Source organism: Hoeflea sp. AS60, from assembly GCF_038900115.1.
In the GTDB taxonomy this organism is placed as follows: Bacteria; Pseudomonadota; Alphaproteobacteria; order Rhizobiales; family Rhizobiaceae; genus Hoeflea.
In genome coordinates, this window is record NZ_JBBMQP010000002.1 from 680,294 (window position 1) to 910,979 (window position 230,686).

212 protein-coding genes and 2 tRNA genes (1 of these 214 only partly in view) are annotated in these 230,686 nt (G+C 59.6%); 105 read left to right on the forward strand and 109 right to left on the reverse strand.

Annotated features, from left to right (window positions below):
• Nucleotides 1-96: 96 nt before the first annotated feature.
• Entirely contained in the window at nt 97-1,143 is a 1,047-nt protein-coding gene (locus WNZ14_RS13570) for a hypothetical protein (protein WP_342869178.1), read from the forward strand.
• Between the two features lie 16 nt (nt 1,144-1,159).
• Nucleotides 1,160-2,203, forward strand: coding sequence for a TAXI family TRAP transporter solute-binding subunit (locus tag WNZ14_RS13575; protein WP_342869179.1), 1,044 nt, complete (start codon nt 1,160-1,162; stop codon nt 2,201-2,203).
• 105 nt (nt 2,204-2,308) lie between these two features.
• On the opposite strand, the gene glnA is transcribed toward WNZ14_RS13575, so the two are convergent.
• Both glnA and WNZ14_RS13585 read right to left on the reverse strand, forming a co-directional pair.
• Nucleotides 2,309-3,718 (reverse strand): type I glutamate--ammonia ligase, encoded by a 1,410-nt coding sequence (glnA, locus tag WNZ14_RS13580; protein WP_342869180.1) that lies wholly within the window; start codon nt 3,716-3,718, stop codon nt 2,309-2,311.
• 59 nt (nt 3,719-3,777) lie between these two features.
• Entirely contained in the window at nt 3,778-4,116 is a 339-nt protein-coding gene (locus WNZ14_RS13585; RefSeq protein ID WP_047029994.1) for a P-II family nitrogen regulator, read from the reverse strand.
• A 382-nt stretch (nt 4,117-4,498) separates the two neighbouring features.
• Here WNZ14_RS13585 and WNZ14_RS13590 point away from each other — a divergent pair, with 382 nt between their 5' ends.
• Entirely contained in the window at nt 4,499-5,962 is a 1,464-nt protein-coding gene (locus WNZ14_RS13590; protein ID WP_342870232.1) for an NAD(P)H-hydrate dehydratase, read from the forward strand.
• Between the two features lie 32 nt (nt 5,963-5,994).
• On the opposite strand, the gene WNZ14_RS13595 is transcribed toward WNZ14_RS13590, so the two are convergent.
• Complete coding sequence (locus tag WNZ14_RS13595; RefSeq protein ID WP_342869181.1) at nt 5,995-7,647, reverse strand: Na/Pi cotransporter family protein; 1,653 nt, start codon at nt 7,645-7,647, stop codon at nt 5,995-5,997.
• Nucleotides 7,648-7,873: 226 nt separating this feature from the next.
• A complete protein-coding gene (locus tag WNZ14_RS13600; protein WP_342869182.1) occupies nt 7,874-8,707 on the reverse strand; it encodes a helix-turn-helix transcriptional regulator in 834 nt (277 codons plus the stop codon).
• A 154-nt stretch (nt 8,708-8,861) separates the two neighbouring features.
• On the opposite strand from WNZ14_RS13600, the gene WNZ14_RS13605 reads away from it, so the two are divergent.
• Nucleotides 8,862-10,073 (forward strand): MFS transporter, encoded by a 1,212-nt coding sequence (locus WNZ14_RS13605; RefSeq protein WP_342870233.1) that lies wholly within the window; start codon nt 8,862-8,864, stop codon nt 10,071-10,073.
• A 58-nt stretch (nt 10,074-10,131) separates the two neighbouring features.
• Here the strand turns inward: WNZ14_RS13605 and WNZ14_RS13610 are convergent, their stop codons facing one another.
• From WNZ14_RS13610 to uvrA, 3 genes are all read right to left on the reverse strand, one after another.
• Complete coding sequence (locus tag WNZ14_RS13610; protein WP_342869183.1) at nt 10,132-10,932, reverse strand: DUF72 domain-containing protein; 801 nt, start codon at nt 10,930-10,932, stop codon at nt 10,132-10,134.
• Nucleotides 10,933-11,070: 138 nt separating this feature from the next.
• The gene (locus tag WNZ14_RS13615; RefSeq protein WP_342869184.1) at nt 11,071-11,994 is read right to left on the reverse strand and encodes a CAP domain-containing protein; all 924 of its coding nucleotides are present in this window, start codon (nt 11,992-11,994) and stop codon (nt 11,071-11,073) included.
• Nucleotides 11,995-12,037: 43 nt separating this feature from the next.
• A complete protein-coding gene (gene uvrA / locus WNZ14_RS13620; RefSeq protein WP_342869185.1) occupies nt 12,038-14,959 on the reverse strand; it encodes an excinuclease ABC subunit UvrA in 2,922 nt (973 codons plus the stop codon).
• 410 nt (nt 14,960-15,369) lie between these two features.
• Between uvrA and WNZ14_RS13625 the strand changes: the two genes are divergently transcribed.
• The 3 genes from WNZ14_RS13625 to WNZ14_RS13635 all read left to right on the forward strand — a co-directional run bounded on the left by WNZ14_RS13625 (nt 15,370) and on the right by WNZ14_RS13635 (nt 16,867).
• On the forward strand, nt 15,370-15,894 hold the full coding sequence (locus WNZ14_RS13625; protein ID WP_342869186.1) for a single-stranded DNA-binding protein: 525 nt from the start codon (nt 15,370-15,372) through the stop codon (nt 15,892-15,894).
• 67 nt (nt 15,895-15,961) lie between these two features.
• Nucleotides 15,962-16,366 (forward strand): cupin domain-containing protein, encoded by a 405-nt coding sequence (locus WNZ14_RS13630; RefSeq protein ID WP_342869187.1) that lies wholly within the window; start codon nt 15,962-15,964, stop codon nt 16,364-16,366.
• Between the two features lie 87 nt (nt 16,367-16,453).
• Nucleotides 16,454-16,867, forward strand: a complete 414-nt coding sequence (locus WNZ14_RS13635) for a VOC family protein (RefSeq protein ID WP_342869188.1) — start codon at nt 16,454-16,456, stop codon at nt 16,865-16,867.
• Here WNZ14_RS13635 and WNZ14_RS13640 read toward each other — a convergent pair.
• Nucleotides 16,864-17,169 (reverse strand): DUF1905 domain-containing protein, encoded by a 306-nt coding sequence (locus WNZ14_RS13640; protein WP_342869189.1) that lies wholly within the window; start codon nt 17,167-17,169, stop codon nt 16,864-16,866. The two genes, WNZ14_RS13635 and WNZ14_RS13640, sit on opposite strands and share 4 nt — an antisense overlap.
• 11 nt (nt 17,170-17,180) lie before the next feature.
• Complete coding sequence (locus WNZ14_RS13645; RefSeq protein WP_342869190.1) at nt 17,181-17,810, reverse strand: MarC family protein; 630 nt, start codon at nt 17,808-17,810, stop codon at nt 17,181-17,183.
• A 196-nt stretch (nt 17,811-18,006) separates the two neighbouring features.
• Here WNZ14_RS13645 and gyrA point away from each other — a divergent pair, with 196 nt between their 5' ends.
• The 5 genes from gyrA to WNZ14_RS13670 all read left to right on the forward strand — a co-directional run bounded on the left by gyrA (nt 18,007) and on the right by WNZ14_RS13670 (nt 24,517).
• The gene (gyrA, locus tag WNZ14_RS13650; RefSeq protein WP_342869191.1) at nt 18,007-20,844 is read left to right on the forward strand and encodes a DNA gyrase subunit A; all 2,838 of its coding nucleotides are present in this window, start codon (nt 18,007-18,009) and stop codon (nt 20,842-20,844) included.
• A 300-nt stretch (nt 20,845-21,144) separates the two neighbouring features.
• A complete protein-coding gene (locus tag WNZ14_RS13655) occupies nt 21,145-22,176 on the forward strand; it encodes a hypothetical protein (protein WP_342869192.1) in 1,032 nt (343 codons plus the stop codon).
• A 225-nt stretch (nt 22,177-22,401) separates the two neighbouring features.
• A complete protein-coding gene (locus WNZ14_RS13660; protein WP_342869193.1) occupies nt 22,402-22,563 on the forward strand; it encodes a hypothetical protein in 162 nt (53 codons plus the stop codon).
• Between the two features lie 3 nt (nt 22,564-22,566).
• On the forward strand, nt 22,567-23,529 hold the full coding sequence (locus tag WNZ14_RS13665; RefSeq protein ID WP_342869194.1) for a hypothetical protein: 963 nt from the start codon (nt 22,567-22,569) through the stop codon (nt 23,527-23,529).
• A gap of 283 nt (nt 23,530-23,812) precedes the next feature.
• A complete protein-coding gene (locus WNZ14_RS13670; protein WP_342869195.1) occupies nt 23,813-24,517 on the forward strand; it encodes a YafY family protein in 705 nt (234 codons plus the stop codon).
• Between the two features lie 174 nt (nt 24,518-24,691).
• Here WNZ14_RS13670 and WNZ14_RS13675 read toward each other — a convergent pair whose 3' ends face one another.
• Complete coding sequence (locus WNZ14_RS13675; protein WP_342869196.1) at nt 24,692-24,817, reverse strand: hypothetical protein; 126 nt, start codon at nt 24,815-24,817, stop codon at nt 24,692-24,694.
• Nucleotides 24,818-24,938: 121 nt separating this feature from the next.
• Nucleotides 24,939-25,850, reverse strand: a complete 912-nt coding sequence (locus WNZ14_RS13680; protein WP_342869197.1) for a transglutaminase family protein — start codon at nt 25,848-25,850, stop codon at nt 24,939-24,941.
• Nucleotides 25,851-26,230: 380 nt separating this feature from the next.
• Between WNZ14_RS13680 and WNZ14_RS13685 the strand changes: the two genes are divergently transcribed.
• The 10 genes from WNZ14_RS13685 (at nt 26,231) to WNZ14_RS13730 (ending at nt 31,938) form a co-directional block, all read left to right on the forward strand.
• On the forward strand, nt 26,231-26,443 hold the full coding sequence (locus WNZ14_RS13685) for a hypothetical protein (RefSeq protein ID WP_342869198.1): 213 nt from the start codon (nt 26,231-26,233) through the stop codon (nt 26,441-26,443).
• 118 nt (nt 26,444-26,561) lie between these two features.
• A complete protein-coding gene (locus tag WNZ14_RS13690) occupies nt 26,562-26,702 on the forward strand; it encodes a hypothetical protein (protein WP_342869199.1) in 141 nt (46 codons plus the stop codon).
• A gap of 34 nt (nt 26,703-26,736) precedes the next feature.
• On the forward strand, nt 26,737-26,997 hold the full coding sequence (locus tag WNZ14_RS13695; protein WP_342869200.1) for a DUF1488 family protein: 261 nt from the start codon (nt 26,737-26,739) through the stop codon (nt 26,995-26,997).
• 141 nt (nt 26,998-27,138) lie between these two features.
• Nucleotides 27,139-27,636 carry a pantetheine-phosphate adenylyltransferase gene (gene coaD, locus WNZ14_RS13700; protein WP_342869201.1) on the forward strand — a complete coding sequence of 166 codons (498 nt, stop codon included), beginning with the start codon at nt 27,139-27,141 and terminating at the stop codon, nt 27,634-27,636.
• Nucleotides 27,637-27,732: 96 nt separating this feature from the next.
• A complete protein-coding gene (locus WNZ14_RS13705) occupies nt 27,733-28,299 on the forward strand; it encodes a peptidylprolyl isomerase (RefSeq protein ID WP_342869202.1) in 567 nt (188 codons plus the stop codon).
• 36 nt (nt 28,300-28,335) lie between these two features.
• Entirely contained in the window at nt 28,336-28,851 is a 516-nt protein-coding gene (locus WNZ14_RS13710) for a peptidylprolyl isomerase (protein ID WP_342869203.1), read from the forward strand.
• A 71-nt stretch (nt 28,852-28,922) separates the two neighbouring features.
• Nucleotides 28,923-30,005 carry a tRNA preQ1(34) S-adenosylmethionine ribosyltransferase-isomerase QueA gene (queA, locus tag WNZ14_RS13715; RefSeq protein WP_342869204.1) on the forward strand — a complete coding sequence of 361 codons (1,083 nt, stop codon included), beginning with the start codon at nt 28,923-28,925 and terminating at the stop codon, nt 30,003-30,005.
• Nucleotides 30,002-30,601, forward strand: a complete 600-nt coding sequence (locus WNZ14_RS13720; protein ID WP_342869205.1) for a histidine phosphatase family protein — start codon at nt 30,002-30,004, stop codon at nt 30,599-30,601. The genes queA and WNZ14_RS13720 overlap by 4 nt, the downstream gene beginning before the upstream one ends.
• Nucleotides 30,598-31,731, forward strand: a complete 1,134-nt coding sequence (gene tgt, locus WNZ14_RS13725; RefSeq protein ID WP_342869206.1) for a tRNA guanosine(34) transglycosylase Tgt — start codon at nt 30,598-30,600, stop codon at nt 31,729-31,731. The genes WNZ14_RS13720 and tgt overlap by 4 nt, the downstream gene beginning before the upstream one ends.
• 15 nt (nt 31,732-31,746) lie before the next feature.
• Nucleotides 31,747-31,938, forward strand: coding sequence for a hypothetical protein (locus WNZ14_RS13730; protein ID WP_342869207.1), 192 nt, complete (start codon nt 31,747-31,749; stop codon nt 31,936-31,938).
• Nucleotides 31,939-32,146: 208 nt separating this feature from the next.
• Here WNZ14_RS13730 and WNZ14_RS13735 read toward each other — a convergent pair whose 3' ends face one another.
• The 8 genes from WNZ14_RS13735 to WNZ14_RS13770 all read right to left on the reverse strand — a co-directional run bounded on the left by WNZ14_RS13735 (nt 32,147) and on the right by WNZ14_RS13770 (nt 39,604).
• Nucleotides 32,147-32,467 (reverse strand): hypothetical protein, encoded by a 321-nt coding sequence (locus tag WNZ14_RS13735; RefSeq protein WP_342869208.1) that lies wholly within the window; start codon nt 32,465-32,467, stop codon nt 32,147-32,149.
• Between the two features lie 312 nt (nt 32,468-32,779).
• Nucleotides 32,780-33,325, reverse strand: coding sequence for a YaeQ family protein (locus WNZ14_RS13740; protein ID WP_342869209.1), 546 nt, complete (start codon nt 33,323-33,325; stop codon nt 32,780-32,782).
• A gap of 1,005 nt (nt 33,326-34,330) precedes the next feature.
• On the reverse strand, nt 34,331-34,813 hold the full coding sequence (greA, locus tag WNZ14_RS13745) for a transcription elongation factor GreA (RefSeq protein WP_342869210.1): 483 nt from the start codon (nt 34,811-34,813) through the stop codon (nt 34,331-34,333).
• Between the two features lie 195 nt (nt 34,814-35,008).
• The gene (locus WNZ14_RS13750; RefSeq protein ID WP_342869211.1) at nt 35,009-35,443 is read right to left on the reverse strand and encodes a DUF4864 domain-containing protein; all 435 of its coding nucleotides are present in this window, start codon (nt 35,441-35,443) and stop codon (nt 35,009-35,011) included.
• 169 nt (nt 35,444-35,612) lie between these two features.
• A complete protein-coding gene (locus WNZ14_RS13755; RefSeq protein WP_342869212.1) occupies nt 35,613-36,650 on the reverse strand; it encodes a zinc-binding dehydrogenase in 1,038 nt (345 codons plus the stop codon).
• 25 nt (nt 36,651-36,675) lie between these two features.
• Nucleotides 36,676-37,641 carry an NADPH:quinone oxidoreductase family protein gene (locus WNZ14_RS13760; protein WP_342869213.1) on the reverse strand — a complete coding sequence of 322 codons (966 nt, stop codon included), beginning with the start codon at nt 37,639-37,641 and terminating at the stop codon, nt 36,676-36,678.
• Between the two features lie 6 nt (nt 37,642-37,647).
• A complete protein-coding gene (locus WNZ14_RS13765; RefSeq protein WP_342869214.1) occupies nt 37,648-38,892 on the reverse strand; it encodes an acyl-CoA dehydrogenase family protein in 1,245 nt (414 codons plus the stop codon).
• Between the two features lie 52 nt (nt 38,893-38,944).
• Nucleotides 38,945-39,604, reverse strand: coding sequence for a TetR/AcrR family transcriptional regulator (locus tag WNZ14_RS13770; protein WP_342869215.1), 660 nt, complete (start codon nt 39,602-39,604; stop codon nt 38,945-38,947).
• Between the two features lie 188 nt (nt 39,605-39,792).
• On the opposite strand from WNZ14_RS13770, the gene WNZ14_RS13775 reads away from it, so the two are divergent.
• The 7 genes from WNZ14_RS13775 (at nt 39,793) to mmsB (WNZ14_RS13805) (ending at nt 47,164) form a co-directional block, all read left to right on the forward strand.
• Nucleotides 39,793-40,626: an SDR family oxidoreductase gene (locus WNZ14_RS13775; RefSeq protein WP_342869216.1), complete on the forward strand. Its 834-nt coding sequence runs from the start codon at nt 39,793-39,795 to the stop codon at nt 40,624-40,626.
• A gap of 1 nt (nt 40,627) precedes the next feature.
• Entirely contained in the window at nt 40,628-41,653 is a 1,026-nt protein-coding gene (locus tag WNZ14_RS13780) for a phosphotransferase family protein (protein WP_342869217.1), read from the forward strand.
• Nucleotides 41,654-41,656: 3 nt separating this feature from the next.
• The gene (locus WNZ14_RS13785) at nt 41,657-42,433 is read left to right on the forward strand and encodes an SDR family NAD(P)-dependent oxidoreductase (RefSeq protein WP_342869218.1); all 777 of its coding nucleotides are present in this window, start codon (nt 41,657-41,659) and stop codon (nt 42,431-42,433) included.
• 103 nt (nt 42,434-42,536) lie between these two features.
• The gene (locus tag WNZ14_RS13790) at nt 42,537-44,036 is read left to right on the forward strand and encodes a CoA-acylating methylmalonate-semialdehyde dehydrogenase (RefSeq protein ID WP_342869219.1); all 1,500 of its coding nucleotides are present in this window, start codon (nt 42,537-42,539) and stop codon (nt 44,034-44,036) included.
• Nucleotides 44,037-44,079: 43 nt separating this feature from the next.
• Nucleotides 44,080-45,228, forward strand: a complete 1,149-nt coding sequence (locus WNZ14_RS13795; protein ID WP_342869220.1) for an acyl-CoA dehydrogenase family protein — start codon at nt 44,080-44,082, stop codon at nt 45,226-45,228.
• Entirely contained in the window at nt 45,225-46,247 is a 1,023-nt protein-coding gene (locus tag WNZ14_RS13800) for an enoyl-CoA hydratase/isomerase family protein (protein WP_342869221.1), read from the forward strand. Before WNZ14_RS13795 ends, WNZ14_RS13800 begins: the two co-directional genes overlap by 4 nt.
• A gap of 47 nt (nt 46,248-46,294) precedes the next feature.
• Nucleotides 46,295-47,164 (forward strand): 3-hydroxyisobutyrate dehydrogenase, encoded by an 870-nt coding sequence (gene mmsB, locus WNZ14_RS13805; protein ID WP_342869222.1) that lies wholly within the window; start codon nt 46,295-46,297, stop codon nt 47,162-47,164.
• A gap of 72 nt (nt 47,165-47,236) precedes the next feature.
• On the opposite strand, the gene WNZ14_RS13810 is transcribed toward mmsB (WNZ14_RS13805), so the two are convergent.
• The gene (locus WNZ14_RS13810) at nt 47,237-47,407 is read right to left on the reverse strand and encodes a hypothetical protein (protein ID WP_342869223.1); all 171 of its coding nucleotides are present in this window, start codon (nt 47,405-47,407) and stop codon (nt 47,237-47,239) included.
• Nucleotides 47,408-47,646: 239 nt separating this feature from the next.
• Here WNZ14_RS13810 and hmgA point away from each other — a divergent pair, with 239 nt between their 5' ends.
• Genes hmgA through maiA form a run of 8 tightly spaced genes read left to right on the forward strand, consistent with a single transcriptional unit; the run spans nt 47,647 to nt 54,761 of the window.
• Nucleotides 47,647-48,978: a homogentisate 1,2-dioxygenase gene (gene hmgA, locus WNZ14_RS13815; RefSeq protein ID WP_342869224.1), complete on the forward strand. Its 1,332-nt coding sequence runs from the start codon at nt 47,647-47,649 to the stop codon at nt 48,976-48,978.
• Nucleotides 48,975-49,856 carry an MBL fold metallo-hydrolase gene (locus WNZ14_RS13820; RefSeq protein ID WP_342869225.1) on the forward strand — a complete coding sequence of 294 codons (882 nt, stop codon included), beginning with the start codon at nt 48,975-48,977 and terminating at the stop codon, nt 49,854-49,856. Before hmgA ends, WNZ14_RS13820 begins: the two co-directional genes overlap by 4 nt.
• Nucleotides 49,853-50,863, forward strand: a complete 1,011-nt coding sequence (locus WNZ14_RS13825) for a fumarylacetoacetate hydrolase family protein (protein ID WP_342869226.1) — start codon at nt 49,853-49,855, stop codon at nt 50,861-50,863. The genes WNZ14_RS13820 and WNZ14_RS13825 overlap by 4 nt, the downstream gene beginning before the upstream one ends.
• The gene (locus WNZ14_RS13830; RefSeq protein WP_342869227.1) at nt 50,860-51,315 is read left to right on the forward strand and encodes a hypothetical protein; all 456 of its coding nucleotides are present in this window, start codon (nt 50,860-50,862) and stop codon (nt 51,313-51,315) included. Before WNZ14_RS13825 ends, WNZ14_RS13830 begins: the two co-directional genes overlap by 4 nt.
• On the forward strand, nt 51,312-52,262 hold the full coding sequence (locus tag WNZ14_RS13835; protein WP_342869228.1) for an MBL fold metallo-hydrolase: 951 nt from the start codon (nt 51,312-51,314) through the stop codon (nt 52,260-52,262). The genes WNZ14_RS13830 and WNZ14_RS13835 overlap by 4 nt, the downstream gene beginning before the upstream one ends.
• A gap of 47 nt (nt 52,263-52,309) precedes the next feature.
• The gene (locus WNZ14_RS13840; RefSeq protein ID WP_342869229.1) at nt 52,310-53,917 is read left to right on the forward strand and encodes an FAD-dependent oxidoreductase; all 1,608 of its coding nucleotides are present in this window, start codon (nt 52,310-52,312) and stop codon (nt 53,915-53,917) included.
• Nucleotides 53,918-53,920: 3 nt separating this feature from the next.
• A complete protein-coding gene (locus WNZ14_RS13845; protein ID WP_342869230.1) occupies nt 53,921-54,121 on the forward strand; it encodes a DUF2783 domain-containing protein in 201 nt (66 codons plus the stop codon).
• A 4-nt stretch (nt 54,122-54,125) separates the two neighbouring features.
• Nucleotides 54,126-54,761 (forward strand): maleylacetoacetate isomerase, encoded by a 636-nt coding sequence (maiA, locus tag WNZ14_RS13850; protein ID WP_342869231.1) that lies wholly within the window; start codon nt 54,126-54,128, stop codon nt 54,759-54,761.
• Nucleotides 54,762-54,767: 6 nt separating this feature from the next.
• Here maiA and WNZ14_RS13855 read toward each other — a convergent pair whose 3' ends face one another.
• The 7 genes from WNZ14_RS13855 to WNZ14_RS13885 form a co-directional block, all read right to left on the reverse strand.
• On the reverse strand, nt 54,768-55,355 hold the full coding sequence (locus tag WNZ14_RS13855) for an NAD(P)H-dependent oxidoreductase (RefSeq protein ID WP_342869232.1): 588 nt from the start codon (nt 55,353-55,355) through the stop codon (nt 54,768-54,770).
• Nucleotides 55,355-55,936 carry an NAD(P)H-dependent oxidoreductase gene (locus WNZ14_RS13860; protein ID WP_342869233.1) on the reverse strand — a complete coding sequence of 194 codons (582 nt, stop codon included), beginning with the start codon at nt 55,934-55,936 and terminating at the stop codon, nt 55,355-55,357. Before WNZ14_RS13860 ends, WNZ14_RS13855 begins: the two co-directional genes overlap by 1 nt.
• Before the next feature lie 10 nt (nt 55,937-55,946).
• Nucleotides 55,947-57,344, reverse strand: coding sequence for an FAD-binding oxidoreductase (locus tag WNZ14_RS13865; RefSeq protein ID WP_342869234.1), 1,398 nt, complete (start codon nt 57,342-57,344; stop codon nt 55,947-55,949).
• 3 nt (nt 57,345-57,347) lie between these two features.
• A complete protein-coding gene (locus WNZ14_RS13870) occupies nt 57,348-58,670 on the reverse strand; it encodes a cytosine deaminase (protein WP_342869235.1) in 1,323 nt (440 codons plus the stop codon).
• Complete coding sequence (locus WNZ14_RS13875; protein ID WP_342869236.1) at nt 58,671-59,525, reverse strand: ABC transporter permease; 855 nt, start codon at nt 59,523-59,525, stop codon at nt 58,671-58,673.
• Nucleotides 59,512-60,297 carry an ABC transporter ATP-binding protein gene (locus WNZ14_RS13880; protein ID WP_342869237.1) on the reverse strand — a complete coding sequence of 262 codons (786 nt, stop codon included), beginning with the start codon at nt 60,295-60,297 and terminating at the stop codon, nt 59,512-59,514. The genes WNZ14_RS13875 and WNZ14_RS13880 overlap by 14 nt, the downstream gene beginning before the upstream one ends.
• Before the next feature lie 71 nt (nt 60,298-60,368).
• A complete protein-coding gene (locus tag WNZ14_RS13885; RefSeq protein ID WP_342869238.1) occupies nt 60,369-61,379 on the reverse strand; it encodes an ABC transporter substrate-binding protein in 1,011 nt (336 codons plus the stop codon).
• 286 nt (nt 61,380-61,665) lie between these two features.
• On the opposite strand from WNZ14_RS13885, the gene WNZ14_RS13890 reads away from it, so the two are divergent.
• Together WNZ14_RS13890 and WNZ14_RS13895 are read left to right on the forward strand one after the other, a co-directional pair.
• Nucleotides 61,666-62,052: a RidA family protein gene (locus WNZ14_RS13890; protein ID WP_342869239.1), complete on the forward strand. Its 387-nt coding sequence runs from the start codon at nt 61,666-61,668 to the stop codon at nt 62,050-62,052.
• Nucleotides 62,053-62,065: 13 nt separating this feature from the next.
• Entirely contained in the window at nt 62,066-62,866 is an 801-nt protein-coding gene (locus WNZ14_RS13895) for a creatininase family protein (RefSeq protein ID WP_342869240.1), read from the forward strand.
• 104 nt (nt 62,867-62,970) lie between these two features.
• On the opposite strand, the gene WNZ14_RS13900 is transcribed toward WNZ14_RS13895, so the two are convergent.
• The 8 genes from WNZ14_RS13900 to WNZ14_RS13935 all read right to left on the reverse strand — a co-directional run bounded on the left by WNZ14_RS13900 (nt 62,971) and on the right by WNZ14_RS13935 (nt 69,122).
• Nucleotides 62,971-63,333: a hypothetical protein gene (locus tag WNZ14_RS13900; RefSeq protein WP_342869241.1), complete on the reverse strand. Its 363-nt coding sequence runs from the start codon at nt 63,331-63,333 to the stop codon at nt 62,971-62,973.
• Between the two features lie 283 nt (nt 63,334-63,616).
• Nucleotides 63,617-63,931, reverse strand: coding sequence for an antibiotic biosynthesis monooxygenase (locus WNZ14_RS13905; protein WP_342869242.1), 315 nt, complete (start codon nt 63,929-63,931; stop codon nt 63,617-63,619).
• Nucleotides 63,932-64,162: 231 nt separating this feature from the next.
• Entirely contained in the window at nt 64,163-65,137 is a 975-nt protein-coding gene (locus WNZ14_RS13910) for a TonB family protein (RefSeq protein ID WP_342869243.1), read from the reverse strand.
• Entirely contained in the window at nt 65,134-65,538 is a 405-nt protein-coding gene (locus WNZ14_RS13915; protein WP_342869244.1) for a biopolymer transporter ExbD, read from the reverse strand. The genes WNZ14_RS13910 and WNZ14_RS13915 overlap by 4 nt, the downstream gene beginning before the upstream one ends.
• 8 nt (nt 65,539-65,546) lie before the next feature.
• Nucleotides 65,547-65,891 (reverse strand): biopolymer transporter ExbD, encoded by a 345-nt coding sequence (locus tag WNZ14_RS13920; RefSeq protein ID WP_342869245.1) that lies wholly within the window; start codon nt 65,889-65,891, stop codon nt 65,547-65,549.
• 31 nt (nt 65,892-65,922) lie between these two features.
• Nucleotides 65,923-66,564 carry a MotA/TolQ/ExbB proton channel family protein gene (locus WNZ14_RS13925; RefSeq protein WP_342869246.1) on the reverse strand — a complete coding sequence of 214 codons (642 nt, stop codon included), beginning with the start codon at nt 66,562-66,564 and terminating at the stop codon, nt 65,923-65,925.
• Nucleotides 66,561-67,001, reverse strand: a complete 441-nt coding sequence (locus WNZ14_RS13930; RefSeq protein WP_342869247.1) for a hypothetical protein — start codon at nt 66,999-67,001, stop codon at nt 66,561-66,563. The genes WNZ14_RS13925 and WNZ14_RS13930 overlap by 4 nt, the downstream gene beginning before the upstream one ends.
• 18 nt (nt 67,002-67,019) lie before the next feature.
• Nucleotides 67,020-69,122 carry a TonB-dependent hemoglobin/transferrin/lactoferrin family receptor gene (locus WNZ14_RS13935; protein ID WP_342869248.1) on the reverse strand — a complete coding sequence of 701 codons (2,103 nt, stop codon included), beginning with the start codon at nt 69,120-69,122 and terminating at the stop codon, nt 67,020-67,022.
• A gap of 161 nt (nt 69,123-69,283) precedes the next feature.
• Between WNZ14_RS13935 and WNZ14_RS13940 the strand changes: the two genes are divergently transcribed.
• The 7 genes from WNZ14_RS13940 to WNZ14_RS13970 all read left to right on the forward strand — a co-directional run bounded on the left by WNZ14_RS13940 (nt 69,284) and on the right by WNZ14_RS13970 (nt 76,153).
• A complete protein-coding gene (locus WNZ14_RS13940; protein WP_342869249.1) occupies nt 69,284-69,550 on the forward strand; it encodes a hemin uptake protein HemP in 267 nt (88 codons plus the stop codon).
• 71 nt (nt 69,551-69,621) lie between these two features.
• A complete protein-coding gene (locus WNZ14_RS13945; RefSeq protein ID WP_342869250.1) occupies nt 69,622-70,632 on the forward strand; it encodes a ChuX/HutX family heme-like substrate-binding protein in 1,011 nt (336 codons plus the stop codon).
• A complete protein-coding gene (locus WNZ14_RS13950; RefSeq protein ID WP_342869251.1) occupies nt 70,629-71,555 on the forward strand; it encodes an ABC transporter substrate-binding protein in 927 nt (308 codons plus the stop codon). Before WNZ14_RS13945 ends, WNZ14_RS13950 begins: the two co-directional genes overlap by 4 nt.
• 25 nt (nt 71,556-71,580) lie before the next feature.
• On the forward strand, nt 71,581-72,636 hold the full coding sequence (locus tag WNZ14_RS13955) for an iron ABC transporter permease (RefSeq protein WP_342869252.1): 1,056 nt from the start codon (nt 71,581-71,583) through the stop codon (nt 72,634-72,636).
• 1 nt (nt 72,637) lies between these two features.
• Nucleotides 72,638-73,423: a heme ABC transporter ATP-binding protein gene (locus tag WNZ14_RS13960; protein WP_342869253.1), complete on the forward strand. Its 786-nt coding sequence runs from the start codon at nt 72,638-72,640 to the stop codon at nt 73,421-73,423.
• A gap of 84 nt (nt 73,424-73,507) precedes the next feature.
• Complete coding sequence (locus WNZ14_RS13965) at nt 73,508-74,656, forward strand: NADH:flavin oxidoreductase/NADH oxidase (protein ID WP_342869254.1); 1,149 nt, start codon at nt 73,508-73,510, stop codon at nt 74,654-74,656.
• Nucleotides 74,657-74,866: 210 nt separating this feature from the next.
• On the forward strand, nt 74,867-76,153 hold the full coding sequence (locus WNZ14_RS13970; protein WP_342869255.1) for a flavin-dependent oxidoreductase: 1,287 nt from the start codon (nt 74,867-74,869) through the stop codon (nt 76,151-76,153).
• A 143-nt stretch (nt 76,154-76,296) separates the two neighbouring features.
• Here the strand turns inward: WNZ14_RS13970 and WNZ14_RS13975 are convergent.
• Nucleotides 76,297-76,372, reverse strand: a tRNA-Lys gene (locus tag WNZ14_RS13975).
• Nucleotides 76,373-76,693: 321 nt separating this feature from the next.
• On the opposite strand from WNZ14_RS13975, the gene WNZ14_RS13980 reads away from it, so the two are divergent.
• On the forward strand, nt 76,694-77,443 hold the full coding sequence (locus tag WNZ14_RS13980) for a cytochrome c biogenesis CcdA family protein (RefSeq protein ID WP_342869256.1): 750 nt from the start codon (nt 76,694-76,696) through the stop codon (nt 77,441-77,443).
• Between the two features lie 28 nt (nt 77,444-77,471).
• Here WNZ14_RS13980 and WNZ14_RS13985 read toward each other — a convergent pair whose 3' ends face one another.
• Nucleotides 77,472-78,413 carry a DMT family transporter gene (locus tag WNZ14_RS13985; RefSeq protein ID WP_342869257.1) on the reverse strand — a complete coding sequence of 314 codons (942 nt, stop codon included), beginning with the start codon at nt 78,411-78,413 and terminating at the stop codon, nt 77,472-77,474.
• Between the two features lie 107 nt (nt 78,414-78,520).
• On the opposite strand from WNZ14_RS13985, the gene glmU reads away from it, so the two are divergent.
• From glmU to WNZ14_RS14000, 3 genes are all read left to right on the forward strand, one after another.
• Entirely contained in the window at nt 78,521-79,900 is a 1,380-nt protein-coding gene (glmU, locus tag WNZ14_RS13990) for a bifunctional UDP-N-acetylglucosamine diphosphorylase/glucosamine-1-phosphate N-acetyltransferase GlmU (protein ID WP_342869258.1), read from the forward strand.
• 111 nt (nt 79,901-80,011) lie between these two features.
• Nucleotides 80,012-81,838: a glutamine--fructose-6-phosphate transaminase (isomerizing) gene (gene glmS, locus WNZ14_RS13995; protein WP_342869259.1), complete on the forward strand. Its 1,827-nt coding sequence runs from the start codon at nt 80,012-80,014 to the stop codon at nt 81,836-81,838.
• A gap of 110 nt (nt 81,839-81,948) precedes the next feature.
• The gene (locus tag WNZ14_RS14000; protein ID WP_342869260.1) at nt 81,949-82,641 is read left to right on the forward strand and encodes a DUF502 domain-containing protein; all 693 of its coding nucleotides are present in this window, start codon (nt 81,949-81,951) and stop codon (nt 82,639-82,641) included.
• A 5-nt stretch (nt 82,642-82,646) separates the two neighbouring features.
• Here the strand turns inward: WNZ14_RS14000 and recG are convergent, their stop codons facing one another.
• Nucleotides 82,647-84,764: an ATP-dependent DNA helicase RecG gene (gene recG / locus WNZ14_RS14005; RefSeq protein ID WP_342869261.1), complete on the reverse strand. Its 2,118-nt coding sequence runs from the start codon at nt 84,762-84,764 to the stop codon at nt 82,647-82,649.
• Between the two features lie 93 nt (nt 84,765-84,857).
• On the opposite strand from recG, the gene WNZ14_RS14010 reads away from it, so the two are divergent.
• The 4 genes from WNZ14_RS14010 (at nt 84,858) to WNZ14_RS14025 (ending at nt 91,492) form a co-directional block, all read left to right on the forward strand.
• Entirely contained in the window at nt 84,858-85,181 is a 324-nt protein-coding gene (locus WNZ14_RS14010; RefSeq protein ID WP_342869262.1) for a succinate dehydrogenase assembly factor 2, read from the forward strand.
• Nucleotides 85,178-88,693: a transcription-repair coupling factor gene (gene mfd / locus WNZ14_RS14015; RefSeq protein WP_342869263.1), complete on the forward strand. Its 3,516-nt coding sequence runs from the start codon at nt 85,178-85,180 to the stop codon at nt 88,691-88,693. The genes WNZ14_RS14010 and mfd overlap by 4 nt, the downstream gene beginning before the upstream one ends.
• Before the next feature lie 182 nt (nt 88,694-88,875).
• Nucleotides 88,876-89,994, forward strand: coding sequence for a metallophosphoesterase (locus WNZ14_RS14020; protein ID WP_342869264.1), 1,119 nt, complete (start codon nt 88,876-88,878; stop codon nt 89,992-89,994).
• A gap of 196 nt (nt 89,995-90,190) precedes the next feature.
• A complete protein-coding gene (locus WNZ14_RS14025; protein ID WP_342870234.1) occupies nt 90,191-91,492 on the forward strand; it encodes an MFS transporter in 1,302 nt (433 codons plus the stop codon).
• A 68-nt stretch (nt 91,493-91,560) separates the two neighbouring features.
• Here WNZ14_RS14025 and WNZ14_RS14030 read toward each other — a convergent pair whose 3' ends face one another.
• Together WNZ14_RS14030 and WNZ14_RS14035 are read right to left on the reverse strand one after the other, a co-directional pair.
• Nucleotides 91,561-92,238 carry a DsbA family oxidoreductase gene (locus tag WNZ14_RS14030; RefSeq protein WP_342869265.1) on the reverse strand — a complete coding sequence of 226 codons (678 nt, stop codon included), beginning with the start codon at nt 92,236-92,238 and terminating at the stop codon, nt 91,561-91,563.
• A 40-nt stretch (nt 92,239-92,278) separates the two neighbouring features.
• Complete coding sequence (locus WNZ14_RS14035; protein WP_342869266.1) at nt 92,279-94,102, reverse strand: extracellular solute-binding protein; 1,824 nt, start codon at nt 94,100-94,102, stop codon at nt 92,279-92,281.
• A 302-nt stretch (nt 94,103-94,404) separates the two neighbouring features.
• Here WNZ14_RS14035 and WNZ14_RS14040 point away from each other — a divergent pair, with 302 nt between their 5' ends.
• A complete protein-coding gene (locus WNZ14_RS14040) occupies nt 94,405-95,013 on the forward strand; it encodes an invasion associated locus B family protein (RefSeq protein ID WP_342869267.1) in 609 nt (202 codons plus the stop codon).
• 95 nt (nt 95,014-95,108) lie between these two features.
• Here WNZ14_RS14040 and hspQ read toward each other — a convergent pair whose 3' ends face one another.
• On the reverse strand, nt 95,109-95,438 hold the full coding sequence (hspQ, locus tag WNZ14_RS14045; protein ID WP_342869268.1) for a heat shock protein HspQ: 330 nt from the start codon (nt 95,436-95,438) through the stop codon (nt 95,109-95,111).
• 135 nt (nt 95,439-95,573) lie between these two features.
• Between hspQ and WNZ14_RS14050 the strand changes: the two genes are divergently transcribed.
• A complete protein-coding gene (locus tag WNZ14_RS14050) occupies nt 95,574-96,536 on the forward strand; it encodes an AEC family transporter (RefSeq protein WP_342869269.1) in 963 nt (320 codons plus the stop codon).
• Nucleotides 96,537-96,654: 118 nt separating this feature from the next.
• On the opposite strand, the gene WNZ14_RS14055 is transcribed toward WNZ14_RS14050, so the two are convergent.
• Complete coding sequence (locus tag WNZ14_RS14055; RefSeq protein WP_342870235.1) at nt 96,655-97,830, reverse strand: UbiH/UbiF family hydroxylase; 1,176 nt, start codon at nt 97,828-97,830, stop codon at nt 96,655-96,657.
• Nucleotides 97,831-97,943: 113 nt separating this feature from the next.
• Here WNZ14_RS14055 and WNZ14_RS14060 point away from each other — a divergent pair, with 113 nt between their 5' ends.
• From WNZ14_RS14060 to WNZ14_RS14095, 8 genes are all read left to right on the forward strand, one after another.
• Entirely contained in the window at nt 97,944-98,876 is a 933-nt protein-coding gene (locus WNZ14_RS14060; RefSeq protein ID WP_342869270.1) for a DUF2182 domain-containing protein, read from the forward strand.
• A 25-nt stretch (nt 98,877-98,901) separates the two neighbouring features.
• Nucleotides 98,902-99,519: a DUF1326 domain-containing protein gene (locus tag WNZ14_RS14065; RefSeq protein ID WP_342869271.1), complete on the forward strand. Its 618-nt coding sequence runs from the start codon at nt 98,902-98,904 to the stop codon at nt 99,517-99,519.
• Between the two features lie 25 nt (nt 99,520-99,544).
• Nucleotides 99,545-100,273: a phosphatidylcholine synthase gene (gene pcsA / locus WNZ14_RS14070; RefSeq protein WP_342869272.1), complete on the forward strand. Its 729-nt coding sequence runs from the start codon at nt 99,545-99,547 to the stop codon at nt 100,271-100,273.
• A 65-nt stretch (nt 100,274-100,338) separates the two neighbouring features.
• A complete protein-coding gene (locus WNZ14_RS14075; protein ID WP_342870236.1) occupies nt 100,339-101,313 on the forward strand; it encodes a quinone oxidoreductase in 975 nt (324 codons plus the stop codon).
• 301 nt (nt 101,314-101,614) lie between these two features.
• The gene (locus WNZ14_RS14080) at nt 101,615-103,195 is read left to right on the forward strand and encodes an ABC transporter ATP-binding protein (protein WP_342869273.1); all 1,581 of its coding nucleotides are present in this window, start codon (nt 101,615-101,617) and stop codon (nt 103,193-103,195) included.
• On the forward strand, nt 103,185-104,279 hold the full coding sequence (locus WNZ14_RS14085; RefSeq protein WP_342869274.1) for an ABC transporter permease: 1,095 nt from the start codon (nt 103,185-103,187) through the stop codon (nt 104,277-104,279). Before WNZ14_RS14080 ends, WNZ14_RS14085 begins: the two co-directional genes overlap by 11 nt.
• Nucleotides 104,279-105,199 (forward strand): ABC transporter permease, encoded by a 921-nt coding sequence (locus WNZ14_RS14090; protein WP_342869275.1) that lies wholly within the window; start codon nt 104,279-104,281, stop codon nt 105,197-105,199. The genes WNZ14_RS14085 and WNZ14_RS14090 overlap by 1 nt, the downstream gene beginning before the upstream one ends.
• A 76-nt stretch (nt 105,200-105,275) precedes the next feature.
• Complete coding sequence (locus tag WNZ14_RS14095) at nt 105,276-106,346, forward strand: BMP family ABC transporter substrate-binding protein (RefSeq protein ID WP_342869276.1); 1,071 nt, start codon at nt 105,276-105,278, stop codon at nt 106,344-106,346.
• Between the two features lie 86 nt (nt 106,347-106,432).
• Here the strand turns inward: WNZ14_RS14095 and WNZ14_RS14100 are convergent, their stop codons facing one another.
• A complete protein-coding gene (locus WNZ14_RS14100; protein WP_342869277.1) occupies nt 106,433-107,491 on the reverse strand; it encodes an acyltransferase in 1,059 nt (352 codons plus the stop codon).
• Between the two features lie 166 nt (nt 107,492-107,657).
• Complete coding sequence (locus tag WNZ14_RS14105; protein ID WP_342869278.1) at nt 107,658-109,046, reverse strand: aspartate aminotransferase family protein; 1,389 nt, start codon at nt 109,044-109,046, stop codon at nt 107,658-107,660.
• Nucleotides 109,047-109,245: 199 nt separating this feature from the next.
• On the opposite strand from WNZ14_RS14105, the gene WNZ14_RS14110 reads away from it, so the two are divergent.
• Together WNZ14_RS14110 and hemA are read left to right on the forward strand one after the other, a co-directional pair.
• Nucleotides 109,246-110,676 carry a glutamine synthetase family protein gene (locus WNZ14_RS14110; protein WP_342869279.1) on the forward strand — a complete coding sequence of 477 codons (1,431 nt, stop codon included), beginning with the start codon at nt 109,246-109,248 and terminating at the stop codon, nt 110,674-110,676.
• A 199-nt stretch (nt 110,677-110,875) separates the two neighbouring features.
• Complete coding sequence (hemA, locus tag WNZ14_RS14115; RefSeq protein WP_342869280.1) at nt 110,876-112,093, forward strand: 5-aminolevulinate synthase; 1,218 nt, start codon at nt 110,876-110,878, stop codon at nt 112,091-112,093.
• A 146-nt stretch (nt 112,094-112,239) separates the two neighbouring features.
• Here hemA and WNZ14_RS14120 read toward each other — a convergent pair whose 3' ends face one another.
• On the reverse strand, nt 112,240-112,599 hold the full coding sequence (locus tag WNZ14_RS14120; RefSeq protein WP_342869281.1) for a metalloregulator ArsR/SmtB family transcription factor: 360 nt from the start codon (nt 112,597-112,599) through the stop codon (nt 112,240-112,242).
• Nucleotides 112,600-112,975: 376 nt separating this feature from the next.
• On the opposite strand from WNZ14_RS14120, the gene WNZ14_RS14125 reads away from it, so the two are divergent.
• Together WNZ14_RS14125 and pbpC are read left to right on the forward strand one after the other, a co-directional pair.
• The gene (locus tag WNZ14_RS14125) at nt 112,976-118,429 is read left to right on the forward strand and encodes an alpha-2-macroglobulin family protein (RefSeq protein ID WP_342869282.1); all 5,454 of its coding nucleotides are present in this window, start codon (nt 112,976-112,978) and stop codon (nt 118,427-118,429) included.
• Nucleotides 118,429-120,537, forward strand: a complete 2,109-nt coding sequence (pbpC, locus tag WNZ14_RS14130) for a penicillin-binding protein 1C (RefSeq protein WP_342870237.1) — start codon at nt 118,429-118,431, stop codon at nt 120,535-120,537. Before WNZ14_RS14125 ends, pbpC begins: the two co-directional genes overlap by 1 nt.
• A 30-nt stretch (nt 120,538-120,567) precedes the next feature.
• Here pbpC and WNZ14_RS14135 read toward each other — a convergent pair whose 3' ends face one another.
• Nucleotides 120,568-121,503 carry a LysR family transcriptional regulator gene (locus WNZ14_RS14135; RefSeq protein WP_342869283.1) on the reverse strand — a complete coding sequence of 312 codons (936 nt, stop codon included), beginning with the start codon at nt 121,501-121,503 and terminating at the stop codon, nt 120,568-120,570.
• Between the two features lie 164 nt (nt 121,504-121,667).
• On the opposite strand from WNZ14_RS14135, the gene chvE reads away from it, so the two are divergent.
• From chvE to WNZ14_RS14170, 7 genes are all read left to right on the forward strand, one after another.
• The gene (chvE, locus tag WNZ14_RS14140) at nt 121,668-122,732 is read left to right on the forward strand and encodes a multiple monosaccharide ABC transporter substrate-binding protein (protein WP_342869284.1); all 1,065 of its coding nucleotides are present in this window, start codon (nt 121,668-121,670) and stop codon (nt 122,730-122,732) included.
• Between the two features lie 94 nt (nt 122,733-122,826).
• A complete protein-coding gene (gene mmsA / locus WNZ14_RS14145) occupies nt 122,827-124,347 on the forward strand; it encodes a multiple monosaccharide ABC transporter ATP-binding protein (protein ID WP_342869285.1) in 1,521 nt (506 codons plus the stop codon).
• A gap of 4 nt (nt 124,348-124,351) precedes the next feature.
• A complete protein-coding gene (gene mmsB / locus WNZ14_RS14150; protein WP_342869286.1) occupies nt 124,352-125,572 on the forward strand; it encodes a multiple monosaccharide ABC transporter permease in 1,221 nt (406 codons plus the stop codon).
• Between the two features lie 60 nt (nt 125,573-125,632).
• On the forward strand, nt 125,633-127,375 hold the full coding sequence (gene araD / locus WNZ14_RS14155) for an L-arabinonate dehydratase (protein ID WP_342869287.1): 1,743 nt from the start codon (nt 125,633-125,635) through the stop codon (nt 127,373-127,375).
• Nucleotides 127,372-128,313, forward strand: coding sequence for a Gfo/Idh/MocA family oxidoreductase (locus WNZ14_RS14160; RefSeq protein WP_342869288.1), 942 nt, complete (start codon nt 127,372-127,374; stop codon nt 128,311-128,313). Before araD ends, WNZ14_RS14160 begins: the two co-directional genes overlap by 4 nt.
• Before the next feature lie 101 nt (nt 128,314-128,414).
• Entirely contained in the window at nt 128,415-129,332 is a 918-nt protein-coding gene (locus WNZ14_RS14165) for a dihydrodipicolinate synthase family protein (RefSeq protein ID WP_342869289.1), read from the forward strand.
• A gap of 92 nt (nt 129,333-129,424) precedes the next feature.
• The gene (locus tag WNZ14_RS14170) at nt 129,425-130,042 is read left to right on the forward strand and encodes a glutathione S-transferase (protein ID WP_342869290.1); all 618 of its coding nucleotides are present in this window, start codon (nt 129,425-129,427) and stop codon (nt 130,040-130,042) included.
• A 75-nt stretch (nt 130,043-130,117) separates the two neighbouring features.
• Here the strand turns inward: WNZ14_RS14170 and WNZ14_RS14175 are convergent, their stop codons facing one another.
• The 5 genes from WNZ14_RS14175 to WNZ14_RS14195 all read right to left on the reverse strand — a co-directional run bounded on the left by WNZ14_RS14175 (nt 130,118) and on the right by WNZ14_RS14195 (nt 135,634).
• On the reverse strand, nt 130,118-131,092 hold the full coding sequence (locus tag WNZ14_RS14175; RefSeq protein ID WP_342869291.1) for an oligopeptide/dipeptide ABC transporter ATP-binding protein: 975 nt from the start codon (nt 131,090-131,092) through the stop codon (nt 130,118-130,120).
• The gene (locus WNZ14_RS14180) at nt 131,089-132,084 is read right to left on the reverse strand and encodes an ABC transporter ATP-binding protein (RefSeq protein ID WP_342869292.1); all 996 of its coding nucleotides are present in this window, start codon (nt 132,082-132,084) and stop codon (nt 131,089-131,091) included. Before WNZ14_RS14180 ends, WNZ14_RS14175 begins: the two co-directional genes overlap by 4 nt.
• A complete protein-coding gene (locus WNZ14_RS14185) occupies nt 132,084-132,977 on the reverse strand; it encodes an ABC transporter permease (protein ID WP_342869293.1) in 894 nt (297 codons plus the stop codon). The genes WNZ14_RS14180 and WNZ14_RS14185 overlap by 1 nt, the downstream gene beginning before the upstream one ends.
• Complete coding sequence (locus WNZ14_RS14190; RefSeq protein WP_342869294.1) at nt 132,974-133,960, reverse strand: ABC transporter permease; 987 nt, start codon at nt 133,958-133,960, stop codon at nt 132,974-132,976. The genes WNZ14_RS14185 and WNZ14_RS14190 overlap by 4 nt, the downstream gene beginning before the upstream one ends.
• 72 nt (nt 133,961-134,032) lie before the next feature.
• The gene (locus WNZ14_RS14195) at nt 134,033-135,634 is read right to left on the reverse strand and encodes an ABC transporter substrate-binding protein (protein WP_342869295.1); all 1,602 of its coding nucleotides are present in this window, start codon (nt 135,632-135,634) and stop codon (nt 134,033-134,035) included.
• A gap of 120 nt (nt 135,635-135,754) precedes the next feature.
• On the opposite strand from WNZ14_RS14195, the gene WNZ14_RS14200 reads away from it, so the two are divergent.
• The 4 genes from WNZ14_RS14200 (at nt 135,755) to WNZ14_RS14215 (ending at nt 141,502) form a co-directional block, all read left to right on the forward strand.
• A complete protein-coding gene (locus tag WNZ14_RS14200; protein ID WP_342869296.1) occupies nt 135,755-136,375 on the forward strand; it encodes a cupin domain-containing protein in 621 nt (206 codons plus the stop codon).
• Nucleotides 136,376-136,393: 18 nt separating this feature from the next.
• Nucleotides 136,394-138,046 carry an amidohydrolase gene (locus WNZ14_RS14205; RefSeq protein WP_342869297.1) on the forward strand — a complete coding sequence of 551 codons (1,653 nt, stop codon included), beginning with the start codon at nt 136,394-136,396 and terminating at the stop codon, nt 138,044-138,046.
• Nucleotides 138,046-138,993: a GTP-binding protein gene (locus tag WNZ14_RS14210; protein WP_342869298.1), complete on the forward strand. Its 948-nt coding sequence runs from the start codon at nt 138,046-138,048 to the stop codon at nt 138,991-138,993. Before WNZ14_RS14205 ends, WNZ14_RS14210 begins: the two co-directional genes overlap by 1 nt.
• A 61-nt stretch (nt 138,994-139,054) precedes the next feature.
• A complete protein-coding gene (locus tag WNZ14_RS14215) occupies nt 139,055-141,502 on the forward strand; it encodes an FAD-dependent oxidoreductase (RefSeq protein WP_342869299.1) in 2,448 nt (815 codons plus the stop codon).
• Between the two features lie 404 nt (nt 141,503-141,906).
• Here the strand turns inward: WNZ14_RS14215 and WNZ14_RS14220 are convergent, their stop codons facing one another.
• The 4 genes from WNZ14_RS14220 to WNZ14_RS14235 all read right to left on the reverse strand — a co-directional run bounded on the left by WNZ14_RS14220 (nt 141,907) and on the right by WNZ14_RS14235 (nt 146,860).
• Nucleotides 141,907-142,857, reverse strand: a complete 951-nt coding sequence (locus WNZ14_RS14220) for a hypothetical protein (RefSeq protein ID WP_342869300.1) — start codon at nt 142,855-142,857, stop codon at nt 141,907-141,909.
• A gap of 139 nt (nt 142,858-142,996) precedes the next feature.
• A complete protein-coding gene (locus WNZ14_RS14225; RefSeq protein ID WP_342869301.1) occupies nt 142,997-144,202 on the reverse strand; it encodes a radical SAM protein in 1,206 nt (401 codons plus the stop codon).
• A 72-nt stretch (nt 144,203-144,274) separates the two neighbouring features.
• Nucleotides 144,275-145,291: a selenide, water dikinase SelD gene (selD, locus tag WNZ14_RS14230; RefSeq protein WP_342869302.1), complete on the reverse strand. Its 1,017-nt coding sequence runs from the start codon at nt 145,289-145,291 to the stop codon at nt 144,275-144,277.
• Between the two features lie 12 nt (nt 145,292-145,303).
• Entirely contained in the window at nt 145,304-146,860 is a 1,557-nt protein-coding gene (locus tag WNZ14_RS14235) for a cobalamin-dependent protein (RefSeq protein ID WP_342869303.1), read from the reverse strand.
• A 123-nt stretch (nt 146,861-146,983) separates the two neighbouring features.
• Between WNZ14_RS14235 and WNZ14_RS14240 the strand changes: the two genes are divergently transcribed.
• Nucleotides 146,984-148,306 (forward strand): HAD hydrolase-like protein, encoded by a 1,323-nt coding sequence (locus WNZ14_RS14240; protein ID WP_342869304.1) that lies wholly within the window; start codon nt 146,984-146,986, stop codon nt 148,304-148,306.
• A 20-nt stretch (nt 148,307-148,326) separates the two neighbouring features.
• Here WNZ14_RS14240 and WNZ14_RS14245 read toward each other — a convergent pair whose 3' ends face one another.
• The 16 genes from WNZ14_RS14245 to WNZ14_RS14320 form a co-directional block, all read right to left on the reverse strand.
• On the reverse strand, nt 148,327-149,232 hold the full coding sequence (locus WNZ14_RS14245; RefSeq protein ID WP_342869305.1) for a hypothetical protein: 906 nt from the start codon (nt 149,230-149,232) through the stop codon (nt 148,327-148,329).
• Entirely contained in the window at nt 149,225-150,064 is an 840-nt protein-coding gene (locus WNZ14_RS14250) for an aminoglycoside phosphotransferase family protein (protein ID WP_342869306.1), read from the reverse strand. Before WNZ14_RS14250 ends, WNZ14_RS14245 begins: the two co-directional genes overlap by 8 nt.
• Nucleotides 150,065-150,115: 51 nt before the next feature.
• A complete protein-coding gene (locus WNZ14_RS14255) occupies nt 150,116-151,405 on the reverse strand; it encodes an Hsp70 family protein (RefSeq protein WP_342869307.1) in 1,290 nt (429 codons plus the stop codon).
• A gap of 228 nt (nt 151,406-151,633) precedes the next feature.
• Nucleotides 151,634-152,539, reverse strand: a complete 906-nt coding sequence (locus WNZ14_RS14260; RefSeq protein WP_342869308.1) for a phosphotransferase — start codon at nt 152,537-152,539, stop codon at nt 151,634-151,636.
• A gap of 171 nt (nt 152,540-152,710) precedes the next feature.
• Nucleotides 152,711-153,385, reverse strand: coding sequence for a D-Ala-D-Ala carboxypeptidase family metallohydrolase (locus WNZ14_RS14265; RefSeq protein ID WP_342869309.1), 675 nt, complete (start codon nt 153,383-153,385; stop codon nt 152,711-152,713).
• A 72-nt stretch (nt 153,386-153,457) separates the two neighbouring features.
• Nucleotides 153,458-153,745 carry a DUF6127 family protein gene (locus tag WNZ14_RS14270; protein ID WP_342869310.1) on the reverse strand — a complete coding sequence of 96 codons (288 nt, stop codon included), beginning with the start codon at nt 153,743-153,745 and terminating at the stop codon, nt 153,458-153,460.
• A gap of 20 nt (nt 153,746-153,765) precedes the next feature.
• Nucleotides 153,766-154,842 (reverse strand): DUF2793 domain-containing protein, encoded by a 1,077-nt coding sequence (locus WNZ14_RS14275; protein ID WP_342869311.1) that lies wholly within the window; start codon nt 154,840-154,842, stop codon nt 153,766-153,768.
• 10 nt (nt 154,843-154,852) lie between these two features.
• Nucleotides 154,853-158,818: a glycoside hydrolase/phage tail family protein gene (locus WNZ14_RS14280; RefSeq protein ID WP_342869312.1), complete on the reverse strand. Its 3,966-nt coding sequence runs from the start codon at nt 158,816-158,818 to the stop codon at nt 154,853-154,855.
• Between the two features lie 9 nt (nt 158,819-158,827).
• Nucleotides 158,828-159,262 (reverse strand): NlpC/P60 family protein, encoded by a 435-nt coding sequence (locus WNZ14_RS14285; protein WP_342869313.1) that lies wholly within the window; start codon nt 159,260-159,262, stop codon nt 158,828-158,830.
• Nucleotides 159,259-160,143 (reverse strand): DUF2163 domain-containing protein, encoded by an 885-nt coding sequence (locus tag WNZ14_RS14290; protein WP_342869314.1) that lies wholly within the window; start codon nt 160,141-160,143, stop codon nt 159,259-159,261. Before WNZ14_RS14290 ends, WNZ14_RS14285 begins: the two co-directional genes overlap by 4 nt.
• The gene (locus WNZ14_RS14295) at nt 160,140-160,766 is read right to left on the reverse strand and encodes a DUF2460 domain-containing protein (protein WP_342869315.1); all 627 of its coding nucleotides are present in this window, start codon (nt 160,764-160,766) and stop codon (nt 160,140-160,142) included. The genes WNZ14_RS14290 and WNZ14_RS14295 overlap by 4 nt, the downstream gene beginning before the upstream one ends.
• A gap of 61 nt (nt 160,767-160,827) precedes the next feature.
• Entirely contained in the window at nt 160,828-163,245 is a 2,418-nt protein-coding gene (locus tag WNZ14_RS14300; RefSeq protein WP_342869316.1) for a phage tail tape measure C-terminal domain-containing protein, read from the reverse strand.
• Nucleotides 163,238-163,423 carry a hypothetical protein gene (locus WNZ14_RS14305; RefSeq protein WP_342869317.1) on the reverse strand — a complete coding sequence of 62 codons (186 nt, stop codon included), beginning with the start codon at nt 163,421-163,423 and terminating at the stop codon, nt 163,238-163,240. Before WNZ14_RS14305 ends, WNZ14_RS14300 begins: the two co-directional genes overlap by 8 nt.
• A 41-nt stretch (nt 163,424-163,464) precedes the next feature.
• Nucleotides 163,465-163,902 (reverse strand): hypothetical protein, encoded by a 438-nt coding sequence (locus WNZ14_RS14310; protein WP_342869318.1) that lies wholly within the window; start codon nt 163,900-163,902, stop codon nt 163,465-163,467.
• On the reverse strand, nt 163,902-164,840 hold the full coding sequence (locus WNZ14_RS14315; RefSeq protein ID WP_342869319.1) for a phage tail tube protein: 939 nt from the start codon (nt 164,838-164,840) through the stop codon (nt 163,902-163,904). The genes WNZ14_RS14310 and WNZ14_RS14315 overlap by 1 nt, the downstream gene beginning before the upstream one ends.
• 24 nt (nt 164,841-164,864) lie before the next feature.
• The gene (locus WNZ14_RS14320; RefSeq protein ID WP_342869320.1) at nt 164,865-165,284 is read right to left on the reverse strand and encodes a hypothetical protein; all 420 of its coding nucleotides are present in this window, start codon (nt 165,282-165,284) and stop codon (nt 164,865-164,867) included.
• Between the two features lie 98 nt (nt 165,285-165,382).
• On the opposite strand from WNZ14_RS14320, the gene WNZ14_RS14325 reads away from it, so the two are divergent.
• Entirely contained in the window at nt 165,383-165,922 is a 540-nt protein-coding gene (locus tag WNZ14_RS14325; RefSeq protein ID WP_342869321.1) for an NYN domain-containing protein, read from the forward strand.
• Nucleotides 165,923-165,970: 48 nt separating this feature from the next.
• On the opposite strand, the gene WNZ14_RS14330 is transcribed toward WNZ14_RS14325, so the two are convergent.
• The 10 genes from WNZ14_RS14330 to WNZ14_RS14375 all read right to left on the reverse strand — a co-directional run bounded on the left by WNZ14_RS14330 (nt 165,971) and on the right by WNZ14_RS14375 (nt 174,821).
• On the reverse strand, nt 165,971-166,600 hold the full coding sequence (locus tag WNZ14_RS14330) for a DUF6441 family protein (RefSeq protein WP_342869322.1): 630 nt from the start codon (nt 166,598-166,600) through the stop codon (nt 165,971-165,973).
• Nucleotides 166,597-166,908: a hypothetical protein gene (locus WNZ14_RS14335; RefSeq protein WP_342869323.1), complete on the reverse strand. Its 312-nt coding sequence runs from the start codon at nt 166,906-166,908 to the stop codon at nt 166,597-166,599. The genes WNZ14_RS14330 and WNZ14_RS14335 overlap by 4 nt, the downstream gene beginning before the upstream one ends.
• The gene (locus WNZ14_RS14340) at nt 166,908-167,243 is read right to left on the reverse strand and encodes a DUF2190 family protein (protein WP_342869324.1); all 336 of its coding nucleotides are present in this window, start codon (nt 167,241-167,243) and stop codon (nt 166,908-166,910) included. Before WNZ14_RS14340 ends, WNZ14_RS14335 begins: the two co-directional genes overlap by 1 nt.
• 75 nt (nt 167,244-167,318) lie before the next feature.
• Entirely contained in the window at nt 167,319-168,020 is a 702-nt protein-coding gene (locus WNZ14_RS14345) for a hypothetical protein (RefSeq protein ID WP_342869325.1), read from the reverse strand.
• Nucleotides 168,004-168,429 carry a DUF6884 domain-containing protein gene (locus WNZ14_RS14350; RefSeq protein ID WP_342869326.1) on the reverse strand — a complete coding sequence of 142 codons (426 nt, stop codon included), beginning with the start codon at nt 168,427-168,429 and terminating at the stop codon, nt 168,004-168,006. The genes WNZ14_RS14345 and WNZ14_RS14350 overlap by 17 nt, the downstream gene beginning before the upstream one ends.
• Nucleotides 168,430-168,514: 85 nt before the next feature.
• Nucleotides 168,515-170,569, reverse strand: coding sequence for a prohead protease/major capsid protein fusion protein (locus WNZ14_RS14355; protein WP_342869327.1), 2,055 nt, complete (start codon nt 170,567-170,569; stop codon nt 168,515-168,517).
• Between the two features lie 5 nt (nt 170,570-170,574).
• Nucleotides 170,575-172,104 carry a phage portal protein gene (locus WNZ14_RS14360; RefSeq protein ID WP_342869328.1) on the reverse strand — a complete coding sequence of 510 codons (1,530 nt, stop codon included), beginning with the start codon at nt 172,102-172,104 and terminating at the stop codon, nt 170,575-170,577.
• The gene (locus tag WNZ14_RS14365) at nt 172,104-172,313 is read right to left on the reverse strand and encodes a hypothetical protein (protein ID WP_342869329.1); all 210 of its coding nucleotides are present in this window, start codon (nt 172,311-172,313) and stop codon (nt 172,104-172,106) included. The genes WNZ14_RS14360 and WNZ14_RS14365 overlap by 1 nt, the downstream gene beginning before the upstream one ends.
• Nucleotides 172,314-172,315: 2 nt before the next feature.
• Nucleotides 172,316-174,322 carry a phage terminase large subunit family protein gene (locus tag WNZ14_RS14370; RefSeq protein ID WP_342869330.1) on the reverse strand — a complete coding sequence of 669 codons (2,007 nt, stop codon included), beginning with the start codon at nt 174,320-174,322 and terminating at the stop codon, nt 172,316-172,318.
• Nucleotides 174,270-174,821, reverse strand: a complete 552-nt coding sequence (locus WNZ14_RS14375; RefSeq protein WP_342869331.1) for a hypothetical protein — start codon at nt 174,819-174,821, stop codon at nt 174,270-174,272. Before WNZ14_RS14375 ends, WNZ14_RS14370 begins: the two co-directional genes overlap by 53 nt.
• 111 nt (nt 174,822-174,932) lie before the next feature.
• Between WNZ14_RS14375 and WNZ14_RS14380 the strand changes: the two genes are divergently transcribed.
• From WNZ14_RS14380 to WNZ14_RS14390, 3 genes are all read left to right on the forward strand, one after another.
• Nucleotides 174,933-175,157: a hypothetical protein gene (locus WNZ14_RS14380; RefSeq protein ID WP_085378164.1), complete on the forward strand. Its 225-nt coding sequence runs from the start codon at nt 174,933-174,935 to the stop codon at nt 175,155-175,157.
• 90 nt (nt 175,158-175,247) lie between these two features.
• Nucleotides 175,248-175,793 (forward strand): DUF3489 domain-containing protein, encoded by a 546-nt coding sequence (locus tag WNZ14_RS14385; protein WP_342869332.1) that lies wholly within the window; start codon nt 175,248-175,250, stop codon nt 175,791-175,793.
• A 199-nt stretch (nt 175,794-175,992) separates the two neighbouring features.
• A complete protein-coding gene (locus WNZ14_RS14390) occupies nt 175,993-176,667 on the forward strand; it encodes a hypothetical protein (RefSeq protein WP_342869333.1) in 675 nt (224 codons plus the stop codon).
• 78 nt (nt 176,668-176,745) lie between these two features.
• Here the strand turns inward: WNZ14_RS14390 and WNZ14_RS14395 are convergent, their stop codons facing one another.
• The 10 genes from WNZ14_RS14395 to WNZ14_RS14440 all read right to left on the reverse strand — a co-directional run bounded on the left by WNZ14_RS14395 (nt 176,746) and on the right by WNZ14_RS14440 (nt 185,906).
• Nucleotides 176,746-176,970 (reverse strand): hypothetical protein, encoded by a 225-nt coding sequence (locus tag WNZ14_RS14395; protein WP_342869334.1) that lies wholly within the window; start codon nt 176,968-176,970, stop codon nt 176,746-176,748.
• Complete coding sequence (locus tag WNZ14_RS14400; RefSeq protein WP_342869335.1) at nt 176,967-178,295, reverse strand: ParB N-terminal domain-containing protein; 1,329 nt, start codon at nt 178,293-178,295, stop codon at nt 176,967-176,969. Before WNZ14_RS14400 ends, WNZ14_RS14395 begins: the two co-directional genes overlap by 4 nt.
• A gap of 411 nt (nt 178,296-178,706) precedes the next feature.
• A complete protein-coding gene (locus WNZ14_RS14405) occupies nt 178,707-179,087 on the reverse strand; it encodes a DUF6362 family protein (protein ID WP_342869336.1) in 381 nt (126 codons plus the stop codon).
• A complete protein-coding gene (locus tag WNZ14_RS14410) occupies nt 179,080-179,289 on the reverse strand; it encodes a hypothetical protein (RefSeq protein ID WP_342869337.1) in 210 nt (69 codons plus the stop codon). The genes WNZ14_RS14405 and WNZ14_RS14410 overlap by 8 nt, the downstream gene beginning before the upstream one ends.
• Entirely contained in the window at nt 179,286-179,684 is a 399-nt protein-coding gene (locus tag WNZ14_RS14415) for a hypothetical protein (protein WP_342869338.1), read from the reverse strand. Before WNZ14_RS14415 ends, WNZ14_RS14410 begins: the two co-directional genes overlap by 4 nt.
• Before the next feature lie 286 nt (nt 179,685-179,970).
• Nucleotides 179,971-182,316 (reverse strand): AAA family ATPase, encoded by a 2,346-nt coding sequence (locus tag WNZ14_RS14420; RefSeq protein WP_342869339.1) that lies wholly within the window; start codon nt 182,314-182,316, stop codon nt 179,971-179,973.
• Nucleotides 182,313-182,516, reverse strand: a complete 204-nt coding sequence (locus WNZ14_RS14425) for a hypothetical protein (protein WP_342869340.1) — start codon at nt 182,514-182,516, stop codon at nt 182,313-182,315. Before WNZ14_RS14425 ends, WNZ14_RS14420 begins: the two co-directional genes overlap by 4 nt.
• 77 nt (nt 182,517-182,593) lie before the next feature.
• Entirely contained in the window at nt 182,594-183,274 is a 681-nt protein-coding gene (locus WNZ14_RS14430) for a sigma factor-like helix-turn-helix DNA-binding protein (RefSeq protein WP_342869341.1), read from the reverse strand.
• Nucleotides 183,275-183,406: 132 nt separating this feature from the next.
• A complete protein-coding gene (locus WNZ14_RS14435; protein WP_342869342.1) occupies nt 183,407-183,652 on the reverse strand; it encodes a hypothetical protein in 246 nt (81 codons plus the stop codon).
• 73 nt (nt 183,653-183,725) lie between these two features.
• On the reverse strand, nt 183,726-185,906 hold the full coding sequence (locus WNZ14_RS14440) for a hypothetical protein (protein WP_342869343.1): 2,181 nt from the start codon (nt 185,904-185,906) through the stop codon (nt 183,726-183,728).
• 395 nt (nt 185,907-186,301) lie between these two features.
• Here WNZ14_RS14440 and WNZ14_RS14445 point away from each other — a divergent pair, with 395 nt between their 5' ends.
• The 6 genes from WNZ14_RS14445 to WNZ14_RS14470 all read left to right on the forward strand — a co-directional run bounded on the left by WNZ14_RS14445 (nt 186,302) and on the right by WNZ14_RS14470 (nt 197,048).
• On the forward strand, nt 186,302-186,754 hold the full coding sequence (locus tag WNZ14_RS14445) for a DUF2924 domain-containing protein (protein ID WP_342869344.1): 453 nt from the start codon (nt 186,302-186,304) through the stop codon (nt 186,752-186,754).
• On the forward strand, nt 186,751-188,058 hold the full coding sequence (locus tag WNZ14_RS14450) for a recombinase family protein (protein ID WP_342869345.1): 1,308 nt from the start codon (nt 186,751-186,753) through the stop codon (nt 188,056-188,058). The genes WNZ14_RS14445 and WNZ14_RS14450 overlap by 4 nt, the downstream gene beginning before the upstream one ends.
• Complete coding sequence (locus WNZ14_RS14455; protein ID WP_342869346.1) at nt 188,055-188,438, forward strand: hypothetical protein; 384 nt, start codon at nt 188,055-188,057, stop codon at nt 188,436-188,438. The genes WNZ14_RS14450 and WNZ14_RS14455 overlap by 4 nt, the downstream gene beginning before the upstream one ends.
• A 317-nt stretch (nt 188,439-188,755) precedes the next feature.
• Nucleotides 188,756-190,603, forward strand: coding sequence for a hypothetical protein (locus tag WNZ14_RS14460; RefSeq protein ID WP_342869347.1), 1,848 nt, complete (start codon nt 188,756-188,758; stop codon nt 190,601-190,603).
• The gene (locus WNZ14_RS14465) at nt 190,572-191,915 is read left to right on the forward strand and encodes a hypothetical protein (protein ID WP_342869348.1); all 1,344 of its coding nucleotides are present in this window, start codon (nt 190,572-190,574) and stop codon (nt 191,913-191,915) included. The genes WNZ14_RS14460 and WNZ14_RS14465 overlap by 32 nt, the downstream gene beginning before the upstream one ends.
• Before the next feature lie 12 nt (nt 191,916-191,927).
• The gene (locus WNZ14_RS14470; protein WP_342869349.1) at nt 191,928-197,048 is read left to right on the forward strand and encodes an FtsK/SpoIIIE domain-containing protein; all 5,121 of its coding nucleotides are present in this window, start codon (nt 191,928-191,930) and stop codon (nt 197,046-197,048) included.
• A gap of 198 nt (nt 197,049-197,246) precedes the next feature.
• On the opposite strand, the gene WNZ14_RS14475 is transcribed toward WNZ14_RS14470, so the two are convergent.
• Nucleotides 197,247-198,428, reverse strand: coding sequence for a restriction endonuclease (locus tag WNZ14_RS14475; protein ID WP_342869350.1), 1,182 nt, complete (start codon nt 198,426-198,428; stop codon nt 197,247-197,249).
• Between the two features lie 152 nt (nt 198,429-198,580).
• Between WNZ14_RS14475 and WNZ14_RS14480 the strand changes: the two genes are divergently transcribed.
• The 3 genes from WNZ14_RS14480 to WNZ14_RS14490 are packed head-to-tail and all read left to right on the forward strand — an operon-like array spanning nt 198,581 to nt 200,758.
• Nucleotides 198,581-198,766, forward strand: coding sequence for a hypothetical protein (locus WNZ14_RS14480; protein ID WP_342869351.1), 186 nt, complete (start codon nt 198,581-198,583; stop codon nt 198,764-198,766).
• 5 nt (nt 198,767-198,771) lie between these two features.
• Nucleotides 198,772-200,274, forward strand: a complete 1,503-nt coding sequence (locus WNZ14_RS14485; RefSeq protein ID WP_342869352.1) for a DNA cytosine methyltransferase — start codon at nt 198,772-198,774, stop codon at nt 200,272-200,274.
• Between the two features lie 7 nt (nt 200,275-200,281).
• Entirely contained in the window at nt 200,282-200,758 is a 477-nt protein-coding gene (locus WNZ14_RS14490) for a very short patch repair endonuclease (RefSeq protein ID WP_342869353.1), read from the forward strand.
• Nucleotides 200,759-201,041: 283 nt separating this feature from the next.
• Here WNZ14_RS14490 and WNZ14_RS14495 read toward each other — a convergent pair.
• The 13 genes from WNZ14_RS14495 to WNZ14_RS14555 all read right to left on the reverse strand — a co-directional run bounded on the left by WNZ14_RS14495 (nt 201,042) and on the right by WNZ14_RS14555 (nt 215,857).
• Nucleotides 201,042-201,131 (reverse strand) — tRNA-Ser (locus WNZ14_RS14495).
• Between the two features lie 118 nt (nt 201,132-201,249).
• Nucleotides 201,250-202,899 carry a zinc-binding dehydrogenase gene (locus WNZ14_RS14500; protein WP_342869354.1) on the reverse strand — a complete coding sequence of 550 codons (1,650 nt, stop codon included), beginning with the start codon at nt 202,897-202,899 and terminating at the stop codon, nt 201,250-201,252.
• A gap of 46 nt (nt 202,900-202,945) precedes the next feature.
• Nucleotides 202,946-203,386 carry an SRPBCC family protein gene (locus WNZ14_RS14505; protein ID WP_342869355.1) on the reverse strand — a complete coding sequence of 147 codons (441 nt, stop codon included), beginning with the start codon at nt 203,384-203,386 and terminating at the stop codon, nt 202,946-202,948.
• Between the two features lie 9 nt (nt 203,387-203,395).
• Nucleotides 203,396-205,585: a flotillin domain-containing protein gene (locus WNZ14_RS14510; RefSeq protein WP_342869356.1), complete on the reverse strand. Its 2,190-nt coding sequence runs from the start codon at nt 205,583-205,585 to the stop codon at nt 203,396-203,398.
• Nucleotides 205,586-205,639: 54 nt separating this feature from the next.
• On the reverse strand, nt 205,640-206,470 hold the full coding sequence (locus tag WNZ14_RS14515) for a phosphoenolpyruvate hydrolase family protein (protein ID WP_342869357.1): 831 nt from the start codon (nt 206,468-206,470) through the stop codon (nt 205,640-205,642).
• Entirely contained in the window at nt 206,470-208,689 is a 2,220-nt protein-coding gene (locus WNZ14_RS14520; protein ID WP_342869358.1) for an ABC transporter permease, read from the reverse strand. Before WNZ14_RS14520 ends, WNZ14_RS14515 begins: the two co-directional genes overlap by 1 nt.
• The gene (locus WNZ14_RS14525) at nt 208,682-209,467 is read right to left on the reverse strand and encodes an ABC transporter ATP-binding protein (RefSeq protein WP_342869359.1); all 786 of its coding nucleotides are present in this window, start codon (nt 209,465-209,467) and stop codon (nt 208,682-208,684) included. Before WNZ14_RS14525 ends, WNZ14_RS14520 begins: the two co-directional genes overlap by 8 nt.
• 24 nt (nt 209,468-209,491) lie before the next feature.
• Entirely contained in the window at nt 209,492-210,739 is a 1,248-nt protein-coding gene (locus WNZ14_RS14530; protein WP_342869360.1) for an ABC transporter substrate-binding protein, read from the reverse strand.
• Nucleotides 210,740-210,765: 26 nt separating this feature from the next.
• Nucleotides 210,766-211,809: a branched-chain amino acid ABC transporter permease gene (locus tag WNZ14_RS14535; RefSeq protein WP_342869361.1), complete on the reverse strand. Its 1,044-nt coding sequence runs from the start codon at nt 211,807-211,809 to the stop codon at nt 210,766-210,768.
• Entirely contained in the window at nt 211,806-212,807 is a 1,002-nt protein-coding gene (locus tag WNZ14_RS14540; protein WP_342870238.1) for a branched-chain amino acid ABC transporter permease, read from the reverse strand. Before WNZ14_RS14540 ends, WNZ14_RS14535 begins: the two co-directional genes overlap by 4 nt.
• 58 nt (nt 212,808-212,865) lie before the next feature.
• Entirely contained in the window at nt 212,866-214,179 is a 1,314-nt protein-coding gene (locus WNZ14_RS14545; protein WP_342869362.1) for an amidohydrolase family protein, read from the reverse strand.
• Between the two features lie 35 nt (nt 214,180-214,214).
• A complete protein-coding gene (locus tag WNZ14_RS14550; RefSeq protein WP_342869363.1) occupies nt 214,215-214,985 on the reverse strand; it encodes an alpha/beta fold hydrolase in 771 nt (256 codons plus the stop codon).
• Entirely contained in the window at nt 214,982-215,857 is an 876-nt protein-coding gene (locus WNZ14_RS14555; RefSeq protein WP_342869364.1) for a fumarylacetoacetate hydrolase family protein, read from the reverse strand. The genes WNZ14_RS14550 and WNZ14_RS14555 overlap by 4 nt, the downstream gene beginning before the upstream one ends.
• Before the next feature lie 181 nt (nt 215,858-216,038).
• Here WNZ14_RS14555 and WNZ14_RS14560 point away from each other — a divergent pair, with 181 nt between their 5' ends.
• Together WNZ14_RS14560 and WNZ14_RS14565 are read left to right on the forward strand one after the other, a co-directional pair.
• Nucleotides 216,039-216,710 (forward strand): FCD domain-containing protein, encoded by a 672-nt coding sequence (locus tag WNZ14_RS14560; protein WP_342869365.1) that lies wholly within the window; start codon nt 216,039-216,041, stop codon nt 216,708-216,710.
• A gap of 9 nt (nt 216,711-216,719) precedes the next feature.
• Entirely contained in the window at nt 216,720-217,217 is a 498-nt protein-coding gene (locus WNZ14_RS14565; RefSeq protein WP_342869366.1) for an FCD domain-containing protein, read from the forward strand.
• A 31-nt stretch (nt 217,218-217,248) separates the two neighbouring features.
• On the opposite strand, the gene WNZ14_RS14570 is transcribed toward WNZ14_RS14565, so the two are convergent.
• Complete coding sequence (locus tag WNZ14_RS14570; protein ID WP_342869367.1) at nt 217,249-217,479, reverse strand: hypothetical protein; 231 nt, start codon at nt 217,477-217,479, stop codon at nt 217,249-217,251.
• Between the two features lie 132 nt (nt 217,480-217,611).
• On the opposite strand from WNZ14_RS14570, the gene WNZ14_RS14575 reads away from it, so the two are divergent.
• From WNZ14_RS14575 to WNZ14_RS14615, 9 genes are all read left to right on the forward strand, one after another.
• Entirely contained in the window at nt 217,612-218,007 is a 396-nt protein-coding gene (locus WNZ14_RS14575) for a hypothetical protein (protein ID WP_342869368.1), read from the forward strand.
• Nucleotides 218,008-218,211: 204 nt separating this feature from the next.
• Nucleotides 218,212-219,216 (forward strand): septal ring lytic transglycosylase RlpA family protein, encoded by a 1,005-nt coding sequence (locus tag WNZ14_RS14580; RefSeq protein ID WP_342869369.1) that lies wholly within the window; start codon nt 218,212-218,214, stop codon nt 219,214-219,216.
• Nucleotides 219,217-219,355: 139 nt separating this feature from the next.
• Nucleotides 219,356-220,513, forward strand: coding sequence for a D-alanyl-D-alanine carboxypeptidase family protein (locus WNZ14_RS14585; protein WP_342869370.1), 1,158 nt, complete (start codon nt 219,356-219,358; stop codon nt 220,511-220,513).
• 125 nt (nt 220,514-220,638) lie between these two features.
• A complete protein-coding gene (tmk, locus tag WNZ14_RS14590; protein WP_342869371.1) occupies nt 220,639-221,319 on the forward strand; it encodes a dTMP kinase in 681 nt (226 codons plus the stop codon).
• Nucleotides 221,316-222,335, forward strand: a complete 1,020-nt coding sequence (locus tag WNZ14_RS14595; RefSeq protein WP_342869372.1) for a DNA polymerase III subunit delta' — start codon at nt 221,316-221,318, stop codon at nt 222,333-222,335. The genes tmk and WNZ14_RS14595 overlap by 4 nt, the downstream gene beginning before the upstream one ends.
• Nucleotides 222,336-222,446: 111 nt before the next feature.
• Nucleotides 222,447-223,991 (forward strand): methionine--tRNA ligase, encoded by a 1,545-nt coding sequence (gene metG, locus WNZ14_RS14600; protein WP_342869373.1) that lies wholly within the window; start codon nt 222,447-222,449, stop codon nt 223,989-223,991.
• Nucleotides 223,992-223,996: 5 nt separating this feature from the next.
• Nucleotides 223,997-224,779: a TatD family hydrolase gene (locus WNZ14_RS14605; RefSeq protein ID WP_342869374.1), complete on the forward strand. Its 783-nt coding sequence runs from the start codon at nt 223,997-223,999 to the stop codon at nt 224,777-224,779.
• A complete protein-coding gene (locus WNZ14_RS14610; RefSeq protein WP_342869375.1) occupies nt 224,776-225,594 on the forward strand; it encodes an MBL fold metallo-hydrolase in 819 nt (272 codons plus the stop codon). Before WNZ14_RS14605 ends, WNZ14_RS14610 begins: the two co-directional genes overlap by 4 nt.
• A 2-nt stretch (nt 225,595-225,596) precedes the next feature.
• Complete coding sequence (locus tag WNZ14_RS14615; protein WP_342869376.1) at nt 225,597-226,115, forward strand: YbaK/EbsC family protein; 519 nt, start codon at nt 225,597-225,599, stop codon at nt 226,113-226,115.
• Between the two features lie 18 nt (nt 226,116-226,133).
• On the opposite strand, the gene WNZ14_RS14620 is transcribed toward WNZ14_RS14615, so the two are convergent.
• Both WNZ14_RS14620 and WNZ14_RS14625 read right to left on the reverse strand, forming a co-directional pair.
• Nucleotides 226,134-227,255 (reverse strand): CaiB/BaiF CoA-transferase family protein, encoded by a 1,122-nt coding sequence (locus WNZ14_RS14620; RefSeq protein ID WP_342869377.1) that lies wholly within the window; start codon nt 227,253-227,255, stop codon nt 226,134-226,136.
• Between the two features lie 240 nt (nt 227,256-227,495).
• Nucleotides 227,496-228,431 carry a hypothetical protein gene (locus tag WNZ14_RS14625; protein ID WP_342869378.1) on the reverse strand — a complete coding sequence of 312 codons (936 nt, stop codon included), beginning with the start codon at nt 228,429-228,431 and terminating at the stop codon, nt 227,496-227,498.
• Nucleotides 228,432-228,670: 239 nt separating this feature from the next.
• Here WNZ14_RS14625 and WNZ14_RS14630 point away from each other — a divergent pair, with 239 nt between their 5' ends.
• Nucleotides 228,671-230,155 (forward strand): carboxypeptidase M32, encoded by a 1,485-nt coding sequence (locus WNZ14_RS14630; protein ID WP_342869379.1) that lies wholly within the window; start codon nt 228,671-228,673, stop codon nt 230,153-230,155.
• Between the two features lie 32 nt (nt 230,156-230,187).
• On the opposite strand, the gene WNZ14_RS14635 is transcribed toward WNZ14_RS14630, so the two are convergent.
• A protein-coding gene (locus WNZ14_RS14635; protein WP_342869380.1) for a DMT family transporter crosses the window boundary here: on the reverse strand, nt 230,188-230,686 show its 3' portion. Its footprint extends 395 nt past the window's final position; the window shows 499 of its 894 coding nt (coding positions 396-894); its start codon lies off the right edge, out of view; the stop codon is at nt 230,188-230,190.

Here is a 230,686-nt window from a genome sequence, read left to right on the forward strand (position 1 = left end):
GGGTTAATGGCACGCTGCTGATGCGGCGTTCTGGGTCGGGTCCTAAACCGCTCCCGGCATCAACTGGCGGCAAGCCCATATAGAAGAGGCGGAAATTTGGCCAACCAATGGGGCAGGGATAGCAGTTTTCAACCGGGCGGCAAGCGCGGGAGCGGCGCTCTGACAGTGATTGCGGTTGTCTTCGCGCTCGCGATCGGAGCTGCGGGCGGTTATGCAGCCTCGTATTTCAGTCAGTCGGACACCAGCACAAAACTCGACGCCGCCGCCGCGAAAACCGCTGAACAGGAAGCCGCACTCGCTGCTGCTGAGAACGCTTTGAGCGAAGCGCGCGCGGCTCAATCGGCAAGTGCGGCGCAGATCGAAGCGCTGAAGGCGGATGTCGCCAGGATGGCAGGCGACCTCGATGCCATGACGCAAAGGCTGGCACAAAGCACAAGCACTGCACAGACCTCTGCGGGCGATACCGCGGCTCTGGATGCGATGATCCGCGAGCGCGATGGCTTGGCTGTGGAAAATCAAACCCTGAACGAGAGTTTGAAAGCGCTCGAGGCCGAACGGCACGCTCTTGCGGAGACCGCCACCGCCGCCAGGGAACGCCTGGAAACTGAACTTGCACGTCTGCAGGCCGACGTCCTGCCGCAACTGACTGCCGAACGGGATGGGTTGCAGCGGAAAACCATGATGATGCTGGCGGATCAGACCAATCTGAAAGCCCGAATCAAAGCGGCCTCCGATGCAGCTGAGACGGATGCTGGCACGATTGCGGACCTGCAGGCCCGGCTCGTGGAAGCCCAGCAACAGCTGAAAGCCTCGCAAGAGGCGTTGGCGACAGTTGAGGCCGCAAAATCCAAACCGCCTGAGGTGCAAGTTCCGCCCGCTGTGACCGATAGCCAGCAGAGCGAACCGGCAAACAATTCCAGTTCACAAACAGAAGCTTCGGTCTCGCCGCGCAATCGGGACGCGGTGGCAACAGCCTTGCGTGCCGCGCCGGGCCTTGAAACATTGTCTGATGCAAACCGCCGGACATTGACCGAACAGCTCGTTGCAGGCGAATGCGTGACGACCGCACTTGAATCCGTGTTCGATCGGATACCGATCCTGACATTGCGTGATCTGATCCGCGATCTGAACAGCGGTTGCTGACATGAGGAGAACGTCTTTGAGATCCATTTCCATTATTGTTCGAGGCTTGTTGATCGCGGCCGGCGCATCGCTGCTTTTCGCAAGCGTGAGCCAGTCGGCGGAGTTCGAGCACAACATCATGACCGGCGGGCCGACGGGCACCTATATCCGCATCGGCCAGGATATGGCGGCGCTTGGCGCCCAGTGCGGGCTCACCTTGAATGTGGTGGAAAGTGCAGGATCTCTGGAGAACTTCGTTGGCGTTCGGCAGCGACGCAATACCCAGTTCGGTATCGTGCAGAGCGATGTGCTCGAGTATCTCAAGACCTACGAGGCCAACGATGCTGAAGTCCAGGATGCGGTTCGCGGCGTGCGGATCATGTTCCCGCTCTATAACGAGGAAGTGCACGTTCTGGCGCGCACCGGCATATCCGGGATCAAGGATCTCGAGGGAAAGAAAGTCGCTGTCGGCGTCAAGGACAGTGGTACGTTTCTGACAGCCTCGCTGATCCTCGACATCCTGCAGGTAAAGGCCGCGGAGCGGCTGCCGCTCAATCCGGATCAGGCGCTGCCACAGCTCCAGGCTGGCGAGATCGATGCCTTTTTCTACGTCGCAGGCGCTCCGGCTTCACTGTTTGCCAAGGCCGATATCGACCCTGAGAAATTCCATCTGTTGCCGATCACCGAAACGCCGTTGCTCGCAACCTATACCAAGACCAGCGTTCCTGCCGGGACCTATGGCTTTCAGAAAGACCCTGTCGATCTCGTGGCGGTCAAGGCTGTGCTGATGACCTATGACTATGATCCGAAGAAAAATGCCTATCATCGCGAGAGCTGCGCGTCCGTCTCTGATTTCTCGAGCCTTGTTATTAACGGCATGGATAAGCTGCGCGAGAACGGCCATCCGAAATGGAAATCGGTTGATCTGACAGCGCTGCCGCCGGGCTGGCAGGTGGGGTCCTGCGTCAAGGCAGGGATGGCGCTCGACTACGCGCCGACATGCACCAAGGCTGTTGAAGCGGCGCCCGCAGACAGCAACGAGGAGTACCTCAATCTTCTCAAGCAGCGCCTGAAGAACTGATCGCAATCATAAGTAATGTCTAATAAAAAGCCTGCGAGACGAGATTGGTTTCGCAGGCTTTTTGATAAAAGAACCGGGCCGCCTTGGCGGCCCGGCTTCGGCCAATCAGGCCGAGTAGTACATGTCGAATTCGACAGGGTGCGGGGTCATTTCGTAACGCATGACTTCCACCATCTTCAGCTCGATGAAGGCATCGATCTGGTCGTCGTCGAACACGCCGCCGGCGGTGAGGAACTTGCGATCCTTGTCGAGGCTTTCGAGCGCTTCGCGCAGCGAACCTGAAACGGTCGGGATCTTCTTGAGTTCCTTCGGCGGCAGGTCATAGAGATCCTTGTCCATGGCCTTGCCAGGATGGATCTTGTTCTTGATGCCGTCGATACCGGCCATCAGCATGGCAGCGAAACACAGGTACGGGTTTGCCGTCGGATCGCCGAAGCGGACTTCAACGCGCTTGGACTTCGGCGACGAGCCGAATGGAATGCGGCAAGAGGCCGAACGGTTGCGAGCCGAGTAAGCCAGCAGCACCGGAGCTTCGTAGCCCGGAACCAGACGCTTGTAGGAGTTGGTCGACGGGTTCGAGAAGGCGTTGATGGCCTTGGCGTGCTTGATGATGCCGCCGATGTAGAACAGGCAGTTTTCAGACAGACCTGCGTATTCGTCGCCAGCGAAGGTCGGCTTGCCGCCCTTCCAGATCGACTGATGCACGTGCATGCCCGAGCCGTTGTCGCCAAAGACCGGCTTCGGCATGAAGGTTGCGGTCTTGCCGTAAGCGTGGGCAACCTGGTGGACGCCATACTTGTAGATCTGGGTCTTGTCGGCCATGCGGGTCAATGTATCGAAGACCATGCACAATTCGTGCTGGGCCGATGCCACTTCGTGGTGATGCTTTTCAACGACCAGGCCCATTTCGGCGAGAACGGTGAGCATTTCCGAACGCATGTCCTGGCAGCTGTCGACCGGGGGAACCGGGAAGTAGCCGCCCTTGACGCGCGGACGGTGACCCATGTTGCCGGTTTCATAGTCTGTGTCGTCGTTGGACGGCAGTTCGGACGAGTCGAGCTTGAAGCCTGTGTTATAAGGGTCGGCCTTGTACTTGACGTCGTCGAAGATGAAGAATTCAGGCTCTGGACCGATGTAGACGGTGTCGCCGAGGCCGGAGGCCTGCAGATAGGCTTCAGCCTTCTTGGCAGTCGTGCGCGGATCGCGGTTGTAGGCTTCGCCTGTGATCGGATCGAGAATGTCGCAGAAAATCACCATGGTCGACTGCGCAAAGAACGGATCCATGTGAACGGTCGAAGTGTCCGGCATCAGAACCATGTCGGATTCATTGATTGCCTTCCAGCCCTGAATCGAGGAGCCGTCGAACATGACGCCATCAGCGAACAGGTCTTCGTCGACGCAGGAGACGTCCATGGTTACATGCTGCATCTTGCCCTTCGGGTCGGTGAAGCGCAGATCAACAAACTTGACGTCGTTGTCCTTGATTTGCTTGAGGATTTCGGTAGCAGTCGTCATGTTAGATATTCCCTGTTAGTAAATGACGATAAGCGCGCGGCAGCCGCCGCGCACAGTGGTCAGATGGCGTCGTTGCCGGTCTCACCGGTACGGATGCGGATGACTTCCTCGACGTTTGAAACGAAGATCTTGCCGTCGCCGATGCGCCCGGTCTGGGCTGCATTGCGAATAGCGTCTATCGCAGCTTCGGCCGTTTCGTCCGCCAGGACGATTTCGACTTTCACCTTCGGAAGAAAATCAACGACATATTCCGCGCCGCGATAGAGTTCGGTGTGGCCCTTCTGGCGACCGAAGCCCTTGGCCTCGGTGACAGTAATCCCCTGCAGGCCGACTTCCTGAAGAGCTTCCTTCACTTCATCAAGCTTGAAGGGCTTGATGATCGCTTCGATCTTTTTCATGAGAACCAATTCTCCGCTCTGTCCTGTGAAAGCGGGCAGAAAGGCTGACGCCACATACCCACTCGCGTTTATCAAAGCACACACCGTGCCACTTTGCGAAAAAATATCGACTTTCCCACGAGAATATTCAATTCACCGCGAAATTCCGGGGAAAACTGGGCTCGATTTGCCGTGTCCAGCATGCGGAATCTGATTTTTTGCACATTTTGCGGCAGATGCCCAAAATCTCACAAACGCTGTGCTGATTTTTTGTGCGCCAGCAACTGCACTTAATGAAGGCAGTATGCACATATTATAATCAAGAATGCTGATCTTGATCGGATCGAGAGTGCAGGCAGCTCGCCATCTTGACCGCTCTGCCAAGGCCATGCAACGAACGCTGATGGCAACAAACGAGACGCTTCTGGTATCGCCCGATGAGATGGGCAAGATCGACAGGGCTGCGGCTGACAGCGGCATCGACAGCTTTGGACTGATGCAGGCGGCAGGTTCCCATGTCGCCGCTGTTTTCCTTTCCCACTATCCATCTGCTCAACGCGCGGTCGTGCTGTGCGGCCCGGGCAACAATGGCGGCGACGGCCATATGGCGGCAAAATTGCTGGCCGAGAGCGGGGTCGATTGCGTGCGCTTCGGGTATGAGCCGAAGGCCGGTGGTGACGCAGCGAAAGCGCGGGCGGCGTATCCGGGATTGCTGCATCCGCTTGAAGACTGGCAGCCACGTGAGGGCGACGTCATCGTCGACGCGCTGTTTGGTGCGGGGATCGACAGGCCGGTCGGTGCGGATGTTGCTAAAGTGATCGAACGCGCCGGGGAAGCGAAGACACCGTTGATTGCAGTCGATCTGCCGTCCGGGCTCTCGGGACGAACCGGTGAACCGACCGGAGCCTGCTTCTCTGCCCGCCACACGGTAACTTTCGCCGCTCTCAAACCGGGGCATCTGTTGATGCCGGGCAGGGCGCTCTGCGGTGAAATCCATCTGTGTGATATCGGCATCCCGGCCCGGCTGATTGGCAGTAACGATCCCGTCTGGAGAAATCATGCCGGGCTTTACAGTGCGGACCTTCCGACCAGCAAAATGTCCCAGCACAAATATGGCCGCGGTCACCTCGGCGTTTTTTCGGGACCGCTGATTTCGTCGGGTGCCGCACGGCTCTCGGCCATGGCGGGGCTCAGGAGCGGCGCCGGACTGGTGACGATGGCGACAGCCCCGAGCGCAGTGATGCTGCAAGCCACGCATCTGACCGCAATCATGCAGCGCGCGATCCGCGATGAGATAGACCTCGAGGATTGGCTTTCGGACAAGCGGCTGTCGGCGTTTGTGCTCGGCCCGGGCTTCGGCGATCTCGAAAAGGCGCGCGCCTATACCGAAAAGCTTGCGGCAACCGGACGTCCGGTGGTGCTCGATGCGGATGGGCTGACCGCCTATGCGTCGGATGCCGGCAAATTGGCGGATCTGTTTGAGGGCGAACCGCATCTGGTCATGACCCCGCACAACGGCGAGTTTCGCAGACTGTTTGCGGGTCTTGCTGATGACAGCGCTCTGTCCAAGATCGACCGCGCCAGGGCTGCGGCCCGCGCGACCAGTGCCGTGCTGGTCTACAAGGGCGCCGACACGGTGATTGCCGCGCCGGATGGGCGGGTGGCGGTCAATGCGGATGCACCGGCGCGGCTTGCCACCGCAGGATCAGGCGATGTGCTGTCGGGCGTCATCGGCGGGCTTCTGGCCCAGGGCATGCCGGCATTCGAGGCCGCGTGCGCCGGTGTGGCGCTCCACAGCGAAGCGGCCAACCGCGCGGGCAGGGGAATGACTGCGGAAGATCTGCGGGACCATATCACTCCACCGTGAGAGTGGACGCTTAAGCCCGGCGCCCCCGGCGTCTACAGCAGGCGGCTCTTGCGCAGCATGCCGGCGCTCGCCAGAACCGGATAGGCAATAGATGCAAACAGCGAGTTGATCTCTTTCAGATCGCGCATCGTGTCGATGTGGATCGAACTGCTGTCATAGCTGTTGTCGTTGCCGTCGCGAAGCCGCTGCATGTGGCTCTCTTCGCTGTTGCGGACCATGGTTCGCACCACTTCCTTCTGTGCCACCAGCTCCCTTGCGTGCTCGACATCGCGGTTGACGAAGAGGTTGAAGGCAAGGCGGGCATTGCGCATCACTTCCTGGTGCAGATCCTTGAGCTCGTGCCAGCCTTCCGTTGAAAAGGCGATGTTGCGGGCGTGCTTCTTGCGGGCACGCGTCACCATGTTCTGCGCGATGATGTCTGCGGCCTGCTCAAGCTTGATGGTCGCCCCGAGAAGATCCTGCAGAAGGTCTGCCGATTTGTCGTCCAGCGTGCTCTGGGAGATCTTTGCCAGATAGAACTTGATCTCGCGATGGGTCTCGTCGATCTCGTCGTCCAGCTCCTCGATCCGGACGATCTTCTGCTTGTCCGGTGTGTCGAACACATCGAAAATCCAGGTCAGCATCAGTTCGATCCGTTCGCAGACGGTGAGAACTTCCCTTGTGGCGTCGGCAATGGCCTGATGCGGATTGGACAGATGTTCAGGCTTGAGCGCCGACATGCGCTTTTCCACCATCGTTTCACCGATCTGCTCAACCGGCCTCAACCATGTCTGGAGAAGACGCCCGACGATACCGCAGAACGGCAGGCCGAAGACCAGCACGGCAAGGTTGATGGCAAGATGGATGAGCACCACTGCATCACCTGGATGGACCGAGAAGAAGCTGCTCTGGAGCTCGAAGCTCAGCTGTGCCGCGAGTGCCAGCAGGGTGCCAAGACCGCGAATGGCGACATTGCCGAGCGGCACAATCCGCGCATCGACGCGCTCGCCGCGGGTCAGAACCGCGCCGATCACGGCCGCGCCGAAATTGATGCCAAGCACCAGCGGAATGATCAGCACCGGCGGTATCAGCGCCCGGTCGGCCAGCGAGGCAAGCAGCAGAACCGCCGCAACACTGGAATGAAAAGCCCAGGCCAGCAGTGCAGCCAGCACAAAGGCGGTGATCCAGTCCCTCGACAGGTAATTGATGATGACCGGCAGAATTTCGCTGGTCTTGAGCGGGATGGATGCCTCGCCGATCAGCCGCAGCGAGAGCAGCAGCAAGCCGAGACCGAAGAGAATGCGGCCGATCTGTCGCCAGTTGCGTGACTCGCTTGCCCTGAAGGCAATGGTGCCGGCGAGCAACAGAATGGGGACGAGCAAGGACAAGTCTTGGCGCAGAATGCGCACGACAAGTGCCGAACCCAGATCCGCGCCCAGCAAGGTGGCAATGCCGATTGCGGTCGACACGTAGCCGCTGGCGACAAAGCCTGCGACGATCAACGCTACCGCGGTGGCACTTTGCAAGGCGATGGCAAAGAAGAAGCCGGCAATGGCGGCGGTCACCCGGTTGCCGATCGCCAGCCGCAGCTTGTCACGCAGCTGGTTGCCGTAAGCCCGTTCAATGCCGGTTCTGACCATGCGTGTCGCCCAGAGCAGCAGAGCGACGGCGCCGGCAAGATTGATGAAGACGACCATTCCGGACATGAAACACCTGGACTTGTACAAAGAGGCCAGACCCCTAGCGCGCCGACAGGTGCTTCTGACAAGCACACTATCCACGATCGCTTGGGCTGACGGGAATACGAATCAGACTATCGCATTTTCACAAATGTCACAATTTGCTTACTCATGGTTGTTATCGCAGATAAATCTACTTTTAGTGGCTCCTGCCGGTAAGATTACACATCACAACGGCTATGGCGCGGGTGGCTCAGGCGGCCTTCTGGTTTCTGAGGTAGGCCTTTGGCGGCGCTCCCATGACGCGGGAAAACATCGAGGTGAAAGCGGGCACGCTGTCGTAGCCGAGATCCAGCGCCACCGCTGTGACTGGCTCGCCCGCGGAAAGGCGCGGCAGGGCCGTCATCAAACAGGCCTGCTGGCGCCAGCTCGAAAGGCTCAACCCGGTCTCGCGACGAAACGCTCTGGTGAAACTGCGCCGGCTCATGCCTGCCGCATCAGCCCAATGGTCGATCTCCAGGTGGGCAGACGGTGTCGCCACAAACTCCCGGCACAATTGCGCCAGTCGCCGATTGGCGGGGAATGCCAGCCCGAGGGGGCGTTGGGGCAGTTGCGGAATTTCGTGCAGCATGGCGCCGAGGATGTATTTGGCCCGCTCACTGCCGGGGTTTGTGCGCAGCTGAACCGCTTCGTCGATAAGACTGCGCATCAGCGGCGTGATCCCGCTGACCTGAAGCTGGTTTGGTAGTCCCGAGATGGCTCCCGGCAGGACATAGACCGAGTGCATATCGACGCGGCCGACCGTGTCGACTGCGTGGCGCACGCCCGCCGGAATCCAAAGCGCGTGGTCGCGGGGCATGATCCAGCGGCCGGTGCCGGTTGTCACCGAAAGCACCCCGCTCGAGAGATGCAGCAGTTGGGCGCGGGCGTGTTGGTGCTCGGCAATATGCTGGTTGGTCTCGTAACTATGGGAGAAGGCCACCGCCGGTTCACCGTCGGCGTCAATGGCAGCATGGCGCAGAGCGCGCTGCTGGGCGGTTTCGATCTGGTGATAGGAAGACTGAAATGGCGGCGTGGTTTCAATCATGGTGGCCCATTCGCGTAAGAAATAGACCAAACCACGAAAGCGGGCTGCGGGCAAGCATTGTATCAATGCGCTCACGAAGCGGTGAAATGCCGCACATACAGCCTGCAAGGAACCAGTGATGGACGCGAGGACCGACAAGATCAGCCCGGCAGATATGAACCTCGATGCGGGGTCCGGCCCGGCTGCGACCACCCCAAATTCCGCAGCGACATCGGCTGCCTTCTCGGTCGTACTGGCGCTCAGCCTGTGTCACTTTCTCAATGACACGATGCAATCCATGCTTTCAGCCATCTATCCGATGCTGAAGACAAATTATGCGCTGACCTTCGGCCAGATCGGGTTGTTGACCTTCACCTTCCAGTTCACCGCCTCGCTGCTGCAGCCGCTCATCGGCGCCTACACAGACAAGCGTCCGGTGGGCTACGCGCTGCCATTTGGCATGGGTTTCACCTTTCTGGGTCTGCTTCTGCTGGCAGTGGCTGGCCAGTATATGCTGCTGCTTGCTGCTGCTGCACTGGTGGGTCTGGGATCCGCCGTGTTCCATCCGGAATCCTCGCGAATTGCCCGGCTGGCATCAGGCGGGAAGCATGGCACGGCGCAATCGGTTTTCCAGCTCGGCGGCAATTTCGGCACAGCCGCCGGTCCCTTGCTTGCGGCCTTCATCGTGGTGCCGGGCGGGCAGAGCAGTGTTGCCTGGTTCTGCCTGGCAGCGCTTGCCGGCATGGTGATCCTGACCTGGGTCAGCCGCTGGTATGGCAACTACCGCCGCGCTGCCGCAGGCCGGCCGGCGTTCTCGACCATGCTCAATCACACCCGCAACCGGGTGATTTTCACGCTTGTTGTTCTGGCACTTCTGGTCTTCACCAAGAACATCTATATGGCGAGTTTCACCAGCTACTACACCTTCTACGTCATCGAGCGGTTTAATGTCTCGGTCCAGGACGCGCAGCTGCTGTTGTTCCTGTTTCTCGGAGCGGCTGCCGTGGGCACCATTGCCGGTGGACCGATCGGCGACCGCATCGGCGCCAAGGCCGTGATCTGGGTGTCGATCCTGGGCGTGCTGCCGTTCACTCTGATGCTGCCCTATGCCGACTTGTTCTGGACCGCGGTCCTGACTGTCATTATCGGAATGGTGCTCGCTTCAGCGTTCCCTGCCATTGTTGTCTTCGCCCAGGAGATGGTGCCGGGTCGGGTGGGGCTGATTGCAGGACTGTTCTTCGGCTTCGCCTTCGGCATGGGCGGCATCGCAGCTGCGGTTCTGGGGCTGGTCGCCGATGCAAAGGGCATCGTCTATGTTTACGAGGTCTGTGCGTTCTTGCCGTTCCTCGGGCTGTTGACGGTGTTCCTGCCGAAACAGACGCAGTAGTTCAAGGTTGATTGATCAATCAGGGCGGAGCGGAACAACGCTTCGTCCTGAAAGGTTTTCAGACCTTCTGTTGCAGCGCCATTGCTCCTGCAGGGGCGTTGACCTTGCCGCCGGTGATGAAGAAGGCAAAGATGTCGCGCGGGCGATTGTCGACAGTCCGGTCAGGGGCGATCAGTGTCAGGTCGGCTGGTGCGGAGCCTTCCGCATAGGTCTGCAGCCGGTTGGACCAAAGATCAATATCTTCAGGCGGATAGCAGGTCGGAACATCATCCGAGCCGCGCTGCAGGCGGGCGTAGACAAAGTCCGAGGTCACATCGGCGACCATCGGGTATGTCTCATGATCGGCGCAGACCGCCGCCACATTGTGCTTTGCCAACAGCTCGATGAAATCAGGCGTGCAAAAACTCTCATGCCGCGCCTCGACAACATGCCGAAGCGCAATGCCGTCCTGTTTACCTGGAAGCAGCGCCAGAAAGGCAGCGAAATCATCCGGTTCGAACTTCTTGGTTGGCATGAACTGCCAGAGGATCGGGCCGAGCCGGTCGCCGAGCTCGGTGATTCCTTGCGTCAGGAACTTGGTGATCGACGGCTCTGCTTCGGCCAGCACCTTGCGGTTTGTGCAGTAGCGGCTGGCCTTCAGCGAAAACACAAATCCGTCCGGCACATCAGCAGCCCATTTGGCAAATGTCGCGGGCTTCTGGCTGCCATAATAGGTGCCGTTGACCTCGATCGCCCGCAACTGGCTGCCGGCATGCTGCAGCTGCCTGGTCTTGGGCAGCTTTGGCGGATAGAAACTCTCGTTCCAGGCATCAAACACCCAGCCGCCTATGCCGGTGCGGATTGTTCCGGATGTGGTCATCGAACTGCGGTCCTCACTTGAAGCTAATTTTCGAGATTCATTTCAACAGTAACTGTGATCAGCATGCGCGGGTAACGACTCCATAGAAATGGGCTGGAACGCAACCCGATTCCGGCATTGGCGGTTTCGAAATCCGTTTTATTCCCCTGCCAGCAGAAGGACGGCCAACTTGCGGCCCTGACCGTCCGCCACGATGGCAAAACCGATGTTCGTCAGCGATGTGTCCTTCAGAATTGCGCGGGGTCGGCCGCTGTCGCTCCAACTGTTGAGGAAGAAATAGACATCGGAATTCGTGGGGTTCTCACCGCAGCCACCGCATTGTCCGGAAAGGACCTGATAGTTGAGCCAGGGGAAGTCCGCTGGCAGATCATTCAACAAGCTGATTTTGGAGAGACTGTCATCGGCGAGATTGCCGGAAGGCAGCTTTCCCTCGACATGTCGGCGCAAGCGGTTGTCCGCACTTGCCGCATTAGCATCTGAACGCAGGGCATTGATGATTTCGGCTGCCAGCTGCATTTGCGCCTCCGGCCCGATCGTCTGGACTGACCCTTCCGGGAGCTCGCCGCGCGGCGTGCCGGGTCCTGCAAATGTCTGCACCCCGTACCGGTTGCCATCGCTGTTGTGGACAACAGCGAAGCCGAAGTTGGTCAGTCCCTCCGCGAGGATGTTGGCGCGGTGACCGGGACTGTTCATCCAGCCTTCGTGCATCTGCTCGATATCCGCGATGTTTGGCTGGCTGAGGCATCCCTTGCAGCTGGAAAGGTTTTCCCGAACGACGCGGCCCTGGTCGCCGCCGGCCTTCATATAGCGGTCGAGCACCGTTCCGCCTTCGGGCGATGTGTGGGCAAAGTAATTACGATCCAGCATATCTTCCGCATGGGCCAGCGCAGCTTCGTTCAAATCATCCTCAAGTTCGAGGCGTTTTAGCCCTTCGGCGCGGCGTTCTTCATTCACCAGGGCAAGGCTTCGCTCACGCAAGGCCTGTATGTTGTCGACGGTCTGAGCCGATGCCGCGGCCGGCATCAGCATCAGTGCGAGAAGGAATGTCAGACGTAAAATCATGAGAGTAGAACCGCCGAACACCGCTTCGGTTCCCGATAAAACCCTACTCCGCCGCTTCAACCCGTCTTCCCGGGCGTCGCTCCAGCAGGTCCTTCAGGAATTGACCTGTGTAGCTGCGCTCCACCTTGACGATATCTTCGGGCGTGCCCTCGGCGACGATCTCGCCGCCGCCGTCGCCGCCTTCGGGGCCCAGATCGATGACCCAGTCGGCGGTCTTGATGACTTCGAGATTGTGCTCGATGACAACGACAGAATTGCCCTGATCGACCAGTTCGTGCAGCACTTCCAAGAGCTTGGCGACATCGTGGAAATGCAGACCCGTCGTCGGTTCGTCGAGAATGTAGAGCGTGCGCCCCGTCGAGCGCTTGGACAGCTCCTTTGCGAGCTTGACGCGCTGGGCCTCGCCGCCCGAGAGCGTGTTCGCCTGCTGGCCGACCTTGATATAGCCCAGCCCCACGCCCTGCAGTGCCTGCAGCTTGTCGCGCACGGCAGGAACGGCTGCGAAGAACTCGACGCCTTCCTCCACCGTCATGTCGAGCACGTCGGCGATCGACTTCTGCTTGAAGGTGACGTCCAGCGTCTCGCGGTTGTAGCGCTTGCCGTGGCAGACGTCGCAGGTGACGTAGACATCGGGCAGGAAGTGCATCTCGATCTTGATGACGCCATCGCCCTGGCAGGCTTCGCAGCGGCCGCCCTTGACGTTGAAGGAGAAGCGACCCGGCTGATAACCGCGCGCCTTGGCTTCGGGCAGGTTGGCAAACCAGTCGCGGATCGGCGTGAAGGCGCCGGTATAGGTGGCTGGGTTGGAGCGAGGCGTCCGGCCAATCGGCGACTGGTCGATGTCGATCACCTTGTCGATGTGCTCGAAACCATCAATCCGATCATGATCGGCCGGGTTTTCGCGCGCGCCCATCACCCGGCGGGCAGCCGCCTTGTAGAGCGTCTCGATCAGGAAGGTCGACTTGCCGCCGCCCGAGACGCCGGTCACCGCGGTGAAGACGCCAAGCGGGATCGAGGCGGACACGTTCTTAAGGTTGTTTCCACGCGCACCGACGACCCGCAGTTCCTTCTTTTTCTTGGGCTTTCTGCGTTCGGTCGGGACCAGCACTTCGAGCTCGCCGGAGAGATATTTGCCGGTGATCGAGCGCGGATTTGCCATGATGTCGGCGGGCGATCCTTTAGCAATGATCTCGCCGCCATGGATGCCGGCATAGGGGCCGATATCGACCACGTAGTCGGCGGTCAGGATCGCGTCCTCGTCATGCTCGACGACGATCACGGTGTTGCCGATGTCGCGCAGGTGCTTCAGCGTTTCAAGCAAACGCGCATTGTCGCGCTGGTGCAGGCCGATCGAGGGCTCGTCGAGCACGTAGAGCACGCCGGTCAGGCCGGAGCCGATCTGCGAGGCCAGCCGGATGCGCTGGCTTTCGCCACCCGACAAGGAGCCGGAATTGCGCGACAGCGTCAGATAGTCGAGCCCGACATCGTTGAGGAATGTCAGCCGGTCGCGGATCTCCTTGAGGATGCGCACAGCGATATGGTTCTGCTGCTCATTGAGATGCTCCGGCAGGTCGTTGAACCATTCGCCGGCAACACGGATTGACAGCTCGGTGACTTCGCCGATGTGGCAGCCATTGATCTTGACGGCGCGCGCCTCGGGCTTGAGCCGGTAGCCGTCACAGGCCGGGCAGGGCGCGTTCGACATGTAGCGCTCGATTTCCTCGCGCGCCCAGGCGCTGTCGGTTTCCTTCCAGCGCCGCTCGAGATTGGGAATGATGCCTTCAAAGTTCTTGGACGTTGTGTAGGAGCGCAGGCCGTCATCATATTTGAAGGCGATCTTCTCCTCGGTGCCGCGCAGGATGGCGTTCTGGCCCTTGACCGGCAGTTCGTCCCAGCGGTCGCCGAGCTTGAAGCCGAAATGCTTGCCCAGCGCCTCGAGCGTCTGGGTGTAATAGGGCGAACTTGACTTGGCCCAGGGCGCAACTGCGCCGCCGCGCAAGGTCAGGTTCGGCTCGGGGATGATCAGCGCCTCATCGATCTTCTTCTGGGTGCCGAGACCATCGCAGGTCGGGCAGGCGCCGTGCGGGTTGTTGAACGAAAACAGCCGCGGCTCGATCTCGGAGATGGTGAAGCCGGAAACCGGGCAGGCGAACTTTTCCGAGAACAGCACGCGTTCATGGGTTTCGTTCAGCGACTTGTTGGCCGAGCCGCCGGCCGAGGTTTCGGCATCCGGCAGCGGTTTGTCGGCGAATTCGGCGATCGCCAAACCATCTGCCAGCCGCAGGCAGGTCTCCATGCTGTCGGCCAGCCGGGCGGCGATGTCGGGGCGCACCACGATGCGGTCAACGACGATGTCGATGTCGTGCTTGTATTTCTTGTCAAGCGTCGGCGCATCGGCGATCTCGTAATACTGACCGTCGATCTTGACCCGCTGGTAGCCCTTCTTCATGAACTCGGCCAGTTCCTTGCGGTACTCGCCCTTGCGGCCCCGCACCACCGGCGCAAGAATGTAAAGCCGCGTGCCTTCTTCGAGCTCCAGCACGCGGTCGACCATCTGGCTGACGGTCTGGCTTTCGATCGGCAGGCCGGTGGCGGGCGAATAGGGCACGCCGACGCGGGCAAACAAAAGCCGCATGTAATCGTAGATTTCGGTGACCGTGCCGACGGTGGAGCGCGGGTTGCGGCTGGTGGTTTTCTGCTCGATGGAAATCGCCGGCGACAAGCCGTCGATCTGGTCGACATCGGGCTTTTGCATCATCTCGAGGAACTGCCGCGCGTAAGCCGAAAGGCTTTCGACATAGCGGCGCTGGCCCTCTGCATAGATGGTGTCGAATGCCAGCGAGGATTTGCCGGATCCCGAAAGCCCTGTCATCACGATGAGGCTGTTACGCGGCAGATCGAGATCAACGTTTTTGAGATTGTGCTCGCGGGCTCCGCGAATGGTGATCGATTTGAGTTCAGTCATGACGCCGCCGATTTGCCGTGGAGTGTCCGGTGCGCTCTCGAAAAGGCGCCTGGATCGCTCAATTACCTGTTAGCCTCGCAGGTTCGATTTCCCCGATTGAGGCATCTGATCGCATCCCGCAAAAATACGCTGCCCCTGAGGAACACCGGACTTCTTATATGGTTCCGGGACAGACCAGATCCATACATAAGCACCTAACCGGCAATGTCGAGACACCGCAGGGGTGGTTGCTTGTGTGAAAACCGAATCTCTTGACAGAAACTGACACGAATACTAGAACAAAGAAAGAACAAAAAAGGCCTGTGGATTGTCTCCACCCGGATGACGGGCGGAAGGCTGATCCTGTAAGGTGCAAATCGATTTGGACGGGGCGGCGCGAGGCCGCCTGAAGTGTTGGAAGGTGAAACATCATGGCGGGCAGCGTCAACAAGGTCATTCTCATTGGAAATCTGGGCGCAGACCCGGATATCAAGCGGACCCAGGATGGTCGGCCGATCGCCAATCTGTCGATTGCGACATCGGAAAGCTGGCGCGACAAGAATTCGGGCGAGCGGCGTGAAAAGACCGAATGGCACCGGGTTGTGATCTTCAATGAAGGTCTGTGCAAGATCGCGGAAAGCTATCTCAAGAAGGGCTCGAAGGTTTATATCGAGGGTGCGCTGCAGACCCGCAAATGGACCGATCAGTCGGGCCAGGACAAGTATTCGACCGAAGTGGTGCTGCAGGGCTTCAACGGCAACCTGACCATGCTCGACGGCCGCAATGAAGGCGGCGGCGGTGGCGGTGGCGTCAGCCGTGGCGGCGACTATGGCGGCGGCGGTGATTTTGGCGGCGGATCGTCATCCGGCGGTGACCGTGGTGGTTCCAGCGGTGGCTTTGGCGGCGGTGGCGGTGGCGGATCGTCCCGCGATCTCGACGACGACATTCCGTTCTGAGGCACCGCGCCGTGACGGTTCGGCACCGCTTCCGATATCCGGCCCGTAGCCATGGGAGACCAGGCACATGGTGACCGACAAAGATGTGCTGGAACTTGGTCCCGGTGATGGCCGTGCCTACGCGATGGGCCGCATGCGTGCGGTCTTCAAGGCCGACCATGGTGAAAGCGGCGACCGCTACGCGATATCGGAGTGGTGGCTGGAGCCACACTGCACCGGTCCGGGCGCCCACCTGCACGAAGCCAACGAGGAGATCTTCTACGTGCTGGAAGGCACGGCCTGTTTCCTCGTCGGCGACGAGTGGCGGACGCTGACAAAGGGAAGTTTCCTGCGTATTCCCGCAGGCATCATGCATGATTTCGAAAACCGGAGCGATGCAGAGGTGGGCTTGCTCAACATGTTCATGCCCGGCGGCTTCGAGCAGTTCATGCCGTCGATCGTGAAATGGTTTGAGGACAACCCCCAGGATTAAAGCTGGGGCATTTTAGGCGGCCGGCGGGACGATCCCGGCGTCGTTTGTTTTTGACCAGACAGCCCCCGAGGGGCACAGGAGGCCGGATTGCGCCAATCCATCACCCACGTTGCGCTGGTCGTGCGTGATTACGACGAGGCCATCTCCTTCTATTGCGGCGTGCTCGGTTTTGATCTGCTGGAAGACACCTACCAGCCCGAACAGGACAAGCGCTGGGTCGTGGTGCGGCCCAAGGGCGGGCAGGGATCTTCGATTGTGCTGGCGCGTGCGTCAAAGCCGGAGCAGGAGCCGTTTGTCGGCAACCAGACCGGCGGGCGCGTGTTCATGTTCCTCAACACCGATGATTTCTGGCGCGATTACAACCACCTGATCGCAGAAGGCGTGACCTTCATCCGGGAACCCAAGACCGAAGACTACGGCACGGTGGCTGTGTTCCGGGATATCTACGGCAATCTGTGGGATCTTCTGCAGCTGACCGAAGGCCATCCAGCGACGACCTAGATGCCGGTCGCGAGCTCAATCTCGACCCGGTCACCGGTGCTGATGCCTTCAGCCTTTCGGACCGAGGCCTTTACCGGCAGAAAGTAGCAGCCCGATTTCTTGTCAGGAAACAGCGACGTGGCCCAGCGGCTTTCACCTATGCGGGCCCTGACCCTGATCGAGCCAAATCCATTGGTCTTTCCGGCGAAAAAGCGGATCTCGTGCGAGATTTCCGGCGGCACCGTGAGGAAGTACCAGGACGCCTTGGCAGAACTGTAAAGCCAGAGCTCTGCCTCAAAGCTATGGAATTGCTCTGGTTCCACCAGCCTCTCCGTCAGACTGCGATAAACGCCTGCTTGATGCCGTCGACGACGAACTGCACCGAGAGCGCCGCCAGAATGACGCCGAGCAGCCGGGTCAGGATGGTCCGGCCCGTGTCACCGAGGAACTGGTCGATGCGGTCGGCGATCACCAGGAATGCAAACAGCACCAGCGAGGCCGCAATGATAACGCCGATCAACCCGGCGCGCTCGACAGGCGCGTAGAACGAGCCGGCGAGCAGGATGACGGCGGAAATGGCTCCGGGACCGGCAATCAGCGGAATGGCCAGCGGAAACACGGCGACATTGGAAATGTGGTCCTTGGTGATCGCTCTCTCGGCGCTCTTTTCCTGGCGTTCATGGCGCTTTTCGAAAATCATTTCGAATGCGATCCAGAACAGCAGTATGCCGCCGGCAATTCGGAAGGCGCCGAGCGAAATCCCCAGCAGGCTCAAGAGACTGGCGCCGGCTATGGCGAAGACGGCGAGAATGCCCGCAGCGGTTACCGTGCCACGCAGGGCCACCTGCAGGCGCTGGCTGCGCGTCATGCCTGTGGTGAGGCCGAGAAAGATCGCGGCCAGGCCAGGCGGGTCGAACATCACGATGATCGTGACAAATGCATTGATGATCAGATCGACATTCATGAAACATCCCCGCTGGTGTGTCTGAAAGGCGCTTTACAAGGACTTACGACACAAGGGCCCGGTTCGAAACCCCTGTTCTGGGCGGCAACGGTGGAGAAACTGCTCCAAAAGCCTGAAAGAGGGTGCGAAAATTGGCGACAGCAGCGGCTTTCGGCTATAACGAACTAATGATTCCATCCAAATTTCGTGGACCGCTTTGACAGATCAGAAAACACCCTCCGGACCGCTGACGCCAGGTATCGAACCGGTTTCAATTATAGTGGAAATGCAGCGTTCCTATCTCGATTACGCCATGAGCGTGATCGTCAGCCGAGCGCTGCCGGATGTGCGTGACGGGCTCAAGCCCGTGCACCGCCGTATCCTCTATGCCATGCATGAAGGCGGCTACCACTGGAACCGCAAATATGTGAAATCGTCCCGCATCGTCGGTGACGTGATGGGTAAATATCACCCGCACGGCGACCAGTCGATTTATGACGCCATGGTGCGCATGGCGCAGCACTGGTCGATGAGCGCGATGCTGGTTGACGGGCAGGGCAACTTCGGTTCCATCGACGGCGATCCACCGGCTGCGATGCGTTATACGGAATCGCGTCTGGCCAAGCTCTCGCACGAGATGCTGGAAGACATCGACAAGGATACTGTCGATTTCCAGGAAACCTACGATTCCTCCGGCTCCGAGCCGAAGGTTGTTCCGGCACGGTTCCCCAACCTGCTGGTCAATGGTGCGGGCGGCATTGCCGTCGGCATGGCCACCAATATTCCGCCGCACAATCTGGTTGAAGTGATCAATGGCTGCATCGCCATCATGGACAATCCGGCGATTGAGCTGCTCGAGCTGATGAGCATCATTCCGGGCCCGGATTTCCCGACCTCGGGCATCATTCTGGGCCAGGCCGGCATCCGTCAGGCTTTCGAGACCGGTCGTGGCTCGGTCATGATGCGCGGCAAGGTTCATGTCGAGCCGATGCGCAACGACCGCGAAGCCATCATCATCACCGAAGTTCCCTACCAGGTGAACAAGGCGACGATGATCGAGAAAATGGCCGAACTGGTGCGCGACAAGCGCATCGAGGGCATTTCCGACCTTCGCGACGAATCCGACCGTCAGGGCTACCGCGTCGTCATCGAGCTCAAGCGCGATGTCGTTGCCGATGTGATCATCAACCAGCTTTACCGCTACACGCCGCTGCAGTCCTCGTTCGGGGTCAACATGGTGGCGCTCAACGGCGGCAAGCCGGAGCTGATGACGCTCATCGACATGCTGAAGGCCTTCGTGTTCTTCCGTGAGGATGTGATCACCCGGCGCACCAAGTACCTGCTGCGCAAGGCGCGCGAGCGGGCGCATGTGTTGGTTGGTCTCGCCATTGCGGTTGCCAATATCGACGAGGTGATTGCACTCATTCGCAAGGCGCCCGATCCGGCGACCGCGCGCGAACAGTTGATGACCCGTCGCTGGCCGGCGATGGATGTCGAGCCGCTGATCCTGCTGATCGATGATCCGCGCCACCGGATCAACGAGGACGGCACCTACAATCTCTCCGAAGAACAGGCCCGTGCCATTCTCGAGCTGCGTCTTGCTCGACTGACAGCACTTGGCCGCGATGAAATCGGCGATGAACTCGGCAAGATCGGCGATGAAATCAAGGACTTCCTTGAAATCCTCGGTTCGCGCGTTCGCGTCCAGCAGATCGTCAAGGACGAGCTTATCGCCGTTCGTGACGAATTCGGCATTCCGCGCCGCACCGTGATCGCCGAAGGCGGTCCGGACATGGATGACGAGGACCTGATTGCGCGCGAGGACATGGTGGTGACCGTGTCTCATGCGGGCTATATCAAGCGCGTGCCGCTTGCCACCTACCGGGCGCAGCGTCGCGGCGGCAAGGGCCGGTCGGGCATGTCGACCCGCGACGAGGATTTCGTCACACGGCTGTTCGTCGCCAACACCCATACGCCGGTTCTGTTCTTCTCCTCGCGTGGCATTGTCTACAAGGAGAAGGTCTGGCGCCTGCCGATCGGCACGCCGACATCGAAGGGCAAGGCGCTGATCAACATGCTGCCTCTGGAAAAGGGCGAGCGGATCACTTCGATCATGCCATTGCCCGAGGACGAGGACAGCTGGGCCAATCTCGACGTGATGTTCGCCACCACGCGCGGCACCGTCAGGCGCAACAAGCTGTCGGATTTTGTCCAGGTCAATCGCAACGGCAAGATCGCGATGAAGCTCGATGACGAGGGTGACGCCATCCTCAATGTCGAGACCTGCAACGAGTTCGACGACGTGTTGCTGACCACGGCGCTCGGCCAGTGTATCCGTTTCCGGGTGGATGATGTCCGGGTGTTTGCCGGCCGCAACTCTATCGGCGTGCGCGGCATGAGCCTTGGCACCGACGATCATCTGATCTCGATGACCATCGTGCACCATGTCGATGCGGAAGCAGCTGAACGCGCCGCCTATCTCAAGCGCGCCATGGCCGAGCGCCGGGCCGAACTTGGCGACGAGGGCGAGGATGTCGGGCTGGTCGGCGAAGAGGCCGAGGAAATCGGCGAACTCTCCAATGATCGCTATGAGGAAATGAAGGCGCGCGAGCAGTTCATCCTCACCGTCTCCGAAAAGGGCTACGGCAAGCGCTCGTCAAGCTACGAGTTCCGCATCTCGGGCCGCGGCGGCAAGGGCATCCGCGCAACCGACACCTCGAAGACCGGTGAAATCGGTCCGCTGATCGCAGCCTTCCCGGTTGAAAGCGGTGACCAGATCATGATGGTCTCCGATGGTGGCCAGGTGATCCGGGTTCCGGTCGGCGGCATCCGCCTGGCCGGCCGCGCCACCAAGGGCGTGACCATCTTCTCCACTGCCAAGGACGAGCGCGTGGTCTCCGTCGACCGCATCAGCGAGCCCGAAGCGGACGAGGAGCTTTTGGAAGAAGCGGTTGAAGAGGCGGTCGAAGCCGGCGCAGTCGCGCCGGATGCGCTGGACGAGGCGCCGGACACGGACGGGCCGGATACAGCGGCGGATGAAGATCCGCAGGACTAATCGGTCCGCCGAGAGTGATTGAAGACGCCGGGGAGAGATCCCCGGCTTTTTTGTGGGGTGAGGGAATGGCAGGAATGGGGCCGTTTCCTGTAAGGCAGATCGCAGGAACGAAGCGAGGGAAGCAGACACTCAGCTTTAAGAGTCGTACCGGCGCTTGCGGCCGTTGGGCGGTTTGTTGATGAATGACCGGTACGCGTATATTGCCAATAATTTGGCAAATTTTGCCTTCGTACAGAAGCATACGTATAAGTATATTGCAACCACGATACATGATGCGCAATTGGGAGCGATATTACTTTCATGGAAGATTATGATCCAGAAGCGATATTCAACGGGCACAGAGATCGGTTCATTAAGGTTTTGCAGCCGCTGTTCTTACCGAATGATCCTGTCAGCAACGATATCATTCGCTATTTCGCATCTCTGCTTCGCGTCCTTGGTATGGAGGACAAGGGATGGGACCCCTACGCAGAAAGCCGTAATATTTTGAATGATCTCAATAGGCTTATGAAGCTGGACCTTTCCGAGGATCGTTTTCCGGACGGATGGACTTCGTGGCGGCTCGGCTTACTCCTTTACAGCCATATAGTCGAAATGGACGCACCCTACGAAGTGATCACCAACCTACTACGTTTTCGTCTTGCAAAAGGCTACAGTCCCAATCCGTACTTCGATCTACTCACAGAAAAAGAACAAAAGAACTTCTCGAAAAATGGTGTCCGGACAGGTCGTAAGATCGAAATCATAAAGGCGTTATCTAAGGAGGCTGACCTCCCTGTAGGAGAACTCTACGATGAGTTCTATAATAATCGCTTGCGGAATGCGGTCCAGCATTCTGATTTCATACTGACTGAAGACGATTTCCGCTCCAGACGTGGAGTCAGTGGCACGAAATCATTCAAACTGACCTATGAAGAGCTGGACACTATAATTACGAAAGCAAAAGCGTTCATTTCTGCCGTCTTTCAGCTTGATCTAGATGCCCGGCAGGTCTGGGGATCGAAGAAGGGGCAAGCAATACCCTACGATGCGCACTACAAAGGCTTGATGGAAGTGTTAGTTGATGACCGCAATCTCATGTGCGGGTTCGCGGTTCATTGGCCAAACGACTCGGAATCCATGTACAGACGGACCGAAGCTGGGGTGGAAATGGTCAATTGCATGGTGAACTTGAAACAGGCGACCATAGATTTGTGGGTAGGCCTGTATGCTCAAAAGAGGGGGACATTTAGCCCGTTGGTCGAGGCAAACGGCGATCCGAAATATTCCCCGCTAGACAAATCCGAAATTAGGCCAGAGTGGCCCAAAGACATCATGACCGGTAAAGCGTAGAAAAGACGTGTATCGTAACAGGATGCTCCGCCTTCGCTCCCTTTTCGGCTGTTCGCCGAAGCTGTATTGAAATTCCGCTTCTCGCTTGAAGTTGTAGAATCCCCTCTTGTGCTATCGGCCCTAAGCCGACGTTTGCACCCAAATCATTTTATGATTGCTCCGAACCCTCTATGGCCATCCAGCTGCCAATTAGGCAAGGTGTCCGGGATAAGGAGGAGCTGAGATATGATCGAACGCCTTGACTACGTTTCTATAGACGGTCCCGCTGTCACAAACATGGCGAAGGTCAAGAATGATATACCCTCGATCGACAAGAAACTGCGGGTCTTCGTTGAGCTGCGTGTTTCCCAGATATTTAAGGGTTACTTCGATGAGGCGACGAACTGACAGATGAAAAGTAACGAAGAGACACTGCCCGATGTCCTTGAAGAGCAGGTACCACAGCAGGTACCACAGCAGGCACCATTGCCGGCAGATCAGCCGATCCGTGTCCCATTGTATCGACGCGACCTCAAACCAACCAACCTCGTATTGTCGGCGGAAGACTTGAAAGAGTTCTGCGAATTGCTCGTTGAGGTGAACGAAAAAGCAAAGGAGATCGAGTATAGCAGGCTCGACCTCAGCACCTTTGACAGCCCGGAACATGCAAAATCGCGCGTGAATGAACTAGTACCCATCGAGTACAACTATGTCGCAGGCAATGGTGACTCTATGCAGGGCCTCGGCATCCCGAAGACCGATGAAAGAGCTTTCCCGGACGACTTGCGGTCGTTGTTCGCATCGAACGCCGCATATGCCGAACGCGCAATCAATCTTCGGCCCTTGAATACTGTTGAAGTATTCCTTTGCTTCGAGAAGCCATCTTTGAAGATCGACTTACAAACGTTGCCATCCAATCCGACCGAGAACCGTAGCGTAATCAATGTCGCTGGGCGGGATGAGGGTTGGGTGATCTCAACCGCGCAGAAGATCGACGATTTCTTCACAAAACGGAAGGCGGCACGCCCGATCATCCATGGGTCGGGAGCCTATGACTACATCATCTATCTCGCTTTCCTGCCTGCGGTGATTTGGCTGTTCTACAGATATGCGGCTCCCGTCAGCGGTTGGCTCGAGCAGCAGACAGTCTTCCTTAACGTCTTCCTTGGCATCTACGGGTTGCTGCTTTCGTTGTTGTTTGCTCGGTTCCTATTTCAGTATGCCCGTTGGCTGTTTCCACCGATGGAGTATTACAAACGCAACAGATTGGGGGCATTCCTCCACCGGAGCATCGCCGCAATCTTCGCGACCGGCGTTTGCATCAGTGCGACCTACGACTTTGTGAAAGCGATATTCGCGTCATTAGTCCAATAGAGGTGACCCCATCGTAGCCTGAAAAGGTGGTGCCGCTTTGATTGTTCGCAGTGCAAGCCAACGTCTGCTCCCCGCCCTGTCAGGACCTTGATGCCGAGTGCAGCGAATGGCTGCTTACGGGAGCCGAGTCCAAGATCGCGAACGACCGACTTGGGGGCGCGGAGCAGCCCTCCATTCCTTTCGATATTTACGGTGGAATTGATAGAAGACATCACTCCTGCCACAACCTGTCAGCATCCCGTGCTACACTCGGCAATCGCCATTCCGCACACGGAGCCAAAGCTTGTCCCGCGCCGCCCGTCTTCTCGATCTTTTGCAGGCCTTCCGGCGCTACAAGCGGCCGGTCAGCGGGGCGTCGTTGGCTGAAGAGCTCGGCGTATCGCTCAGGACCATATATCGCGACATCGAAACCCTGAAATCACAGGGGGCGGCGATTGACGGGGAGGCGGGGGTTGGGTTTGTGCTCAAGCCCGGCTTCATGCTGCCGCCGCTGATGTTTTCGGAAGACGAGATTGAGGCGCTGGTGCTCGGCTCGCGCTGGGTGGCCGAGCGGGCCGACCTGCCGCTCGGTCAGGCGGCGCGCAGCGCGCTGGTCAAGATTGCCGCCGTGCTGCCCGATGATCTGAGGGCCGGCCTGGACGATTCCACCTTGCTGATCGGCCCGGGCGCGCCGCTTGCCGCCGGCGAGAGCGAACTGCCGCTGATCCGCGATGCGATCCGCAAGCAGCGAAAAATCAGCATTTCCTATGCCGACGTCAATGGCGTCTGCAGTGAGCGTGTGATCTGGCCGATCGCGTTGGCCTTCTTCGACAAGGCCAGAATGGTGGTGTCCTGGTGCGAATTGCGCAATGATTTCCGTCATTTTCGGGCCGACAGGATTATCAGCCTGTCCGTCTCGAGCAACGGCTATCCGCAACGGCGCGCCGCTTTGATGAAACAGTGGCAGGCCAAGGAGGGGATCCATCTTCGCTCGCGGCTGGGCGACTGAAGCGGGGCAGCATCATCATTCCTTCCTGTCGGCTGATCCCGATGGCCACCGGGTGCGTGTGGTCGCCAGCTGCACCGCCTCACGGCTTTGCGCCAGGCAACAATAAGCCCGGTCTGCGCTTGGTGTCGCGGACCGGGCCAGAATGACTGGGAGGATGGTGTTTGTCTTTGCCGCTTAGCGGTTTTGGGGCCAGACCGGATCTGCGTCGCGTCCGGGTATCTCCTGTCTCAGGGCTCCGAAAATCAGGCCGCTGAAAAGTGCAACGATCATAAGGGCAAGCAAGGCGAGAGCTGTTGTCATCACGGTGTCCTTTCGTCGCACCAATCTTTGATGCAGACACCATGACAAAGTCTGAATGAACTCAACCTGAATGCGAATATGCTTTACGTTTGCTTTCAAAAGCGCAGCAATGCGGCGACCGTCAGAACAGGTGAACCGCGCCGGGAACCGCCAGGCCGAAATCCGGGCCGCTCTCGCGCGGGGCGGGCAGCGTGCCAAGCAGCGCCATCGCATCCTGGTCGCTGGTGCCTTGTGCAAGCTCTGTGGTCCAGACCCGGAAACTCGACAGCGTGTAGGCACCGAAAGAGGTGATCATCGCCACATCGGAGGCGTCGCAGCCGCGCACCATCAGGATCCGTCCAATACGCGGGACATTGTAGCGCGCGTCGACTGTGTGCCAGCTGCCGCCAAGAAACACCTCAAACCAGGCGCAGAAATCGTCAAAACCCGTGTCGGGGACGCCGATGTCGCCCAGATAACCGCTGGCGTAGCGGGCAGGGATGTTCATTGCCCGGCACAGGCTGACGCCGAGATGGGCAAAGTCGCGGCAGACGCCGGATTTCTCTTCCAGCACGTCGCGCGCGGTCTTGTCGGGCCGGCCGAACTTGTAGCCGAAGGTCACGTGATTATGAACGAAGTTGCAGATCGCCTGCACCCGCGGCCAGCCCTCCTGCGTCGTGCCGAACTGGGCCCAGGCAAAATTGCCCAAGCTGTCGGAATCGCAATAGCGGCTGGCGCCGAGGAAATCGAGCGTGTCGCTCGGCAGATCCTCGATCCGGTGTTGAATGGCAAATGTCGGCAGGATGTCCGGCACGCCGCTGACTTCGGCGACGCAGTCGGACCAGAACGTGGTTCTGCCGGTGTCGGCGACAGCGCGCGAGATGCGGTTGCCATACTGGTCCACATAGACCGCGATTGGTGTCATACTGGTCGTGCGCACATAGTCCGCCCCGATCAGCCGTCCGTTGAATTCCGTGTGTGTCGACAGGGCCAGCAACATCGGCACCGGCGCCGGGCAATCAACCATTATCTCAAAACCAAACCTGATCAGCATGTGGACACCTTGTTAAATGTAAGTCTGAAACGTCTTGAAAGTCGCTTGGTTCCCGAGCCAGAGCTATTTGTACGCGACCGCCCTGTGCGCCCCCGAACCGGTTGAAAGCATTATGGCACGGCTTTCGAGACTTGGCGTTGTTCTTTTTCGCACATGCACAATCGAAAACTCCTGCGGCTGCAGTTCTGGGGTGCGTCTGGCAAGTTTCGCCTTTGATAAACCGCAATAGGGGCGTATGGATTAAGCGTAATAATTCAAGCGCCCCCGTGGGATCGTTAAGAGCTGGCTCACGGCCACATTGCTTGTATCTCGACAAAGAATTGGAAAATACCGCTCCGTGCGCTGCTGCGCCGGGCGAAGACAGTATTGGAATGGACGAAATGGCCAAAAATGTATTCACCAAGGGACAGCAGGTCTCGCTTCAGTCACGTGTTGGACTGTCGCCCCGGACTCCGATGGAATTTACCGTGCTGATGCGGCTGCCTGACAATCAGGGCAAGGCGCAGTACCGGATCCGCAACGACGAGCAGGGTCATGAGCGCGTGGAGCAGGGCAGCAACCTTGAACTGGTTGAGGCCGTCAGCAGCGTCTAGCACGAATTGGTGCGGCTCGCCGCAGCGCCGGAAGTATCCCAACGAGCATAAATCGCGTGAAACCTCTGAATATGGCCAATCCCGGTCAAGCAGATGAAACGCCTGAACAGGACGAACCATGGCCAAGGGTCAAATGAAGAAGAGCAAGGAAATCCGTAAACCGAAGAAGGACAAGGTGGCCGCCAAGGCTGCTCCGACTCTCGGTTCGGCGGTCAAGCAGCTCGATACAAACCCGTTCCAGAAAAAAGCCAAGAAGTGAGCACCGCTTCACGGTCCTCGACGAGGGCTGCGCAATGATTGGTTTTCCCAATGAAATGCGCAGTTTTGACGAAGATGCGGGAATTTTCCGCTTCTCGGGCTATGACGGCGTGATGGAAGTTCGCTTCATGCTCGAAGCGCCAGCACTTGAGCGGCTTGCCGGGCTGACGCGTTCGCCCGATACCGATTATCTCGCAGCCTTTGACGGCCGCCGGGCACAGATCGAAACAGCCGCCATCCGGTCCTACAAGAAGAACCGCAAGAACCTTATCCGGCTGTCGAGCGAAGACTTCTGAGAATACGGTTTGAGCTTCAGGCCGGCTCTTCAATGAGCCGGCAGCCGGTTCACTTTCCGCCTGCCACCCTTTGAAGATGTCAATCATCACTTGATGCGTCCCGTCGGTCATGACAAAAGGCCTCGCAAAGAGGGTTTTGCCATGCGCATCGCATTTTATCCCGGTTCTTTCGATCCCATGACCAATGGTCATGTTCATGTGCTGGAACAATCACTGGCGCTGTGTGACCAGCTGGTTGTGGGCATCGGCGTACATCCGGGCAAGACGCCGATGTTTTCGTTTGACGAGCGGTCCGGAATGATCGCGGAGGTGGTCAAGGCCGAGTTTCCGCAGCGCTCGGGCGACGTGACAGTCGTTTCGTTCCAGGGACTTGTGGTTGAAGCCGCGAAAGACGCTGGCGCGACCGTGCTGGTTCGCGGGCTTCGCGACGGCACCGATCTCGACTACGAAATGCAGATGGCGGGGATGAACCGGGCCATGGCGCCGGGCATTACAACCGTGTTTGCGCCGGCCTATCCTGAATCCCGCCACATCACCGCCACGCTTGTCAGGCAGATCGCCAAGATGGGCGGCGATATCATGCCGTTCGTTCCGGTTGTCGTGCAAAAAGCCCTCGCTGCACGCCTGTCGGGCGCCTAACAGCTTCCGCCGTGGCGTTGCCAAGCCCGCGGCGGTGTGTCAAACGATTGCCGCCGGGGCCTTTGAGCCGCCGGCGCCGCACTTTCTGGAGCCATCATGCGTTCTTCACGTCTGCTAATCGCTGCGACCCTGGCCTTGGGCCTGGTCTCGACATCCTTTGCCGCTGCCGCGGAAATGCTGACCATCAAGCTCAAATCGGGCGATGTGGTCATCGAACTCGCTGACGATGTGGCGCCTCAGCACGCCGCACGCCTCAAGGCGCTCGCCGATGCCGGCGAATATGACAATGTCGCCTTTCACCGGGTGATCGAGGGCTTCATGGCCCAGACCGGCGATGTTGAATTCGGTGACATGGAAAATGGCTTTGTGCCTCAGCGCGCCGGCACCGGCGGTTCCTCGGAGCCCGATCTGGCAGCCGAATTTTCCGACAGGCCGTTCGAGCGCGGCACGGTCGGCATGGCCCGTTCGCAGAACCCGAACTCGGCCAATTCGCAATTTTTCATCATGTTTGCCCCTGCATCCCACCTCAACGGCCAATACACGGTCGTCGGCAAGGTGGTCAAAGGCATGGAGCTTGTCGATCAGATCAAGCGCGGCAGTGCCAGCGACAATGGTTCGGTCGACAACCCCGACCGCATGATCTCGGTCCGCTCCGGCGGCTAATCAAATACGCATATCAATCAAAACAGGAGAGACCCCATGGCGGAGATCAAAGATCCCGAAAACACACTCATCATGGAAACCACCAAGGGACAGGTGACCATTGAACTGCTGCCCGATCTGGCCCCCGGCCACGTGGCACGGATCAAGGAACTGGCCCGCGAAGGCGCCTATGATGGCGTGGTGTTTCACCGCGTGATCGAGGGCTTCATGGCCCAGACCGGCGACGTCAAGTTCGGCAAGTCGGATGGCAAGGATTTCAACCCGGGCCGTGCCGGCATGGGTGGTTCGGACAAGCCGGACCTGAAGGCCGAGTTTTCCAACATGAACCACGCCCGCGGCACCTGCTCGATGGCACGTTCGCAGGATCCGAACTCCGCCAACTCGCAGTTCTTCATCTGCTTTGACGATGCGGGCTTCCTCAACCGCCAGTACACGGTCTGGGGCCAGGTGATGTCCGGCATGGACAATGTCGACAAGATCAAGCGCGGCGAGCCCGTTTCCGATCCCGACAAGATCGTCTCGATCAAGGTCGCGGCTGACGTCAAGGCTTAAGCAGTTTCTACGCGCGGGATCGGAGGCTTTCGGGCTTCCAGTCCCGCGCGTTTTTATTTGGGGCACGGCAGGTGCGGGTAGACCTTTTTGATTTCGAGCTTCCCGACGAGCGCATCGCGCTCCGGCCGGCGAACCCGCGCGACAGTGCCCGGCTGTTGCGGGTTGACGCGGATGGAAGCCTCACGGATCTCTCGGTCGGAGATCTCGCCCAACTGCTCGAACCCGGTGATGCGCTGGTGTTCAACGACACCAAGGTCATCCCGGCACAGCTTGAAGGCTTTCGCACCCGTGGCGAAAACCAGCAACGCATTTCCGCCACCCTGCATATGCGCTCTGGCCCCGATCGCTGGAAAGCCTTTGTCCGTCCTGGCAAGCGGATCAAGCAGGGCGACCGGCTGTCCTTCGGCGGCGACGGCTCTGTCTGCCTTACGGGCGTGCTCGATGCCACCGCCGGTGATCGGGGCGAGGGTGGCGAACTCGAGCTGATCTTCGATCTCTCCGGCCCGGCGCTTGACGAGGCGATCATGGCCACCGGCCATATTCCGTTGCCGCCCTACATTGCCTCCAAGCGCGGCGAGGACGATCAGGACCGCAAGGATTACCAGACAATCTACGCTCGCGAGGATGGCGCAGTTGCAGCCCCCACGGCGGGCCTGCATTTCACCGATGCGCTGTTTGCCAAACTTGATGCGCGCGGCATCTCCCGGCATTTCGTCACATTGCATGTTGGCGCCGGCACCTTCCTGCCGGTCAAGGTCGATGACACGACCGAGCACCTGATGCATTCGGAAATCGGCCATGTCAGCGCCGAAACTGCTGCAGCACTCAACGCTGTTCACGCGCGTGGCGGCCGCATCGTATCGGTCGGTACCACCTCATTGAGGCTTCTGGAAAGTGCGGCGAGCGAAGACGGCACGGTTCGTGAATGGTCAGGGCCGACCGACATCTTCATCACGCCCGGCTACAGTTTTCGCGCCGTCGACGTGCTGATGACCAATTTCCACCTGCCGCGCTCGACACTGTTCATGCTGGTCTCGGCCTTTTCGGGCTTTGAGACCATGCACAAGGCCTACCGCCATGCCATCGACGACAAGTACCGTTTCTATTCCTATGGCGATTCCAGCCTGCTTTATCGTCAAAGCTCTGCCCCATGAACGTGCGCTATCTCACCCATCCGCAGGTCTTGATCGATCCTGAGGTGCCGGTAGAACGCTGGGGTCTCAATGATGTTGGGCGCGCCCGCGTCACCGCCATCGTTGTAGATGGTGCTTTGCGCGAGACACGCTCAATTGTCTCGAGCGCCGAGACCAAGGCGATAGAGACTGCGCAACCGATCGCCGATGCACTGGGCATCCAGCTGATCACGCGCGAAAAGATGGGTGAGAATGACCGCACGGCCACCGGCTTTCTGCCGCCGGAGGAATTCGAGCTGGTGGCTGATCAGTTCTTCGCGACGCCGGATCTGTCGGTTCGCGGCTGGGAGCGGGCGGTGGATGCGCAGGCGCGCATAGTGGCCGAGACGTTGGAAGTGCTCAAACAGGCGCCCGAGGGTGACGTGCTGCTCGTCGGCCACGGCGCCGTCGGCACGCTGCTGATGTGCCACATCGCTGGCTGGGCACTCGACCGAAGCCGCGACCAGCCCGGCGGTGGCGGCAATGTCTTTTCTTTCGAGCGGCAAACGCTCATGCTCGGCCATGGCTGGCAGCCGATGGAAACCCTGAATGATCCGCAACGGGCGCATGTGACATGACCAACACCTTCCAGTTCAAGCTCATGGCCACCGACGGCAAGGCCCGGCGCGGCGAGATTTCAATGCCGCGGGGCGCGATCCGCACGCCGGCCTTCATGCCGGTCGGCACCGGCGGCACGGTCAAGGCCATGTATATGGATCAGGTCCGTGATCTCGGCGCCGACATCATCCTGGGCAACACCTATCACCTGATGTTGCGCCCCGGCGCCGAACGCGTCGCCCGGCTTGGCGGTTTGCACCATTTTGCCCGCTGGGAGCGCCCGATCCTGACCGATTCCGGCGGCTTCCAGGTGATGTCGCTGTCGGCCCTGCGCAAGATCACCGAGCATGGCGTGACCTTCCAGTCGCATATCGATGGCTCGCGCCACGAGATGAGCCCGGAGCGCTCTATCGAGATCCAGGGCCTGCTCGGCTCGGATATCCAGATGCAGCTGGATGAATGCGTGCGGCTGCCCGCAACCGAGGTCGAGATCGAGCGCGCGATGGAAATGTCGCTGCGTTGGGCGGAGCGCTGCCGCGTCGCATTCGGCGACCAGCCAGGAAAGGCGATGTTCGGCATCGTCCAGGGTGGTGATGTGCCGAAACTCCGCGAGCGGTCAGCTCAAGGTCTCGCAGGCCTTGATCTCAAGGGCTATGCGGTTGGTGGCCTGGCAGTCGGAGAGCCGCAGGACGTCATGCTCGACATGCTAGATGTCACCTGTCCGCTGTTGCCCGCGAACAAGCCGCGCTACCTGATGGGCGTGGGCACCCCCGATGATATCTTGAAATCCGTCGGCCGCGGCATCGACATGTTCGATTGCGTGATGCCGACCCGCGCCGGCCGCCATGGTCTGGCATTCACCCGCCACGGCAAGATAAACATCAAGAACGCCCGCCACGCCGAGGACCACCGTCCGCTCGACGAGGAAAGTTCCTGCCCCGCCGCGCGCGACTATTCCCGCGCCTATCTGCACCATCTGGTCCGCTCCAACGAAATCCTCGGCATGATGCTGATCACCTGGAACAATCTGAGCTACTATCAGGATCTGATGGCCGGGATCCGCGCCGCGATCGAAGCTCAGCGGTTCGAGGCGTTCTCGGAGGAGACGCAGGTGCGCTGGGCCGCGGGCGACATCGCACCGCTGGGGTAGGGAGCAGGGAACCCCATGAAGCTGTTTGCCATCCTTCTGGCGCTCGTGAGCCTCGCCGGGCTGATCTTTGGCTGGTGGGGGCTTGAGACAGTCTCCGGCAGGCGTCAGTTTGACGAGATGGCAGGTATTATCCCGCTCGTTACCGGCATCGTATCCCTCATCCTGCTGGTCGTTGCGGCCGTTCTCTATTATGTCGCAAGCCGGTAAGGCCACGCCACGTTGCCCGCCGCTTACATACTCCCGTCATCCCGGCCTTGAGCCAGACAAGCAAAGCGACGACAAAGCCTCCGGTATTCAGAGGCGAGCGTCAGCGAGCCGGAAGACTGTTTGCTGGATGTGTCGAAGGGTCTCCCACCACACGGATGCGCGGTGGCTGGCCCCCGGCTCAATGCCGGGGTGACGGAGTGCAAAAACCTCAGCCGGCGTCGAGCGTCTTCTCGCAGTGCGACGGGCCACCCTTGGGATCAACGTGATCGGTAATGGCGCGGATCGACTTGATGGAATAGTCCTTGTTGACGGAGAGTTCGACCACGCAGCGCTTGCCGCCCGAATAGCCGCCACGCCAGGTGTACTGTGTGCCGCCATTGTCGGAAATCGGAGGTCCGTAGGCCGCAAAGAACGCGCCCGCCGACTTGCCGTTCCAGCGCGCCTGCAGCGGGTTGGAGGCAATGGATGCGGTGGTACAGGCCGAAAGCGCGCCGGCACTGACTGCGAGGATTGCAAGCCGGAATTTCATGGTCGACATTTCCTTGGACTTTCTCTGATGGGGCACTGCGACAAACGCCGCGCTTTCTCATAGCGGATTCGTGGGGAAGGGAAAATGGGGGCGGGCCACAAGCTTCCCTGATCCAAACCGCGAGGTGGAGCATTTCATGGTTTTGGGTGGTGCCCCCAAACCAGGAAAGCTGCATACGGCCGAGGCCGCCGTTCACGGATGCTCCCGACGCTGCCGCGCAGCTTCTCAAGTGCGGACAGTGGTGAGCAACACCTGATAATGATGGACACTACCGAGCCACTTAAGCTCATTTTTGCGTTAGAAATCCATGCGTTATGCGGCAGTCTTCCATTTTAACGGGGTCACGTAAACGATGCTGTCACCAACACTGACCATGACATCGCCGTCCTGAATATTTACCTGGATCTTCATCGCGCGGCTTGCCAGATTTGCCAGTTCACCCGTGTCTTTCTCGGAAAAATTGATCACTTGGAGATTATCAAAACGGGAGGTGCTGCTTTTGATCTTGTCCCACCACATCTCGGCGGTCCTGCCGCCGTAAGGGTAGACCATGACCTTGCCGGCTTTGCCACAGGATTGGCGCATCACTTTTTCGCTGGGAAGCCCAAGGGCCACCCACACATCAAGTTCGCCGCTGAGGCTTTTCTGCCAAATGTCCGGCTCGTCATCCGTTGAAAGGCCCTTTGTCATTTCCAGATGCTCATGGGCATTCAGCGCAAAAGCTAGAATACGCACCATCAACCGCTCATCCGTCTCCGAGGGGTGTTTGGCAACGGTCAGTTTATGGGTGTCATAATAGTGACGATCCATGTCGGAGACTGAAAGTTCGACCTTATAGATGGAGGCATTTTGCGCCATGACATGTCCCAAAATTCAAAGATCAGGATGCTTACTGCGTCCGATGACATTGTGAAAGCAGATAAAGGGGCCGCGAACTGATCTCCCAGATCATCAAGCGATCCGGCATGGCCAAGGGGTTTGAAGTGGAATGGCAACTGAGGCCACATGGCCGCATTAATCGGTGCAAAAAATGATCGGCCTTGCAGCCCCAAAGCCCGAGAGCTGATTGCATATGGCGGTCCTATGGAATTGAGGGGGACGGTCCCTGCATGCACATCGACCTTCTCTCTTGCAAAATCTATGACTTAGCTGACGCTAAGATCATGATTTTGCTTTCTCCCTCACAAGCGTGGAAAAGGAGACCGCACGCCCCGCCACGAAAATTTCCACCCCAAATTTTCCCCACCTCCCTCGGCTATGTCACACTTGCCGTGCTCCCGCTGACGGATGGACCCGCGAACGTGTCGGTCCAGGCGTGAGGAAGGCCTTTCGGGTTGTGTCGTAACGTGCGGCAAAACTTGGGAGGAGGCGGTAACCAGCGTGGCTCCGTCGGCGGACCTCGGCTCCTCACGGATGATAAGGTTCAGTCGGCCACCGGAACGACCTCGGATCTCGGCCTTCGCGCCAATGCGGGATCAGGATTTGACAGCGGACCGGGCCTGTGGCGGTTCAAACCCCTTTGCCGGGGTTTGCAACCGTGCCGGAAACCACGCGCAAGACTTCCACTGCTGCTCCACGTCCGGGGCGGCAGTCCGGGGAAACCCGGACAGGCTCGCGTCGGGTGAAAGCCCTCAAGTGGGTCAAGCGAAGTGGAGATCGCCTGTCGGATGCGGACTTCATCCGGCGATAATCGGGCCGCGCGCGGGTTGCGCCACCCCATACCTTACCATTTCCAGAGGCAATGCCCGCGTGCGGCTCTCCGGAATGCTTGTGCTCACACCCCGGCGATTTTTCGCGCGGGATTGCCTTTGCATGGCAGCGGCGAAATTGCGTCGGGCAAATGCGGTCGCGCAGGCCACCGCCTTAGGCGATCGAAATGACTTCCAGATCCTGTTCATTGACCTCGACCACATCGCCGACCGCCTTGCCCATCAGCGCGCGGGCGACCGGGGAGGCGAACGAGATAGACCCGGATTTCGGGTCGGCTTCGTCCTCGCCGACAATGCGGTAGGTCTGCGGCGGGTTATCGTCGCGGGTGTAGGTGACGGTCGAGCCAAAGGCGATGATTTCATGGGAGACCGGGTCGGGGATCATTTCGGCCGAGTGCACACGCTCTGCAAAATAGCGCGCGTCGCGCAAGGGATTTGCCTGCTGCCGGCGCTTCTCGTTGACGTCCTCGATCTCGTTTGCAGCATCATAAGCCGCGCGCGCCGCATCCAGGTTTGCCTGCAGCTGCTTCAACCCGGTGAGCGTCACCAGATTGGGATGCTCGGAAATCGGCCGGTCGGGCAGCAGGGTTTCGGCTGCGGTTTCGGAGCTTTCTTCCTTGGTGAAGGCGACACTCATTGTACTTCTCCCTTCGCGAGCTCGTCGCGCGCAAAAGAAATTGCTTCGCACGCGGACAGTATCGAGCATAGTTTGAAACCGGTCAGGATCGCAATATCGATCCAGGCACGGTCAACGCAGCCGCCACTGCTTGGTTCCGGGCAGCCCGAAACAAGAAGGCCTGTGGCACATCAGACGACGTGGCCACTGCGTGGCTCAGGTCTGGGGAGCGCCGGCCTTGATCATCTGGACGCCATTGATCTTGAAGCTGCCGTCGGGCTGGCGTTCGAGCGAATAGAGCGCTGTCCAGTCCTGACCATCGGGGCCCTGGATGATGACTTCCTGGACGATGCCCGCGCCATCGCCCGCGACCTTCACGCGTCCGAAGGCAAAGTTGCCCGGACGATAGACCGGCTGGTAGCCGCGCTTGACCATCTCGAAAAACCGGTTCTGATCGGGATAGATCTGCTTGATCGAGGGCGCGGCAAAGGAATAGGCGGTTGCCATGTCGTCGCTGAGAAACGCGTTGATCTGGCTTTCGATAACCAGGCGCGCCGCTGCCTTGTCGTCGGCTTGGGCGGGCGCCAGCGCCAGGAGCAGGGCTGCGAGTGATGCTGCCAGGAATGCTGTGAACTGGAAAATTCGTGTCATGACCGTACCTCCGTTGTCTTGAAGATAGGACGGAGAACAGGAATGGAAAGTTTCACGTCGTCCCGGCAAACACTTGCGGCTCATCCAGTGCATGAAGAGTGCGGGAATATCGAATCATATCATTAGGATAGAATAATATTTGCATGTGTCGGATCAAGGCTGCGCTGGGTCAGGGTACGATCATCACCTTGCCGTCACCGAGCTTCAGGGCGTCGGGCAGATCGCGAATCACGTCGGCTAGCTTCACCTTCGCCACCACTTCGGTGCTCCAGGCGCCAGAGATGAAACGGTTCTGCACAGCGCGCAGTGTCTTCAGCTTTGTCAGAATCGACGCCTTGCGGAACCAGTTCATCAGCCAATAGCCTTCGATTGTCTTGCCCATGAAGATGAACTGACCCGCCTCCTTCAGCACCGGCGCCTCGGTGTCGAGCTTGCCGTAAATGATCCAGCGGGCACGGGCAGGCATGGCCGTGAAGACATCCGTCGCCAGCTGACCGGCGACCGCATCAAGCAGGATCCGCGGCTTTTCGGATTTCATCAGGGCAGCCAGTTTCGAGGCAAAGTCCGGATCGGTTTCGACCAGCACATGCTTGGCGCCAAGTTCGCTCAAATGCGCCGCCTGGCTTTGCTTGCGGATGACTGCGATCATCGCATAGCCATTGTCACGCGCCAGTCCCGCCATCAGCTTGCCGAGCTGGGAGAAGGCCGCGGTGAAGACGAAGCTCTTCGCGCCCGAGCCCTTGACGATGTCGAACATGGTCCAGGCCGTCACCGGGTTGACCACGTGACCAGCCGCATCCTCGTCGCGCATCGCCGGTTTGACCACCACGCACATGGCGGCCTCGACGACGATGTAATCGGCCCAGGCTCCGGAGCCGTTGACGCCACCGACAAAGGCCACCCGCTTGCCCTTGAGATAGCGTGCATAAATCCCCTTGCCGTCTACGACGTCGCCAACGCCCTCGAACCCCGCAGCCGCGCCCTTGATCCGCGGCTGTCCGTATTCGCCCTTGATGAAATAGAGATCCGACGGATTGATCGAGGCCATGCGCACTTTGATCAGCACCTGGCCCGGCCCGGGCTTTGGCACGGGCAGGGAGCCATACTCCAGATAAGGCTCCAGCGTCTCGATGGCAGCCCCCGTGCGGGTGTTGCCAAAGCCGTGCCCCTTGAGGATCAGGGCGTTCATGCTGGAGGGCAGGGTCATTGTCGGTTCCTCGCAGGATCAAGGCTTAGGGAGTGAGGATCGTCTTGCCGATGGCACCACGATCGAGAATGCGCTGAACCGCCGAAGCGGCCTCCGACAGCGGACGGCTTTCATCGATGTGCGTCTTGATCCGGCCCTCGGAGTGCCAGCCGAACAGTTCGCGATTGTTTGCGGCGTAGACGTCCGGCTCCTTGGCAACAAACGCGCCCCAGAACACGCCAACCAGCGAATATTCCTTGAGCAGAACCAGATTGACCGGCAGCTTCGGGATTTCGCCGGAGGCGAAGCCCACGACGAGCAGACGGCCATTGCGGGCCATGGCGCGGGCGGCGACGTCAAATGCAGCTCCGCCGACCGGATCAAACGCCACATCAACGCCGCGCGGGGCATGCTGCTTGAGGGCGTCGCGCAATCCGTCATAGGGCAGGGCGATATCGGCGCCTGCTTCGAGGCAAGCCTTCTGCTTCTCTTCGCTCGATGCCACGGCAATGACGCGGGCGCCCATGGCCTTGCCGATCGAAATCGCTGCGAGCCCTGTCGATCCGGCAGCACCCAGCACCAGCAGGTTTTCGCCCGCCTGCAGATTGGCCCGCTGTTTCAGCGCATGATGCGAGGTTCCCCAGGCGCACATCAGCGCGCAGGCGTCGGCGAAATCCATCGAAGCCGGAATCGGGAACACCTTGTTACCCGGCGCCAGCACCTTTTCGGCGTAGCTGCCGTTGCTCAGCATCACCACGACCCGGTCACCGGGCTTGACGTGGGTGACGTTCGCGCCGACCGCATCGACCATGCCGGCGGCCTCCATGCCCGGGACAAACGGCGTCTCGGGCTTCATCTGATAGAGGCCCTGGACCAGCAGGCCATCGGGATAATTCACCCCGATGGCTTCGGCCTTGACCACAACTTCGTCAGGGCCGGGAGAGGGATCAGGCAGATCCCGGTACTCGAGATTTGCGACCGGGCCGTATTCGGAACAGACAATTGCCTTCATGATCGATCAGACCTTTTCCTGCGTGTAGCGCTTGAGTTCGGTGCGGGCCACTTGACGGCGGTGGACGGCATCGGGGCCATCGGCCAGCCTGAGCGTGCGCAGATGGGTCCAGCTGCGCGCCAGTGGCGTGTCCTGGGAAATGCCCTGCGCGCCAAACATCTGAACGGCTTCATCTGTCACCTTGAGCGCCACGCGCGGTGCGACCACCTTGATCTGGCTGATCCAGGGGGCTGCAGCACGGCCATCGCCCTGATCCATCATCCAGGCAGCCTTCAGGCACAGAAGCCGCGCCTGTTCGATTTCCATGCGGCATTCGGCGATGATGTCGTAATTGGCGCCGAGCTGGGCCAGTTTCTTGCCGAAGGCTTCGCGTTCGAGTGAGCGCTTGCACATCAGTTCCAGCGCCATTTCCGATTGTCCGATCGCCCGCATGCAATGGTGAATGCGGCCAGGTCCAAGCCGGCCCTGGGCGATCTCGAAACCCTTGCCTTCGCCAACAAGAAGATTGCCGGCCGGAACCCGGACATTGGTGAAGCGCATATGGAAGTGGCCATGCGGCGCGTCGTCCTGACCGTAGACCTGCATCGGGCGCAGCTTTTCGATGCCTGCGGTGCCGGCCGGCACCAGGATCATCGAGTGGCGCGCGTGCTTGGGGGTGTTCTCGTCGCCGGTGCGGACCATGACGATGTAGATCTTGCACCGCGGATCGCCGGCGCCCGAAGCCCACCATTTTTCGCCGTTGAGCACATATTCATCGCCATCACGAACGCAGGACATTGAAACATTGGTGGCATCGGATGACGCAACGTCAGGCTCGGTCATCAGGTAAGCGGAGCGGATTTCACCATTAAGCAGCGGCTCAAGCCACTGCTTCTTGTGTTCAGCGGTGGAATAGCGGTCGAGCACTTCCATGTTGCCGGTGTCGGGCGCCGAGCAGTTGAAGGTTTCAGCACCGAGATGCGCTTTACCCATCTCTTCAGCGAGATAGGCGTATTCGACCGTCGTCAGTCCATCCTTGGCCTGGGTGTGCCACAGGTTCCACAGACCGCGCTCCTTTGCCTTCGCCTTCAGTCCTTCGAGGATCTCGGTCTGGCGCGGCGTGTAGCTCCAGCGGTCTCCTTGGGACCCGACTTCGGTGAGGAACTCCTCATCCAGCGGCATGATCTCGTTGCGAACCATGTCGCGCACGGCTTCGAGAATGGGTTGCAGATGCTTGGTCACACCAAGATCCATCGGCTTTGCTTCGGTCATCGGGTTGCTCCTCCAAATGTTCGATCGGATAAATATTCGTTCAATTCTTAACTCAGGGCATCTTGCCCGTGTAACCCAGAAGCCGGATCGCATAGAGCACACACTCATCAGCGACCGCTTCAATCTCTTTTTCTGACTGACCACTTCGCGGTGTGAACCAGACGATCGGTCCGTTTATGCACATGAAGACGGAGTTCAGTGCGATCTTGATACTCTGGAACCGGATGTCGCCGTCGGCCATGGCATCCTCGAGTACTTTGGCGAAGTGCTCGGAGTAGGCGTCACGCAACTCGGCCAGTTGACGCAGTTCCGCGTGTTCGTTGGCGGGCATGGTTCCGTGACGCAGCATATCGACGCCCTGACCGACGACATTCTGGAAAGCCTTGGTCCGGATGACGCAGAGAACATGCGCCTTGAGCACGGCTTTCAAGCGGTTGATGGCGGGCATTTCAAGCTCGAGAAGCGGCTCTACGGCTTGAAAATTCATCATCATGCCGGCGCGGTAAACGTCGAGGAACAGCTCCGCCTTGGACGCATAATGATGATAGATCCGCCCCTTGGTCGAGGATATGCGGGCCGCGACCTCATCAAGGCTGGTGGCTGCAAAGCCGCGCGATTCGAAACAAAGGGCCGCCCCCTCCATGATCTCCATGCGGGAAAGGTCGGTGTCACTCTGACGCCGGTATTTGGTCGATCGCGCCGCGGTCGCCATCCCTGATCCTGCCCCTCGTGAAGCCGCCCGGCACTCGTGCCGACGGGTAAAAACTATATTTTCAAACTGTCTTGCAGTTGGCGAGAACTTGAACATACTATGGAGTATGTTGTCAATCGACGCGACAGCGCTATTGTCAGGAAACAATGCAAAGGCGAGCACGCCGGAATAATGCGGGGGGAGAAATCATGAGTGAAACGAGCGACAGTTATCTTGGCAGCCTGTTTGGCGTGAAGGGAAAAATCGCGCTGGTCACAGGCGGTGCAACCGGGATCGGCCGGATGATCGCGACAGGTCTGGTTCAGGCCGGCGCGCGCGTTTTGATCGCGTCCCGCAAGGGTGAGGACTGCGTCAGGGTTGCCTCTGAAATCAATGCTTTGGGAGCTTCAGGATCGGCTGAAGGATTTGCCGGCGACGTTGGCACCGCCGATGGCGTGGCGGCACTAGTCGAGGAGATCAAGGCGCGCACGGACAAGCTCCACATTCTGGTCAACAATGCCGGCGTGTCCTGGGGCGCTCCCTATGAAGAATTCCCGCATGCGGCCTGGGCCAAGGTGATGTCGGTCAACGTGGCGGGCCTGTTCACGCTCACCCGAGACCTGACGCCGTTGCTGGTCAATGCCGCCAGCGATACTGATCCGGCGCGCGTCATCAATCTCGGGTCGGTGATGGGAACGCAGCCGGCTGCTGACGGGGCTTATTCCTATTCCGCGTCGAAGGCTGCGGTGCATCACCTCACCAGAATCCTGGCTGAAGAGCTCGCTGCAAAGCGGATCACAGTCAATGCTTTCGCACCCGGGCCGTTTCAGAGCCGGATGACGGCATTTGCCACCGCCAAGGAAGAGCAGGTCGAAAAGGTCGGTGCCGGAGTGCCGCTCGGACGTATCGGTGGACCCGACGATGTTGCAGGAGCCACACTCTACCTTTGCAGCCGCGCGGGCGCCTATATCACCGGCGCTATTCTTCCCATCGACGGCGGGCTCTCGGTGCAGCATGATATCCGCCTGTTCAAGGACGCATGATATGGACGCTGAACCCTTTGACATGGAAGCGCTCGCAGACGAACTGCACGAACTCGTGCCCGGGTTTTCCGGACTGCACGCGATCGAGAAGTTCAACACCGGGCAATCCAACCCCACTTACCGGGTGGAGGCTGACAGCGGAAAATATGTGCTGCGCGCCAAACCACCGGGAACGCTTCTGAAATCAGCGCATCAGGTCGACCGTGAATATCGGGTGATGAAGGCGCTGGCCGAAAACAACGTGCCGGTGCCGAAAGTCTACGGACTGTCTGAAGAGGACAGCGCCATTGGACGGATGTATTTCGTCATGGAAATGGTCGAGGGCCGAATTTTCTGGGACCCGGCGCTGCCGGAAGTGGGCAAGGACGAGCGGGCCGCGATCTATGACGGCATGAACGATGTTCTGGCGCGGCTTCATAGCGTCGACCCCGAAGCTGCCGGACTGGCCGATTATGGCCGTCCGGGCAATTATTTCGCCCGACAGATCCGGCGCTGGAGCGAGCAATACATCGCCAGCAAGACCGAAGAGCTGCCGGATATGGACCGGCTGATGGACTGGCTTTGGGAAAACCTGCCCGATGATGACGGGATCGTCTCGGTGGTGCATGGCGACTACCGGCTCGACAACATGATCTTTGCTCCGCATGGCGGCGAGGTTCTGGCCTTGATCGACTGGGAACTGTCGACGCTGGGGCACCCGATGGCGGATCTGTCCTACCAGTGCATGCAGTGGCGGTTGCCGCACAAAAGCGGCTTCCGGGGCCTGGGTGGTCTTGACCGGGCGGAGCTCGGCATCCCGACGGAAGCCGAATATGTGGCGCTCTACTCGGAACGAAGCGGGATCGCCGTCGACAACTGGACCTTCTGTCTCTCGTTTTCGTTCTTCCGCCTCGCGGCCATCCTGCAAGGCGTCTACAAGCGCTCGCTCGATGGCAACGCCTCCAATCCGGAGCGCGCCCGCGAAATTGGCAAGGCCGTGCCGCAACTGGCACAGATGGCAAACGACATCATGTCCGGAAAGGCTTGAGTGATGGCAGATTTTTCAGGACAGGTTGTCATTCTGACCGGTGCGACCGGCGGCTTTGGCAAGGCAGCAGCACAGTATTTCTCGAAGGCCGGCGCCGGTCTGGTGCTTAGTGATTTTGGCTCAGACCGGCTGGACGCGTTGGTGCACGAGCTTGGCGGCAAGACCGTGGCGGTCAGCGGGGACATTTCTGACCCTGAGCTGTCCGAGCAGCTGGTCAAAAAGGCGATGGACGAATTCGGGCGGCTGGATATTGCCGTCAACAATGCCGGTATCGTGCATGACATGATGCCGTTGCCGAAGACGCCGGTCGATGTGGCGCGGAAAGTCATCGATGTCGACCTGATGGGTGTGTTCTACGCCATGCGGGCGCAGCTGCCGGTCATGGAAAAACGCTTCCGGGAGATTGGCGAAACCGGTGCGATCGTCAATGTGGCCTCGGTCGCAGGCGTGGTCGGCGCCCCCATGCTGTCGGTCTATGCGGCCGCAAAGCATGGTGTGGTTGGCCTGACCAAGTCGGCGGCGATCGAGTATGCGCGCCGGGGCATCCGGATCAACGCGCTGTGCCCTTCGTTTGCGCGGACACCGATGGCGACCGATTTTCTCGACAAGGCGGGTATCAACCGCGATGCAGCCGAAGCCGCCATGGTACAGGCAATCCCGATGCGCAGGCTGGCCGAGGTCGACGAGGTGATTGCCGGCCTGATCTATCTTGCTGATCCGGCATCGAGTTTCGTCACTGGCCAGACGTTGCAGGTCGATGGGGGACTGTCGGCAGCCTGACCGGACTACGGTTTGTGCACATCGGTTGGGCGCTCTGGCTGGTTGAACATCAAGATCAGTAGGCGCACAGTGCGGCCAACGTAATCATTCCGGAGACAGGTCCATGCAAGAACTCACCCATTTTATCGGCGGCCAGCACGTTAAGGGCAAATCGGGCCGGTTTGCCGACGTCATGAACCCGGCGACGGGCGAAGTTCAGGCGAAGGTGCCGCTGGCGTCAACCGAGGAAATGGCTGAAGCCGTTGCAATCGCCGCCAAGGCCCAGGTCGGCTGGGCTGCGACCAATCCGCAGAAGCGCGCACGCGTGCTGATGAAGTTCGTCGAGCTGCTGCACCGCGACATGGAGAAGCTCGCCGAAGCGCTGTCGCGCGAGCACGGCAAGACCATACCCGACGCAAAGGGCGACGTGATCCGTGGTCTGGAAGTGGCCGAATTCTGCTTTGGCGCTCCGCATCTCCTGAAGGGCGAATTCACCGAGGGTGCAGGTCCGGGCATCGACATGTACTCGCTGCGCCAGCCGCTGGGCGTGGTCGCAGGCATCACGCCGTTCAACTTCCCGGCGATGATCCCGATGTGGAAATTCTGCCCGGCGATCGCTGCAGGCAATGCGTTCATCCTGAAGCCATCCGAGCGTGATCCGTCGGTGCCGCTGATGCTGGCTGAACTGATGAGCGAAGCCGGCGCTCCGGACGGCATTCTCAATGTCGTCAATGGCGACAAGGGGGCGGTTGACGCGATCCTCGACCATCCGGAAATCATGGCCATCGGCTTTGTCGGCTCGACACCGATCGCTGAATACATCTATGCCCGCGGTTGCGCCAACGGCAAGCGAGTGCAGTGCTTTGGCGGTGCCAAGAACCACATGATCATCATGCCAGATGCAGACATGGACCAGGCCGTCGACGCGCTGATCGGTGCCGGTTACGGCGCTGCAGGCGAGCGCTGCATGGCGATTTCTGTTGCTGTTCCGGTGGGCGAAAAGACTGCCGATCTGCTGATCGAAAAGCTGGCGCCTCGCGTCGAAGCGTTGAAGATCGGACCTTATACAGGTGGTGATGATGTCGACTTCGGTCCGCTTGTCACCAAGGAGGCGCGTGATCGGGTTCTTGGTCTCGTCAATTCCGGCGTCGAGCAGGGCGCGAAGCTTGTGGTTGATGGCCGTGATTTCAAGCTGCAGGGCTATGAGAACGGCAACTTCATTGGTGGCTGCCTGTTCGACAATGTCACCCGCGACATGGACATCTACAAGCAGGAAATCTTCGGGCCGGTTCTATCCGTTGTCCGCGCTCCGACCTATGCCGAAGCGCTTCGCTACCCGATGGAACATGAATACGGCAACGGCACAGCGATCTACACCCGTGACGGCGACACCGCGCGTGATTTCGTCAGCCGGATCAACATCGGCATGGTCGGCGTCAATGTGCCGATCCCGGTGCCGCTCGCCTACCACACCTTCGGCGGCTGGAAGAAATCCGGCTTCGGCGATCTCAACCAGCATGGTCCGGATTCTTTCCGCTTCTACACCCGTACCAAGACCGTGACCGCGCGCTGGCCTTCGGGTATCAAGGAAGGCGCCGAGTTCTCCATCCCGACCATGGGGTGACGGCAGCCAGATATACAGTCAGGGATTGGGAGGCGGATTTGCCATGGACTTTGAGCTGAACGAGGAACAACAGGCGATCTTCGATATGGCGCGGGATTTCGGCGCCGAGAAGATTGCCCCGTTTGCGGCGCAGTGGGAGAAGGAAGAGGCAATTCCGCGCTCCGTGCTTGAGGAAGCCGCAGCGCTTGGGTTGGCTGCGATCTATGTGCCGGAAGAAGATGGCGGGTCGGGCCTGACCCGGCTCGACGCCACGCTGGTGTTCGAGGCGCTGTCGATCGCCTGTCCGTCGGTGGCCTCGTTCCTGTCGATCCACAATATGTGCACCTGGATGGTGTCGTCCTATGGGTCGGACGAGATGAAGGCGCGGCTGTTGCCCGATCTCGTCACCATGAGCAAGATCGCATCCTATTGCCTGACCGAGCCTGGTTCGGGATCTGACGCCTCGGCGCTCAGAACCCGCGCCGAGCGGACCAATGAAGGCTACAAGCTCAACGGCACCAAGGCTTTCATTTCGGGCGGCGGCTTTTCAGACCTCTACCTGGTGATGACCCGGACCGGCGCTGACGGACCCAAGGGCATTTCCGCGGTTGTTGTCGACAATGGCACGCCGGGACTTTCCTTCGGCGCGCCTGAGAACAAGATGGGCTGGCGTTCGCAGCCGACATCGGAAGTGCAGTTTGATGATTGCGTCATTCCGGCCGACAATCTGCTCGGCGAAGAGGGCGCAGGCTTTCGCTATGCCATGAGCGGGCTTGATGGCGGGCGGCTCAACATCGCGGCGTCTGCACTGGGCGGCGCGCAATCGGCACTCGACAAGACGCTCGCCTATATGGGCGAACGCGAAGCCTTCGGCAAAACCATCGACCAGTTCCAGGCGCTGCAGTTCCGGCTCGCCGACATGGAAACCGAAATGCAGGCGGCGAGGATCTTTTTGCGCCAGGCCGCAAGCAAGCTCGACCGCAAGGCGCCTGACGCCACCAAATACTGCGCCATGGCCAAGCGGTTTGTCACCGACACAGCTTTCAGGGTCGCCAATGACGCGCTGCAACTGCATGGCGGCTACGGCTATTTGGCGGATTATGGCGTCGAAAAGATCGTCCGCGATCTCCGGGTGCACCAGATTCTCGAAGGCACCAACGAGATCATGCGGGTGATCATTTCGCGGGCACTGCTGGCGGAGCGGGCTGCATGAGCATCCGCATCCGCAAGATCGGGCGCATCGGCCAGATCACGCTGCAGCGGCCCGAGGCGCTCAATGCCGTCACCTACGAGATGGTGCTGGCGATTGAAGCAGCACTTGATGGCTGGCGCGATGATGACCGCGTGGCCTGCGTGCTGATTGATGCCGAAGGGCACAAGGCGTTCTCGGCGGGTGGCGATCTGCAGTTCATGTACGACACCGCGTCCAAGGGCGATTTCGACGCCGGTCGCACCTTCTGGCGCGATGAATACCGGCTCAATGCCAAGATCGCCGCCTATCCCAAACCCTATATTTCGCTCTGCCAGGGCTTCACCATGGGCGGCGGCGTTGGCGTGTCGCTGCATGGCTCGCACCGGGTGGTTGGCGAAAGCTCAAAGATTGCCATGCCTGAATGTGCGGTCGGACTGGTGCCTGATGTCGGCGGTACGCTGCTTCTGGCACGCGCGCCGGGCCGTCTGGGCGAGTATCTCGGCGTCACCGGTTACCGGATGAACGCGTCTGATGCGATTCTCGCCGGGTTTGCCGACTACTTCATTCCGGAGACGGATTGGCCGGAGCTGAAGGAAAACCTGATCGAGAGCGGAGACTGGTCGGCGGTCGCAGCGCTTGCGCGAGACCCGGAAGATGGTCCGCTGATGGCGATGCGTGATCAGGTGGACGAGCACTTTGGCGCGGAGACGCTGAAAGACATTCTGGCGTCGCTTCCCGGTGATGCATGGGGTGAGGCGACGGCTAAATCCATTCGGGCCGGCTCGCCGCTGTCGACTTCATGCACCATCGCTTTGGTGCGGCGGGCGCGTGGGAGTGACGACATTCGCTCGGCGTTGCAGCAGGAATACCGTTTCACATCGCGCAGCGCTTCCGAAGGTGACTTCGTCGAGGGCATTCGCGCGGCGATCATCGACAAGGACCGCAATCCGCGCTGGCGTCACGCAAGTGTTGAAGATGTGATGGGCGAGACCGTGGCGGCGATGCTGTCCGAGCCGCATGGCGGCGATATCGGTTTCTAGTCACGGCACGGTTTGCCGTTTGGTATCAAAATGTTTGGGAGTACGTCATGAAAATCGGATTTATCGGACTGGGAAACATGGGTGCGCCGATGGCGGCCAACCTGATCAAGGCCGGGCATCAGGTGACCGGCTTTGATGTCGCCGGTGTGACCGTTGAAGGCGCTGCCAATGCGGAATCTGCGGCGGAAGCAGCAGGCGGTCAGGATGCGGTCATCACCATGCTGCCCAATGGCGAGATCCTGCGCTCGGTCTATGCCGAGATCGTACCGGCCGGTCAGGCGGGTGCGGTGTTCATCGATTGCTCGACTGTCGACGTCGACAGCGCCAAGGCTGCGCACGAGTTGGCGAAATCGGCAGGACTGCTCTCGGTGGATGCGCCGGTTTCGGGCGGCATTGGCGGCGCGGCTGGCGGAACACTGACCTTCATGGCTGGCGGATCGGCGGATTCATTCGCCAAGGCAATGCCGCTGTTTGAGGTGATGGGCGGCAAGACCGTGCATTGCGGCGAGGCGGGTGCCGGTCAATCAGCCAAGATCTGCAACAACATGATCCTGGGAATCTCGATGATCGGCGTCTGCGAAGCCTTTGCGCTCGCCGACAAGCTCGGCCTTGATCGCCAGAGCCTGTTCGACGTGGTGTCGACCTCGTCGGGATCCTGCTGGTCGGTCAACACCTATTGCCCGGCGCCCGGTATCGGCCCAAAAAGCCCGGCCGACAATGACTACAAGCCGGGCTTTGCCAGCGACCTGATGCTCAAGGATCTACGGCTCAGCCAGCAGGCCGCACAAAGCGTCGATGCCGCCACCCCGATGGGCGCTCGGGCAACCGAGCTCTATGCCGATTTCGTCGCCGGTGAAGGCAAGGGCATGGATTTTTCTGCCATGTTGCCGCACCTGATGGGCAAGGGGCGCGGCTGAAATGCTAGGGGGCGGCTGTTGGTCAGCCGCCCGGTGTCATTCTGACAGAATTGCGTTCTGCAAAAGTTCGGATCAGACTCGTTTGAGCAGGCAGCCCAGTGCCAGAACGACATAGCCGATCACGACAATCCAGAAGGCGGAAATCGGCAGGCTCGGAATCACAGCGAGAGCCACCAGGATTCCGATGATGGCGATCACGAGCGAGATGAGAAATACGATTTGGGTCGGTGCGCTTAACTTCATGTCTTGCCCCTGTTTGGTATGCGTTGACCCGGAAATTCCTCTCGGGGCTGTGGCCTTGCGCGCAATGCGTCAACGGGCAGCGCCATAGGCCTACGGTCAATTGGCCATTTAAGCAAGATGGAGCCTCAGGGGACCGGAAGAGCGGTAAAATCAACGCGCTGCGACTGCTGAGTGGTTGATAGTTACATTTACAACTGATTTAGTGAGCGTCTGATTTGAACCGTTGCCGGGGTGCTCCAATGACGCTTGCCTATATGCCGGGTTTTGGAAACGACTTTGAAACCGAGAGCCTGCCAGGCGCGCTGCCGCAGGGCCAGAATTCGCCACAGCGCTGCGCTTATGGCCTCTATGCCGAACAGCTTTCCGGCTCTCCGTTCACAGCCCCGCGCGGCACCAACGAGCGGTCCTGGCTCTATAGAATTCGCCCGACAGTGCGCCACACCACCGACTTTCGCGTGATCGAACGGCCCCATTGGCTTTCGGGACCGCATCACAGTGCCGATATCCTGTCGCTCGGCCAGAGACGCTGGGATCCGCTGCCATACCCGGATGGCGCGGTGAATTTTCTTGATTCGCTGCGCACCATCACCACCGCCGGCGATGTTGTCGGACAGGTTGGCATGGGAACCCACATCTATGCGCTCACCGCCGACATGGAAGACGACTATTTCTTCAATGCCGATGGCGAGTTGATGATCGTGCCGCAGGAAGGCGCGCTGACAATTTTCACCGAAATGGGCATCATTGAAGTTGCGCCGCTGGAGATTGCGGTGCTGCCGCGCGGCATGATGTTCAAGGTGAAGCGGGCCGAAGGTGTGGAGCGTGCGCGCGGCTATGTCTGCGAGAACTATGGCGCGAAATTTACGCTGCCAGAACGCGGACCGATCGGCGCAAACTGCCTTGCCAATCCGCGCGACTTCAAGACGCCTGTTGCCGCCTATGAAGACAAGGAAACCACCTGTCTCGTGCATATCAAATGGTGCGGCGCCTTTCATGTCACAGCCATCGGGCATTCACCGCTCGATGTGGTGGCCTGGCACGGCAATTATGCGCCGTACAAATATGACCTCAGGACGTTTTCGCCGGTTGGCGCTATAGGTTTCGACCATCCCGATCCGTCGATCTTCACGGTGCTGACTGCTCCTTCGGGCGAGGCCGGGACGGCAAACATCGATTTCGTGATTTTCCCGCCGCGCTGGATGGTCGCCGAACACTCATTCCGGCCGCCGTGGTATCACCGCAATATCATGAGCGAATTCATGGGCTTGATCCAGGGCCAGTATGACGCCAAGGAAGAAGGTTTCGTGCCCGGAGGCATGAGCCTGCACAACATGATGATGCCACATGGACCTGATCATGATGCCTTTGAAAAGGCCTCGACGGTGGAGCTGAAACCGGTCAAGCTGACCGACACGATGGCTTTCATGTTTGAAACCCGTTTTCCGCAGATGGTTACCCGCTTTGCTGCGGAACTTGATACACTGCAGACGGGATATGTGAATTGCTGGGAAGGGCTGGAGAGGAAATTTGACGGCACGCCGGAAGCCGGCGGCTGGTCGGGGGGAAAGTGAACGAACGTCTGGTTATACTGGGCTCAAAGGGTGGACCGGCCATCAGGCCGGGCGGGCCTTCGCCGACATCATCGCTGCTGGAGATCGGTGGACGCCGGATCGTGATTGATTGCGGTCTGGGCGTTTCGCGCGGACTTGTGGAAGCGGGCGTGGCGCTGTCAGGCCTCGATCTGGTGCTGATCACGCATCTGCATTCCGATCATGTGCTCGAACTCGGGCCACTGCTTCACACAGCATGGACTGCAGGTCTCAAGAAAAAGGTCAGGGTTTTCGGGCCGGTGGGCACCAAGGCTGTCTGGGACGGTTTTTTGGCTTCGCTCCGCTATGACATTGATCTCAGGATAGATGATGAGGGCCGGCCTGATATTCGTGATCTCGTGATGATCGAGGAATTTGGCGAAGGACATCTGCTTGAGGAAGACGGACTTCTGATCGAGGCCCTACGGGTTGACCATCCTCCAGTCACCGAGTGCTACGCTCTGAGGATCAGTCATGCCGGGCGCGTCATCGTGTTTTCAGCCGACACCGCCTATTTCCCGCCGCTGGCGGTTTTCGCCGAGGGTGCCGACATTCTGGTGCATGAAGCCATGCATCCCGACGGCGTCGACCGGCTGGTTGCGCGCACCGGCAATGGTGACCGGCTGAAGAAGCATCTCATTGCCAGTCACACAATGGCCGCCGATGTGGGCCGGATCGCCGCCAGCGCCGGGGTTGGTCATCTCGTGCTCAATCACCTGGTGCCGGCCGATGATCCCGAGATCAGCGAAACCCACTGGACCGAACAAACCCGAACCACCTGGGACGGGGACCTGACGATAGGCCGCGACGGACTGGACTTGCAGCTGCCGCCCTCAAAATCAAAAAGGAAAATCGCATGAAACTTGCCACACTTCGTGACGGCAGCCGGGATGGACGCCTGGTCGTCGTCTCGCGCGATCTGACCCGCGCCTCCGGCGTCCCGCACATTGCGCGCACGCTTCAGGCGGCGCTTGACGACTGGAAGCATGTGGCGCCGCGGCTTCAGGATGTGGCGCAGATGCTTGAATCCGGTGCCGAGCCGACCGAGCGGTTTCATGAACGCGATGCGCTGTCGCCGCTGCCGCGGGCCTATCAGTGGGCAGACGGTTCGGCCTACGTCAATCATGTCGAGCTGGTGCGCAAGGCGCGCGGTGCGGAGATGCCGGCGAGCTTCTGGGAAGAGCCTTTGATGTATCAGGGCGGGTCTGACACGTTTTTATCCCCGCGCGGCCCGATCCGGATGGGCGATGAAGCCTGGGGCATCGATTGCGAGGGCGAAGTGGCGGTGATCGTCGGCGATGTGCCGATGGGCGCTGACATTGACACCTGCCGCGAAGCCATTGAACTGGTCATGCTGGTCAATGATGTGAGCCTTCGCGGGCTGATCCCGGCGGAACTCGGCAAGGGCTTTGGGTTCTTTCAAGCGAAACCATCCTCGGCGTTCTCGCCGGTGGCGGTCAGCCCGGAGGAACTGGGCGATGCGTGGGACGGCGGCAAGCTGCACCTGCCGCTCGAGGTCGAACTGAACGGCAAAGCCTTCGGGCGCGCCAATGCCGGCATCGACATGACGTTCGACTTCCCGCAGCTGATTGCGCACGCGGCAAAGACGCGGGCGCTTTGCGCAGGTTCGATTATCGGCTCAGGTACGGTCTCGAACAAGGGACCGGACGGTGACCCCGGCAAGCCTGTGAGCGAGGGCGGTGCGGGCTATTCCTGCATTGCCGAGATCCGCATGATCGAAACGATCGCATCCGGCAAAGCGACCACACCGTTCATGCGGTTTGGCGATTCTGTCCGGATTGAAATGAAAAACGCCGACGGCCATTCGATATTCGGTGCCATCGAGCAGGTGGTAGAGAAGGGGTGACGGAATATTATGCGGGCAAGGCATCTGATCCGACGGCGCTAAACCGTCGGACCTTTGTCTCTGTAAGTTCGCTGACCAACTGGGTATCGGTGGGGATGGGTTTCTACTTCGTCTTCAACGGCCCGGTCCGGGTCACGTGGTGGCTGGTGCCGGTGGCTGCAACTGCAATCCTGGTCAACGCCGTGGCGTTGCTCAGGTTCGTTCGGTACACGACAGAACTGCAGGCGCGCCTTTTGGCTGTTGCCGCGACTGCGATGTCGTTTGTGATCTGGGTAGGGTTGCCGGCCCTGTTTGTGCTGCTTCCGATCCTGGATGCCAGATACCCGGGACTGCTGCACACGATGTCACGAAACAAAGCGGGGGGAAATCTGGGAATAGCGTTTGTCGTGATCCTGTTTTCACCCACCTATCTTTCCATTTATGCGCATAAAAAGGGATCCAAAATACAATGAGTAAGAAATTCGCATCCGCCGGCGACATGGCCGAAAAAGAGATCTCGTTCACCGAGATCGGTCGTGACCTGTGGGCATTCACTGCCGAAGGCGATCCAAACTCTGGCGTGATCATCGGCGATGACAGCGTCATGGTGATCGAGGCGCAGGCCACCCCGCGTCTGGCAAACAAGGTGATCGAGAAGATCCGTTCAGTCACCGACAAACCGATCACCCATCTGGTGATGACGCATTACCACGCCGTGCGCGTGCTCGGGGCCTCGGCCTACAATGCGCCGACCGTGATCATGGGCGATGTCGCGCGCTCGATGGTCGAGGAGCGTGGCCAGGAAGACTGGGACAGCGAATTCCAGCGCTTCCCGCGCCTGTTCCAGGGACATGAGAGCATTCCGGGCCTGACCTATCCGACTACCACGTTCTCCGAACGCATGACTGTGTATCTCGGCAAGCGCCGGGTCGACCTGATGCATCTCGGACGCGCTCACACTGCTGGCGACATCGTGGCCTGGGTGCCGGACGAGGAAGTCATGTTCACCGGCGATATCGTCGAATACAAATCTGCCTGCTATTGCGGCGACGGCCATTTCGACGACTGGAGCGATACGCTGGACATGATCCAGACCTTTGATCCGCAGTCGATCGGCCCGGGACGCGGCGATGCGCTGGTCGGTCGCGAGATGGTGAGTGCGGCCATCGACAGCACCCGTGATTTTGTCGATTCCACCTACCGCCCGGTGGCCAGGGTTGTGGCACGCGGCGGCACGCTGAAGGAAGCATGGGATGCGGTGCGGGCTGAATGCGATCCGAAGTTCAAGGACTTTGCGATCTATGAGCACTGCCTGCCGTTCAATGTTGCACGCGCCTATGACGAGGCCCGCGGCATCGATACGCCACGGATCTGGACCGCAGAACGCGATGCCGAAATGTGGGCGCAGCTGCAGGGCTAAGGCTTGCGGGGGCGGCATGGTCCGCCCCCTGATGTCCGGGAGGTTTCATGGGCAAGGTATTTGAAGTTCCGCTTTATCCCTATCAACGGTCTGCAGACCAGGATGCCGCCGCACCGGTGCGCCATCCCGTCGTGGTGGTCGGCGCCGGGCCTGTGGGGCTGGCGCTGGCGATCGATCTTGCGATGCAGGATGTGCCGGTTGTCGTCATCGACGAAAACGACAAGGTCTCTTGGGGGTCGCGCGCGATCTGCTTTGCCAAGCGGCCGCTCGAGATTCTCGACCGGCTTGGTTGTGGTGACCCGATGGTCGACAAGGGTGTGATCTGGAATCTGGGCAAGGTCTATTTCGACGAGCGCCAGGTCTTCGGCTTCAACCTGCTGCCCGAACAGGGCCACAAGCGCCCGGCCTTCATCAATCTGCAGCAATATTATCTGGAGCAGTATCTGGTTGAGCGCGCCCGGGAGCTGCAGCGGCAAGGCAAGCCGATCGAGCTGCGCGGCGGCAGCAAGGTTGTGGAAGTGTCGCAGGACGAGGGCGGCGCGGAGCTGACGATAAGCACGCCTGAGGGACCATACCAGATCAAGGCCGACTGGGTGGTCGCCTGCGACGGGGCCGCGTCACCGATCCGCACGATGATGGGTCTCGATTTTCTCGGCCGGGTGTTCGAGGATAACTTCCTGATTGCCGATGTGGTGATGGAAGCGAAGTTTCCGACCGAGCGCTGGTTCTGGTTCGACCCGCCGTTCAACCGGGGGCAATCCGCCCTTTTGCACAAGCAGCCCGACAATGTCTGGCGCATCGACTTCCAGCTTGGCTGGGACATTGACCGCACGGAAGAGCTCAAGCGCGAGAACATCGACCGGCGGCTGAGGGCGATGCTGGGCGAAGAGATCAGCTATGAGCTGGAATGGAGCTCGATCTACACCTTCCAGTGCCGGAGGATGGACCGGTTCCACGAGGGGCGGGTGATCTTTGCCGGCGATTCCGCGCATCAGGTTTCGCCTTTTGGCGCGCGCGGGGCAAACTCCGGGCTGCAGGATGCGGACAATCTGGCCTGGAAGCTGAAGCTCATTCTTGATGGTACGTCACCGCTTACGTTAATAAAGAGTTACGATGCCGAGCGGGTGCATGGGGCCGAGGAGAACATTCTCAATTCCTCGCGCTCGACCGATTTCATCACGCCGAAATCCGAGATCAGCCGCATCTTCCGCGATGCCGTGCTGGATCTGTCCGAGCGATACGAGGCGACCCGGCCGATGGTCAATTCCGGACGCCTGTCGGTTCCGTGCACCTATGACGGCTCGCCGCTCAACAGCGATGACTGCGCTGCGATGCCCGAGCGTACGCGTCCTGGCTCACCGATGGTGGATGCTCCGGTGCCGGGCGGGTGGCTGCTCGATCAACTGAAAACAGGGTTTCACCTGCTGACCATCGACGAGGACGCGCCGGACACACTTGAAGTCTCGGGCGTGGCACTGAATCGATTGGCCTTGTCGACATCGGATGATGCCGAGGGATACCTGAAGCAGCGGTATCTCGGAGAAGCCCAAAAGGCGGTTTACCTGGTACGGCCTGATCAGCATGTCGCGTCACGCTGGGACCATTATGACGAGACGGCAGTGCGTGTGGCGCTGCTCAAGGCAATCGGGAGATAGGTGATGGCGGCACTCAACACCAAGGCCAATATCGAGGCTCCGGACGAATTCTATGCCGAGTTGCTTTCGGTTCACGAGGGGCGCAGCAAGGCCGAGAGCGATGCGCTCAATGCGCGACTGATCCTGCTTTTGGCAAACCATATCGGCGATCGGGCGGTGCTTTCCGAAGCGCTCGCGGCTGCGGCGCTGGAAAAACAGGATTGAAATGATGGAAACGCCTGTTCTTTATGACTACTGGCGTTCTTCGGCGAGCTACCGGGTGCGCATCGCGCTCAATCTGGCCGGCATCGACTACAAGCCGGTGGTGGTAAATCTGCTCTCCAAGGCGCACAAGGGCACCGAGCACCTGGCCAGAAATCCGCAAGGGCAGGTTCCGGCGCTGGAAATCGACGGGCTGATGCTGACCCAGTCGCTCGCCATCATCGAGTATGTGATCGAGACCCGGGGCGTGCAGTTGCTGCCCGATGATGCCGCCGGACGGGCGCGGGTGCGGGCACTGGCCGACAGCATCGCGATGGACATTCATCCGGTCTGCAACATGTCGGTGGTGGCCCATGTGATGGAAATCACTGCGGGCGGCGATGCGGCGCGGGTCGACTGGATGCGGCACTTCATCAGCGCCGGGATGGAAGCGTTCGAGAAACTGCTTGATCATGGGGGCACCGGCCGGTTCTGTCACGGCGACAGGCCGGGACTGGCCGATATCTGCCTGATCCCGCAGGTCTACAATGCCGAGCGCTGGGGTGCGGATATTTCCGGGCTCAAACGCATTCAGGCAATCCGTACGGCCTGCGACGCGTTGCCGGCTTTTGCCAATGCGCATCCGGACAAGAACAATTTTTAGCCGGCGTCAGAGCCGCGCGAGACGTTTTTCGACAGCGGCGAGATAGTTGCCCCGCGTTTCGAGCGTCGACTTGTCCATCATGTAGTGTGCCATGAACAGCCGCTTGCAGCTTTTGCCGCACAGCGCGCGCATGCCGCGCAGGATCGTGCGCTTGCCGGGATGAGCGACGACATAGGACCACCAGCGTGGTGCGCCGCAGGTGGTGATGACTCCCAGAAGATTGATGTGCGTCATCAGCGGTTCGATCGGGCCGGGGCCATCGGGAATTCGGAAGGTCAGATCCGGGGTCCAGACCCGGTCAAGCCAGCCCTTGAGCATGGCCGGCAGCCCGTACCACCAGGTCGGATAGACGAACAACAAGCCTTCCGCCGCCTGCAGCCGTTCGGCGTGATCCGGGAACGGATGGTCCGCCAGCTTCATTTCATTGTAATGACGGCGTTCATCGGCCGACATCACCGGGTCGAAGCCTTCGGCGTAAAGATCGAGAAGATCGACCTCGTGACCGGCTTTGGTGAGGGCGCGGATGGCCGTGTCGCGGACGCTTGCGCAAAAGCTTTCGGGGACCGGGTGGCAATAGACGAGAAGAATACGCATCAGATCTTATCCAGAGCGCTTTCCACCTGGGCCATGAAATCATGGCGCGTCTTGTCGGTGGAAAGGTTCATTTCATAGTGAGCAAGATATTTGACGGGAGCTCCGGGCCTGATGGTGGCCCGGAGCATCCGGTTGGCAATCTTGCGCGGTGGATCGCCCATCAGCCAGGAGCGGAAGCGCGAGCCGCCATAGGAGGTCACGACAATGATCTTGCCAATATTGTGCAGTGTCGGACGGACCTTGCCGTTGACGAGACCGAACGAGACGCCGGGCAGGAACACACGGTCGAACCAGCCTTTCAGGATGGCCGGAAATCCGTAGTTCCAGACCGGATAGACCAGCACCAGCGCCTCGGCCTTGAGCAGGCGCTCGACATAATCTTCGACCGGCTTCCGGTTGATCTCCGGATCGTGATAATTCGACCGCTCGTCTTCACTCATCACGGGGTTGAAGCCGTCCTTGTAAAGATCGATGACATCGACCTGATGGTCGTTCTTGCGCAGCCTGTCTACGGCCATGCGAAACAGGTTTGCATTGAAGCTTGAGGCAACAGGGTGGGCGTGGACCACGAGAATATGCATTTCGATTGCCTCAGCTGGCCTGTTTCAGGCCCTTGAACAACCAGACCTTTCCCGCCTCGAAATCATAATCCGGGTCATCCCAGGCAATCATCTTGCCAGGATTGAGCAGGCCCTTCGGGTCGGCCTGGCGTTTGAATGCAAGCTGGATGTCGTCGGTCTGCTTCATGCCGCCTTCTTCAAGCGTGAAGCGGTGCGGATTGAAGATCGGGCAGCCATTGGCGTTGTGCAGATCGATGATTTCGTCGAGACGTTCCTCGGTGGTGAAGCGGATCAGCGGCAGGCCGAAACAGGTGATGTCGCCATCGAAGCGGACAAACTCGAGATGGGAGATCATCTCGCCCGGGAACATCCGGTCCATCTTTGAGGTCAGCTCGAGCTGGTTGGGGAAGGGGTAGAGAGACTGCAGATAGGTCCAGGCCGGATCAACGCGCAGCGCCCGCAAGGTGGTGTGGTTCCAGGCGAGTTCAAACACCGGCGGCAATCCCTTGAGATCGCCTGCGGTGGTGGCGTCGAAGACGATTTCGCCGCTGTGCCGCGCTGTGAACGCCTTGAAGGCATCGTGGCTGTGCGGGGCGACCATGACCAGAACAACGCTCTGGCCTTCGCGGATGAATTTCTGGTGGCGCTTGAAATAATCAAACGGGCAGGGGGCTGCCACGACGGTCACCAGTTTGGTCAGAATACCATCCAGGCGGGCGAGTGCATTGGCGTAGATTGTCGCCTCGTCAAAACTGTCAAACCCGACAATGGCATCGACCCAGTCATAGGCGGGCGCCAGCGGCAATTCGATTTCGGTGATAATGCCGTTGGTGCCATAGGCGTGGGTGACCTTGTGCAAATCCTCGCCGGTGAGTTCCAGCACCTGCGGCTCTTCTTCCATGGTGACGACGCGCAGGCGGATGATGTTGCCAAAATCGCGCAATCCGCCCCAGGAAATCGAGCCGACGCCGCCGGAGCCGCCGGCGATGAAGCCGCCGACAGTTGCCGTGTGGGCGGTTGAGGGATGCATCCGCATCTCCTGGCCGGAAGCAGCACGCGCGGCCTTGTCGAGATCCGAGCAGATGACGCCGGGCCCGCAGATCACGCGACCGGGCGAAATCTCCTTGATCTCGTTCATATCGGCAAGGCTCAGCACCAGACCGCCGGACAGGGGCATTGCCTGGCCATAATTGCCGGTACCTGTGCCGCGCGGTGTAACCGGCACATCATGACGGTAGCAGGCCTTGAGAATGCGGATCAGTTCGTCTTCGGTCCTGGGCGAAGCCACAAGGTCGCCGGTGATATGGTCAAGCTGGCGCTTGAGCACGGGCGAATACCAGTAGAAATCCCGGCTCTTCTGCTGGATGATCTTGTCATTCTCTTCAATGCGTATGCCGTCCAGATCGGCAATCAATGCGGTCATGTCCATGGCTCAAGGCTCCATCAAATCGTCAAGTTCGGAATAGTCTGGGACAGTCGCGTCAATGAGCTTTCCATGGCGGATAAGTGTTCGGCGGCTTTCAGGGCGGGAGAGAAGTTCAGTCAGGCTGCGGCCACGAAACAGCACGAGATCGGCCGTGCCGCCAACGCTGAGGACGCCGGTATCGGCAAGCCCCATGGCGCGTGCAGGATTGCCGGCAACTGTCGCCGGCCAGGCGCCCACGGGATGGTCGAAATGCACGATCCGGGTGGCTTCGCGGTAGACCTCAAGCACATCGAGATCGCCGTAAGCGTAAAACGGATCACGGGTGTTGTCGGAGGCGACACAGACATTGATGCCGCGCTCTGCCATTTCGTGCAGAAGCGTCACGCCGCGCCAACGCGGTGTTGTTGCGTCCGAGCGACGATCCTGAAGATACATGTTGCACATTGGCAGCGAGACGACGGACAGGCCGGCACGGGCGACCTTGTCGAGCGTTGACTTGACCTTGTCATCCGGTTGCCTTGCCAGTGAGCAGCAATGACCGACAAGGATCTTGCCCTCGAAGCTGTGACGCAGGGCTGCGTCGGCAATGCGGTCGAGCGAGATGGCGCCCACATCATCTGTCTCATCGGCATGGAAATCCAGATCCAGCCCGAGATCCATGGCCTTGACGAACATGCGGTCGAGCAGCGCATCGATATCGGACACCATATAGGTAACCGCTCCAAGAACGCCGTTGTGGCGGGCAACGAGATCGGCCAGGCGGTTGAACCAGGCTTCGTCGCGCGCTTCATCAACGCCGAAGAGACACGCTGCCTGCAATTCGATACGGCCTTTCCAGCGCTCCCGGACGGTGTCGAAAACCGGCCAGGAGATATCTTCCTGCGGTGGGACGGAATCGAGATGGGTTCGAAGCGCCTTGGTGCCATGGGCATAGGCACAATTGAGTGAAAACTCCATGCGCCGTTCTACATCTTCGGCTGACCAGCGGGCCTTTCGATCTTCGCCCACAGCTGTCAGTGCGCCCGGGAAGCTGCCATTCGGGTTTGGTTTCCGACCCCAGATATGGCCCTTGTCGATATGGGTATGGCAATCGACGAAAGCCGGGAAAACAATGCCGCCATGACAATCGACAGTATCGGCGCCGGCCTGGTTGCTGCCCGGTGTGCGGATGCCAGTAATTGTGCCGTCTGCAATATCGACCTCGGCAAGGCCGAAACCCTCGGTGTCAAACACCATGCCTTCGGTTTGAGCCAGATGGGCCCGGTGCAGCCTGAGATTGACCAGTGAGAATGCGCCCGAAGCGGGCAGGGTGATGGAACGCGGTGTCACTCACTGCTCCTGTTTGAGCGCGCTCTCATGCCAACGGCGAAGAACGAGGTGGGAAATCCAGGAAAGAGCCAGGAAGATGATAATGCCGGTCAGCGAAATCAGGATCAGGGCTGCGAAGAGACGCGGTGCATTGAGCCGGTAGCCGGCTTCGATGATGCGGGACGCAAGGCCGGAAGACTGGCCGGCGCTGCCGGCGACGAATTCGGCGACCACTGCACCGATCAGCGCCAGGCCGCCTGCGATCTTCAATCCGCCAAGGAAATAGGGCATCGCAGCCGGAAGGCGGAGATGCCACAGCGTTTGCCAGCGGCTGGCGCCATTGAGCTTGAAATAGTCGATCAGGTTGCGGTCGACCGAATTGAGCCCCAGCGTGGTGTTGGACAGGATCGGGAAGAAGGCGACAATCCAGGCACACAGCAGCAGTTTGGTGGTCTGGTCATCAACATAGATGTTGATCAGCGGAAAGATCGCCACAATGGGTGTGACCTGCAGCACGATGGCGAAAGGAAACAGGCTCATCTCGATCCAGCGTGACTGGGTGAAGAGCACCGAGAGCCCTACGCCGCCGAACACCGCGAGCGCCAGCGACAAGACGGTGATCCGCAAGGTGACCAGCAGCGAGGAAAACAGAAGGCTGGCGTCCTGAATGAGCGTGTTGAGGACAACTCCCGGACGCGGCAGGATATATTGCGGGATCTCGTTCCAGACGCAGATGCGATCCCAGAAGATCACGGCGACCGCCATGATCATGAGCGGCAACAGCCAGCGCCCGGTGCGCTCCATTTTGCGGCTGCGCTCACGGCGCACTTCATCGGCGTCAATGATAACCGCTTGACTTGGTTCAATGGACGACATCGTCAGCCTCCAGCCCCATGGCGCGTGACAGCGTATCGGATGTATTGCGGCAGAGTTCGGCGTAGTGCGCCGACGTTCTGAATGCCGCATCGCGCGGGTAGGGCGCATCAATCGTGAGCTCTTCAAACACCCGGCCCGGATGAGCCGCCATCACAGTGATCCGGTTGGACAGGAAAACACTTTCGAAGACCGAATGGGTGACGAACAGCACGGTGAACCTGCGTTCCTGCCAAAGTTCGAGCAGATCGTTGTTGAGTTTGAACCGGGTGATCTCGTCCAAAGCTGCAAATGGCTCATCCATCAAGAGCATGCGTGGTCTGGTCACCAGCCCGCGGGCGATGGAAACGCGCATCTTCATGCCCCCGGAGAGCTCACGCGGCACCGCATTCTCAAAGCCTGTCAGGTGCACCCGTTCGAGCACCTCGGCGATCTGCGGCTCAGCCTGCTTTCGTGAGACACCCCTCAGCCGCAGGGGCAGCCAGACATTGTCATAAACGCTGGCCCAGGGCAGCAGGGTCGGCTCCTGGAAAACAAAACCGATGTCGTTTTGCTGCAGCGGCGGCCCGCGCCAGTCGACCACGCCCGAGGTGGGCGAAGACAGTCCGGCGATGATCCTGAGAGCGGTTGATTTACCGCATCCCGAAGGGCCGAGAAGGCTCATGAAGTCGCCTTCGTTGACTGTGAGGTTGACCTTCTCAAGCGCGGTGACGCCTGATGCAAAGGTCTTGCCGATCGATTGCAGGATCAGAAAGGGGCTTGTCCGGTCGGGCATGGGTATCCAGATGGTCGTCTTGCATCATCAAAAAACCGCCCGGATGAATGTCATCCGGGCGGATCAGTGTCTTATTTCTTCAGGTCGAGCCCGACGCCGGCGTTGACATAATCAAGCGTGTAAGAGGCCTTGATGTCGATGCCGTCCTTGACCACCCCAGCCTTGACCATCTTGTCGTAGAAGCTGGCGATGCGCTCATCAGTCATCGCGCCAATACCCATGGTTTCGGTATCGCCGGAATCGACAATGCCATATTCCTTGAGCTTTTCGATCGAGAACGCGATCTGCTCGTCGGTCATGTCCGGATTGTCTTTCTGAATCATGGCATTGGCGGCCGTGTTGTCACCGTAAAGGTAATTGTACCAGCCTTTGTTGGAGCCTTCGACAAAGCATTTTACCGCTTCCGGCATGCTATCGATCGTTGCCTGCATGGTCTCAATCGTGGTCGAGTAGGTGTCAAAGCCAAAGTCTGCGACAAGGAAAAGATTGGGCTTGAAACCGCCTTCGCGCTCAACGGCAAAAGGCTCGGATGTGATGTAGCCCTGTTGCGCTGACTTCGGATTGGCGATGAAGGGAGCCGGGTTGAAGGTGTAGGGAACACGCTTTGAGGCGTCAAAACCGAACTCTGTGACCATCCACTGGTAGTAGCTCTGGAAGCCGGCGTCGCCCAGGATGAACTGCTCTGCGTTCTTGAGCTCTTCCCAGGTGTCGAGGCCCTGACCGGGATGGGTCATGAGAACCTGCGGCTCCTTCTGGAACGAAGCAGCTACCACCTTGACCGGGATGTTCTGTTCGACTGCAGAGAAGGCTTCGAGCATGTTGCCACCCATGTGGAACTCGATCTTTCCTGCAAGCAGAAGCGCGCGGTTGTTCACCTGCGGGCCGCCCTGGGCGATGGTCACGTCGAGGCCGCATGCGGCATAGGTGCCATCGGCAACGGATTGATAAAAGCCGCCGTGCTCGGGTTGTGCCAGCCAGTTCGTTCCAAACGTGACTTTTTCAGCTGCGGATGCCTGTGCACCGAAGGCCAGAATAACGGCTACAGCGGCCGAGGAGCGAAGAAGAAGCGTCATATACACCATCCCTTTGTTTTGAACGGGGTTTCGAATCACCCCTTTGATTTTGCCAACTCACCATTCCTGCAAGCGCCATGCCACAAGGGGCGGGCGCGAGCCAGTCGGTGATTCCCGTGAAGGTACGCTTTCGCATTTGCCAAAACTGCATCGTGCGTGAACAAGCTGCCCAAATTTTCGCCTTCGATTGACGTGCTGCATTCAGATTGGACCATTCTGAAGCGGTTTGGAATAGACTGAGAAAACTTTGTGGGTTTAATGGGCACGGATCCAGATCAGCACAGAGACATTTGCCATGAAGCACCATACGCCGAATTCAATCAGGGCCCCGTTTGCCCGCTACAGCCATGGTGTGGAAGTGCCTCCGGGCTATCGCCTGATGCTCTGCTCGGGGCAATTGTCGATCACGGTCGAAGACGAGATTCCGGAGACAGCTGAGGCGCAGACGGAATTGGTTTTCGAGAATATCGCGGCAGTGCTGGAGGCGGCAGGCATGAAACTCACGGATATCGTAAGGATCAACGCCTATGTCACGGATCGGGCTCATTTGCCCGGTTACATGAAGGTACGCGACAGATTGTTTGGTGATCCGGCGCCGGCCTCGACATTGATGATCGTGTCGGGTTTCGCGCGCGAGGCCTTCAAGGTGGAAATTGAAATCATTGCCGCTGCGCCGGAATGAAATCTCAAGGATAATGACGATGGCACGCAAAATCTGGTGGGGCGACTTCACAACGCGCGAGTTCGACGGACTTGATCCCGAACGGACAATCGCAGTGCTTCCGATCGCTGCCATCGAGCAGCACGGGCCGCATCTTCCGGTTTCGACCGACAGCTCAATCATGCTTGGCATGCTTGAGACGGTCATCAAGCAAACGCCCGACGATCTCGACATCAGGATCCTGCCGATCCAGTCGGTCGGAAAATCCAACGAGCATCTGCATGCGCCTGGTACGCTGACGATTCCCGCAACCACCCTGATCGATCACTGGGTGGAATTGGGGCATTCGATCGCCCGCGCCGGCGTCCGCAAGGTTGTGCTGGTCAATTCGCATGGTGGCAATGAAGAGGTGATTGGCATTGTCGCGCGCGAGCTTCGCGTTCGGGCCCGGATGCTGGCGGTCAAGACTTCCTGGATGCGCTTCGGTCTGCCTGATGGGCTCTACAGCAAGACGGAGACGTCCTACGGCATCCACGGAGGCGATGTGGAAACGTCGCTGATGCTGCATTTCCGGCCTGAGCTGGTGGCCTTTGACAAGGCCGAGAACTTTGTCTCGGCGGTCACGCGCGCGGAAAATGCGTTCGAGCTGCTGCGGCATACCGGAACCCATGCCTTTGGCTGGATTGCCAGCGATCTCAATCCAGCCGGAGCGGTTGGAGAAGCAGCACTGGCAACGGCAGAAAAGGGTGAGGCGACAGCGCAGCACCAGGCCGACGGCTTTCTGAGGCTGATGGCAGATGTGCGGTTAGCAAAGCTTGACGAGTGGCTGGCTTGATTGGCTAGTTTGGTTGGCTGGCATGGGTCAGTGCGGCGAGTGGAAGAGTGACGCCGTTGATTGCCGGTTTTCAGAGAAGACAGGATATCAGCTGCAACCGATGCTCAGGGCTTGGGAATTGTCTTGATGCGCCCGATCATGTTGACAACTTCGGTATTGAGAAGCTTTGAAAACTTGACGTTGATCGTGAATTTGCCTTGTGATCTGGCTTTACCGCGAACTTTGGATTTCACGCCGGGGATAGTCAGTTGCACGTCCTCGACCTTGTGCGGAAAATAATCCGAGGTGAGAAGGCAGCCGTCCTCGCATAGATTTACGAGCCAGCACGGAACACTGACCGTCTCTTCACGTTCACGTTGGCGAACAAGGGCGATAACCGGACAATTTGCATCGCGGCGAGGGTAGACGCGCCTCTTGTCCTTTATCTCCTCACCGTGCTGCGTAATCATGTAATTCTTTGGCTTCATGGATTGGCCCTCACTTAGCCGCAGACAGTTGAGTACGAATTTTGCCGTACGGATGCTAATTAAGCGTTTAGATATTTGCTCGATAGTGAGGGGTTAATGCTGGTAGATTGTGACTTCGGGTCGATTTGGTCCCGCAATAGAGGGCATTGTCGGTTATTCATTCCGATTACAATCAGTGCTCCGGCTTCCAGAGACTGAAACCTTGCAAGAGATCAAAATGGCCGGGCAAACAAAGCTCCCGGCCATTGGGTCAGATGTTTCTATTGTTTACACAGCCGCGAAATCAGGCGTCGAGAACCGCTTCGAATCCTTCGAAATTCGGGTGGCCTGCATACATTCCCTTGTTATTGCCCGCGTTCTTGTGGGCATTGCGGAAATTCTCGGAATGGGTCCAGTCGACAAAGTTCTCGTGGGTCTCCCAGACTGTGTGCGATGCATAGAGTGTCTGCCCGGTTTCCTTGTTTTTCGGTCCTTTCAGCAGGTGAAATGACTGAAAGCCCGCGACCTCCTTCAAGCTGGAATCGCGATTGCGCCAGACGTCTTCAAAAGCGGTTTCATGGCCTTCGTTGATGATGAAGCGGTTCATGGCGATAAACATTGGTAGATCTCCTTGGTATCAAATCGTGTTGGTATGTCTGGCACCGAGAGGATATTGCTTCTCGGCAAATGTTGATGGCGGAATGGTGGAACCACCTCATTTTGTTTGTTTTCAGGCAATTGACGTAACGATTCCAGATTAAAATCACTTGTCTCAGTCCTGCTTACAAAGCTTTCGCCTGCTGTTTTGTGACTTAGGAAGCGGTCGGTGGTTTGTGTGTGATGCGTCTGGCTATCTCCTGAATTCGATGGGAATGACAAAGCGGGTCTGGGCGCCCGCTGGTGGTTTCGGAAACGGCGCGGCGCGTTTGACATGCGCAACTGCAGCGCGATCAATCCTTGCATTGCCGGAGCTTCTGGCGACTGAAATGCTTACAGCCTGCCCGCTGGATGTGACATTAAATTTCACATGGGCGACGCCTCGTCCGCCTGCATTTCGCTGCCTTGTCCTGGCGATCTTGGCGTACACCTTGCCGGGATAGTTCGAGGCTGCGGCGTTGCCGGAGGCCGTGGACTTTGGGTTCGATTTGCTCTTGCCGCTGGATGCGGCCCTGGCTTCGATCTTTCCATCCTGGGATCCGGACTTGTTGGAAACTTTCGATTTGGACTTGCTGCTTCCGGCGCTGGATTTCCTTGGCTGCTCCGGCTTCTTGTTTTTTGGCTTGGCGATGGGCTTTGGGGTGGGTTTGGGCTTTTCGACCGGAGTCACGGTTTCTGCGGGTTTAACAGGCTTGATCTGAGCATCAGCCGTTTCCGACTCCACTCTCTCAGGCTGTTGAGCTGGCGGCTGGGCCGCAGCGAGCCCTGGCTTGACCGGATCCGTTGTTTCCGCAGGTGCCGAAGGCACCAGGCTTTCAGATTGCGCAGGCGTGATCTTGAACCGGGGCTGGGAGACTGTGCTGGAGGTGACAGGAGTTACCGGCTTTGCAGCATCACTGGGCGCTTCGACAGGTTGGGTCGGCAGACTTTCTGTAGGCGGTGTCGCGACTGCACTGTCCTCGGTCTCAACCGGATCAAGCCGGTCACCGGCTTTGACAAGATCGGCAAAATTACTGCCCAAGGCCGCTACCTGGTCGCTGTCGCTGCCTTCAATCTGGACATCCACTTCGAACTTTGGCGCGATCGCTATCGCACCGACATGCAGCAGGGATGATGCAAGCAATGCGGCAACAGCTGCGAAGCGCAGTCTGGACGCGGGTTTTATCACGGGTTCATTCCCTGCTCGGTGACGAGCATGATCTTTTCGGCGCCCAGGCTGCGCAGTTCGTTGCCGATATCAATGAGTTTCACTGCTGAGAGTTTCCGATCGGGAACAAGACGAATTTCCTTCAGGTCGTCCGGTGCGGATTCCTGTTTGATTGTCACGTAATGCGCAGGGGTGATCAGCGCGCCACGGTATTTCATCAGGCCGTCCGGCATGATGACGAGCGCGTCCGGCGGCTTCTGGTTCTCCAGATCGGCGGTCGACACCAGCTTGAGTTCGCTGTCGAGCGGCGGCGCGATCTGGGCGGCGACAATGAAAAAAATCAACATCAGGAAGACAATGTTGATGAGCGTGATTGTCGGTTCGGGCTTGGACCGGGGCGGCGATGTCGGAACTATTCGCATCAGTCGGCCTACCTTACGATTTGCACATTGATATCGGGCGACTTCCGCAAGACCAGCAACATGTCGACAAGTTGCTGGGAATCGGCGGTTTCGTCGACGGACAGTATGATCGCGTTGACCTGGGCTGATGTTTTCAACCGCTCGATCTCAATGGCAAGCGCGTCCTTTCCAAACTCGACGCCATTGAGCAGCACACGGTTACCGGTCAGCTTCAGAAACGCCGGCACGCTTGCCTGAGCACTTGTGCTCTGGCCGCCGGATGCACCCAGTTCTACGTCGGAAAATCTGGAAAACGTTGAACTGAGCATGAAAAACAGCAACAGCAGAAAGATCACGTCGATGAGCGACGTCATCGAAAACTGACGTCGTCTCGGTCCTGAAACCTCAAGCCGCATCAGCGGGCACAGGCCATGCGCCTGTCCTGGAAGCTTGCCCGCGCGGCTCGTCAAAAGCCATCTGGGCGAGGGGATTGAGAATACGGGTTACGGCTGTTTCAATGGCGATCTGATGCCGCTCGACCCGGCTTTCGAAATAGGTGAGCGCTATGCTTGTGGGCATGGCAACGGCAAGGCCGACCGCGGTCGTCAGCAGGGCCACCCAGATGCCGCCGGCCAGCACTGAGGGGTCAACGCTGTTGCCAGACTGCTGCAAGGCCTGAAATGCGGTGATCATCCCGAGCACTGTACCGAACAACCCGATCAGCGGTGCGATCTGCGCAATGGTGTCGAGAACGCGGAAACCGCGCTGGAGCGTCTTGATATGGGCGTTGGCGCTGACGGCGAGCACATCTTCGAGATCGCTGCGAGAGACATCCCGATCGCCATACTGGCGCTTGAGGCGGACCGCCAGCGATGCGATAGACCTGACGGCTTCGTCGGTGCCGAGCCTGAGAGCCTTGAATTGCCAGAGCTTGAACAGTGCAGTCGCCACGGCGACCACCGACAGCCCCAGCAGCAGGACAACGACCGGACCACCGATATCGATGAACTGCTGAATGCGGGCGAAGGGGTTTGCAATGAAGTTCATCCGACAATCTCCGTTTTTGAGGAACTCTTGAGCTCAAGCCGCTCGATGCATTCGGTGCCCTTAAGCGCTTGTCCCTTGCAGGATGCTGCGCCATTGATGAGGACACGCCCGATGTCGCCGCACCGCGTGTCGGGCAGATCAAACTGGCGAACCCGTGTCTTGCCATCAGGCAGGGCCTGGAAGTCGAAAAGCGCAAAGCGATTGACCGTGCCTGCGGCGTCAAAAAGCACGGTTTCAAGCGCCATTTCATCTATCGATGTACCGGTGGCGTTGGTTGCAACGAACACCAGCCGGCAGGCCTGGTCGACCTGTTCCAGCGCATTGAGATCGATGGAAAGCTTGGGCTGGCTGTGGTCTTCCGAATGCACGGCAGTGGCGGCAACCGAAAGCCCCACACAGAGCGTCAGAATTGCAAGTTTGGGGCTTACGATTGCCATTTTCAGTCTCCTTGGTTGTTACCAGCCGAACTGCTTGGCAAGCGTGACCTTGAAGGTCCGGCCCTTGCCGTTGTCATTGGACAGGAAGTCCCGGTACTTGGTGTCGAAGACGTTTTCGACCCGGAACGAAGCCTCCCAGCCCTTGAACTGGCTGTCCTGGTCCGGCCGCCAGTTGATGTAGACGTCATGGGTGTTGAAGGCCCGGCGCTTCAGAGCTTCGGCAGCAAAATCCGTGGTCGTTGCCGCCGGGACGGGGACCTGCGTTTCGGCGAAGACGAAGCGGCCTTCCCAGCCGAATGTCAGTCCCCGATCAGGCAAGCGGTAGCCGGCACCGATGTTGACTTCAGCCGGTGCAACTTCGGTCAGGGCTGCGTTGTTGGTGAGATCGGTTCCGACCGTCAGGCCGAGGCCTGCATCGGCGAAGAAATTGTTGCTTTCGTAGCCTGCCTCGAACTCGACACCGTAGATTTCTGCCCTGCCGACATTGATGTATTGCGGATACTTGTTGCGCTGACGAACGATGAGATCATCGATCTTGTTGTAGAAGGCGGTGGTCTTGAAGTCGAAACTGTCGCCTGCCTGCATCAGGTCCGTGGTGGAGACGACAAAGCCCATTTCGTAGTTGTTGGACTTTTCCTTCCTCAGGCCAAGGCTGTAGTTTGGCGTGACGCCCGCGCCGTAATCATTGGAGTAGATTTCGTCGAGGGATGGAAACCTCTCGGTATGGGCATAGGAGCCGAAGACCGAGAAATTGTCCGTGAACTTGTAAAGTGCTGCGAGCTTGGGAGAGAAGGCCGTATCGGTCTTGTCGTCAGGAACCTGGTTGCCTGTCAGCGTGCCGACCGAGTCGGCACCGCTGAGCCGCTGGTAATCCAACCGGACCCCGGGGATCAGCGTCAGCTTGTCATTCCAGATGAATTCGTTCTGAACGAAGAACCCGGCCTGGAAATCGGTTCCTTCCGGGTGATGCCCGAGAGGCGTGGCAGTGCCGGTTGTCCGGTTCTGCTGGATCAGCTGGCCACCGACCGTCAGGTAGTTCTCGAACGTGTCGCCGGTCCACTCGAACGTGTTCTGACCGAGAAACTGGTAACTCTCATACCCGTAGGTTGAATCCTGACCGAGACCGTTGCCACCAAGCGACGCGTTGGTCTGCTGGTTTGTGATGTTGTTGTAGGACAATGTCAGCTTCAGATCGAGCCACGGGTTGTCGGTCGCGGCATCCTCATAGGAAATTTGCGCCTGTTTGTTGTTGACCACGCGGTCAACCGTTCCGAAGACACCCGTCGGCTGCAGCTGCGAATAGGCCTGGTTGTCCTGGTCGCTGGTAAACTGGCTGTAGCTCAGCTGCACTTTGCGCTCTTTGGCTTCATCCAGATAGAACGTGCCCTTGGCCAGACCGTTCGGCGTGGTGAATTCGGATCCCTGCACGATTGCGCCATCACCATCGCGGAACGCGTTTGCCGTACGATAGTTTCCGGTCAGCAGCACTTCCGCATAAGCACCAAGGCGCATGGCAAGAATGGCGCTTCCCAGATAGCCGTCCGGGTTGGAATCGTAGCTGCTCTTGAGCTTGAGTGATCCGGTCTGGCCTTCTGCGAGAAAGTCGGATGCGTCCTTGGTGGTGAAGTTGATCACTCCACCGAGCGCGCCCGAACCATAGAGCGTCGACGAGGCCGGTCCACGCAACACTTCGACGCGCTTGAACAGTTCGGGATCATTGAAGAAACCGCCCATGCGGTACTGCTCGAAAAACTGCGGTACGCCGTCCACATTGACGAGAATGCGGCCTTCGTCTGATGCGGATTCGCCCTTGCCAATGCCGCGAATGTTGAAGGACTGGCCGAGTGCCCGATTGGAACCACCGACGACACTGACGTTGGGAATATCCTTGAGAAGATCGGTGACCGTGGTCGCCTGCTTGTCGTCAAGATCAGCCTGATCGAGTGCGGTCACAGCCTGGGGTGTGTCGGTGGCCACCTTGGCGCGCCCGGCGCCAAGGACCAGCCGCTGCAGCAGGGTGAAGCCGTTCTGCGGCTTGGCTTCCTCCTGGGCAGAGGCTGATGGCACCGCTGTAAGTGCCGTTGTTGTGCACAGTGCCAAAGTCACTGCAGTGCGAGTCATTGTTGTTCTGATAGCAGTCATAACGCCCTTACCTGATCCAATTTTTGTTGAATGGCTGGCTGGCGACACGCTTGCTTGCCCGCTGGTGAAGCGGTCCCATTTGACGTCGAAATCAAACTTGACATTTCCACTCAGCTTATGCGAAACACCGATTACTAAATGTGGAGCGTTTTAGTCAAGTTAAAAACGCACAGACGATTTCGCCAAGCCAGCGCACAGCCAGCCAGGCCAACAAATGGATGTTGACCTTGGAAAAAAATCCCACCGAAAACAGTCTGCCAGAGCACCCCTTCGAGCCTTCACACGCTGACGGGTTTATCGAATCTCGGGCGCTGTTCGGCGCGCGCAAGGAGGTGGCCATCGAACATGACGGGGCCGTCTACCTCTTGAAAATTACCAAACAAAACAAACTGATACTCAACAAGTGAGCAGGCGAATGACCACGACAAGTTTACCCGATTCAGCAGCTATCAAAGCAGCCCGAAACGAAAATCCGAAAATGCGCGAACGCGATCTCGCAAATCAGCTGGGGATATCCGAAGCCCAGTTTCTGGAAGCCTTCGTCGGCGAACATGTCGAACGGATAGAGCCGGACATCGACGTTTTCTTCCCGATGCTGCATGAGGCCGGGGAAGTGATGGCGTTGTCGCGCAACGTCAATGCGGTTCATGAGAAGACGGGTGTCTACGAGAAATTTGCGTCGGGAAAACATGCCTCGATGGTGCTCGGCAAGGATATTGATCTTCGCATTTTCCCCAAGCACTGGCGTCACGCCTACCACGTTTCAAAGACGCTGGAGAATGGATCGGCACAGCACAGTTTCCAGTTCTTTGATGTGCGCGGAAATGCGGTTCATAAGGTGTTTGCCCGTGAGGCCACCGATCTGGATAAATGGAACCTGATCCGCACAAGGCTTGAGAAAACGGACGCCGGGCCGGCCTTCAAGGCTGCCGCAGCGGTAAAGCCTGCGGAAACACCGACGCCGGAAGCGATTGCCGATCTCAGGGAGATCTGGGCAACGATGGAAGATACCCATCAATTTCAGGCGATGCTGCGCAAGACCGGGATCTCGCGTCATCAGGCCATTCGTCTTGTCGGCAGCGATTTCGCAACCAGGCTCGCTGACAATGCCGCCGACATTCTGTTCGAGCAGCTGTCCGTGCTGCAGGTTCCGATCATGGCCTTTGTCCGCAACCCGGGCATCTTGCAAATTCACTCCGGCCCTGTGACCAACATCAAGCAGGTAGGGCCATGGCTCAACGTGCTGGACACCGGTTTCCACTTGCACCTCCGAAAGGATCAGTTCAAGGCGATCTGGCTTGTGCGGAAGCCCACGAAGAGCGGCGACATCTTCTCCATCGAGATCTTTGATGATCGCGATGAACAGGTCATCCTGATCAATGGAGATCGGCGCGGCGGCGATGTCTCCGAAAGTGTCTCGCAGTGGGATGGCGTGGTCCACGCACTGCCGCGTGCCGAGGTTCTGGCAGATATGGAGCCGGCACAATGAGCAATACACTGCACCAACGGGTGACGGGCATAGTTCGCCGAACCGTACTTGTGGCCGGACTGGCTTTGGCGGTATCAACAGCGATAGGGTCTTTGCCACTGACATCCGCCGTGGCAGCGGCAGAAGATGCCAAGGCGCAAAGAGTCCTGGCCATTGGCGGCGCGGTGACCGAAATCGTCTACGCGCTAGGCGAACAGGACCGGTTGGTAGGCCGCGATTCCACCTCCAGTTACCCGCCGGAAGCGACAGAATTGCCGGATGTCGGCTATATTCGTGCCCTTTCGCCCGAAGGCGTCTTGTCGGTCAAGCCGGATCTTATTCTGGCACGCGAGAACAATGGCCCGCCCGAAGCGGTCGAGGTGCTCAAGAGCACAGGTGTGCGCTGGGTCGATGTACCGGATGACTTCACACTTGAAGGCATTGACGAAAACATATCGATCATTGCCGCCGAACTGGGGGTTTCCGACAAGGGGGATGCCCTGAGAAAGAAGGTTGCGAGCGATATCGCTGAAGCCCGGGACCATCTGGCTGGCATCGAACGCAAGCAGAAGGTGATGTTCGTGCTGGCACTCACGGACGACAAGATCAACACGTCGGGCTCCAACACGTCGGCAAATAGCATCATCGAACTTGCTGGTGGCGAGAATGTCATCACGGAATTCGAAGGCTACAAGCAAATCAGCAATGAAGCGGTGATCAATGCTGCGCCGGACGTGATCCTGATGATGAACGGTCGCGGGGAATCTGCGGATCACAATGCGATCAACGCGTTGCTTGAAGAGCATCCGGCGCTTTCGACCACTCCGGCGGTCAAGAACGGCAGGATCATCCGCATGGACGGGCTGTTATTGCTTGGTTTTGGGCCGCGCACAGGGGAGGCGATCACTCAACTGGCAGAAGCGTTTTATGGCGATGAGCATTAGTCACGACGCTACTGCGTACCGATCCATGAGCGCGCCTGCCGGCGACAGGACGGTTCTGGCCCGCAGGATGCTGGTTGTGCTGGCGATCGTGCTCATGTTGACCGCGCTGTTCAGTCTTGCCTCCGGGGCCACCGATACGTCGGCGGTCTCGGTGGTCTGGGCGCTTGTGTCCGGCCAGGACGGCCTGATCAGCGCTGTGGACCGCGTCGTCATTGTCGATATTCGCATGCCGCGCACCTTGCTTGGCATATTGATCGGTGCGTCGCTGGCCGTTTCCGGGGCAACCATGCAGGGGCTGTTTCGCAATCCGCTGGCGGATCCCGGTATTGTCGGCGTATCGGCCGGCGCGGGTCTGGGCGCGGTGATGTTCATCGTGCTTGGCGGCGGTGTTCTGGCGCCGGTGGCGGCGGTGTTCGGCATCTATCACATTCCGTTTGCGGCCTTTCTTGGTGGGTTGCTGTTCACCTTTGCGCTGTACCGGATATCAACCCGCAATGGCCGGACGTCTGTCGCAACCATGCTGCTTGCCGGCATCGCGCTGGGCGCCATGGCCGGAGCATTTACCGGGCTTTTGATCTTCTGGGCGGATGACGCGCAGTTGCGGGATCTGACGTTCTGGGGATTGGGCTCGATTGCAGGGGCGACATGGCTGAAGGTCTTTGCCGTGGCACCGATCATACTTCCTGTCTTGTTGTTTTCACCCTTCATGGCGCGGGGACTGAATGCGATGACGCTGGGTGAGGCGACCGCGCAGCATCTGGGCGTCAATGTGCAGGTGTTCAAACGGGTGGCCATCGTCATGGTCGCGGCTGCGACAGGGGCATCGGTCGCGGTCTCGGGCGGGATCGGCTTCGTCGGCATTGTCGTGCCGCACCTGTTGCGCCTGTTCATGGGGCCGGATCATCGCTTCCTGCTTCCGGCCTGCGCGCTGCTCGGCGCGATCATGCTGCTGTTTGCCGACGCGATTGCGCGGCAGATCGTGGCGCCGGCCGAGCTTCCGATCGGCATTGTCACGGCCACCATCGGCGCGCCATTCTTTCTCTGGATCCTGCTGCGCAGGCGCGGACTTATGGACATCTGACATGCTGGAAGCAAAAAATATTCGTGTGCGCCTGGGCAAGGCCGACATTCTGCACGGTATCGATATGCAGGCTGCGAAAGATCAGTTCACGGTGATCATCGGGCCAAACGGGTCGGGCAAGACCACCTTGTTGCGGGCGCTGACGGGTGAGATCCGGTTTGACGGCGAGGTCCATCTCAATGGCGTCGATATCGCCAAGGCGCGTCCGCTCGATCTTGCAAGCCTTCGCGGAGTGCTGCCGCAATCGGCCAATCTGTCGTTTCCGTTCACCGTGCATGAGGTGGTCCGGCTCGGCCTGACGGCGGGGGTTCATGCGGATGTCGATGTTCCCTCTCGGATTGACGAGGCCTTGGCTGCCGTCGACATGAACGGATTTGGCGGGCGGCTTTACCAGGAACTCTCCGGCGGCGAGCAGCAGAGGGTTCAGCTGGCGCGGGTTCTGACGCAGGTCTGGGAGCCGGTATTTGAAGGGCAGCCGCGGTGTCTGTTTCTCGATGAACCGATTTCGAGCCTCGATATCAAGCACCAGCTTCAGATCATGCAGATTGCCAGAAGCTATGCCAATGCCGGCGGCGGTGTCATCGCCATCCTGCACGATCTCAATCTGACGGCGCATTTTGCCGATCATGTGGTGCTGATGAACCGGGGCCAGGTGCATGCCTGTGGCGACCCGCGAGAGGTTCTCACGCCGCATAATCTGGAAGCCGTTTATGGCTGCCCGATGGCCGTGGGCCAAGTCCCGCCGGGAATGGATTTCTTCGTGCTGCCGTTGATCGCTGGCGGTTAGACCACACCCGAATTTCTGGCAGCCATCGATTGTCACTGCTGGCCCAGCGCGCTAGCTTCCGCGCAATCGATACAGGGAATCCCCATGACTGCTGCACCACACCTTTTCCAACCGATGACTTTGCGCGGGATCTCGACCCGCAACAGGGTCGTGATTTCTCCGATGTGCCAGTACTCGGCCCATGATGGACATCTCGACGACTGGCATCTGGCCCATCTCGGCCGCTTTGCCATCGGCGGGGCAGGGATCGTCTTCACGGAAGCCACGGCAGTGCAGAAGCGCGGGCGCATCACCCATGGCTGCCCCGGACTGTGGGCCGACAGCCAGATCCCCGGCCATGCAAGGGTTGCCCAGTTTGCCCTCAGGAACGGCGCGATCCCGGCAATCCAGCTGGGCCATGCCGGCCGCAAGGGTGGCATGCAGCGGCCCTGGTTCGGCAACGGCCCTTTGAACGAAGCGGATATTGCGCGGGGCGACATGTCCTGGACGCCTGTCGCGCCGTCCGAGCTACCGGTGGCGGATGGATGGCCGGTGCCGCATGCGCTGACAAAATCGGAGATCGGCGAGCTGATTGACGACTATGCCTCAGCAGCAAGCCGCGCGCTTCAAGCAGGCTACAAGATTGCCGAAATCCACGGCGCGCACGGCTATCTGGTACACAGTTTCCTCTCACCGCTGTCCAACAAGCGCACCGACGAGTATGGCGGCAGCCTGAAGGGACGCATGCGGCTTGCACTCGAAATTGCCGAACGGGTGCGGTCTATCTGGCCCGACCATCTGCCGCTGTTCTTCCGCACATCCGCCGTCGACGGCACGCCCGAAGGCTGGTCGCTGGATGACACCGTTGTGCTGGCCGGCGAACTCAAGCGCATCGGTGTTGACGTGATGGACTGTTCATCGAGCGGCATCGCGGGCGCAGCGACCGCCAGCGGAAGCCAGAAGCGGCAACCCGGTTTTCAGGTCGGCTATGCCGAGCGGGTTCGCAAGGAAGCGGACATGACAACGATGGCGGTGGGCCTGATTACTCATCCGCAGCAGGCAGAGGCCATATTGGCTGACGGCCGGGCTGACCTGATCGCGATTGGTCGCGAGGCGCTTGTCGATCCCAATTGGGCGCTGCATGCGGCGCGCGACCTTGGCTACGATACCACATTCGAGACCTGGCCGCGCCAATCGGGCTGGTGGCTCGCGGGGCGGCAGAAGACGTCAGACTTTTACGAGCCCCATGGCTGACGCAGCGTTGGGGGGCCAGTATCAAGGTCGCCAGTCAAGCGCCCTATCGAGGGTTCGTCCTGGCTTCAGGATCACCCCCAGCGCTGTCTCAAGCTGACACTTCTGCATTCATTCCTGTTGGTCCTTTAGGCTCGGTCGACATGATTGTTCAATTTGGCTATTGGAACCGTCTGAGGAATGCGACGAGACGAGTGGGAGGAGCTGTTCGAAATGACCGATAAAAGGGTGATGATCGCCGGTGGCGGCATTGGTGGGCTTTCACTTGCGCTGACATTGCACCAGATCGGCGTCGAGTGCGTGGTGTTTGAAGCGGTCAGGGAATTAAAGCCGCTAGGCGTTGGCATCAATCTCCAGCCAAATGCTGTCCGCGAACTTTTCGACCTTGGTTTCACCGCTGCAGACCTCGATGCCATCGGGGTGCCGATCAAGGAGTGGGCGCTCGTGAGCACCAAGGGGCAGGAGATCTATTCCGAGCCGCGCGGTCTGCTGGCGGGCTATGACTGGCCGCAATATGCTGTCCACAGGGGCGCGTTTCACATGGCGCTCTACAAACGCTTTGTCGAGCTCGCCGGCAAAGATGCCGTTCGGGTTGGCTGCCGCGCCACAGGCTACGAGGTGAACGCCGAAGGCGGCGTGACCGTGACGCTGAAGACGGCATCAGGCGAAGAGGTTCGCGAAAGCGGCGCGCTGCTGATCGGGGCGGACGGGATCCATTCGGCAATCCGGGCGCAGATGCATCCGGATCAGCCACCGATCCACTGGGGTGGCGCCGTGATGTGGCGGGGCACGTCGCGTGTCAAGCCGATCCGCACCGGGGCGTCCTTCACCGGGTTGGGCACGCACCGCCACCGGATGGTGATCTACCCGATTTCCCATCCCGATCCCGAAACCGGGCTGGCGCTGGTCAACTGGATTGCCGAGGTCACCTATGATGACCCGTCTGCACACGAGACCGTGGGCTGGTTTCGCCAGGTCGGCGTCGAGGATTTCATCCACCATTTCGAGAGCTGGACCTATGACTGGCTGGACGTCCCGGAGATGATCCGTGGCGCCGACATCGCCTTTGAAAATCCGATGATCGACCGCGATCCGATCCCAACCTGGGTGGATGGGCCCGTTGTCCTGATGGGGGATGCGGCGCACGCCATGTATCCAACCGGTTCGAACGGTGCGAGCCAGGCTGTCGTCGACGCCCGAACGCTGGGCGCAAAATTCCTGGCCCATGGTGTCGGGCCCGATGCACTGGCCGCCTACAATGCGGACCTGTGCGAGCCGATCTCGGCGCTGATCTTGCGCAACCGTGGCGCGGGGCCATTCGGACTGCTCAACATCGTCAACGACCGCACTGGTGGTGACTTCGATGATATCGACGACGTCGTTCCGGCGGCAGAAAGGGCTGATTTCATGGCGAAATACAAATCCGCCGCCGGGTTTGCCCGCGATACTCTGACTGCGGCTCCACAGACAATTGCCGCAGGTGCAAGAGTGGCGGGCTAGACCACTGTAGCGCGGATGGGATGCTGCTCCAAGCGCTGGCGCGCATGTTTAGCTCACCTCAAGCCAGCATCGGGTGGCCGGGAACACAGATATCTGAGCGGCGCCGGCACGGCGTTCGAAACTTCTGAATATCGGGGGGTAATTGGTGAGAGCGCAGGGGTTCGAACCCTGGACCTACTGATTAAAAGTCAGTTGCTCTACCAGCTGAGCTACGCTCTCCAAAGACCCGGACCGAACGTTTGTGGCGTCGGTCCGAATGGCGCGGAACATAGGCAGGCATCTGCATATGGTCAACTGTAAAAAACCGGCGCTGAAGTGTTTTTTCAAAGTGCTTTGATCAAGGCCTGAAAGTACCGTCAGAAGCTGATTTTTCTGCGTTAAACGATGTCTTTGGCCGACCTACATGGATGTGAAACCGGAATCATGCGCTGCGCTCCAAAACGTGACTGGCGGAGCGGCAGGCTGGCGGTTAGATAGGGGCTTGGGCCGCACCTTGCGGTATTTGTCAATCGTACCGCCCGACAAAGGGATCCTGATTTCGTGATCATCGCCGACATTTCGCTCCTTACCGTCATTCTGGCCGGCGCATTGTCTTTCCTGTCGCCTTGTGTATTGCCGCTGGTGCCGCCCTATCTGTGCTACATGGCAGGCGTTTCGGTGGAAGACTTCCGCGGCAGCGGGCCTGATACAAAGGCGCGGGATACCCGGCGAGCTGTGTTTTTCACCTCGCTTTTTTTCACTTTTGGCTTTGCCACCGTGTTTGTGGCGCTGGGCGCCGGGGCCTCAAGCATAGGCTCTGCGTTGCGTCAGCACATGGATCTGCTGGCCCAGTTGGGTGGTCTCGTCATCATCCTGATGGGTCTGCACTTCCTCGGCGTATTCCGGATCGGCCTTCTGGCGCGCGAAGCTAGGTTTTCGGGCGCAGGCAAGCCAGCAACGCTTTCGGGTGCCTATCTGATGGGGCTGGCGTTTGCCTTCGGCTGGACGCCGTGCATCGGGCCGGTGCTGGGCGCCGTGCTGGGAGTTGCCGCAGGCAGAGAAACCGTGAGTGCCGGTGCGCTGTTGCTCGCCGCCTATTCGCTGGGCCTGGCGGTTCCGTTCTGGATTGCAGCACTGTTCTCGGAACGCTTCATGCGGTTCTCGCAGAGATTCCGCAAACATCTCGGTACGATCGAAAAGATCACCGGCGCACTATTGGTGCTGACCGGCATTCTGTTCCTGACAGGGGGCATGGCCACCATGGCCTACTGGCTGCTTGAAACATTCCCGGCACTGGGCCGTATCGGCTGAGCGATCTGGTCGGTTATGCCAAGCCGGTTCAGGTTGTGCGTTTCGGAGCGGTTGCGAGCACCAGGCCGGCGAGCACGGTGATGATGCCGATCGCATGGTGGGTTTTGAAAGGCTCGCCGAGAACCAGTACTGCCAGGCCGACCCCATAGGGCGGCAACAGATACATGAAGACGCTGGCAGTCGAGGCACCAAGCCGCGCGATGCCATACTGGTAGCCGGAGAACGCAAGCAGCGACGAGAAGACAACAATGCCGGCAATGCCGCCCCAGGCACTCCAGGTATGCGGCATCAACGCACCGGTGAGGAACTCCCACAGTGCGAAGGGCGCCAGCAGCAGTGCTCCGGACAGCGTGACGACGGCAAAAAGTGCCGAGACAGGCAGCGCGGCGGTGCGGCGGCCCTTGAGCAGGACCGAATAGCCCGCCCAGGACAGGGCCGCGAAAATGAACATCAGATCACCGAGATTGAAGGACGATCCGGCAAGTTCGGTGAAGTTGCCCTTGAGCACTATAATTGCCACCCCGAGGAAGCCGATCAGAATACCGGCAATTTCCCGCCAGCTGGTGGCCCGGCCAAAGAACAGGCGTTCGAGAATGATGATCATCAGTGGCGACGTGGTGTAAATCAGCGTGCCATTGGTAGCCGTAGTAAATTGCAGGGCGTAGTAGACGCCGGCACCGCAGATCCACATGCCGAGGAATCCCAACAGCAGCCAGTGCACCGGATGGCTGGTGACATAGGTCCGAACCCGATCCCGCGCCATCCACAGAAACGGTGAAAGCACCAGGGCTGCAGCAGCCCAGCGAAGGAAGGCAAGTGTGAACGGCGCCACTTCGTGTATCGTAGACCGGCCAAAAATCAGGTTCGATGAAAAGAACAGCGGCGTCAGCAGCATGACGGTCAAGGGTATGAAGCGCGCGAGAGAAGGTTTCCCGGCGGGGTCGGCATTGGCAGTCACGGGGGCAGTCATGGGGGCTTCCATATCGCGGCAATGTTTGCTTGAAGGAGAATGATTGAGGTTCCGGTGCTATAGGGTCCGGCACGGGTAAACAAGCGATTCGATGAAGAGGTGATGGAATGGCGCGGACTTGTCTGGCTGTCGTGCTTGCGGCGGGCGATGCGACACGAATGAAGTCGTCGAAATCCAAGGTGCTGCATACGGTCGGCAACCTGCCGCTGATCGCGCATGTGACGCAGGCAGCGGCAGCGGCGGGCGTGAACAAGGTGGCGCTGGTGGTCGGCAGGGATGCCGAACTGGTGACGCAAGCTGCGAAGACCGGCCTTGACGTTCCTGTGACAGCTGTCGAGCAGATCGAGCGCAAGGGTACCGGACATGCGGTGTTGATGGCGCGTGATGTCATTGGAGAAGGCTTTGACGATGTCGTGGTGCTTTATGGCGACGCCCCGCTGATCGACCCTGCCAGCCTTGCGGCGGCAACGACCGAGCGGACAAAGGGTGCTGATGTGGTTGTTCTGGGTTTTCGCGCGGCGGATCCGACAGGCTATGGCAGGCTTCTGGAGCAGGACGGTGAACTGGTCGCGATCCGCGAGCACAAGGAAGCGTCCGCTGAAGAACTGGCAATTGATTTCTGCAATGGCGGCATCATCACCTTTTCCGGCGCACAAGCACTCGGCCTGCTTGAGGCAATCCGCAATGACAATGCCAAGGGTGAGTACTATCTGACCGACATTGTCGAAATCGCCCGCGAACGCGGTTTGAAATGCGTGGCCATCGAAGCTCCCGAAGAGGACATGATGGGCTGCAACACACGGGTTGAACTGGCAGAGATCGAACAGGTCTGGCAGAAGCGCGCCCGGCATGCTGCGATGCTGTCAGGTGTCAGCATGATCGATCCGTCGAGCGTGTTCCTGTCCCATGACACTGTGCTTGAAAACGATGTGATGATTGAACCCAATGTCTGGTTTGGTCCTGGCGTCAGGGTTGGTCCGGGTGCGGTCATTCATGCGTTCAGCCATCTTGAGGGCGCGGATGTGGGTGCAAACGCTGCCATAGGGCCGTTCGCACGGCTTCGTCCGGGAACGGAACTGGCGGAAAAGGCCAAGGTCGGCAATTTCTGCGAGATCAAGAAGGCAAAGGTCGGCGTCGGCGCCAAGGTCAATCATCTGAGCTATATCGGTGACGCCATTGTTGGTGCGGGAGCCAATATCGGCGCAGGCACGATCACCTGCAATTATGACGGCCAGAACAAGCACCTGACCGAAATCGGGGCTGGGGCCTTCATCGGCTCGAATTCATCGCTTGTTGCTCCGATCAGGATTGGCGACGGCGCCTATGTGGGTTCTGGCAGCGTTGTCACAAAGGATGTTCCTGACGACGCCTTGGCGATCGCACGGGCACCGCAGGTGACCAAACCCGAGCGGGCGCAACGCCTCAGGGAAAAGATCGCGGCCATCAAGGCGCTGCAGAAAATGGCAAAGAGCGGACCCGACGCATAGGCCGGGTTACGCGGTGTCACCAAAATTGAGCGGGCGCAATACTTTAGGGCACTGGTCTAAACCGGCGTTGCTGGGTAAGAGCTTGGCCAACACATTACCCAGGAGAAACGCATGTGCGGCATAGTCGGGATAGTTGGTAAGCGCGAGGTTGCTCCGCTCTTGGTGGATGCGCTGAAGCGGCTTGAATATCGCGGTTACGATTCCGCCGGCGTAGCCACCGTGCATGACGGCCAACTGGAACGTCGCCGGGCCGAAGGGAAGCTCGCCAATCTCGACCACAAGCTCGGTGAAGAACCGCTTGCCGGTCAGATCGGTATCGGACACACGCGCTGGGCCACCCACGGCGCGCCGACCGAGAGCAATGCGCATCCGCATTTTTGCAACGGAGTGGCTGTCGTCCACAATGGTATTATCGAGAACTTCGGGCCACTGCGGGCTGAACTGACCGCCAATGGCGCGCAGTTCCACAGCCAGACCGATACGGAAGTCGTGGCGCAATTGCTGGCTGCCTATCGCCAGGACGGGTTAACGCCGCGCCAGGCCATGCAGAAGGCGCTGAGCCGGCTTGACGGCGCCTATGCGATTGCTGTGTTGTTTGAAGACCATCCTGACATGATCCTCGGTGCACGCTCCGGCCCGCCACTGGCTGTCGGGCATGGCGATGGCGAGATGTTCCTTGGCTCCGACGCGATTGCACTGGCGCCGTTTACCGACGAGATCACCTATCTCGACGATGGCGACTGGGTGGCGATCACGCGGGACACGCTCGAGATCTATGATCAGAGCGGCGCACTTGTCGAACGCAGAAAGCAGAAGTCGCAGGGTGCCGCCTATGTTGTCGACAAGGGCAATCACCGGCATTTCATGGAAAAGGAAATCTACGAGCAGCCGGAAGTGGTTTCCCATACGCTCAGCCACTACATCGATTTTGCCGAAGGACGGGTGAAGCTCGACAGCGCGCAGATTGATTTCGCCAATCTCGACAGGCTGGCAATGTCGGCCTGCGGCACCGCCTATTATGCCGGTCTCGTTGGCAAATACTGGTTTGAACGCTTTGCCAGGCTGCCGGTTGAAATTGATGTGGCGTCCGAGTTTCGCTACCGCGAAATGCCGCTCACCGGCAGGATGGCGGCGCTGTTCATCTCGCAATCGGGCGAGACCGCCGACACGCTGGCGTCGCTGCGCTACTGCAAGGACAACAAACTGACCATTGGTGCTGTGGTCAACGTGCGTGAATCGACCATTGCGCGCGAATCCAACGCCGTTTTCCCGACCCTTGCCGGCCCTGAGATCGGGGTGGCGTCAACCAAGGCGTTCACCTGTCAGCTCTCGGTGCTGGCGGCGCTGGCCATGATTGCGGGACGGGCGCGCGGCACACTGTCGGCGGATGATGAAAGCAAGATGGTGCAGGCACTGGTGGAAGCACCACGGCTTTTCAACGAGGTCCTCAACACAATCCAGCCGCAGATCGAGACGTTGTCGCGTGAACTTTCGCGCTTCAAGGATGTGCTTTATCTCGGTCGCGGAACCAGTTTTCCTTTGGCGCTCGAAGGCGCGCTCAAGCTCAAGGAAATTTCCTATATCCATGCCGAAGGATATGCCGCGGGCGAACTCAAGCATGGGCCGATCGCCCTGATCGACGAGAATATGCCGGTGATCGTGATTGCGCCGCATGACCGGCATTTCGAGAAAACAGTCTCGAACATGCAGGAAGTGGCAGCAAGAGGTGGCCAGATCATCCTGATCACCGACGAGAAGGGGGCGGCGGCGACTTCGCTTGAAACCATGGCGACCATCGTCATGCCCGAGGTCAACGAGATCGTCACGCCGATCCTCTATGCCCTGCCGGTACAGTTGATTGCCTATCACACGGCTGTCTTCATGGGCACCGATGTCGACCAGCCGCGCAATCTGGCGAAGTCGGTTACGGTCGAATAGCAACCGCGCGGAAATAGCGTTCACAATGGCGCTTGTCTTGGCTGTGTGCCGGTCCCTATATTGGTGTTGCGATGCATCATTTCGCGGGACGGCAAAGAGCAGGATAAGCGATGACGGAGAAGCTAAAGAGGCTGGGCGCGGGCCGACGGTTGAGAAACTATTTTCTCACCGGCCTGATCATCGTGGCGCCGCTCGCCATCACAGCCTATCTGACATGGACCTTCATCGGATGGGTCGATAGCTGGGTAAAGCCCTATATTCCGTCGATCTACAATCCGGACTACTACCTGCCGTTCGCAGTGCCTGGCTTCGGATTGGTGACGGCGCTGTTCCTGATCACGATGATCGGTTTCCTGACCGCCAACCTGGTCGGCAGGTCGATCCTGAACTTTGGCGAGTCGCTGCTTGACCGCATGCCGCTGGTGCGCAGCCTCTACAAAGGGCTCAAGCAGATCTTTCAAACCGTGCTGGCAGAACAGAGCGGTTCCTTCAAGCAGGCCGCACTGATCGAATATCCGCGTCGCGGGCTCTGGTCGATCGTTTTCATCGCAACCGACACCAAGGGCGAGGTCGATAGCAGGTTGCCGGAACAGGATTCCATATCGGTGTTTCTGCCCACCACGCCAAACCCCACATCAGGCTTCTTGCTGTTTGTTCCGCGCAAGGATGTCATTGTTCTGGACATGAGCGTGGAGGAGGCGGCCAAAATGGTGATTTCTGCCGGGCTGGTGTCGCCTGAATACCCAAAGACGCTGCCGTTGACGCCAAAGTCCAAGTCGAAGGCAGATCGTGCCGTCAGATGAGCGGATCAACCGGCGCGCAGGAAGCGGATCGCTTCGTCGCGCCGCATCAGATAGAGCAGCATTCTGAGAGCCTCGCCTCGAGGGGTTTCGAGTGCCGGATCGGTCTCCAGAACATTGCGGGCATCGCTGCGGGCAATCTCCAGCAGGTCGGCATGGGCGCTCAGATTGGCAAGGCGGAATCCCGGCATACCGGATTGCCTGGTGCCGAGCACTTCGCCTTCGCCGCGTAGTTTGAGATCTTCTTCCGCGATCCGAAAGCCGTCTTCGGTCTCGCGCAGGACCTGCAGCCGTGCACCAGCGGTTTCGCCCAAGGGGCCGTGATAGAGTAAAATACAACTTGAGGCGCCGTCGCCGCGACCGACGCGGCCGCGCAGCTGGTGCAACTGCGCAAGGCCGAAACGCTCCGCATGTTCTATCACCATGATGGTGGCGTCAGGCACGTCAACGCCGACTTCGATGACAGTAGTGGCGACCAGCAGGCGGGTTTGGCCGGTCTTGAACGCGCTCATGGCCTGGTCTTTTTCCTCAGACGACATCCGTCCATGGACCAGCGATACCAGAGGCGCCAGCTCCTTGCCGAACGCCTTTGCCAGGCTCGCGTGGCGGCTTTCCACCGACATCAGGTCACTTTGATCTGAATCTTCTACAAGCGGGCAGATCCAGTAGGCTTTCTTGTCGTCTTCAACGGCCTTTTTCAGCCGGTCGATGATATCGCCGAGACGCTCGTCGGGAATGGTGACAGTTGCGATCGGTTGCCGGCCAGCGGGTTTTTCGGTGAGTTTGGAGACGTCCATGTCACCGAACGCCGCAAGCACCAGCGTGCGCGGGATCGGCGTGGCGGTCATCACCAGCATGTGCGGCGCGGTTCCCTTGGCCGTCAGCCTGAGCCGCTGGTGAACGCCGAACCTGTGCTGCTCATCAACCACTGCCAGCGTCAGGTTCCTGTAGACGACCGATTCCTGAAACAGGGCGTGGGTGCCGATCACAATCTGTGCCTCGCCATTGGCGATCCGCTCGAGCAATTCAGTGCGCTCCCGGCCCTTGGCGCGCGCCGTCAGCACGGCCACTTCTATGCCTGCAGCTTCAGCCATCTTTCTGATCGTGGCGTAATGCTGCCGGGCGAGGATTTCGGTCGGCGCCATCAGCACAGCCTGTCCGCCGGCCTCTACCGCATCGGCCATGGCGAGCATGGCAACGGCGGTCTTGCCAGAGCCGACATCACCCTGCAGCAGCCGGAGCATCCGGTCCGAGCCGGCCATGTCTTTGAGGATCTCCTCGACGGCGGTGGTCTGGCTGCCGGTCAGGGAGAAGGGCAGGGCGTCGAGGATCGCCTGGCGCAGCCTGCCTTCAGCTACGACCGGATGGCCCGGCAGTTTGCGCAATGTCTGCCGCACCAAGGCCAGAGACAACTGACCGGCGAGCAGTTCGTCGTAGGCGAGCCTTCGCCGCACCGGCGTCTGTGGTTCGATATCACTTGCCGATTCCGGACGGTGCAACTCCCTGACAGCGTCGGCGAATGAGGGAAAGCTGTTCTTGCTAACAAGGTGCGGGTCTGACCATTCGGGCAACTCGGGCAGGAGCTCAAGCGCCGAATCGAGCGAGCGCCGGAGCACTTTCGGAGAGAGGCCAGCGGTCAGCGGATAGACCGGTTCGATCAGCGGAAAGCTCGCAGCGTCGGCTTCGAGAGCGATGTGATCGGGGTGAACCATCGACGGCCGGCCGTTGAACCATTCGACCTTGCCGCTGACCAGCACGGTTTCACCAACCGGCAGGATCTTTTCCAGCCATTGCTGTTTCGAATGGAAGAATGTGAGCGCCAGCTCGCCGGTCTCATCATGGACAAAGACCCGGTAGGGGGCCGACCTGCGTCCGGGAGGCGATGCCTGGTGACGGTCAACCCTGACCTTGAGCGTGGCAATGGTTCCTTCCGGCGCTTCGGTGATGCCCGAGCGCATGCTGCGATCAATCAGACCGTGGGGCGGCAGCAACAAGAGATCAAGCGCACGGGTATCCTCCGGACCATCGCGATCCGTGACCCGTGACAGCGCTTCGGCGAGCTTGGGGCCGATTCCGGGCAGGCTTTCAACGGGTTTGAACAGGGGGTCGAGTTGGAGAGGTCGCATGAATGCAGAAGAACGGTAATTTTGCGCCAAAGGCAAGGCTGACATTTGTGTGGCGACAGGATATGGAAACCGTCGAAACATAAAAGGCTCATCATGACAGGAACAACACGTTCAAGCGTCGACCTCGATCCGCGCCGCCGCCGCATTCTCGTGCGGGCCTGGCGACGAGGCATTCGGGAAATGGACCTGGTGATCGGCGGCTTTGCCGATGCGGAGATCGCAGGCCTGAATGACACCGAACTAGATCAACTCGAAGGGCTGATGGCTGAAGAGGATGCGGACATCTTCCGCTGGGTCACCGGCGAAGCCGAGACACCGGAAAGGTTCCGAACAGCCATGTTTGACCGGATGCGGTCCTATGTGCCCGATTTCGAACCGCAAGACGCCGGAACGGAAGGGCAGGCGACCAAGCCATGAAGTCCGTCATTCCGGTTGGCAAGATTTCGGGTGCTGTGACGCCGGTCACATTGTCAGGTGTTCCGCAGGGCATGGAAGCGCTCGCGCTGGCCGAAATGGCTCGGTCCGCAGGTCCGCTCGCCCACATCATTTCAGATGGCCAGCGGATGACCGATCTCGAGCAGAATCTCGCGTTCTTTGCACCCGACATTCCGGTGCTGACTTTGCCGGGATGGGATTGCCTTCCCTATGACCGGGTTTCGCCGGGTGCCGATATTTCGGCCCGGAGGCTTGCAGCGCTGTCATCACTCGCGCATTTCTCGGAAAATCCGCACCCGGCGATCCTGCTGGTCACGGTCAACGCGATGCTGCAGCGGGTCCCGTCGAGAGGCGTGGTTTCCGATCTCGGGTTCTCGGCCCGCGCAGGCAACCGCCTGAAAATGGAAGATCTGTCGGCCCGCCTCTCAAAGAGCGGGTTTGAGCGGGTCGATACGGTCCGTGAAGTTGGCGAATATGCCGTGCGCGGCGGTATTCTCGATGTCTTCGTGCCCGGTGCCGAAGAGCCGGTGCGGCTCGATTTCTTCGGCGACACGCTTGAAAGTGTGAGACATTTCGATCCCGCCTCGCAGCGAACCACCGTTCAGGCCAAGGAACTTTCACTCAATGCTATGAGTGAAGTCACGCTCGAGCCCGAAACCATCAGCAGGTTTCGCACCAACTACCTCTCCATGTTTGGTGCGGCCACGCGTGACGATGCACTTTATGTGGCCATCAGCGAGGGCCGCCGTTATCCCGGCATGGAACATTGGCTGCCCCTGTTTCACGACGAAATGCAAACGGTGTTTGACTATCTTCGCGGGTTCCGTCTTTCCGGCGACCACATGATTGCGGAAGCAGCAAGTGAACGCCGTGCCCAGATCGTGGATCATTACGAGGCGCGGCAGGCGGCTCAGAGCATCGAGAAGGGCCGTGGCGTCCAGGCCACGCCCTACAAGGCGATCGAGCCGGATATGCTCTATCTCGATACGCCTGAGTTGCTGGCCTCACTCGACAAGCTGCACGCGACCCGGCTGACGCCGTTTCATGAGCCTGAGACATCCGCGCGGTTGGTAATCGACCTGCCGACAGCGACGGGGCCGCGCTGGGCCGCAGATGCGGAAGCCGACAAATCCGAAGAAGGTGGCCGGGCCAATTTGTTTGAAAAGCTGGTTGCCCATGTCGGCGCCAAGCGTGCCGAGGGGCGCAAGGTTCTCATCACAGCCTGGACCGAAGGCTCGCTGGACCGGCTCTTGCAGGTAACCGAAGAGCACGGTCTCAAGCGGGTCGTGCGGATCAACAGCCACGCCGAACTCGACAAGCTCAAGCCCGGCGAGGCGGCTGCCGCGGTGCTGGCCATCGAAGGCGGCTACGAGATCGACGATCTCGTCGTCATCGGCGAGCAGGACGTGCTGGGCGACAGGCTGGTGCGTCGCGCCAAGCGCAAGCGGCGCGGGGCTGACTATATCTCCGAGGTGTCCGGGCTCGACGAGGGCAATTACGTCGTCCACGCCGAACATGGCATCGGCCAGTTCATAGGTCTGCGCACCATTGAGGCCGCCGGCGCGCCGCATGCCTGTCTCGAACTGCATTACGCCGGCGACGCCAAGCTGTTCCTTCCGGTCGAAAACATCGAGCTTCTGACCCGCTACGGCTCTGATAGTGCCGAGGTGCAACTCGACAAGCTGGGCGGAGTTGCCTGGCAGTCGCGCAAGGCCAAGCTGAAAAAGCGGCTTTTGGATATGGCCGAGGGCCTGATCCGCATCGCCGCCGAACGACACATGCGCTCGGCGCCTGCACTTGCGGCGCCTGAGGGGCTCTATGATGAGTTTTCCGCCCGCTTCCCCTATGACGAGACCGAAGACCAGATGGCGGCCATCGACCGGGTGCGCGAAGATCTGGCGGCGGGCCGGCCGATGGACCGGTTGATCTGCGGCGACGTTGGTTTCGGCAAGACCGAAGTTGCGCTGCGTGCGGCCTTCATCGCCGCGATGAACGGTGTGCAGGTGGCGGTGGTGGTGCCGACGACGCTTCTGGCGCGGCAGCATTTCAAGACCTTTACCGAGCGGTTGCGGGGCTATCCGGTCCGCATCGCCCAGGCCTCGCGTCTTGTTGGTGCCAAGGAACTGGCCCTGACCAAGTCGGAACTGACTTCGGGCAGGACCGATATTGTGGTCGGCACCCATGCGCTGCTCGGCTCATCGATCCAGTTTGCCAATCTGGGGCTCTTGATCATCGATGAGGAGCAGCATTTCGGGGTCAAGCACAAGGAGCGGCTGAAAGAGCTGAAAAGCGACGTTCATGTGCTCACGCTCTCGGCAACGCCGATCCCGCGCACACTTCAGCTGGCAATGACCGGTGTGCGCGAACTCTCCCTCATCACCACGCCGCCAGTCGATCGAATGGCGGTCAGAACCTTCATTTCGCCGTTTGATCCCGTGACGGTGCGGGAAACGTTGATGCGCGAGCATTATCGCGGCGGACAGAGTTTTTATGTCTGTCCGCGGCTCGCGGATCTCGAGGATGTCGCAGCCTTCCTGCGCTCTGACGTGCCGGAACTGAAGTTTGCCGTCGCGCACGGCCAGATGGCCGCGGGTGAACTCGATGACATCATGAACGCGTTTTATGACGGGCAGTATGATGTGCTGCTGTCGACGACGATCGTTGAATCGGGCCTTGATGTGCCGACCGCCAACACGCTGATTGTCCACCGCGCCGACATGTTCGGTCTGGCTCAGCTGTACCAGATCCGCGGCCGGGTCGGCCGCTCGAAGGTCCGCGCTTTCGCGCTGTTTACGCTTCCCGTCAACAAGATGCTGACCACCATGGCGGACAAGCGGCTCAAGGTCTTGCAGTCCCTCGACACACTTGGCGCAGGCTTCCAGCTCGCAAGCCACGATCTCGATATTCGCGGCGCCGGCAATCTGCTGGGCGAAGAGCAATCCGGTCACATCAAGGAAGTCGGCTTCGAGCTTTATCAGCACATGCTCGAGGAGGCGGTGGCCGAGGTTCGCGGCGAGGACGAGGTGATCGACACCGGCTGGTCGCCGCAGATCACTGTCGGCACGCCGGTGATGATCCCGGAGGATTATGTGCCGGATCTGCATTTGCGGCTCGGGCTTTACCGCAGGCTCGGCGACATCATTGATGTCAACGACATCGACGGGTTTGGCGCAGAGATGATCGACCGATTCGGGCCATTGCCGATCGAGGTTCAGCATCTCCTGAAGATCGTCTTCATCAAGGCGCTCTGCCGCAAAGCCAATGTCGAGAAACTCGATGCCGGCCCCAAGGGTGTGGTTGTGCAATTCCGCAACAAGGAGTTCCCCAATCCTGCAGCACTTGTCGGGCACATTTCCAAGCAGGGGCAGATGGCCAAGATCCGGCCGGATCAGAGCGTTGTGTTCATCCGCGACCTGCCGACGCCCGACAAGCGGCTCAATGGGGCTGCCGTGGTGATGACGCATCTGGCGGAACTGGCAGCAAAGAGCGGTTGAGGGTGGTAAATGGCGAGGTGGCTCTCTATCTGACGACACACAGGTGCCTGCGCGTGCAACCCTTTGCGTGAGCCGGCCAAGACACTCAATTATGTAATCCGGGAATTGGCAGCTCCGATCGTTCCTAATCAATCCGCGGCCATACCGCCGCAGGGTTTCTCAAGTCACCAAAGGCGCCTGTGATGTTTCAACTCGTTACCGGACTTCCATGGCTGATCGTGCTTGTCCGCTTCATCCTGCCGCTTGACTGGCCCTGGACGCTCAAGGCGCTGCTTGCAGTGGTTCTGCTGATTGCTTCGCAATATCATTATTTCAGCCGGCTCTCGTCGGGCTCGGTGTTTTCGCCAGAGTTTCCCAGACCGCTGGTCATTGCGTTCAATGTCCTGTTTGGCGCAATCGTGCTTCTGGCGGTGTTCCAGCTTGCGCTTGATGTGGCCGCTCTCCTTGTTCTGGCGGTCACATGGCAGTTTCCAGTGATTGCTCCAGAGGTGAGATATGCGGCAGGAATTGCTGCACTCGCCCTGTCGTCATTCGGCGTCAACCGGGCCATCATTGTCCCACCGCTCAAGGATATGGAGATCGCCATTCCGGGGCTTGCGGCTGCGTTCGATGGCTACAGGATCGTGCAGTTGACCGACTTGCACATCAGCCGGCTGTTTCCCGCCGCCTGGACCGCATCCATGGTGGCCAAGACAAACGCGCTTGAGGCCGATCTGATCGTCATTACCGGTGACTTCATCGATGGCAGTCTCGAGAACCGGCGTGCCGACGTCGAGCCGTTGCGCGGGCTTTCGGCTCATGATGGCGTCTATGCCATTTCGGGAAATCACGAGTATTTTTTCGACGCGGATGCCTTCTTGCGGCACTTCGAGGGCATGGACATGCGGTTGCTCTCCAACAGCCACGCAGTCATCGAACGCGGCGCGGCCAAACTGGTTATTGCAGGAGTCCCTGATCATTCGGCTGGACGGAACGGTTATGCGGCTCCCGATCTTGGCGCCGCGCTCAGCGGTGTGCCAGAACAGGCTCCGGTCATCCTGCTCGACCATCAGCCGATGCAGGCAAAAAGGGCCGCAGACTCCGGGGTGGCGCTGCAACTCTCCGGACACACCCATGGAGGTATGATCCGCGGCATGGACCGGCTGCTTGCGCGCGCCAACAACGGTTTTGTCTCCGGCCTTTATCAGGTCGGATCGATGCAGCTTTACGTCAACAACGGCACTGCGCTCTGGCCCGGTTTTGCGCTGCGGCTCGGGAGACCGGCGGAGCTCACGCGCATCACACTGCGGCAGAAGAGCTGAAGCAGCGGCGGCATGGCGGGGATGCTGGCATCTGTTTGACATTACGTTGAATTTTCCGATTGCGTCTGGCGCAATCCAGGCGACGCGAGTATCGCTAGTCTGATCAGATGACGAAATGAACGACATGCCCAATCCCAAACTTCCCGACCAAGCCGAAGACGGATTACCTACGCCCCGACGCCAGCTGGCGATTGGCGTGCTGCTGATGGCGCTCGTCCTCGTCGTGCTCGATGGCGCCATCGCCAATGTCGCGCTGCCTTCCATTGCGATCTCGCTGGGAGCACATCCCAGCGACACGGTCTGGGTCGTCTCAAGCTACCAGCTCGCCGTGCTTGTCGCTCTGCTGCCCTGCGGCGCGCTCGGCGAGATTTACGGGCCGCGGCGCGTTTTCCTGATTGGTGTGGCGCTGTTCACGCTAGCGTCAACGGCCTGTGCGCTGGCGGGCAGTCTGCCTGTGCTGGTGGCCGCGCGCTTTGCACAAGGCCTGGGTGCCGGTGCGATCATGGGGCTTGCAGCGATGAACCTGCGCTTTGCCGTGCCGCAGCGTATGCTCGGCACTATCATTGGCTTCAACGCCATGACAATCGCCATTTCTGCGGCTGCAGGACCGGCTGTCGCCGGGGCCATACTCTCGATTGCCAGTTGGCCATGGCTCTTTGCCGTCAACATACCGCTGGGGCTGGTCATACTCCTGTGTGGTCGGTTTCTGGGTCATATGGAAGGCATCAAGCGGAGGATCAACGTTCTGGCGCTGCTGGCCAACACGTTAATGTTCATCCTGTTCTTTGCCGGCGCGGAACAGATGGCAACCGCCCCCCTGAGCGGCGCCTTGCTCATCGGATGCTCGGTCCTGTGCCTGATGGCGGTGCTATGGCTTGAACGCAATACAAGCACGCCGATCGTGCCGACCGATCTGCTCGCCGAGCCCGGCTTCCGGGTTGCTGTCATCGCGTCGGTTGCCTGCTTTACCGGCCAGATGCTGGCCTACGTGGCGCTACCGTTCTATCTGCAGCATACCATGGGCATGACGCCAGCGCTGACCGGGCTCTACATGATGCCATGGCCGATTGCGACGATCATCATGGCCCCAATTGCGGGGCGGCTTGCCGACCGGATCAAGACGGCCTGGCTGTGCGCCTCTGGCGGCGGATTGCTGGCTCTGGGGCTGCTAATTGCCGGACTGTTGCCACCTGATGCGATGGGGATTGCATTTCTGATCGGCACTACGCTTGCCGGAGCAGGCTTTGGTCTCTTCCAGACGCCGAACAACCGCATCCTGCTACTTTCGGCGCCGAAGGCGCGCAGTGGCGCTGCGGGAGCGATGCAAGGCACGGCAAGGCTGATGGGCCAGACAATGGGCGCCATTTCGATGTCGATCATCTTTGCACTGGTGCCGCTGGCGAATGCGCCCAATATGGCGATGGTGCTGGCCGGCCTGTGCGCGGCTGTTTCAGCCCTGGTCAGCCTTAGCCGAGCCCGGTTTGAGACCACGAAATAGCACGCGCAAGCAATCTCGCTCTTTCGCTGGCAACGAACGACTTCCGCAGGAGCGGCGCTGTTTGCTGCTCAGAAATCGTTGGCTGCCTGGCGGTCTTTCTCGGCAGCCACCTTGCGCATCGCATCGGCAAGTGCTTCGGATGACTGGGCGCCAACCACGGCATATTGCATGTCGATGATGAAGCACGGCACACCGGTAACACCCATCTGCCGTGCCTGATCGATTTCGGTCGCCACAGTGTCGCGGTCCGCTTCGCCAGCGAGCAGTCTTTCGACGACGGGAGCTTCAAGCCCTACCAGTTCCGCAGCTTCCAGCAACACCGCATCGTCACCGATGTTCTTGCCGTCTTCGAAATAGGCCTTGAACAGCAAATCCACCATCTGGTGCTGCGCCGGTAAGCCGAGCGAACTCGCCCAGCGGATCAGCCTGTGTGCGTCCATCGTGTTGGCCGACACTTCTATCTTGTCGAAGGCGAAGGGAATGTCCTCCTCAACGCCTGCTGCGCGAACAGTTGCATAGGCCTGCTCAGCGCCTTCGGCACCGCCAAACTTGTCCTCGAGATATTGTTTCCGATCCTTGCCTTCCTTGGGCAGGGTAGGGTCAAGCTGATAGGGACGCCAGCGCACCTCGACATCCATCTCAGACCTAACTTCCTCAAGGGCTGCTTCGAGCCTGCGCTTGCCGATATAGCACCAGGGGCACATGACATCGGAGACGATATCGATGGTCAATGAGGGAGCAGTCATGGTTTCACCTTTCGGGTGTCTTGGCGTTCGAACTGATTTCTCAGGGGGCTGCGGTGGTATCCCACCAGGCTGGCAGATAATAGCCGTAAAGCGGGGGCTCGCCATCAGGTTCGGCGATCCGGCTGCGGTGCGCCACCCAGGACTTGCCGAGGTGGAAGGCCGGGATCACATAATGGCCCGACAACAGGACGCGGTCAAATGCCCGCACGGCGGAGCGAAATCCTTCGGCCGTGCGTTCGTTGAGCATCGCATCGATCGCCGCGTCGATCGCAGGGCTCGCGGCGCCGGCAAAGTTGAAAGATCCCTGCTGGTCGCGGGAGGCCGAGCCCCACCGGTTCAACTGTTCGGTGCCCGGAGACAGTGATGACGAAAACGCTTTCATGATCATGTCGTAGTCGAATGTCTGCGAGCGCTGCTGATATTGAGCGTCATCGACAGTCCGGATCGTCATTTCGATACCGAGTGCTGAAAGAGAGCGTTGAAATGCGATCGCCAGTTTTTCCTGGCCCTCATTCTGGGTCATCAGGTTGAAGGCAAACGGCTTGTCGTTTGCATCCAGCAACTTGCCATTTTCGATTCTGTATCCAGCCTCCTGCAGCAGCGTCAGCGCTGCGCGCTGCACCTTACGGTCGCGACCTGACCCGTCGGTTACCGGCAGGACCCAGGTTCCATCCAGAATGTCATCCGACACAGCATCGGGGAACGGCGCCAGGATTTCGCGCTCGCGGGCGTCGGCGGGCTTGCCGTAGCTCGACAGATCCGAGCCATCCCAGAACGAGTGGGTGCGGGTATAGCTGTTGTCGTAAAGACTGCGGTTGGACCATTCGAAGTCAAAAAGCATGGTCAAGGCACGGCGGACCCGGACATCCTCGAAGAAATGTCTGCGTGTGTTGAAGACGAAACCGTACATCCCCGACGGGGTCTTGTTATCGTATTCCTTTCGGACAATCTCGCCTGATGTGACGGCGGGGAAATCGTAGCTGCGTGACCAGTTGGTGGCGCTGCCATCGGGATAGACATCGAAAACGCCCTTCTTGAACGCCTCGAACTGGCTGGTCTCGGACAGGAAATACTCGACCGAAATCTGGTCATAATTGTCGATGCCGCGTTTGATCGGCAGATCTCTGGCCCAGTAATCCTTGTTACGGGTGTAGGTGATGCGTTCGCCGGGTTTGACTTCGCTGACAACATAAGGTCCGGAACCGATACCGGGTTCAAGCGTGGACTGGTCGAATGTCTCGGGATCGGTCGCATGTTTGGGCAATACCGGGGAAAGCGACAGGATCAGCGGGAATTCGCGGTTGGAAGTTTCATTGAAGGTGAACCGAACTGAAAGCGGTCCGACCTTTTCCATGCTGGCGACACGTTTGAGACGGGTGCTGTAGGGCGGACGGCCTTTTTCCTTCATCAGCTCCATCGTGAAGATCACATCATCCGCAGTCACCGGCTCTCCGTCGGACCAGCGCGCGGCGGGATTGATATTGTACTGGATGAAGCTGCGCTCATCGTCCCATTCCACCGTTTCGGCGAGCATGCCGTAGAGCGTGAAGGGTTCATCCTGGGATCGCTGCATCAAGGTTTCATAGACAAGATTGCCGAAGACCGGATCAGCAAGGCCCCGAGCGGTGGTGCGCATGCTTTTGACGATGAACGGCCGGACACTGTCGAAGGTGCCGACAACGCCGTAATTCACCTTGCCACCCTTTGGCGCATCCGGATTGACGTAAGGGAGGTGGCTGAAATCGGCAGGCAATGCGGGTTCGCCATGCATTGCAATGCCGTGCACCGGTTCGGCATGAGCGCCCGGCAAGGTGCTAATCAACGCGCCTGCTGCGACGGCCAGTGCTCCCAGCAATTGTCTCATTGTCGATCCTCCAGGGTGTCATGCGTGGCAATTGCGTGAACATACGCTGCCGTCGAATCCCGTTTCAAGGATATACGGGCCTGCGGTTACAGGCCACCGCTCACCGGGCAGGCGCAGATTTTTTTGAGCTGAACATTGCCTCCGGGCTGGATATTGCAGCCTTCCCGCGGTAACAGGAACGCGAAACAAGCCTTGCTGTTGCCGCATTTTCAATCGAGAAGGCGCGCTATATACATGAGGGCGCAGAGTAAGCGCGAACCCTACGCTGCCCCGGGGCCGCATTTCAGGAGTAATGGAAACAAATGAACGCCATCACAAAGACCCTTTTCACCGCTGTCATGTCGGTTGGCGTCGCTGCCGCATTCATGCCGGCGACCGCTTCCGCCCAGGGTGCAAACCAGGGCTGGTACAAGACCTGCACCAAACAGGAAGACAATGACGTCTGCGTCGTGCAGAACATTGTTACGGCGCCGACGGGTCAGTTGCTGACGGCAATCGGCCTGATCAAGGTGACCGGCAAGGTCAACCGCATGATCCTTCAGGTCACGGTTCCTACCGCACGCCTGATCCAGCCCGGCATCAATCTGCAGGTCGACGGCGGCCAGGCACAGCGTCTCGAGTATGCGATCTGCATGCCGGAAACCTGCGTGGCTGAAACGCTCCTGACCGATGCAATGGTCGCTTCCTTCAAGAAGGGCGGCGAACTGGTTCTGACTTCGGTCAACTACCAGCGTACGCCGAACCCGCTGAAGATCTCGCTTGAAGGCTTCACCCAGGGATGGGACGGTGATCCGATCGCGCAGTCCGAACTGCAGGAACGCCAGCGTCTGCTGCAGGAAGAAATGGCCAAGAAGGCTGATGAAGCCCGCAAGAAGCTTGAAGACGCGCAGGCAGCTGCGAAGAAAAACTGATTTAGCTGGACTTCAAATGAAAAGGCCCGGATTCGCCACCGCATCCGGGCCTTTTTTATTCCTGCACTGAAGCGCCTTGTCAGATGCTCCCGTGATCAGTGGCTGATGCTTTCCTTGGGCTTATAGACCCCGTCCACCTGGGCATCAAAGAACTCGGCCAGCTGCGGATGGCGAACCGGTTGTTCGTTGTCATCAACCAGCAGGTTCTGTTCTGAAACATAGGCCACGTATTCGGTCTCGTCGTTTTCGGCCAGCAGATGATAGAACGGCTGATCCTTGCGCGGACGGACCTGTTCGGGAATGGCGTTCCACCATTCCTCGGTATTGGCGTAAACCGGGTCAACGTCGAATATCACGCCCCGGAACGGGAAAATCCGGTGCTTGACGATTTGTCCGATGTGAAATTTGGCTTCTTTGAGCTGCATGTCTTTCTTCCTTTGGGCGTTTACATGGGAAGTTTGACCAGAAGTTCAACTGTTTGGCCTTGACGCCGCTGCGTCGGGAACCTACCCCCTGCAAAAGCTGAAGCATTGTATTAACAGCTCGCGCAGGGATCAAGTATGGCTGAAATCACTGGTCTGGTGCTGCCCTTTTTCGGCCTGATCCTGCTTGGTTACATCACTGCGCGTATCACCAAGCAGCCGCATGAGGCGATGGGATGGCTCAACACCTTCATCATCTATGTCTCGCTGCCCGCGCTGTTTTTCAAGCTCCTGTCCCGGACGCCGATCGAAGAGCTGGCGCGCTGGGACTACGTCATGACCAGCATGGTGGTTACCTATACGGTCTTTGCCATCGTCTTTGCTGCAGGCATCCTGGTTCGGCGGGCGCCGATTGGCGAAGCCACGGTTCAGGGGCTGGCAGGGGCTTACGGCAATATCGGCTATATGGGGCCGGGCATCGCCATTCTGGCGTTCGGTGAACCGGCCGCGGTGCCGGTTGCGTTGATCTTCTGCTTTGAGAACATCATGCATTTCACCATTGCACCGATGATGATGGCGCTCGCAGGCGGCGACCACCGAAGCGCAGGCGCACTGGCACTCGGGGTGACGCGCAAGATCGCGTTTCACCCGTTCATTCTTGCCACAGTGGTGGGGGTTGCCGCGGCATGGGCGGAATTTGTGCCGCCGGTGCCGGTCGGACGCCTGATCGACTATCTGGCGCAGGCAGCAGCGCCGTGTGCCTTGTTTGCGATGGGCGTGACTCTCGCGCTCCGGCCGCTCAAGCGAGTGCCGGTGGAACTCGGCTATATCGTGCCGATGAAACTGATCGCGCATCCGGTGTTGATGTATCTCGGGCTGAGCGCCATCGGCAATTTCGACCCGGTGTGGGTCTACACGGCCGTCCTGCTCGCATCCCTGCCGACAGCCACCAATGTGTTCGTGATCGCGCAGCAATATTCGACTTGGGTCGAACGCGCTTCCGCAACCGTGCTTGTGACCACGGTGAGCAGCGTGCTGACGGTTTCGGCATTGCTCTGGCTGATCACCAGCGGAACCCTGCCGCCGGACCTGTTTCCCTGAACAGGGTTTTGGCGCGTTGCCATCTCTGCAACGCTCTATTTTAGATATGCATAATATAAATTACATCAAGCCGTTGCTGCGGTTTCTGAAAGTAATATCAGAGCTGCGGTGCGGCTGATCAGGCGGCACCATTCCTGCGCCAGCCCGGTGTCATGCCTTCGCGCATGGCCATAAGCCTGAGTGGCGGAATGGCAGACAATGCTGCCAGTCCACCGGCTCGAAGGGCCTGAACCGGCAGGAACGAACTCAACAGGGCGCGGTTAAGAAGATCGACCCCGGCTGTCCGGCTAGTGACGTCGATCCGGCGCTGACGATTGAAAGCGGTGACGGCATGCGGCGCATGTCCCGGTCCACCGGCATCGATGATCGACTGGATCGCCTGCATGATGTCGCGAAGCCCGAGATTGAGGCCCTGAGCGCCGATCGGCGGAAAGGCATGGCCGGTTTCACCGACCAACATTGTCCGGCCCTTGCCGAAACTGTCGGCAATCAGGCTCGACAGCGGCCAGGCCTGGACGGCGCCGTCCACCTCGACCTTCCCCAGAATGGACCGCATCCGGGTTTCCACCTCAGTGTTGAGCGCATCGCGGGGCAGGGCAAGGATGCCGTCGACATCGCCGGGCTTGACGGCCCAAACGAGACTGGAGCGATTGCCGGGCAGCGGCACTTGGGTAAACGGTCCTTGCTCGGTGTGGAACTCGGTCGAAGTATCTTCATGAGCGATGCCATGGGAGAAGTTCATCACAAGGGCAGTTTGCGGATAGGACCAGGTCTTGACCCGGATCCCGATCGCCTCGCGCAACTTCGAACCGCGGCCATCCGCCGCCAGAGCTGCCAGCGCATTTACCTCTGTGCCATCCTCCAGGGTGAGCGTGATTGCCTCTTCGGACTGTTCGGCATCCGCCATCGGGCTTTCGAAACGATCAATCAGGCCGGATTGACGGGTTGCGGCCTGGAGCACGTCGAACAAAGGTTGGTTGGGGATATTGTAGCCAAAGGCGTCAAGATCGATTTCGCTCGAACGGAAGGAGACCGGCGGGGCGCGGAACAGCCGCTTGGTGCCATCGAGAATGCGCATGGTGCGCAAGGGGGCAGACACGGACCTGACATCTTCCCAGACACCTAGTCGGGCCAGCAACTCGATTGATTCCGACAACAGCGCGGTGGTGCGTCCATCCTGTTGTGGGGGCGCGGGCGCGATGAAGGCGACGCGCCATCCCTCGTTTGCAGCAGCAAGAGCTGCAACGGATCCGGCAAGGCCACCACCGATGACCGCTATGTCATATTGCTCCAGCAATTCTTCGCCCTTTCCCAAAACTTCGCCTGTTCAATGCGTTGGCGATTGCGTCACAGGCCATCCATCCTTTACATCGCCTGACCAACGAACTCCATGGGATCATTTGGCGCATGTTCACGCCCCGCGCAAACACAGATCCGCTCGACGGCCGGTTTGATCAACTGGACAGGTCCGGACGCACGATAGCCAGGATGGCGCGCCGTCCGGTCTGGCCAGTACTGGCGATGGTGCTGCTGACCGCCGGGATAGCCTGGTGGTTCCTGATGTCGATGGCAGGTTCGGTCATCGCGATTGAGGGAACACCGCGTCCGCTGGGGCCCGGCATGTCGCTCATCGCAAATCTTCTTCCGGTCGATCCCGGCTCCTTCGCTGCGACGATTGCCGACCTCTGCCTCTCGGGAGGCTCAGACGTCCTGCTTGCGGGCGGTTCTAGTATGGCGGTGGCTCTGGCGCTTTTCGTCATGTGGTTTGCCATGTCGGCGGCAATGATGTTGCCAACCGCCGCACCGATGATCCGCACATACGCCGAAATCGCCGATACCGCTGCCACGCGTGGAGAACCTGTCGTGCACCCTGCGGTTCTGACCGCTGGTTATCTGTTTGTATGGGCTCTGGCGGCTATCGGCTTCACCCTTATCCAGCTGGCGATAGTCAAGTTCACCGGATCGGCGACGACGAGTCCGGCCAAGGGCGTGATTGCCGGCATCATCTTGCTGGGCGCCGGCCTCTATCAGTTCACGTCTCTTAAGCAGGCTTGCCTGACCAAATGCCGCAATCCATTCACGACGCTGTTTGCGCGCTGGAGGACAACCGTGCCCGGCGTGTTCCGGCTCGGGATGGAACAAGGTGCGTGGTGCCTGGGCTGCTGCTGGGCACTGATGCTGATCATGCTTGCAGTCGGCAGCATGAATGTGGTCTGGATGGCGGCGCTGACCCTGTTTACATTTCTTGAGAAAACTGGGGCAGGGCGGGTGACAACGAATGCCGGCGGGGCGATAGTAAGCATCTGGGGAGCCGCCCTGATTTGGGCCGCGTTGATATAAGAAGAACTCGAGGGAGACGACGTGAATGGCAGATGTTGAGTGGGCGTTGAAAGGGGAGCTGGTGCTCTCGTGCAATTGCACGGTTTTCTGTCCCTGCGTGATCTCGCTTGGCCAGCATCCGCCAACCGAGGGCTATTGCCAGACCTGGGCCGGGTTCCGCGTCGACAATGGCTATTACGGCGACACCGATCTTTCCGGCCTCAACCTCGGACTGATCATGGAAATTCCGGGCTACATGAGCCGGGGCAACTGGACAGCCGGCCTGTTTGTCGACAAGCGTGCCTCGATCTACGCCACCAAGGCTTTCACAAAGATTTTCACCGGCAAGGCCGGGGGCACCACATCGCTGCTTTCCATTCTTGTCGGCAACTTTCTCGGGGTTCAGCAGGAGCCGATCAGCTACGAGGTCGAAGACAAGCGGCGCATCTTCAAGATTCCGAAGATCATCGATGGCGTGGTTGCGCCGATTCCGGGCAAGAATCACGGTGAAGACACGGTCATTTCCAATTCGGAATACTGGATCGCACCGGAAATCATTGTAGCGAAATCGGAAAAGTCGAAACTGCGCGCCTTTGGCCGCAACTGGAACTTTGCCGGCCGTTCGGCTGAAATCTGCGCCCTCGACTGGAGCGGCCCGAACTGAAAATACGCTTGGAGGCGTGGGCGGCATGAAGCTTCCGTTTAAATACCGCCGCGTTCCCTACGCGGAAATCAGGGCGTTTTCGGTCCATATCCTGACCGCCAGCGGCTCTTATATGGCCTTTCTTGCGCTTGTGGCTGCGGCTGAGGGGCGGTTTGTCGATTTATGGTGGTGGCTTGGCGTTGCCATGCTGATCGACGGAATCGACGGACCCATTGCGCGCAGGCTCAACGTCAAAGAAGTTCTTCCGAACTGGTCCGGCGTGATGCTCGACAACGTGATCGACTATGTCACTTACGTGCTGATACCCGCCTTTGCGCTCTATCAGAGCGGAATGATTGGCGAGCCTTTGTCGTTTGTGGCTGCCGGCCTGATCGTGGTCTCAAGCGCGATCTACTATGCTGATATGGGCATGAAGACGGACGAGAATTTCTTCTCGGGCTTTCCAGTTGTCTGGAACATGCTGGTGTTTACGCTGTTTGTGACCAACCCGTCGGAAACCGTGGCGTTCGTGATCGTGTTGGCTGCCGTCGTCATGACGTTCCTGCCGATCAATTTCCTGCACCCGGTTCGGGTCATCCGGCTCAGGCCGTTCAACCTCACTGTGTTTACCGTCTGGTCTGTGCTGTCGGCTTATGCGCTTCTGCTGCATTTCGATAGCCCGGACTGGCTGATGTGGGCCGTGATGCTGACTGGTGGCTATCTGTTCGTCATTGGCGGAATCATGCAGTTGTTTCCCGCTCTCGGACGGCGCTAGATCGAAAAGACCACTAAATTGAAAGAAAACGGCCTATGGCCGCAGTCTCATTGGAGGAGATCGACATGAAGGCAATCCTGATTTCGAAACATGGCGGTCCGGAAGTGCTGGAATGGCGCGATCACGAGGTCGGACATCCCGGCCCCGGCGAAGTGCGTGTCCGCCAGGAGGCAGTGGGTCTTAACTTTCTCGACGTATACTTTCGCACCGGTCTCTATGCGGCCCCAAATGGGCTACCGCTGGTTCCGGGAAACGAAGCTGCTGGAGTGGTTACGGAAGTTGGTGAGGGTGTCACGCTGTTCAAGCAGGGCGACCGCGTCGCCTATGCAGGACCTATCGGCGCCTATGCGCAGGAGCGGCTGATTGAAGCCCAGAAGATCGTCAAGGTGCCTGATGGCATCGAACTCGATGTCGCCGCCAGCATGATGCTCAAGGGGATGACGGCGGAGTACCTGCTTTGTCGGACCTATGCCGTCCAGCCTGGTGACACGATCCTGTTTCATGCGGCAGCCGGCGGGGTCGGACTGATCGTCGGTCAATGGGCAAAGGCGCTGGGCGCTACAGTTATCGGAACTGTCGGTTCGGATGAAAAGGCTGAACTGGCCTCCGCCAATGGCTATGACCATGTCATCAATTACCGGACAGAGGATTTTGTCGGTCGGGTCAAGGAGATCACTGGCGGCAAGGGTTGCGAAGTTGTCTACGACGCGGTGGGCAAAGACACCTTTCCCGGCTCGCTTGATTGTTTGCGCCCGCGTGGGCTGTGGGCCTCGTTTGGCCAGTCATCGGGTCCGATCGAACCGTTCAACATGGGCATCCTTTCCCAGAAGGGGTCGCTGTTTGCAACACGGCCGACGCTGTTCACCTACATCGCCAGCCGCGAGGATCTCGAAGCCTCGGCCAACGCACTGTTTGATGTGGTTTCACGCGGTGTCGTGAAGATCGACATTAATCAACGCTACCCGCTTTCGGATGCTGCGCAGGCACATACCGATCTCGAGGGACGCAAGACAACCGGCACCACGGTTCTGCTGCCGTAATCAACAGGAATGATCGACCGGGCGGATCTGAAGCACTCTCAGGATAATTTTGAGAAAGCCGCCCGGTCGATGCCTTTATCGAATAAATGAAACGCTGCGCCTTGAAAAAGCTTAGTATTTTCAATCATCCCTGTTTGGTGTGACGCAAGATAATTACGTTCGATGGCGATAGGCCATGATGGCATGGTCGGAATTCAGGCTCTTGAATTTTTTGACCATTTGGTGAAGCTTGTTTCTTGTGCTTCCGGATGAAACGCCTCAAAAGTAGGCGGTTCCGAAGCTGCGGAGTTCAGGGGGTAACGTGCAAGACCAGCAAACCGAAACGCCGCTTTTGGAAACAAGAGGGCTGACAAAGATATTCGGAAGCTTGAGGGCCTGCGACGGTATTGACCTCGCAATCGCGCCTGGCGAAATCCATGCGCTTCTCGGCGAAAATGGTGCCGGCAAGTCTACCCTGGTCAAAATGCTGTTCGGCGTGCTGGATCCGAGCGCAGGCGAAATCCTGTGGAAAGGCAAAGCGGTCAGGATCGGAAGCCCGGGAGAGGCCCGCGCCACCGGCGTTGGCATGGTTTTCCAGCATTTTTCTCTGTTCGAAGCCCTCACCGTTGCCGAGAACATCGCGCTGGCACTTGACGGCAACGTTGCCATTGACCGGATTTCAGAAGAAGCACGGCGTCTTTCCCTTGAATATGGATTGCCGCTCGACCCATCCGCCCATGTCGCTGATCTCTCCGTTGGCGAACGCCAGCGCATCGAGATCGTCCGGTCGCTGCTGCAGAACCCCGAATTGATCATCCTCGACGAGCCGACCTCGGTGCTCACACCGCAGGAAGCCGACAAGCTGTTTGAAACCCTTGCCAAGCTGAAAGCAGAAGGACGGTCGGTTCTCTACATTTCCCACCGTCTTGAAGAGGTTCAACGGATTTGCGACCGCGCGACCGTTCTGCGTCATGGCAAGGTCACCGGCGCCTGTGATCCACGCCAGGAAACGCCGTCTTCGCTGGCCCGTATGATGGTCGGTGGTGAAGTTGCGGAAATTTCTGGCGCTGGGCTCGGAGAACCTGGCGAGGTGCTGGTGGATGTTCGCAAGCTCTCGGCACCGGCACGCACGCCGTTTGCAGTTGCACTGCGCGATGTCGAACTGACGGTTCGGGCGGGTGAAGTGATTGCCATTGCCGGTGTCGCAGGCAACGGCCAGAGCGAACTCTTTGATGTTCTTTCGGGCGAGGTAACGGTTTCCGATGCGGACTCACTTCGCATCGCGGATGTTGCTGCGGGCCGCCTGGGCATCACTGAGCGGCGGCTTATGGGATGCAGTTTCGTTCCGGAAGAGCGCCATGGCCACGCTGCCGTGCCAAACATGAACCTGAGTGGCAATCTGGTGCTTTCGCGCTACGCTTCGGACCGCAAGGCGTTCCTCACGGGCGGCTGGCTCGATCTGATCAATCTGGGCCCTGTGGCCGCTGCTACCAAGCGTATTTCAGCTGCTATGGACGTGCGAAAATCGCTGGAAGATCCTCCCGCGGGATCACTTTCAGGCGGCAATTTGCAGAAATTCATCGTCGGCCGCGAGCTTGACCGTCAACCACGTGTGCTGGTCGTCAACCAGCCGACGTGGGGCGTGGACGCGGGTGCGGCCAGCCGCATTCGACAGGCGTTGGTGGATCTGGCCAAGAGTGGCTCGGCAGTCATCGTTATAAGCCAGGATCTGGATGAGGTGTTCGAGATTGCCAGCAGCATCTCGGTGATCAACGAGGGTCAGCTCTCGAAGCCTGAACCGGCATCGAGCATGACACGTGAACGGATTGGACTGTTGATGGGCGGTTTTCACGACGGCACCCCGCTCGGCAATTCAGCGCCAGAGGCAAGCCATGCACATTGAATTGCAGAAACGGCCTGTCCCGTCGCGGCTGTTTGCCGTGCTCTCACCCTTTATCGCGCTCGGCCTGACGTTGATTGCCGGCGCCATCATGTTCATGGCGCTTGGCAAGAACCCGTTTGATGCGCTTTACAGCTTTTTCATCGAACCGCTGACGGAAGTCTGGTCGATCCACGAACTGACCGTGAAGGCTGCGCCGCTGATCCTGATCGCGGTCGGTCTCTCGGTCTGCTACCGGTCAAACAACTGGAACATTGGCGCTGAGGGCCAGTTCATTATGGGCGGCATTCTTGGTTCGCTCGTGCCTATCATGCTGCCCGGGTTCCAGACCTGGCTGACGCTGCCGCTGATGCTGTTACTTGGCATGGCAGGCGGAGCTGCATGGGGAGCGATTCCGGCCTTTCTCAAGACCCGTTTCAACACCAACGAAATCCTCACCAGCCTGATGCTGGTTTACACTGCGCAACTGTTTCTCGACTGGCTGGCGCGCGGCGTGCTGAGGGATCCGAACGGCAACAATTTCCCCGGTTCAGTCCGGTTCCCGGCAGCAGCGCAACTGCCTGAAATCATGCCATCGCAGGGCAGTGCGCATTACGGGATTGTGCTTGCGCTCATTGCCGCGGTCATTGTCTGGTTCATGCTCAGTTTTACCCTCAACGGCTTTCAGGTGAGGGTGCTGGGCGCCAATCCGCGGGCCGGACGATTTGCCGGGTTTTCACAAACAAGAATGACCTATCTGGCCTTCCTGATTTCGGGCGGACTGGCAGGTCTTGCGGGTATCAGCGAGGTGTCGGGCGCCATCGGGCAGCTGCGTGAAACAATTTCGCCTGGCTACGGATTTACTGCCATTATCGTCGCGTTTCTGGGGCGCCTCAGTCCACTTGGGGCGATAGCTGCGGGCTTCATGCTGGCGCTGACCTATCTGGGCGGCGAGGCGGCACAGATGACGCTCGGCATCTCCGACAAGGTAGGCCGGGTGTTCCAGGGGCTGCTGCTGTTTTTCGTGCTCGGCTGCGACACGCTGATCAACTATCAGGTGCGGCTGGTGCTGCGCAAAGCGGCCCCGGCGGCCGGAGGCCAGAGCTGATGGACATTGCCCAGAATATTCTTCTGACGATCATGACAGCGGCAACGCCCTTGCTGATTGCAGCCATCGGAGAGCTGGTGGTCGAGCGCTCCGGGGTGCTCAACCTGGGTGTCGAGGGCATGATGGTGATCGGCGCAGTCTGCGGATTTGCGGCGACGATCCTGACCGGCTCACCCTGGATCGGCATGCTGGCGGCCGTTGCCGCAGGAGCGGTGTTCTCGTTGCTGTTTGGCGTGCTGACCTTGTCTCTGGCCGCCAACCAGGTTGCCACCGGCCTTTCGCTGACACTGCTCGGGCTTGGCCTTTCGGGTATGATCGGCGAAAGCTTCGTGGGTACAGCCGGCATCAAGCTTGCCAGCGTCAATATTCCCGGGCTCACCGAGATCCCCCTGATCGGACGGCTTGTTTTCGGTCAGGATCCGATTTTCTACATATCGCTGATCCTGACCGGGGGCGTCGCCTGGTTTTTGTTCCGCACCCGCGCCGGGCTGACGCTTCGCGCCATCGGCGACAATCATGCCTCGGCCCACGCGCTCGGCATCAATGTGCTCAAGATCCGCTATCTGGCAGTGATTTTTGGCGGCGCCTGCGCCGGCCTTGCCGGTGCGCATCTTTCGCTGGTCTACACGCCGCAATGGGTTGAAAACATGACTGCCGGGCGGGGCTGGATCGCGCTGGCTCTGGTGGTGTTCGCATCCTGGCGGCCATGGCGGGTGCTTGGCGGCGCTTACCTGTTCGGCGCGGTGTCGATCGGACAATTGCATGCCCAGGCGCTTGGCTTTGGTATTCCGTCACAATTTCTTTCAGCCTTGCCTTATGTGGCCACTATCGTGGTCCTGGTCATCATTTCGCGCGACCGGCGCTTGACACTGATGAACACTCCGGCTTCGCTGGGACAACCCTTTGTGCCTGATCGGTAAGACCCGACCCTCCAGGCGCGAGACAACAAACCATTCCATCCGGCGAAGCTGGAGGAGCAACAGAGAGGTGAACTACATGAAAAAGATTGTTTTTGCGCTGGCAGCTACGCTTGCGGTGACTGCGGTCACGAGCGCACTGGCTGAAGACAAGTACAAGGCCTGCTTCATCTATGTCGGTTCGAAAACCGATGGCGGCTGGACCCAGGCGCATGAAGTCGGTCGCGAATACGCCCAGGAGAAGCTTGGCGACAAGGTCGAGACCGTTGCACTGGAAAATGTTCCGGAAGGTCCAGATGCCGAACGCGCCATCGAGCGTTTCGCCCGTTCGGGCTGCGGCATCATCTTCACCACCTCGTTCGGCTTCATGGATCCGACGCTGGCGGTTGCTGCCAAGTTCCCGGATGTGAAATTCGAACATGCAACGGGCTACAAGACCGCACCGAACGTCACTACCTACAACTCGCGCTTCTATGAAGGCCGCTACATCATCGGCCAGATCGCAGGCAAGATGTCCAAGACCGGCGTTGCCGGTTACATCGCCTCGTTCCCGATTCCTGAAGTGGTGATGGGGATTAACGGCTTCCTCACAGGCGCGCGTTCGGTCAATCCCGACTTCAAGCTCAAGGTCGTTTGGGTCAACAGCTGGTTTGATGCCGGCAAGGAAGCCGATGCTGCCAAGGCGCTGATCGACCAGGGCGTCGACATCATCACCCAGCACACGGACTCCACCGGTCCGATGCAGGTTGCAGAAGAACGCGGCATCAAGGCATTCGGACAGGCTTTCGATCAGATCACGTCCGGCCCAACCGCACAGCTGACCGCTATCGAAGATACATGGGGTCCATACTACGAAAAGCAGATCCAGAAAGCGATGGACGGCACCTGGAAGGGTGGCGAGTCCACCTGGGATGGCCTCAAGGACGGCATTCTGTCGATGGCGGACTATACCAACATGCCTGATGATGTGAAGGCGATGGCCGAAAAGACAGAAGCTGCCATCATCGATGGTTCGCTGCATCCCTTCACCGGCCCGATCAACAAGCAGGACGGCACTGTCTGGCTGAAAGACGGCGAAGTCTCTGATGACGGCACACTGCTCGGCATGAACTTCTACGTCGAAGGTGTGGACGACAAGCTGCCACAATAAGCTGGTCTCAGCAGACAATCGGCACTCATGAGTGGGGGCGGCTACATAGGCCGCCCCTTCTTGTTATTCCCCGCGTCTTATCGCCATTATTCGGCTGGCGCGGGGTATCGCGAGAAGGTTCGCGGCAGGAACCGGGCTGCGGGAGAAAACAGCGCGCGGATGACCGCCCGTCCGGCCGGTTCGATCCGGGCAAAGATCCACCAGCTCACAGCGAGCGACAGGGCCAGGGCGAGAGCGACGGCACTCCATTTGCCAATTGTCGGCGCGGTGGCGTTGATCACAATGTAGCCGGCGTTCTGATGGATCAGATAGAACGGATAGCTGATGCCGCCGAGCATCAACATCCAACGGCCAGCCTTGATGTGGGGACCAAGGACAGCGGCCAGCAGAAACGCGGCGATGATGCCTGCATTTGCAGTCGCAACAATCTGGGCACTGGACGCTTCGCCCAATCGGGCGATGACTTCCAGCCGCTGCACTTCGGCGGCATGGAAGGTCATGATCAGGGCCAGGCCTGCGACAAGAAGACGTAAACCGCTGCGACCCAGCGACGTGATCCGCCAGACCATAACGCCAAGCGCGAAATAACTGCCATACTCGGTCAGGAACAGAAGTTCGACCGGGCGGGATCCCAGCATGGTGTTGTTGACCATGACCAGCACCATCCAGATTGCCACGACAGAATCCGTGTGGCGGGGCAGGACGCCCGAAAGCAGACCGATCGCCACCCACCCGTAGAAAATGATCTCGATGACAATCGACCAGTACGCTCCATCCATGAAGGATGCACCAAACATCGGCGCCAGCATGGTGAGGTTTGCCAACCACTGGAAAACACTGGTGGTAAACGGGGGCTGCGCCCACCATGCCATTACCAGGAAGGTGATTGTCATGGCAACGAGATGGGCGGGATAGAGCCGCGCCAAGCGACTGACTGAAAAGCCATACCAGTCGCGACCGCTGGCCGACCAGATGATGACGAAGCCGGATATCATGAAGAACAGATTGACGCCAAGATAGCCTAGCGAAACGGAGACACCCGCAGCACCGAAGGTGTGATCGAGATAACCGCCCTCCTGGGCGCCGCGATAAAGGAAATGATAGATCGCAACCGTCATTGCGGCAGCAAAACGCAGCAGATCCATTAATCCGTTCCGGTGGTCAGCGCTTTCGCCTGACCGGGGTAATGATTGACAGTCGCGCATTGAGATCTCCTTCTCAGGTAAGGAGATCATAGCGCAAACCAAAACGCCGGGTTTGATAACCCGGCGTTAAGCTTAAGCGTAAAGGTTAAGTTCGATCGACCGTGGCTCAGGCAAGCCCCTGCTTGCGGACATCGTCCCAGGCCTCATCAAGGGTCTTTTTGGCCGAAGCGATCAGCGTATCAACCTCTTCCTCGGTGATGCTCAGCGGCGGCGAGATGATCAGCGAATCGCCTACCGCGCGCATCACCAGACCGTTGGCGAAGGAATGGTCACGGGTGAGAGTGCCGACCTTGCCGACATTGTCGAAACGCTTCTTCAGGTCGTTCTCATTAGGCACCAGTTCAAGCGCACCAAACATGCCAACTCCGCGGGCCTGGCCAACGAGCGGGTGCTCTTCCAGCGCTTTCCAGCGTTGCTGGAAATAGGGGCCAATATGGTCGCGGACCCGCTCGACCAGGCCTTCGCGCTTGATGATGTTGATATTGGTGATGGCAGCCGCGCAGCAGGCGGGGTGGCCGGCATAGGTGTAGCCGTGGAAGAATTCGACGCCGTCGCGATGCAGGACTTCGGCAATCTCATCGGAAACCAATACGCCGCCCATCGGCAGATAACCCGAAGTCAGGCCCTTGGCGATGGTCATCAGGTCGGGTTTCATGTCGTAGTAGCCCGAGCCGAACCACTCGCCGGTGCGGCCGAAGCCGCAAATGACCTCGTCGGATATGAACAGGATGTCACGGCTTTCGAGGATGCGCTTGACCTCTGGCCAGTAGGTTGCCGGTGGAACAATGACGCCGCCGGCGCCCTGGATCGGCTCGGCGATGAAGGCGGCTACATTTTCTTCGCCGATTTCCTCAATTGCGCGCTCGAGTTCGCGCGCCGCCCAAAGGCCGAACTCGTCCTCGGTCATGTCGGTCATCATGCCTTCGCCGAACCAGTAGGGCTGGGCAATGTGGTGGATGTCGGGGATCGGAAGGCCGCCCTGGCTGTGCATGGCGCCCATGCCGCCCAGCGAGGCACCGGCCATGGTGGAGCCGTGATAGGCATTCTTGCGGCTGATCACCACCTTCTTGGTTGGCTGGCCTTTCAACGCCCAATAAGTGCGCACCAGGCGCAAATTCGTGTCGTTGGCCTCCGATCCGGACCCACTGTAAAGAACCATGTTGATGTGTTCGGGCGCGATACCGGCCAGCATTTCCGACAGTTCGATCACAGGCGGATGCGTGGTCTTGAAGAAGGTGTTGTAATAGGACAGATCGCTCATCTGCGCGCGCACGGCCTCAACGATCTCCTGACGGCCATGACCGACATTGACGCACCACAATCCAGCCATGCCGTCCATGATGCGGTTGCCGTCCGTGTCCCAGAGCCAGACACCGTCAGCGCGGGAAATGACGCGTCTCTCGTCAATGCCCAGGGCGCCATGATCTGTAAACGGATGAAGGTGGTGTTTGTGATCTGAGACCTTGAGATCGTGGGAAGACACATTGACGAGCATTAAACTATTCCTGATTGTTTTTTCAGACAGGCCGCGATGAAATCGGTTTGACCTTTAACTGAGTGTGTGCACAAAATTTCCGGGCGGACAAGCTTCGCACTATCGGGTCAATGCATGTCGCACTCAAATGTTTTCATTCCAGCGATAATGTATATGCATTGATTCAAAGCGTTGCATCATCGTTTGCGCATTATCAGATATGCGTGACTTTAAAGCGCGGCAACTGAAAGTCCTGAAGGGGCATGGTGACATTATGCGCGAGAGCGCCACTACGGAAAACCAAGACAAGAACGTTCCCACCAACGAAGAAGCTGAACGCTTCCTGGCCGAAAATCCGGATATTGAATCTGTCGATTTCCTGATCCCCGACATCAATGGGGTGATGCGTGGCAAATGGGGGCCAACCGAAGCCCTTGGGAAGTCATGCTATCCCGGCATCAACATGCCGCTGTCGATTTTTGGGCTCGACATCTGGGGCCGGGAGGTCGAATCAACCGGCATCCACATTGAGACCGGCGATCTTGACGGCTACTGCCGGGCTATTCCGGGACGAATCAACCGGGCTCCCTGGGCGCCGCGACCATCGGCGCAGGTGCTGATGTCGATGTACACAGAAGCCGGCGAGCCGTGCGTCTACGATCCGCGAAATGTGCTGCAGAGGCTGATGGACCGGTTCGAGGCCAAGGGCCTGCGGCCGGTGACGGCGTTTGAGCTTGAATTCTATCTCGTCGATCCGAATGTGTTCCAGCGCTCCGGTCGGATGGGCAAGGACCTTGGTCCAGGACCTGAGCAGCAGCAGATGTATTCTCTGTCTGAACTGCGCGGTCAAAGTGAGCTGTTTGCTGAGATTCGCGCTGCGGCGATTGCGCAAGGGCTTCCGATTGACACCATCATCAAGGAAGCCGCTCCAGGCCAGTTCGAGGTCAACCTCAAGCACCGCGACGATGCGATGGCTGCAGCCGACGATACGGTGCTGCTGCGCAGGCTGATCACGGAATCGGCGCACAAGCACGGGCTGCGCGCCACCTTTATGGCCAAGCCGTTCCTGGAGTGGCCAGGCAACGGCATGCATGTCCACGCCAGCATTCTCGACACTGACGGCAACAACATTTTCGCAGGCGAGGCGGGTGACCTGAGGCTACAGCATGCTGCTGCAGGGCTGCTTGCAACGCTCAAGGATACATTGCTGCTCTATATTCCCGGATTCAACGGCTATCGGCGCCTGCAGCCGGGCTCCTATGCACCGACACGTATTGCCTGGGGCCGCAACAACCGTTCCGTGGTGGTTCGGGTGCCGGCATCAGATGACAAGGCGCGGCGGCTTGAACACCGCATGTCCGGCGCCGACGCCAATCCCTATTTCGTTCTCGCCGGCGTTCTGGGCGGAATGCTCGAGGGTCTCGAGAACGCCAAACTGCCGCCGCCACCGGTGGAGGGAAACGCCTACAATGTGCCGCTGCCGCAATTGTCCGACGACATGGATGATGCGATTGAGGACTTTGAACGGTCGGATTTCATCCGCCGTCTGTTCGGCCCCGAACTGCGCAAGATCTTTGCTGAAATCAAGCGAGAGGAGCTCAAGGCGTTTGACAATGAAATCACGCCACTGGAGCGTTCGACCTATCTGTAAGGCGAAACGGGTGGGGTTTGGGGTTGTTAATTGTTCGTTCAGCATAAATACGTGTGATAAGAACGGCACGATTTGACATAGGACAAGGAAACGTCCCGGCGGGGTGTGCGACCATATGCCTGTTTTCCCGAATCCGTTTTTCTGGTTGACGGATGGGGTGATGTTTCGCATGTTGGAAGTGACACATAGGACTAATGCAATGGATTTTGAAGCGTTCTTCGAGGAAAAGCTTGGTGGCCTGCACAAGGCGGGCAATTACCGGGTGTTTGCCGATATCGAGCGTCATGCAGGCGGGTTTCCGCGGGCCACGCGGTACCGGGCTGACGGATCAACGCAGGACGTAACTGTCTGGTGCTCCAATGACTATCTGGGCATGGGGCAAAGTCCGCTGGTTACCAACACCATGAAAGAAGCCATTGATCGCTGTGGAGCGGGCGCTGGCGGGACCCGCAATATTTCCGGTACGAATCACTACCATGTGCTTCTGGAAGAAGAACTGGCCGACTTGCACGGCAAGGAAGACGCTCTGATTTTCACATCAGGCTATGTCTCCAACTGGGCGGCGCTCGGCACATTGGCCGGAAAAATACCTGGCCTGATCGTCTATTCCGACGCGCTCAACCACGCTTCCATGATCGAGGGAATTCGTCATTCGCGCTGCGAAAAGCGGGTTTTCAAGCACAATGACCCGGAAGATCTGCGTCGCCTGATGGCGCTGGACGATCCCGCGGCACCAAAAATGGTGGCGTTCGAAAGCGTCTATTCGATGGACGGCGATGTCTCGCCGGTTGCTGCAATCTGCGATGTGGCCGACGAATTCGGCGCAATGACCTATCTCGACGAAGTTCATGCTGTTGGCATGTACGGACCACGTGGCGGCGGCATCGCCGAGCGCGAAGGCATCATGCATCGCCTGACGGTGATCGAAGGTACACTGGGCAAGGCGTTTGGCGTGATGGGCGGTTACATCACCGGAACGCGTGCGCTGTGCGATTTCGTTCGCAGCTTCGCATCTGGCTTCATCTTCACCACGGCTTTGCCACCATCGCTTGCCGCAGGTGCTGCCGCTTCGATCCGTCACCTGAAGGCGAGCCAGCTGGAGCGCCGGCGTCATCAGGATGCGGTTGCCAAGGTCCGCCGGGCACTGGATTCCCATGGCATTCCGCACATGGAAAACCCGAGCCATATCGTACCGGTGATGGTTGGCAACGCGTCCAAGTGCAAATGGATTTCCGACGTGCTCATGGACAGCCACGGTATCTACGTGCAGCCGATCAATTACCCCACCGTGCCGGTCAAGACCGAGCGTCTGCGGATCACGCCGACCCCGTTGCACACGGACGCTGACATTCAGCATCTCGCGGGTGCGCTGAGCGAGTTGTGGTCGCAATGCGCCCTGGCGCGGGCTGTTGCCTAAGATTTCGGTCTTAATGCGGGCCGTAGCCGGCTGCATTTGAGGTCGACGAACCAAAAAGAGCCTGATCATCCATCGTGATCAGGCTCTTTTCGTTTAAACTGGTAATGATTGTCGGCCGCGCGCAAATATCCGGCAGGTGGGTGGGGTCAGTCGGCCTTGTCGGCCTCGCCACGCACCGGAGCGCAGAACAGCGAATACAGCGTGCCGATCACCGACGATACTTCCTTGTTGAGGATCGAGTAATAGATCATACGGCCTTCGCGCCTCGTGTCCACGAGGCCATCAAGACGAAGCCGGGCCAATTGCTGCGACACTGCAGCCTGCGGCATGGCGAGTATTTCCTCAAGTTCTGAAACGGACTTCTCGCCTTCGGAAAGTATACACAGGATCATCAAACGCGTCTCGTGGCTCAGAGACTTCAAAAGGTCGCTGGCCTTTCGCGCCTGAACAAGCAGGAGGTTCATTTCTTCCTGGTTCATGTCAGTCTTGATGTGAGGCAAGGTCATATTGGTGCGAGCTCGTTGAATAACAACCATTGTACAGTGCATATGCCGTCTGGAAAAGGGCGACGCCGACCACTGGATAAAATTCTCGCGCCAACCGTACGACGGTCTCAATGCGCGACAGATCCAAATCCCCATTGTGCCTGTTCTTCCTAGCTTACTTGCGCGGTGCATTGCAACAATCTGGGCAGATTTCCGTCTGCTGCGTGGGTCCGATCCTTCAATTCCTGTACCGTGGCTGGAAATTCCTTGCCCGGGACCATGCTCAGGTCCTAATCTGAGGCAGAAGATCCGTGGCGTCAGAATGCTCATTGCGACCGAATGGCGCGCATTCGGATATTTCACATTTGCCCGTATGGCTTCGGGCGCGGGAGGTTCCATGCTTGCACTCAACCGCATTCTTGTCTTTGTCGCTCTCGTCTTCCTGTCGGCGTCATCAATGGCGCAAGAGGGATCCCGACGCATAGAGACAACGGATAATGCCGACTATTTCGGATTTGATCTCAGAACAGTTCAGAACATCGCGCTGGACGAGTGCAAGGCCGAGTGTCTGGGTGATCGGCAGTGCCGGGCATTCACCTACAACGTCAAAGCCGGCTGGTGCTTTCTCAAGTCAGACTACAACACCATAAACCCCTTTGCCGGAGCGGTCGCGGGCAGGGTGGTTGCTGACGGGGAACCGGATATCGGAGCAGCGCCGGATCTCGCCTTTGTACCAGCGTCGCTGCTTGACGAGGCCCGCACCTACCGCGAACGCACGCTCGCTCGCTACGCCAGCGGCGCCAGCGCCGGCGTGACCAATTTGACGCGGATTGCCGAGGCTTCGATTGCTTCCGGCGACAGGGAAGGTGCGGTCCGCAATTTCGCCATCGCGGCTGCAGCGGCCCCCGAACGCAGTGACCTGTGGGCAGAATTGTCACGGGCAGCACTCAATTACACGCCGCAGGATGCAAACCTGCGACGCAGCCTGCTCTCTGTTTCGGTTTCTTCGGCGATCAACGCCTACAAAGCATCCCGGACCGTTTCAGCGCGCGCGGATTCGCTTGCTGTGCTGGCCGAGGCGCTCACAGGCGTGCAAAACTGGCGTCCAGCCCTTTCGGCCTACCGTGCAAGCCTTGAACTCCGGGAAGTTCCTGCACTTCGCGCGGCATATTCGGATCTCCGGGAGACACGCGGTTTTCGCGTTGTCGACAATACGGTCGACGCGGACAGCGAAACACCGCGGGTTTGCGTCCAGTTTTCCGAAGATCTTGTCAAAGGTCAGGACTATTCCGGATTTGTGAGCATTGATGGCGCAAATGATGTCGCCATTGACACCGATACCCGGCAGATCTGTGCCAACGGGCTTGAGCATGGCCAGCGCTACCGGCTGGTGTTGCGTCCGGGGTTGCCATCATCGGTCGGCGAAGTACTGGAAGCTCCGGTGGAGCTCTCGCTCTATGTCCGCGATCGGGCTCCATCGGCTCGTTTCACCGGCTCGAATTTCGTGCTTCCGGCTAAGTCCCGGCTTGGAATACCGCTCATCACCATCAACGCGCCGTCAGCAGAGCTGAAACTGTTCCGCGTTGGCGATCGGGCGCTTTCCAGGCTCATCACCAATTCGGACTTTCTCAGGCAGCTCGACAGTTATTCGATCGAATCGATCGTGGAGGATCTCGGCACCTCGGTCTGGGAGGGTGCGATCGACATTGACGGCGAACCGAACCGCGACGTTACAACCAGCATTCCGATTGACACGTTGCTGCCCGAACGCCAACCCGGCGTCTATGTACTGACGGCCACGCCACTGGGCGACAAGAGCGAAAGCTGGGATTCACGCGCCACGCAGTGGTTTGTGGTCTCCGATATCGGGATGAGCACCTTTTCAGGCGATGACGGGCTGTCCGTGTTCCTGCGCTCGCTCGATTCTGCAAAACCGCTCGGCTCTGTCGCACTGACGCTGCTTGCCCGCAACAACGAGGTGCTGGGCGAAGCTGTCACCGACGCAGATGGCCGTGCCACATTTCAGGCGGGTCTCATTCGCGGACCGGCTGGACTTGCACCTGCGGTCCTTCTTGCCAAGGGGCCTGCGGGCGACTTCGTGTTTCTCGACATGACACGGGGAGGGTTTGATCTGTCTGACCGAGGCGTTGCCGGTCGCGCATCCCCGGGCGGCGTCGATGTGATGGCATGGACCGAGCGCGGTATCTATCGTGCGGGCGAGACGGTTCATTTGTCAGCCCTTGCTCGAGACGACCGGGCTGAAGCCCTCGCAAATCTGCCGCTAACCCTGATCCTGCAGCGACCGGACGGGGTCGAAGACCGGCGCGTCATCTCCGACGGCGCAGCTCTTGGTGGCCATGCGCTGGCGCTGGATCTGCCGGAGAATGCGATGCAGGGTGCCTGGCGCGCGGCATTGCACACGGATCCGAAACGCCCGGCTGTGGCTGAAGTCACGTTTCTGGTCGAGGATTTCCAGCCGGACCGGATCGAGATCGAACTCGACGCCGGCGATGCGGTGGTCAGCGCCGATGAACCCGCTGATATCGCCGTAACAGGTCGCTATCTATATGGCGCGCCGGCTGGCGGGCTTGCGACCGAAGGCGAGATCGTGCTGAGCCGCACCCGCTCACTTGAAGCCTATCCCGGCTTTGAATTTGGTCTCGCCGACGAGGAATTCGAGAATTCCCGCATCACACTTGATGACCTTGCGCCGCTCGACGAGTCCGGTGAATCCGTGGTTGAGATCGATGTCGGGACCTTGCCGGACACAACGCAGTTTCTGACTGCCAATGTCACGATCCGCGCTTCGGAAGGTGGAGGCCGTGCAGTCGAGCGCTCGGTCGATCTCAAGGTTGCGCCGGACGGGCCACGCATCGGCATCAAGCCGCTGTTTGAAGAGCACCAGGTTGCCGAAAGCAGCGAAGCCCGGTTCCAGCTGATCGCTGTGAGTGCCGATGGATCCCGTATTGCCATGCCCGGGACCTCATGGTCGCTGGTCAAGGTTGAACGCAATTACCAGTGGTATCGCCAGGGCAACTCGTGGAACTACGAGGTTGTTGATTTCACCACCGAGATCGCCGATGGCCAGATCGATATCGCAAGCGATGCACCGGCCATAGTGGCCTCCAATGCCGACTGGGGTCGCTACCGTCTCGACGTGACGGATGAGGACGGCACTGAAACCAGCGTGATGTTTGATGCCGGATGGTATGTTGAGGCAAAATCCATCGAAACGCCCGACGGGCTGGAAATCGCGCTCGACAAGGACCAGTACAACGTTGGCGAAACCGCTCATTTGCGGATTTCTCCGCGCTTTGCAGGCGAGGCGCTGATCACGGTCGGCTCGGACCGGCTGATTGAAACCGTGACTGCGACTGTCGGCGCGGATGGTGCCACAATCGATCTGCCGGTGACGGCGGATTGGGGCGCGGGCGCCTATGTGACAGCAACGCTCTACCGGCCCGGCGATGAGCAATCACGGATGCCGATGCGCGCAATCGGGGTGAAATGGCTTTCCGTCGATCCTGGAGCACGGCAATTGTCGGTCGCCCTTGATCTGCCTGACCAGACCACGCCACGCGGCGCATTTGCAGTTCCGGTCACTCTCGCTGGCTTCACGCCTGGGCAGGAGGCGTTCGTCACCGTGTCGGCCGTTGACGTGGGCATCCTCAACCTGACCCGGCACAAGGTTGCGGACCCCGAAACCTGGTATTTCGGACAGCGCGCGCTGGGGCTCGAAATCCGCGATCTTTATGGACGCCTGATTGACGGTTCGGCTGGCGTAACCGGACGGATCCGCACCGGTGGCGATGGCGCGATGATGCGTTCGCAAGGCAGTCCGCCACGCGAAAAGCTGGTCGCGTTCTTCGAAGGTCCGGTCAAGGTCGACGCCAACGGCACAGCGACCGTCACGTTCGACATGCCGCAGTTCAACGGAACGGTTCGGGTCAATGTGGTGGCCTGGAGCGCCGGTGCGCTTGGCCATGCAACCCGGGATGTGATCGTCCGCGATCCGGCGGTCATCACCGCCAGCCTGCCGCAGTTCCTGGCGCCGGGCGACCGGTCGCAGATCATGGTCGAACTCGCCAACACCGATGGACCAGCCGGTGATTATGCAGTGGAACTGTTTACAGCCTCAGGCAAGGTGAAAGGCGGCAACGGACAGCGCCAGACAGTCAATCTGCCAGCAGGTGCGCGCAGCAGCCTGGTGATGCCGCTCGAAGGGCTCGAGAGCGGCACTGATACGCTGACCATCGCGCTCACCGGACCGGACGGGCTTTCGCTCGATCGCGAAGAAATCATTACCGTTCGCCCGGGCGCCATGCCGGTGACAATCAAACGCGTCATCAGCCTTTCTGGCGGCGGCGGAACTTTGCGGATCGATGGAGAATTGCTGGCCGACAGCCTGCTCGACGGAGCTTCTGTCACTGTCGGCATGACCCGCAATGCGGCCTTCGACGTGGCATCGCTTTTGATGGCGCTTGACCGCTATCCCTATGGCTGCGCTGAACAGACCACGAGCCGTGCTCTGCCACTTCTGTATCTGAGCGAGCTTGGCGAAGCCGCGGGTACTGAGGATGCGGCAGCGATCCGCAAACGGATCGAAGATGCGATCACCAGGCTTGTAGCCTATCAGTCATCATCGGGAAGCTTCGGGCTTTGGGGGCCTGGATCTGGCGACCTCTGGCTTGACGCCTATGTCACCGACTTCCTGACCCGCGCCATTGAAAAGGGCTTCTCTGTTCCGCCGGTGGCAAGCAGGTTGGCGCTCGACAATCTGCAGAACACGCTTGCCTACACCACTGACGTGAGTTCAGACGGCAGTCCCATTGCCTATGCACTCTATGTGTTGGCGCGCAACCGCAAGGCTGCGGCGACCGATCTTCGATATTACTCGGACAGCCAGATCGACGCCTTCGAACAGCCACTGGCCCGTGCCCAGATAGGGGCGGCGCTATCGCTCTATGGCGACCCACAGCGCGCGGCGGAGAGCTTTCGCTCGGCCTTTGATCATGCCCTCTCGACCGCAACCCTAATCGGCGGGCGCAACGATTACGGATCAGCCCTGCGCGATGGTGCGGCGATGCTGGCGCTGGCGGCGGAATCGACACCAACGCCGGGCATAGTGCCTGAACTGATCCGCTTTGTCGGAGACGCCAGGACTGCACGGCAATCGACCAGCACCCAGGAAAACGCCTGGATGGTGCTGGCGGCCCGGGCGATCACGGCAGGCAACAGGTCGATCTCGGTCAATGTCAACGGACAGGCCTTCGCGGGGGCCTACCAGACCCGTATGAGCGGTGACGAGATCCGGGACAACCCGCTGACAATCGTCAACCAGGGCGCTGATCCGGTGGATGCCGTGGTGACCACGATTGCGGCGCCTGCCCAACCCTTGAGCGCGGGCGGCAACGGTTTCGCCATCAGCCGCAGCTACTACACGCTCGATGGCCAGCCGGCCACGATTTCCTCGGTGCAACAGAATGAGCGTTTTCTCGTCGTGTTGCAGATGCGGGAAGTCAATGCCTGGCCGTCGCGGGTTGTGGTCACTGACCTGCTGCCTGCAGGGTTTGTCATCGACAATCCGCGGCTTGTCGGCAGCGCCGAGCTGAGCAATTTCCCCTGGTTGGGTGATGTTTCCGCGAGCCACGCGGAGTTCCGCATCGACCGATTCATTGCGGCTTTTGACCGGGGTGGCGGTTCCAACAGGAACTTTGTCGCAGCCTACGTTGTCCGGGCCGTGACTCCGGGTATCTACACCCACCCGGCAGCAGTGGTTGAGGACATGTATCGTCCCGAACTCGCCGCCAGGACGGCAACCGGATTCATGGAGGTGGTTGGCGCGCCATGATGGTTTCGCGCCGCACCCGACTGTGGCGGATGGCTGCCGCCGGTCTGGGCGGGCTTGTCCTGATTGGCGGAGGTGCTCTGTTTGCGCTTGATCGCGCCGACCGAGCCTATCCACCACCGCTCGACGTGGCAGCGGATCTGTCACGCGAAGTGGTCGACCGGAACGGAAACCTGCTGCGTGCCTACACCGCTGAAAGCGGTGTCTGGCGCCTGCCGGTCACGCTTGATGCTGTCGATCCCGACTATATCAACATGCTGATTGCCTATGAGGATCGCCGTTTTCGCAGCCACTCGGGCGTTGACCCACTGGCGATCGGGCGGGCCGCAGTCCAGCTGTTGCTCAATGGCGGACGGATCGTCTCGGGCGCGTCCACGATCACCATGCAGGTGGCACGGCTGATCGAGCCGAGAGCCGAGCGTTCGCTCACGGCCAAGCTGCGGCAGATGCTCCGCGCGCTACAGATCGAGCGGCGGTTGAGCAAAAGCGAGATTCTGTCGCTTTATCTCACGCTTGCACCCTATGGCGGCAATCTCGAGGGTGTCCGCGCTGCGAGCCTTGCCTGGTTCGGGCGCGAGCCCAAAAAACTAACCCTGTCGCAATCCGCACTGCTGGTAGCCCTGCCACAATCACCGGAAGCAAGGCGGCCTGACCGACAACACGCAGAAGCGTTGCAGGCCCGCAACCGCGTGCTCGCCCGTATGGGTGCGGCCGGATTGATCCCCGACAGCGAGATCGCTCGTGCCGCAGCGACAAAGGTTCCCACTCGTCGATTGGGGATGCCTGATCTCGCAGCCCATACCGCAGATCTTGCGATCCGGACGCAACCCGATACGGCCTCCATCAAGCTGACACTCGACGGCGACATCCAGGCTCGGCTCGAAGATCTGGCGATCGAAACTGCTGGCCGTCTCGGCCAGAAACAATCTCTCGCCATGGTGCTTGCGGACGGCAAGACCGGTGAGGTTCTCGCCAGCGTCGGCTCCACCGGACACCTTGATGCGGCGCGCGCCGGTGCCATCGACATGAGCCGCGCCGTGCGCTCACCCGGTTCGGCGCTTAAACCTTTCATCTACGGCCTTGCGTTTGAGGATGCGCTGATCGCGCCCGAAACCCTGATAGATGACACGCCAGCGGATTTTTCGGGCTATCGGCCGCGCAATTTCGATCGCGGCTACATGGGTGAGGTCAGCATTCGCGAGGCGCTTCAATTTTCGCTCAACGTCCCGGCGGTGCGGTTGCTCGAAGCGGTCGGGCCGCAACGGCTGCTGGCGCGGTTGCGGCGCGGCGGAACCCAGCTGGAACTGCCGCCCGGCGGCGCGCCGGGACTGGCAATCGGTCTTGGCGGGGCAGGGGTCAGCCTACGCGGTCTGGTTCAGCTCTATACCGGGTTCGTCAACAACGGGATGGCCAGAGCGCTCAGTGACGGCTCCGAGACCGTGTCCCCAAGACCGCTGGACCAGCCGGTGATGGCGGCAGAGGCAAACTGGCAGGTGGCCGATATTCTGTCCGGTGTGAGCGCGCCGCAGGGCGCGCCGCGGATTGCCATCGCCTACAAGACCGGCACGTCCTATGGCTACCGCGATGCGTGGGCGATCGGGTTTGACGGGCGCCATGTGCTGGGCGTCTGGGTGGGTCGGCCCGATGCGTCGCCGGTTCCCGGACTGTCGGGCATCGAGACTGCGGCGCCGCTTTTGTTCGAGGCTTTTGCGCGGGCAGGACTTGAGCGCGTTGAGTTCCCCGCTGCGCCACCCGGACTGGTGGTGCAGTCCCGAGGCGGCTTGCCGTTTGCGCTTCGAAAATTCAAGGGCCGCGACGCGGTTGCAAGCACGGTCGCCGATGGCAGCCTTCCGCCGCAAATTGTCTATCCGCCTCAGGGTGCGCGCGTTTCGCTCGGCTCGGGTGGCTCCGGTCCGTTGATGCCACTGGTGATCAAGCTGCAAGGCGGAGCAGGGCCCTACCGGCTGATCGCCAATGGTCAGGCCCTGCCGAAACCCACAAGAAGACGGGTGTTGAACTGGGTGCCTGACAGCCCGGGAGCGTCGACATTGACTGTCATGGATGCGGAAGGCCGGGCTGCGAGCGTCAGTGTTTTCATTGATGGCAACTGACCAGAGCCGTTGCTGCCTCGCGGCACTCGCTCAACCGACCGTTTCGTTCATCGCGGCAAAGACCAGTTCGCGCAAACGGGTGGCGACCGCGCTGATGATCACGTTCTTGCGTGAAACAAGATAATAGGGGCTGACGAGGATCTTCTCCTCCGGGCCGACAATGGCCAGGCCGCTGGCCAGGTTGTTGGCGATGAACATGTCCGCCACCGGCCTCGGGATCGGCACGAGAGCTTCTGACGACGCGAGATAGGCAAGCATGACCAGCATCGACGTGGTGTTGACGATATCGCCCGGAAGCTCGACGCCGGCCGAGACGAAGACCGCTTCAACCGCCTGGCGCAGCGGCGTGTGCGGTGCCTGTATGACCCATTCGTAGGCCGCGATACGCTCCAGAGGTGCCGTCTCGTTTTGCGCGAGCGGATGGCCGGCCCGAACCAGGAAGCAGATATCCTCATGGCGGCCGCGGCGCACTTCAAGCAGACGCTTGTCATATTTCGGCGGAATCCGTGAGAGAACGAAGTCATACTCGCCGCGGAACAACCCCTCGACCAGAACGTCGCTCGGTGCGACGTCGATATGAATATCAGCCCCCGTGGCTGTTTTCTTCAACTCCTGGATCGCCGGCACTACGAAGGCCACGGCGCCATCGGTGACAGAGCCGACCCGCGCGGTCCCGGCGAGGCCTTCGCTGACGGATGAAATCTCCCTGAGGGTCTGTTCCAGGCCATTAAGCAAATTGTGGCCATTGCGGATGAGGGTTTCACCAACAGGGGTCGGCGTCATGCCCTTCGGGTGGCGCAAGAAGACCGGCCCGCCGACAACCTGCTCGATGCTTGCGAGCATGCGGGATGCGGCCGGCTGAGACAGAGCCATTTGTTCGGCGGCCAGACCCAGCTGACCGGTTTCGTGGATCGACTGGATCAGCCGAAAGTCCTTGAGCTGCAGGTTGCGCGATATGGGTGCCATTTTCGTCTTATCAATTTTGGTATGCAGAATGTCAATCTATTCATTTGAAAAGCATGATGCAAACTCAGTACGTTAGCGTGGGTTCAAATGGATCCTTATGGCTGGCAGGGTTTGACTTCTGAGGAGGGGTCTGCCGCTGCATGGCCCTGTCTCGGGAGGACTTTATGAGAAAGCTTACATCAATTTTGTCGGCAGTTGCGCTCGGCGTCGGTTTGATTTCGACGCCCGTACTGGCCCAGGACAAAGGCACCGTTGGCATCGCAATGCCAACCAAGTCATCGGCTCGCTGGATTTCCGACGGGAATTCGATGGTGGAACAGTTCACCGCCGCCGGTTACGCGACCGATCTGCAGTATGCAGAAGACGATATTCCAAATCAGCTTGCGCAGATCGAGAACATGATCACCAAGGGCGTCAATGTTCTGGTGATTGCGGCGATCGACGGCACTACGCTGTCCAACGCGCTTGAAAATGCTGCCGCGTCCGGCATCAAGGTCATCGCTTACGACCGACTGATCCGTGAAAGCGGTAATGTCGACTACTATGCGACCTTCGACAACTTCAAGGTTGGCGTGCAGCAGGCGAGTTCGCTGGTCGCTGGCCTGAAAGAACGTTTCGGCGACGGCCCCTACAATGTCGAGTTATTCGGCGGTTCGCCGGACGACAACAACGCCTTCTTCTTCTACAACGGCGCGATGAGCGTGCTGCAGCCGCTGATCGATTCCGGCGAGGTTGTCATTGCTTCTGGCCAGATGGGCATGGACAAGGTCGGCACACTTCGCTGGGATGGCGCAGTGGCGCAGGCCCGGATGGACAACCTTCTGTCTGCTCACTACACCGACAAGCAGGTGCAGGGCGTTCTCTCGCCCTATGATGGCCTTTCCATCGGCATCCTGTCGTCGCTCAAGGGCGTCGGATACGGTTCGGGCGATCTGAAGATGCCGATCGTCACCGGACAGGACGCCGAAGTCCAGTCGGTCAAGTCGATCCTGGCGGGCGAGCAGTATTCGACCGTGTTCAAGGACACCCGCGAACTGGCCCGCGTCACCGTCGGTATGGTGGACGCGCTGCTTCAGGGCGGCACTCCGGAGATCAACGATACCAAGACCTATGACAATGGCGTCAAGGTGGTGGAATCCTATCTCCTGGAGCCGGTGTCGGTCGACAAGTCGAACTGGGAAGAGATCCTGATCGGTTCGGGCTACTACACGATGGATCAGATCAAGTAGGCTGACCCAAGCAGCCACAACGCAGTCCGAGCCGCGCTTGCCAAAGTGCGGCTCGGACCCTTTACCCCAGTTCTGTCGATACCGAGATGCAGCAATGAAACCCCTTCTGGAGATGCGCTCCATAACCAAGACGTTTCCCGGCGTGAAAGCTCTCAATGCGGTGAACCTCACCGTCATGGAAGGCGAAATTCACGCCCTGGTCGGGGAAAACGGGGCTGGCAAATCGACATTGATGAAGGTCTTGTCCGGCGTCTATCCGGCAGGATCCTATGACGGGGAAATCCATTACGACGGCTCTGTCGCCGCGTTTTCCGGCATCCGCGAAAGCGAGGCAGTCGGGATCATCATCATTCACCAGGAACTGGCGCTGGTGCCTTTGCTGTCGATTGCCGAAAACCTGTTCATCGGCAATGAATGCGCGAACAACGGCGTCGTCGACTGGCATGAAACCTTTCAGCGCACCGAAGCGCTTTTGAAAAAGGTCGGGCTTTCGGAAGCGCCCGGCACGCTTGTCGATCGCATCGGAGTTGGCAAGCAGCAACTTGTCGAAATCGCCAAGGCGCTGTCCAAGGATGTGCGGCTGCTCATTCTGGATGAACCTACCTCCGCCCTGTCGGAAAAGGACAGCCAGGCACTGCTCGATCTCCTGACCGAGCTCAAGGCGCAGGGCGTCACATCGATCATCATCAGCCACAAGCTCAATGAAGTGCGCAGCATTGCCGACCGGGTCACCGTGATCCGCGACGGCTCGACAATTTCGACGCTCGATGCGCGCAGCGAAGCCATCACCGAAGACCGCATCATCCACGATATGGTCGGTCGCGACATGGCGCAGCGGTTTCCCGAGCGCGAAAGCAATCCCGGCGACGTGCTGATGGATGTCCGCAACTGGAACGTCTGGCATCCCGAACACAGTGAGCGTCAGGTCATCCGCGATGCCTGCCTTACTGTCCGCGCCGGCGAAGTCGTTGGCATTGCGGGTCTCATGGGATCGGGGCGGACAGAGCTCGCCATGAGCATATTCGGCAAAAGCTACGGCCGCAGAATATCGGGCGAAGTTCTGATCGAGGGGACGCCTGCCGACGTGTCCACCGTAGACCGTTCAATCTCCGCAGGGCTTGCCTATGTCACCGAAGACCGCAAGCACCTCGGCCTGGTTCTCGACGAGACCATCCAGCGCAACATCACCCTCGCCAACCTCCCAAAGGTCGCGTCTTATGGAGTGATATCGGAGGCGCAGGAGATCAATGTTGCGGAAGGATACCGCAAGGCGATCAACATTCGCACCCCCGGCGTGTTCCAGAAGGTGGTCAACCTGTCGGGTGGCAATCAGCAGAAGGTCGTGCTCTCCAAGTGGCTGTTTGCCGATCCGAAGGTGCTGATCCTGGACGAGCCGACCCGCGGCATCGATGTGGGTGCCAAATACGAAATCTACGGCATCATCAACAAGCTCGTCGCCGACGGGAAGGGCGTGTTGATGATCTCGTCCGAGCTGCCCGAGCTCTTGGGCATGTGTGACCGAATTTATGTGATGAATGAAGGTGCTCTTGTGGGCGAACTGACCGCTGCGGAAGCGAGCCAGGAACGCATCATGTCCTTCATTGTGAGGAGTTGAGACTATGGCGAGCGAACCCGACACATCAAACGCTCAGCCAGGCCGTTCCGCCGGGCAATACCTGGCCAATCACTTGCGTGACTATGGCATGGTGCTGGCGCTGATCGCCATCATGGCGTTCTTCCAGGTGATGACTGACGGCACACTGCTACGGCCGGTCAACATCACAAACCTGTTCCTGCAAAACAGCTATATCATCATCATGGCGCTCGGCATGCTGCTGGTGATCGTCGCCGGGCATATCGACCTCTCGGTCGGTTCGGTGGTGGGCTTCGTTGGCGCTTTAGCTGCCGTGATGATGGTCAACTGGGAGTGGTCGATCTACCTCACCATTCCCTGCTGCCTGATGGTCGGCATCCTTATTGGTGCTGCCCAAGGCTACTGGATTGCCTATTGGCGCATTCCATCCTTCATCGTCACGCTTGCCGGCATGCTGGTGTTTCGCGGAGCATCCCTGTGGTTGCTCGAAGGCCAGTCGGTGGGACCTTTTCCACGCCAGTTTCAGGCGCTGTCGACCGGTTTCATTCCCGACCTGCTGCCCTTCGTCAAATCCATGTTCGGGGTTGAACGGATGAACGGCTTTGCGGTCGTCACCGGGCTGGTGATTGCCGGATTAATCATCTGGATGGGTTTGCGCTCGCGAGCACGCAATCATGCCTATGGCATGATGGCCGAACCGATGAGTTTCTTCATCATGCGCAACCTGCTTGTGGCCGGCGCAATTGTGTTTGTGTCCTACAAGCTCGCCACCTTTCGTGGTCTACCGAATGTGCTGATCACCATGGGCATCCTGACGATCGTCTATGCCTTCATCACGGAATCAACCGTTCTTGGACGCCGCATCTATGCTCTCGGTGGCAATGAAAAAGCAGCCAAGCTGTCAGGCATCCGCACCGAAAGACTGACCTTCCTGACATTCGTCAACATGGGCATGCTGGCGGCCCTTGCCGGGCTGATCTTTGCCGCGCGACTGAACACGGCAACGCCCAAGGCGGGTGTTTCGTTCGAGCTCGACGTGATTGCTGCGGTGTTTATCGGCGGCGCCTCGATGTCCGGTGGTGTCGGCAAGATTGTCGGCGCGGTGGTCGGCGCCTTCATCATGGGCGTGATGAACAATGGAATGTCGATCATGGGGATCGGAATTGACTATCAACAGGTCATCAAGGGGCTCGTGCTCCTCGCAGCCGTTATCTTCGATGTCTACAACAAGAACAAACAGAGCTGATTCAAGAGGGGAAAACCGCTAGCCGCCAGTCTCGAGGCGGCCGGGGTTTCGGAAACAAACATGACATTCAAACCAGCACAATGGCCGCGTAAACTTCGTTCCCAGGAATGGTTCGGCGGAACCGGCCGCGACCAGATCTATCACCGCGGCTGGATGAAGAACCAGGGCTTCCCGCATGACATGTTCGACGGCCGCCCGGTCATCGGCATTCTCAACACATGGTCCGAACTCACCCCGTGCAACGCGCATCTGCGCGATCTCGCCGAACGGGTGAAGAACGGCGTGCTTGAAGCCGGCGGCTTCCCGGTCGAGGTTCCTGTGTTTTCTGCCTCCGAGAGCACATTCCGTCCAACAGCGATGATGTTCCGCAATCTCGCGGCACTGGCGGTTGAGGAAACCATCCGCGGCCAACCGATGGACGGCGTTGTGTTGCTGGTGGGCTGTGACAAGACCACGCCGAGCCTGTTGATGGGAGCGGCGTCGACTGACCTGCCTGCAATCGTGGTCACAGGCGGACCGATGCTGAACGGCTATTTCCGCGGCGAGCGCGTCGGATCCGGCACGCATCTGTGGAAGTTCTCAGAAGCCGTGAAAGCCGGAGAGATGTCGCAGGAGGATTTCCTCGAAGCGGAAGCCTCGATGTCGCGCTCGGCAGGAACCTGCAACACGATGGGCACCGCCTCTACGATGGCCTCGATGGCGGAAGCGCTCGGCATGGCCTTGTCCGGCAATGCCGCCATTCCGGCCGTCGACAGCCGCCGTCGTGTGATGGCGCAGATGTCCGGCCGCCGAATTGTCGACATGGTCAGGGATGACCTCAAGCCATCCGACGTCATGACCAAGCAGGCGTTTGAAAACGCCATCCGCACAAACGGCGCCATCGGTGGGTCGACCAACGCGGTCATTCACCTGCTGGCGATTGCCGGGCGGGTGGGCGTTGACCTGACACTGGACGACTGGGACCGCTGCGGGCGTGACGTGGCCACGATCGTCAACCTGATGCCATCGGGCAAATACCTGATGGAAGAATTCTTCTATGCCGGCGGCCTGCCGGTTGTTCTCAAGCGCCTTGGCGAAGCGGGCCTCCTCAACAAGGATGCAATGACGGTCAGCGGAACTGCGATCTGGGACGAAGTGAAGGACGCCATCAACAACAATGAGGACGTCATCCTGCCCGTTGAAAAGGCGCTCACGGCGCAAGGCGGCATCGCCGTGCTCAAGGGCAATCTCGCTCCAAAGGGTGCGGTGATCAAGCCATCGGCAGCCTCTGCACACCTGCTCAAGCATCGCGGCCGCGCCGTCGTGTTTGAAGACATCGATGACTACAAGGCCAAGATCAACGATGACGCACTCGACATCGACGAGACCTGCGTGATGGTGTTGAAGAATTGCGGCCCGAAAGGCTATCCGGGCATGGCGGAAGTCGGCAACATGGGGCTTCCACCCAAGGTTCTGAAGAAGGGGATCACTGACATGATCCGCATATCTGATGCGCGGATGTCGGGCACCGCCTATGGCACCGTGATCCTGCACACTTCGCCCGAGGCCGCCGATGGTGGACCTCTGGCCGTGGTTCAGAACGGTGACATGATTGAACTCGATGTGAGCGCACGCAGTATCCGGCTCGATATTTCCGACGCGGAACTGACGGCGCGACTGAAAGACTGGAAACCGATCATTGCAAGCGCGCCGTCAGGCTATGCCTGGCTGCACCAGAAACACACCCAAGGTGCCGACACCGGGGCTGATCTTGATTTTCTGATCGGAAGCAGAGGCTCGGCGGTCGGAAGGGATTCGCATTGATGCCTTTGAAAATTGCACTGGCTGGTATCGGCAAGATCGCCCGCGACCAGCATGTTCCTGCCTTGATGGCATCGCCCGAATGGGATCTGGCCGCAACCGTATCCCGGCACGGGACGGTCGATGGTGTCGAGTCCTTCGATGATTTTGATGCGATGCTGCAGGCACGTCCCGATATCAGCGTGGTGTCGCTCTGCATGCCGCCGGTTCCGCGATTTGACTATGCCAGAGCGGCGATTGAAGCCGGACGTCACGTAATGCTGGAAAAGCCTCCGGGCGCGACATTGTCCGAATGCCATGCGCTGGACGCTCTGGCGCGCAAGGCCGGTGTGTCGATCTATGCGACCTGGCATTCGCGCGAAGCGGCCATGGTTGCCACCGCCAAGGCCTGGCTCGCCGGCAAGCGGCTCACGAGCCTTGTCGTCACCTGGAAAGAAGATGTGCGCAAATGGCATCCGGGCCAGACATGGATCTGGGAGGCCGGCGGGCTGGGGGTCTTTGATCCCGGCATCAACGCGCTTTCTATCGTCACAGCGCTCTTGGCCGAGCCGATCCGGGTGGCTTCGTCCGAACTGCTGATCCCGGAAAATTGCGACACCCCGATTGCCGCCAACCTGACATTCACCCATCCGCATGGGGCGCATGTCAGTGCGGAATTCGATTTCCGCAAGGAGGGCGATCAGTTCTGGAACATTGCGATCGAAACCGAGCAGGGCAATCTCGTGTTGTCTGAAGGGGGAGCGTCGCTTTCGATTGACGGCGTGAAGCAAAGTGCTGCGCCTGGAGCCAATGCGCTGCACGGCGAGTACCCGCGGCTTTATGCCAACATGGCCGCATTGGTGCGGGCAGGGGGCATAGACATGGATCTCTCCCCCCTGGCGCTTGTTGCCGACGCATTTCTTCTGGGCCGGCGGGTCGCCGTCGAGCCTTTTGTCGAGTGAGGTTTTCGAGCCCGACGAGAGTCCCCAGGCATCTTGCCTGGAGATGAAAGCCTTCAGTCGCGGCCGAAACCCATGAGACCATTTTTCGAAAGGACGACACTATGAAGCAACCGCTCGCCAATATTCTCCCTGTGGCGCCTACGCCTTTTCATGCCGATGGGCGCGTGGATGAAGACGGCATGCGCAGGGTGATTGATTGCATGATCGATCAGGGCGTCGACGCCATCTGTATCCTCGCCAACTATTCCGAACAATTCCTGCTGTCGGATGACGAACGCACGCTGCTGATGCGGCTGAGCCTCGAGCATACGGCGGGCCGCGTGCCGGTCATTGTCACCACCAGCCATTTCTCGACAGAGATAGCCACGCAGCGGGCGAAGGCGGCGCAATCAATGGGCGCGTCGATGATCATGATGATGCCGCCCTATCACGGCTCCGGGCTGTTCCCGGCTCCGCAGGGTATTTTCGAGCATTTCGAGGCGGTCAGCAAATCCATCTCGATTCCGATCATGGTTCAGGATGCGCCGCTGTCAGGCGTGACGATGCCGGTTGACCTGCTGGCACGGCTGGCAAAGGAGCTCGAGAATGTCTCCTATTTCAAGATCGAGTGCCCCTTCGCCGCCGACAAGCTGGCAGCGCTGATTGAAGCCGCAGGCGAGTATATCGATGGTCCGTTTGACGGTGAGGAAGCGGTGACGCTGCTGGCCGATCTCGACGCCGGCGCTACCGGCACCATGACATCGGCCATGTTCCCGGAAAAGATCCGGCCGATTGTGACGCATTTCCTCGCGGGCGAGAAAGATGCGGCGCTGGCCCAATGGCAGAAATGCCTGCCGCTGATCAACCACGAGAACCGGCAGTGCGGCCTGCGCGCGGCAAAGGTCGTGTTCAAGGAAGGCGGCGTGATCAAGAGCGATTACGTGCGCCATCCGCTCAAGCCGATGTCCGAGCGCACCAAGGCCCGCCTGCTGCAGCTTGCCCGCGACCTTGACGTCATCGCGCTGAAGTGGGGCAAATAGGCCGAGAATGCCTTGTGACTCTCATAAACAAATGCGGCGCCTTCAGCCGCTGCATTTGAAATCAGGGCGGAGTTTGCTAGAGCAGGGGTGTGATGAAACCTGTTCTCTACTCCTTCCGTCGGTGTCCCTATGCGATGCGCGCGCGTCTGGCCATGTCCTCAGCCGGTCTTGAGGTCGAACTGCGCGAAGTCGTATTGCGGGACAAGCCTGAAGCGTTCCTCAAGGCCTCGCCGAGCGGGACGGTGCCGTGTCTCGTCGGCGAAGGTTTCGTCATCGACGAAAGCCTCGACGTGATGATCTGGGCGCTGCGTGAGAATGACCCCGACAACTGGCTGAACATGCCCGAGGCGGGTCATGACTGGATCGCGCGGACAGATGGCCCGTTCAAACAGGCGCTTGACCGAACCAAGTACCCCAACCGCTATCCTGATGTAGATCCAGACGGCCAGCGGGATATCGCGGCTGTGTTTCTCAGCGATCTCAACTCGACGATCGGCGAGTGGATCTTCGATCATCCGACCTTGTCCGACTTTGCCATCCTGCCCTTCGTTCGCCAGTTTGCCTTTATCGACAAGGACTGGTTTGACGCCCAGCCGTGGCCCAGTCTGCAAGGCTGGCTCGAGCGGTTCCTGGCATCGGAACGCTTTGACCAGATCATGAAGAAATACCCGCAATGGCACGACGGTGACCCACCGGTTTGCTTTCCCTGATCGCGCTGGCCAAGTGCCTGAATGATGAGAGCAGCCGCCCTTCTGATTGGATACCAACCAGTCAGTGTGTGGAAATCAAACCCAGTTTCCATCTGCGTCTACGCGGCGGCAAGCCACCGAATGCTGGTCGCTTACCTCCTGCAATTCCGGAGCCGAAACAAGGCATTCAGGCTGACTGCGGGAGCAGCGTGAGGCAAACCGGCAGCCGGTGGGAAGGTTGATCGGGCTGGGCGGCTCACCCTCAAGCCGGATGCGTTCGGATCGCCCAACCGTACTTGTGGATGGCACCGCGGAAATCAGCGCGCGGGTGTAGGGATGAAGCGGGTTCTGAAAGATCTGGCGCTTGGTTCCCACTTCCACGATCGTTCCCAGATACATGACTGCAATGACGTCGCACAGGTGCTGCACCACAGCCAGATCGTGGCTGATGAAGAGATATGAAAGCCCGAATTCGGATTTCAGTCGCGCAAGCAGATTGAGGATCTGGGCCTGAATGGCCACGTCCAGCGCCGAGACAGGTTCATCACAGATGACCAGACTTGGCTGGCTCGCCAGAGCTCTCGCAATGCCTATCCGCTGGCGTTGGCCGCCGGAGAACTGGTGCGGAAACAGGTCTTGCTGCTCAGGGTGCAGGCCGACAATCTCGAAAAGCTCATCCACCCGCGCCTTGCGCGAGCTGCGGGAACCGATCGACATCAGATCGAGCGGGCGCCGGACGATTGAACCGGCACGCTCGCGCGGATTGAGCGAGGCATAAGGGTCCTGAAAGACGAACTGGATGTCCTTCCGGATCGATCTGAGCGCGTCGCCCTTGATGGCAGTGATATCCTGCCCCTTCAGCCGGATCATGCCCGATGTCGGCTCCACAAGCCGAGCGCAGGTCTGGGCGACAGTGGTCTTTCCGGAGCCGCTTTCGCCGACGATGCCATAGGCAACGCCGTTCCTGATTGTGAAAGAGACCCCATCGACCGCATGAACCGTGCCGCCGTCAGCTGTCGGGAAATGCACCTTGAGATCGGAGACGTCCAAAAGTGTTTCGGGATTGCTCACGCGGGATACTCCACATTGTTCCAGCAGGCGACCGGGTGGGCTTCGCGCTTCATCTCCAGTGCTGGAGTATCTTCCCGGCAACGCTCCAGCACGTTGGCGCAACGTGGAGCGAAAGCGCAGCCAGCGGCACCGAGCTGGCGGGCACCCGGCACGACACCGGGTATTTCGAAAAGCGGTTCCGGTTCATTGCTCGGATCAGCGCTCAGCCGCGGTATGCAGGAGATGAGCCCGCGCGCATAGGGATGCATCGGCCTGTTGATGAAGTCGTCGACTGGCGCTTCTTCAATCTTGCGTCCTGCATACATGACCATCACCCGATCAGTCATTTCCGCGACAGCGCCGATATCGTGAGTAATCAGGATGATGGCAGCTTTTGTCTTTTGCTGCAGGTTCAGAAAAAGATCGAAGATCTGCGCTTGCACCGTCACATCCAGCGCCGTTGTCGGTTCGTCTGCGATCAGCAGCTTCGGCTCGCAGGCCAGCGCGATTGCGATCATGACCCGTTGCCGCATTCCGCCAGACAGTTGGTGCGGATAGTTATCGACGCGTTTCTCTGCTGCAGGGATCTCGACCAGGCGCAGCATTTCGATTGCCCGGTCGCGCGCTTCCCGTCGCGAGACACTGAAATGCGCCCGAACCGTTTCGGCAATCTGCTCGCCGATCGTAAACACCGGGTTGAGCGATGTCATTGGCTCCTGAAACACCATGGAAATCTCACGGCCCCGGATCTGCCTGAGGCGCGTCTCGCCAGCCTGAACCAGATCTTCACCCTGAAACAGTATCTGGCCTCGGCTGATGCGTCCCGGAGGGGTCGGTATGAGCCCCATCAAGGAGAGAGCGGTGATGCTCTTTCCGCAACCGGACTCACCGACAATACCCAGGGTTTCGCCGTGATGGACGTCAAAGGACAGATCACGGACGACAGGCACGTCGCTATCACCAATCCGAAAGGCGATTTCGAGATCGCGAACCGACAGCAGAGGTGAACTCATCAGCGCTGCCTCAGCTTGGGATTGAACGCGTCATTGAGGCCGTCGCCGACCAGACAGATGGCAAGCACGGTGAGAAAGATCGCAACACCGGGAAAGGTCACGCCCCACCAGCTGTCGAGGATGTAGGGGCGATTGTCGCCAATCATCCGACCCCAGCTCATTGCGTTCGGATCGCTGAGACCAAGAAAGGAAAGACCAGCCTCGAACAGGATCGCCGAACCGGTGCTCAGTGCAGAAACCACGACCAGCGGCGGCGCGGCGTTCGGCAGAATGACCGACCAGATCAACCGTCGGTTTCGGGCGCCGATGGCCCGTTCGGCTTTGACATACTCCATCTCGCGAATGCGCATGAACTCCGCACGCGTCAATCGCGCTGTCGCGGTCCAGGACACGATGCCGATCGCAATGGCGACATTGGTGAGGCTTGCGGAAAACAGCATGACCACGATCATGGCAAACAGCAGGTTCGGCAAGACCTGGAAAAACTCGGTGACGCGCATCAACAGGTTGTCGACCCATCCGCCATAAAATCCGGCAAGAGCGCCAATGGTAACGCCAATCACGAAAGTGATGCTTGCGGCCGCAAGACCTATTGCTATCGTCACCCTGCCGCCATTGATCAGACCGGCCAGAATATCACGGCCGATATAGTCCGTGCCGAGCCAGTACTCCGAGGCGCCGGGTGGCGTCAGCGGCATCCACACCATCTCGGTCGGCGAGACCGGATAGAGCGAAGGCCCGAGAATTGCGACAAACAGGATCAGGAGGAGGATTACCAGTCCTGCCATGGCGGACAGGTTTCCGCGAAACATCAGCCAAGCCTGGCGGGTGGGCGAAGTCGGTTCCGCGATGAGGGGAGGCGACGTTTGATCGGGTGCGGCTTTGCTGTTCATCGCGCCTTAATCCTTGGATCTACGAGGCGGTAGACGATGTCTGTGAAAACATTCATCGCAATGACAATCATCGCAGAGAAAAACAGTATCCCGAGCAGGGTTGGAGCGTCACGCCTGAGAATTGATTCATAAGCGAGCGTTCCCAGCCCGGGCCATGCAAACACGGTCTCGACGAGGACCGCGCCTGAGAGCACCTGTCCAAACTGAAGTCCGGCAAAGGTGACCACCGGAAGGATGGCGTTGCGCAATGCGTGCTTGTAGATAACCTGCCGCTGGCTCAACCCCTTGGCACGTGCGGTTCGCACATAGTCGGCATCAAGCACATCGATCATGCTTGTTCTCGAAAGGCGGCTGTAGAAAGCCAGATAGATCAAAGCCAAAGTGAGCGCCGGCAAGACCAGGTGCTGGCCGACATCCAGACAGTAGAGCCATATCCCCTGTGAACTGTCGCCGGAAGACATGCCGGAAATCGGCAGGATCGGGATGGCGACCGAAAACATCAGGATCAGCATGATCCCGAGCCAGAATACAGGGGCAGAAAAACCCGCGAGTGACAGCACTGTCACCAGATGACTGAGCGGCGACCGGCGCCTTTGCGCGGAAAAGACGCCAAGCAATGTCCCCAGAACAATTGCGCTGAACAGCGAAGACGTAACCAGGAGAAGTGTCGGACCTATACGCTCCAGCACCAGAGCCGTGACGGGTCGGTTGTAATAGGTGGACACCCCGAGATCACCCTGGACGACGTTTCCGAGGTAAACCATCAGTTGCACAATGAAGGGCTGGTCCAGCCCATACTGCACGCGCAGTTGCGCGATCAGTTCGGGGGTTGCGCCGCCCATTTCGCCGACCAGTGCTTCAACAGGGTCGCCGGGAGCAAGATGGATCAGGCTGAAATTGAGGACGAGAACTGCGAGCAAGAGCAAAAGCACATTGCAGGCTCGGCGAACGATCGCTGCACGCAGCAAGCCGGGAAAGGCCATATCGAACCTCTTCGCTAAACTTTCGAGATGGTCTGTGCGGTCACCATCAAGTTTGGTGACCGCACATGGTGCTTACTGCGTCTTGAGATAGACGTCGGTCCAAGGTGCAAGCGCGCCGAAAGGCGTTGAAGGCGGGTTGCCGACATCATCACGATAAACTGTCGCACTGAAATCCTGCGGCATGTAGATGAACACCAGATCTTCGGCGACCGTCTTCTGGATGTCGGCATACAGGCCCTTGCGCTTTTCCAGATCGGTTTCCGTTGCTGCCGCACTCAGCATCGCATCAACGTCCTTGTTGCAATAGCCTTCTGTATTGGCCCAGATCACGTTTCGAATGTTTTCGCAGTCGAAATGGCGATGCACACCAATGACCGGATCGGGGTAGTTGAACGACCCGTTCATTGTCGCCTCGTAGTCAAAGCTCGAGATGCGCTTCACCCAGGTGCCGAAATCGGGAGCCTTGCGCAGTTCCACCTTGATGCCAAGCTTGGCAAGCGTCGCCTGGATGTATTCTGCCATCGGACCATGCGCGGCAGGTGCCCAGCTTGGAACATCGAGCGTGAAGCCGAACCGTGTTCCGTCTGCGCCCAGAGGATAGCCTGCCTCGTCGAGCAAGGCCGCAGCCGTGTCCAGATCGGGCTCATGCCGGGTGACGTCAGCAGTGTAGAAAGGGTTTCCGGTATGCAGAGGTCCGGTACCAGGCTCGGTCCGGCCACCAAAGATGACCTTCGCCAGGAAGCCGGTATCAATTGCACGCGCCAGTGCCTCGCGGACCTTGTGGTCACTGAATGGCTTGTTGCGCAGGTTCATTTCCAGATAATGCACATAACCCAGCGCGCCATACCCTTCGGTGGTGACGGTCAGGCCCGTTACCTTTTCAAGGCGTGTTGCGTCGTTTGGCCGAATTCCCGAAAAGGCGGCGTAGTCGAGATCGCCTTTTTCCATCATCAGCACGCGCGTCAGCGGATCCTTGACCACCGCGAAGGTAATCTTGTCGAGATAAGGCCGATCCGGAATAAAGAAGTCGTCATTGCGCACCAGCGTCAGGCGCTCCGCCGGGTTGTTTTCCTCGACCTTGAACGGGCCGGATCCAACAACATTTTCCGAGTTGCGTGGATGGGTCTTCAGTTCCTGTCCGTCGCCGTAGACATGCTTGGGCAAGATCGGCATCAGCAATGGTTCCAGCGACAGGAGAAGTCCTGGAACCGGTTTGGACATCCGGAACACCGCGGTTTCGGGGTCAGGCGTCTCGACGCTTTCGACATTGCCGAACATGGCTGCACCGAAAGGGTGATTGGCCTTTACCGCCTCGAGCGAAAAGGCGACGTCTTCAGAGGTGATCGGCTGGCCGTCATGGAACTTGGCGCCGGATACCAGGTGAAACGTTACGCTGAGCTGGTCAGATGAAATTTCCCAGCTCTTGGCGAGGTAGGGCTGGATTTCATAATTGTCTTCAACCTGGATCAGGCCGGCGAAGATCTGTGATCCTGGTGCGCCGGTTGCCGCTCCCGACTGGACCGCCGGGTTAAGTGTTCGATAGCCGCTGGTGAATGTCTTCAGCGTACCGCCGCGCACCGGTTCGGCGTTTGCGACGGTTACAAGGCCACTGAATGCGACGGCCGAAGCCACTGCCACACGGATAAGAGATGACCGTAAATTCTCATAGAACATAGATTTTTGCTCCCCTGAAGCGTTTGCGTATCGCTATTATTGAAAATATGAGTTGCATTGAATCTGAAAAAACGCAACAAAATTTTCAGACACGCGAAAACTGAGTTCAGGAAATTCGAAATGACGAAGAGAACGGGTGGAAACACCGCCTTGGCTGAAGCAAGAAATTTCCGGCCGGACCTCCGTGTTCCGGTGGGACAGCAGATCCGAGAGCTTCGACGCGCTCGCGGTTTCACGCTTAGCGATCTCAAGGAGCGCACCGGCCGATCGGTCGGCAACCTCAGCGAAATGGAACGAGGCGTGAGCCCGATCAACATCGATACGCTCGATGCAATCGCGCAGGCCCTGGATGTCTCGATCAGCTGGTTTTTCTCCGGTGTCGACGAGGAGCGCATTGAAGAGCGTGACTATGTCGTTCGCGCTGCCGCTCGCAGGGAACTCAATCTGAGCCAGGCAGGGACCCGCGAGGAACTGCTATCCGCCCATTTGACCGGGCAACTGGAAATGATCCTGACCACCTTTGCTCCCGGCGCGGGTACCGGCGAGCACGGACGCGAGCGCAAGGGGGAGGAAGGTGGGTATGTGCTGGCCGGAACGCTGCAACTCACCGTCGATGGCAGGACGTTTCTTCTAGAGGAAGGTGACAGCTTCCAATTGCCGGGCTCGGGCAGGCATTGGTGCCACAACCCGGGTAGCAGAGACACTGTGGTTGTCTGGGCCATCAGCCCCGCGACCTATTGACGAGAAGGCACGATGGCGATGAGTGAAATTGTAGTCTTTACGGCCCGCAAGATCCGTACCATGAACGAATCGCTTCCTGAGGCGACCGCCGTGGCCGTTCGCGACGGCAAGATCATTGAAGTTGGAACGCTGGAAACGATCAAGCCCTGGCTCGAAAGCCATCCACATCGCATCGACACGCGGTTTAAGAACCACATCATCATGCCGGGCTTCATCGACCCGCATCTGCATCCCTCGCTGGGGGCCACTCTGCTGCCCTGTCATTTCATCACGGCGATGGAATGGAAACTGCCGGACCGCGTCTGCCCGCCGGTGACATCCCATGAAGCCTATTTGGAGCGCTTGACCGAGATCGAGCGAGGGATCGAAGACAAAAATGAACCGCTGATCACCTGGGGCTACCACAAGATCTGGCACGGCCGTGTTCACCGGACTGAACTCAACCGTGTTTCAAGCACCCGCCCGATCATCGTCTGGCAGCGTTCGTTCCATGAAATCATCGCGAACGATGCCGCCATCGACTGGATGTCGCTTGATCGCACCGAGCTTGAGCGCCATCCGCAAATCGAGCTGGAGACGGGCAGGTTCTATGAGACCGGACTTGGAGTCGCGACCCGGGCGATGAACCCGTTTCTTCTTTCTCCTGCACGGTTCGGCGCAGGGCTCGAACTGGTCAAGAAAGCGATCCATCAAGGCGGCCACACCACCATCGGCGAGCTTGCCTTTCCCTTGCTCGACGATGCGCTGGAATGGGATGTGCTCACGAAAAGCATTGAGCGGGACAATGTGCCGTTCCGCATGAGGCTTGTGCCACGCGCCGTGCTGCGGGGAACCTGGAACGGAGCCACAGACGAGGCGGTCGAACGGGTCAACAGCTATCAGGCCAGAGGGTTACATCGCCTGAGCTTTGGAAACGGCGTCAAGCTTTTCGCCGATGGCGGTTTCTTTGCCGAACTCATGCAGATGCTGCCGCCCGGCTTCATTGATGGCCACCATGGCGAATGGATGACAGCGCCCGAAACCTTCGAGGCTTTGGCCAGGGCATTCTGGAACGATGGCAAGCAGGTGCACGTCCACTGCACCGGTGACATGGGGCTGGAGCTGGCGCTCGATGTTCTCGAGAAGTTGCAGTTTGAAAGACCGCGCTTCAATCACCGGTTCACGATCGAGCATTTCGGTGTTTCGACGCCGGAGCAGGCTCGCAGGATTGCGGATCTCGGCGCCATCGTTTCCGCCAATGTCTATTACGTTCATGAGCTCGGCGAGGCCTATTGGCGCAGCTCCATTGGACATGAGCGCGCCTCCCAGATGGCTCGGCTTGGAACGCTGAACCGCCTTGGCGTCACGACAGCGCTCCATTCCGATTTCACAATGGCACCGGCGGAACCGCTCAATTCGGCCTGGGTTGCGGTCAATCGAATAGCGGAATCCGGTGCTGTCCTTGGACCGCAGGAGCGGATCTCGCTCGACGCGGCAATGCGCGCGATCACCATCGATGCCGCCTACGTGCTCGGAATGGAGCACGAGGTGGGGTCGATTCGCGCCGGCAAATGCGCAGACTTCACGGTGTTGGAAGCGGACCCATGGGAAACACCGGTGGAAAATCTCAAGGACATCCCGATCTGGGGCACCGTTTTCGAAGGCCGTCCATACCCGCTCAAGAGCGTATGATGCACATACCGGTAACACTCCTGACTGGCTATCTCGGCGCAGGCAAGACAACGATCATCAATGCCTTGCTGTCACAAAATCCTGAGCGCCGCTTCGCGGTGCTGGTCAATGATTTCGGAGCGATCAATGTCGACGCCAGCCTGATAAAGCACAAGGATGGCACGACCATCAGCTTGACCAATGGGTGCGTCTGTTGCTCGATCAACGACGACATTGGCACAGCGCTCGACGCACAGCGTGCGCAGTCCATCCCGCCTGAACAGGTGCTTCTGGAGGCGAGCGGGGTTGCCGATCCCCGGCGGATCGCAACGCTCGCAGGTCACTGGCCGGGCTTCAAACTCGATGCGGTTATTGCTGCCGTTGATTGTGAGACAATTCAAACCCGTGCCAGGGACAAATTCGTCGGCGCATTGGTCAAGAGCCAGATAAAGGCAGCCGATTTCCTCGTCCTGACAAAGACAGACCTCGTCAACGCCGAAGATCTTGGCAAGACCGAGCAATGGCTCGACACGATGAGCGTGCACAAACCGATCCTGAAAGCGCCTTATGCGTTGCTTGACACCAATATGATCATGGGTCCCACAGTCGCTGACCGGAGCCTTCAGAATGGCTCCATTGTGGCCAGTCACCCTGCGTTTTCAACATCGACATTCGTGCCGAAGACCGCGCTTCACACCGGCCAGCTTGCTGCAGTGTTGCAGGCGCTGCCTCCATCAGTGCACCGGGTGAAGGGTATCTTCATCGATGCTGAAACCGGCCTGCCGACCCTGATGCAATGCGTCGGACGGCGGTTCGACTTCTCACCCGCCCCGGCGACCGCGCCAATTGGACTTGTCATGATTTCTGCCAACTCGGCACCCGACATCGAGCAGGTTCGCGGCGCCTTCGAGCAATGTCAGCGTGCGGATCGTGATTGCGAAAGCGCCATCCCCCGCACGGGTTCCTGACTCCGGAACAATCACCATTTAGTTGACGCTTTCTGAGCGCGACCTACCAGGAGACTAGCCGTTGCCCGACATACAAGAAAAGGCCCGCGTCGTGATCATCGGCGGCGGCATCTCCGGATGCTCCGTCGCCTATCACCTGACAAAGCTTGGCTGGACCGACGTGGTGCTCTTGGAACGCAAGCAACTCACAAGCGGGACGACATGGCACGCCGCAGGCTTGATCGCCCAGTTGCGCGCGACCGCGAACATGACGCGGCTCGCCAGATATTCGCAGGAACTCTATGGCACGCTCGAGGATGAAACCGGCGTTGCCACGGGTTTCAAGCGGGTGGGATCGATAACTGTTGCGCTGTCGGACGCAAGGCAGGAAGAACTTCTGCGCTCGGCTGCCATGGCCCGTGCCTTCGGTGTCGAAATCGAGGAGATTTCGCCTGCCGAAGTCGGCGCGCGCTATCCGCACCTGAACCTCGATGGTGTGAAATCCGGCGTGTATCTTCCCAAGGACGGGCAGGGCGATCCCGGCAATATTGCTCTTGCGCTGGCAAGGGGCGCGCAAAAGCGCGGCGCCCGGATATTCCAGCAGGTCAAGGTGACCGGAATGTCGCGCGAGGGCCGCCGCATTACCGGCGTGGATTGGCAGGCAGAAGACGGCAGTTCCGGCCAGATTGCCTGTGAGATGGTCGTAAATTGCGCAGGCATGTGGGGCCATGAAGTCGGCCGTATGGCGGGGGTGAATGTGCCGCTGCACGCCTGCGAGCATTTTTATATTGTAACCGAATCCATCCCCGAACTCGGTGCGCTGCCGGTGCTGCGGGTGCCGGACGAATATGCCTACTACAAAGAAGACGCCGGCAAGATCCTGCTCGGCGTGTTCGAGCCGGAAGCCAAGCCGTGGGGCATGGAGGGGATCCCTGCCGATTTTGAATTCGATCAGTTGCCCGAAGATTTCGATCATTTTGCGCCTGCTCTGGAACTGGCAGTGAACCGGATGCCGCTGCTTGGCAGCACGGGAATTCACACCTTCTTCAACGGCCCCGAAAGCTTTACGCCTGACGACGCCTATCATCTTGGCCTGGCGCCGGGCATGGACAATGTCTGGGTTGCGGCAGGCTTCAATTCGGTCGGCATTCAATCGGCAGGCGGTGCGGGGATGGCTCTTGCACAATGGATGGAAGACGGCGAACGCCCCTTCGATCTCGGTGATGTCGATATCGCCCGCATGCAGCCGTTCCAGGGCAACAAGAGCTATCTTTACGCGCGATCCAAGGAGACCCTGGGGCTGCTGTTCGCCGACCATTTTCCCTACCGGCAAAAGGCGACAGCGCGTGGAATTCGACGCTCGCCCGTTCACGAGAACCTGGCTGATCTGGGGGCGGTGTTCGGCGAATTTGCCGGTTGGGAGCGCGCCAACTGGATTGCGACGCAGGGTCAGGATCCAGCCTATGAGTACGGCTGGCAGCGACAGAACTGGTTTTCAAATGCAGCATCTGAACACAAGGCCATTCGCGAGAGTGTTGGCATGTACGACATGTCGTCATTCGGCAAGCTGCGGGTGGAAGGCCGGGATGCAGAGACATTCCTCAACACAATCTGCGGCGGCGAGATGTCAGTGCCCGTCGGGCGCATCGTCTATACGCAGTTCCTCAACCAGAAAGGCGGAATCGAAGCGGATGTGACGATAACGCGGCTTTCGGAAACCGCGTTCCTGGTCGTCACGCCTGCGGCAACGCGCGTGGCCGACGAAAACTGGATGCGCCGCCACATTGGCGAACGCGCGGTCGTGATAACCGATGTCACGGCGGGCGAAGCGGTGCTCTGCGTCATGGGACCAAAATCGCGGGATGTGCTGAGAGCGGTGTCACCCAACGATTTTACCGATCTCGTCAATCCCTTTGGCACGGCGCAGGAGATCGAGCTGGGCATGGGCCTCGCTCGCGCGCACCGTGTTTCCTATGTCGGCGAAATGGGGTGGGAAATCTATGTGAGCTCCGACATGGCAGCGCATGTGTTCGAGACACTTTGGCAAGCCGGCCAGAATCACGGCCTTAAGCTGTGCGGACTGCACATGATGGACAGCTGCCGGATCGAAAAGGCCTTTCGCCATTTTGGCCACGACATCACCTGTGAAGACCATGTTCTGGAAGCCGGTCTCGGTTTTGCCGTCAAGACCGGCAAGCCCGACTTCATCGGCCGCGACGCCGTCTTGCGAAAGCGCGAAGCCGGCCTCGACCGGCGGCTTCTGCAATTCCGCCTCAACGATCCAGAGCCGCTGCTTTATCACAACGAGCCTGTGCTCAGGGATGGACACATCGTCGGCTACCTGTCGTCGGGCGCCTATGGCCATCACCTCGGCTCCGCAATCGGCCTCGGCTACGTGCCCTGCAAAGGTGAGACAATCGCGGATCTGCTCAGCTCATCCTATGAGATTGATGTCGCCGGCCGACGCTACGGCGCGCAGGTATCGCTCAAACCGATGTACGACCCCGATGGCGCCCGCCCGCGGTCCTAGACGCTTTGTCACGGCCACGCAGGCAAATTCCAGGGCCGGCAGTTTTGCCGGCTCAGTTGATCTTGCGTGAAAATTGCGAAGTCACGGACAGATGGCTGGAGGTAGTGACAAATCCCGGAACTGCGAATTTCTTCCAAATTTCAATGACATGGATTGCAAAGGCAGCGGAGCCCCCCGAGAGAGCGTCCGAAATATGCGAATGCTCTTGACGTTTCCAAGAAACGTTTGGGGCTGAATGTACGTTTTTGGGAGAAGTAGGCTTTGCGACCCAAAGCTGTAGGAATGGCGGAGGGGACGCGACTTCCGTCGAACCTTCTCTACCCCCTAAGCCATTGCTCTAATTGTATTTATGAAAAAATCATGCGCGACGATGAGCCTGCCTACGGTGTTTCTATGCAGTTTTCTCACATGACCCTACTATGGAAAATCGTGGTTTCTTGGCGGACGTTCGTGGTAAGCAGCGAAGGATTGTCTGAACAAATAGCATATCGCGTTTCGGTTTCTTTGCAGAAGGTTTCCAATCGGCGGAAATTTATCTTTCTTTGATGTATAAGCTGGGAGGCCGAGGGACAGATGTCAAATTCGAGTTGCCGAGCTGCAATTACACTGCGCACACGTTGAGCCGTGTCTAAGAACTTTGGATGCCAGAATTGAAGCCCGTGAACAATTCTCCACCTAGTCACTTCCTCAAGTAAATCTAAGTAAAAATCGGCTGGATATTTTTCGGGCTTGGTAAGGCGCTCTCCAAGATGAATCGTATTAGTGAACGCCTTCCCTGAACGATCCTCCGCGAGCTTGGTCAACCTTACCAACCTTCGAAGTTGCTCGAGCGCCCCAGTTGTTGCCTTCTCCCGGCCAGAAATGTCAAAACCGACAATAGAAGACGCGAGGCTTGGAAACAGGCCCGCTTCAACCAATCGCTCGCAGGCGGCAAACTGTGCGTCAGGAATATGCCCGTCAGCGCCGCGAATTAGGGTCAGTCGCAGCTTGACCCTCCCGGTTGCTCCTTTTTCTGCGATACCGTGATTCAATTGCATGATGCGATCGACCGTCGCTTCTAGGCTGTACAGAATTCCGACGATCAATTCACATCCCCAAATACCTGCATCTTCTAAGCTTTCACAAATCGCCTTGGCACCCATAGAAAAAAAGGACGGGTCCGTGTGCCGTGCCTCTTGGCAAGCTCCGTTTACGATCGAATAGACGGAAAAGAACATATTGTAGTCGGGAGACCCGCCACCCAGGCCGCCAAACATCTGGATGCGCTCAAAGAGCGAATAAGGAGAGCGAGCCGCGAGCGCTGACGCCAGAATATGGTGCGGTCTACCCGGATTGCGCACATTAGCAAGAACCACGCTTAGGAACGATTCCGGCAACCCCCCGGAAAAATGTAGATGCCGATCAATTAGGCGTCCGCTCTCGCTCCCGTCCACCCCGGTTCCAACGCTAGCTTGAACTTGGTGGGTCACGTTTTTTTGGTCGGTCGATAAATAGTCATTTTGGGCGGCCTATCCACGTGCAGAGGTAATCCATGTGAACGAGCTTTTGGTCATCAATAAGCTCAGGATTACGCGGATATTCTTGCCCAGCATAGGTCCGTTCGGGACAATAAGGGTCACGGGCCTTCAGACATCGCTCGCCTTCGGTGTGAAATTTGTGCAGATAGGACCGGGCTGCACAGCCCCCTCCACACTTTTCAAGGCGCTTGCACCCATCACAGCCGTGAACTTGGTCTGGATTAGCGTTGCGCTGTCGGAAGGCGCGAAACTGTTCACTTGCTATGATGTCTATCAGGTCAAACTTAAGTAGATCAAACTCTGATTTGTAATCGTGTAAGTATACGCAAGGACTTACTTGAATCTTCCCGTCTGGCGTTATCGAGTGGATACGGAAAGACGTTCGGCCACACGGACAGCGCCGCGCACCATGAAAATCGGTGATAGAAGCGATCGGAGGTTCGCCCAAATCGATCGGGTCACACAGCGCAAGCAAAGTCGAAAAACCATCGTAGTACTGCCGAGGAGTTAGTGCGACTTTCATGTGATCCGATTGGACAGGTTTGATGGTATTGATGCGTACGTTGGCATCATACACTTTTGCTAGCGCCACTAGGTCGGTGAGGTGACGTTTTGAAAAGTTCCATGACATTCCGCACATGATAGCTGAATGAGGCTTTCCAACGCGCTGACAAATCTCCATTGCTTCGATGGCCTGGTGATAAATATTGGCACCACGATTTTTGTTGTGCTCTTGCTCGTAAGGAGAGTCGAAAGAAATGTCGATGTCATTCAGTAATTCAAAAGCTTCAGGATAGTCCCGCGCCAAGTGCAATAGTGTGACGCCACTGGTGGTTAAACCAATCTCAATATTTTCTTCGTGCAACTTTTTCATAATGTAGGGAAGAAGCGTGTCACGCGCTTTCGGCCCGTTCGTAAAGATCGGTTCGTTACCACCGAGATTCACGGTTTCGACATTGTTAGCTGCGAGTTGCTCTACGACCCGGTCGATCATTGATACAGACATGTCACGTCCCTTCACGCGCGCGTTCATGCTATAGCAATGAGTACAGCGATAGGGACAATCGTTGCCAAGCGTCCAACCAATATTCTTGATTTCAGGAGCGATCTCTGGCAAATCGCCAAACTGATCTGTAGGACCAAGGCTTTGATTGTAATGCCCAAATTCATCTGGCGTTTTCATATTACTCCAATCCCAAAGTCAATCTCAGCTATGATAATTCTCTTTTTTTTGGCAGACTCCAACACCTCTCGATCATATGCCGAAGTTGACCACACCGCAGCCAGAAGGCGGACCAATACGGCCGATACAGGTGAATCCAGCGTCTGGGTGCAATTCGATGAGGCTTCGAGCGGCCTCGTCGGGCATAGTAAAAAGGAGCGGGCCATTCGTCTGCGGTTCATCAACAAAGTACGTCATCATAAGCGGTGTATCGCCAGGAAAATCAGTTATCGGCCCGAAGAAGTCACCGTTCTCACATACAGCGCCAACTCGTTGACCACGCTCAAATGCCTTTACTGATTCCCCGTAGATTGGGATCATGTCCATATCAACATCGACCGTCACAAGCGACTTCGTTGCTATGAGGCCGAGTTGGTACCTCAAGCCGAAGCCTGAAACGTCCGTGGCAGACGAAATTTGGAAATCTCTTAGGATGGATGCTTCTTTGCGACACGAGGAAAAGAGCCGTACATCAATAGGAGGCGCATCATCGTCCAGTGCATTCTGTTCTTGTAGAAGTAACGCCGAACCTATTGGTTTGCTGATGAAGATCCAATCACCGGGGTCACAGCCGCTGTTATTCCAAATATTCGATGCTGGACGTCCAAAAGCAGCAAGACCACAAATAGGGTCTTCGGTAGACAAGGTATGACCCCCGGATATCGACATCCCATCCTCAGCTGCAATGTCGGACACGCCGCGCATGATTTCACGGAGCAACACTCCACGCTCTGAGGCAGGTCCACCAAGTATGACGAGTCCAAAGGAGGGCACAGCCCCCATCGCATATATATCATTCAGTGCGTGTGCCGATGCCAGCCGTCCAAAATAGTAGGGAGAACGCACCGGCGAATGCATGAAATCCACTGTCAATACACCCATATCTTGTTCGGAGATGTCCACGACCGCAGCGTCGTCATGATCACCTGCACCGATCATAACGCCGTGTTGGCCATTTAAGGTCAGAGAGTCTTTCAGTAGCTTTCTTAGATCGAAGACGCTTACTTTTCCGGAACAACCAGCAGATCTAGCGGGTCTTACATTAATCATTTTGACGCCCCCCTAACAGAGAAATGGATTGGGCTGAGCGTCATAGACAAGACCTTCAGCCGAGTAGGTCCTGTCGAGCCGATCAGAAAGTTTCGCATATTCATTCCGAAGTCCGCGCGCGCGATCTACTGCGAACTCTACCGCCTCCTCGGGCGTCGCAACAATGTCACCTAAAAGTTCGTTGAACATATCAAGATCATGGCGCCTAAAGTCTCGGTGAATAGCTAGCAGTGAATCAAAGCCAGTATCTGAAACAAGCTTTGGAGCGCTCAGCGGATCGACGCATTTTTCGTACAACATAGACATCTGCTTCTGCCATGCCTTTAGACCATGATAGATAACCTCAATGTCCTTGTTTAGGAACGTGTATGTGCGATTCCCGAGGTTTCCCTTCGCTTCACTCGCAATACCAATGTGCTCGACAAGCCGAGTATAGGGCGTGCCTTCGGCCGCAAACATTTCAGTGAATATTCCCTTGCTGACAATCCATGGGTATCGGAGAAACGCCGCATAATTTTCGTGAAGTTCCTTCATTGTTGTGCCGTGATCAAACAGTATGTGACCAGCCTGAACAATGTATCCATTTTCTTTGAGCGCATCGAGAGCAGAAAAATTGTCTTTGGCTCGAGCTGACTTGCGCATCCTGAACAATGCGGTATCTGAAAAATTCTCAATACCACAAGAAAAACTAAAGAAGCCTGCGCGACGCAACTCTCGAAGCACTTCGTCTGTTGCGTACTCCGCCCGGATTTGACCGCGCAACTTCAGCACGAGGCCGCGGGCCTCGATTTCGTCTGCTAGGCGTGAGGCCCATTCTACTCCGCGGGGCGGTTCGATGAGGCTATCGTCGATAACTTTAAATAGCCGCGCGCCTCGCCCATAGAGTTGCTCGAGCTCGTCGACAAAATGCGAGATTGTGCGTTGCCGCCAAGTTGGCCCCTGCGACAGCTTCTGAAAAGCGACAATTGAGCAAAAGAGGCAACGAGCAGCGCAACCCCGGGAACTGTCAATGTTAATCGCGCTACGACGAGCTAAAGAAAGATGCATTGTGTCCCGCGCGGGGAAAGGGAGCTTATCGAGGTCAGTGTTCAGCGGCTCGCGCGCTGTCTCCACTAGCTTCCCTTCCGCACGGAAGCATATATTTGAGATTTCTGATAGATCGTCACGGCCCGAGTCGAAAAACTCAGTGATTTTCAAGGCCGACGCTTCGCCTTCGCCACGTACAACTACGTCGAATCCAGCATCAAGAAATTGCGTCGGGTTGAATGTCGGTCCGTAACCGCCTGCAACATAGGGCCCAACGATACCAGCTTCTCTAAGGTATTCTATCGTTTCCAAACAGCTCGAGATATTCGTCATGTAGGCCGAGAACCCTACCCAGAGCGGCGCATCTAGTTGTTTGACACGGGCAACGACATCGCTAGCGGACAAGCCCTCAAGCCAGGCATCAATCGTATCCACTTGGTGCCCGGCCGCCCGCAACGTCGATGCCAAGTAGCCAACCCCAAGATTTTCCTCTGCGGTTCTGTGTGAAACTGCAGGTGGTACGATGAGCAAAATTTGTGCCATGAACGTCCTCAGTCCTGTCGATCACGCGCCGCGGTCAAGTAATAATGCTTGAAGCTTGGTACATATGCTACCCTAAAGAGCCGCCTGAGTGAGCAGTATTGTCCAGATGGAGATCCCGTTAAAATGGTTCAAACGATAGCCAGCAGTGATGAATTTTACAAAATCTGTGCGCGAAACGACATTCAAGTTGTTTTCTTAGATCTCCGTGGAACTCTGTTCCGGGCACCCCGAAAGGGAAACATTGCGCGGGCAGCGGCGACAATCGGTTTCAATGACCCAATAATTTGGGAAATCGACCAAAGAGTGCCCAGTGACGTGATCTCTGCTTACCGCAATGAATGTGGTGTATTTGATTGGACGTTGGTCTCGGTCCTAAAATTCGCTGAACTAGCTAGAGAATCTGGTATATTACTATCTCTGACGCAGTGCGAGAATATATATCAGCTCATTCGCGCCGAGTATCGTGAGCAGTCTGTACCACTTGTTGCCGATGCTCAGCTTGCGAGTTTTGTTGGTTCTCTCGGGGAGATGGGAGCGGCAGCGGTCATCGCGGCTGATGGTGTTTTGTCCTTCGAGCAGTCTACTTTCCAACGTCTTTTTCCAGAAACGAGTGCGCTGGGAATTAAGATTATTACGTCAGATATACTTGGTATTAATAAGTTGGCTCCCGACTTCTACAGGCTCTGCGCTCAAAATCAGGGTAAGATCCCAGAAAATTGCTTAGTGATTGGTGACCGCATGGACAAAGACATCCTGTCCGGAAGGCGCGCAGGTTGCCGCACTCTTTTGGTTGGCGACGTTGATGAGCAGCGTCTGGTAGACGCAGAAGGCCCAGACTGGAAAGTTGCACGCTTTGATCAGATTGTACCGGATTCACCGCGGATTCTAGACGGTGCTCTTTTCGGCCGGTTCCAGCCATTTCACCGCGAGCATCTGCGCTTTATTCGCCATGCCGCAGCGCATTGCGCACGATTGACAATTGGAGTTACGAACCCCTTTTTGAGTGGCGCTGAACCATTCACCAATGATCGTACGCGTAGCGATAAAAACCCACTGCCTTACTGGTTCAGAAAGCGTTGGATCTTAGCTGTGTTAGAAAGAGATGGCTTTAGTTTGGATAGATTTTCCGTAGTTCCTTGCCCCCTAGATTCCGAAAATCTCACGCAATTGTTTGCGCCAGACACACCAGCCTACGTAACCAATGTTGAAGATTGGAGCGAAGAGAAATCCTCACTAATCGCACGGGCGGGTTTGAGGGTTTGCAATCTTGAGGTCGGGCCGAAAACGATCTCCGGCTCTGAAATCCGCGATCTGATCTGGGCTAACGATCAACGTTGGCGTTCGCTTGTTCCCCCGGTTTCTGATGCCAGCCTGTTTGACGAGATCGAAACGCTGGTTCGCGCCGCAGAACGAATCGTAGTCAATACTTCTGTCAGCAACCCATGAGAACAATCTGGTTGGTGGAATCATGGCTCAACGCTAGACTCAAGCGCTGCTAGAAAGGCTGTCATTGCGTCAGAATGACTGCGCAGTGCGTTTTTGCGGACGGCAACTAGATCGGCTGGCCAGCCCTTTCCCAGCCAGTCGATAATTGCAAGTTCGAGACCAAGTGAATTTTCAGGTTGCACAGCCGCAAATAGTAGGTCTTCGCCCCAGTTTTCTCTTTGAATAAATTCAGTCTTCGCCGCGCGATAGACTCTCCCGCCGATTATGCCTGCCAGTTCAATAGCCCCGCCTATCCGGGATGCGTCATCTGGCCAGTATATTGCGATAGCGCGTGATCCCACACGGTTCTCGTCATTGGCATCATCGTCGCGACTAGATGATCCGTCCGGTAAACGCCACTCTACGGATCTGGTGTCGGTTCCTTTATCTGGAAGCCGCCGCCTTGGGCGCAAGCTTTTGTAAAGGTCGTGAAAAACAGAAGCAGCGGCCAACTCCGTACGGTAGACTCTGCTTCGATCTCGCGCTGAAAAAAGATTTGCCGCAAGACGTACCATTCCACGCCGTTCAAGCAATTGCACCGCCGCATCCCGGCAAGCTAGCGCGTGGCAAAACGCCAAGTGGCTGCCTACGTCAAATTGATGAACGTCCCGCATCTGCCGAATGCGAGGGAACCGACGCTGCCGTAGCAAAGGGGGGGGGAAAACGTGCGGGTTGGCAGCAACCGCCACATTAATGTCCGCGATTGCGCGCTCCAGAGCTTCCTTAAGCGACCCGACATGGTCGAGAAAAACAGGTGCCGCCGCAAGTTCATGGGCTTCTAGAAGGTCATCAAATTCCCACGGGTCGGAGAACGGGTCGTCGATAAGCAGATCGTAAAGCGCGGCTTCTTCAGACGGCTGAAATCGAGAGGGAGGAAGATCAGCCATGGCTGAGGATCTCCGTGATAGTTCTGCGCTGAACATCCGCAAAGACCTGATCATTTGGAAAGGATTTCCAGAACCGGAGCGATTGGAGCAGAGCGCATAGATTGATTCCCTCTTCAGATAACACACCGTCGTACGCGGAGCAGATCTCCGAGTAGGCTTCAGGAAAACGCTGCCGTAGGATCGAGTGCTCCCACTCAGGAGGGGCGGTTTGAGCTGCGTCCCAATCTACAATCGCGGTCAACACATCGCCCTCAAAGAGCAAATTCTCCAAGAATATGTCCTTATGGACAACGACAATTCGAGCTGATCGAAACCAGTTTAGCCGCTCTTGAAGGTGTACTCTGGCGCGCTCTGCCAGTGCAAGATCAGCCGGGCCAACGGTCTGCGAAAGTTTTGCGACGAACCGGTCGGCCGAACGGGAAATATAGCGTGGGAGGGAGGGCTCTGAGTCTCCCTCGAATTCGGTCACCCCATCGGGCGCTGGAAGCGCATGCAATTCACTTAGGGCGCTCCCAAGCGCGACAGATCTTCGTAACGATAGTTCGACGACTTTTTCGCCTGGCATCCTCGTTTGGATTGTAACTTGCTGGCCATCTGACAAGGCCACCTCGTCAACTACGCGCGGCAGAAGCGCACGTAGCTTGCTAGACCCCTGTGCGTGCACATAGTCGAGTACGCGGCGCTCCTTAGAGGTTTGGCCTGGATCAGAACGCTTAACTTTGAATACATGCTTTGTGCCGAGAAATACTGAGGAATCGAAGCTTTTTTTCTCCTCTAGCCGTTGCTCGCCATACTCGTGCGCCAACGCGACTACCGAATCGAAAGTTTTCATCCAACGTACCTCCAATACCCCATCCCTAGACCGCCTCGCCGCTCTGTTCAACTATTCGCCAAGCGTGGTCAGTTGACTGCCGTGGCGGGCCAGTCCGTCGACTATCGCCGTGAAAACCGGAGAGTCAACTACAGCCGCTTTCGGCAAAACACGCGCAACTGCCTCCTGAATTGGCCGCATTATGCTAGTGCCTCCCACTGGCACTACATACCCCAATGCTTCTACCTCTATCTCAGCAAGAGCGAATGTTTCGCATAGCGTGCTGATAAGCTTATCCGTAAAGGTGCGGAAAACTACCGCGAGTTTTTCACTTTCTACTCCAATCTTTAAGCCAGGCTCGAATAAAGAGAGATCTATTGCGCTGTTGCCTTTCACTTCGTTCGATTCAATCTTCGTCCGCTCAGCGAGAAAAGCGATTTGATGACCGAGTTGCCACTCGATCACGTGCGATAGTCGTTCAAACAGTGCTGGCTCCACCGCGTCTCTGATAAGACCCCGTACCAGCGTTCGGATCTGTTGATTGTAGAGAAACGGTATCTTCTCCCAAGTTGCGAGATCGGCGAATACGAAATTCGGAGCGGACACAATCCCGGTGCTCATGACCATCCTGATCGGTTGACCGTAACCCATGCAGGGCATGATAAATTCTAAATTTATGGCACGGTCGAAATCGGTTCCGCCCAGGCGGAGGCCATTTGAGGCAATCACTTCGATTCGATTCTCCGCCTTACGGAACACAGAGAAGTCGGAAGTGCCGCCTCCTATGTCGACCACAACCCCAATCCCTCCAACATCGATGTCTTCGGCGACTGATAGCGCCGCGGCCTCGGGCTCGTTAAGAAAAATGACTTCACGGAAACCCGCCATTTTGTAGCAACGCTCTAGATCTGACTTCGCACGTGCATTCTTTTCTGGGTCGTCGTTGTCGAAAAAAACGGGTCTGCCCGCTATGACCCTTTGGAAGTGACGGCCTGATCGCGACTCTGAACGATCCTTTATCACTTTCAGGAAATCAGAAATGATATCGTAGAAGTCACGCTTTCGCCCAACGATCGTACGGCTCTCAGACATGAGCGAAGTGCCTAGAATTCTTTTGAGGGATCGCATGTAGCGTCCCTCGATGCCATCGATCAGTGCTGTATTCGCGGCGAAGCCTACGTCCATCTCCGGTCGCTCAAATGAGAAAAATACTGCACTTGGAATTGTTTCGCTGTCTTTCTCGAGTTGAACTCGGCGGATACAGCCATCTTCTTGGAAAGCGGCCGCCGAGTTCGACGTGCCGAAATCTACAGCAAGCCAGTCTCCCGTGCTGCGGTCTCGAATCCTTGTCTTCTGGTCCACGTAGTCGCCCAATATGATCTACAATAGGTTGCTGCTGTCGGCTGTATCTTTTCAACTCAGCGGGCTCTTGGTCCACCAGGCTCTGATGCGACTCCCAAGTGTTGAATTTGCTTGAGCAATTTGGATCTTGTAAGCACGTGGTCTAGCAATACGCTTCGTGAAGGCCAACGCCCATCTGCATAAGTGTTTCATTATCGGATAGAAAAAATCTAGCGGATCCTGCCGGTGCTAAACAGTCATACTTTTCCTGAGGGCCGTTACCTGTTGAGAAACAAACTGGCCTTGAGCGCGGAACGATTTCCAAAAACGCAAAGCCTGTACTGCCCCGCAAAGCTTCAATAAATTTCTATCATGTTCCGCCCCATAGCAAGAGATGAAATATTCCCAATCATCAGGAAAGCGATTCCAAATTACTGCTAGTTCCCACTCTCTAGGCGCTGTTTGGGCGGCCTCCCAACCATCGACAGTAGATAACTTGCCCGCCTTCCAGTACAATTTATCTTCAAAAATGTCTTTGTGGACGATCACGCTTTCTGTCTTGCTTGATTTGTCATTGCCTGCGGTGCGTTTGATAAATTCAACTGCATCGTCGACCAACCTTCGCGCTTCGTGATCGAGGTCGGGGTAAAGCATCTGTCGATAAACCAATGCCGCTGAAACCACGTAATTGCTAAAGTCGGGCTCTCCGGAGTCTTGAAATCCAGTCTCGTTGACGGTCTTGAAGCGCTTAACTTCGTGAAGTTCGCTGAGAAATCTCCCGAGCTGTTCAATCTCTTCCGGACCAAGTTTTGTCTTCTTCTCTCCCACAGGCAATTCGGAAACATTTACAAATCCGTAAGCGCCAAAAGGTTGGTTCATAATGTGTTTAGGCATTACCGCCAGTACAGAATTTGCTCTACGGTCCGCCAGAATTGCTTGAAGTTCCTTGACCTTTAGGTGGTCCCCCTGAACTAGGGCTTTAATAGCATTCGCCCCAAAAATTCGATAACTGTATTTTCTGCTTTCATAGAGTGCGAATGGTTCTTTCTTTTGAAAGAGTTGATTTCGTCGCTCTACTACCTCACTGCCGTCACCAATTTCAGCTTGGCAAAAGGAGATCATATCTGACACTGTCAACGCCGATACTTCAGCCATAATGAAGTTCCCTACAATTTGTGATGAAGCAACGATATCTTGAGATGCTGATCGAGTCCAATGCCTAGAAGAATTTCTGTTGAAGGTCACCGCAAGTGCGCCTTGGTTCGCCGGTCCAGCAGAAGTGGCACACCACCGAGCCGGAAGCGATCCCGCCAAGAATGCTGGCAATCATCGCCGCTGCCGACGCCAATCATCGAGGCGGGCATAGATCGTGACCGCGATGCCAATGAGCACCACAGCAATGAACACCCAGCGAAGCGTATCCAGATAGGGGACCAGCGGCAGGACGGCGGACTGGGTCTCGGCAAGAACACTCTGCGCGACCTCTGCCCCAGCCGCGCCCAGCGTAGCCACCCCGGCCGCCCCGCCGCCTTTCATGGTCCGGCTTTGCGCAAGGACCTCACGCGCTGGTGGCGTTTCCTCGGCGAAGGCGGTCGCCCGGACCGGAAAGCGTTCGCCCCATTGGCGGGCTGGACCAAGATCGACATGGATAAAGCCCGAGCGCGGATAGAAGCCGAAGCCGAGGAACCCGACCTCCCGTGCCGCGGCCTCGAACGCAACTGGATCATGGTTCGACATGGCAATGTCAAAGGCTGTGCCGTCCATGTGCTTCGAGCGGGTTGCGCCGCCAACCGCGCGATTGTGCTCCGGGCTTCGATAGGCCGAACGGACGATCAGTGGCTTGCCCAGCCGGTCGCGGAGCGCCTGCAGCTTGTCGAGCGGGGGTTCGTTAATCAACAGCTTGCCGGTGCCCCGGCAGGCGATCTCCGCCGGGCTGAAGTTCGGCCAGCGCCAGGTACTCTCGGGCACATCGCGCCAATGGCTGTGGAATGTCGTCATCATGGGGTCCTCCAAAACGAAAAACCCGCCTCGAGGGCGGGTGCGGGTGGGGTGATGAGTGGGGATGGGCCGCGGCTACGGGCCGCCGCCGAAGATCTTCAGTTTGATCGCGATGCCCGCGAGCAGCGCCAGCATGACGCCGGTGCTGATCATGCGGACGGCGGTTTGCATGGCGGTGCGGCGCACCAGCCGGATGCAATCGACGAGCGAGCGCAAATCGCGGATGTCGAGCGCGGCCTCGTCGCCGTCGAGCCCGACATCGGCCAGCGCACGCTTCGCGCCTTCCTCGGCCGCCCGTGTCAGGATCGCCTCGAACTCGGCGTCGGGCATGCGCACGAAGCCCTCGGGCCGGGGTGGTGTCATCGGGATCCTCCTTCCGCCGCTCAGCCGATCTTGCAGCCCCATAAGGACGTGTGATCGGCTGCGAAGTAGCCGTCCGCGACCCGGAAATACCCCTGCAGTTCGACGGTGTCGCCCGCGGTCAACGGCACCATGGTTTGCAGCCAGATCGCGGTGGCGAGCGAGACATGGGTGGCGGAGAATTCGCCGAGGGAGCCGCGGATTTCCGTGGTACCGTTCAGGACGAGCCGGCCGCTCATTCGTGCAGTGGTGCTCGCGTTGACCTTGTAGAGCAGCGTCGCGCCGAAGAGGTAGGTTCCGTCGACCGGCGCCACGAACCGGTTGTTCGCGGCGTCGAACGCCCCCTGATCGTTGTAGTCGGTGTTGTTCAGACCGATCTTCGTCCAGGTTCCGATGCCGACGTAGTTGTCGTAGTTCGTGTAGGCCTTGAAGCGCGGCAGCCGCGGCTGATCGGCGATGCCCGTGGCGTTGTCGACGCTAAGCCCGTCGAAGAAGGTGCTGCCGTCGGCCGAGACAGCGAGCCTGAAGCGGTCCGACCCGAATAGGCCGACCAGCGCTTTGGTCACGAAGCCGGTCTGCAGCGACAGGCCGAGATCGTCGCCCGTGGCCTCCTTGTTCATGGTGTAGAACAGATCGCCGGTGCCGTCCTCGGCGACGGTCTTCGCGGTCCAGAGCGCGGCGTTCAGTTTGGCCGAGAAGGGGTTGGCGGCATCTGCCGTGGTGCCGAGCCCGAGCAGCGCCATGTTCTGCAGCGCGGCCGGGGTGGTGCCGATCCAGCCCGCGCCGTCATAGACCAGCGGCAGGCCCTCGTCCTCGACCCACGCCCGCCAGCCCGTCCGGGGCGGCAGGCGTAGCCAGGCGCCGTCGGTCCAGAGCGCGACGTTCAGGTCGCATCCCGCCCAATCGCCCGTCGCGCCCGTTGCGACGATGTAGCGGTCGCCATCGGCAGGGCTTACGGGCGGGGCCGTCAGGTCGCGATCAAGGACGGAGAGCTGGACGAGCCCGTCGAGGATCCGCAGCGCCTCGTTGTGTGTGACATGCTTCTGGGCCTGCGCCGCAAGAATGTAGGGCAGCAGCAGTTTGGTCGTCGTGTCAGACATGGAATGGCCCTCAGAAGGTAAGCGTGACGGTCTTGGCCGCACCCCGCCCTACAAGGGCGGAGAGCTGGAAGATGCGGATGTTGAGCGTTTCGCCGGGGCCGAGGGCCGCGCCCCAGTCTGCTGTCTGCTGGTCGCCGGTGTAGATCGCGCTGAACGTGGTCGCAGACAGCACTCGCTTCACTGTGACGCCGTCGAAGATCTCGACCTCGTAGGCTTCCAGTTCCTCAGCCATGGGCACCTCGAGTCCGCTCCAGCTGTCGGCGGCGAGCGCGCGGGACCGGCGCGTCCAGCGGATCGTCAGATCGCCGGGCGTGCGCGCCGTGCGCCATGGCTGCGCGACATGGGCGACGGAGAACGGACGCAGCCCAGCGCCCCCGGATGTGAAGGCCGGCGCCACGTAGGTCTCGTCGCTGACCGGGCGGTTCGCCGGGCCGATGCGCCAGTTCCACGGCAACCCGAGATCAGCCTCGGCGATCGGCAGGGACGCCAGTGCAGTGTCCAACACAACGACCCGCGCGCCTGCAGTAGCCGGGTTGCCCATCGCTTCCTCGGTGCCGCGCTGGCCGCGCAGCAGCCGCGTCAGTCGATACCGACCGGGCGCCAGCAATTCCGCCGCACCCGCTTGCACGATCTCCCAGACGCCAGGCGTGGTTTCCACTGCCAACGCGTTCGCCCCGCCGAACAGCGTCAGATCGGTGACGCTTTCCAGGGTGCCGGTCAGCAAGTCGACGACAAGCGCATTGCCGAAATCGAAGCGCGAGGTGGGGCCCGGGTAGAAGTCCGAGACCAGCGCGCCGATCCGGGCGCGACTGCCAAACGTGGTCAGCAGCTCGAAGCCATCGGTCGAGGGGCTGCGGAACACCGCCATCTCGCCGGGCCACGGCACGGCATGCGCCGCGACCAGCGGCCGATGCGCGGGCTGGTCCTCTGTCAGCTGCGGCAGGTCCATCAGCACCGCGTCTGGCGCTCCGAACACGACCGCCCGTGTCAGCGACGCCACGCGGGGATCGCCGGGCGGCAGGTCGCAGGTCGCCCGGTCCTGGCGGACCGCCTCAATGCCGCGCGCCTCGGCGTCGGCGATGGAGACGAGTCGTAAATCGACAAACCGCCCGTCATGCGCGAGCCGGATCGCGTCGGCCGGATCAAGCGCCAGGCGCGACGGTGGTAGACTGAATGCCGCCGTCTCGCGCGCCACCCACGCCTCCATCAACGCACGGCGACAACGACGTTCGGCCTCCTCGGGCGGCACCGCCATCGGGAAGGACTCCGAGGCGATGCGCGTGGTGTCCACGGTGATGCGCCGCGCCTCGACGAGGGCGGCGTCATAATCCTCGTCCGCCCGGGCGACCTGCCACTTCAGCGCCTGCGGCAGTTCCGTCTCCTGACCGCGGGTCAGCTCAAGCACGTCGCCTTCGCGGGCGGCCACCAGATCGTCGGGCGCAAGGGTGGCGACGGACGCCCGGCCGCGCATGATGAAACGAATAACGCCCTCGGTCTCGACCGCGTCGAAGCCGAAGTGGCGCGACAGCGTGGTGATCGACGCGCGCGGACTTTCCAGCGCCGTGATGGCGTAGCCCTCAACCGCGCCCCAGAGCCCTGTGACGTCGATCCGGGACTCGGGCAGCCCGGCGCGCAGACAGAGGTGCCGGACCAGCGCCGCGAGCGACACCGCGCCGAGCCGCCCGGTCAGCCAGTGGCCGAGCCGCCAGTTCGCGCCGTCCGTCCAAACGTCGGTCAGCGCCGGAAAGAACGGATAGGGCCGCGCGTCCCAGGTCCAGGCGGCGCATTCGGGCACATGCACCATCCGGCCGTCGTAGACCGACGACACCGGGTTGTTCGTGGCCTCGCCCCACCAGACATACGTCGCCTCCAGAAAGGCGCGCTGGATGGCGTCGTCGCGCCAGCCCCGCGAGAAATGCGGCGTGAAGCTCTCGGACGACTTCGGGTCGAAGAAGACGTTGGGCTGGTTGGTCCCCCGGTCGATGGCCGGACAGCCCAGCTCGGTAAACCAGATCGGCTTCGACTGCGGCGCCCACGCCGTCGGCGTCCCGCTCTCCACTCCGCCGGGACGGTCATAGTGCGCGTTCAACCACCAGGCGCGCAGATCCTTGTAGCGGAAGATCCACGGCTTGCTGGCGGCTCCATCAGTGATGGGCGTTCGAGCCTGCGCGGAGCGATCTGCCGCGCTGGCGTAGAACCAGTCGAAGCCTTCCCCGCCCGCGATGTTCGCTTGCAGATAGGCCCGGTCGTAGATCGCGGGCCAGCCCTCGGCAGCATCGGAATGATCGAACCCGTCGCGCCAGTCCGAGATCGGCATGTAGTTGTCGATCCCGATGAAATCGAGCTCCGGATCGGCCCAGAGCCGATCGAGGTGGAAGAATACATCGCCCGAGCCGTCGCTCGGCTGATGCCCGAAATACTCCGACCAGTCGGCGGCATAGCCGATCTTCGTCCCGGACCCGAGGATCGAGCGCACATCGGCGAGCAGATCCCGATACGCCTGCACGGCCGGATAGGTGGATGCGCCCGAGCGGATCGTGGTCAGCCCAGGCATCTCGGTCCCGATCAGGAAGGCGTCGACCCCGCCCGCCGCTGCGCAGAGATGGGCGTAGTGCAGCACCATCCGGCGTAGGCCCCAGTCGGTTGGTGATCCGGTCCAGCTGACGCTCTCACCCGAGACGCTGAAACTGCCCGGCGTGGCCGCGCCGAACAGCGCCGACACCTGCGTGGCTACCGTGGCGGTCTTGTCTACCGTTCCTGCGTAACCCGCAGCGGGCGAACAGGTGATCCGCCCCCGCCAGGGAAAGGCGGGCTGGCCCGTCCCGGCGGCGTTGTCGGAATACGGGTTCGGCAGGCTGTTGCCGGGCGGCACGTCCATCAGGATGAACGGATAGAAGGTCACGCGCAGACCGCGCGCCTTCATCTCCTGGATCGCCTGGACCACGGCGAAATCGGCAGGTGTGCCGCCATAGACCGGCCGGTCCTCGGCGTCACGGCTGACGAGGAAGGCGTTTGTGCGGCTCACGCCATTGACCGACCAGCTGAGGGGAGTGGTGGCCTTTGCGGAGACCTCCACGCCGGGTCGCACCTTGCAGGATCCCGCGCGCAGATCGTCGCCGAACCAGGCGACGACAAGGCTGACGCTCTCGACCGCAGGCGCCATCGCCTGCAGCCGGTCGAGCGCCTCCACCATGTCGGTGGAGTCGGCCAGCGCGTTCAGGTTCTCCGCCTGCGTCGCGCCGCCATCCGTCTTGCGGATGGCCTGCGTCGCGTAGGTGAACTCACCCGAGGCCGGGATCATGGTGACGGCGCGGGTCAGCCCCTCGGCGGTGTCGGGGTCGGCGAGCGGGCGGAACACCTCGAAGGAGAGCTGCGGCAGCCGGTTGCCATAGTTGGAGAGCGGCAGTTCCTCGATGACGACATAGGCGGTGCCGCGATAGGCCGGGATATTGGCGGCACCCATCTTCGCGGCGATGAACGGGTCAGGAGCCTGCGCCTCGTCGCCCGGGTACCAGCGCCAGGTGACGCCGGAGAGGTCCATCGGCTTGCCGTCGGCCCAGATGCGACCGATCCCGGTGATCGGGCCTTCGCAGAGTGCTACGGCGAAGGAGGCGTAGTAGAGATACTCGGTCGTCATGACCTTGCCGCCGCCGCCACCCTTGCCGCCGCCCTCCGTTGTGGTCTTCGTCTCCTCGCGGAAATCTGTCGCCCAGATGATGTTGCCGCCCATCCGCATGCGGCCATAAAGCCGCGGGATCACCGCGCCTTCGGTGGCGGATGTGATGCGCAGCGTGTCGAGCCGCGCGCCCTCAATGCGCTGCGTCGGCGCCAGCGACGAGATGATCCAGCTGTCGACCACCGAGCCGATGGTGGAGCCGATGAAGCCGCCGATGGTCGCGGCGCTGACGCCGAGGATCGCGCCGCCGAAGCTGCCGCCAATGGCGGCGCCGGCCGCGCCGAGAACGAGGGTGGCCATGTCGGGGTCTCAGCGTTGCGGGAACAGGAATGCGAAGGCGATGCGCCGTCGCCAGCTTTGGGTGAGCGGCTCCTCGATCACGCCGAGCCGCTCGTAGGCGTGGAGGAAGGCGCCAGGGCCGGTCAGGATCCCGACATGCTTGGCGATGGCGCGGGGCTTCATGCGGAAGAGCACCAGCGCGCCGGGTCCGGCGTCGAACGAGGCAATCTCGGTCATCATGCGCCGCGCGCCGTCGGCAAGCACTTCGCGAGGTCCGGTCTCGCCCCAGTCGCGGCTATAAGGCGGAATCGGGAACGGCTCGGGGCCGACAATTTCGCGCCAGACCCCGCGCGCCAGCCCGAGGCAGTCGCAGCCGACACCGCGCAGGCTGGCCTGGTCGTGGTACGGCGTGCCCAGCCAAGCGCGCGCGATGGCAATGACGCGATCGGAGTCGGCGGACGTCACAGCACGGACCCCTCGTGGCCACCTTCCTTTGTGGCATAGCGCAGCACCGCGTCCTGACCGGGGATGTGCGGGAAGCCGCGGAAGTTGGCGGTATTCGCGAACTTGGCGCCGCAGGTCTCGATACGCTTGTCGCAGCCTGCACGGATGGTGAAAGCATCGCTCTCGGCGATGCCGCGTACCGGCGCTTCCAGCAGCGTCAGCACAGCGATGCCGTCGGTGACGTCGTGGCCCAGCACCTCGGCGCGCCGCCCCGTGTTAGTCCCGGTCGTCCATTCCAGAGTGCCAAAGGTGAACCAGCCGGAGGTGAAACCCCCGAGACCCGAAGCGGTGAAGGCCCGGTCGCGCAGCAGGTCAATGACAACGCCAGCGCCCTTGTAGGCGGGATCCTCCAGATCGACCCCGCAGCGGGCATCGCCGAGAGCCGCGTCGCAGGTCGCCTGAAAGGTTCGCCCCACCGTCTGGCCAAGGACATGAGCCAGCGAGCGCACCTCGGCGACGAACGCCAGCCGCCCGCGTCGGATCTGGCCGATGGCGCCGCGCCGCATCAACACACGTTGGCCGGTGTCGGCCCAGTTCACCCGCCAGACCTCGACCTCTGCATTGTCCCAGCGGCCGTCGAGAATGTCGGTCTCGGTGATCCGGTCAGACGTGAGCACACCCTCGGCATCCTGCGCATCGACGGAGAGGTCGGTCCCTGAGCGGACTTCGGACGCCGTCAGCCCGCTCTCCGGCTCGAAGACGGTGCCGTCGAAGGTGAGCGTCTGGTCGTGGTCGGTGAAGCCAAAGGTCACGCCGTCCGCACGGCTGATGCGCCAGCACCAGGCGAGGGTCGTCGTGCCGTCGTCGAGATGAGCCTGAAGGGCAGGGGAGAGGGACTTCATCGGCGCAGTTCCAGAAGAGGAATGGAGGTGATCGAGCCGAGCCGCTCGAGGTCGAGCGTCACGTCAAGCACATCGGTGTCGAAGCGGACTGGCACGTCGAATTCGAAGCCTGCAGTGATGGCGACACCAGAGCCTGGTGCAGCGTCGAAGGTGACGACACCGGTCGTGGTGTCGACCGTCCAGCCGGAGAGCTGCTCCACTCCGCCGAGCGCGATGCGCACGGTCCCCGCGACCGGCTTAGCGATGGCGCGCGTCCAGGATTGCGCGCCCGAGGCGTAGTGCTTCACCAGTTGGAAGGCGGTCGTCGCGCCGTCGCCGTTGCCGATTGCCTGATCGGTTGGCGACGGCGTGCCCGAAGGCAGGCGGGACTTGTGGTCGCCCCAGTCCTTGAACCGGAAGCCGTGCAGCCGCCCATTCCGCGCCTCGAAGAAGGCGACCACCGCCGCCAGATCGTCGGCTCGGCGGATGCCGTAAGCGACATCGTAACGGCGGCGCGAATTCGCCCAGCTGGCGTTGCGTTCCTCGTCGCCCGAGGCGAGCTCGACGATCTGCGTGCGCCGTTCTGGCCCGCCGCGCGCGCCCCGGCTGATATCGTCGGGAAACCTGACCTCGTGAAACGCCATCAAGTCTCTCCATGGTTCGTGCTCTGGCCCCCGCAACCGGTCCCCACTTGCGGGGTCGCACTCACAAGCCCCTCCGCCCAAGCGACACGGCGCGTGCAATGTCGGCCGCGACCTGTGTGCGGGATTGCCGGAAGCTCTCGGCGTCGCGGGCCATGATGGTGACGTTCACTCCGCCAAACGTTCCGTAGCTCTGCGCCTCACGACGCGACAGCACGCGCTCGCCGCGCTGCAAGATCGCCGGGACCTCGTCGTGGCGAAGACCGGCCATGCCGCCGCCATGCATCCGGGGCGCGGCTGCGAAGGCCATGGCCGGGACCATCCTTGACGGACCAGCGGACCCGACCATCCCGCCCGCATGCAGGACGTTGGCGAAGATGCCGCCCGCGCCGCCAAGCGCGCCGGACAGTGCGTTGGCGATCGGCCCGAATATGAACCGCCGCGCCGCGAGCTTCGCGAGATCGGCGAGCAGCGAGGTGACGAGGTCGCGGAAGTTCAGCTTGCCGGTCTTCACGAACTCACCGACCGCGTTCTCCGCCGACTGGAAGGCGCTCACGAGGCTCTGGCCGATATCGCCGCCGATCTCGCGGGCCTTGCTGGCGTAGTCGGAGAGTGCCGTGGTGACCGCCTGCCAGCCGGTGACGGCCGCCTCGGCGTCGGGCTTGGCTGCAGCGGCAGCAGCCCCGGCTGCAGTTCCGGCACCGGTGGCGGCGCGTCCGGCTTCACCAAGGGCTGTCTCGAACCGCTCAGCCGCGTCGGTCGCCTCGGTCAGTGCGTCCGCGCCATGTTCATCGCTGCCGCGTACCGCGTCGCGCAATGCCTGCCAACTAGCGAGTGGCGCACGCGCGCCCTCGGCCAGATCGCGCGCGGCACCACGATATGTGTTGGCCGTGGCAAGCGCAGAATTGGCCGCCTCGGTGAGCCCGAGATCGGGTGCGGTGAGCGGGTTGTCTTCGAATGCTCGGTCAAGGGCAGTCTGAGCAGCGGTGGTCGCGGCCGTCGCGGCACCCTCGAAACGGTTCTCGATCTGACCCAACTCCAGATCGGGGATGATCGAGATGCGCCGCTCGGATCCGAGTGCTTCCAGCCCTTGGTTGATCCCGCCGAAGAAGCCGTTGATGCGCGAGACCACGCCGTTCAGCATCGCCTCGACGCCATCGACTAGACTGTTCGCCGCCTGAAACGCCAGATCGCCGATGGCGGCTGGCAGCAGGCCCCAGATCGCCTTGATCGCCTCGTATGCGCCTTCGAACGTGTTCGCGGCTGTATTGCCGAAACCGACGACGTTCTCGATGGCGCTCTGCATTCCAGATGCTGCATCGGCCTTCAGGTCGAAAAACATCGCAGTGGCGGCCGCGCCCGCTGCAACAGCCCCCATCTTGATCCGATCCCAAACCTCGACGGCGAGGTCCTTCAGGAGGGACATTGCCTCGCCGAAGCCGCCCGCGCCGGAGACGAGGCGGGTGAACTGATAGACGAGTTCGCCCGCGCCGACGATCAGCGCGCCGATGCCGGTGCGGATCAGCGCGCCGCGCAGGAGGACCAGCGCGGTGGCGAGGCCGCGTACCGAAAGCGCCGCGGCGGCCATGCCGGCGACCCAGCGGCCAGCGAGGAAGGCAGCGAAGGTGGCGGCATAGGTGGTCAGGCGGCCGATGTTGTCGAAGAGACCGCGGATCGCGATGCCGAGCGGCCCGGTTCGGCTGGCGACCACCGCCATGGCGTTGGCGACGGCTTCCAGCGCGGGGGCTGCGGCGACGGCCAGCTGGTTCGACAGCCCGCGCCAGATCAGCCCGAGCCGGGAGATCGCGTCGTTCGTCCGCTCAATCTGGTCGGCATCCTGCTCCGAGACGACGACACCGAAGGCGAGGACGTCCTCGGTCGCCTGGCGCAGCGTCGCCGTGTCGATCCGGCTAATCGCGATGGAGCCTTCCTCGCCGAAGAGCTGGCCTGCCACGGCGGCACGTTCGGCGGCGGGTACGAAGTTTTCGATGGCGGCGTTGATCGCCCCGACGCGCTGATCCAGCGGCAGCGCGATCAGGTCGGTGGCTGAGAGCCCGAGCCGGTCGAGCGCGTCGGCGGCGGGACCGGTCCCGGCAGCGGCCTGGCTGAGGCGGCGTGTCAGATCCTTTGTCGCCTGTTCGATGCCGGACATCGACACGCCCGCCAGCTCGCCCGCGCGCTCGAGCGTCTGGATCGAGGCGACTGTGGTGCCGAGCGACTGGGCAAGCTTGGCATGCGCATCGACGGTTTGAAGCCCCGAGCGGACCATGGCCACGCCAGCAGCCGCAGCGGCGGCAACCGCAGCAGCCGCCGCGATCCGTACGCGCCGCGAGAATGCCGCCAGCCGCGTGTTCGCTGCCTCCATCTCCCGGCTGAGCCGTCCGACCCCCCGAGCACCAGCTTCGCCGACACCTTCCAACTCGGCGCGCACCTGGCGTCCCCCGACCGCGGCAAGCCGGACAGAAACGCGCTTTTCAGCCATTGGAATGATCCATCTGTTCGTTGAGTTTGGCCACCATCACCGCCTCGATCACGGGCAGCAGTTCGGCCATGGCGAGGGGCGGCACGCCAAGCGCGTCACCGAGCGCGAGCGCCGCCGACATGTCCCAGCCGATCACCGCGCCGGGGAGCACGCGTAGCTGCCCGCCGAGACGGCCCACCAGGTCCCAGACCTGCCAACCCTCCGGAGTTTCCGGACGGTTCAGCCGCGCCGGGCAGTCCGGGCAGGCTTTCGGGCAGGCCTGGCAGTATCGCTCACCCCCGCCGAAGGACCATTCGGCGAGAGCGCGGAGGCGTTTTTTTCCTGCTCCAGCAGCAGCCCCTTCGAGACGTAGGTCAGCTGGAAGGCCTCGAAGATGGGCCAGACGTCGAGCAGCGCGTCGATGGCCTTCGGGCTCGGTTCGATGGTATTGCCGTCAGCATCGCCAATACCCTCCCAACCCAGAACGGCACGACGTGCCAGCGCCTTGGCGAAAGCAACAGCGCGTTCTTCGTCTGAAGCGTCCTCGGGGACCGCCTCGACGGCGGGATCGCTGCGCGTCGCCACCATCAACACGGTGGTCAGCGGGCGCAGCTGCGCCCGCACCCCAGGCGCGAGGTCATGCCAGCGTGGGGCATTTGTCAGATCGAGCGTCAGCATCAGTATACCTCGATATCGTTGATCAGCGTTGCGGTGCACATCCGTCCGACCAAGCTGTCGCGCGCGGCCTGCCAGTCGAAGGTGGCCTGCACGCCCTGCGGTCCGGAGATCTCGATCCGTGGGCGGGGCAGGTAGACGGCGTGCACGGTGAAGGTGAAGCTCTCGCCGGAGGGGAGGGCGTAGTCGAACTCCAGCTCGCAGGCTTCGCCATTGATCGCCTGCGTCACCAGCGTCTGGTCGGCGAAACGCACTTCGATCCGGCCGGTCAGTGCCGCGATGGACGGGTCCGCGCCGTCGATGCGGCCGTCCGAGCGGATGGTCTCGATCCGGTCGAGGTTGTTTGCGTAGGTGATCTCGGCCGAGACCACATTGCCGAGTGCGGTCCCATTCCGGGTGATCGCCCCGTTGAAATGACCGAAGCGCTGCAATTCGAGAGCGGCAGGCGTGCCTGCGCTGGTGGTCGTGCCGACCGTCTCGCCCTGCGCCACCAGCCGCGCCGTTGCGGTCAGCAGGCCCGAGCGCTGCATCTGCCAGGTCATCTGGTCGAGGACGCATCCTGAATACATCGCAAAGCGCGGCACCTCTGGCATGCCGGTCTCGATGGACATGCTGGGCAGCGTCCAGGACCCCGACTGATACTCATGCGTCCAGGGGCCTGTGCCGGTGGTGGTCGGGTCACCAAACGCCGCCTTCAGCCAGAACCCGAAGGCCTCGGCATCGAGCGGCACGACCACATCGCCGTCTGCCGTCACCGCATCCTTGATCGGTGCCAGTGGATCCCGGCCGTAGCCCAGCAGTTCGGAGTTCAGTAGCGGCTGCTCCGCACCAAGAGAGGTGCTGGCGAAGGGCATGCGGGTGAAGCCGCTGGCAGGCGGCGTTCCATAGGTCGTCTCGAACGCAAGCGCCATCAGCGCCCGCGCCCCTTGGGCTCGTGCCATGGTGTTCTCCTCGGGTTGTCGGGATCAGCCGAGCGGGTCGGCCGTGGAATAGTGGAGCACCACCGGGATCACGGCAGCCTTCAGGCTGGCCGCGCCCTCGATGGGCAGGTCTACGGGGCGGGGCGCCTCCGCCTCGACCCAGTCGCAGAGACCGCCAAGCGTGCGGTCGGCGGCGAGTGCTGCGCCGACGCTGGCGGTCAGCGTGTCGAAGGCGGCCTCACGGTCGGCGCCTTGCACAACCGCCTCGATCTCCGCGCGGTGCTGGTAATGGTAGGCGAGCGGCGACAGCGTGACTTCCGGCTCACCGGGTTCGCCATCGCGCAGGATCAGCAAGCCCTCGGGCGGCACCCGTTCGGGCAGGACGTCGCCGCGCAGGGCGGTGGCGGGCAGCGCCTGCAGCAGGGTGTTCAGAGCGGAGAGGATGGTTTCGCGAAGGGTGGGCATTCAAGGTGCCTTCAGTTATTGATCGAAGGACGGGCTTCAGAGAAGTCGCCCAATCTTGTTGCTCTTAGTTAACGAGCACGACCGGAGGAAGTTTTCAGATGGCTGACTGGATTTATGTAGATAACTCAAACGTTTTCATTGAGGGCCAGCGTGTCAGTGCCGTGCAACAGGGTATGGCACTGGACATCTATGATGCGATGACCAACAGGATCATCGACACCGGCTACCGTATCAGCTTCGGTAAACTGTATCAGTTTATCGCGGGAACCGACCGAAAGGAGACCGCGCGCGCTATGCTTTTCGGATCTAGGCCGCCGCAAAACGACGCTATCTGGGACGTCGCAAAGCGCGCCGGATTCGAAGTGATCACTCATGACAGAAACGCAGCCAACAAGGAGAAGAAGATCGATACGGGAATTGTGACCGAGATGACGCGAGATGCGTATCGCAATTCAGCACCCGGCGACGTCTTTACCATCGTCTCTGGAGACTCCGATTACGTTCCGACGGTCGAGACTTTGATCAAGGATGGATTTCAGGTTGATGTTGTTTTCTGGGATCACGCAGCGCGGGAACTCCGTGAGGCCTGTTCCAACTTTATTTCTCTGAATCCGCACATGAACACCCTGACGCCCTGAACTTCGCTGTGGTTTGGTCGCTGGCATTTAGGCGCAGAACTTCGGTTCTCATACACGCACCTCCACCCAATTCGCCACGATCAACCCCGGCACACCGTCCACCGCTCGCTCGGCATCCCGCGCGAGGTCTAACCGCTTCGGCAGCTTCACCTGCGGTACCAGAAAGAAAATCGGCGCGGTGACCTTTCCGCGTCCGGTCTTCGAACGCGACACCACCGCCTGGCCTTTCGTATTCAGCCGCCCCTCCGCCACCAGCAGGCTCGGGCCCGTCCGGCGATAAACGAACCGTAGGCGCAGGCCACGTCGCCGCTCCCATTCGCCGGGGGTGATCCGGCCGCCGCGTGTGGATTTGCCTGCGGCAGGCAGCGGGATCGCCAGCCAGAACCCATCCTTCGAGCGGATCAGCGGACCGGTGTCATGGGCACCCACGATCACCGGGGCCTTGGACCAGACCAACGCTGCGGCATCGAGACTTTCACCAGACTTGGGGAAATTCTGGCTGCGGATCGAGTTGGCGAGCCGTCGTCCGAGCCCCGCGCCAGTGATCTGCGTGCGCCAGGCAGTCTTGAGTCCGGTCCCGGCTTCGCGCATGGCGGCGGTCACCGCGCGTTCGCCTGCAGCCACTTCCGCTGCCATCATAGCCACGATGTCTGGATCGATGTCGAGCTTGAGCTTCACGCAGGCCTCAGATCCACGGTCCAGACCAGCCGCTCGCGGTCGCGGACGGGCTCGCCCTGAATGAGGAAGGCATCATCATCGATCTCGATGCGGTCGCCGGGGCGCGGGGCCGGAACCTCCGTGACGCGCAGGTCGATCCGGGTGGTCTCGGACCAGAGCCGCGCGTCGCCGAAGTCGGCAATCGCGTCGGCTCGCCGGGCGACGACGCGCAACAGCACGGGCGCGCCACCGGTAGCGGTGTAGACCGCGTCCCGGCCGATGTTCGTATCAGCGAAAAGCAGGTCCACGGCAGCGGCAAATACCGACATCAGAAACTGCCGTTCAGGCGCACCCGGCCGATAACATCGCCAGCACCGCCAGCAACAGCTTCGATGGCCACGCCGATCAGCGTATTCGCCGTGGCGGTCTTGGTGGCTTCCTTGTTGGTGTTGTCCCAATAGACCTTGTCGCCTGCCGACCAGGCTTGGGACGCGACCTTCTTCAGGTCGAAGATGCCGACGAGCGCCGCCTCGACCGTCTCGGCATTGGCGGCATCCCCTGCGGCCACGCCGAAGATCGAGCCGACGAGTAGGCCGTCGCCAGAGGTGACGGCATAAGGTGCAGTCAGGGTGATGGTGTTGCCGGGCTGGACGTAGGTTTTCATCGGGTTGATCCTTTCAGAAAAGAAAAAGGGCGGCCTGGTGGCCGCCCCTCGGGAGTTGTGCGTTCTTGTTTAGGGTCAGGTCGAAGGTGTCTGCCGCACCAAGTCCTCCAGCAATCCAAGGAAGGCCGGATCATATTCCTCATCGACGTGATTATTGTTCCAAAGCCCGGATCTACGCACCCGATCCCGACCGCTGGATTGGCCCAGCCAATTGGAACTTGGTTGATCTGGTGTTGCGTCGCGGTAGTTGCTGAGCAATGCGATGGCATTCCGCTCAATGATGCAGCGAGCACTTTCCGGACCGGAAGCGTCCGGCACCGAAACGAACAACAACTTCATGGCCCCGATGTATTGGCTCACCAAAGCCTCGTGCTGCCGTTCGTTGGCCCTGATTTCTCGCGTTGCAGAGGACTTTCTCCCCCAGCTCTCAATTTGCAGTGCGGGATCGCGGGTCATCATCGCTTCCCCAGACAGAAGCCGAAATATCGAACCCCGGTGATTGCCACCGCGAGGATTGGTCGTGCCCCGGTGCTGGCTGATCCGTTTCCACAGTGTCGTCCGGGATTGCGAGATCAAGGCATGGGTGCCGACCCGCACGACCCGGGATGCCGACGGATTGCGGCCACGCGTCTCTCCTGGTTCGAAGAAGAAATAGACGCCGCGTTCAGGCCAGTTCATGCGCCCGTGACATTGTCCCAGAAGCCGCAGCCCGCCGACCCGGCTCTCAAGTTCGGCCAGCAGGCCATAAAATGTATCGAGATCAGAGCGTCTTTGCATTGTCCATCCAGTTCAACTGCCGTCCAATCGTCAGTCCTTCCATGGGCACTGTGACAGTGGGAAAGTGCACTCGAAGATAGGGCATCAGGTACTCACGGTAGCGGTTTCCCGCCAAAACGATGATTTCATCAGCCTCTGGGAGTTCCGCATCCATCTGGAGTTGGACCCGCTCTGCCCAAGCCCGTCTCTCAGCAGTCGGCATGGTGTTCAGCGTCTTGTCATAAGGTCCGATTGTTTTGTCGGGAGCAAGCAGTCCGTGTTCTGCTGAAAGGATGAACCAGGGCGCACCAGTAGCCTCCACCAGTCGGCGTGCCTTGATAAACCACGCCGACGTATAAAGATCGGCTGCCCGGTGCAGCCCAGCCTTCTTTCCAGCCACGCAGCATACAAGAAACGCCCGTTTCAACATCGCCAATCACTCCATTGGATTTATTGGCGAAGTCTAACGTTCATCTTCTCCGCGATAAAGGACGGCGTATCACTACAAGCCCGGTTTATACGCCCGGGTTCTTGTAGAGGCCGCGCCAGTCGATGGCCTTTGCGCCGAAGTCGAGGCGGCACTTGATCTCGACGCCGTCGACGTCGAAGCCGTTGCGCATCTCGATGTATGCACCCTGCTGGCCCTCCAGATAGGCGTATTCGATGGTGTCGATCTGGTTCGGGCTGGCCGCCAGATACCAGGCGGTCTCGCTGGCGGCATCGAGCCGGGGCTCGCTGATCGGAGCGAGCGTCCGGATCGACTGCGGCACGACGCTGGACGTCGCAGCGGGCACGAGGTTTTGGGCCACCAGCTGCTCGGCCTTCAGTTCCAACGACGCGGGCACGATCAGGAATGCAGGCCGGACGTTCAGCACCGTCTTCTTGTCGAGGCCGGTCTGCTTCGCCATGGCTGCGCGGGCAGCACCCACGGCATCGACCGCCAGCGCCGCGCCGGTGCCCGCGAGGTTCTTGTGGTTGGTGTGGAACAGGGCGTTGCCATCGGCCATCGCCGGGTTGGCGGTGATGATGCCCCACACCACGTCCGACTCCAGCTGCGCGATGGAGTTGCCGTACATCGCGGGGATCCGGGTGAAGGCGTCGAGATCGTCGTTGATCAGCGTCTGGCGCGTGATCGCGACCACCCGGCCATAGGTCTTGACCTTATAGCTCTCCTTGCTCTCGCCGAGGGTGCCGCGCTTGAACTCGCCGCTTTCGCCGACCTCCAGAAGCTGCGGCGCCTCACCCAGCTGGACCCGGTGCATCGCCTTGAAGTCGGTGGCGAGCACCTGGCGGCAGAACAGCATGAATGTGCGGGGATAGGCATCATAGGCCTGCCGCAGGGTCTTGTTGGTCACCGCCGACAGGATCTCGGGGAAGTCAGACGTCGAATGCAGGGCCCGGGTCGCCACCTCATCTCGCGACAGGCCGCGCGTGTTGACGCCCGCATTGCCGAGGCTTTCGCGGGCCAGTTCCATGAGCGTCATGCCGCGATACTGGCGCGCCGCGTCTTCGAGAGTGAACAGCGTCGGGCTGTAGCGGTGCAGCAGCGCATTCGCGACAGCGTCGCGGCGAGTGATCGCCTCATCGCGGCCACCCAGTGGGACCGACACCTGGCTGAAGGTGCGGGTTTCTTCGGATTTCGCGGCCACCTGATCGAGGATCAGACGCCGGGCCTCACCGATGTCCGTACCGCGTTTCACCAGATCCTCGGCAAAGCTGCGCTCGAGGTTCAGGCGACCTGCCAGATCGTAGATCGTGGAGACGCGGTCGCGCTCCGTCTCGCGGGCGCGGGTCGCGACAGCTTCGGTATCGGGTGCAGCGGCAGTGTTGGCCTTCTGCGGCTTCGGCTGCGCGCGGGTCTCAACGGCAGCGACCTTCGGCTCGGCCGCAGAGGTCTTCGGTTCAGTCATGTTCGTATCCTCGGCAGCATTGGCGTCGCTGGGCTGGTCTGCGGCCGCTTCGGCCGGGGCATTGGATTTGTCCGTCATCGGGATGGCTCCTGTTTGGGTGGGTGGGACGTCCCGGCGATGGAGGACGCAGTCGTGAAGTGGGGATTGGGCGCGGAAACCCGCTGCTGGATCCGCGCCAACGGGCACGGCGGACACCTCGAACGGCGTCCAATCCACCGCGCGCCAAAGCTCGCGGGCCGCTTCGGGTTTCGAGACCTCGAAGCGGTGGACCTGATAGCCGATGGAGACCGCGCGGATGTGCCCGGCCTGGATGTCGCGCCAGATCGGTTCGACGTCGGCGCGTTCAGAGATGCGAACCTGAGCGATACCGCGGCCGTTTTCGACGCGGGCCGTACCCGGCACGACTGAGCCGATAACAGCGTCGAGCGTGTCGATTTCGTGCACCTTCAGAAATGGCGCGCCCGCATTCAGCCGATCCAGCCGCACATGGGTCGGATCGAGGCTGAGCTCCTCGTCATAAGGCTCGCCGAACAACGTCGACCGGCGGACCCGCGCGCCTGCCGACCAGACCACCTCGACGGTGCGGGCGTCCGCATCGGCTGTGTTTGGCGCAAGCTCCGCCGACCGGCGCAGGGCCGGTAGTTCGATCATCGTGTCCATTTTGGTCAATCCTGTTGGTCGGCCTGCGCCGGATCGGTAGCCGGGTTGTCGGCGGTGGGATCATTCGCCGGATCGCTGGTTTGGGCGCTGCCGGTCTTGGTGACTCGGCGCGGATCGCTATCGAGAACTAGCCCAAGCGCGTCGAGCTTGGCGTTGGTAGCGGCGATTTCGGCCAAGACGGCGTCGGGGTTCCGGCCCTGCCGGGCGATCACCTCGGCCAGCGTGATGGTGCCGGATCGGATCGACAGCAGGTTCGCCATCGCGTCCTTCTGCGGATCAACGGCCTCGAACTTCGGCGGCGACCATTCGACCGGCACGTCCGGCGTCGGGATCTGACCTGCCGCCCATGCGGCCTCGGTGAACCAGCGCCAGACCGGCGCGCAGAACATCGGAATGAAGAGCTGCCATTGGACGGCGTCGATCTGGCGGCGGAATTCGACGAGCCCCGCCCTGATCGAGGAATAGTTCACCTGGCTGAGGTCCCCGGTCAGCAACTCATAGGGGACCCGGAACCCGGCCGAGATCGTGTGCAGACTGGCCCGTTTGTATTCGCCATAGCCGCCGGTCGCCGAAGGCTGGTTGAAGCGGATGTCCTTGCCGCCCCGCGCATAGGCGATGAGCCCCGGCTCGAACTGTTCGACGCGGTTGCCATCGGCATCGACCACGGAGGGCGCGATACCCTGCTGCGCCTCGTCGTCGCCGAAGACGATGGCGGTGACACAGGCCTCGGTCTTCTTGCGGACCAGTTCCGCCACCTCGTAGTCGTCGAGATCGCGCAGGGATCTGATCACCGGCGCGCCCCAGGGAACGCCGCGCGCCTGCGTGCGCTGCTTCTCGTAGACATGGGCGATCTCGGTCGCGGGGACCGGGCGGCTCTGCAGACCATTCTGCAATGCGCCATAGGCGTCGCCGGGATGTTCAGCGTGCAGCCAGTAGGCCCGACGTTTGCCGACCGGGTCGAACTCGATCCCCTGCACCAGCCGCCCCGCGCCGATGGCGCCGGATTTGGTGGCGTCGAGGAAGTCGGCTTCCAGCACCTGCAATTGCAGCGGCACCGGCAAACCGTCCGTGGTTCGCCGCAGGCGGCGGCGCACCAGCACCTCGCCCGCCTCGACCATCTCGCGGCAGATCAGCGTCTGCAGCCCGTAGAAGTCGAGCTGGCCGTCGGCGTCGCACTCCGCCGTCCAGCGTTCGAACAGGGTATCGACCTTCCGGTCCAGCGTGTCGTCGCCGCTGGCGGCACGGGGCATGATGCCCGCGCCGATGATGTTGTTGACCAGCACCGCGATAGCCTTGGCTGCATGCGGGTTGTTGCGCACCAGATCACGCATCCGGTCGCGCAAGAGCGCCCCGGCCACACCGATCTCGGTGTCGGCGGAGGATCCCGGCGCCCGCCAGCCCTCGGTCCGCCGCCCGCGCGCAGCCCCATCATAGCCCCGCGTCAGGGTCTCGAAGGCCTGACGCGCCATCACGCGGCGCGCGGCCATGCGCGGGGCCACCGTTGCGATGGCGTGGTCAAACCAAGTCGCCGACATCAGCGGTCCCCGCGCGAGAAGCCCGCCAGACCGGCCACCGGCAGCGGTCGGCTGACGCCCGCGATGGCGCGCTCGATGGTTCGGATCCGCGCGAGCAGATCCACGGCCGAGCCGTAATCCACCGACTTGCCATCATAGCTGACCCGGGTCGTGCCGCTGGCATAGGCCCGGCGCAGCGCCGAGAGCTCGGTTTCCGTCCAGTCCATCATGCTCAAAACCATCCTTCGCGCCGCCCGAGCCAGTCGGAGCGGCGCTTGCCCTGCGGGGCCTGTCCCTGCCGGTTGATCTGCCCGGCTGCATCGCTGTCGGTGGGCGCTGCCCCGAGCTGATCCTCGAGGTCGCGCCATTTCTCGTCGGGCCAGCGGTCTGCGCCCGCGATCCAGGCGGCGCCGCGGGCATAGACCCGGCAGTCCAGCGCCTCGTTGCGTTCCCGAAGCTTCTGCCATTCCAGCCGGGCGAACCCGCGTTTCGTGCGCACGGTCACCAGTTGTTCGGCCACGAACTGCTTCAGCCATTCATTCTCGATCCAATGCGGCAGGTGGACCGTGCCGGGTGAGAAAGCCGCGCCATTGGCCATGTCCTCATCGGTCGGCCGTTCCAGCCGCAGGAAGCGATAGGTCTCGGCCTTGAAGGTCGATACCGCCACCGTCCAGAGCCGCGCCCCGCGCCGCAGGCGTTTGCCTCCCTCGGTCGCATCCACGAAGGTCGGCCCCGAGACGGGGCTCGAACGGTTGAATCCCTCGACGCCCTTGACCGGCGACACCTGCGCAAATCCCTGCGCCCGCGACCAGGAATAGACCGCCGGGGCCTCGTAGCCGGTGTCGATGGCCAGCCGGGCGATACGTAGATGCGCGCCGCGTTCATGCAGCCAGGACCGATCCAATAGTGCCGTCAGCTCCGACCACGAGTCATGCCGGTCGGGCCCGCCTTCGATGACAACGTGATCGACGAGCCAGCTTTCGAGCCCGCGACCCCAGGCCCAGACATCGACCTCGATCCGGTCCTTCTGAACGTCGGCTCCCGCGGTCAGGAACAGTCCGCCCGCTGGCACCGTGCCAGAGTTCCAGCGCTCGCGACGATCGTAGAGCCGCTGCCAATCCGGTGCTTCCCCAGTCTCGACCCATGTCTCGCCGAGGATCGTGTTGCGGAACGCCTTGATCGCCTCGTCCGACCCCTGCGCCGCGTCCCATGCCCGCACGATCCGCTCCCAACTGAGCCAGCCGATCGGCGAATAGAGCGCCGAGAGGTGATAGCCGACCGTGGTCGGATCCGCGGCCGTGGCGGTTGCCCGCCATTCTCCGCCTTCCAGCATCGCCGTCTTGTGGTGTTCCGCGATTGCCGCGTCGCAGCCCTCGCAGTGATATTCCGCCGTTTCCGGCCGCCCCTGCTGCCAGCGCAGCCGGTCAAACTTCAGCCACTGCGTCGCGCCGCAATGGGGGCACGGCACGAAGAACCGCCGCTGGTCGCTCGCCTCGTATTCCCGTTCGATCCGGCTCAGACCCCGGATTGTCGGGGTAGAGACCAGGAACACCTTGCGCCGATGCGCGAAGGTCAACGACCGCGCCTCGGCCAGCGTGACCGGATCGCCTTCCTCGTCGGCCGAGGCCGGATAGGCGTCGACCTCGTCGAGGAAGATGTAACGCGCCGGGGTCGAGCGCAGCCCGACGGCCGAGTTCGCCCCGGTCATGATGAGGATGCCGCCCGCGAATTCCTTGGACAGCATCGTGTTACCCGCATCGCGGGACCGCGCGGGTTTGACCCGGTTCCGCAGTTCCGGGCTTTCGTCGATCAGCGGGTCGATCCGCTGGCGCGAGTTGCGCTTGGCCAGTTCGACCGTCGGCTGAACCGCCAGCATAGGACCCGGCGCCTGGTGGATCGCAAAGCCGATCCAGTTGTTTCCGGCCTCGGTCGCGCCGACCTGCGCGGCCTTCATAAATGCGATGCGCTGCATCGTGTCGCCGGGCGAGAGGCGATCCATGATCTCGCGCATGTAGGGCGTGCGCACGGTCCGATACCGTCCCGGTTCGGCCGAGGCGCGGCCGGAGAGCATCCGGTGCCGGTCCGCCCATTCCGAGACTGTCAGGTCAGGGTCGGGCCGGAGCCCGTTGCCCCAGGCGCGCAGGATCTCACCCGCGCCGTCGAAGTCGGTCAGGCCATCGCCGTTCTCATCGGAAGTCGGGCCGGACCTCGGCGAGATCGTCGAGGTGGGCGCGTACATGTTTCTCCAATGCCTTCTGCATGGCGGCAGGCTCTACGCCGAGATCGGCCGCCATCAGCGCCGCCGCGCGCACGGGCCAGTTCACCCATGCATCCCGTTCCTCCCGCGCGAGCCGGAACACCAGCGCCAGCGCGCGGGCCCGCTCGATCAGTTCCCCTTTGAGCTTCTGCAGCCGGATGCGCCGCTCCTGCGCCTTCAGCACTTCGTTCGCCGTCTTGGCCTGCAGGAAGGTCGTGCCGCCGCCGACCGCCAGACCCTGTTCGCGCAACGTGTCGCCGACTGCGGCCACCGCCGCCGCGGGGACGGGTTTCAGCTTCGGCGCAGGTGGCTTCTTGGTCTTCGACGGGTCCGTCGTCTCCGCCCGCCGACGGTCTGAGGCCGCAGCGTCGATGGAACCGTCGGGAAACAGCACGAGCCGTTCGGCGGTCTTTGCCTTCTGGATCGCGCCCCGCGACAGCCCGACATGGGCGGCGTACTGGCGCTCGCTCATGCCCTGCATCGACGGCTCCGATTATTGTTCAAGATCATGCGCTTATCGAGTTGATAAGCGGCGCGGACAGAGTGAACGTGTCTCCACATGGACGATGCAACTCACCACGGAGCCACCACGATGACCCGCCGCGCCACCGACAACACAAAGGCCCTCGATGCCTTCATCGCCGCGAAGACCGAGATCGACGCGATGCTGGAGCGGCTCGCCGCCCTCAGCGCGGACCATTTCGAGACCAGCCCCGACGAGATTAACTGGGGCCATGTCGGCACCCTGAACCACTACCGCGCCAAGTTGCGCGAGATCACCGACATGGCCTTCAGCGAAGGCGAACACGCCGAGTGAGACGACCCGCTCCCGGTCCCGCCCGCCGACTGGCGGGCTCGACCTAGTAGAAGGGCACGCATCCCGCGCGCCCCGATACAGGAGACGACGATGACTCAACTTTCCGACACCCAAGCCCTGACCCTGAGCGCAGCCGCCCAGCGGCCCGAACACATTGCCCTGCCGCTGCCCGAGAGCCTGCGCGGCGGCGCCGCCGCCAAGGTGGTCGGCGCGATGCTCGCCAAGGGCTTCCTCGAAGAGGTCGATGCCGACATGCGCAAGGGCGAGCCCGTCTGGCGCGAGACCGGCGACGGCCATGGCGTCACGCTGGTCGCCACCGACGCGGGCCTCGCCGCCATCGGCATCGAGCCCGAGAACGCGAACACCGCGTCAGTGGGCGCGCCGGACACCCCCACCGAAACAGAGGCTGCGCCCAAGGCGCGGACGCCGCGCGAGGGCACCAAGCAGGCCACGCTGATCGCGATGCTGCGCGCGCCGGACGGCGCGACCATCGAGGAGATCATGGCCGCGACGAACTGGCAGTCGCATACGGTGCGCGGGGCGATGGCAGGGGCGCTGAAGAAGAAGCTCGGGCTCGAAGTCACCTCGGAGAAGGTCGAGGGGCGGGGGCGCGTGTACAAACTCCCTGCCGCCTGACGCACCGGACCCCGACAAGTTGATGGCCGCCGTCCTCCGGGGCGGCGGCAGTTCTTTCGGAGAGTTGTCGCTTTTTAATTGTGGCTATCTGCTCTTGTACGGATTCTGGTGAAAGGGCAACCTACGGTAATAGAACCGACGCGATCGAATACGCCGCGCTTCGTTGAGGCAGCGGCCACTCTATGGAATTGGGCCTCGCATGGACGTATTGCATTTTTTCAGAGAGCGCACCCGGTTCATCAGGCAGTTCTATGATACGGCCGCTGGTCCGTTTGATGGGATCATGAAGGCCATTGATGACAGGCTGCCGCCATTTGATAACCCTCCATACAGCGAAGATGGTGAGCCAGCGTATCTAGTCGAGTGGCTCGAGGCATCGGAAGGCCTTGAGTTACTGGGTCGTACCTGCTTGTCGATGCTTTCACCCTCACTGCAGCTATTTTTCAGAACCTGGGAGAAACAAATCGGCGTGCAGTGGGAAAAGGGCGAGCGAAAGAAGGCATTTCAGAGAGGCTTTATTGAAGGGTACATGAATTGCTATGAGCAGGTTCTTCAAATTTCACGCCTAGATTGCCCAGCAGATCTCGGTTTGGTTGAGCAGATCACGCTAGCGCGTAATAGAGATCAGCATCCAGAAGAGATAACGTCAATGCGAGTTACCCACTCCAAGGCAGATATAGAAAAGCATACTTCTCTGTTTTTCATGAGTGAACAAGATCGTTCGATGTTTAGTGATGCCGATCTCGCAAATCTCTCGTTCTTGAGCCCGGCAGTACACGTGTCACGGGATCAGCTTTATGCAGCAATCGAGGAAACAGAGAAGCTTGCGGATTGGCTCGATGGCCATTTGATCAAAGCACGTTGGAAACGCTGACAAACATTGAGCGGCGCCATATTGTTTGAGCGGATGCGCGTCAACCATCACTAAAATGCTGCGTCGCTCAGTGCTGTCCTACTGTGTTTTGCTAACTCTAATCGCCTCGAACAGTCGCCGCAGCGTAAAAGACCGCGCGATGCTCACCAACGTGAACACCGCGCCCATCTTCAGGTTCTGCGCCAGCGTCGTGTGCAGCCCGAATACCGGTAAGATCAGGATCTGTGTAACCACCGTGACGCCGTAGCCCACCGCGACGTTGGCGATGGCCTCGACCAGCGACATGAGGCGCGACTGTTTCATGCCGCCGCGTCCTGATCCTTCGAAGTCTCGCCCAGCCGCTCGGTTCTCACCTGCGCGAAGGTCCGGCCATCGCCGTCGAGGACCGCCTCGCGCCCCGTGTCCGCCTGCCAGCGTTCCACGGCGACGTCGACATAGGCGGGGCTGATCTCCATCGCAAAGACGCGGCGGCCGTTGGCTTCGCCTGCGATGATCTGCGAGCCAGAACCGGAGAACGGCTCGTAGCAGAGGCCGCCGCGGGCGACGTGCTGACGCATCGGGATCCCGAAGGCGTCGAGCGGTTTCGGCGTCGGATGGTCTGGCCGGTCATCCTTGGCAAAGCTGGGCAGTGCCCATGTCGATGGCAGAGTTTCTTTGGCAACCTTCGGCGGGCGGTTCGGACGGCGCCAGCCCATAAAGCACGGCTCGTGCTTCCAAAGGTAATGCGACCGGGTTAGAACCCCTCGGTCCTTCACCCAGATGATCTGCTGGTGAACGAAGGCCCCAGCCTTTTCCCAGCAGGCTTCCAGCATCGCCTGGCGGCGGGAGGCGTGCCAGCAATACCAGGCGGCGTCTTCGGCAATTGCCTCTGCCACAGCAGCGGCGATGAAGCCGTCGTAGAGCTCGGCTCCCTGCGAACTGTCATCCCAGGTCGTGCCGTAGGACGCTGACCAGTCCTTGTTCCTGGTCGGATGGTTCGATCCGTCGTAATCCACAAGATACGGCGGGTCGGTCGCGAACAGGATGGCCCGCTCGCCGTTCATCAGGCGGCGGACGTCTTCATGGCTGGTTGCGTCGCCGCAGAGCAGCCGGTGGTCGCCGAGGATCCAGAGATCGCCCGCGCGCGAGGCCGGGTTGCGCGGCGGCTCGGGGATGGTCACCGGCGGCACGGAGCCCCCGGCGCCACCTTCTTCACAGTTCCCCTCGGGAACAAAGGCCAAGAGCTTGTCGAGTTCGCCGTCCGAGAAGCCCACCAGCGACAGATCAAAATCCTCGGCCAGCAGATCGTTCAGTTCCGCCGACAGCAGCGCCTCATCCCATGTGCCGAGTTCGGTCAGCTTGTTGTCTGCGATCCGGTAGGCGCGGCGCTGCGCCTCGCTCAGGTGCCCCAGCACGATCACCGGCGCTTCGGTCAGCCCCAGTTGCGTGGCAGCCAGCACGCGACCATGGCCCGCGATCAGCTCGCCGTCGTCCGCAACCAGACAAGGTACAGTCCAGCCGAACTCCGCCATGCTGGCGGCGATCTTCGCAACCTGATCCGCACCATGCGCCTTTGCGTTCTTCGCGTAGGGCTGGAGGCGCGAAAGCGGCCACTGCTCGATCGCATCGGGGGCAAAGCTCAGCGTCATGATTGTCGGATCGCCTCAATGGGGTGGATACCGTGGACTCCGGACACCGGTTGTCAGCCTGGACTCCGCGCGGGGTCCAGCGGCAACCAGGATGTTCAGTGCCAAGCATTTGTTTTCTTGTGGTTTTCAGAAGTGTGCAGGTGGATCCGGCTTCTGGGTGGCTTCCCAAAAATCCGGCTCTGTCGCTAGCGATGTGCCGCGCTTCGCCCGCCAGCATACGAATATCGCCAGGAAGGAACCAGAAATCAGTGGGTTAGCAGGCTGGACCCCGGCTGGATCCCGGAAACCATCGGCATCCGCGTCAAAGCAAAGGGGAGGGCGAGCCCTTCGGCGCACTCTCCCCATGTTGCCTTACGGATAGCACGATCATGTTGCATGTGTCGAACAGAAAAGTGTTGCAACACATTGGAGTCACTGGGCATTCAGGCGCGCCGCGATCTTGGTCAGCGCAAGTTGCCAGCGCCGCCATGCCGTGGTGCGGTCGCAGCCCATCTCGCCGCTGATCTGCTTCCAAGGCACGCGGGCCGCCCGCGACCACACGAGCTTGCGTTCGGCTTCCTCGATCCACAGCACCCAGTCCGAGGTCTGCTCCAGCCGGGTGATGGCCGCCGCCGAAGGCCAGACCCGCATGGGCTGCGGTTCCATCGCCGCGATCTCGCGACTGGTGCGGACGATGTCGGGCCAGGTGTTGAAGTACCCCTGCGCCTTGACCGGGGGCAGCTTGCGCAGGGTGCGGAACGCTTCCTCGAAGTGGTCGGCCACGCCTTCGGCGGTCCAGGTGCGGTCAGCCATGGTGTGGTTCCTTTCCAACGGGGCGCGGCCCGTAGAGCTTCTCGCCAAGTTGACGGACCAGTTCGCGCTCGGGCCAGGTCAGACGCTCGTCTTCGGCCGAGACCGCCAGCACGCCCTGTTCCTGCCAACCTTCACGCTTGACCTGTTCGGGGTCGCGGCGTTGGCCGCCGTAGCCGCGGGGAAGATATGTCATCCGGCTCATACCGTGCCCTCCTGCGTCGTGATCAACCGCTCAAGGGCAATAATGGCGAGGGCTTCCGATTGGCAGACCGGGCTAAACGCAGAGGCCCGCGAGGCCCGCTCTGCGGCCTCATGGGCATCGACTTGATTGCCTTCGGTCAACAGTTCGACGTAGGTCACCAGATCACAGGCAATGCCGAGCCGCGCCGCCCAAGCCTGCAAAGTAGTCGCGCAGACGGGATGCATGGCGGTTGCGAGGAAGGGCGGCAGGCCGACGAGGCTGATCGCGGTGATCAAGCCATCAGCCTCGCGCAGGCTCCAGCCTGTCATGGCGGCCGGACAAACGGCGAGCAAGCCGCAGGAATGAGCCGCACGGGCGGCGGGACTGTTGGGTGTGGCGATTGCAAGATTGGTCATGGCTGTCTCCTTCGGATTCTGACCGGATGGGGTGTTCGAATTGCCGGGACAGACGACGAAGGAGGGGCGCGGGCTTGACCCTTACGTACGGGGGGGAGGGCCACACCTGTCGGGTGGCCGCCCCATACGTAGTATGGGGGTTTCCATTCCTCGACTTTTTTCTGGGGTAACACATTGAATTTGCAAGGGAAATAAGTCGAGGATAAGTCGCGTAAATGTCCGACTTCTCCGTGACTTGATCTCGCGTAAGCATTTGTTTTTAATGCAATAAGTCGAGGATAAGTCGTCATGGCGCGACCTCCGACTTAAGTCGCGGAGAAGTCGCGGGTGCCTCTTCCTCGGCCTCCGGATAGACCCAGACTGTGGGGTTTTCGACCTCAAGCGTGACGCCGGACTGCGGGCATTTGTAATGGCTGGGCAACACAGGCGGTGCGATTTCGATGATTTCGCCGGTCTCGGGATCAGTGCTTTCCTGCGGCTTGAACCGCATGCCTTCGACGCAGAGATAACCTGATCGGGAGGTGATGCGCGGGAACCCGAAGCTGGTGGCATCGCGCAGGAACTTGACGTGACCTTTGGTCGCCAGAACCCCGATACGGTCGCGGATGGTATGTTTGCTGCCAAGGCCCCCCTTGTTTTCGAACTGCTCGGCAAATTGCGTGGTGGAGTAGAGATTGCCATTGGCCGCCTCTTCGAAAAGGGTGGTCAAGATGACGTCGTGCTTGCGCAGTCGTTCGGCATCGTGTTTGGCGCTGACCTCGGCGCGCACCAGGCGTTCATGCGTGGGATCCAACTCGACCCAGCGGCCCTTGATCTTGTCGATGACCTTGGCGGGGATCGCGGGGCCGTTGCGCAGTTCGATTTCGAGGCGTCGGACCGTGCTGTCCTCATCTGGGCGGTGCATCACCAGGCCGGAAGTGTAGAAGCCGCGCAGCGCGCTGGCCCCCGAAAGGGCTTGAAACGGGTCGTCCTTGACCTGCTGCTTGCCCGCCTTGCGGGTGTGATGGGCAAGGATGACGCCAGCGTCAGGGTTCACCGCGTCGCGCAACGCCTCGACGCGGTCCTTGAGGAAGAACATCATCGCGTTGTTGTCGTTCTCGCCCCCGCCGCCACCTGACGCATTGGGCGGACCGCCATCGAAAAGGTTGCGGATCGGATCGATGCAGATGATGTCGGGCGGAGCATCGGGAAAGGCGGCACAGATCGCATCGCGCGCCCGCGCCACGCCACTGCCATCGAGCAGCATGTTGAGCTTGGGCGTGGCGAAGAAGGTGTCGCGTGCTGCCGCGATTACGGCAGGTGGCAGGGCAATCTGCTTCAACCGCTCACGCAGATAATCGTACTGGATTTCCGCCTGCAGGTAGAACACCCGCAGCGGCCGAGGTGGCGTGAAGCCGAGAAACGGCACACCCGCCGCCATGTGCACCAGCCATGAAATCAGGAAGTCGCTCTTGCCGACCTTTGGAGCGCCGCCCAGCACCAGCATCCCCCCTGGGGTGAGGACACGCGGAGCGATCAGATCCGCAGGCATCTCCCGATCATCATCAATGAGCGCCCCCAGCGAGAAGGCTTCCAGCCTTGACGCGGATGGCCCGGGCACAGGTTGGGGCTTTTCCGGGCCATGGTTCTCGATGTGCAAGGCCCAGAGGCGCGCGGTTTCTGACCCAAGCCGCTCCAGCGGCCAGGAGGGCCGCAGCATCGCGACGTTGTAGCCGCAGATTGCCGTCCAGCCCTCGGCCTTGGACATTCGCCCGTCATGGACCATGCGCAGGAAATGCCCGATGGCAGCGCTTGCCCCCTGAAACCGCGACCAGTCATCCTGACCGCCTTCGCGCACCGGCGTGGTCAGCACCGCGTCAACACTGGGCTTGCCCTGAAAGACCTCTTCGCCCTTCGCCAGTGCGATCCCCGGCAAGGGCGGCGTCTCCGCAACCTTGGCAATGAAGTCGACGAGGTCATACTCGACCGGCACATGGGCGCGGATCCGGACCAGGCGGTTGACGCCATTCTTGCGATAGACGGAGCCTGGAATGCGAATGGGTTGATGCGCGGAGGCGAAATGCCTGTCGCCACCGACCTTGAGGGCAATGTCGCCACGCAGGCGACACAGCCTGTCCACATCCGCCCCGGCAGCGGGTTCGGTCAGCTTCCACCACAAATGCAGCTTGGCTTGACCCTCGACCGTGCGCCCGCCGCTCTCGACCACAAGCGTGGGCTGGCCAAGGTGGCGCAGAAGATGGGCCTTGATTGCTTCAATGTCGCCGTCGTCGAGATCGACCACGATGGCCTGCATCTGCTGCACATCCGCAGCCCGCGCCTGGCCCTTGCCAGCGACCGTGCCGGGGATGGCATAGGAAGCACGCCTGCTCTCGCTGGCGCGCTGCACGAATGAGCCGATGGCTTCAGCGGCATGGCTATCGGCGGGGCACCAGGTGTTTTCAGGCCGGACTTGGGAATCGAGTCCCTTTTCGGCGATGCCGCGCAGGGGGATCAGCCCCTCGCACCAGGAAAAGACCGTATCGGCAAAGAGGGCGATCTGCGCCGGGTCGGGTGCGATAGGCGCCAACCCGCCCCCATCACCAAGGCCGGTGGCATCATCGAAAGGGTGCTGATTGTTCGCGCCCTGCATCATTCAAGCAGACCGGTGGCGTCGGATGCCACGCCTCTGAAGACCGCAAACAAAGGGGTCCCGTCGTCTGCCTTGCCCGCCGCTTCGATATGATAGGACTGCCCGGGCAGGATCAGTTCGGCCAACTCCCAGCGCCTAAACAGCCCCGGGATGCGCGTCATGTCGTCCGTCTTCGGCTCTGGCAGGTTCAGCATCGTCAACACCAGTTGGCTCCGAGGGGTGGTTGCATCAGTTGACAAAAGCCAGTTGCGACGCCGGATCTGGACATGCTGATCCGGCCTCAATGCAGGGCATCGCGCAGCCGGTGCGTGGCGCGCTGAAACCGCTTGCGCGCAGCCGCCTCCGATAAGCCCAGCGCCGCGCCTGCCTCTGATTGCGTCAGCCCCTCCCAGGCGACCGACAAGACCAACCGTGCATCGCGCCCGATCAGCGCTTCGACCTCGCGCGTCAGATTCGCCTCGCTTTCGCGCGGATCTTCGGAGGCAGCGTTCAGGGGCAACTGGTCAGGGTCGATTGGCGAATGTTGCTCGTGTCGATCAGCCTCGCGCAGCAGGGCGCGGCCAATGTCGCGCTCGACATTGCGCAACAAGGTTGCCGCGATCCGGCCGACCCTTGTCAGGTCCATGCCGGCAATCGCCTTGCACGCGGTGCCCATCACCTCGGCAGCAACGTCCTCGGGTGCGAGTTTCCAGCGCCAGATCAGCCGCCGCCGGACTGCATCCAGCCCCGGCCAGAGCGCCAGCAGCACGAGGGTCTGCGCGCAACTGGCAGTCTGATGGTCCGCCTGCGCGGCCTCGACAAGCGCGCCCAGAACATCGTTCTTGCGTTCCGGCGCCTCGGTGCCTCGATGCAGGAATTCCAGAACCGAAACCGGGTCAGAGAAGCGCCGCATGATCGTCAAGTTGGCATTGCGGATCACATCGAAGCTGCGCTGGAAGCCGAGGGTGGAAGAGGATTGCATGAGGTGATCACGGATCTCGTGCCACGCGAAAGACATTGGACGCCTGCCTTGCGGCCAGGCGTCCAGCGCCTTCTCGTGGCCAGGTCAGGACGTCGCGCGTCTCTGTGATTTCAGGGGGTGAGTGAATGCGCGTCAGCGCGTGGGGCCGGACGCCTGGTTCAACGTCCCACAGCCGCGGCAGTTGGCCTGGACCGGAAAGCCCACGAAGTACTCGTGCCCCCGCGCAAAGCGCAGGTGCATGCGGCCGTCCCGGTAGACGCCGAGCAGCTTGTCACAGCGCGTGCAGCGCCATTCCGCGTCCGAGGTGGTGGGCTTGGTCTTCGCGGCGCCGGACCAGCTCGTCGGGGCTGCCTGGCGCGAGGGGAGGTGAGTTGGCATTCGGATGCTCCTCTGATGTGGAGCACCCCTACTGACCGGCCGAATCGGAGATGGTCAGCCCCCCAAAGGGAGATCAAGCGGAGATGGGTTCGGCGCAAAGCGCCCAATAGGCACGCCGCGGCGAATACAGGTACCGGTCGTTAACCTCGGCCCATTCATCGCCAAATAACTGAGGCAACTGGGAAAAACCGGCATACTCCTTCAAGATCGCGAGCTTCACGCCCGGCTCGCGGTCGCGATGGGCCATGTAGAGACGCTCGAAGAGCTTCACTTTTTTCGGCCCCGTGACGATCCGGGGATCCTGACCGGGGACAGTGATCTGAGCCGCGTCATCGCCCTGCTTTCGGAAGTGCACCGCGGTGCCGCGCGCGGCCGGATCAATTGCTGCTTCGTATGCCGAGCGCACGGCCTCTGGATCAATCAGGCCGGTCTCAGCGTCGATATGATCCTTCAGGCTCAGGACCACGTGAGAGCCGATGTAGGGGAAGCGGACCTCCTGCGGCACGAAGACGATGCCCCGGATGCGATTGCTTTCGCCGCGGATCAATCGGTCCGCTGTTTCGAGCAGCTTGTCATCGGACAGAGCACGCGCGAGATAGATGGGAACGCTGGCCAGCCTGATTTGCGCTATCCCTAGCTGGTGAACGTGGTTTGCCAGCTCACGTACACGACCCTTCAAGCCCGTAGTCTTGAGCACATCTCGAAGGGCGTCACGCAGGTAGTCGAACCTGATGTCGTACTTGCTGACATCTTCGACCGGGATCCGCGGCCCGGATCCTCCTTCGACGAGGGTCAACGTGGCCTCGTCGCTTGTCCTGTCGCGCTCGACGTCATGGACGACATCGCCGAGTTCATCGTCCTCGAACAGAATGACGTCTGACCACCCCTTTCGAGTGAGGAACCCAGCGCCGGTCAACTCATCAACTGCGATGTCATGTTCGTCCAGCGTTTGACCGGACACCTTTTCATTGACGAAATCGTAGAGCGCCAACAATTGTGGAAGCTTTTCCTTGCGTTGAGGTATGGACAGATCGCCGACTCGCTCCAGCACGCCCCAGGCCTCTAGAAGATTATATCCCAGTTCCCGCTTGCCTGGATCCCGCTCGCTCTGGATGTTGGACTTGTTGCGTCCGAAGACATCAAACTGCAGCGTGCCTTTACGTCCGCGCCCATCCACATGGTCAATGTGGAAACGGACTTTGGTCACATAGCCACCCCCTGATTGCGGAATGATCGCGCCGAACACGCTACGTGCAATCGCATCGATATCGTCCTCCGGCGCAACGCTGAGACTGACCTTCCGCGACCAGTCGCCCAGCGCGACCTGGACTTCCGTGATGTTTGCGCGTCGCACACGGTGCGCCTCTTCGTCGGGAATCGACAGCCTAAGTGAATTGCGGAAGCGCGAGAGGTTGTAGGTCTTCTGGGTCAGAGGCTTGTTCGAAATGTCATGTTTCAGCGTGTCTGCCGCAAATATGTTCGCGACCAACTTGCGCTCTGTCACGTCGCGGGAACAAACCTCAATTCGTCGGCGATCCTGTGAATAGACAAGCAGCAATTCGTCTGGCGGTCGAAAATAGAAGATTTCCGTCGATTTGTCCGGGCGGACCGTCTTCTGGCTCGCATAGGCACCGAAGAAGGTCACTGCGACAAGGACATCCCGGCTCTCGCCGTTTTCCGCAGGTAGGTCGACCGCCTCAACCTTGCAACCATCCTCATGCTGCAGCCGAGATGCTATTTCGGCAGCAAGAGTTTCATTATCGACGGCTTTGGCATCCAGGGAGATCGACGCGTCGACTGACCAGGCCTCGTAGAGTTTACCGTGCTCGCGATACACCCGCACCTGCATGGCACGCTCTGCCGCTTCGAAGAGGGATGCCGCTTTCAGGTAGGTCCACAAACTCCTTCCGACCTCCGCCGCAACTTGCGAACTCAGTGCGGCTCTTGCGCCGTAACGGGGGTCTTCACCAAGCCGTCTGAGCATTGCCTCAGGCATCTTATCCGTCATGGCCATGACGCGACGGGCCTCGACCTCAATTAGGTTAGTTCGATCCGCGCGAAGTTTTTTGAGCGCTTCCGCCATCGCATCGCGTCGTGTTTGCGCCTCTCCGTCGTCAGGAACCACAGACATAGCTTCCGACAAGAATACCGAGAATTGGGGGTGCGAAAGAAATTCGCCCAAAAGTTCAATCGGCGACTCAACAAATAAGCGCGAAAGTTCAGGCGCGCCACGAAACAAAGACCTTGCCAACATGGACCTCCTACTTGGCGTCTGCACAACGATCTGGCGATTAATCATCTGACGATTCAACCGAACAAAACAAGCCCACAGCACAACTAGAAGCGAAAAATCCGCCATCGAAGATCTGTTTTGTGGCGTGCTGTCCCGGTTTGGCAGGCCGACTGGCTTTTTGCTGGTGTAGCCCCTTTCTGTCGGACCCCAAATCGTATGAAACGACCCAACCCATTCCCGCCAGACCAGATGACACCTGCAGAACGCCGCGCCGAGTTGTGCGGGCTGCTGGCCCTCGGGCTGGTACGCTTGCGGATGCGGGAACGGGGCGAAGTCTCTGACCAGAATGGAGAAAATTGCCTACACTATCCGGCCGACCAATGCCGTCATGCAACTCCAACTCACCGGAGAAATGCATGACCAAACCCGATCCGATCCCCGCGCGACTGGCCGCGCTGAAGACCACGCCGACACCAGACCTGAAGAAGCAGTGGCGCGAATTGTTCGAGACCCAGCCACCGCCGTTCAATCGCCGCTATCTGGAAAGTCGGCTGGCCTACCGCATCCAGGAACTGGCCTATGGCGGGCTGAAACCGCAAACGGTGAAGCGGCTGGAAGCCCTCGGCGAACAGCTGGAAGGCGGCGACCGCAAGAAAAGCCGGATCCGCGCCGATCTGAAACCCATCGTGGGCACGCGCCTGATCCGTGAATGGCAAGGCGTCGAACAGATTGTCACCGTCACCGCAGACGGCTTCGAATGGCAGGGTCGGCCTTACCAGTCGCTATCGGCTATCGCCCGCGCCATCACCGGTACACGCTGGAACGGCTGGGTGTTCTTCGGGCTGAAAAACCACCGGAGATCAGCATGACTAAACCAATCGTCCGAAAGCTGCGCTGCGCCGTCTATACCCGGAAATCCTCCGAGGAAGGGCTCGAGCAGGAGTTCAACTCGCTGCACGCCCAGAGAGAGGCGTGCGAGGCCTACATTGCAAGTCAGCGGTCCGAGGGCTGGGTGCTGGTCCGCGATCAATATGACGACGGTGGCATCTCCGGCGGGACGCTGGAACGTCCCGGCCTGAAACGGCTGCTGGCCGACGTCGAGGATGGCTTGGTCGACGTGGTCGTGGTTTACAAGATCGACCGCTTGTCGCGGTCGCTGATGGATTTCTCGAAGCTGGTCGAGGTCTTCGACCGGAACGGCGTCACCTTCGTTTCCGTCACGCAGTCCTTCAACACGACCACCTCTATGGGACGGCTGACGCTGAACATCCTGCTCAGCTTCGCCCAGTTCGAGCGCGAGGTGACCGGCGAGAGGATCCGCGACAAGATTGCCGCCTCGCGCCGCAAGGGCATGTGGATGGGCGGCTGCCCGCCGTTGGGCTATGAGGTGAAGGACCGCAAGCTGGTGGAAAATCCCGGTGATGCCGCGCACGTCCGATGGGTCTTCGACCGTTTCATCGAGATCGGCTCGGGCACCGAACTGGCGCGTGAACTTGCGGCGCGCGGCGTAACCACCAGCCGCGGCCACCGGATCGACAAGAAGTTCATCTACCGGATGCTGAACAACCGCGTCTACATCGGCGAGGCCGTGCACAAGGGGACCAGCTATCCCGGCGAGCATGCGGCGATCATCGACCGCGATACATGGGACAAGGTTCACGCTATCCTGACAGAAAGCCCGCGTAAGCGCGCCGCACGCACCCGCGCTGACACGCCCGCGCTGCTGAAAGGGCTGCTGTATGGCCCCGACGGCGCGGCCTTTTCGCCCACCCACACCCGCAAGGGCGGACGGCTCTACCGCTACTACGTCAGCCAGACCGTGCTGAAGCATGGAGCCGGCTCCTGTCCGATCGGCCGCGTTCCCGCAGGGGAGATCGAGGCCGCAGTTATTAACCAGCTCCGAGCCGTGTTCCGCCAACCCGAGATCGTGGCGGGCACGTGGAAGGCGGCACGGCCGCAGGACGACGAGACCACCGAGGCCGACGCGTGCGCGGCCCTGCAACAGTTGGACCCGCTGTGGGGCGAACTCTTCCCCGCTGAACAGGCCCGGATCGTGGCCCTGCTGGTCGAGCGGATCGACATTGGCATCGATGGCCTCGATGTTCGCCTCCGCATGGACGGTTTAATTGGGCTCGCTCGCGAAATGATGGCCGACCTCGGAGCGGCAGCATGAGTAGCCCGAAGGCAATCCCCGAAATCGTGACTGTGCACGTCCCATTTCGCCTCGTGAAGCGCGGCGGACGCAAGGAGATGCAGCTGCCGGAAGGGGCATCCAGCCAACGCAAGATGGACAACACGTTGGTCAAGGCGCTTGCTCGTGCCTTTCGGTGGAAGCGGATTCTGGAATCGGGCGAGTTCGCGACCATCGCCGAACTCGCTGAGCGCGAGGGTATCGCGCCGTCCTACATGACGCGCGTTTTCCGGCTCACGCTGCTCGCGCCGGACATCGTGGAAGCGATCCTGGATGGTAGGCAAGGGCTGGAGGTGACATTAGTGCGCCTTCTGGCGCCTTTTCCAGTGGAGTGGCACGAACAGTCAAGGACGTTCGAGTGATAGGTGTGAACGGCAAGAAACAATTGCCTCCGGCGCTTTGGCCTCCGTATAGAAGCGGCGTCTTTCTCGGAGCGCCTTAGGACAGAACACTGGCGTCCGCCGGGACATCTCGAAGGCATGCGCGACACGATGCTTGCGCACGTTTCGCCGGAGCAGGACGGTCTCGCCCGTACACCGCAGTGTTCGATGTTGCCTGCCGAATAAACTTATTGTTGTTTTCATAGGGTTTGCAATTGCTTATCATGCCGATAAGCTCTCGCAACAAGCACCCTGTTTCTTGCATGCAAAGAGACCTGTCGACGTATCGGAGCGGCGGATTGCCAGAGAACAAAAACCCTCACGTATACCGACTGGTACGGTTCCTACCGTTCGACCCCTCTCACGACCAAATTTATGAAGAATACCAAGTCACCAGCGACTCACTCAACCTCGAAACGGTGGCATTCAGATATGTCCTCGATGCGGCAGATTCCGGTGCCCGGGTAATCGTTCTGACAGGCGATGCAGGTCACGGGAAGACGCATCTCTGTCGCAGAGTAATCGAAAGCTTCCTTGGATATGGCGAGGAGGAAGCGAGAAGGTTGATCAACGAAGCATGCGACGGTAGGCAGATCCTCCATCCAAAGGATGGCTCCACTACCGCCGGCGCTCTGCGAATTTTCAAGGATTTCTCAGAGTTCGCCCCGGAGATCGCGGCCGAGTTGGTTGAGGACTCAAACACTGACGAAGCGGTTACCATTATCTGCGCGAACGAGGGACGCCTTCGTGCCGTCCTTTCCTCCAGTAGAGCGAGACAGTATTGTGCCGAGCTTCTGAAGAGTTTTGAGTCGTCTTTCGATGATGGAAAGGCCAGCCGTGATGGCCGCATCCATATTGTGAACCTCAATCATCAGTCAACCGCTGCCGGGTCCGATGGTCAGTCCCTCGGTGACCGGGCACTTCGTGACTGGACGTCGGGTACGAGGTGGAGGAGCTGCGCCGATTGCGACGCTCGCGAGGCCTGCCCAATAAATCGCAACAGAGAATTGCTTTCCGAACGCGCCGAAGAGGCGGCCATAACGAGAAAGGCAAAGCTACGCCTTCTGTTAGCGACGCTTGAGCGAATTGGATATGTAATAACCATCCGTGATATGCTGATGGCATTTGCCTATATTCTAACGGGCGGGCTGAAGTGCGAGGACGTCCACCGGATGCGGCGCCGCCGTAAGAAAGGCTGGCAGCAGGCCTACGCATTCTATAACCTCGCCTTTGTGGCTCCGGATACGCTCTCGAAAGAGCAGCTCAAGCGCCTGCCCCTAATGCAGCAACTTCCGAAGCTTGATCCGGGAAGGCGAGCTATCCGAGAGATTGACGAGCGCATTGTCAATCAGCAGGAGATCTTCTCTCACGGCCAGCTGGACCTGCAGTTTCCCGCGCCTGCAACATCGGATGAGGAACTGATTGATGCTGCGGATGGAATTGACGAGATAATCGGAGACCCTCGCAACAAGAAGCAGCGGGCGATTGAAGCTGATAATGTCACGCGTGTAGTTAGAGCGCTCAGGCGCCGTGCTTACGTCGATGGCATCGGCAACGATGCGCTGGATATGGCTCACCTCGGTTTCCCATATGGTGCTGACTTTCTCGGGATTGTTCACGACCAATTGGATGTTCCCGCCCGAACTCTTCTGAAGAAGAGGGTGATTGCCGGCCTGCACCATATCCAAGGCCTTCAATTCTCTGAGCAGACGCCGACACTCCACCTCGTCGATCCTGCCTTCGGAAGGTCCATGTCGGGTACCGCAATACTTGCCGCTCGGATCAAGTCGGCGAACGTCGATCTGCTATGGCTTTCCAAGAAATGGGGGAAGAGTGAAGAGGTCCGCCATCATGTAAAGGAGAGTGTCGACTGGATCGACCGTCATGTGGTCTTGAGGATCGTTGATCAGCGGGATGAACCCCATGATCTCCTGCTTGATCTCATGACTTTCGATTGCATCCTGAGAGCGGCAGCGGGTCATGTGCCGACGAAATTTTACGAGCACGACATTCGACGCGTCGCAAGATTTCTCGGCCGCATTGCACAGTCCACCAAGGCAACGTCCGACCAGATAAATTTGATCAAAGACGGTCGTTCCCAGACCATCTCAATTGATGGCAGCACCATTCAAGTCGGTGCAGCTTGAAGCAGCGATTGGCTTGAACATGCAGGATGACACGACAGAAAAAGTCCGGAAAGGCCCTGAGGTTTCACGGGAGTTGTTTGGGGGTGTCCTGGATTTTGATGCAGCAGGACACTACCCAGGTCTCGAATTATTAAATTTCGTCTATTGCGGTGCAGGCGAAGATCCTCTTCCCGCCGGAGATACCGTCAAGATCACGCGCCGATCTCACGATTTCGGCAGACGCCTCGTTTGGGATAGTAGCTTCAAGGATGACCCCAGACGGCACAATGTTCTTCTCGATGACGCCGCCGCAGAAGAGACCTTGCGGGAACTTCTTCGCTGCCTTCAGCTGGATATTCCCAGCGGTGCCAAGGAACCGAAATGGTCGAGGGCGCATTTCTTCCCGTACACGCAGTCCCTTATTCACTGGGACGCAAGGGAGCGATACGGAAGCATTCGCGTCGAGCGACTCTACCTTCGCGGCGGCGGGGCTCTAGCGTTCAAGATCCTCAGGTCTGATCCAGACACAATGCGACTTGAGTGCATTCGAGAAGGTTTCAAACTCCTTTACTCGGCGACGGTCGAGAGCCCGCTGGAAATCTTGGCCGGGTTCATCAACGAACAGAGCAAAACAGACGAACAACCTGTCGTGGACGATATCGAAAAAGCCACCCAGGCCAATCTCGATGATTTTGAGAACGTGTACCGCGATGGAATTCTCAATATTCTTCAACAGGGGGATGCGACCTCTGTGGCAAAGATACGGGCGGTGATGGGGTGGACGGCGCTCTGGCTTGTTTTGATGCAGAACAGACGGGCCAGACACAGCCTCGGTATGGCAGAGAGCCCGATCATTTGCGACTGCGGTGCGGGCAGCCCCCAGTTGAGGCGAGCATCACAGCGCTGTCTACAACAGGTTCTCGGCAACATAGTCGGCGCGGTCGTCCATGCTGAGCCGGGAATCGCGTCCGCGCAACGCAACAAGATCCGCAGCTTCTTCTGGGCCACGGCTGCGGCAAATGGCTTCCTAAACGCTTGGCGGGGGCGAAAGCACTTTACGTTTTCCGTGGACGCCCTCGAAATGATTGTACTGGCAACCATTCCGGCAGTTCACGGGATGCCATTCGAGCGATTCGTAACGGAAGTTCTTTATGATCGTCTCGGTCTCGCAGTTGGACGCGGTGCCGCCGAGGCATCGGGCCTGGTGAACTCAATAGATGCGAGCATCTTCGAGGAGAATGAGGCGCAGCTGGCACTTCAGATGATCGCCGCTGGACTGGTGACCCAGTATTCCGACGCTACGCGAATGGTAAGCCGCAGGACGGCTTCATAATTAGGACCTGAAATGAGCGGAATTGAAAAGATCATTGCCAGCACGGCATTCGAAATTGTTGCTCGCAGCTTCTCCGCCGGTGACGGTTCAGATCGCAACTCATTCCGATTAAAAAATCTCATCAGAAGTGAGGCGTTGGAGTTCCTGCGTGTCTGGCAACTCCGGAGCGCCGAGCGTGGTCTCGAGCGTGTCAGACTTCTGGTGGCTAGCGACTCGCATGAGGAGTTCCCTAAGGAGTTCAGAGCGGATCCTGACCATTCAATCACGTTTTACCGGAACAACAATGACCATGGCCTTGTTTACATCGAGACAAAGGTGGAGAGCGATGAGCAGGGTCTGAAGAATATCTTCACCCTGCGAGACGTGAACTTTCTAGACGGCACGTTCGACGAAGAAGGGGAGTTCTCGGTCCCCGAAGAAATAGTAAGAAAGGCGCTCGGGTTCGCAGGATCTTCCAACCCTAAAGGTAATGAGCTTTTGCGGGATCGGCTTGTGGAAGTGCTGCGAGAACTCGATGCCGCGGGTATTATTGTCCCGGTCAGGAAGTTTGCGGGATTCGTACTTGCCGCTGCAGAGGAAGTGGTTTCAGGCTCCGGAGTCTATTCCCCCGAAGAAACGAACGCGCTGGTCGGCCGACGCCTTGTGCATCTGGACATGTTCCCGGACGAACACTGGCGCCAGAATGCCGGACGCCTAGCTCGCCGCCTTTCTTTCAACCTGCTGAGGTCTGAACTCGCCGCTTCGCCCTCGTCAGACCTCGACCCGGAAAAAACCGCGCAAGATTGCTTTCGAACAAAGTTCGTGAACGAGGAGGGCAAGCAATATGAGCCCGACACACAGGTCCGCTGGCGGAAGGAATGCTCTGAATACTGCCGTGATCCTTCCCGTGAGAGGCGGGAGCGAATACCATATAGGATCTTCGAACAGGTCTTCAGTAAGGATGTGAAAGGCCTGCCCCTCGGCCAGCGTGTTGCGGAGGAAATCATCGACAGCGACGCCTCGAGAAAGCCAGAGTTTGGCGAACTCGCGGTGGAGGGCGGGTTGAACGACCGATCTGCGGACGACGCCCGCAAGTTCCTGGAGAGCGAGCCCGCTGATGCTAATGCTCTACCATTGAAGGACCTTCTGTCGAAGCAAACGCTTCGAATGGTAGAAAAGCTGGCCTCGCCAGTTGTTGAAAGAATCCAGAACCCCCTGATCAAGCTGTCTCAGGTAGCCGTTGATTTACGGGCGCGCAATGACCTTGAAGAGGGAGAATTCCGGATCGAGCTGCGGGCAGGCGCCGGAACGACCAATCAGCACACGCCCACACTTGGCCTCTTTGCATTCCTCTACGGAAGATCATTGGTTGAAATTTCTAGTTCGCTTGAGGATGGCATTGGCTCGATCTCCCTCGAAATTGATGAGCGGTTGACCAAACAGACCCCTGTTCCTCCCCTCAAGGAGGAAATCGATCCGGAGGCGGAGACTTCCGAGACTGTTTCATCAGAGGAAGATGAGGGAACGGCATGGCTGCCTGTTCCTCTCGAGTTCGTCCTGGTGAACGCTAAGGATGACACCGAGCTTGACAGCGAAATCGCCGTTGAGTGGCTACCTGAAGATCTGCCGTATCTCGCTTTGTTCTGGATATCCGTCTGTGGCGAGGACAGGGGCGATGTGACCGCAGAACTTCACGCTCCCTCAAACCGGAGTGGTGAAGCATGGATTACGGAAGTGGCGCATCGCCTTCTTCCCTTCGAAAACGGAAGGGCAAAACCGATCCCGGATGAGCTACTGAATCATCCCATTATCAAACAGCTGGTGGAAATCCGCTCTATGTTCAGAGCTGAGGTGGATAAAGAGGGCCTTTCTTCGGGGCTTTTGAATGACGTGTTCGATGAATGGTCCGCACTTCTTGCTGATGCCCGCAAAACCTTTGTACCGGACGGAGACATCCCGGAAGGCATGATTCAGTTCCTGAACGCTGATTGCGTACAGGGTTTTGACGGCGACCGAGTGCTCATGCTGCAGTCGCACCCGCTGAAACTCAGATGGATTGCGGCCTACCTTTCGAAGTCATCCCAGCTTGCTGCCGATGCGATCGAAGGCACTCTGAAGCTCAACGAACACAATGAGAGCCTGTACTTGAACTGGATCCAGGGGCTTTCGCCACATCAACAACCGTCGATACACACAGCCGCAGAGGGGCATCTTCTCTTCGCCGACGGTGAGCGAGGCTGGACCGAGAATTTTCAGAGGGCTGCCTCTTCCGGCGGAACGGCTTCGGGAGACAGAATCCACGCGAGCCTCGTTTCTGAAATTGTCCGCCAGATCACAGCATATCTCCATGCTCATCCCTACAAGGCTGACGGCCTCAGAACTCTCGTCGTGACTGGCGGCGCGAGCGCACTTCCAGCAGACATAGTTCAGGGTGTTCGAAAAGCGGAATTTAAGAACGTCGCGATGACGATCGAGCTTGTCGCGCCGAAGGACTGCTGGGACGAGGCTGCACGCCAGTTCGAACTGGTTGATACGGAAAACCGACTTGCAGGTGAAGGCGCGCTTTTCCCACCCGCGCAGCTCAATCTCCACGATCTTGACGAGGTAAGGGAAGATGCCGATTCAGCGCTGGGGAGCCTTGTCTGCGATCTCGCAATTGTCCCCCAGTTTCTGGACAACAATATCAGCACGGATGCCAAGACAGAGGACGAGACCGCGTCGCATGGGAAGTTTGACCCGCTTCTCGACGATCCGACCTATATCGCGTCGGGGGCAGGAGCCTCAGCTCTCTGGGTATCGCTCAGACCGAAGATGCCCGACACCGCCCTTTCAGACTGGTCGACCCTCGCTGTCCGCCACGAACGAAGAAATCCCGTCGCTGCAGACCGCCCGGAGGCGACGGACTTCATCGACATCCGGATAAACTTCCACAATACAGCGCGTTTCTTCGGTGCGCTCCATAGACGTTCGCATTGGGTCATCACAGTAGAACGACACATCACGAGAGAGCAAATCGAAAGACTTGAAACACGTCCGGAGGTTCTTTCCCTTCGGGACGGCGTTGGCCCAGGTGGCTTATTCACCCTCATCGTGTCCTCGAATGCCGGGAAGCAATTCGTCATCGACCGTCTGACCCGAAAGTTGAAGCGAATTGCCTCGTCAGTTGGTCGACAGGAATTGGGGGCACAGCAGGCGCAGCGGCTTGCACGGAAGATATATGATGAAGCGCGCCAGATCTCACCGAGACTGACACTGGACGCGCTAGGAATATCCCGGGTCACTGAGGAAATTCTCGGGTTGAGCATAGCCAGACAGGTCGCTGACCGCATGATGTCTGTCTCCATCAAGGATGGTTTTACCGCCTGGATTTCTCTGGACGAACATCCGGAGTGGTTCGCTTCGGTACATTCGATGCGTGCCGACATGATAAGGCTGTCGGTGAACTTGGGAGAAGACGGTCTCTCGGTGGACATTCTCATCCTCGAAAGCAAGTTGAGACGCTCGGGCTACGACGCACACGGAGCGGAGCAAGTTCGTAAGACCCTCCAAATGTTCAATTCTGTTTTTCCTCAGGGGAGTGACCAGGACCCGATGGATGGGGCTCTCTGGAGAGACAACATTCTCTCCGCAGTGGATACCGTGAGCGAGGACGCTGTCTTCAGCCCGCATGAACCAAGTTCAAGTCAAAAGCCGCGACGCTCCAGAGTCGCTGAAGAAATAAGAAGTCGATTCCGTAAGGGCGACTTTGCCTCCGTGAACCTCGCCGGCCTCTATTCCATCTGCGAATATTCGCACCGAAGAGAAATGACGATGGAAGCATACGACGCCGACCCCCGAGTCCAGATTGCGCTGACCGGTGGTAGCGCGCTGCTAGATCGATCTGCCGACCCTATGGTTCTGGTGCCGTCGAGCAAACCAGATCAGAGTAAATTTATGGGCAACCCAGAAAAAACGCCAACGATCCGGCACACGAATGAGGGCGAGGAGGAGGCTACCGATGTCATAACGTCTCCCGGGCCTACGCCTGAAGATGATACTGCCGATATAGAGGGCACCAAAGGCCAACCCGTGTCACTCGCGACGAAAAATGATACCCGCGGTCATCTCGGAAAGACCGAGCTCAATCGTCGGTATCAGATCATACTGGATACATTCGGTCAGTACGGCATCGGAGTTAACAAGACCGACCCAAACGTTGAGCACGTCGTGGAGGGACCGGCGTCAATTCTCTTCAGAGTGCGCCCTGGAAAAGGTGTGGACCCACGGAAACTTTCTGAAAAGCGCGACGCACTGAAAATCGCTTTGGAGCTGGAGGCTTCGCAAGACATGCGGTTCGACATCGACAAGGGGTATGTGACCATAGACGTACCCAAGTTGGATGAAGACCGCTACTTCATCGACGCTTCGGATCTTTGGTCCCGCTGGGAACGCCCGGAGTTTGGTCTGAAGGTTCCCTTGGGAGAGGATCGCTTCGGCAATGTCGTAGACATCGACTTCACCTCATCCAACTCACCCCATCTCCTGATTGGCGGAACCACCGGGAGCGGGAAGTCAGAAGCCCTCAACACGATCCTTGCAGGTTTTACGGAACACTATTCCCCCGAAGAGGTGCGGCTTCAGCTGATAGATCCGAAGGGAACCGAACTCGAGCATCTCTCGGATTCTGAACATCTCGATGGAGAGATCGGCTGGGACGAAGAGGACGCGATCAGGATCCTTGCTCGTGCCGTCGACGAGATGCAAGCCCGCTACGCAAAATTTAAATCCTCAAGAGTCAGGTCGCTCGGAGACTACAACGCCCAAGCTTCAGAAGAGGAGCGCATTCCGAGGTGGGTTATCGTTCTCGACGAGTATGCGGACCTGACATCAGAACCAGACGCAAAGAAGACAATCGAGGGACATTTGAAACGCCTCGCGCAGAAAGCTCGCGCTGCGGGAATTCATGTGATAATCGCGACTCAAAAGCCCGATGCATCTGTTATAAGCACAAACCTCAGGTCAAACCTTCCGGCACAGCTCGCTCTACGAGTTAAGAGCGCAACCGAGAGCCGGGTCATCATGGATGACCCGGGCGCGGAATCATTGACCGGTAAAGGAGACGCATTCTTCAAGGAGAGCGGTGTATTGATCCGCGTTCAATGCGCGAAAACCTGACTAGCGGTAAGCGATCACGCCGATAGCTTTTCCAAAGCCAAGGAAACAGCGTTTATCGCAGCAATTCGGGTGGGGTTCATCGGACGCTCTATATGCACATCAGGCGCAAGCGCATGGCAGAACACGTAATGGCTCTCTTGGAGGCACTCCCGGCAAACAAAAACCTCTACCGCAACGGAATTGCCATGTTAAGCGCCGCTACCCGTCCAATGGATAATTGCTTTTGAGCCATGCGAGCACGGAAACCGGATCGCTGTATCCGTGATCCTTCAGCAGCACTACGATGTCGGCTGCTGCGATCACGATGATCGGATGCTGATCCTCCTTGATCTCCTGATAGGCCTGCCGGTCCACGTAGCTGGTTGTAACGAGGATGCCGAACTGCCTGTGCCGCAGCCTTGAGATCAGACGAGACATCGGTCGTACCCCCACGCTGTTGGTCAAAGCATAGCATTTTGCTTCAAGCGCAAATTCTACTAATATGGCAGATGCCCCTGTTCCTATCCGAAGTTGTCCGATTGCATCCCGGCCCCCATCGCGGGATGGCCGCGTCACATCCATGCTTGCGATATCGGACATCATCAACCGGACCAGCCCTGCCGCGCAGTGCTCGAAGCCATACGGGTCCTTAGCAAAATACTTATGGATGCATCGGATTACAGCGTTACCTTCCGGGCTGGTCGGCAGCTGTTCATCCTTCGTTCTGTATTCGAGGGATCTGGTAGCCTGTAGCGGGCGGTGGTTGCCATTCTCAACCCAATCCCGCCAAGCCTCCGGCGCGTTCGGGCAAAGGGGTCTCCCTTCGATGATGTCGTTGATCCAGGTCCGGCTGATGATAGGTGCGTTGAGTACGGTGAACCGTGCTCGATAGTTTTGGAACCGGGCGCCTTCTGTGATCTTCCATATGGCGACCAAATCCTCCGACGAACTCAGGCTGATCGACCCAGGGACCGCCAGCCCCCGAAACCGAAAGTCCCGCCATTCGCCTGTGCTGGTGAAGATAAAGATCGGCGGAACCTTCCGCCGTCCATCCGGACCCGAGTGCGTATCGTTGAAAATCCGCCGCAGGAGCTCATTCCCGTTTCGAGGCGTCTCATGCAGCGGGCGTCCGGGCCGTTTGTTGTCCCCGTAATATGTAAAAATACCGGTTTCGGGATCGAGCAGATCCGGCCAGTCCGGGTCCTTAAGGGAGGAAGTCAGCGCAACAAGCTCCAACGACTCGAGGTTCCCGCGATACCGGAAACCTCCGCTGTTGCTTACGCTGATGAGGCGCGGCAGGGGTTCATCGCCCGCATTGCCCCGGCGGCCACTCTGGTAGATTGCATCGACATGAAGGTCGGCTTGCTCGAGTCTAGAAAAGGGGATGATCTCGTCGGCCACGCCTTACCTCTCTGAAATTCAAGATGCTCTTCCCTATCGAGCTAATGGATACCCGACACATCCTCGCGACATAGCTCTGCACAAAAGTGCGCACACGTGTTGAGTTATGCACATTCTGGATGATACTACTCCGTAAACGGAGGCAAGGGCAAATGAGTGATCCCAGGCGAATCCAGGTGCTGATGCCGCAGGAGGAAGCTGATCGCTTTGAGGCCTACTGCCGCGAGAAAGGATTTAAGAAGTCACCTCTAATTGTCCGGCTAGTCCGGGAGCATATGGATCAGGTAGGCTATCAGGTTCAGCGCGGTTTATTTGATACTGATGATCAGGGACGGTGACGGTTTTGGCCCACGCGCTCATTAACCAGAAAATATTAAGATTGAACTCCGGCGCGCCTCCCCGGGTGCTGGATCTCTTTTCGGGCTGCGGTGGTCTGTCTCTGGGGTTCTCAAGGGCTGGATTTACGATCGCGTCGTCAGTCGAGAACGACCCGGTCGCTGCTGCTTCCCACGCGCGGAACTTTCACGCCGGGGATCGAGGCCACGCAGAACCGCTGGACATCACGCGGGTGAAGCCCAGGCAACTGGTCCGCAAACTCGGTCTGGGCCGAGTTGCGGATACGATTGATGTGATCATCGGTGGACCACCCTGCCAAGCCTTTGCACGTGTCGGTCGGTCGAAGTTGCGCGAGATTGATGACCATCCAGAAGCCTTCCGGCACGACCCCCGAGCAAAACTCTTTAGCCCCTATCTCGACTATGTCCGCGCTTTCAAGCCGCTAGCAATCCTGATGGAAAATGTTCCCGACGTCATGAATTTCGGGGGACACAATGTTCCGCAGGAGGTCTGTGAGATCCTCGAGGACCGCGGCTATTTGTGCGCCTACACCCTGCTCAATTCGGCTTTCTATGGTGTACCACAGATGCGGGAGCGGATGTTTCTGATCGCCTATCACCGTGAGATTGCCAGTAGCATTTTATTTCCGGAGCCGACGCATTGGATAGATTTGCCATCGGGCTACACAGGATCTCGGAACGTGGCCCTGAAGCTGATCTCCGCCGGCCACGAGACGGACAGTTCATGCAACTACGTGGATCCTCCCGGTGCTACAGGGCCGCTCCCACCTGCTGTCACAGCTCACGAGGCCATAGGGGATCTGCCCGAACTTCAGGCCCGTAAGCTGCTAAAGGAGGGTAGTCTGAAGCGCGGAGCTCGCCGCCTGGATCAACTGACGGCTTATGATCCTGCACGACCGGTCTCGAACTATGCGCGAGAGATGAAAACGTGGCCGGGATTCGAAGGTGGCGCGGGGATCTACGATCACGTCATCCGGTTTTTGCCGCGGGATTACGAAATCTTTGCTCGTATGAGCCCGGGTGACCAGTACCCGGAGGCCTATGAACACGCGTTCGCGCTGTTCCGGAGCAAATTGGAGGAGGTTACAAGAATGGGTCAGAACATCATTCCCGGATCTTCCGAATATGATGAGCTCCGCAGGAGCATAGTCCCCCCATATGATCACACGAAGTTCCCCAACAAATGGAGGAAGATGTGGCGGGACATGCCCGCGCGAACAATTATGGCCCATCTTGGCAAGGACAGTTACAGCCACATTCATTACGACAGCGAGCAAGCGCGAACGATCTCAGTACGCGAAGCCGCAAGGCTGCAATCCTTTCCGGACGGCTTTATTTTTGAAGGGGCGATGAACCAGGCCTTTAGGCAGATTGGCAATGCTGTCCCGCCGCTGGTGGCCTTTGCTCTAGCGAAAACAATTATGAATACGCTTAAAGAAGCAGGTTCGCGGACCCAAAAAGACACTGCGCCCCTAGCGGAAACCGGATGATTGTGTGATGGCAGATGTGCTCACGCCAGAGCAGCGTCGGTACAACATGCAGCGCGTGCGGGGACGTGACACAAATCCGGAAATGATGCTCCGGCGCGGGTTACATGCAATGGGTTTCCGCTACCGACTCCATGCGAAGGTGCTACCCGGCCGGCCGGATCTGGTCTTCCCCAGACATCGTGCGGTGATATTCGTTCACGGCTGTTTCTGGCATCGCCATGACGGCTGCCGGTACGCCACGACCCCGGCGACGCGGGCCGCATTCTGGCAAACCAAGTTCGCAGCCAACGTCGTGCGGGACAGCGCGGTGCACGATCAGATGCTTCAGGCTGGCTGGCGCGTGGCGACGGTCTGGGAGTGTGCGCTCAGAAAATCCCAACAGGTTGAAATGGCAGCCAATATCCTAGCTGTATGGCTCCGCAGTAGTGCTGCAGAGATCGAAATCGGGGAAACAGATGTGATCGCCAAAGGAGACGCAGGATGATGTGTTTCAAGCCGGCAGGGAGTTCGATGCGTGTCGCAATAGGACCCGAACGAGACCCCCATCCAATTCAGATTTCTAGCACGGAAAATACTTTAAAAACCAGCAACTTCCAAGCTATTTACCAAACCGGCGTAGTCAACAGGTCGGGAGAATACGGCCCCGGGGAGAACGCTCCCGGGCCTCTTGGCGCGGAGGCCGGTTAACAGCCCATCCCGCATAACCCTCGAAAACAACGGTAAAATCCGGCCGCAGCCGGATCGGGAGAACTTTTCTCTGGGGCAAGTGGCGGAGGGGGTGGGATTCGAACCCACGGTACGGTCTCCCGCACGCCGGTTTTCAAGACCGGTGCCTTAAACCGCTCGGCCACCCCTCCAAGATATTGATATGGTGCTGCATTCCGGTTGTTGCCAACGCGCGGTTTGATGCGTTTGCGACCGGTGTGCTACCGAATATCTTTCGATCGCGCTTCTACAGCTTTCTGCGAGGCTCCGTCAACGGCTATTGAAACTCGCATCGGTATTTTCCCGGGGGGAGCGGATACGCGAGGCTGTTGAGCCTTTCTGATGTTTCAGCACAATCGAACCGGTGGTCCTGCTGTTTTCTAGATCGTCATGGGCTCGGGCTGCATCGGCCAAGGGGTATGCCGCAGGCGCATCGATCTTAAGGTAGCCGCGCTCAAGCGCATCAAACAGCCGCGCACTCTGCATCTGCATCTCGGCGCGAGTGCCGGTGTAGTGGCCGTAATTGGGCCGCGACAGGGTGACGGATTTAGACGCCAGACCGCCGATATCCTTCTCGCCGATCGGTCCTGAGGCCTGTCCGAAGCTCACCAGATGGCCGCGAATGGCAAGGGCAGCCAGCGACCCGTCGAATGAGTCACGGCCAATGGCGTCATAGATCACGTCAGCGCCTTTGCCGTGAGTGATGTCCATCACTGCGTCGACGAATTCAGCACCACGCCCGATAATGACATCATGCGCGCCGAGCTGACGCGCACGCTGCGCCTTGTCGTGGTTTGAAACAGTGGCAATGACATGCGCACCGATGGCGCGGGCCCATTGCACAGCCAGCGAGCCGACGCCACCGGCAGCCGCATGGATGACGAGATGCTGACCAGGCTGCACCGAATGCACGTCATGCAGCAAGAACCCGGCGGAGACTCCCTTGAGCAGGCCAGCGGCTGCGATCTCGTCGGAAAACCAGTCCGGAATCGGGACAACAAGTTCGGCGTCCATGGTTCGGCATGCGGCATAGGCGCCGACGGGTCCGCAGGCATAGGCAACCCGGTCGCCGGGGGAAAGATGGGCAACACCGGGCCCGACGGACTCCACGGTTCCCGCAGCCTCCATTCCCGGCACACCGGGCGGCTTGAGCAGGTCAAAATAGCCGGTCCGGCAATAGACGTCGATAAAATTGACGCCGACGAAGGACTGGCGGATGCGAACCTCGCCCGGCCCCGGGGCAGCGACTTCCACCTGCCGGAATTGCAGAACCTCGGGTCCGCCGTGACTGTCCATCACGATGGCGTTGGCAGTCAATGTTGATCCCGCGCCCGAGACCGGAGTAGCGCCATAGACCTGCAGGCGGACACTTCGGTTCTCCGGTGCAACCTGTAGCGGGCTTCGGGTTTGCTTCGGCGGCTCTGGTCTCGCGAGCGGCTCCGTTTGAAATGACGGAGCAGGGGTTCGCGGTGCCGGGGCGCGCAGATGGGCCTCCAGCGCCCGCATGCCGGTCAGGTAGATGCCGCTCGCCACCAGATCGGAAAGCATTGCCTGCTGGTCTTTCGGGGTGGTGAAGGTGGAGTCCCACTGCCAGAATGTCTGACCGGTTTCAGTCACAGGGCGAAGCTTGATCCTGGCGACGTAGCCATAAAGCGGCAAAGGCGCTTCCAGCAGGCAATATGTCAGTTCGTGATCGCGATCATTGAGCCGCAGCAATTGCTCGCGCAGGCGGCCACCATCGGTGAGCGAGAACGACCGGACCGCGCCGACCATGTCGGCCGGATGCCCGTCCTCGATGCGGCTTTCGGCAATCGCCGGATGCCATTGATCATGGCTGTTGAAGTCGCGCAGCAGGCGCCAGACCTCGTCTATCGGTGCATCAATGACTGCGGATTGGACAACGCGGACCATTGCGCTCATACGCCTCGCGCACCTGAAACCGGCTCAATGAAGTTGGCGGGCAGGGTCACCGCCCACCCGCCTTCAATTTCAGAGCATCGAACGCAGCCTTGAACACGTTGACGCCAATCTGCTGGGTCAATTCGCGTTCTCTCTCCGCGGGGCAGTCGAAATCCGCCTGCCATTCCGCAAACGTGGTGTTGGTGTCGGTGACCGGGGTCAGCGACAGTTTGGCGATGTAGTTCTCGACCGCCATCGGGCTTTCAAGGATCGAATAGGTGCAGCTCATCTCGTAATCGGAGAGGCCCAGAAGCTGCTCGCGAATGCGACCGCCGTCCTTGAGGACGAAGTTGCGGATGCAGCCGACCTTGTCCGACGGCAGGTTCTGTTCGATCCGGCTGTCAGCGACAAACGGGGTCCAGCGCGGCAGCGCGTTGAAATCGCGCACCCATCCCCAGACCGTCGAGGCCGGTGCCGGGATCATGGCGGAAACATAGACTGTGGTCATGATCCTGCCTCAGCGATCCCGGTCATCGTCATCGGACGGCTTGTCCAGCTTCTTGCCTTCGGCTTTCTGAACCAGCGAAGTCATGTCCTTGGCGTCGCGCAGCACGTCGGTCATGCGTCCCATGGATCCGCCTTCGATGCCGATCTCCTTCATCAGATTGTCAATCATCGGCGCCTGCACACGGTAGCGCAGGGCAGAATCGATGACCTCGTCGGTGACATTCTTGCGGCCACCTTCACCGCCACCATGCATACCGTCGACATGAAGGATCTTGATGCCTTCGATCTTCTCCATCGGCTTGACGCTTTCACGGACGATGCCCTCGATCTTGTCGAGCAGCTTCTCGCGGATGCGGGCCTGGCGGGCAGGTTCGGAGAGCACGTTTTCGGAATCGTTGAGTGCACGTCTTCCCGCGGCATCCACCTGATAGCGCTCGGCTGCCGCCAGAGCGGAAATCTTCTCGGCTTCCGCATTAGCGACCGCGGCGATCTTGTGCGCTTCGGCCAGGCTCTTGGCGGCCTTCATCTCCGCATCGGCTTTTGCGGTCACGCGCAAGGCCTGTGTCTCCGTCTCGCGCTGGGTGGCGATAAGGTCGGTCAGCTTGCGACGCTCGGCAATTTCGGTTTCCCGCGCCGTCAGTGTCTGTTCCTCAGCCTGGATCGCCTTGGCGCGAACCGCGGAAGCTGCGGCGAGGGCGGAAGAGCGCTCCTGCGACTTCTTGGCCAGTTCGATTGCCTTATCCATTTCGGCCATTTCCACAAAGCGGTCGCGATTGACACGAGCGGTGCGGATTTCACGTTCATTGAGGATGGTGGCTTCCGCCACAGCGCGATCGGTGGCGAGACGCGCCCGCTCGATTTCCTCGCCCATGGCGATTTCAGCCTCTTCGAATGCCTGGCGTTTGGCGATCTGCAATTCGTCGAGGCGGCGCTCGCGTTCTATGCGGACAGCATCAAGCGCACGCTCCTGGGCAATGCGCTCGGCTTCGTTGAGCTGCGACTGAACGATATCGTTGCGCTTTTTCTCCGCTTCCGCGGTGGCCAGTTCGACTGCCTTGGCAGCGACCGCAATCTGGCGCTCGAGCGCATAGATCTCGACCGATTTCTCGCGTGCGATTTCCAGCTCGCGCTGCTCGAGATCCCGCTTGATCCGGGCCTTCTCAAGTTCCAGTTCGAGCGCAATTTCCTCGCGCTCGGTCTTCTCGCGGGTTTTCATCTCGGCTTCATCGATGGTCCGCCGACGCGCGATCTCGCGGCGCTGGGTGTCTTCTTCGGACTTGATGCGCTCATCGGTGATCGAGCGTTCCTGGGCGAGGCGTGATTTTTCGATCGCTTCGCGTGACGCCAGCTGCGCCTGCTCGGACTCCTGATCGCGGAGCGCGCGCTCACGAACGAGTTCGGTGCGCTGGGCTGCGCGGCGGACTTCGAGTTCGCGTTCCTGCTCAAGCCGCGCATATTCCTGATCGCGGTCAATGTCGTAGACCTGCTTCTGCGCGACGAGGTTCTGGGTGCGGATTTCGACCAGCGTGCGCTGTTCGATCTCGTTGCGCATCTTGCGCCGCGCCTCGATGGATTCCGTGATCTGGGTGAGACCATCGGCATCGAAGGCGTTGGAGGGATCGAAATACTCAAGCCCGGTCTGGTCGAGATCGACAACTGCGACAGATTCGAGATCAAGGCCGTTGTGGGCAAGCGATTCAGCCGCCAGATCCCGCACCGCAGTGGCAAATTCGCCGCGCTGCTCGTGCATATCTTCCAGCGCCATCCGCGCAGCCACAGTGCGCATGGAGGATGCGAACTTGCCTTCGAGCAGCGTGCGCAGGCCATCTTCCTGCATTGTACGGCGGCCAAGTGTCTGGGCGGCGGACGCAACGGCGTCGCGGGAAGAGCCTACACGGACGAAGAATTCAGCGGATATGTCGACGCGCATCCGGTTCTTGGTGATCAGCGCGTGATCGTTCTCGCGCTTCACCTCGATGCGGATGACATTCATGTTCACCGGAGTGATCTCGTGGAGCACCGGGATCACGAAAGCGCCGCCGTTGACGACCACCTTTTCACCCAGGAAACCGGTCCGCACAAAGGCAATTTCCTTGGTGGACCGGCGATAGAGCCAGCGCAGTATGTAGACCGCGATGACAACTGCGATTGCAAAGCCGATGAGCCAAAGCAATGCTGTTCCAAGCATTTCGCCAGACATATTCCATTCCTCCCAGTATTCAGGTCTTCTTTCTTGGCGCCCCAGGCATATTGCCTAGAAGGTGACCGCCTTGAATTTGCGTGTCTGTTCCGTCAGCGCCTGCTCCGTCGGCAGTCGCTCCATCGATGATGCGCCATAAAATCCGTGGCAATTGCTGGTGCGGTTGAGCACGAAGCTTGCGTCTTCGGGTGAGGACACCGGGCCGCCATGAACCAGCACCATCACATCCTTGTTGACCTTCAATGCCGCTTCCGCCCAGGCATCGACCATGGCCGGGCAATCCTCGAGCTTCAGCGATGTCTCCGCGCCGATGGAACCGCCGGTGGTCAGGCCTAGATGGCAGACAATGATGTCCGCACCGGCCTTGGCCATGGCAGTGGCGTTGTCCTCGCAGAAGACATAGGGCGTGGTCAGCATGTCGAGCTGATGGGCGGCTACGATCATGTCAACTTCCAGCCCATAGGACATCCCGGTCTCTTCGAGATTGGCGCGGAAGGTGCCATCAATCAGGCCGACCGTCGGGAAATTCTGTACCCCGGCGAACCCCAGATCCTTGAGGTCTCCCAGGAACTTGTCGAAGATACAGAACGGGTCTGTGCCGTTGACGCCTGCCAGAACCGGCGTGTTCTTGACCACGGGAAGGATTTCGTGCGCCATTTCCATGACCACGTCATTGGCATTGCCATAGGCCATCAGGCCCGACAGCGAGCCGCGTCCGGCCATGCGGTAACGACCTGAATTGTAGATGACGATAAGATCAATACCGCCCTGTTCCTCGCATTTGGCTGACAGACCGGTTCCCGCACCACCGCCGATGATCGGAACGCGGTCGCGCTTCATCTGCTGCAACCGGTCGATAATTACCTTGCGCTCAAATCTTACCACTACGCAGTTCTCCTAAGCGGGTTCGAGATTGATCTGAATGCGTTTGCCACAGCGGTGGAAAACGCTTCGTCATTGATGTTTGCGTTGACGCGGACGATCTTGCGCCGCGCGGTTCGACGTACGGTGGCTTCCAGCGCATCAAAAAGCGCCTTGTCGGCGGCCGGATCGTGAAACGGGCCGCTAGGCTTGTCGAGAGTGGAGACGCCACCCTCAGGGATGAGAAAGATTGCAGGACCTTCCATCAGGTTCATCCGCTCGCCGATCCATTCACCGATTGCGCGGTTCTCCTGCGCAGTTGTGCGCATCAACGTGACGGCCGGATTGTGGATGACAAAATTGCGCCCGTTGAAGCGCTCTGGCACGGTCGCTCGCGCACCAAAATTGCACATGTCCAGCGCACCGGCGGAGCCAACCCAGGGAAGGCCGGTTTCAATGGCTGCGCCAAAGCGGTTCTCGTCCGCGGGGAACACACCACCAACTATCATGTCAGCTATTTCGGTGGTGGTAATGTCGACAAAGCCGGCCAGCATGCCGGAATGGCCAAGCGCCTCCATTGCGCGGCCGCCGGTGCCGGTGGCATGGAAAACCAGGCAGTCATAATCCGGCTCCAGGACTTTCTGCACAGCCTGAACACAGGTGGTGGTGACGCCGAACATGGTCATGCCGATCGCAGCCCGGGCGGCAGCGCGTTTGGCCATCATCTCGGCCCCGCTCGGCAGCCGCGCGATCATGCCCGCGAGTGCATGGGCTGCATTGGCGAGCACACGCTCGGTGATCTGGTTGAGGCCCTGAACATCAGCAACGGAATGAAACATGTTGATGTCGGTCGAGCCCACGAAGGGGGCCGTATCGCCAGAGGCAACTGTCGAGACCATGATCTTGGGAATACCGACGGGCAGGGCGCGCATGCCGGCGGTCGCCAGCGAAGTGCCGCCGGAACCGCCAGCGGAAATGACCCCGCCGATGCCGGTTTCGCGGGAGATCCAGCGCGCGAAAGCTTCCGCCATTGCGGTTACGGATTGTCCGCGATCATTGCTGAACACCGCGCTGGTGCCACCCGGATGCATTGACGCCACCTGCATCGGCGTCACATCGCAGCGCGATGGTTTGCCGGAGGTCGACAGGTCAACGGTCTTGACCGGAATGCCAACCGATTTCAGACAATCTCGGATGAATCGCAGCTCCTCTCCCTTGGTATCGAAGGTTCCGGCGATCAGCGCCGTCTTGCCGATCCGCTCCGAAAAAGACAGCGTAAAGACCTTGTCCAGGGCTTTTTCCGGCTGATTTTCCCGAAAGGCAGTGTCGCGAAGGCTGGTTGCAGGCAGGTTCCAGCGGTTGGGAAGCGCGTCCATTGTGCGGTAATTGCCGCTGGTAATGGACTGCGGGTCCTGCTGCGCTCCGCCGCGCTCGACCGAATAGACCTGGGCCAGCAGTTCGCTCGCGGCAGGCCCGGCATCGGGTTCCTCCAGAGCGATGTCGTCATTGTGGCGGCCGACGCCGAGAAGGCGCTGTTGCAGATCGCGATCGGCGGCCAGAACGGAGGATTCCATGACCCTGTTGATGCAGCCATTGACCATGATCGCCACAGTATCGGACACGGCAGTCGCCACGCCGATATTCTGTTCAATCACCAGGATCGCCATGTCGCCCTCGCGACCGAGCATGGACAGCATCTCAGCCACCTGATCGACGATAACCGGCGCAAGTCCTTCGGTCGGCTCGTCCATCACCAGAAGTTTGGGATTGGCCAGAAGCGCACGCGAGATGGCAAGCATCTGCTGCTCGCCGCCCGAAAGCTGCGAGCCGCCATTACCGCGCCGTTCAGCAAGCCGCGGGAATGTCTGGTAGACCCGGTCGATGGTCCAGGCTGCCTCTTGATCGGTCGAAGCCACCAGCCGCAGATGTTCGTCAACCGACAGGCTCGGCCACACCCGGCGTCCCTGCGGTACATAGGCAATACCCGCCGCATGGATCTTGTGCGGTTCCAGCCTGGAGACCTCGCGGCCATAGACGCGGATAGAACCGGACCGGGCCTGCTTGAGGCCGGTAATGGTGTTGCACAGCGTCGTCTTGCCCATTCCATTGCGGCCGACAACGCTCATCACACCTGTTTCAAGCCTGAGAGACACGCCCTGAACCACGTGCGCTTCGCCGTAATAGACGTGAAGATCGTCAATTGTCAGTGCAGCTTTTGCAGATCCGGTCTTGTGCTCAGCCATGACCGCCTCCGAGATAGATTTCCTGCACCATCGGATCGTTTTCGATCTCTTCGGGAGTACCTTCCTTGAAAAGCTTGCCGTTGTGCATCATCGAGACATATTCGGACACGCGCAGCGCCACATCGAGGTCATGCTCGATGATGATGTAGCCGATATATTTGGGCAAGGCGTTGAGAATGGCGACGAGGTCGCGGCGTTCGGTCGGCGACAATCCGGCGGCAGGCTCGTCAAACAGGATGAAGCGCGGCGCACCGGCCAGCGCCAGCGCGATTTCCAGCTGGCGCTGCTGGCCGTGGGAGAGAGTGCCCACCAGCCTGTCGCGGTCATCATCGAGATGAACCGCATGCATGATGGATTCGGCCTGGGCCATGTTGGTGTCGGACGGGGAGGGACGCAGCAGCGAAAAGCGCCGGCGCGAAACCCCGCGGCAAGCCAGGTAGATGGAATCGAGAACCGACAGGTTGGTGAACAATTGCGAGATCTGGTAGGTGCGGCGCAGACCACGGCGAATGCGCTCGTGCGGCGCCAGTTCGGTGATGTCCTCGCCAAAGAACCGGATACGTCCGGCAGTGGGGAAAAAATCGCCGGTCACGGCGTTGAACAGCGTGGTCTTGCCCGCGCCGTTGGAGCCGAGGACCGCGCGCCGCTCACCGGGCGCGATCCTCATGTTGATGCCGGTCAGGGCGACCAGTGCGCCAAAATGACGAGCCACGCCTTCAAGCTCCAGCGCGTGGGCGCCGGTTCCCTGCAAACGTGATGCTGCAACATTGTGTTCCACTGGTCTGTTCCCTGACAGGTTGGCTTACGGGCAGCTTGGGTTTTCGCGACTGACCGCACCGAGTGCGCGGAATTCCGCCTCGTCGATCCCGAGCGTCTGGTTTACCTGTTTGACAGTCTGGACCATCTTGTTGACCAGGTTGCCGTCCGCATCTTCCGTGACTTCGGTCAGGTAGATGTCGGCGATGGCATTGCGGTTGGCATCTAGCGAGACCTTGCCGGTCGGCGTGTCGAAAGACAGCTTGGCCAAGGCCTCGCGGTATTTCGCTCCGCCGTCTGACAGATCGCCGCCAACTTCATCGAGCGCCAGAATGGCTGCCTTCATGCCGATGTAATAGGCATGGGCAAACAGCGACGGCGAGGGGAATGCGCCGGGCTGCTTCTTGTAGGCTTCGACGAAGTCTTTCCACGACTGCGAGTCATTGGTGTCAGCCGTCGGACCAGCCGCAGGTGTGCCGATGAGCACGTCGCGCAACTTGCCCTTGGATGTCAGGACTGTCTGGTCAACGGTGATGGAACCGCCAATCAGCGGCGCCTGACCACCCGACTGCTGGTACTGGCTCAGGAAGTTGACTGCGTCAGCTCCGCCAAGTGCGACATAAATGGCGTCGACTTCGTCAGGAATGGCGGCGATAACCGACGAATAGTCCTTGTTGCCGATCGGCACCCAGGATTTCGACGGCACAGTACCACCGGCTTTGCAGAACTCGGCCATGAAGCCAAACACCTGCGTGTAGGGGAAGGAATAGTCTTCCGCCACCGTTGCGACAGACCGGTAGCCCTTGTCGTTATAGGCATAGGTACCGAGACCAGCCATCCACTGAGCGCCATCGGTTGAGAAGCGGAAGAAGTTCTCTGCCGGCTCCCGAAACGTAGTGTCCTGTGCGGCCGATGCGCCGTTGATGAAGGTCACATCAGGCTGTGTCTTGGCATATTCCTTGACCGCAATGCCTTCGTCACCCGAAAGCGGGCCGACGAGGATCTTGACGCCATCCTGTTCAACCAGCTTTCGGGCTGCGCGAACAGCGCTGTCAGGGGAGGCGTCAGACGATCCCTTGACGATCTCGATGTCCATGCCGGCAGCCTTGTCACCGAACTCGTCGACTGCGGTCATTGCGCCGCGCTCACTGTCTTCTCCCAAAACAGTAAACGCGCCTTCGAATGTGGCGAGCAGACCGATTTTCACGGTTTCGGCCTGGGCCATTGTGATGGATGGGGCGACCAATCCCGTAGCCAGCGCCAGTGCCAGCATGGTCCGTCTGGTAATGCTCATGTATTCCTCCCTAAGATCCTCAACAGTTACACTCCCGTACCGTCTGGCCGCGAGTGCCAGCTATCCCGGTCCGGGGACGGTTTGAACCGTTCCCAGAGTCCGAGAATTCCGTCTGGCGATACAAACACGATCACCAGGAAAAACAGGCCGATCAATGTGTTGAAGCGCTCTGCTCCGACAATATCGATGGCAAAAGTCTGCATCAGCACAACCACGACAGCGCCGAGAAACGGGCCAATCGGATGGCGAAGACCGCCAATGATCGCGATGATAAGAATGTTGATGGCTGGTCCCACGCCAATGGTCCCGGGCGAAATGCGACCGTTGAACCAGGCCAGCAGTACACCTGCGGTGCCGGCGATGAGGCCCGCGAGAAACCAGGCAAACACCTTGTGGGCGGTAACGTCGTAGCCAATGGCGCGCATTCGGCGCGGATTGTCGCGGATTGCCTGCAGCGTCAGCCCGAAGGTCGAGCGCGAGCCGTAGAGGACCGCGACATAGGCAAGTACTGCAAATGCGAGACAGAGGTAATAGAACGGCACAGGTTCGCGCCAGTAGAGGCCGAAGGCTTCGGGTGCGCGCAGGCCGCTGTAGCCGGGAAAGCCGTTGAACAACGTATAGTTCTGCTGGGCGAAATAGAACGAGGCGGTGGCAATCGCCAGCGTGATCATGATGGTGTAGATGCCCTCGGTCCTGACCGCGATCCAGCCAAAAATCGCCGAGAAGAGCGAAGCGAAGAAAATGGCCAGCGGGGCAACGATCCACCAAGGCCAGCCAAAGCCGTGAATGTTGGAATTGTTCTCGCCGAAGATGGCGACGACGTAAGCCGCAATGCCGGCGATGGTGATCTGCGCCAGGCTGACCATACCGCCATAGCCTGCAAGCAGCATCAGCGAGAGCGCGATCATGCCCATGATCATCGAATAACCGCCGATGGTCGTGAGGAAAAAGTCGCTCGCAATCAGTGGATAGATGATGAGAAACAGTCCCAGAAGGATATGGCCGATGCCAAGCCGCTCGAGCCAGCCCTTGCGGGCAATTTGAGGCTGGTTGAAACTCGCGAGCGTCATAGGCTTCTCCCCATGATGCCTTGCGGACGTACGGCGAGGACCACGACCATGATTAGGAAGGTGAGCACGACGCCGTAGGTCGGGAAATAGACAAGGCCGATCTGCTCGGCGAGACCGATGATCAGCGCACCGATGGCAGCCCCCGTGATCGACCCCATGCCGCCAACGATCACAACGACAAGCGAAGCCAGCAGATAGCGAACGTCTTCACCCGGCGATACCGACAGTGCCGAGCCGCCGACCACGCCGGCAAGACCTGCCAGACCGGCTCCTAGAGCAAAGACAAAAGCAAAAATGAAGTGGACGTTGGCGCCTGAGGCGGACAGCATTTCACGGTCATCGACGCCTGCGCGGATCATCATGCCGATGCGGGTCTTGTTGAGCATCAGCCAGAGCCCGATACCGATGACAATGGCCACGAACAGAACAACCAGCCGGTAGAACGGGTAGGTGAGAAACACTGCGGCGCCGTTTGACCGGTAAGCGGTGACGAAAGGCGTCTTGATCGCCCCGTCGAGCCATTCAGGCACCAGGATCTGATAGGTGGTGCCGGTCCAGGCCGCGAGCATCAGATCGGCTGCGACAATCGAAATCCCGATCGTGACCAGTGTCTGGCGCAGATCGTCACCTTCCAGCCTGCGGAACACCAGCACCTGCATGACAAGTCCGACAACCGCCAGTACCACGAAGCCCGCGGCGACGCCGAGCAGCCAGTAACCGGTCCAGGTTGCGACCTCATAGCCGATGTAGGCGCCCAGCAGATAGAGCGAACCGTGCGCTAGATTGACGTTTCGCATCAGCCCGAAGACCAGAGTGAAGCCGCTCGCGACCAGGAAATACAGTCCCGCCAGCGTCAATCCGTTCAGTACGGCACTTAGAAACGCCTTCTTGGAAAGAAGCACTGCGTTGAGCCAATCCGGCCATTGGGCGAAGAACAGCCAGAGCAGCAGCGCCGCGGCAAGCAGTGTCACCACGCCCCAGCCTTGGCGGCGTGTCATGCCGGGGCTGGTGGCCAGTGGATCGCTGTTGGCGTTGCCGGGCTTGCTCATGGGTGGATCACGCTGTCAGCCGGCGGCGCGCGTCGTTCATGCGCGGCGCTTTGTGGAACTTGCCGTCCTTCATGATCGCGAGCAGCCGGTTTTTGTCCTGCAGTATGCGAATGTCGGCCAGCGGATCGCCATCGACCAGCAGGATGTCGGCAAGATAGCCTTCCTTGATCATGCCGAGCTCATCACCCATGCACATGATTTGGCCACCATATTTGGTACCGGCAAGAATGGCTTCCATCGGCGAGAAACCGAACAGTTCGACAAAATACTGCAGATCCCTGGCGTTGGTGCCCTGCGGCGTCCAGGCGAAGCCGTAGTCGCCACCAATGCAGATGCGGATTCCACGACGATGCATCTTCTTCATCGTCTCGATGCACATTTCGAGCTCGCGCTCATATTCCATGGTGACCGGGGAGCCGGGCTTGATGCCCCATTCGCCGGCATGGCGGGCGGTGTTGATCAGCCAGGCGACACCTGGTGCCACAAAATGCTTGTCCTTGGCCGCTTCCAGCATGTCTAGGCTTTCCTCGTCTGCAAAGGAAGCGTGATAGATGTTCTCGATGCCGTGCCGCACACATTGCTTGACCGAGCCCGACGAGCGGGCGTGCGCCGAAACCACCTTGTTGCGGCACCTCGCTTCCTTGACCGCCATTGCCACTTCTTCTTCCGCCATCGGGGTTTCCTCGGCGCCCATGCCAGTGATCGCTTCTCCGGACAGGTTGAGCTTGATGGAATCGACGCCGTACTTGATCAGCTGCCGCACGGTGCGGCGGATTTCCTCAGGCCCGGACACGACCAGGCCAAGGTTGAGGCCTTCATGGGGAATATGGCTCGGCGCCGCGTCACCCAGACCACCGACAGTGGTGATTTCCGGACCTGCAGCGAGGTAGCGTGGCCCGGGGAACCGGCCTTCGTTGATGAAGCGCTTGGCGACGACATCCAGCCGCGGCTTGGCGGCGGCAGCGCCGCGTCCACCGGTAAATCCCGCGTCGATCACGAGCTTGGCCATCTCCATGGTGACCAGCATGTGCTCCTCGAGCTCCATCATCTGGATCGGGTCGATGCCGGGCGCATTGTTCCATGAGAGGTGAAGGTGGGCATCGATCATACCCGGCATCAGGGTTGCGCCCATGCCGTCAATCACGGTGGCGCCGCTTGCCGCACTCGCGCCATATCTTGACGAGCCGCGGGTTACCGACTTGATGCGGTTTCCCTGAACAAGAACTTCGCCAGTGAAAGGGTTTTCGCCGGTTGCATCCAGAATCCGGACATTAGTAAACAGGACCGACCCATTGGCACCGTAGCCATTCGCGTTATCCATGATTTTGAACTCCTCCCGAGGTCCCTCCGGCTTGATCAGCCGCGTATAAATTCACCCAATAGCCGTCTGCAGTCTTCTGGCCTTTCGATCGGAGCCCAATGCCCGCACCCTGAAAGGATCTGGGCCTTCGCAGCTTCAATCTCGTCGGCAAGCTGGTAGGCGTTGCCGGGAGGCGAGACAGCGTCTTCATCGCCCGCAATCGCCAGAACTGGACACTTGATCGCCGATGCTGCGGCACGACTGGCGCCAGCAAGCGCTTCACAGGATTTGGCAAAGCCTTCCGCATCCTGGCGCATGTGGCTTTCCCGCACGAATGCCAGTGCGATAGGATTGTCTTGTGCCGCAGAACCAGCCAGTCCGGCAGACGCAACCTGAGCGGCGACCTCGGACATGCCGTTTTCCCTGACTGCCTTTGCACGTCCGCGCAGGCGTTCTCGTGCCACGTCTGCGGGCTCGATGATCGGGCCAAACAGCGTCAGAGTCCGGACCAATGCTGGCCGTGTTGCCGCAACATGCTGCGCAATCAGGGTGGCGAATGAATGTCCCACCAGATGCATGGTCTCGATGCCGAGCTCTGATGCCAGCCGGATCAAGGCGTTCGCCAGGAATGGTACATCGATCACCCCATCCGGGGTAACAGAGCGGCCGGCGCCAGGCAGATCAGGGCGAATAACACGCATGCCGGCCAGGGCGGGCATCAACGGCTGCCAGGTGTTGGACGTCCCGCCAAGTCCGTGGACCAGCATGACGGGCACGCCGTCACCCTCGATCTCGACCATCATGCCTGCAAGGATCCGGCTGCTCATGCGCGCCGCTCTACAAAGCGATTTTCGAGTGCGCCGATGCCGTCGATCTCGACCCTGACGACATCTCCGTCACGGAGATATCTTGGTGGCTTGAAGCCGATGCCGACGCCTGCCGGCGTGCCTGTGGCAATGATATCGCCCGGGATAAGCGTCACGCCGGCGGAAATGGTGGCTATAATCGTGGGAACATCAAAGATCAGATCCCGCGTGTTCGCCTGCTGACGAACTTCGCCATTGACGATGCAACGCAGCTCGGTGTCCGCAACATCGATTTCGTCGGCTGTGACCGCGACCGGCCCCATCGGGCAAAACGTGTCCTGGGACTTGCCGATCAGCCACTGGCTGTAGCGGCCCTGCAGATCGCGGGCTGTCACATCGTTGACGATGGTGTAGCCCCAGACATGGGCCATCGCATCTTCAGCCTTGATGCCGCGCCCGCCTATTCCGATGATAACGGCCAGTTCGGCCTCATAGTCGACCGCTTCCGAGACTGATGGATCGATGCTCACATCATCGCCATGGGCGATCACGCATTCAGGTACCTTTGAGAATATGATTGGTTCCTTGGGCACTTCGCCCATCGCGGCGCTAGAATCAAACCCGCTGCGGGAAAACTCCTTGGCGTGCTCACGATAGTTCTTGCCGACACAGAAGATATTACGCGAAGGGCGAGGGAAGGGGGCTTCAATTTCCACCGATTCAAGCGAGATTGCTGAGAGCAATTCCAGTGAACCCGGATCCAGGTTCAGCAGCGCACCAACACCCTTGTCCGCATCAGCGGATGACATGCTGATCGGCCTCACGGACAAGTCTGCAGGGTCATACACGCCAACCCTGCGCTCGCCGCCAACGCGGAAAGTGACAAATTTCATAACCCCTCCCAAGGTATACCAATAATCACATTGGCTTACTTTATTGGTAGCCTATGGGGGAAATCAAACACGATCAAGCGCTTATATTCACTATTTGATATACCATTGCACATATTTTGTTGCGCAATGGTCCACTTCATGTATACCCAATTCACATTGGTATATCTCTTTCGAGGATTGGATGCCCAAAGGAAAATCAAGCAGGATCGAGGCCGATCTGCGGCTGCGACTGGAACAGGGCGAGTGGACCGCCGACGAACGCCTGCCTGACGAACGCTCGCTTGCCACCCATTACGCGGTAGCCCGCAACACTGTCAGGCGTGCATTCACTACGCTTGAAGACGAGGGGCTGATCATGCGTCAGGTCGGGCGCGGAACCATCGTGCGCGGCAAGCCTGACCCGCATGCGTCGGGCATTCTCAAACGTTTCCAGGGCGCCAGTCCGCTCGACATCCTCAATCTGCGGCTTTTCATAGAACCGCACGCGGCCGCGGCTGCGGCGCGCAATGCCAGCGAGAGTGATTTGCGGTCGATCCAGCAGGCAAAGGCGATGGCTGAACAGCACACCGTGCTCGAGACCTATGAATATTGGGACAATGAATTCCACCGGCGGATCAGCCTGGCGTCAGGCAACAAGTTCATATCCGAGTTCTTCAGCCTGATGACGATCATTCGTTACGCAGCGCCGATGATGGAAATCCGCAAACTGTGGTTCACCGAGGACCGTCGCAAGGCCTATTGTGATGATCATGACGGCATCATGAGCGCACTTGAAAACTGGGATTCCGAAGCCGCCAAGACTGCAATGCGCGATCATCTTCTGGCGCGGCGCAAGAACTATTTCGGTCAATAGGTACCTGTGATGAGCGTTTCGAAAATTCTGCAGACTGTCGGCGCTTTGGAGGGGACAACCGATGTCGGCGTCATCCTGCAAAGGTTGACCGGTGCGAGCCCGATGGATGTCATGAACGTGCGCCTTATAATCGAGCCACAGGCTGCGGCGGCGGCGGTTTCCAACGCGACGGTGGCTGATATTGAAGCCATTCGCCACGCCCACGAGATGGCCCAAGCGCAGGATGATCTCGAGGGGTTCGAGCATTGGGACGGCGAATTTCACCGGCTGATTTACAGCGCGACCCGCAATGACCTCCTGATGACGCTTGAGGAAATTCTCGATGTGATTCGCAAGCGTCCGCAATGGCTGCGCATAAAGCGTACCCATGTGACTGAAGCCAAACGACAGCAATATTGCCGGGAACACGCCGACATCGTTTCCAACATCACAAACCGCAACACTCAAGGCGCCGAAGAAGCCATGCGCAGGCACCTGATCAGCGTCCTGAACGGCATGTTTCCCTGAAGGTCGCCGGTTAGATTCCCAAACATTGAGCTCAGGATCGGTAACGCGCGAGGAGCCGCCACCCACCTGCAATCATCAGCGCCAACCCGAGCACAAAGGTTGGCACGAAGAGCTGCAGCGCCTCCCAGTCTTCCCAGTTCAAGCTGAAACCGCTGCAACCGGTTGTGTTCATTCCGCAACCGAAGGCGTTAAGCCAATACCATCCAGCGAATGTCACCCCGAAAATAAGCGCGCCAGAGACAAGAAGAAGAGCTGTTTTCATGCTAATCGGTCTCCAGTTGCATCAATTGCAGACTGCGGCCTGATTCGCGCTTGCGAAAGTTTTTTTCAGGCTGCTGAAACCAATTGGGCCTTTCGAGCGTATCACCTACTCAAATTCATCTGGAGATCCAAAATGCTCGGTAAAGCAAACATTCTTGGCACCTTGGCTGCAGTCGCGGTATCTATTGCTCCTGTTTCAGCTGTAGCGGAGCAACTCGCTGGCGGCGACCTTAAGCAGTTCGTATCCGGCAAAAGGGTTTATCTCGCAACCCCTTTCGGCGGTGAATTTCCGCTCAACTACAAGCGGTCCGGCGTTGTGACCGGTGACGGATCAGCGTTGGGGCTTGGAAAGTTTCTCGCTCCCAAGGAAAGCGGCAAGTGGTGGGTAAAGGGTACGAACCTGTGCCAGCAATGGCCGACCTGGTATGACGGGAAGGCAACCTGCTTCAAGATCAAGAAGACTGGCGAGCGGTCTCTGGATTGGGTCCGTGATGACGGACGGAGCGGCAAGGCCCGGATCGAGGGCTGATATTTACGGATTATTCACCACGTCGACCACATTGACTGCACTGATCAGGCAGGTAATCGCAATTTCGCCATCTTGCCCGGCGATCTAAACCTTCGATTAGGAGATCAAACGCATTGATCGAAGGGAACGGCTTTGCAGGGGACATACTGCCAGGCCATATTGGCGACCGCCAGAATATCGAGAAGCGGTGTGGGACACGGACTTATGCAACGAACCGGGGCAGGGCTGCGTACAGCGGCCGGCGTGGTGATTCTTGCGGCGCTGGCAACAGGGCTCGCCGGATGCAGCTCTACGTCCGGGTCCAAGGGTAAATCCGCAGGCTCGCACATCAACACGAAAACGAAGTTTTCGGCTTCCGAATACGGTGTCGCCGCCAGCCCGCGCATGACGACCGCCAAGCGTCCCCAAAAGGGTGGTGGGCGCGCGATGGTTGGAAAGCCCTACCGGGTTCGCGGCAAATGGTACACGCCGAAAGAAGATCCCGGTTACGACAAGGCCGGGCTTGCCTCCTGGTATGGTCCCAATTTCCATGGCCGCCTGACAGCCAATGGCGAGATCTACGACCAGTTCCATCTTTCCGCAGCACATCCGACCTTCCCGTTGCCGAGCTATGCCCGGGTGACCAACAAGAAGAATGGCAATTCGGTAATCGTCCGGGTTAATGACCGCGGTCCTTTTGCCCATGGCCGGATCATCGATCTTTCCAACCAGGCTGCTGAACTGCTCGACATGAAGCACGAGGGCGTCGCCGCCGTGCGTGTGCAATATGTCGGTCGGGCACCCACCGAGGGTGACGACACGCGTTACCTGATGGCGAGCTACCAGCCGGGTGGATCAGACGCGCCTGCGGGCGGCGTCATTGCCACAGGCGTGATGATGGCAATGAATACGGTCGGTGCAGCGCTTCCGGGTGTCAATTCGGCCCCGGCCACGATGGCTCCGCCGGCAGCTCTGGCGGCAGTTTCAGCGCCTGTATTTCAATCGAGCACGGCGAGCGCCTTTGCCAGCTCACCGCTCGATATCCCTGCCGGTTTCGCACTGCCTGACGTCGGGCCCGTGCTTCCCGACCGGCCTTCTTTCGGTGTGCCAATGGCCGCAAATGAAGACACCGGAATGCGAAATCTCGGGATGGCCTTCTGGGGTGGGCGGGTGACCTTGTCGAAGAATCCGTTTGATGTGGTTCTCGGCACTTCTGCCAAGGATCGTTGAACTCAGCTCTGCGAGACCCCTCGTTTTGGCTGCTGTTGAAGCCTGCGGCAAAGTTCAATCTTCCCAAGCCATTGATCCGAAACTGCTTGATTGCTAGGTTTGGTCCATACGCGGTTTTCTCCGTCGATGGATGCTTTCAATGACCCGATCGGCCTTCGCCCGCCTGTTTCTCGTTCTGGCGCTGCTGATTAGCGGCTCGGTTACGCCTGCGCTCGCACAACTTTTCGAAACGCGCGCCAAGCAGGCCTATCTCATTGATGCCGAGACCGGCACGGTGCTGTTTGCCAAGAATGAAGACGAATTGGTGCCGCCGGCTTCTCTTGCGAAACTGATGACCATGGAAGTGGTGTTCAACGCCATTCACACCGGCAGGCTGACGCTTGAGGATACGTTCCAGGTTTCGGAGAACGCGTGGCGGACAGGTGGTGCGATGTCGCGCACCTCGACGATGTTCGCGGAGCTCAAATCCTCCATCAGGCTTGAAGACCTCATCCAGGGCGTGATCGTGCAATCAGCCAATGACGGCTGCATCATCATTGCCGAAGGCATGGCGGGCTCTGAAGAGAATTTCGCCCGGTTGATGACAGAGCGTGCCCGTGAGATCGGCCTGACCAAGTCCGTGTTCGGCAATTCCAACGGTCTGCCGCATCCTGATTCCAAGGTGACCATGAAGGATCTGGTGACACTCGCCCGCCACATCCAGTCCACCTATCCCGAGTTTTACCGGTACTACTCGCAGCCGGAATTCACCTGGAACAACATCCGGCAGCGCAACCGCAATCCGCTTCTGGGGCTGGATATCGGCGTCGACGGGCTGAAAACCGGTTTCACCGAGGGATCCGGCTACGGGATCGTTTCCTCGATCAAGCGGGATGGGCGGCGGCTGTTTCTGGCAATGAGCGGAATGGAGACCGAACAGGAACGCGCCGAGGAATCGCGCAAGATGCTGGAATGGGGCATTCGCGCATTTGAGCGCAAGACCTTGTTTGCCAAGGACGAAACCATCGGCGAGGTAAGTGTCTATGGTGGTGCTGACAGTGCCATCGTCAGAGCGAAGGATGCGGTCAATATCCTGCTGCCGATAACCAATCCGGACCGGCTGACAGCGCGAATCACCTACCAGTGGCCGCTGCGTGCGCCCATCGAGGCCGGTGCCCAGGTCGGGGTCCTCAAGGTGTATATTGGCGAAACACTCTCACAGGAGACGCCGCTTTTCGCAATGGAAGCCGTGGACAAGGGACCGTTGCACACCCAGGCGCTTGATGCGTTGATCGAACTTGCGCAATTCTGGCTGTAACAACGGCCGCAAGCGTTCATTTCTGATGTGATTTGCTTTAGACACGGGTGAACCGGAAACTGCCGGTCACCTCATTATTATGTTCCGTGCGCATTGACTGCCTGCGGCGCCAGGGAAATTGAAACGTGACGAACAGCACAGGGCGATTCATTACATTTGAAGGCGGGGAGGGTGTCGGCAAGTCGACACAGATCCACCGGCTGGCGAATGTGCTCAGGCGGCGTGGCCACGATGTACTGGTCACGCGTGAACCCGGCGGTTCGCTCGGTGCGGAGGCGGTTCGGCACGTGCTGTTGTCAGGTGCTGCGGAAGAATTTGGCGTGCGCATGGAAGCCATGCTTTTTGCGGCAGCCCGCAGTGACCATATCGAGGAAGTGATCCGTCCCGCGGTTGCCGAAGGGACCATCATCCTGTGTGACCGGTTCATGGATTCAAGCCGCGTCTACCAGGGCGTCACCGGAAATCTCGAGCCGCAATTCATCCAGAACCTTGAACGCATCGCGATCAACGGGATGGTCCCGGACCTGACGCTGGTGCTTGATCTGCCAGCTGCCGTGGGCCTGCGACGGGCGAAAGCGCGCGAGGGCAAGAATGTCGCTCCCGATCGGTTCGAGAAGGAAGAAGTCTCGACGCACGAGAAGCGCCGCGAGGCCTTCATCGACCTGACTCGATCCGAACCAGGCCGCTGCAAGCTCATCGACGCCAACCAGTCGGCAGACGCGGTGGCGCTGGCGATCCTTGCCGCAGTGGAACCAATCCTGCATGACGGCGAGACCGACAAGCCGGCCAAAGGCCAAAAGGCATGAATGGAGAACAGCCCGGCTTGCTTGAGGGCGCAATCTCGCCAGAGCGCAACACGGCGCTTTACGGCCATGATACCGCACAAGCATTCCTGGCCAATGCCTACCGGTCGGGCCGGATGCATCATGCGATCCTGATCGAAGGGGCGGAAGGCATCGGCAAGGCCACGCTGGCCTACCGGTTTGCGCACCATGTGCTGACCCATCCCGATCCACTGAAAGCACCGGACCATATCGCCGATCCTGATCTTGATGACCCGGTCGGCCGTCAGATTTCCAGCGGCGCCTCGCACAATGTGCTGCATCTTTCGCGTCCGGTGGACGAAAAGACCGGCAAGGTGAAATCCGTCATCACGGTTGACGAGGTCCGCCGGGCAGGCAAGTTCTTCGGACAGACCTCAGGCACCGGCAACTGGCGGGTGGCAATCATCGATCCGGCCGATGATCTCAACCGCAATGCCGCAAACGCCATCCTGAAAATCCTTGAAGAGCCTCCGAAACGCTCGCTGTTTCTGGTGCTTTCGCACACGCCGGGTCGGCTGTTGCCGACCATTCGCTCGCGCTGTCTGTCGCTGAAGCTGCAACCGCTCTCGCCGCCGGATCTCGACAGCGCGCTTGGGCATCTGGGCGCAGCTCCCGGGGAAGCCGATGCGATCATACGGCTGAGCGAAGGCAGCGTCGCGCGGGCGCTTCTTTTGAGAAATTATGGCGGCGTCGACATCGCCGAGGCCTTTGTCGATATACTCGAGCGCGGCAACCTCAACGACCGCGAGCCGATCTACAAACTTGCGGAAACGCTTGCCGGGCGAGACCGCGACGTGGCTTACGACTTCTTCACCGGCTTTGCCGTCGACCGGGTTCAACAGATGGCGAGGGAGGCAGGCTCCGCCGGCGATCTGGCGGAAGCGGACCGTCTGGCCCGGATGTCGACCACGCTGGTTGAGCATTTTGCCACGGCGGCAGCCTACAACCTTGATCGCAAGCAGACTGTCCTGCATGTATTTTCCATCTTTTTCGGCTAGGACGTTTCGGCTAGCACTGGGCATGGCATCCGTCGGCTTTATCGCATATGACGACGGCGCGTAGGGTCCCAAGTGTCGATCCAGACCCGGACATGGAATTCGAAGGCTATCATGAGCACCGAGCGTTATTACATCACCACCCCGATCTTCTATCCCAACGGGGTTCCGCATATCGGCCACGCCTACACGGCGATCGCAACGGATGTCATGGCGCGGTTCCAGCGGCTGGATGGCAAGGATGTGTTCTTCCTGTCCGGCACCGACGAGCATGGCCAGAAGATGCAGCAGACAGCCGAGAAGGAGGGCATTACTCCGATCGAACTGGCTGACAAGAACTCGGCCGTCTTCCGCGACATGCTGGTCCGGCTCAATTGCTCCAATGATGATTTCATCCGCACCACCGAGGAGCGTCACAAGCTTTCGGTTCAGGAACTTTGGCGCCGGATGGAAGCCAATGGCGACATCTATCTGGGCAATTACGGTGGCTGGTATTCGGTTCGCCAGGAAGCCTATTTTGATGAGGGTGAAACCACGCTCGGCGAAGATGGCGTGCGCCGCGAGCCGCTCGGCTCGCCGGTCGAATGGGTGGAGGAAGAAAGCTATTATTTCCGCCTTTCCGCCTATGGCGACAAGCTTCTAGAGCTTTACGAGAGCAATCCCGACTTCGTTGCTCCGACCGAGCGGCGCAATGAGGTGGCGAGCTTCGTCAAGTCCGGTCTGAGGGACCTCTCGATTTCACGCACGACCTTTGACTGGGGTGTGCCGGTTCCCGGCAACGACAAGCATGTCATGTATGTCTGGGTTGATGCGCTGACCAACTACATCACTGCCGCAGGCTTTCCCGACGAGACCGCGGACAAATGGAACTACTGGCCCGCCATCCACATGATCGGCAAGGACATTGTCCGCTTCCACGCCGTCTACTGGCCGGCCTTCCTGATGTCTGCCGGTCTGGCTCTTCCGGCCAAGGTGTTTGCCCACGGCTTTCTGCTGGTCAAGGGCGAGAAGATGTCCAAATCGATCGGCAATGTCGTCGATCCGTTCGCGCTGATCGATGCCTACGGGCTTGATCAGGTGCGCTATTTCTTCATGCGCGAAGTGCCGTTCGGACAGGATGGCAGCTACAGCCCTGAATCGATTGCCATCCGGATCAACTCCGATCTCGCCAATGGCATCGGCAACTTAGCCAGCCGATCCCTGTCGATGATCAACAAGAACTGCGATGGCAAGATGCCTGAATGCGGGTCGCTGACTGATGAGGACAAGGCGCTTCTCCATACAATCGACAAGGTGATCGACAGCGCGCGGGCAGAGATGGCGAATTTCCAGATTCACAAGGCTTTGGCAGCAATCATCGACGTTGTGGCCGATAGCGACCGTTATTTCGCCGGCCAGGAACCCTGGGCGCTGAAAAAGACCGATCCGGCGCGGATGGAAACCGTGCTCTATGTCACGGCCGAAACCGTGCGCCAGCTTTCGATCCTGTTGCAACCCTTCATGCCGGAATCAGCGAGCAAGTTGCTGGATTTGCTCGCGGTCCCTGCGGACAGCCGCGATTTCACGGCACTTGGTGAAACCGGCCGACTGCTGGCTGGCACGCCGATCGACAAGCCCACGCCAGTATTCCCGCGCTATGTCGCGCCTGAAGAGGCTTGAAGCGTATGTTGATTGATAGCCATTGCCATCTGGATTTTGCCGATTTCGACGCGGAGCGCGACGAGCTGGTGGCGCGCGCGCATGCTTCGGGCGTCAAGCAGATGGTGACGATCTCGACGCGGGTCAGGAAACTCGACGGGCTGCTCAAGCTCACGGAGCGCTATCCGAGTGTGTTCTGTTCGGTTGGAACGCACCCCAACAATGCCGATAAAGAGCTGGATGTAACGGCGGACGAGCTGGTGCAACTCGCCGAAGCCAACGGCAAGGTTGTCGCCATAGGCGAAGCGGGTCTCGATTACTTCTATGACACGCAGAAGCCCGAAGACCAGAAGACCGGCTTTCGGCGTCACATAGAGGCTGCACGGCGCACACAGCTGCCGCTGGTCATTCACAGCCGCAGCGCTGACGAGGATATGGCAGCCATCCTTACCGAGGAAACAGGGAAGGGGGCTTTCCCTTTCATCCTGCACTGCTTCTCGTCGGGACAGGCATTGGCCGACGCCGGTGTGGCGCTCGGTGGCTATGTTTCGTTCTCGGGTATCCTGACCTTCCCCAAATCGACCGAACTGCGCGACATCGCCAAGACCGTGCCGATGGACCGGTTGCTGGTGGAAACAGATGCGCCCTATCTCGCGCCCAAGCGCTGGCGCGGCAAACGTAACGAGCCATCCTATGTGGTCAACACGGCGGAAGTTCTGGCCGAGGTCAAGGGCGTCTCCTATGATGAGATTGCCAGGATCACGACCGAGAACGCGTTTCGCTGCTTCGCAAAGATGCCGCAGCTGTGACGGCGCCGGTCCGCCGCCAGTTCACGGTTCTCGGCTGCGCCTCATCACCGGGCGTGCCTCGGGTCAATGGCGACTGGGGTGCATGCGATCCTGCAAATCCCAAGAACCGGCGCACCCGTGCTTCGTTCATGATCCGCCAGTTTGGGCCTGATGGCGGCGAAACCACGGTTGTTATCGACACCGGTCCAGATTTCCGCGAACAGATGATCGCCAACAAGGTGCACAAGGTCGATGCGGTGCTTTACACCCATTCACATGCCGATCATGTGCACGGAATTGATGATCTGCGCGGTTTCGCCCTGTCTCAACGTCAGCAGATTCCGATCCATGCCGATCCGGAAACCATGGCCCGCATTCGCGCAGGCTTCGGCTATTGCCTGGAAACACCGGCCGGAAGCGACTATCCGCCGATCATCAGGCCGATCCTGATCAACTCGCTCGACGAGTCGATCCGCATCACAGGCGAAGGCGGGACGTTAGAGTTTCAGCCACTTGATCAGGCCCACGGCTCGATCCGCTCGCTCGGCTACCGTATTGGCGACCTTGCCTATTGTTGTGATGTCAGCGATTTTCCCCGCGCCACCGTGGAGAGACTGCAGGGTCTCGATGTCCTGATCATCGACTCGCTGCAATACAAGCCGCATCCAAGCCATCTGTCGATTGATCAAGCGCTTTGGTGGATCGACAAGCTAGACCCGAAACGCGCAATCCTGACCCATATGCATGTGCCGCTCGACTACGAGACCGTGCTTCAAGAAACGCCGGATCATGTCGAGCCGGGCTATGACGGACTGACCATCGAATTCGAGGTGTGAGCATGAGCGAAACCGCGATTGAAATGACCCCGGATCTGATCCCTGAAGGCTCGAGCATGGCGCGGGTTGCGCGTGCAGCAGATGAGGCAGGCCTCAAGATCCGCATCCTGAAAATGGCGCAATCGACCCGCACAGCGCAGGAAGCAGCCGACGCTGCGGGCTGTGATGTCAGCCAGATCGTCAAATCCCTGGTGTTTGAGAACCTTGCCAGCAAACACCTCAACCTAATGCTGGTTTCGGGCGCTCACAACGCAGATATGGATTATATATCAGAGCATTACGGCCTGTCGTTTGCCCGCTGCGACGTCCGCCGGGTGCGTGACGAAACCGGATTTGCCATTGGTGGCGTAGCGCCGATCGGGCATCTGAGCCCAATCACTGTCTATATGGACCGGACGCTGCTCGATCATGCCGAAGTCTGGGCTGCTGCCGGCAGGCCGGACAGCGTCTTCAGCGTCGATCCACAGGCCCTGGCCTCAGCCATCAACGCTGAACTGATTGATGTGCGCGCACCGGTCTGAACCCGACTAGGTAAGCTTTTAGTCGCTTTCATCTGCCAGCCAGTTCAGAACAGCGTCCGTATGTTCGCCGCGGGCCGGAATGCTGACTGTGCCGGAATATGGTTCGGTCGAAAACCGTGGCGCGGCTGCGGCCTGCAGCACGCCATCAATAGTCTGCCAGACGCCCCGTGCAGCCATATGCGGTTCAGCCATCGATTCCATCGGGTTAAGGGTAGGGGCCACGCAGGCATCCGACCCTTTGAACACCTCCTTCCAATGCGCACGCTTGTGTCTGGCAAAGATGCCTGCCATCAACGCCGTCTGGCGCGGCCATTCCGCAGCATCAAATTGCGCTGCGAAATCAGTATCTTCCGCAAGCCCAAGGCGCAAAAGGAATTCGGCATAGAATTTGGGCTCCAGGCACTGAACCGAGATGTAGAGTCCGTCTGCACAGACGTAGCAGCGGCTCCAGTGCGGACCGTCAAGCAGGCTCTGGCCGCGCGCCATCGACAATCCGCCGGTCTGCTTCAGCGCCATCAGCAGGTTCATCATGTGAGCCGAGCCGTCGACGATCGCCGCATCGACCACCGTGCCGCCACGACCGGCGCGCGCAGCCATCACGCCCGCCAGAATGCCTGTGACCAGATAGAGAGCGCCGCCACCGATATCGCCGACAAGGGTTGGCGGCGTGAATGGTGGTTCACCGTTGTTGCTCGCATACCAGGCAGCACCTGACAGCGACACGTAATTGAGATCATGACCTGCGGTTTGAGCCCTCGGTCCAGTCTGACCCCAGCCGGTCATGCGGCCATAGATCAGATCCGGATTGACCGCTGAGAGATCGTCCGGACCAAGACCAAGCCGCTCCATGACACCCGGTCGGAAACCTTCCACAAGCGCTTCTGATTTGCTCACCAGGCGCTTGAGCACCGCAACATCATCGGCTGATTTGAGATCGAATTCGATTGAGCGCTTGCCACGATCGATCAGCGAGCGCTCGGGCATGCCAGGTGCCGGTCGGCCATTCTTGCGATGAACAACAATCACATCCGCACCGAGATCGGCGAGCAGCATGCACGCAAATGGCGCCGGCCCCAGACCTTCGATCTCAATGATCCGCAAACCTTCGAGCATGTTGTCCTCGCATGTCACGCAACACATTGGCTGCGTCCTCATCCCAAGCGGGACTAAATCAGATTCTGTTTGCTGTTTCACTCGGCAGATGCACAGTTGATGCGACAAACAGTCTGCCTGATCTCATCAGGCACAGAAGGAACCGACGCCAACGATTGATTCTGATCAGCTTCGTCAGGTGCCAGATATCCGGACCTCATTACCCTTCAGTTCCATAATCCATCTTATGCGATCTTTGTATGTATGAAGCTGGCACCGCGTGCTCTATCAGAAAAACAGCGTTGTCGATGTGGACTGCTCTGCCGGCACCTGATCCACAAACAGCTGCCATGCCTTCTGGTACGACGGCAGATAATTCAGCTCATGGCCATCGCCGAGTTGTTCAAGTTCCCTGTAGGCCTGCAACAACATATCGACGAACTTATAGCCCGAGGACAGGTCCTCGGACTTGACGCCCGCTTGCTTGGCGCCGCTTTCATAAAGGTACTGGGCAGCGGCGCGTTGTTCCATCCATTCAGATGACGTGGTCTTTTCCTCGACGCTGACCTGGTCGAGCCATAGCGCACCCGCCTTCCCCACAGCCATATGGTCTGAGGGATCAATGTCTTCCATGTCGGCAAATGTTCCTGCCAGGCGTGTCGGCCCGTGATACAGCCCCATGGCAAGAGATTGCTGCTGACTCATGATCGAATGCGCGATCTCTCTTTCCACGCTGGAAAAGAAGCTCGATTCATCCGTCTGGATGGCGTTCAGCGCGCGCCGGTCAAGATCACCAAACACGGTATACCAGTCTACCGCCTCATTGGTTTTCGGACGAAACGGTTCGCCGCTTTCGGCCATCCTGATGTGCCTGGCGTCAACGGCCTTGCGAGCGGCATACACCACTTCGGACTTGGTCTTGCCCGAAGAAAAAGGCTCCGCCGATGGGTCTGTTACCGCAAGTGCCAGGTTGGTGGATGAATAACCCGGTCGAACCGGCATATAAATGTCATAGCCATTGGGCGCAGCGACGGCAAAACTTGCAGCGGTCGGCGTTACCTTTCCAAAGGTATCATAGGTTCCAGCTGTTTCGCTGACGCTTGCCGGCCCGAGGTCCTGATAGGATTGAATCGCATAAGCATGAATCGTCGGCGCGGAGTCCTTTACAGTCCCCGTCCGGCTTATCGTCCGAATATTCGAATGGCTAATGCCCTCGATATTCATGCTTGTCTCCTGTTAAATGATTCCAACCATCGGCTCGCAGCCTTGCTCGAACCTGTCGATTCACCAAAATTATGCATTTTGTATTTGGCAAGCGGATGAATCTCGGTCCAGCTTCAGCAGAACGCTGGCAGTCTACCGGTAGCATTGCAAAACCAAGGCAAGACGGTTTGCGCTTTGCGCTTGCGGGTTATGGGAGCTTGGCCTATCCCATGGGCAATCCCAAACACCGGAGTTCCGCCATGTCCTACGCCAAGCTCGATGCCCATTGCCACGCTCTGGGTGCGCTGGAGCACGCACTTGCCATTCTGGGCACCGACGAGGCCGTGAACATGGCGCCTGGTGGCGGCGAGAGCCGCGCGGAGGCGATGGCGACGCTATCGGGCATGTACCACCGTCAGGCGACCGACGACCATGTGCGCGACTGGATCGAAGCAGCGAAGACCGAAGCGCTTGAGCCGGATCAGAAAATCGCGCTTGGCGAACTTGAGCGCAGCTACATCAACATGACCTGCCTGCCATCTGATTTTGTCGAGCGGAAAATGCGCACCAGCATGCGCTCGGAGCAATTGTGGCGCGCTGCCCGTCCCAAGGGCGACTGGAAGGCCTTTGAGCCGGCACTTGAAGGCGTGGTGTCGATGATGCGCGAGGAAGCCGCGATGCGCGCCGAAGTGCTCGGGCTCGCGCCCTATGATGCGCTGATGGAACAGTTCGATCCGGGCAATCGCACGGCCGACATCACGCCGGTCTTTGCCGAGCTCAAGGCGTTTCTGGTGGATTTCCTGCCCAAGGCGCTGCAAGTTCAAGAGCAACGGCTGGCCAAGCGGCCGCTCAAGGCGCTGTCGGGCGACTATCCGGTGGAACGGCAGAAGGCGCTTGGCATCGAGATGATGAAGGCCGTGGGGTTTGACATGAACCATGGCAGTCTCTCGGTCTCCGACCACCCTTTCTGCGGCGGTGTGCCGAGCGACGTGCGGATGACGACGCGATACCGCACGGATGAATTCCTGTCGGCGCTGATGGGAATCCTGCACGAGACCGGGCACGGGCTTTATGAGCAGAACCTGCCGAAAGAATGGGCCCATTGGCCGTCCGGCAAGGCGCGTGGCATGTCGATGCACGAAAGCCAGAGCCTGTTTGTCGAAAAGCAGATTGGCCGCAACCCGGCCTTCTGGCGCTTCGCCCTGCCGATGGTCGAGGCGCATCTGAACGAGGCCTGGACCATGGAGGACCTGCTTCCGCACGTGCATCAGGTCAAGCGCGGCAAGATCCGGGTTGATGCCGACGAGGTCACCTACCCGCTGCATGTGATCATGCGCTATGAGCTCGAACAGGATCTGCTTTCGGGCCGTGTTGAGGTGAAAGACATTCCGGAAGCCTGGGATGCCAAAATGCAGGATTCGCTCGGCATTTCGACCATCGACGATCCGAAGAATGGCCCAATGCAGGATGTTCACTGGCCAGCGGGATCATTTGGCTATTTCCCGTCCTACACGCTCGGCGCACTGATGGCGGCGCAGCAGTGGGCCACGATCCTCAAGATCAATCCCGACGTCGACGCTCAGATCGCGTCCGGCGATTTTGATCAGGTCAATGGCTGGCGGCGCGACAATATCTGGTCAAAGGCGTCTACCGCCTCAACGCCCGAGATCCTGCGCCAGGCCACCGGCGAAGCGCTCGACCCGGCCTTTTTCATCGCCCATCTGGAAGCTCGTTACGGGCAGTAAACGGCTGAAGGGCGAGGGCGTTCCCCTGCCCTTTAAACAACTGCCTGGGCAGCAAGTGCCGCTTCCTGGCGGCGGCGCTTGCGTTCGCGCATGATGGTGTAGAGCCCGGTTGCGATGATGATGCAGGCGCCGGCGAGCGTGTAGCCATCCGGAAACTCGGCAAACACCAGAATGCCAACAATCGTGGAGAACACCAGTCGCGAATAGCGGAACGGCGTCACCACGGAAATCTCGCCAATGCGTGTGGCTTCGGTCAGCGCCCAGTAGGCAAGCACGCCAACGGACAATGCGCCCGCCAGATACAGGACCTCCCGCTCGCTCGGGACCACCGCCTCGCCGGTTATGGCCATAACCACCACACCCGATACGCCGACTGAAAAGAAGCCCCAGGCGGACAGCTGCAGCGAAGTTATGGTCTTGGGCACTTTCCGGCTGGCGAGATCACGAACGCCAAGACCGAGCACACCGGCGACTGCCCAGAGCACCTCCGGCTCGAACCCTTCAAAACCCGGGCGAATGACAAGCAGCACG

Bases quoted from the DNA above. Each gene is read 5' to 3' on its own strand.
- hspQ (WP_342869268.1), bottom strand. From the start codon at position 95,438: ATGCAGCTCAAAGAAGCCAAATTTCACATCGGACAAATCGTCAAGCAC.
- WNZ14_RS13785 (WP_342869218.1), top strand. From the start codon at position 41,657: ATGGCAGATTTTTCAGGACAGGTTGTCATTCTGACCGGTGCGACCGGC.
- WNZ14_RS13660 (WP_342869193.1), top strand. From the start codon at position 22,402: ATGATCGAACGCCTTGACTACGTTTCTATAGACGGTCCCGCTGTCACA.
- WNZ14_RS14350 (WP_342869326.1), bottom strand. From the start codon at position 168,429: ATGTTGAAACGGGCGTTTCTTGTATGCTGCGTGGCTGGAAAGAAGGCT.
- WNZ14_RS14010 (WP_342869262.1), top strand. From the start codon at position 84,858: ATGACAGGAACAACACGTTCAAGCGTCGACCTCGATCCGCGCCGCCGC.
- WNZ14_RS14510 (WP_342869356.1), bottom strand. From the start codon at position 205,585: ATGTCTGGCGAAATGCTTGGAACAGCATTGCTTTGGCTCATCGGCTTT.
- greA (WP_342869210.1), bottom strand. From the start codon at position 34,813: ATGAGTGTCGCCTTCACCAAGGAAGAAAGCTCCGAAACCGCAGCCGAA.
- WNZ14_RS14105 (WP_342869278.1), bottom strand. From the start codon at position 109,046: ATGCTCGTCAATGTGTCTTCCCACGATCTCAAGGTCTCAGATCACAAA.
- WNZ14_RS14440 (WP_342869343.1), bottom strand. From the start codon at position 185,906: ATGTTGGCAAGGTCTTTGTTTCGTGGCGCGCCTGAACTTTCGCGCTTA.
- WNZ14_RS13740 (WP_342869209.1), bottom strand. From the start codon at position 33,325: ATGGCGCAAAATGCCTCCATCTATAAGGTCGAACTTTCAGTCTCCGAC.
- WNZ14_RS13800 (WP_342869221.1), top strand. From the start codon at position 45,225: ATGAGCATCCGCATCCGCAAGATCGGGCGCATCGGCCAGATCACGCTG.
- WNZ14_RS13720 (WP_342869205.1), top strand. From the start codon at position 30,002: ATGAACGTGCGCTATCTCACCCATCCGCAGGTCTTGATCGATCCTGAG.
- WNZ14_RS14575 (WP_342869368.1), top strand. From the start codon at position 217,612: ATGCTCGGTAAAGCAAACATTCTTGGCACCTTGGCTGCAGTCGCGGTA.
- WNZ14_RS13875 (WP_342869236.1), bottom strand. From the start codon at position 59,525: ATGTCGTCCATTGAACCAAGTCAAGCGGTTATCATTGACGCCGATGAA.
- WNZ14_RS13895 (WP_342869240.1), top strand. From the start codon at position 62,066: ATGACGATGGCACGCAAAATCTGGTGGGGCGACTTCACAACGCGCGAG.
- tgt (WP_342869206.1), top strand. From the start codon at position 30,598: ATGACCAACACCTTCCAGTTCAAGCTCATGGCCACCGACGGCAAGGCC.
- WNZ14_RS14125 (WP_342869282.1), top strand. From the start codon at position 112,976: ATGCTTGCACTCAACCGCATTCTTGTCTTTGTCGCTCTCGTCTTCCTG.
- metG (WP_342869373.1), top strand. From the start codon at position 222,447: ATGAGCACCGAGCGTTATTACATCACCACCCCGATCTTCTATCCCAAC.
- WNZ14_RS14135 (WP_342869283.1), bottom strand. From the start codon at position 121,503: ATGGCACCCATATCGCGCAACCTGCAGCTCAAGGACTTTCGGCTGATC.
- WNZ14_RS14490 (WP_342869353.1), top strand. From the start codon at position 200,282: ATGGCAGATGTGCTCACGCCAGAGCAGCGTCGGTACAACATGCAGCGC.
- WNZ14_RS13765 (WP_342869214.1), bottom strand. From the start codon at position 38,892: ATGACCGAAGCAAAGCCGATGGATCTTGGTGTGACCAAGCATCTGCAA.
- WNZ14_RS14065 (WP_342869271.1), top strand. From the start codon at position 98,902: ATGGCAGATGTTGAGTGGGCGTTGAAAGGGGAGCTGGTGCTCTCGTGC.
- WNZ14_RS14165 (WP_342869289.1), top strand. From the start codon at position 128,415: ATGAAGCAACCGCTCGCCAATATTCTCCCTGTGGCGCCTACGCCTTTT.
- WNZ14_RS13985 (WP_342869257.1), bottom strand. From the start codon at position 78,413: ATGACTGCCCCCGTGACTGCCAATGCCGACCCCGCCGGGAAACCTTCT.
- WNZ14_RS14085 (WP_342869274.1), top strand. From the start codon at position 103,185: ATGCACATTGAATTGCAGAAACGGCCTGTCCCGTCGCGGCTGTTTGCC.
- WNZ14_RS13605 (WP_342870233.1), top strand. From the start codon at position 8,862: ATGAACCTCGATGCGGGGTCCGGCCCGGCTGCGACCACCCCAAATTCC.
- WNZ14_RS14360 (WP_342869328.1), bottom strand. From the start codon at position 172,104: ATGTCGGCGACTTGGTTTGACCACGCCATCGCAACGGTGGCCCCGCGC.
- WNZ14_RS14000 (WP_342869260.1), top strand. From the start codon at position 81,949: ATGACGGAGAAGCTAAAGAGGCTGGGCGCGGGCCGACGGTTGAGAAAC.
- WNZ14_RS14095 (WP_342869276.1), top strand. From the start codon at position 105,276: ATGAAAAAGATTGTTTTTGCGCTGGCAGCTACGCTTGCGGTGACTGCG.
- WNZ14_RS14620 (WP_342869377.1), bottom strand. From the start codon at position 227,255: ATGTGTTGCGTGACATGCGAGGACAACATGCTCGAAGGTTTGCGGATC.
- maiA (WP_342869231.1), top strand. From the start codon at position 54,126: ATGGAAACGCCTGTTCTTTATGACTACTGGCGTTCTTCGGCGAGCTAC.
- WNZ14_RS14535 (WP_342869361.1), bottom strand. From the start codon at position 211,809: ATGACGCTCGCGAGTTTCAACCAGCCTCAAATTGCCCGCAAGGGCTGG.
- WNZ14_RS13645 (WP_342869190.1), bottom strand. From the start codon at position 17,810: ATGAATGTCGATCTGATCATCAATGCATTTGTCACGATCATCGTGATG.
- WNZ14_RS14380 (WP_085378164.1), top strand. From the start codon at position 174,933: ATGACCCGCCGCGCCACCGACAACACAAAGGCCCTCGATGCCTTCATC.
- WNZ14_RS13755 (WP_342869212.1), bottom strand. From the start codon at position 36,650: ATGACCCTGCCCTCCAGCATGAACGCCCTGATCCTCAAGGGGCACGGC.
- WNZ14_RS14110 (WP_342869279.1), top strand. From the start codon at position 109,246: ATGCGTGACTTTAAAGCGCGGCAACTGAAAGTCCTGAAGGGGCATGGT.
- WNZ14_RS13905 (WP_342869242.1), bottom strand. From the start codon at position 63,931: ATGTTTATCGCCATGAACCGCTTCATCATCAACGAAGGCCATGAAACC.
- pbpC (WP_342870237.1), top strand. From the start codon at position 118,429: ATGGTTTCGCGCCGCACCCGACTGTGGCGGATGGCTGCCGCCGGTCTG.
- WNZ14_RS13710 (WP_342869203.1), top strand. From the start codon at position 28,336: ATGGCGGAGATCAAAGATCCCGAAAACACACTCATCATGGAAACCACC.
- WNZ14_RS14320 (WP_342869320.1), bottom strand. From the start codon at position 165,284: ATGCCCACCCTTCGCGAAACCATCCTCTCCGCTCTGAACACCCTGCTG.
- WNZ14_RS13730 (WP_342869207.1), top strand. From the start codon at position 31,747: ATGAAGCTGTTTGCCATCCTTCTGGCGCTCGTGAGCCTCGCCGGGCTG.
- WNZ14_RS13705 (WP_342869202.1), top strand. From the start codon at position 27,733: ATGCGTTCTTCACGTCTGCTAATCGCTGCGACCCTGGCCTTGGGCCTG.
- WNZ14_RS13675 (WP_342869196.1), bottom strand. From the start codon at position 24,817: ATGACAACAGCTCTCGCCTTGCTTGCCCTTATGATCGTTGCACTTTTC.
- WNZ14_RS13600 (WP_342869182.1), bottom strand. From the start codon at position 8,707: ATGATTGAAACCACGCCGCCATTTCAGTCTTCCTATCACCAGATCGAA.
- WNZ14_RS13955 (WP_342869252.1), top strand. From the start codon at position 71,581: ATGAGCGCGCCTGCCGGCGACAGGACGGTTCTGGCCCGCAGGATGCTG.
- mmsB (WP_342869286.1), top strand. From the start codon at position 124,352: ATGGCGAGCGAACCCGACACATCAAACGCTCAGCCAGGCCGTTCCGCC.
- WNZ14_RS14235 (WP_342869303.1), bottom strand. From the start codon at position 146,860: ATGGCACAAATTTTGCTCATCGTACCACCTGCAGTTTCACACAGAACC.
- WNZ14_RS14265 (WP_342869309.1), bottom strand. From the start codon at position 153,385: ATGATGACGACATTCCACAGCCATTGGCGCGATGTGCCCGAGAGTACC.
- WNZ14_RS13965 (WP_342869254.1), top strand. From the start codon at position 73,508: ATGACTGCTGCACCACACCTTTTCCAACCGATGACTTTGCGCGGGATC.
- chvE (WP_342869284.1), top strand. From the start codon at position 121,668: ATGAGAAAGCTTACATCAATTTTGTCGGCAGTTGCGCTCGGCGTCGGT.
- WNZ14_RS14030 (WP_342869265.1), bottom strand. From the start codon at position 92,238: ATGACTGCTCCCTCATTGACCATCGATATCGTCTCCGATGTCATGTGC.
- WNZ14_RS14020 (WP_342869264.1), top strand. From the start codon at position 88,876: ATGTTTCAACTCGTTACCGGACTTCCATGGCTGATCGTGCTTGTCCGC.
- WNZ14_RS14500 (WP_342869354.1), bottom strand. From the start codon at position 202,899: ATGAGCGCAATGGTCCGCGTTGTCCAATCCGCAGTCATTGATGCACCG.
- glmU (WP_342869258.1), top strand. From the start codon at position 78,521: ATGGCGCGGACTTGTCTGGCTGTCGTGCTTGCGGCGGGCGATGCGACA.
- WNZ14_RS14295 (WP_342869315.1), bottom strand. From the start codon at position 160,766: ATGGCGTTTCACGAGGTCAGGTTTCCCGACGATATCAGCCGGGGCGCG.
- mmsA (WP_342869285.1), top strand. From the start codon at position 122,827: ATGAAACCCCTTCTGGAGATGCGCTCCATAACCAAGACGTTTCCCGGC.
- WNZ14_RS14505 (WP_342869355.1), bottom strand. From the start codon at position 203,386: ATGACCACAGTCTATGTTTCCGCCATGATCCCGGCACCGGCCTCGACG.
- WNZ14_RS14555 (WP_342869364.1), bottom strand. From the start codon at position 215,857: ATGAAATTTGTCACTTTCCGCGTTGGCGGCGAGCGCAGGGTTGGCGTG.
- WNZ14_RS14335 (WP_342869323.1), bottom strand. From the start codon at position 166,908: ATGTCGGTATTTGCCGCTGCCGTGGACCTGCTTTTCGCTGATACGAAC.
- WNZ14_RS13735 (WP_342869208.1), bottom strand. From the start codon at position 32,467: ATGAAATTCCGGCTTGCAATCCTCGCAGTCAGTGCCGGCGCGCTTTCG.
- WNZ14_RS13690 (WP_342869199.1), top strand. From the start codon at position 26,562: ATGGCCAAGGGTCAAATGAAGAAGAGCAAGGAAATCCGTAAACCGAAG.
- WNZ14_RS13695 (WP_342869200.1), top strand. From the start codon at position 26,737: ATGATTGGTTTTCCCAATGAAATGCGCAGTTTTGACGAAGATGCGGGA.
- WNZ14_RS13760 (WP_342869213.1), bottom strand. From the start codon at position 37,641: ATGAAGGCAATTGTCTGTTCCGAATACGGCCCGGTCGCAAATCTCGAG.
- WNZ14_RS14480 (WP_342869351.1), top strand. From the start codon at position 198,581: ATGAGTGATCCCAGGCGAATCCAGGTGCTGATGCCGCAGGAGGAAGCT.
- WNZ14_RS14400 (WP_342869335.1), bottom strand. From the start codon at position 178,295: ATGACGCTGAGCTTTGCCCCCGATGCGATCGAGCAGTGGCCGCTTTCG.
- WNZ14_RS14315 (WP_342869319.1), bottom strand. From the start codon at position 164,840: ATGGCACGAGCCCAAGGGGCGCGGGCGCTGATGGCGCTTGCGTTCGAG.
- WNZ14_RS14430 (WP_342869341.1), bottom strand. From the start codon at position 183,274: ATGCAATCCTCTTCCACCCTCGGCTTCCAGCGCAGCTTCGATGTGATC.
- WNZ14_RS13915 (WP_342869244.1), bottom strand. From the start codon at position 65,538: ATGCGAATAGTTCCGACATCGCCGCCCCGGTCCAAGCCCGAACCGACA.
- WNZ14_RS13960 (WP_342869253.1), top strand. From the start codon at position 72,638: ATGCTGGAAGCAAAAAATATTCGTGTGCGCCTGGGCAAGGCCGACATT.
- WNZ14_RS14090 (WP_342869275.1), top strand. From the start codon at position 104,279: ATGGACATTGCCCAGAATATTCTTCTGACGATCATGACAGCGGCAACG.
- coaD (WP_342869201.1), top strand. From the start codon at position 27,139: ATGCGCATCGCATTTTATCCCGGTTCTTTCGATCCCATGACCAATGGT.
- WNZ14_RS14545 (WP_342869362.1), bottom strand. From the start codon at position 214,179: ATGGATAACGCGAATGGCTACGGTGCCAATGGGTCGGTCCTGTTTACT.
- WNZ14_RS13590 (WP_342870232.1), top strand. From the start codon at position 4,499: ATGGCAACAAACGAGACGCTTCTGGTATCGCCCGATGAGATGGGCAAG.
- WNZ14_RS14355 (WP_342869327.1), bottom strand. From the start codon at position 170,569: ATGGACACGATGATCGAACTACCGGCCCTGCGCCGGTCGGCGGAGCTT.
- hmgA (WP_342869224.1), top strand. From the start codon at position 47,647: ATGACGCTTGCCTATATGCCGGGTTTTGGAAACGACTTTGAAACCGAG.
- WNZ14_RS13900 (WP_342869241.1), bottom strand. From the start codon at position 63,333: ATGAAGCCAAAGAATTACATGATTACGCAGCACGGTGAGGAGATAAAG.
- mmsB (WP_342869222.1), top strand. From the start codon at position 46,295: ATGAAAATCGGATTTATCGGACTGGGAAACATGGGTGCGCCGATGGCG.
- WNZ14_RS14540 (WP_342870238.1), bottom strand. From the start codon at position 212,807: ATGACACGCCGCCAAGGCTGGGGCGTGGTGACACTGCTTGCCGCGGCG.
- WNZ14_RS13795 (WP_342869220.1), top strand. From the start codon at position 44,080: ATGGACTTTGAGCTGAACGAGGAACAACAGGCGATCTTCGATATGGCG.
- WNZ14_RS14195 (WP_342869295.1), bottom strand. From the start codon at position 135,634: ATGTTCTATGAGAATTTACGGTCATCTCTTATCCGTGTGGCAGTGGCT.
- WNZ14_RS14060 (WP_342869270.1), top strand. From the start codon at position 97,944: ATGTTCACGCCCCGCGCAAACACAGATCCGCTCGACGGCCGGTTTGAT.
- WNZ14_RS14260 (WP_342869308.1), bottom strand. From the start codon at position 152,539: ATGGCTGAAGTATCGGCGTTGACAGTGTCAGATATGATCTCCTTTTGC.
- WNZ14_RS13655 (WP_342869192.1), top strand. From the start codon at position 21,145: ATGGAAGATTATGATCCAGAAGCGATATTCAACGGGCACAGAGATCGG.
- WNZ14_RS13860 (WP_342869233.1), bottom strand. From the start codon at position 55,936: ATGCATATTCTCGTGGTCCACGCCCACCCTGTTGCCTCAAGCTTCAAT.
- WNZ14_RS13615 (WP_342869184.1), bottom strand. From the start codon at position 11,994: ATGATTTTACGTCTGACATTCCTTCTCGCACTGATGCTGATGCCGGCC.
- WNZ14_RS13970 (WP_342869255.1), top strand. From the start codon at position 74,867: ATGACCGATAAAAGGGTGATGATCGCCGGTGGCGGCATTGGTGGGCTT.
- WNZ14_RS13610 (WP_342869183.1), bottom strand. From the start codon at position 10,932: ATGACCACATCCGGAACAATCCGCACCGGCATAGGCGGCTGGGTGTTT.
- WNZ14_RS13920 (WP_342869245.1), bottom strand. From the start codon at position 65,891: ATGACGTCGCTCATCGACGTGATCTTTCTGCTGTTGCTGTTTTTCATG.
- WNZ14_RS14365 (WP_342869329.1), bottom strand. From the start codon at position 172,313: ATGATGGACTGGACGGAAACCGAGCTCTCGGCGCTGCGCCGGGCCTAT.
- WNZ14_RS14560 (WP_342869365.1), top strand. From the start codon at position 216,039: ATGCCCAAAGGAAAATCAAGCAGGATCGAGGCCGATCTGCGGCTGCGA.
- WNZ14_RS13585 (WP_047029994.1), bottom strand. From the start codon at position 4,116: ATGAAAAAGATCGAAGCGATCATCAAGCCCTTCAAGCTTGATGAAGTG.
- WNZ14_RS14375 (WP_342869331.1), bottom strand. From the start codon at position 174,821: ATGCAGGGCATGAGCGAGCGCCAGTACGCCGCCCATGTCGGGCTGTCG.
- WNZ14_RS13930 (WP_342869247.1), bottom strand. From the start codon at position 67,001: ATGGCAATCGTAAGCCCCAAACTTGCAATTCTGACGCTCTGTGTGGGG.
- WNZ14_RS14585 (WP_342869370.1), top strand. From the start codon at position 219,356: ATGACCCGATCGGCCTTCGCCCGCCTGTTTCTCGTTCTGGCGCTGCTG.
- WNZ14_RS14100 (WP_342869277.1), bottom strand. From the start codon at position 107,491: ATGGATCTGCTGCGTTTTGCTGCCGCAATGACGGTTGCGATCTATCAT.
- WNZ14_RS14035 (WP_342869266.1), bottom strand. From the start codon at position 94,102: ATGAGACAATTGCTGGGAGCACTGGCCGTCGCAGCAGGCGCGTTGATT.
- WNZ14_RS13950 (WP_342869251.1), top strand. From the start codon at position 70,629: ATGAGCAATACACTGCACCAACGGGTGACGGGCATAGTTCGCCGAACC.
- WNZ14_RS14450 (WP_342869345.1), top strand. From the start codon at position 186,751: ATGACTAAACCAATCGTCCGAAAGCTGCGCTGCGCCGTCTATACCCGG.
- WNZ14_RS13595 (WP_342869181.1), bottom strand. From the start codon at position 7,647: ATGTCCGGAATGGTCGTCTTCATCAATCTTGCCGGCGCCGTCGCTCTG.
- WNZ14_RS14040 (WP_342869267.1), top strand. From the start codon at position 94,405: ATGAACGCCATCACAAAGACCCTTTTCACCGCTGTCATGTCGGTTGGC.
- WNZ14_RS13935 (WP_342869248.1), bottom strand. From the start codon at position 69,122: ATGACTCGCACTGCAGTGACTTTGGCACTGTGCACAACAACGGCACTT.
- WNZ14_RS14370 (WP_342869330.1), bottom strand. From the start codon at position 174,322: ATGTACGCGCCCACCTCGACGATCTCGCCGAGGTCCGGCCCGACTTCC.
- WNZ14_RS14300 (WP_342869316.1), bottom strand. From the start codon at position 163,245: ATGGCTGAAAAGCGCGTTTCTGTCCGGCTTGCCGCGGTCGGGGGACGC.
- WNZ14_RS14200 (WP_342869296.1), top strand. From the start codon at position 135,755: ATGACGAAGAGAACGGGTGGAAACACCGCCTTGGCTGAAGCAAGAAAT.
- WNZ14_RS14435 (WP_342869342.1), bottom strand. From the start codon at position 183,652: ATGCCAACTCACCTCCCCTCGCGCCAGGCAGCCCCGACGAGCTGGTCC.
- WNZ14_RS13845 (WP_342869230.1), top strand. From the start codon at position 53,921: ATGGCGGCACTCAACACCAAGGCCAATATCGAGGCTCCGGACGAATTC.
- WNZ14_RS13750 (WP_342869211.1), bottom strand. From the start codon at position 35,443: ATGACACGAATTTTCCAGTTCACAGCATTCCTGGCAGCATCACTCGCA.
- WNZ14_RS14410 (WP_342869337.1), bottom strand. From the start codon at position 179,289: ATGAGCCGGATGACATATCTTCCCCGCGGCTACGGCGGCCAACGCCGC.
- WNZ14_RS14075 (WP_342870236.1), top strand. From the start codon at position 100,339: ATGAAGGCAATCCTGATTTCGAAACATGGCGGTCCGGAAGTGCTGGAA.
- WNZ14_RS14630 (WP_342869379.1), top strand. From the start codon at position 228,671: ATGTCCTACGCCAAGCTCGATGCCCATTGCCACGCTCTGGGTGCGCTG.
- WNZ14_RS13855 (WP_342869232.1), bottom strand. From the start codon at position 55,355: ATGCGTATTCTTCTCGTCTATTGCCACCCGGTCCCCGAAAGCTTTTGC.
- WNZ14_RS14445 (WP_342869344.1), top strand. From the start codon at position 186,302: ATGACCAAACCCGATCCGATCCCCGCGCGACTGGCCGCGCTGAAGACC.
- WNZ14_RS14415 (WP_342869338.1), bottom strand. From the start codon at position 179,684: ATGACCAATCTTGCAATCGCCACACCCAACAGTCCCGCCGCCCGTGCG.
- WNZ14_RS14595 (WP_342869372.1), top strand. From the start codon at position 221,316: ATGAATGGAGAACAGCCCGGCTTGCTTGAGGGCGCAATCTCGCCAGAG.
- hemA (WP_342869280.1), top strand. From the start codon at position 110,876: ATGGATTTTGAAGCGTTCTTCGAGGAAAAGCTTGGTGGCCTGCACAAG.
- WNZ14_RS14405 (WP_342869336.1), bottom strand. From the start codon at position 179,087: ATGGCTGACCGCACCTGGACCGCCGAAGGCGTGGCCGACCACTTCGAG.
- WNZ14_RS14325 (WP_342869321.1), top strand. From the start codon at position 165,383: ATGGCTGACTGGATTTATGTAGATAACTCAAACGTTTTCATTGAGGGC.
- WNZ14_RS14290 (WP_342869314.1), bottom strand. From the start codon at position 160,143: ATGAAGTCCCTCTCCCCTGCCCTTCAGGCTCATCTCGACGACGGCACG.
- araD (WP_342869287.1), top strand. From the start codon at position 125,633: ATGACATTCAAACCAGCACAATGGCCGCGTAAACTTCGTTCCCAGGAA.
- WNZ14_RS13885 (WP_342869238.1), bottom strand. From the start codon at position 61,379: ATGGTGTATATGACGCTTCTTCTTCGCTCCTCGGCCGCTGTAGCCGTT.
- WNZ14_RS14565 (WP_342869366.1), top strand. From the start codon at position 216,720: ATGAGCGTTTCGAAAATTCTGCAGACTGTCGGCGCTTTGGAGGGGACA.
- WNZ14_RS14240 (WP_342869304.1), top strand. From the start codon at position 146,984: ATGGTTCAAACGATAGCCAGCAGTGATGAATTTTACAAAATCTGTGCG.
- WNZ14_RS13835 (WP_342869228.1), top strand. From the start codon at position 51,312: ATGAGTAAGAAATTCGCATCCGCCGGCGACATGGCCGAAAAAGAGATC.
- WNZ14_RS14190 (WP_342869294.1), bottom strand. From the start codon at position 133,960: ATGGCCTTTCCCGGCTTGCTGCGTGCAGCGATCGTTCGCCGAGCCTGC.
- WNZ14_RS14465 (WP_342869348.1), top strand. From the start codon at position 190,572: ATGGCAGCACCATTCAAGTCGGTGCAGCTTGAAGCAGCGATTGGCTTG.
- glnA (WP_342869180.1), bottom strand. From the start codon at position 3,718: ATGACGACTGCTACCGAAATCCTCAAGCAAATCAAGGACAACGACGTC.
- WNZ14_RS13630 (WP_342869187.1), top strand. From the start codon at position 15,962: ATGGTGACCGACAAAGATGTGCTGGAACTTGGTCCCGGTGATGGCCGT.
- WNZ14_RS14225 (WP_342869301.1), bottom strand. From the start codon at position 144,202: ATGAAAACGCCAGATGAATTTGGGCATTACAATCAAAGCCTTGGTCCT.
- mfd (WP_342869263.1), top strand. From the start codon at position 85,178: ATGAAGTCCGTCATTCCGGTTGGCAAGATTTCGGGTGCTGTGACGCCG.
- WNZ14_RS13890 (WP_342869239.1), top strand. From the start codon at position 61,666: ATGAAGCACCATACGCCGAATTCAATCAGGGCCCCGTTTGCCCGCTAC.
- WNZ14_RS14580 (WP_342869369.1), top strand. From the start codon at position 218,212: ATGCAACGAACCGGGGCAGGGCTGCGTACAGCGGCCGGCGTGGTGATT.
- glmS (WP_342869259.1), top strand. From the start codon at position 80,012: ATGTGCGGCATAGTCGGGATAGTTGGTAAGCGCGAGGTTGCTCCGCTC.
- WNZ14_RS13825 (WP_342869226.1), top strand. From the start codon at position 49,853: ATGAAACTTGCCACACTTCGTGACGGCAGCCGGGATGGACGCCTGGTC.
- WNZ14_RS13810 (WP_342869223.1), bottom strand. From the start codon at position 47,407: ATGAAGTTAAGCGCACCGACCCAAATCGTATTTCTCATCTCGCTCGTG.
- WNZ14_RS14340 (WP_342869324.1), bottom strand. From the start codon at position 167,243: ATGAAAACCTACGTCCAGCCCGGCAACACCATCACCCTGACTGCACCT.
- WNZ14_RS14210 (WP_342869298.1), top strand. From the start codon at position 138,046: ATGCACATACCGGTAACACTCCTGACTGGCTATCTCGGCGCAGGCAAG.
- WNZ14_RS13790 (WP_342869219.1), top strand. From the start codon at position 42,537: ATGCAAGAACTCACCCATTTTATCGGCGGCCAGCACGTTAAGGGCAAA.
- WNZ14_RS13925 (WP_342869246.1), bottom strand. From the start codon at position 66,564: ATGAACTTCATTGCAAACCCCTTCGCCCGCATTCAGCAGTTCATCGAT.
- WNZ14_RS14250 (WP_342869306.1), bottom strand. From the start codon at position 150,064: ATGAAAACTTTCGATTCGGTAGTCGCGTTGGCGCACGAGTATGGCGAG.
- WNZ14_RS13945 (WP_342869250.1), top strand. From the start codon at position 69,622: ATGCGCGAACGCGATCTCGCAAATCAGCTGGGGATATCCGAAGCCCAG.
- WNZ14_RS13775 (WP_342869216.1), top strand. From the start codon at position 39,793: ATGAGTGAAACGAGCGACAGTTATCTTGGCAGCCTGTTTGGCGTGAAG.
- WNZ14_RS14170 (WP_342869290.1), top strand. From the start codon at position 129,425: ATGAAACCTGTTCTCTACTCCTTCCGTCGGTGTCCCTATGCGATGCGC.
- WNZ14_RS14185 (WP_342869293.1), bottom strand. From the start codon at position 132,977: ATGAACAGCAAAGCCGCACCCGATCAAACGTCGCCTCCCCTCATCGCG.
- WNZ14_RS14345 (WP_342869325.1), bottom strand. From the start codon at position 168,020: ATGCAAAGACGCTCTGATCTCGATACATTTTATGGCCTGCTGGCCGAA.
- WNZ14_RS14120 (WP_342869281.1), bottom strand. From the start codon at position 112,599: ATGACCTTGCCTCACATCAAGACTGACATGAACCAGGAAGAAATGAAC.
- WNZ14_RS14625 (WP_342869378.1), bottom strand. From the start codon at position 228,431: ATGAATATCGAGGGCATTAGCCATTCGAATATTCGGACGATAAGCCGG.
- WNZ14_RS13780 (WP_342869217.1), top strand. From the start codon at position 40,628: ATGGACGCTGAACCCTTTGACATGGAAGCGCTCGCAGACGAACTGCAC.
- WNZ14_RS13840 (WP_342869229.1), top strand. From the start codon at position 52,310: ATGGGCAAGGTATTTGAAGTTCCGCTTTATCCCTATCAACGGTCTGCA.
- WNZ14_RS14605 (WP_342869374.1), top strand. From the start codon at position 223,997: ATGTTGATTGATAGCCATTGCCATCTGGATTTTGCCGATTTCGACGCG.
- WNZ14_RS14310 (WP_342869318.1), bottom strand. From the start codon at position 163,902: ATGCTGACGCTCGATCTGACAAATGCCCCACGCTGGCATGACCTCGCG.
- WNZ14_RS14570 (WP_342869367.1), bottom strand. From the start codon at position 217,479: ATGAAAACAGCTCTTCTTCTTGTCTCTGGCGCGCTTATTTTCGGGGTG.
- WNZ14_RS13770 (WP_342869215.1), bottom strand. From the start codon at position 39,604: ATGGCGACCGCGGCGCGATCGACCAAATACCGGCGTCAGAGTGACACC.
- WNZ14_RS14280 (WP_342869312.1), bottom strand. From the start codon at position 158,818: ATGGCCACCCTCGTTCTCGGCGCGGCCGGCGCCGCCATTGGCGGCAGC.
- WNZ14_RS14455 (WP_342869346.1), top strand. From the start codon at position 188,055: ATGAGTAGCCCGAAGGCAATCCCCGAAATCGTGACTGTGCACGTCCCA.
- WNZ14_RS14245 (WP_342869305.1), bottom strand. From the start codon at position 149,232: ATGGCTGATCTTCCTCCCTCTCGATTTCAGCCGTCTGAAGAAGCCGCG.
- selD (WP_342869302.1), bottom strand. From the start codon at position 145,291: ATGATTAATGTAAGACCCGCTAGATCTGCTGGTTGTTCCGGAAAAGTA.
- WNZ14_RS13625 (WP_342869186.1), top strand. From the start codon at position 15,370: ATGGCGGGCAGCGTCAACAAGGTCATTCTCATTGGAAATCTGGGCGCA.
- WNZ14_RS14205 (WP_342869297.1), top strand. From the start codon at position 136,394: ATGAGTGAAATTGTAGTCTTTACGGCCCGCAAGATCCGTACCATGAAC.
- WNZ14_RS14270 (WP_342869310.1), bottom strand. From the start codon at position 153,745: ATGACACCACCCCGGCCCGAGGGCTTCGTGCGCATGCCCGACGCCGAG.
- WNZ14_RS14180 (WP_342869292.1), bottom strand. From the start codon at position 132,084: ATGAGTTCACCTCTGCTGTCGGTTCGCGATCTCGAAATCGCCTTTCGG.
- WNZ14_RS14470 (WP_342869349.1), top strand. From the start codon at position 191,928: ATGAGCGGAATTGAAAAGATCATTGCCAGCACGGCATTCGAAATTGTT.
- WNZ14_RS14420 (WP_342869339.1), bottom strand. From the start codon at position 182,316: ATGATGCAGGGCGCGAACAATCAGCACCCTTTCGATGATGCCACCGGC.
- uvrA (WP_342869185.1), bottom strand. From the start codon at position 14,959: ATGACTGAACTCAAATCGATCACCATTCGCGGAGCCCGCGAGCACAAT.
- WNZ14_RS14520 (WP_342869358.1), bottom strand. From the start codon at position 208,689: ATGGCTGAGCACAAGACCGGATCTGCAAAAGCTGCACTGACAATTGAC.
- WNZ14_RS14385 (WP_342869332.1), top strand. From the start codon at position 175,248: ATGACTCAACTTTCCGACACCCAAGCCCTGACCCTGAGCGCAGCCGCC.
- pcsA (WP_342869272.1), top strand. From the start codon at position 99,545: ATGAAGCTTCCGTTTAAATACCGCCGCGTTCCCTACGCGGAAATCAGG.
- WNZ14_RS14530 (WP_342869360.1), bottom strand. From the start codon at position 210,739: ATGAGCATTACCAGACGGACCATGCTGGCACTGGCGCTGGCTACGGGA.
- WNZ14_RS13880 (WP_342869237.1), bottom strand. From the start codon at position 60,297: ATGCCCGACCGGACAAGCCCCTTTCTGATCCTGCAATCGATCGGCAAG.
- WNZ14_RS13680 (WP_342869197.1), bottom strand. From the start codon at position 25,850: ATGCTGATCAGGTTTGGTTTTGAGATAATGGTTGATTGCCCGGCGCCG.
- WNZ14_RS13685 (WP_342869198.1), top strand. From the start codon at position 26,231: ATGGCCAAAAATGTATTCACCAAGGGACAGCAGGTCTCGCTTCAGTCA.
- WNZ14_RS14275 (WP_342869311.1), bottom strand. From the start codon at position 154,842: ATGTCTGACACGACGACCAAACTGCTGCTGCCCTACATTCTTGCGGCG.
- WNZ14_RS13665 (WP_342869194.1), top strand. From the start codon at position 22,567: ATGAAAAGTAACGAAGAGACACTGCCCGATGTCCTTGAAGAGCAGGTA.
- WNZ14_RS13865 (WP_342869234.1), bottom strand. From the start codon at position 57,344: ATGGACATGACCGCATTGATTGCCGATCTGGACGGCATACGCATTGAA.
- WNZ14_RS14050 (WP_342869269.1), top strand. From the start codon at position 95,574: ATGGCTGAAATCACTGGTCTGGTGCTGCCCTTTTTCGGCCTGATCCTG.
- WNZ14_RS14615 (WP_342869376.1), top strand. From the start codon at position 225,597: ATGAGCGAAACCGCGATTGAAATGACCCCGGATCTGATCCCTGAAGGC.
- recG (WP_342869261.1), bottom strand. From the start codon at position 84,764: ATGCGACCTCTCCAACTCGACCCCCTGTTCAAACCCGTTGAAAGCCTG.
- WNZ14_RS14550 (WP_342869363.1), bottom strand. From the start codon at position 214,985: ATGAGCAGCCGGATCCTTGCAGGCATGATGGTCGAGATCGAGGGTGAC.
- WNZ14_RS14395 (WP_342869334.1), bottom strand. From the start codon at position 176,970: ATGAAACAGTCGCGCCTCATGTCGCTGGTCGAGGCCATCGCCAACGTC.
- WNZ14_RS14390 (WP_342869333.1), top strand. From the start codon at position 175,993: ATGGACGTATTGCATTTTTTCAGAGAGCGCACCCGGTTCATCAGGCAG.